Source organism: Salmonella sp. FC25216 (assembly GCF_057751355.1).
The window spans coordinates 172,646-367,160 of sequence record NZ_JBDGON010000006.1; the positions used below are offsets into that span (position 1 = coordinate 172,646).

The 194,515-nt window shown below is 53.4% G+C and carries 177 protein-coding genes, 7 tRNA genes, 1 other RNA gene and 1 pseudogene (1 of these 186 only partly in view); 122 read left to right on the forward strand and 64 right to left on the reverse strand.

Features of this window, described 5'->3' with window-relative positions:
* From AC3G3F_RS13845 to cysM, 7 genes are all read left to right on the forward strand, one after another.
* Nucleotides 1-678 carry the 3' portion of a Dyp-type peroxidase gene (locus AC3G3F_RS13845; RefSeq protein ID WP_070802075.1) on the forward strand. 222 nt of this gene lie to the left of the window's left edge, so 678 of the gene's 900 nt are visible here — the last part of the coding sequence; the start codon falls outside the window, past its left edge; its stop codon occupies nt 676-678.
* Between the two features lie 159 nt (nt 679-837).
* Nucleotides 838-1,629 (forward strand): SDR family oxidoreductase UcpA, encoded by a 792-nt coding sequence (gene ucpA / locus AC3G3F_RS13850; RefSeq protein ID WP_023248141.1) that lies wholly within the window; start codon nt 838-840, stop codon nt 1,627-1,629.
* 157 nt (nt 1,630-1,786) lie between these two features.
* Entirely contained in the window at nt 1,787-2,803 is a 1,017-nt protein-coding gene (gene cysP / locus AC3G3F_RS13855; protein ID WP_023248140.1) for a thiosulfate/sulfate ABC transporter substrate-binding protein CysP, read from the forward strand.
* Entirely contained in the window at nt 2,803-3,636 is an 834-nt protein-coding gene (cysT, locus tag AC3G3F_RS13860) for a sulfate/thiosulfate ABC transporter permease CysT (protein WP_070789574.1), read from the forward strand. Before cysP ends, cysT begins: the two co-directional genes overlap by 1 nt.
* Nucleotides 3,636-4,511, forward strand: a complete 876-nt coding sequence (gene cysW / locus AC3G3F_RS13865; RefSeq protein ID WP_023248138.1) for a sulfate/thiosulfate ABC transporter permease CysW — start codon at nt 3,636-3,638, stop codon at nt 4,509-4,511. Before cysT ends, cysW begins: the two co-directional genes overlap by 1 nt.
* A complete protein-coding gene (cysA, locus tag AC3G3F_RS13870; RefSeq protein ID WP_023248137.1) occupies nt 4,501-5,598 on the forward strand; it encodes a sulfate/thiosulfate ABC transporter ATP-binding protein CysA in 1,098 nt (365 codons plus the stop codon). Before cysW ends, cysA begins: the two co-directional genes overlap by 11 nt.
* 67 nt (nt 5,599-5,665) lie before the next feature.
* Nucleotides 5,666-6,577, forward strand: coding sequence for a cysteine synthase CysM (cysM, locus tag AC3G3F_RS13875; protein ID WP_023248136.1), 912 nt, complete (start codon nt 5,666-5,668; stop codon nt 6,575-6,577).
* A 90-nt stretch (nt 6,578-6,667) separates the two neighbouring features.
* Here the strand turns inward: cysM and AC3G3F_RS13880 are convergent, their stop codons facing one another.
* Together AC3G3F_RS13880 and ptsJ are read right to left on the reverse strand one after the other, a co-directional pair.
* The gene (locus AC3G3F_RS13880; RefSeq protein ID WP_023248135.1) at nt 6,668-7,384 is read right to left on the reverse strand and encodes a type 1 glutamine amidotransferase; all 717 of its coding nucleotides are present in this window, start codon (nt 7,382-7,384) and stop codon (nt 6,668-6,670) included.
* A gap of 14 nt (nt 7,385-7,398) precedes the next feature.
* Nucleotides 7,399-8,691, reverse strand: coding sequence for a MocR-like B6 salvage transcription factor PtsJ (gene ptsJ / locus AC3G3F_RS13885; RefSeq protein ID WP_023248134.1), 1,293 nt, complete (start codon nt 8,689-8,691; stop codon nt 7,399-7,401).
* Nucleotides 8,692-8,773: 82 nt separating this feature from the next.
* On the opposite strand from ptsJ, the gene pdxK reads away from it, so the two are divergent.
* Together pdxK and AC3G3F_RS13895 are read left to right on the forward strand one after the other, a co-directional pair.
* Entirely contained in the window at nt 8,774-9,640 is an 867-nt protein-coding gene (pdxK, locus tag AC3G3F_RS13890) for a pyridoxine/pyridoxal/pyridoxamine kinase (RefSeq protein WP_063390675.1), read from the forward strand.
* Nucleotides 9,637-9,876, forward strand: coding sequence for a hypothetical protein (locus AC3G3F_RS13895; protein ID WP_000844545.1), 240 nt, complete (start codon nt 9,637-9,639; stop codon nt 9,874-9,876). Before pdxK ends, AC3G3F_RS13895 begins: the two co-directional genes overlap by 4 nt.
* Nucleotides 9,877-9,971: 95 nt before the next feature.
* On the opposite strand, the gene crr is transcribed toward AC3G3F_RS13895, so the two are convergent.
* From crr to cysZ, 5 genes are all read right to left on the reverse strand, one after another.
* Entirely contained in the window at nt 9,972-10,481 is a 510-nt protein-coding gene (gene crr, locus AC3G3F_RS13900) for a PTS glucose transporter subunit IIA (protein WP_000522253.1), read from the reverse strand.
* 40 nt (nt 10,482-10,521) lie between these two features.
* Nucleotides 10,522-12,249, reverse strand: a complete 1,728-nt coding sequence (gene ptsI, locus AC3G3F_RS13905; protein ID WP_000623118.1) for a phosphoenolpyruvate-protein phosphotransferase PtsI — start codon at nt 12,247-12,249, stop codon at nt 10,522-10,524.
* A gap of 47 nt (nt 12,250-12,296) precedes the next feature.
* A complete protein-coding gene (gene ptsH, locus AC3G3F_RS13910; RefSeq protein ID WP_023248132.1) occupies nt 12,297-12,554 on the reverse strand; it encodes a phosphocarrier protein Hpr in 258 nt (85 codons plus the stop codon).
* A gap of 383 nt (nt 12,555-12,937) precedes the next feature.
* On the reverse strand, nt 12,938-13,909 hold the full coding sequence (gene cysK, locus AC3G3F_RS13915; RefSeq protein WP_000036903.1) for a cysteine synthase A: 972 nt from the start codon (nt 13,907-13,909) through the stop codon (nt 12,938-12,940).
* Between the two features lie 163 nt (nt 13,910-14,072).
* The gene (cysZ, locus tag AC3G3F_RS13920; protein WP_000255009.1) at nt 14,073-14,834 is read right to left on the reverse strand and encodes a sulfate transporter CysZ; all 762 of its coding nucleotides are present in this window, start codon (nt 14,832-14,834) and stop codon (nt 14,073-14,075) included.
* Nucleotides 14,835-15,063: 229 nt separating this feature from the next.
* Between cysZ and zipA the strand changes: the two genes are divergently transcribed.
* The 3 genes from zipA (at nt 15,064) to AC3G3F_RS13935 (ending at nt 18,345) form a co-directional block, all read left to right on the forward strand.
* Nucleotides 15,064-16,038: a cell division protein ZipA gene (gene zipA / locus AC3G3F_RS13925; protein WP_023248130.1), complete on the forward strand. Its 975-nt coding sequence runs from the start codon at nt 15,064-15,066 to the stop codon at nt 16,036-16,038.
* Between the two features lie 71 nt (nt 16,039-16,109).
* Nucleotides 16,110-18,125: an NAD-dependent DNA ligase LigA gene (ligA, locus tag AC3G3F_RS13930; protein ID WP_053507801.1), complete on the forward strand. Its 2,016-nt coding sequence runs from the start codon at nt 16,110-16,112 to the stop codon at nt 18,123-18,125.
* Nucleotide 18,126: 1 nt separating this feature from the next.
* Nucleotides 18,127-18,345 (forward strand): DUF3820 family protein, encoded by a 219-nt coding sequence (locus AC3G3F_RS13935; RefSeq protein WP_063390672.1) that lies wholly within the window; start codon nt 18,127-18,129, stop codon nt 18,343-18,345.
* On the opposite strand, the gene AC3G3F_RS13940 is transcribed toward AC3G3F_RS13935, so the two are convergent.
* Nucleotides 18,342-19,340, reverse strand: coding sequence for a bile acid:sodium symporter family protein (locus tag AC3G3F_RS13940; protein WP_023248128.1), 999 nt, complete (start codon nt 19,338-19,340; stop codon nt 18,342-18,344). The two genes, AC3G3F_RS13935 and AC3G3F_RS13940, sit on opposite strands and share 4 nt — an antisense overlap.
* Nucleotides 19,341-19,429: 89 nt before the next feature.
* Between AC3G3F_RS13940 and AC3G3F_RS13945 the strand changes: the two genes are divergently transcribed.
* Entirely contained in the window at nt 19,430-20,356 is a 927-nt protein-coding gene (locus tag AC3G3F_RS13945) for a LysR substrate-binding domain-containing protein (protein ID WP_488395184.1), read from the forward strand.
* 157 nt (nt 20,357-20,513) lie between these two features.
* Here AC3G3F_RS13945 and AC3G3F_RS13950 read toward each other — a convergent pair.
* The 5 genes from AC3G3F_RS13950 to AC3G3F_RS13970 form a co-directional block, all read right to left on the reverse strand.
* Nucleotides 20,514-20,639, reverse strand: a non-coding RNA gene (locus tag AC3G3F_RS13950) — RtT sRNA.
* A gap of 29 nt (nt 20,640-20,668) precedes the next feature.
* Nucleotides 20,669-20,744: transfer RNA gene (locus AC3G3F_RS13955), tRNA-Lys, on the reverse strand.
* A gap of 4 nt (nt 20,745-20,748) precedes the next feature.
* Nucleotides 20,749-20,824, reverse strand: a tRNA-Val gene (locus tag AC3G3F_RS13960).
* Nucleotides 20,825-20,865: 41 nt separating this feature from the next.
* Nucleotides 20,866-20,941: transfer RNA gene (locus AC3G3F_RS13965), tRNA-Val, on the reverse strand.
* 45 nt (nt 20,942-20,986) lie between these two features.
* Nucleotides 20,987-21,062: transfer RNA gene (locus AC3G3F_RS13970), tRNA-Val, on the reverse strand.
* Nucleotides 21,063-21,320: 258 nt separating this feature from the next.
* Between AC3G3F_RS13970 and gltX the strand changes: the two genes are divergently transcribed.
* Entirely contained in the window at nt 21,321-22,736 is a 1,416-nt protein-coding gene (gene gltX, locus AC3G3F_RS13975) for a glutamate--tRNA ligase (RefSeq protein WP_053507798.1), read from the forward strand.
* A 53-nt stretch (nt 22,737-22,789) separates the two neighbouring features.
* On the opposite strand, the gene AC3G3F_RS13980 is transcribed toward gltX, so the two are convergent.
* Together AC3G3F_RS13980 and AC3G3F_RS13985 are read right to left on the reverse strand one after the other, a co-directional pair.
* A complete protein-coding gene (locus AC3G3F_RS13980) occupies nt 22,790-23,182 on the reverse strand; it encodes a MerR family transcriptional regulator (RefSeq protein ID WP_053507797.1) in 393 nt (130 codons plus the stop codon).
* A 1-nt stretch (nt 23,183) separates the two neighbouring features.
* Nucleotides 23,184-23,546 (reverse strand): MerR family transcriptional regulator, encoded by a 363-nt coding sequence (locus AC3G3F_RS13985; protein WP_023183053.1) that lies wholly within the window; start codon nt 23,544-23,546, stop codon nt 23,184-23,186.
* Between the two features lie 221 nt (nt 23,547-23,767).
* On the opposite strand from AC3G3F_RS13985, the gene AC3G3F_RS13990 reads away from it, so the two are divergent.
* The 3 genes from AC3G3F_RS13990 to AC3G3F_RS14000 all read left to right on the forward strand — a co-directional run bounded on the left by AC3G3F_RS13990 (nt 23,768) and on the right by AC3G3F_RS14000 (nt 26,341).
* A tRNA-Ala gene (locus tag AC3G3F_RS13990) sits at nt 23,768-23,843 on the forward strand.
* Between the two features lie 42 nt (nt 23,844-23,885).
* Nucleotides 23,886-23,961, forward strand: a tRNA-Ala gene (locus AC3G3F_RS13995).
* A gap of 190 nt (nt 23,962-24,151) precedes the next feature.
* Nucleotides 24,152-26,341, forward strand: coding sequence for an EAL domain-containing protein (locus AC3G3F_RS14000; protein WP_488395230.1), 2,190 nt, complete (start codon nt 24,152-24,154; stop codon nt 26,339-26,341).
* 55 nt (nt 26,342-26,396) lie between these two features.
* Here the strand turns inward: AC3G3F_RS14000 and nupC are convergent, their stop codons facing one another.
* Nucleotides 26,397-27,599, reverse strand: a complete 1,203-nt coding sequence (gene nupC, locus AC3G3F_RS14005) for a nucleoside permease NupC (protein WP_023247441.1) — start codon at nt 27,597-27,599, stop codon at nt 26,397-26,399.
* 305 nt (nt 27,600-27,904) lie between these two features.
* On the opposite strand from nupC, the gene AC3G3F_RS14010 reads away from it, so the two are divergent.
* Nucleotides 27,905-27,949 carry a hypothetical protein gene (locus tag AC3G3F_RS14010; RefSeq protein ID WP_418338175.1) on the forward strand — a complete coding sequence of 15 codons (45 nt, stop codon included), beginning with the start codon at nt 27,905-27,907 and terminating at the stop codon, nt 27,947-27,949.
* Complete coding sequence (locus AC3G3F_RS14015) at nt 27,942-29,183, forward strand: Nramp family divalent metal transporter (protein ID WP_063390669.1); 1,242 nt, start codon at nt 27,942-27,944, stop codon at nt 29,181-29,183. Before AC3G3F_RS14010 ends, AC3G3F_RS14015 begins: the two co-directional genes overlap by 8 nt.
* Nucleotides 29,184-29,244: 61 nt before the next feature.
* Here AC3G3F_RS14015 and ypeC read toward each other — a convergent pair whose 3' ends face one another.
* Both ypeC and mgrA read right to left on the reverse strand, forming a co-directional pair.
* Entirely contained in the window at nt 29,245-29,571 is a 327-nt protein-coding gene (gene ypeC, locus AC3G3F_RS14020) for a DUF2502 domain-containing protein YpeC (RefSeq protein WP_000490091.1), read from the reverse strand.
* 113 nt (nt 29,572-29,684) lie between these two features.
* Nucleotides 29,685-30,683, reverse strand: a complete 999-nt coding sequence (mgrA, locus tag AC3G3F_RS14025) for an L-glyceraldehyde 3-phosphate reductase (protein WP_488395187.1) — start codon at nt 30,681-30,683, stop codon at nt 29,685-29,687.
* A 179-nt stretch (nt 30,684-30,862) separates the two neighbouring features.
* On the opposite strand from mgrA, the gene AC3G3F_RS14030 reads away from it, so the two are divergent.
* Nucleotides 30,863-32,515: an alpha-keto acid decarboxylase family protein gene (locus AC3G3F_RS14030; protein ID WP_488395189.1), complete on the forward strand. Its 1,653-nt coding sequence runs from the start codon at nt 30,863-30,865 to the stop codon at nt 32,513-32,515.
* A 19-nt stretch (nt 32,516-32,534) separates the two neighbouring features.
* Here the strand turns inward: AC3G3F_RS14030 and AC3G3F_RS14035 are convergent, their stop codons facing one another.
* On the reverse strand, nt 32,535-33,770 hold the full coding sequence (locus tag AC3G3F_RS14035; RefSeq protein WP_079813228.1) for an ion channel protein: 1,236 nt from the start codon (nt 33,768-33,770) through the stop codon (nt 32,535-32,537).
* Between the two features lie 203 nt (nt 33,771-33,973).
* Between AC3G3F_RS14035 and glk the strand changes: the two genes are divergently transcribed.
* From glk to ptsP, 6 genes are all read left to right on the forward strand, one after another.
* Nucleotides 33,974-34,939, forward strand: coding sequence for a glucokinase (gene glk, locus AC3G3F_RS14040; RefSeq protein WP_023247446.1), 966 nt, complete (start codon nt 33,974-33,976; stop codon nt 34,937-34,939).
* Between the two features lie 290 nt (nt 34,940-35,229).
* Nucleotides 35,230-35,556 carry a PTS fructose transporter subunit IIB gene (locus AC3G3F_RS14045; RefSeq protein WP_023247447.1) on the forward strand — a complete coding sequence of 109 codons (327 nt, stop codon included), beginning with the start codon at nt 35,230-35,232 and terminating at the stop codon, nt 35,554-35,556.
* A 20-nt stretch (nt 35,557-35,576) separates the two neighbouring features.
* Nucleotides 35,577-36,824 carry a PTS fructose transporter subunit IIC gene (locus AC3G3F_RS14050; protein WP_053507791.1) on the forward strand — a complete coding sequence of 416 codons (1,248 nt, stop codon included), beginning with the start codon at nt 35,577-35,579 and terminating at the stop codon, nt 36,822-36,824.
* Between the two features lie 16 nt (nt 36,825-36,840).
* On the forward strand, nt 36,841-37,923 hold the full coding sequence (gene ypdF, locus AC3G3F_RS14055) for an aminopeptidase (RefSeq protein WP_488395191.1): 1,083 nt from the start codon (nt 36,841-36,843) through the stop codon (nt 37,921-37,923).
* On the forward strand, nt 37,923-38,963 hold the full coding sequence (gene ypdE, locus AC3G3F_RS14060) for an aminopeptidase (protein ID WP_023247450.1): 1,041 nt from the start codon (nt 37,923-37,925) through the stop codon (nt 38,961-38,963). The genes ypdF and ypdE overlap by 1 nt, the downstream gene beginning before the upstream one ends.
* Before the next feature lie 21 nt (nt 38,964-38,984).
* The gene (ptsP, locus tag AC3G3F_RS14065) at nt 38,985-41,480 is read left to right on the forward strand and encodes a phosphoenolpyruvate--protein phosphotransferase (RefSeq protein ID WP_023247451.1); all 2,496 of its coding nucleotides are present in this window, start codon (nt 38,985-38,987) and stop codon (nt 41,478-41,480) included.
* A gap of 107 nt (nt 41,481-41,587) precedes the next feature.
* Here ptsP and AC3G3F_RS14070 read toward each other — a convergent pair whose 3' ends face one another.
* Nucleotides 41,588-42,442 carry an AraC family transcriptional regulator gene (locus AC3G3F_RS14070; protein WP_023247452.1) on the reverse strand — a complete coding sequence of 285 codons (855 nt, stop codon included), beginning with the start codon at nt 42,440-42,442 and terminating at the stop codon, nt 41,588-41,590.
* Between the two features lie 586 nt (nt 42,443-43,028).
* Between AC3G3F_RS14070 and alaC the strand changes: the two genes are divergently transcribed.
* Entirely contained in the window at nt 43,029-44,267 is a 1,239-nt protein-coding gene (gene alaC, locus AC3G3F_RS14075; protein WP_023247454.1) for an alanine transaminase, read from the forward strand.
* A 49-nt stretch (nt 44,268-44,316) separates the two neighbouring features.
* Here the strand turns inward: alaC and ypdK are convergent, their stop codons facing one another.
* Both ypdK and lpxP read right to left on the reverse strand, forming a co-directional pair.
* Nucleotides 44,317-44,388, reverse strand: a complete 72-nt coding sequence (ypdK, locus tag AC3G3F_RS14080; RefSeq protein WP_010723117.1) for a membrane protein YpdK — start codon at nt 44,386-44,388, stop codon at nt 44,317-44,319.
* A 402-nt stretch (nt 44,389-44,790) separates the two neighbouring features.
* Entirely contained in the window at nt 44,791-45,711 is a 921-nt protein-coding gene (lpxP, locus tag AC3G3F_RS14085) for a kdo(2)-lipid IV(A) palmitoleoyltransferase (protein ID WP_023247455.1), read from the reverse strand.
* Nucleotides 45,712-46,337: 626 nt separating this feature from the next.
* On the opposite strand from lpxP, the gene AC3G3F_RS14090 reads away from it, so the two are divergent.
* Nucleotides 46,338-46,580 (forward strand): YfdY family protein, encoded by a 243-nt coding sequence (locus tag AC3G3F_RS14090; protein WP_000639887.1) that lies wholly within the window; start codon nt 46,338-46,340, stop codon nt 46,578-46,580.
* Nucleotides 46,581-46,649: 69 nt separating this feature from the next.
* On the opposite strand, the gene pgtP is transcribed toward AC3G3F_RS14090, so the two are convergent.
* On the reverse strand, nt 46,650-48,041 hold the full coding sequence (pgtP, locus tag AC3G3F_RS14095; protein ID WP_023247457.1) for a phosphoglycerate transporter PgtP: 1,392 nt from the start codon (nt 48,039-48,041) through the stop codon (nt 46,650-46,652).
* A gap of 436 nt (nt 48,042-48,477) precedes the next feature.
* On the opposite strand from pgtP, the gene pgtC reads away from it, so the two are divergent.
* The 4 genes from pgtC (at nt 48,478) to pgtE (ending at nt 54,117) form a co-directional block, all read left to right on the forward strand.
* Nucleotides 48,478-49,671 (forward strand): phosphoglycerate transport regulator PgtC, encoded by a 1,194-nt coding sequence (gene pgtC, locus AC3G3F_RS14100; protein ID WP_488395231.1) that lies wholly within the window; start codon nt 48,478-48,480, stop codon nt 49,669-49,671.
* Nucleotides 49,668-51,674 carry a two-component system sensor histidine kinase PgtB gene (gene pgtB, locus AC3G3F_RS14105; RefSeq protein WP_023247459.1) on the forward strand — a complete coding sequence of 669 codons (2,007 nt, stop codon included), beginning with the start codon at nt 49,668-49,670 and terminating at the stop codon, nt 51,672-51,674. The genes pgtC and pgtB overlap by 4 nt, the downstream gene beginning before the upstream one ends.
* On the forward strand, nt 51,664-52,911 hold the full coding sequence (gene pgtA, locus AC3G3F_RS14110; protein WP_053530024.1) for a two-component system response regulator PgtA: 1,248 nt from the start codon (nt 51,664-51,666) through the stop codon (nt 52,909-52,911). The genes pgtB and pgtA overlap by 11 nt, the downstream gene beginning before the upstream one ends.
* Before the next feature lie 267 nt (nt 52,912-53,178).
* Entirely contained in the window at nt 53,179-54,117 is a 939-nt protein-coding gene (gene pgtE / locus AC3G3F_RS14115; protein WP_053507786.1) for an omptin family outer membrane protease PgtE, read from the forward strand.
* Nucleotides 54,118-54,272: 155 nt separating this feature from the next.
* On the opposite strand, the gene AC3G3F_RS14120 is transcribed toward pgtE, so the two are convergent.
* A tRNA-Arg gene (locus tag AC3G3F_RS14120) sits at nt 54,273-54,347 on the reverse strand.
* Between the two features lie 81 nt (nt 54,348-54,428).
* Nucleotides 54,429-55,364, reverse strand: a complete 936-nt coding sequence (locus AC3G3F_RS14125) for a formate/nitrite transporter family protein (protein WP_023247462.1) — start codon at nt 55,362-55,364, stop codon at nt 54,429-54,431.
* 289 nt (nt 55,365-55,653) lie between these two features.
* Here AC3G3F_RS14125 and mlaA point away from each other — a divergent pair, with 289 nt between their 5' ends.
* Nucleotides 55,654-56,409 carry a phospholipid-binding lipoprotein MlaA gene (mlaA, locus tag AC3G3F_RS14130; RefSeq protein ID WP_023247463.1) on the forward strand — a complete coding sequence of 252 codons (756 nt, stop codon included), beginning with the start codon at nt 55,654-55,656 and terminating at the stop codon, nt 56,407-56,409.
* Between the two features lie 60 nt (nt 56,410-56,469).
* Here mlaA and fadL read toward each other — a convergent pair whose 3' ends face one another.
* Nucleotides 56,470-57,777 carry a long-chain fatty acid transporter FadL gene (gene fadL / locus AC3G3F_RS14135; protein ID WP_023247464.1) on the reverse strand — a complete coding sequence of 436 codons (1,308 nt, stop codon included), beginning with the start codon at nt 57,775-57,777 and terminating at the stop codon, nt 56,470-56,472.
* 370 nt (nt 57,778-58,147) lie between these two features.
* On the opposite strand from fadL, the gene AC3G3F_RS14140 reads away from it, so the two are divergent.
* The 4 genes from AC3G3F_RS14140 to sixA all read left to right on the forward strand — a co-directional run bounded on the left by AC3G3F_RS14140 (nt 58,148) and on the right by sixA (nt 62,761).
* Nucleotides 58,148-58,432 (forward strand): YfcZ/YiiS family protein, encoded by a 285-nt coding sequence (locus AC3G3F_RS14140; protein WP_000030903.1) that lies wholly within the window; start codon nt 58,148-58,150, stop codon nt 58,430-58,432.
* A gap of 177 nt (nt 58,433-58,609) precedes the next feature.
* A complete protein-coding gene (fadI, locus tag AC3G3F_RS14145; protein ID WP_023247465.1) occupies nt 58,610-59,920 on the forward strand; it encodes an acetyl-CoA C-acyltransferase FadI in 1,311 nt (436 codons plus the stop codon).
* Nucleotides 59,920-62,067, forward strand: coding sequence for a fatty acid oxidation complex subunit alpha FadJ (gene fadJ, locus AC3G3F_RS14150; RefSeq protein ID WP_023247466.1), 2,148 nt, complete (start codon nt 59,920-59,922; stop codon nt 62,065-62,067). Before fadI ends, fadJ begins: the two co-directional genes overlap by 1 nt.
* A gap of 208 nt (nt 62,068-62,275) precedes the next feature.
* Nucleotides 62,276-62,761, forward strand: a complete 486-nt coding sequence (gene sixA, locus AC3G3F_RS14155) for a phosphohistidine phosphatase SixA (RefSeq protein WP_001195805.1) — start codon at nt 62,276-62,278, stop codon at nt 62,759-62,761.
* A 99-nt stretch (nt 62,762-62,860) separates the two neighbouring features.
* Here sixA and smrB read toward each other — a convergent pair whose 3' ends face one another.
* On the reverse strand, nt 62,861-63,412 hold the full coding sequence (smrB, locus tag AC3G3F_RS14160; protein WP_053507779.1) for an endonuclease SmrB: 552 nt from the start codon (nt 63,410-63,412) through the stop codon (nt 62,861-62,863).
* 165 nt (nt 63,413-63,577) lie between these two features.
* Here smrB and prmB point away from each other — a divergent pair, with 165 nt between their 5' ends.
* Genes prmB through AC3G3F_RS14190 form a run of 6 tightly spaced genes read left to right on the forward strand, consistent with a single transcriptional unit; the run spans nt 63,578 to nt 68,124 of the window.
* Nucleotides 63,578-64,510, forward strand: a complete 933-nt coding sequence (prmB, locus tag AC3G3F_RS14165) for a 50S ribosomal protein L3 N(5)-glutamine methyltransferase (protein WP_023247467.1) — start codon at nt 63,578-63,580, stop codon at nt 64,508-64,510.
* Nucleotides 64,511-64,545: 35 nt separating this feature from the next.
* Complete coding sequence (aroC, locus tag AC3G3F_RS14170; RefSeq protein WP_023247468.1) at nt 64,546-65,631, forward strand: chorismate synthase; 1,086 nt, start codon at nt 64,546-64,548, stop codon at nt 65,629-65,631.
* A 3-nt stretch (nt 65,632-65,634) separates the two neighbouring features.
* On the forward strand, nt 65,635-66,459 hold the full coding sequence (gene mepA, locus AC3G3F_RS14175) for a penicillin-insensitive murein endopeptidase (protein ID WP_053530029.1): 825 nt from the start codon (nt 65,635-65,637) through the stop codon (nt 66,457-66,459).
* The gene (locus AC3G3F_RS14180) at nt 66,459-67,268 is read left to right on the forward strand and encodes a sulfite exporter TauE/SafE family protein (RefSeq protein WP_023247470.1); all 810 of its coding nucleotides are present in this window, start codon (nt 66,459-66,461) and stop codon (nt 67,266-67,268) included. Before mepA ends, AC3G3F_RS14180 begins: the two co-directional genes overlap by 1 nt.
* Entirely contained in the window at nt 67,268-67,816 is a 549-nt protein-coding gene (locus tag AC3G3F_RS14185) for an elongation factor P hydroxylase (protein WP_023248529.1), read from the forward strand. Before AC3G3F_RS14180 ends, AC3G3F_RS14185 begins: the two co-directional genes overlap by 1 nt.
* Before the next feature lie 32 nt (nt 67,817-67,848).
* Nucleotides 67,849-68,124 (forward strand): YfcL family protein, encoded by a 276-nt coding sequence (locus AC3G3F_RS14190; RefSeq protein WP_000559749.1) that lies wholly within the window; start codon nt 67,849-67,851, stop codon nt 68,122-68,124.
* Nucleotides 68,125-68,171: 47 nt separating this feature from the next.
* Here AC3G3F_RS14190 and mnmC read toward each other — a convergent pair whose 3' ends face one another.
* Nucleotides 68,172-70,172 (reverse strand): bifunctional tRNA (5-methylaminomethyl-2-thiouridine)(34)-methyltransferase MnmC2/FAD-dependent 5-carboxymethylaminomethyl-2-thiouridine(34) oxidoreductase MnmC1, encoded by a 2,001-nt coding sequence (mnmC, locus tag AC3G3F_RS14195; protein ID WP_488395196.1) that lies wholly within the window; start codon nt 70,170-70,172, stop codon nt 68,172-68,174.
* Between the two features lie 159 nt (nt 70,173-70,331).
* Here mnmC and fabB point away from each other — a divergent pair, with 159 nt between their 5' ends.
* A complete protein-coding gene (gene fabB / locus AC3G3F_RS14200) occupies nt 70,332-71,552 on the forward strand; it encodes a beta-ketoacyl-ACP synthase I (RefSeq protein ID WP_023247473.1) in 1,221 nt (406 codons plus the stop codon).
* A 70-nt stretch (nt 71,553-71,622) separates the two neighbouring features.
* Here fabB and AC3G3F_RS14205 read toward each other — a convergent pair whose 3' ends face one another.
* The 3 genes from AC3G3F_RS14205 to AC3G3F_RS14215 all read right to left on the reverse strand — a co-directional run bounded on the left by AC3G3F_RS14205 (nt 71,623) and on the right by AC3G3F_RS14215 (nt 72,926).
* Nucleotides 71,623-72,141 carry a YqhG/Tai3 family protein gene (locus AC3G3F_RS14205; protein ID WP_023247474.1) on the reverse strand — a complete coding sequence of 173 codons (519 nt, stop codon included), beginning with the start codon at nt 72,139-72,141 and terminating at the stop codon, nt 71,623-71,625.
* Nucleotides 72,141-72,509, reverse strand: a complete 369-nt coding sequence (locus tag AC3G3F_RS14210) for an NlpC/P60 family protein (protein WP_023247475.1) — start codon at nt 72,507-72,509, stop codon at nt 72,141-72,143. The genes AC3G3F_RS14205 and AC3G3F_RS14210 overlap by 1 nt, the downstream gene beginning before the upstream one ends.
* Before the next feature lie 168 nt (nt 72,510-72,677).
* Nucleotides 72,678-72,926 (reverse strand): helix-turn-helix domain-containing protein, encoded by a 249-nt coding sequence (locus AC3G3F_RS14215; RefSeq protein ID WP_023247476.1) that lies wholly within the window; start codon nt 72,924-72,926, stop codon nt 72,678-72,680.
* 172 nt (nt 72,927-73,098) lie between these two features.
* On the opposite strand from AC3G3F_RS14215, the gene AC3G3F_RS14220 reads away from it, so the two are divergent.
* A complete protein-coding gene (locus tag AC3G3F_RS14220; protein ID WP_023247477.1) occupies nt 73,099-73,473 on the forward strand; it encodes a MerR family transcriptional regulator in 375 nt (124 codons plus the stop codon).
* Between the two features lie 178 nt (nt 73,474-73,651).
* Nucleotides 73,652-74,830 (forward strand): MFS transporter, encoded by a 1,179-nt coding sequence (locus AC3G3F_RS14225; RefSeq protein ID WP_079796495.1) that lies wholly within the window; start codon nt 73,652-73,654, stop codon nt 74,828-74,830.
* On the opposite strand, the gene flk is transcribed toward AC3G3F_RS14225, so the two are convergent.
* Nucleotides 74,827-75,828 carry a flagella biosynthesis regulator Flk gene (gene flk, locus AC3G3F_RS14230; RefSeq protein WP_023247479.1) on the reverse strand — a complete coding sequence of 334 codons (1,002 nt, stop codon included), beginning with the start codon at nt 75,826-75,828 and terminating at the stop codon, nt 74,827-74,829. The genes AC3G3F_RS14225 and flk overlap by 4 nt on opposite strands.
* Nucleotides 75,829-75,931: 103 nt before the next feature.
* Between flk and pdxB the strand changes: the two genes are divergently transcribed.
* The 9 genes from pdxB (at nt 75,932) to purF (ending at nt 85,047) form a co-directional block, all read left to right on the forward strand.
* Nucleotides 75,932-77,068: a 4-phosphoerythronate dehydrogenase PdxB gene (pdxB, locus tag AC3G3F_RS14235; protein ID WP_023247480.1), complete on the forward strand. Its 1,137-nt coding sequence runs from the start codon at nt 75,932-75,934 to the stop codon at nt 77,066-77,068.
* Between the two features lie 60 nt (nt 77,069-77,128).
* Nucleotides 77,129-78,142 carry an aspartate-semialdehyde dehydrogenase gene (locus tag AC3G3F_RS14240; protein ID WP_023248528.1) on the forward strand — a complete coding sequence of 338 codons (1,014 nt, stop codon included), beginning with the start codon at nt 77,129-77,131 and terminating at the stop codon, nt 78,140-78,142.
* Nucleotides 78,142-78,954, forward strand: coding sequence for a tRNA pseudouridine(38-40) synthase TruA (gene truA / locus AC3G3F_RS14245; protein WP_023247482.1), 813 nt, complete (start codon nt 78,142-78,144; stop codon nt 78,952-78,954). The genes AC3G3F_RS14240 and truA overlap by 1 nt, the downstream gene beginning before the upstream one ends.
* 48 nt (nt 78,955-79,002) lie before the next feature.
* Nucleotides 79,003-79,662, forward strand: a complete 660-nt coding sequence (locus AC3G3F_RS14250; protein ID WP_000364312.1) for a DedA family protein — start codon at nt 79,003-79,005, stop codon at nt 79,660-79,662.
* Nucleotides 79,663-79,811: 149 nt separating this feature from the next.
* Nucleotides 79,812-80,726, forward strand: a complete 915-nt coding sequence (gene accD / locus AC3G3F_RS14255; RefSeq protein ID WP_023247483.1) for an acetyl-CoA carboxylase, carboxyltransferase subunit beta — start codon at nt 79,812-79,814, stop codon at nt 80,724-80,726.
* 67 nt (nt 80,727-80,793) lie between these two features.
* Nucleotides 80,794-82,062, forward strand: a complete 1,269-nt coding sequence (gene folC / locus AC3G3F_RS14260) for a bifunctional tetrahydrofolate synthase/dihydrofolate synthase (RefSeq protein ID WP_053507772.1) — start codon at nt 80,794-80,796, stop codon at nt 82,060-82,062.
* Entirely contained in the window at nt 82,052-82,690 is a 639-nt protein-coding gene (gene dedD / locus AC3G3F_RS14265) for a cell division protein DedD (RefSeq protein WP_488395200.1), read from the forward strand. Before folC ends, dedD begins: the two co-directional genes overlap by 11 nt.
* Before the next feature lie 313 nt (nt 82,691-83,003).
* Nucleotides 83,004-83,492 (forward strand): colicin V production protein, encoded by a 489-nt coding sequence (gene cvpA, locus AC3G3F_RS14270; RefSeq protein WP_000262102.1) that lies wholly within the window; start codon nt 83,004-83,006, stop codon nt 83,490-83,492.
* 37 nt (nt 83,493-83,529) lie between these two features.
* Nucleotides 83,530-85,047, forward strand: a complete 1,518-nt coding sequence (gene purF / locus AC3G3F_RS14275; RefSeq protein ID WP_023178212.1) for an amidophosphoribosyltransferase — start codon at nt 83,530-83,532, stop codon at nt 85,045-85,047.
* A 35-nt stretch (nt 85,048-85,082) separates the two neighbouring features.
* Here the strand turns inward: purF and AC3G3F_RS14280 are convergent, their stop codons facing one another.
* Nucleotides 85,083-86,510 carry a sigma-54 interaction domain-containing protein gene (locus tag AC3G3F_RS14280; protein WP_079796851.1) on the reverse strand — a complete coding sequence of 476 codons (1,428 nt, stop codon included), beginning with the start codon at nt 86,508-86,510 and terminating at the stop codon, nt 85,083-85,085.
* 210 nt (nt 86,511-86,720) lie between these two features.
* Between AC3G3F_RS14280 and dokD the strand changes: the two genes are divergently transcribed.
* From dokD to hisP, 10 genes are all read left to right on the forward strand, one after another.
* Nucleotides 86,721-88,118 carry an ornithine/lysine decarboxylase DokD gene (gene dokD / locus AC3G3F_RS14285; protein ID WP_079796497.1) on the forward strand — a complete coding sequence of 466 codons (1,398 nt, stop codon included), beginning with the start codon at nt 86,721-86,723 and terminating at the stop codon, nt 88,116-88,118.
* 90 nt (nt 88,119-88,208) lie between these two features.
* Complete coding sequence (locus tag AC3G3F_RS14290) at nt 88,209-89,630, forward strand: APC family permease (RefSeq protein ID WP_023178218.1); 1,422 nt, start codon at nt 88,209-88,211, stop codon at nt 89,628-89,630.
* Between the two features lies 1 nt (nt 89,631).
* Nucleotides 89,632-90,735: an alanine/ornithine racemase family PLP-dependent enzyme gene (locus AC3G3F_RS14295; RefSeq protein ID WP_079796498.1), complete on the forward strand. Its 1,104-nt coding sequence runs from the start codon at nt 89,632-89,634 to the stop codon at nt 90,733-90,735.
* Nucleotides 90,736-90,798: 63 nt separating this feature from the next.
* Nucleotides 90,799-92,205: an amino acid permease gene (locus AC3G3F_RS14300; RefSeq protein ID WP_053507769.1), complete on the forward strand. Its 1,407-nt coding sequence runs from the start codon at nt 90,799-90,801 to the stop codon at nt 92,203-92,205.
* Nucleotides 92,206-92,231: 26 nt separating this feature from the next.
* Nucleotides 92,232-92,801, forward strand: coding sequence for a UbiX family flavin prenyltransferase (locus tag AC3G3F_RS14305; protein WP_000825682.1), 570 nt, complete (start codon nt 92,232-92,234; stop codon nt 92,799-92,801).
* Between the two features lie 288 nt (nt 92,802-93,089).
* Nucleotides 93,090-93,872: a lysine/arginine/ornithine ABC transporter substrate-binding protein ArgT gene (gene argT / locus AC3G3F_RS14310; RefSeq protein ID WP_023248524.1), complete on the forward strand. Its 783-nt coding sequence runs from the start codon at nt 93,090-93,092 to the stop codon at nt 93,870-93,872.
* Between the two features lie 236 nt (nt 93,873-94,108).
* Nucleotides 94,109-94,891, forward strand: a complete 783-nt coding sequence (hisJ, locus tag AC3G3F_RS14315; RefSeq protein ID WP_053507768.1) for a histidine ABC transporter substrate-binding protein HisJ — start codon at nt 94,109-94,111, stop codon at nt 94,889-94,891.
* Nucleotides 94,892-95,072: 181 nt separating this feature from the next.
* Nucleotides 95,073-95,759, forward strand: a complete 687-nt coding sequence (locus AC3G3F_RS14320) for a histidine ABC transporter permease HisQ (protein WP_023248522.1) — start codon at nt 95,073-95,075, stop codon at nt 95,757-95,759.
* Nucleotides 95,756-96,463 (forward strand): histidine ABC transporter permease HisM, encoded by a 708-nt coding sequence (gene hisM / locus AC3G3F_RS14325; RefSeq protein WP_000569771.1) that lies wholly within the window; start codon nt 95,756-95,758, stop codon nt 96,461-96,463. The genes AC3G3F_RS14320 and hisM overlap by 4 nt, the downstream gene beginning before the upstream one ends.
* A 13-nt stretch (nt 96,464-96,476) precedes the next feature.
* On the forward strand, nt 96,477-97,250 hold the full coding sequence (hisP, locus tag AC3G3F_RS14330) for a histidine ABC transporter ATP-binding protein HisP (RefSeq protein ID WP_002954133.1): 774 nt from the start codon (nt 96,477-96,479) through the stop codon (nt 97,248-97,250).
* A gap of 51 nt (nt 97,251-97,301) precedes the next feature.
* Here hisP and AC3G3F_RS14335 read toward each other — a convergent pair whose 3' ends face one another.
* On the reverse strand, nt 97,302-98,195 hold the full coding sequence (locus AC3G3F_RS14335; RefSeq protein WP_023248520.1) for a TIGR01777 family oxidoreductase: 894 nt from the start codon (nt 98,193-98,195) through the stop codon (nt 97,302-97,304).
* Between the two features lie 133 nt (nt 98,196-98,328).
* Nucleotides 98,329-98,976 carry a GSH-dependent disulfide bond oxidoreductase gene (gene yfcG / locus AC3G3F_RS14340; RefSeq protein WP_023248519.1) on the reverse strand — a complete coding sequence of 216 codons (648 nt, stop codon included), beginning with the start codon at nt 98,974-98,976 and terminating at the stop codon, nt 98,329-98,331.
* 142 nt (nt 98,977-99,118) lie between these two features.
* On the opposite strand from yfcG, the gene yfcF reads away from it, so the two are divergent.
* From yfcF to yfcD, 3 genes are read left to right on the forward strand one after another with little or no spacing between them, the layout of a single operon-like run.
* The gene (gene yfcF / locus AC3G3F_RS14345; RefSeq protein WP_488395204.1) at nt 99,119-99,763 is read left to right on the forward strand and encodes a glutathione transferase; all 645 of its coding nucleotides are present in this window, start codon (nt 99,119-99,121) and stop codon (nt 99,761-99,763) included.
* A gap of 55 nt (nt 99,764-99,818) precedes the next feature.
* Nucleotides 99,819-100,370 (forward strand): phosphodiesterase, encoded by a 552-nt coding sequence (yfcE, locus tag AC3G3F_RS14350; RefSeq protein WP_023248517.1) that lies wholly within the window; start codon nt 99,819-99,821, stop codon nt 100,368-100,370.
* 56 nt (nt 100,371-100,426) lie between these two features.
* Nucleotides 100,427-100,981 carry an NUDIX hydrolase YfcD gene (gene yfcD, locus AC3G3F_RS14355; protein ID WP_000230215.1) on the forward strand — a complete coding sequence of 185 codons (555 nt, stop codon included), beginning with the start codon at nt 100,427-100,429 and terminating at the stop codon, nt 100,979-100,981.
* A gap of 5 nt (nt 100,982-100,986) precedes the next feature.
* Here the strand turns inward: yfcD and AC3G3F_RS14360 are convergent, their stop codons facing one another.
* Entirely contained in the window at nt 100,987-102,006 is a 1,020-nt protein-coding gene (locus tag AC3G3F_RS14360; protein ID WP_000026946.1) for a LacI family DNA-binding transcriptional regulator, read from the reverse strand.
* Nucleotides 102,007-102,258: 252 nt separating this feature from the next.
* On the opposite strand from AC3G3F_RS14360, the gene AC3G3F_RS14365 reads away from it, so the two are divergent.
* From AC3G3F_RS14365 to AC3G3F_RS14385, 5 genes are all read left to right on the forward strand, one after another.
* Nucleotides 102,259-102,702: a PTS sugar transporter subunit IIA gene (locus AC3G3F_RS14365; RefSeq protein ID WP_000901810.1), complete on the forward strand. Its 444-nt coding sequence runs from the start codon at nt 102,259-102,261 to the stop codon at nt 102,700-102,702.
* An 81-nt stretch (nt 102,703-102,783) separates the two neighbouring features.
* Nucleotides 102,784-103,056: a PTS sugar transporter subunit IIB gene (locus tag AC3G3F_RS14370; protein ID WP_000699818.1), complete on the forward strand. Its 273-nt coding sequence runs from the start codon at nt 102,784-102,786 to the stop codon at nt 103,054-103,056.
* Between the two features lie 20 nt (nt 103,057-103,076).
* Complete coding sequence (locus AC3G3F_RS14375; RefSeq protein ID WP_001804488.1) at nt 103,077-104,468, forward strand: PTS ascorbate transporter subunit IIC; 1,392 nt, start codon at nt 103,077-103,079, stop codon at nt 104,466-104,468.
* A complete protein-coding gene (locus tag AC3G3F_RS14380; RefSeq protein ID WP_001103274.1) occupies nt 104,465-105,295 on the forward strand; it encodes a transketolase in 831 nt (276 codons plus the stop codon). The genes AC3G3F_RS14375 and AC3G3F_RS14380 overlap by 4 nt, the downstream gene beginning before the upstream one ends.
* A complete protein-coding gene (locus tag AC3G3F_RS14385) occupies nt 105,288-106,241 on the forward strand; it encodes a transketolase family protein (RefSeq protein ID WP_053530040.1) in 954 nt (317 codons plus the stop codon). Before AC3G3F_RS14380 ends, AC3G3F_RS14385 begins: the two co-directional genes overlap by 8 nt.
* Before the next feature lie 48 nt (nt 106,242-106,289).
* Here the strand turns inward: AC3G3F_RS14385 and yfcC are convergent, their stop codons facing one another.
* The 3 genes from yfcC to ackA all read right to left on the reverse strand — a co-directional run bounded on the left by yfcC (nt 106,290) and on the right by ackA (nt 111,452).
* Nucleotides 106,290-107,810 carry a putative basic amino acid antiporter YfcC gene (gene yfcC / locus AC3G3F_RS14390; RefSeq protein ID WP_023248514.1) on the reverse strand — a complete coding sequence of 507 codons (1,521 nt, stop codon included), beginning with the start codon at nt 107,808-107,810 and terminating at the stop codon, nt 106,290-106,292.
* A 218-nt stretch (nt 107,811-108,028) separates the two neighbouring features.
* Complete coding sequence (gene pta / locus AC3G3F_RS14395; RefSeq protein ID WP_000086695.1) at nt 108,029-110,173, reverse strand: phosphate acetyltransferase; 2,145 nt, start codon at nt 110,171-110,173, stop codon at nt 108,029-108,031.
* A 76-nt stretch (nt 110,174-110,249) separates the two neighbouring features.
* Complete coding sequence (gene ackA, locus AC3G3F_RS14400; RefSeq protein ID WP_023248513.1) at nt 110,250-111,452, reverse strand: acetate kinase; 1,203 nt, start codon at nt 111,450-111,452, stop codon at nt 110,250-110,252.
* A 339-nt stretch (nt 111,453-111,791) separates the two neighbouring features.
* Here ackA and yfbV point away from each other — a divergent pair, with 339 nt between their 5' ends.
* From yfbV to AC3G3F_RS14420, 4 genes are all read left to right on the forward strand, one after another.
* Nucleotides 111,792-112,247, forward strand: a complete 456-nt coding sequence (gene yfbV / locus AC3G3F_RS14405; RefSeq protein ID WP_000106617.1) for a terminus macrodomain insulation protein YfbV — start codon at nt 111,792-111,794, stop codon at nt 112,245-112,247.
* Between the two features lie 82 nt (nt 112,248-112,329).
* Nucleotides 112,330-112,824 carry a YfbU family protein gene (locus AC3G3F_RS14410; protein WP_000426135.1) on the forward strand — a complete coding sequence of 165 codons (495 nt, stop codon included), beginning with the start codon at nt 112,330-112,332 and terminating at the stop codon, nt 112,822-112,824.
* A complete protein-coding gene (locus AC3G3F_RS14415) occupies nt 112,817-113,494 on the forward strand; it encodes a sugar phosphatase (RefSeq protein ID WP_077918469.1) in 678 nt (225 codons plus the stop codon). Before AC3G3F_RS14410 ends, AC3G3F_RS14415 begins: the two co-directional genes overlap by 8 nt.
* A 76-nt stretch (nt 113,495-113,570) precedes the next feature.
* On the forward strand, nt 113,571-115,397 hold the full coding sequence (locus AC3G3F_RS14420; protein ID WP_053530042.1) for an SLC13 family permease: 1,827 nt from the start codon (nt 113,571-113,573) through the stop codon (nt 115,395-115,397).
* Nucleotides 115,398-115,493: 96 nt separating this feature from the next.
* Here AC3G3F_RS14420 and yfbR read toward each other — a convergent pair whose 3' ends face one another.
* Together yfbR and alaA are read right to left on the reverse strand one after the other, a co-directional pair.
* Nucleotides 115,494-116,093, reverse strand: a complete 600-nt coding sequence (gene yfbR / locus AC3G3F_RS14425; RefSeq protein ID WP_488395208.1) for a 5'-deoxynucleotidase — start codon at nt 116,091-116,093, stop codon at nt 115,494-115,496.
* A 93-nt stretch (nt 116,094-116,186) separates the two neighbouring features.
* Nucleotides 116,187-117,401, reverse strand: a complete 1,215-nt coding sequence (gene alaA / locus AC3G3F_RS14430; protein WP_000074543.1) for an alanine transaminase AlaA — start codon at nt 117,399-117,401, stop codon at nt 116,187-116,189.
* Between the two features lie 931 nt (nt 117,402-118,332).
* On the opposite strand from alaA, the gene lrhA reads away from it, so the two are divergent.
* From lrhA to nuoN, 15 genes are all read left to right on the forward strand, one after another.
* Complete coding sequence (gene lrhA / locus AC3G3F_RS14435; RefSeq protein ID WP_023248510.1) at nt 118,333-119,271, forward strand: transcriptional regulator LrhA; 939 nt, start codon at nt 118,333-118,335, stop codon at nt 119,269-119,271.
* A gap of 85 nt (nt 119,272-119,356) precedes the next feature.
* Nucleotides 119,357-119,515: a hypothetical protein gene (locus AC3G3F_RS14440; RefSeq protein ID WP_044136415.1), complete on the forward strand. Its 159-nt coding sequence runs from the start codon at nt 119,357-119,359 to the stop codon at nt 119,513-119,515.
* 381 nt (nt 119,516-119,896) lie between these two features.
* Complete coding sequence (gene nuoA / locus AC3G3F_RS14445; RefSeq protein WP_023248509.1) at nt 119,897-120,340, forward strand: NADH-quinone oxidoreductase subunit NuoA; 444 nt, start codon at nt 119,897-119,899, stop codon at nt 120,338-120,340.
* Between the two features lie 15 nt (nt 120,341-120,355).
* Nucleotides 120,356-121,018: an NADH-quinone oxidoreductase subunit NuoB gene (nuoB, locus tag AC3G3F_RS14450; RefSeq protein WP_000386728.1), complete on the forward strand. Its 663-nt coding sequence runs from the start codon at nt 120,356-120,358 to the stop codon at nt 121,016-121,018.
* An 86-nt stretch (nt 121,019-121,104) separates the two neighbouring features.
* Entirely contained in the window at nt 121,105-122,907 is a 1,803-nt protein-coding gene (gene nuoC / locus AC3G3F_RS14455; RefSeq protein ID WP_000247861.1) for an NADH-quinone oxidoreductase subunit C/D, read from the forward strand.
* A gap of 2 nt (nt 122,908-122,909) precedes the next feature.
* Nucleotides 122,910-123,410, forward strand: coding sequence for an NADH-quinone oxidoreductase subunit NuoE (gene nuoE / locus AC3G3F_RS14460; RefSeq protein WP_000545038.1), 501 nt, complete (start codon nt 122,910-122,912; stop codon nt 123,408-123,410).
* The gene (gene nuoF / locus AC3G3F_RS14465; protein ID WP_000800048.1) at nt 123,407-124,744 is read left to right on the forward strand and encodes an NADH-quinone oxidoreductase subunit NuoF; all 1,338 of its coding nucleotides are present in this window, start codon (nt 123,407-123,409) and stop codon (nt 124,742-124,744) included. The genes nuoE and nuoF overlap by 4 nt, the downstream gene beginning before the upstream one ends.
* 30 nt (nt 124,745-124,774) lie before the next feature.
* Nucleotides 124,775-127,501 carry an NADH-quinone oxidoreductase subunit NuoG gene (gene nuoG, locus AC3G3F_RS14470; RefSeq protein WP_023248508.1) on the forward strand — a complete coding sequence of 909 codons (2,727 nt, stop codon included), beginning with the start codon at nt 124,775-124,777 and terminating at the stop codon, nt 127,499-127,501.
* Nucleotides 127,498-128,475, forward strand: a complete 978-nt coding sequence (nuoH, locus tag AC3G3F_RS14475; RefSeq protein ID WP_000118518.1) for an NADH-quinone oxidoreductase subunit NuoH — start codon at nt 127,498-127,500, stop codon at nt 128,473-128,475. Before nuoG ends, nuoH begins: the two co-directional genes overlap by 4 nt.
* Before the next feature lie 14 nt (nt 128,476-128,489).
* Nucleotides 128,490-129,032 carry an NADH-quinone oxidoreductase subunit NuoI gene (gene nuoI, locus AC3G3F_RS14480; RefSeq protein WP_000172742.1) on the forward strand — a complete coding sequence of 181 codons (543 nt, stop codon included), beginning with the start codon at nt 128,490-128,492 and terminating at the stop codon, nt 129,030-129,032.
* A 10-nt stretch (nt 129,033-129,042) separates the two neighbouring features.
* Nucleotides 129,043-129,597: an NADH-quinone oxidoreductase subunit J gene (gene nuoJ / locus AC3G3F_RS14485; RefSeq protein WP_000393520.1), complete on the forward strand. Its 555-nt coding sequence runs from the start codon at nt 129,043-129,045 to the stop codon at nt 129,595-129,597.
* On the forward strand, nt 129,594-129,896 hold the full coding sequence (gene nuoK, locus AC3G3F_RS14490) for an NADH-quinone oxidoreductase subunit NuoK (RefSeq protein ID WP_000612687.1): 303 nt from the start codon (nt 129,594-129,596) through the stop codon (nt 129,894-129,896). Before nuoJ ends, nuoK begins: the two co-directional genes overlap by 4 nt.
* The gene (gene nuoL, locus AC3G3F_RS14495) at nt 129,893-131,734 is read left to right on the forward strand and encodes an NADH-quinone oxidoreductase subunit L (RefSeq protein ID WP_023248507.1); all 1,842 of its coding nucleotides are present in this window, start codon (nt 129,893-129,895) and stop codon (nt 131,732-131,734) included. Before nuoK ends, nuoL begins: the two co-directional genes overlap by 4 nt.
* A gap of 293 nt (nt 131,735-132,027) precedes the next feature.
* Nucleotides 132,028-133,557: an NADH-quinone oxidoreductase subunit M gene (gene nuoM / locus AC3G3F_RS14500; RefSeq protein WP_000926430.1), complete on the forward strand. Its 1,530-nt coding sequence runs from the start codon at nt 132,028-132,030 to the stop codon at nt 133,555-133,557.
* Nucleotides 133,558-133,563: 6 nt separating this feature from the next.
* Entirely contained in the window at nt 133,564-135,021 is a 1,458-nt protein-coding gene (gene nuoN, locus AC3G3F_RS14505; RefSeq protein WP_000156669.1) for an NADH-quinone oxidoreductase subunit NuoN, read from the forward strand.
* 141 nt (nt 135,022-135,162) lie between these two features.
* Here the strand turns inward: nuoN and AC3G3F_RS14510 are convergent, their stop codons facing one another.
* Nucleotides 135,163-136,167: a chemotaxis protein gene (locus AC3G3F_RS14510; protein ID WP_023248506.1), complete on the reverse strand. Its 1,005-nt coding sequence runs from the start codon at nt 136,165-136,167 to the stop codon at nt 135,163-135,165.
* A 96-nt stretch (nt 136,168-136,263) separates the two neighbouring features.
* The gene (gene rbn / locus AC3G3F_RS14515; protein ID WP_023248505.1) at nt 136,264-137,181 is read right to left on the reverse strand and encodes a ribonuclease BN; all 918 of its coding nucleotides are present in this window, start codon (nt 137,179-137,181) and stop codon (nt 136,264-136,266) included.
* Between the two features lie 60 nt (nt 137,182-137,241).
* Here rbn and AC3G3F_RS14520 point away from each other — a divergent pair, with 60 nt between their 5' ends.
* From AC3G3F_RS14520 to pmrD, 9 genes are all read left to right on the forward strand, one after another.
* Nucleotides 137,242-137,703 (forward strand): GNAT family N-acetyltransferase, encoded by a 462-nt coding sequence (locus AC3G3F_RS14520; protein WP_488395213.1) that lies wholly within the window; start codon nt 137,242-137,244, stop codon nt 137,701-137,703.
* Nucleotides 137,704-137,757: 54 nt separating this feature from the next.
* Nucleotides 137,758-138,063 (forward strand): stress response protein ElaB, encoded by a 306-nt coding sequence (gene elaB, locus AC3G3F_RS14525; RefSeq protein WP_001519663.1) that lies wholly within the window; start codon nt 137,758-137,760, stop codon nt 138,061-138,063.
* Nucleotides 138,064-138,164: 101 nt separating this feature from the next.
* Entirely contained in the window at nt 138,165-139,460 is a 1,296-nt protein-coding gene (menF, locus tag AC3G3F_RS14530) for an isochorismate synthase MenF (protein ID WP_063390650.1), read from the forward strand.
* An 85-nt stretch (nt 139,461-139,545) separates the two neighbouring features.
* Nucleotides 139,546-141,216 carry a 2-succinyl-5-enolpyruvyl-6-hydroxy-3-cyclohexene-1-carboxylic-acid synthase gene (gene menD, locus AC3G3F_RS14535; protein ID WP_488395215.1) on the forward strand — a complete coding sequence of 557 codons (1,671 nt, stop codon included), beginning with the start codon at nt 139,546-139,548 and terminating at the stop codon, nt 141,214-141,216.
* Nucleotides 141,213-141,971 (forward strand): 2-succinyl-6-hydroxy-2,4-cyclohexadiene-1-carboxylate synthase, encoded by a 759-nt coding sequence (menH, locus tag AC3G3F_RS14540; protein WP_053530048.1) that lies wholly within the window; start codon nt 141,213-141,215, stop codon nt 141,969-141,971. The genes menD and menH overlap by 4 nt, the downstream gene beginning before the upstream one ends.
* 14 nt (nt 141,972-141,985) lie before the next feature.
* A complete protein-coding gene (gene menB / locus AC3G3F_RS14545) occupies nt 141,986-142,843 on the forward strand; it encodes a 1,4-dihydroxy-2-naphthoyl-CoA synthase (RefSeq protein ID WP_000640011.1) in 858 nt (285 codons plus the stop codon).
* Entirely contained in the window at nt 142,843-143,805 is a 963-nt protein-coding gene (gene menC / locus AC3G3F_RS14550) for an o-succinylbenzoate synthase (RefSeq protein WP_023248500.1), read from the forward strand. The genes menB and menC overlap by 1 nt, the downstream gene beginning before the upstream one ends.
* On the forward strand, nt 143,802-145,169 hold the full coding sequence (gene menE, locus AC3G3F_RS14555) for an o-succinylbenzoate--CoA ligase (RefSeq protein WP_053507761.1): 1,368 nt from the start codon (nt 143,802-143,804) through the stop codon (nt 145,167-145,169). Before menC ends, menE begins: the two co-directional genes overlap by 4 nt.
* A 97-nt stretch (nt 145,170-145,266) precedes the next feature.
* Nucleotides 145,267-145,524 carry a signal transduction protein PmrD gene (gene pmrD, locus AC3G3F_RS14560; protein ID WP_023248498.1) on the forward strand — a complete coding sequence of 86 codons (258 nt, stop codon included), beginning with the start codon at nt 145,267-145,269 and terminating at the stop codon, nt 145,522-145,524.
* On the opposite strand, the gene arnF is transcribed toward pmrD, so the two are convergent.
* From arnF to arnB, 7 genes are read right to left on the reverse strand one after another with little or no spacing between them, the layout of a single operon-like run.
* Entirely contained in the window at nt 145,519-145,896 is a 378-nt protein-coding gene (arnF, locus tag AC3G3F_RS14565) for a 4-amino-4-deoxy-L-arabinose-phosphoundecaprenol flippase subunit ArnF (protein WP_063390648.1), read from the reverse strand. The genes pmrD and arnF overlap by 6 nt on opposite strands.
* On the reverse strand, nt 145,896-146,231 hold the full coding sequence (arnE, locus tag AC3G3F_RS14570; protein WP_023248497.1) for a 4-amino-4-deoxy-L-arabinose-phosphoundecaprenol flippase subunit ArnE: 336 nt from the start codon (nt 146,229-146,231) through the stop codon (nt 145,896-145,898). Before arnE ends, arnF begins: the two co-directional genes overlap by 1 nt.
* On the reverse strand, nt 146,228-147,874 hold the full coding sequence (arnT, locus tag AC3G3F_RS14575) for a lipid IV(A) 4-amino-4-deoxy-L-arabinosyltransferase (RefSeq protein WP_063390647.1): 1,647 nt from the start codon (nt 147,872-147,874) through the stop codon (nt 146,228-146,230). The genes arnE and arnT overlap by 4 nt, the downstream gene beginning before the upstream one ends.
* Nucleotides 147,871-148,770 carry a 4-deoxy-4-formamido-L-arabinose-phosphoundecaprenol deformylase gene (gene arnD, locus AC3G3F_RS14580; RefSeq protein ID WP_079817410.1) on the reverse strand — a complete coding sequence of 300 codons (900 nt, stop codon included), beginning with the start codon at nt 148,768-148,770 and terminating at the stop codon, nt 147,871-147,873. The genes arnT and arnD overlap by 4 nt, the downstream gene beginning before the upstream one ends.
* Nucleotides 148,767-150,749 (reverse strand): bifunctional UDP-4-amino-4-deoxy-L-arabinose formyltransferase/UDP-glucuronic acid oxidase ArnA, encoded by a 1,983-nt coding sequence (arnA, locus tag AC3G3F_RS14585; protein WP_488395218.1) that lies wholly within the window; start codon nt 150,747-150,749, stop codon nt 148,767-148,769. Before arnA ends, arnD begins: the two co-directional genes overlap by 4 nt.
* Nucleotides 150,746-151,729: an undecaprenyl-phosphate 4-deoxy-4-formamido-L-arabinose transferase gene (gene arnC / locus AC3G3F_RS14590; protein WP_053507756.1), complete on the reverse strand. Its 984-nt coding sequence runs from the start codon at nt 151,727-151,729 to the stop codon at nt 150,746-150,748. Before arnC ends, arnA begins: the two co-directional genes overlap by 4 nt.
* Nucleotides 151,730-151,731: 2 nt before the next feature.
* Complete coding sequence (gene arnB / locus AC3G3F_RS14595) at nt 151,732-152,871, reverse strand: UDP-4-amino-4-deoxy-L-arabinose aminotransferase (protein ID WP_053507755.1); 1,140 nt, start codon at nt 152,869-152,871, stop codon at nt 151,732-151,734.
* A 299-nt stretch (nt 152,872-153,170) separates the two neighbouring features.
* On the opposite strand from arnB, the gene pmrG reads away from it, so the two are divergent.
* Complete coding sequence (gene pmrG, locus AC3G3F_RS14600; RefSeq protein ID WP_023248491.1) at nt 153,171-153,776, forward strand: lipopolysaccharide core heptose(II)-phosphate phosphatase PmrG; 606 nt, start codon at nt 153,171-153,173, stop codon at nt 153,774-153,776.
* A gap of 44 nt (nt 153,777-153,820) precedes the next feature.
* Here the strand turns inward: pmrG and nudI are convergent, their stop codons facing one another.
* The gene (gene nudI / locus AC3G3F_RS14605; protein WP_023248490.1) at nt 153,821-154,246 is read right to left on the reverse strand and encodes a nucleoside triphosphatase NudI; all 426 of its coding nucleotides are present in this window, start codon (nt 154,244-154,246) and stop codon (nt 153,821-153,823) included.
* Between the two features lie 278 nt (nt 154,247-154,524).
* Between nudI and AC3G3F_RS14610 the strand changes: the two genes are divergently transcribed.
* Nucleotides 154,525-155,067 carry a YfaZ family outer membrane protein gene (locus tag AC3G3F_RS14610; protein WP_023248489.1) on the forward strand — a complete coding sequence of 181 codons (543 nt, stop codon included), beginning with the start codon at nt 154,525-154,527 and terminating at the stop codon, nt 155,065-155,067.
* Nucleotides 155,068-155,181: 114 nt separating this feature from the next.
* On the forward strand, nt 155,182-156,378 hold the full coding sequence (locus AC3G3F_RS14615) for a nicotinamide mononucleotide deamidase-related protein YfaY (protein WP_053530054.1): 1,197 nt from the start codon (nt 155,182-155,184) through the stop codon (nt 156,376-156,378).
* Between the two features lie 80 nt (nt 156,379-156,458).
* Here AC3G3F_RS14615 and AC3G3F_RS14620 read toward each other — a convergent pair whose 3' ends face one another.
* The 4 genes from AC3G3F_RS14620 to glpA all read right to left on the reverse strand — a co-directional run bounded on the left by AC3G3F_RS14620 (nt 156,459) and on the right by glpA (nt 161,687).
* Entirely contained in the window at nt 156,459-157,394 is a 936-nt protein-coding gene (locus tag AC3G3F_RS14620) for an Rpn family recombination-promoting nuclease/putative transposase (protein WP_430701666.1), read from the reverse strand.
* 228 nt (nt 157,395-157,622) lie between these two features.
* The gene (glpC, locus tag AC3G3F_RS14625) at nt 157,623-158,813 is read right to left on the reverse strand and encodes an anaerobic glycerol-3-phosphate dehydrogenase subunit GlpC (RefSeq protein ID WP_023248486.1); all 1,191 of its coding nucleotides are present in this window, start codon (nt 158,811-158,813) and stop codon (nt 157,623-157,625) included.
* Nucleotides 158,810-160,069 carry a glycerol-3-phosphate dehydrogenase subunit GlpB gene (glpB, locus tag AC3G3F_RS14630; RefSeq protein ID WP_023248485.1) on the reverse strand — a complete coding sequence of 420 codons (1,260 nt, stop codon included), beginning with the start codon at nt 160,067-160,069 and terminating at the stop codon, nt 158,810-158,812. Before glpB ends, glpC begins: the two co-directional genes overlap by 4 nt.
* Complete coding sequence (gene glpA / locus AC3G3F_RS14635) at nt 160,059-161,687, reverse strand: anaerobic glycerol-3-phosphate dehydrogenase subunit A (RefSeq protein WP_023248484.1); 1,629 nt, start codon at nt 161,685-161,687, stop codon at nt 160,059-160,061. Before glpA ends, glpB begins: the two co-directional genes overlap by 11 nt.
* Nucleotides 161,688-161,959: 272 nt before the next feature.
* Between glpA and glpT the strand changes: the two genes are divergently transcribed.
* Both glpT and glpQ read left to right on the forward strand, forming a co-directional pair.
* Complete coding sequence (gene glpT, locus AC3G3F_RS14640; RefSeq protein ID WP_000948741.1) at nt 161,960-163,318, forward strand: glycerol-3-phosphate transporter; 1,359 nt, start codon at nt 161,960-161,962, stop codon at nt 163,316-163,318.
* Between the two features lie 5 nt (nt 163,319-163,323).
* The gene (gene glpQ / locus AC3G3F_RS14645) at nt 163,324-164,394 is read left to right on the forward strand and encodes a glycerophosphodiester phosphodiesterase (protein ID WP_000858946.1); all 1,071 of its coding nucleotides are present in this window, start codon (nt 163,324-163,326) and stop codon (nt 164,392-164,394) included.
* Nucleotides 164,395-164,509: 115 nt separating this feature from the next.
* Here glpQ and AC3G3F_RS14650 read toward each other — a convergent pair whose 3' ends face one another.
* Nucleotides 164,510-165,388: a LysR family transcriptional regulator gene (locus AC3G3F_RS14650; protein WP_023248483.1), complete on the reverse strand. Its 879-nt coding sequence runs from the start codon at nt 165,386-165,388 to the stop codon at nt 164,510-164,512.
* A gap of 161 nt (nt 165,389-165,549) precedes the next feature.
* Between AC3G3F_RS14650 and AC3G3F_RS14655 the strand changes: the two genes are divergently transcribed.
* A complete protein-coding gene (locus tag AC3G3F_RS14655) occupies nt 165,550-166,740 on the forward strand; it encodes an MFS transporter (protein ID WP_053507749.1) in 1,191 nt (396 codons plus the stop codon).
* Between the two features lies 1 nt (nt 166,741).
* Here AC3G3F_RS14655 and yfaE read toward each other — a convergent pair whose 3' ends face one another.
* From yfaE to ubiG, 4 genes are all read right to left on the reverse strand, one after another.
* Nucleotides 166,742-166,996 (reverse strand): ferredoxin-like diferric-tyrosyl radical cofactor maintenance protein YfaE, encoded by a 255-nt coding sequence (gene yfaE / locus AC3G3F_RS14660; RefSeq protein ID WP_000533921.1) that lies wholly within the window; start codon nt 166,994-166,996, stop codon nt 166,742-166,744.
* Nucleotides 166,996-168,126: a class Ia ribonucleoside-diphosphate reductase subunit beta gene (nrdB, locus tag AC3G3F_RS14665; protein ID WP_023248481.1), complete on the reverse strand. Its 1,131-nt coding sequence runs from the start codon at nt 168,124-168,126 to the stop codon at nt 166,996-166,998. The genes yfaE and nrdB overlap by 1 nt, the downstream gene beginning before the upstream one ends.
* Nucleotides 168,127-168,238: 112 nt before the next feature.
* On the reverse strand, nt 168,239-170,524 hold the full coding sequence (nrdA, locus tag AC3G3F_RS14670) for a class 1a ribonucleoside-diphosphate reductase subunit alpha (RefSeq protein ID WP_023248480.1): 2,286 nt from the start codon (nt 170,522-170,524) through the stop codon (nt 168,239-168,241).
* Nucleotides 170,525-170,879: 355 nt separating this feature from the next.
* Entirely contained in the window at nt 170,880-171,608 is a 729-nt protein-coding gene (gene ubiG, locus AC3G3F_RS14675; RefSeq protein WP_023248479.1) for a bifunctional 2-polyprenyl-6-hydroxyphenol methylase/3-demethylubiquinol 3-O-methyltransferase UbiG, read from the reverse strand.
* Nucleotides 171,609-171,754: 146 nt separating this feature from the next.
* Here ubiG and gyrA point away from each other — a divergent pair, with 146 nt between their 5' ends.
* Nucleotides 171,755-174,391, forward strand: coding sequence for a DNA topoisomerase (ATP-hydrolyzing) subunit A (gyrA, locus tag AC3G3F_RS14680; RefSeq protein ID WP_001281275.1), 2,637 nt, complete (start codon nt 171,755-171,757; stop codon nt 174,389-174,391).
* Between the two features lie 117 nt (nt 174,392-174,508).
* Nucleotides 174,509-177,355: a two-component system sensor histidine kinase RcsC gene (gene rcsC / locus AC3G3F_RS14685; RefSeq protein WP_053530057.1), complete on the forward strand. Its 2,847-nt coding sequence runs from the start codon at nt 174,509-174,511 to the stop codon at nt 177,353-177,355.
* A 103-nt stretch (nt 177,356-177,458) separates the two neighbouring features.
* Here rcsC and rcsB read toward each other — a convergent pair whose 3' ends face one another.
* A complete protein-coding gene (rcsB, locus tag AC3G3F_RS14690) occupies nt 177,459-178,109 on the reverse strand; it encodes a response regulator transcription factor RcsB (protein ID WP_001061919.1) in 651 nt (216 codons plus the stop codon).
* Nucleotides 178,110-178,125: 16 nt separating this feature from the next.
* Entirely contained in the window at nt 178,126-180,795 is a 2,670-nt protein-coding gene (gene rcsD / locus AC3G3F_RS14695) for a phosphotransferase RcsD (RefSeq protein WP_023248477.1), read from the reverse strand.
* A gap of 726 nt (nt 180,796-181,521) precedes the next feature.
* Between rcsD and AC3G3F_RS14700 the strand changes: the two genes are divergently transcribed.
* The 5 genes from AC3G3F_RS14700 (at nt 181,522) to AC3G3F_RS14720 (ending at nt 187,340) form a co-directional block, all read left to right on the forward strand.
* A complete protein-coding gene (locus AC3G3F_RS14700) occupies nt 181,522-182,658 on the forward strand; it encodes a porin OmpC (RefSeq protein WP_488395223.1) in 1,137 nt (378 codons plus the stop codon).
* 115 nt (nt 182,659-182,773) lie between these two features.
* A complete protein-coding gene (gene apbE, locus AC3G3F_RS14705) occupies nt 182,774-183,826 on the forward strand; it encodes an FAD:protein FMN transferase ApbE (RefSeq protein WP_023248475.1) in 1,053 nt (350 codons plus the stop codon).
* Between the two features lie 80 nt (nt 183,827-183,906).
* The gene (ada, locus tag AC3G3F_RS14710; protein ID WP_044136400.1) at nt 183,907-184,968 is read left to right on the forward strand and encodes a bifunctional DNA-binding transcriptional regulator/O6-methylguanine-DNA methyltransferase Ada; all 1,062 of its coding nucleotides are present in this window, start codon (nt 183,907-183,909) and stop codon (nt 184,966-184,968) included.
* A gap of 2 nt (nt 184,969-184,970) precedes the next feature.
* On the forward strand, nt 184,971-185,621 hold the full coding sequence (gene alkB / locus AC3G3F_RS14715) for a DNA oxidative demethylase AlkB (protein ID WP_023248473.1): 651 nt from the start codon (nt 184,971-184,973) through the stop codon (nt 185,619-185,621).
* Nucleotides 185,622-185,696: 75 nt separating this feature from the next.
* On the forward strand, nt 185,697-187,340 hold the full coding sequence (locus AC3G3F_RS14720; RefSeq protein ID WP_488395225.1) for a multidrug ABC transporter permease/ATP-binding protein: 1,644 nt from the start codon (nt 185,697-185,699) through the stop codon (nt 187,338-187,340).
* Between the two features lie 174 nt (nt 187,341-187,514).
* On the opposite strand, the gene eco is transcribed toward AC3G3F_RS14720, so the two are convergent.
* Both eco and AC3G3F_RS14730 read right to left on the reverse strand, forming a co-directional pair.
* The gene (gene eco / locus AC3G3F_RS14725) at nt 187,515-188,009 is read right to left on the reverse strand and encodes a serine protease inhibitor ecotin (RefSeq protein ID WP_053507833.1); all 495 of its coding nucleotides are present in this window, start codon (nt 188,007-188,009) and stop codon (nt 187,515-187,517) included.
* A gap of 167 nt (nt 188,010-188,176) precedes the next feature.
* Nucleotides 188,177-188,311 carry a hypothetical protein gene (locus AC3G3F_RS14730; protein ID WP_488395227.1) on the reverse strand — a complete coding sequence of 45 codons (135 nt, stop codon included), beginning with the start codon at nt 188,309-188,311 and terminating at the stop codon, nt 188,177-188,179.
* Nucleotides 188,312-188,421: 110 nt separating this feature from the next.
* Here AC3G3F_RS14730 and napF point away from each other — a divergent pair, with 110 nt between their 5' ends.
* From napF to AC3G3F_RS14770, 8 genes and pseudogenes are all read left to right on the forward strand, one after another.
* A complete protein-coding gene (gene napF / locus AC3G3F_RS14735) occupies nt 188,422-188,913 on the forward strand; it encodes a ferredoxin-type protein NapF (protein ID WP_023248470.1) in 492 nt (163 codons plus the stop codon).
* On the forward strand, nt 188,903-189,166 hold the full coding sequence (napD, locus tag AC3G3F_RS14740; protein WP_053507744.1) for a chaperone NapD: 264 nt from the start codon (nt 188,903-188,905) through the stop codon (nt 189,164-189,166). Before napF ends, napD begins: the two co-directional genes overlap by 11 nt.
* Nucleotides 189,163-191,649: a nitrate reductase catalytic subunit NapA gene (gene napA, locus AC3G3F_RS14745; RefSeq protein ID WP_053530061.1), complete on the forward strand. Its 2,487-nt coding sequence runs from the start codon at nt 189,163-189,165 to the stop codon at nt 191,647-191,649. Before napD ends, napA begins: the two co-directional genes overlap by 4 nt.
* A gap of 6 nt (nt 191,650-191,655) precedes the next feature.
* Entirely contained in the window at nt 191,656-192,351 is a 696-nt protein-coding gene (gene napG / locus AC3G3F_RS14750; protein WP_000091679.1) for a ferredoxin-type protein NapG, read from the forward strand.
* Nucleotides 192,338-193,189 (forward strand): quinol dehydrogenase ferredoxin subunit NapH, encoded by an 852-nt coding sequence (napH, locus tag AC3G3F_RS14755; RefSeq protein WP_023248466.1) that lies wholly within the window; start codon nt 192,338-192,340, stop codon nt 193,187-193,189. Before napG ends, napH begins: the two co-directional genes overlap by 14 nt.
* A gap of 133 nt (nt 193,190-193,322) precedes the next feature.
* A complete protein-coding gene (gene napB, locus AC3G3F_RS14760) occupies nt 193,323-193,772 on the forward strand; it encodes a nitrate reductase cytochrome c-type subunit (RefSeq protein WP_000835182.1) in 450 nt (149 codons plus the stop codon).
* Nucleotides 193,773-193,781: 9 nt separating this feature from the next.
* Nucleotides 193,782-194,384 carry a cytochrome c-type protein NapC gene (gene napC / locus AC3G3F_RS14765; RefSeq protein ID WP_000431778.1) on the forward strand — a complete coding sequence of 201 codons (603 nt, stop codon included), beginning with the start codon at nt 193,782-193,784 and terminating at the stop codon, nt 194,382-194,384.
* Between the two features lie 20 nt (nt 194,385-194,404).
* A pseudogene (locus tag AC3G3F_RS14770) lies at nt 194,405-194,515 on the forward strand (cytochrome c biogenesis heme-transporting ATPase CcmA); the annotation flags it as partial.

Genomic DNA, 194,515 nt, shown 5'->3' on the forward strand with positions numbered 1-194,515 from the left:
GAACTGAAAGATTTTATTCCTTATGGTAAAGGGCTGGCGCCGGCCACGCAGTATGACGTGCTGATCCACATCCTTTCCCTGCGCCACGATGTGAATTTTTCTGTTGCCCAGGCGGCGATGGAAGCCTTCGGCGATTGTATCGACGTGAAAGAAGAAGTTCACGGCTTCCGTTGGGTGGAAGAACGCGATCTGAGCGGCTTTGTCGACGGGACAGAAAACCCGGCGGGCGAAGAGACGCGCCGTGAAGTGGCGGTGATCAAAGATGGTGTGGATGCCGGCGGCAGTTATGTTTTCGTGCAGCGTTGGGAACACAATCTCAAGCAACTTAACCGGATGAGTATTCAGGATCAGGAGATGATGATCGGTCGTACCAAAGAGGCTAATGAAGAGATTGACGGCGATGCGCGTCCGGCAACGTCTCACCTGAGCCGCGTGGATCTGAAAGAAGATGGCAAAGGGCTGAAGATTGTGCGCCAGAGCCTGCCATACGGTACCGCCAGCGGTACTCATGGTCTCTATTTCTGCGCTTACTGTGCACGTCTGCATAATATCGAACAGCAGCTTCTGAGTATGTTCGGCGATACCGACGGTAAACGCGACGCGATGCTGCGCTTCACCAAACCGGTGACCGGCGGCTACTATTTTGCGCCGTCGCTGGATCGTCTGCTGACGCTGTAAGGCGAAGTAGCATAAAAATGCTCATCCCCGCCTCCGCGGGGATTTTTTTACCTAAGATTTACCTGAATTAGTGAGCTATTCCTCAGTACTTATTTGTTATTACTGTATTTTCAGTGTTAATGGAGTGTAAGACTCCATATTCAAAAGGAGACATTGAAAATGGGTAAACTCACGGGCAAGACAGCATTGATTACGGGCGCATCGCAGGGCATCGGCGAAGGGATTGCCCGCGTATTCGCACGCCACGGCGCGAACTTAATCTTGCTGGATATCTCCGATGAGATTGAAAAGCTGGCGGATGAACTGGGCGGGCGCGGGCATCGTTGTACTGCCGTTAAGGCTGACGTCAGAGATTTTGCTTCGGTGCAGGCGGCGGTTGCGCGCGCTAAAGAGACTGAAGGTAGAATTGATATTTTGGTGAATAACGCTGGCGTGTGCCGTCTGGGCAACTTCCTTGATATGAGTGAAGAAGATCGCGATTTTCACATTGATATTAATATTAAAGGTGTCTGGAACGTGACCAAAGCCGTTCTGCCAGAGATGATCAAACGTAAAGATGGCCGCATTGTGATGATGTCTTCCGTCACGGGGGATATGGTGGCAGACCCGGGTGAAACGGCCTATGCGCTGTCAAAAGCCGCCATTGTCGGTTTAACCAAATCGCTGGCGGTAGAGTATGCGCAGTCCGGTATTCGCGTGAATGCCATCTGCCCCGGTTATGTAAGAACGCCAATGGCGGAAAGCATTGCCCGTCAGTCTAACCCTGACGATCCGGAATTGGTATTAACTGAAATGGCAAAAGCCATTCCGCTACGCCGTCTTGCCGATCCGCTGGAAGTAGGGGAACTGGCGGCATTTCTGGCTTCCGATGAGTCCAGCTATCTTACCGGAACGCAAAACGTCATTGATGGCGGTAGTACCCTGCCTGAAAGCGTGAGCGTAGGCGTCTGATTGATGCCGGTCTCCTCCTCACGCCGCGTGGGGAGGGATTCTCTTATTCCCTTTTCGACTTTCAAATCAACAAACGGTATATAAAACCGTTACTCCTTTTGTACTCGTTATAAATATGATGACTAATAGAAAGTCATTAAATTTATAAGGGTGTGTAATGGCCGTTAACTTCCTGAAAAAAAATGCTCTGACGCTGGCGGCGTCTCTGTTACTGGTCGGTCAGGTACAGGCGACGGAACTGCTGAACAGCTCTTACGACGTCTCCCGCGAGCTGTTTGCCGCCCTCAATCCACCTTTTGAGCAGCAATGGGCGAAAGATAACGGCGGTGATAAGCTGACGATTAAGCAGTCTCATGCCGGGTCATCAAAACAGGCGCTGGCGATTTTGCAGGGACTGAAGGCAGACGTTGTGACCTACAATCAGGTGACCGACGTACAAATTCTCCATGATAAAGGCAAACTGATCCCTGCCGACTGGCAAAGCCGTCTGCCGAACAATAGTTCGCCGTTCTACTCCACGATGGGCTTCCTGGTGCGCAAGGGGAACCCGAAAAATATTCACGACTGGAGCGACCTTGTACGTTCAGACGTGAAGCTGATTTTCCCGAACCCGAAAACCTCCGGCAACGCCCGTTACACGTATCTGGCGGCATGGGGCGCGGCGGATAACGCGGACGGCGGCGATAAAGCCAAAACCGAACAGTTTATGACCCAGTTCCTGAAAAACGTCGAAGTGTTTGATACCGGCGGGCGCGGCGCTACGACCACCTTTGCGGAGCGTGGTCTGGGCGATGTGCTGATTAGTTTTGAATCGGAAGTGAACAATATCCGCAAACAATATGAAGCCCAGGGATTTGAAGTGGTGATCCCGAAAACTAACATTCTTGCTGAATTCCCGGTCGCCTGGGTGGATAAAAATGTTAAGGCCAACGGCACCGAAAAAGCCGCCAAAGCTTACCTGAACTGGCTGTATAGCCCGCAGGCGCAGACCATCATCACCCATTACTACTACCGCGTGAATAACCCGGAAATCATGGGCAAGCAGACAGATAAATTCCCGCAGACCGAACTGTTCCGCGTGGAAGAAAAATTTGGTTCCTGGCCGGAAGTGATGAAAACGCACTTTGCCAGCGGCGGCGAGCTGGACAAACTGTTGGCGGCGGGGCGTAAGTAATGCTTGCCATTTCTTCCCGACGCGTGCTGCCCGGCTTTACGTTAAGCCTCGGCACCAGTTTGCTGTTTGTCTGCCTGATCCTGCTGTTGCCGTTGAGCGCGCTGGTGATGCAGCTCTCACAGATGAGCTGGGCGCAATACTGGGATGTCGTGACCAACCCACAGGTGGTGGCTGCCTATAAAGTGACGCTGCTGGCGGCATTTGTGGCGTCGATTTTTAACGGTGTGTTTGGTCTGCTGATGGCGTGGATTTTAACCCGCTACCGTTTTCCAGGGCGCACGTTGCTGGATGCGCTGATGGATCTGCCGTTTGCGCTGCCGACGGCGGTTGCGGGGTTAACGCTGGCCTCGCTGTTCTCAGTGAACGGTTTCTACGGTCAGTTTCTTGCGCAGTTTGATATCAAAGTGACCTATACCTGGCTCGGTATTGCGGTGGCGATGGCCTTTACCAGCATTCCATTTGTGGTGCGCACCGTCCAGCCGGTACTGGAAGAGCTGGGGCCGGAATATGAAGAAGCGGCACAAACACTGGGGGCTACCCGCCTGCAAAGTTTTCGAAAAGTGGTGCTGCCTGAGCTGTCGCCTGCGCTGATTGCCGGCGTGGCGCTCTCTTTTACCCGTAGCCTGGGCGAGTTTGGCGCGGTGATTTTTATCGCCGGGAATATCGCCTGGAAAACAGAAGTGACCTCGCTGATGATTTTTGTGCGTTTGCAGGAGTTTGATTACCCGGCCGCCAGCGCCATTGCTTCGGTGATCCTTGCGGCATCCTTGCTGCTGCTGTTCTCTATCAATACCTTGCAAAGTCGCTTTGGTCGACGTGTGGTAGGTCATTAATGGCGATCGTTGCTCAATTGAAGCGATACAACGTCCCCCGCATTAACTGGGGAAAATGGTTTCTGATTGGCGTCGGGATGCTGGTCTCGGCGTTTATCCTGCTGGTGCCGATGATTTACATCTTCGTGCAGGCGTTCAGCAAAGGGTTAATGCCGGTACTGCAAAATCTGGCCGATCCGGACATGCTGCACGCCATCTGGCTGACGGTGTTGATCGCCTTGATCGCAGTACCGGTGAATCTGGTGTTCGGCATTCTGCTGGCGTGGCTGGTGACGCGCTTTAACTTTCCCGGACGTCAGCTACTGCTGACCCTGCTGGATATTCCTTTCGCCGTCTCGCCGGTGGTGGCCGGTCTGGTCTATCTGCTGTTTTACGGCTCCAACGGCCCGTTAGGCGGCTGGCTGGATGAGCATAATCTGCAAATTATGTTCTCCTGGCCGGGGATGGTGCTGGTCACTATTTTCGTCACCTGTCCGTTTGTGGTGCGCGAACTGGTGCCGGTGATGCTCAGTCAGGGCAGCCAGGAAGATGAGGCGGCGATTTTACTGGGCGCGTCCGGCTGGCAAATGTTCCGCCGCGTGACGTTGCCGAATATTCGCTGGGCGCTACTCTACGGCGTGGTATTAACCAATGCCCGTGCGATTGGCGAGTTTGGCGCGGTGTCGGTGGTGTCCGGCTCGATTCGCGGCGAAACGTTATCGCTACCGTTACAGATTGAATTACTGGAGCAGGACTACAATACCGTCGGCTCCTTTACCGCCGCCGCATTGTTGACGCTAATGGCGATTATTACCCTGTTTTTGAAGAGCATGTTGCAATGGCGTCTGGAGAATCAGGAAAAACGCGCGCAACAGGAGAAAAATCATGAGCATTGAGATCGCCAGAATTAAGAAATCGTTTGGTCGTACTCTGGTACTGAATGATATCTCGCTGGATATTCCTTCCGGCCAGATGGTTGCCTTGTTGGGGCCGTCTGGTTCCGGCAAAACGACGTTGCTGCGCATTATTGCCGGGCTGGAACATCAGTCCAGCGGCCATATTCGTTTCCACGGTACGGACGTTAGTCGCCTGCACGCGCGTGAGCGTAAAGTCGGTTTTGTGTTTCAGCACTATGCGCTGTTTCGCCATATGACGGTGTTTGACAACATCGCTTTTGGCCTGACGGTGCTGCCGCGACGCGACCGCCCAACTGCGGCGGCGATTAAAACGAAAGTGACGCAATTGCTGGAGATGGTGCAACTGGCGCACCTCGCGGATCGCTTTCCCGCCCAGCTTTCCGGCGGACAAAAACAGCGCGTGGCGCTGGCGCGCGCGCTTGCCGTGGAACCACAAATTCTACTGCTGGATGAACCGTTTGGCGCGCTGGATGCCCAGGTACGTAAAGAATTACGTCGCTGGTTGCGGCAGCTACATGAAGAACTGAAATTCACCAGCGTCTTTGTCACCCACGATCAGGAAGAAGCGACGGAAGTGGCGGATCGGGTGGTGGTGATGAGTCAGGGCAATATCGAACAGGCTGATGCGCCGGATCGGGTGTGGCGTGAACCGGCTACCCGCTTCGTACTGGAGTTTATGGGCGAGGTGAACCGCCTGAAAGGCACCGTTCGCGGAGGGCAGTTTCACGTTGGCGCGCATCGCTGGCCGCTGGGTTATACGCCCGCGTACCAGGGGCCGGTCGATCTGTTCCTACGGCCATGGGAAGTGGACGTGAGCCGCCGTACCAGCCTGGATTCGCCGTTGCCAGTGCAGGTGCTGGAAGCCAGTCCGAAAGGACACTACACCCAATTAGTTGTACAACCCCTCGGGTGGTATAACGAACCGCTGACGGTCATCATGCAGGGCGATGAGTCCCCGAGTCGCGGTGAGCGGCTGTTTGTTGGACTGCAAAAAGCGCGTCTGTATAACGGCGACCAGCGTATTGAAACGCGTGAAGAGGAACTTGCACTGGCGCAATCGGCCTGATAGGTTAATTTGTATAGTTATCGCCCGGTGGCGCTACGCATACCGGGCTTTTTTACGAGCTGAAAACGTGAACACATTAGAACACACAATCGGTAATACGCCGTTGATAAAATTACAGCGGATGACGCCGGATAATGGCAGTGAAATTTGGCTCAAGCTGGAAGGCAATAATCCGGCAGGATCGGTTAAGGATCGCGCGGCGCTGTCGATGATCGTCGAGGCGGAAAAGCGCGGGGAAATTAAACCGGGCGATGTCCTGATTGAAGCGACCAGCGGTAACACCGGGATTGCGCTGGCGATGATCGCCGCGCTGAAAGGTTACCGCATGAAGCTGTTGATGCCAGACAACATGAGTCAGGAGCGTCGGGCGGCAATGCGGGCGTATGGCGCGGAACTGATCCTGGTCACCAAAGAACAGGGAATGGAGGGCGCGCGCGATCTGGCGCTGTCCCTGGCTGAACGCGGCGAGGGCAAACTGCTCGATCAGTTTAATAATCCTGATAATCCATACGCCCACTACACGACCACCGGCCCGGAAATCTGGCGTCAAACCGCAGGGCGAATCACCCATTTTGTTTCCAGTATGGGCACGACCGGTACGATTACCGGCGTTTCGCGTTTTCTGCGTGAGCAGGAAAAGCCGGTGACGATTGTCGGTTTGCAGCCGCAAGAGGGGAGCAGTATTCCGGGGATTCGGCGCTGGCCCGCGGAATATATGCCCGGTATTTTCAGTGCGTCGCTGGTAGATGAGGTACTGGATATTCATCAGCAGGAGGCGGAAAACACCATGCGTGAGCTGGCGGTGCGTGAAGGTATTTTTTGCGGCGTGAGTTCCGGCGGCGCGGTAGCCGGTGCGATTCGAATGGCGAAGGCTAACCCTGGCGCGCTAGTGGTGGCGATTATCTGCGATCGCGGCGACCGTTACTTGTCTACTGGTGTGTTTGGCGAAGAGCATTTCAGCCAGGGGGCAGGGATTTAGCGTGTAGGCCTGATAAGCATAGCGCCATCAGGCAAATTACGGCACGATCGCCGGATGACGACGCAAAGCGTCTTATCCGGCCTACGATGTTTAATCGTTACGTTTTTCCACCAGCTTATCAAGGAATAGCCACAGTTTTTCATGCATCCGCTGGTAATCCCATGCGCGCATCTCGGCGACTGAGCGGATAAAACGCTTCCCTTGCGCGTCGGCCAGCTCCTGCTGCGAATGTTGGATTAATTCTTCAACCGCCTCGACGGTAAATTCCATATGACACTGGAAGCCATAGACAAAATTGCCATACTGCACTATCTGACGTGGACAGCCTTCGCTTTCCGCCAGCACAATCGCCTGATCGGTGAGTCCCGGCATATCGTTGTGCCAGTGGCCGACGGTTAACGGAGAGCCAAAATGGGCGATAAGCGGATGCCGCAGACCGGCTTCAGTGAGCGTAATAGGGTAGTGACCAATCTCTTTTTCCGGGCTTTGACACACAGCGGCGCCCAGCGCCTCGCCAATGAGCTGCGAACCAAGACAGATGCCGATAACTATTCGCCGGGCCGTAATCGCCTGATTAATTAAGTGCTGCTCGGCGCAAGAGTCAAAGTACGGGCACGCTTCGCGGGTGGTGCGCGGCGACTGCGGACCGCCAAATACAACGAGCATATCGAACTCATCGGCATTGCGCGGTAGCGCTTCTCCGGCATAGACGCGCGACCATGAAATGGCATAACTGCGATCTTCAGCCCATTTCAAATAAGCGCCAGCGGATTCAAACGACTCATGGACAACAAAATGAACTCGCACGTTATTTTCTCCTGTTAGCGATTTAGCGCCTGATGGATATCAGCCGCCAGCGTGTTGATCTCGCTGTCATTTAATGTTGACAACGTGATACGTAGACCGTGAGATGGCGCGCTTACGCCAAAGGCTTCTCCCTCACGTACCAGCCAGCCGGATTTTGCCAGCGTAAACGCGGTGGCCTGGCTATGGGTTTCCAGCGGGAGCCAGGTATTCAGGCCGTCACCGGGAGAAATGGCGATGCGATGCTGCTGTAGGGCGCGGGCCAGTTTTTGTTGCCGGTCGGCGTAAAACAGCCGCGTTTGCGCCAGCTTGTGCTGATACTCAGGGTCGGTCAGGCAGGCGCAGACCAGATCCTGTAACAGATGGCTGACCCACTGGCTACCGGCATTTAGCCGCAGCCGAAGTTTTGCCGAGGTCGCGCTGTCGCTGGCGACAATAGCGAGACGTAAATCGGGGCCGAGGGTTTTGGAAACGGAGCGTATCACCGCCCAGTGTTGCGTTGTCTGCGCAATAACCGGCTGCCAGGGTGACGAAGAAAGAAGAGCGAAGTGATCGTCGATAATGACCAGTACCTGAGGGTAACGTGCCAGCATATTTTGCAGCGCGGCGGCGCGGCGAGCGCTCAGGCTACAGCCAGTAGGGTTGTGCGCACGCGGCGTTAAGATCACCGCCCGCGCGCCCTGGTTTAGCGCTTGCTCCAGCTTTTCAGGCTGCATTCCTTCGCTATCCACGCTGACCGGACTGGCGCTAAAACCGGCATAGCGCAGCATATTGATACTGCTTAAAAAACAGGGATCTTCCACCGCGACGCTGTCGCCCGGTAACAGATGCGCGCTAAGCAGCCTTTCGATAGCGTCGATAGCTCCGCTGGTGATATCAATTTCGCCTGCGACGGGTGTGGCATCCCGTAGCCAGCGCACCGCCCAGGCATGCAGTTCAGGCGAAACGGGCGCATCGCCGTAGAGATGCGGCGTGCGGTTGAGGCGGGCAAAATAACGGCTGAGGTCGGGCAGACGCTGCGGATCAGGATTGCCGCCGGAAAGGTCGTGCAGAGGTGTATGCGGATCGCCGCCTTCCAGCGCTACCGGAGACGGACTGCCTTTAATCACCGTTCCATTGCGGCCTAAACTTTGCGCCAGTCCCGCCGTTATCAGCCTTTTATACGCTGCTGCGACGGTATTGCGGTTCACCTTTAATGCGCTTGCCAGCTCCCGTACCGGCGGGAGCGAGTCCTCCGCCCGTAACGTGCCAGCGGAAATGTGCTGACGAATACTGTTAAAAATTTCGCTGGCGGTTTTTCCGTCGATCATTATTGACCTATGACAAAATGAATTTTAGCATATGACGATAATAATGAGGCGATAGTCTGCTGTCCAGCGAGAGGAAAATTTTATGGGGCAAGAGAGTGATATCCAGTCAGTACTCTTCGACGACAACCATCGGGCGTTACAGACCGACATTGTCGCCGTTCAGTCACAGGTCGTGTACGGCAGCGTCGGCAACAGTATTGCCGTACCGGCGATAAAAGCGCAGGGTTTACAGGTGACGGCGGTCCCGACGGTGCTGTTCAGCAATACGCCGCACTATAAAACGTTTTATGGCGGCATTATTCCCGCCGAGTGGTTTGCAGGCTACCTTACGGCGTTGAATGAGCGTGATGCGTTACGCGAATTAAAAGCGATTACCACCGGTTACATGGGCAGCGCAGACCAAATTGTATTGCTTTCGAAGTGGCTAATGGCGATTCGGGCTTCGCATCCGGAGGTCTGTATTCTTGTCGATCCGGTCATTGGCGATACCGACAGTGGAATGTATGTGCAGGCGGAAATTCCGCAGGCCTATCGCACGCATTTACTGCCGCAGGCGCAGGGGCTAACGCCGAACGTATTTGAGCTGGAGATGCTGAGCGGTAAACCGTGCCGCACGCTGGAAGAGGCGGTGGCGGCGGCGCAATCGCTGCTTTCCGATACGCTGAAATGGGTGGTTATCACCAGCGCGCCGGGCGAATCTCTGGAGACCATAACGGTTGCCGTTGTTACCGCGCAGGTCGTGGAGGTCTTTGCCCATCCGCGGGTGGCGACGGAGTTAAAAGGGACGGGAGATCTCTTCTGCGCCGAGCTGGTTAGCGGTATTGTGCAGGGAAAAAAACTGACGACCGCGGCAAAAGATGCAGCGCAGCGCGTGCTGGAGGTGATGACCTGGACACAGCAGTGTGGCTGTGATGAGTTAATTCTGCCGCCGGCAGGGGAGGCGCGATGAAGAGTTATCGGCTGGTGGTTCGCCAGCAGGGACGTATCGTGGGGCATTTTGAAACGAGCGGGCTGGACGCGCTGGAAGATATCTGTGTGGCGCGAGCGATGTTTAGTATGGCTGGCGGGTATCAGTGCGAACTACTGGTATCCGACTCAGAGCGGCGGATGTTGGAGAGCGGGCCGGAGGGGATGAAAATCCTGATGCGCGAGAAATGTTACCGACCGGTGACCTCGGCGCTGTGATGCCAGATGACAACGTAAACGCCTGTATCCTGACCTACACTGTATGCAGACAAAAAAATGGCGCCCAAAGGCGCCATTCTTCACTGCGGTAAGAATTACTTCTTAATGCGGATAACCGGAGTTTCACCCACGGTCACGCTACCGGACAGTTTGATCAGTTCTTTGATTTCATCCATGTTGGAGATAACAACCGGAGTCAGGGTAGACTTGGCTTTTTCTTCCAGCAACGGCAGATCGAACTCAATGACCGGATCGCCAACTTTCACGCGCTGACCTTCTTCAGCAATACGCTTGAAGCCTTCGCCTTTCAGCTCAACGGTGTCGATACCGAAGTGAACGAACAGCTCAATGCCGCTATCGGATTCGATAGAGAACGCATGGTTGGTTTCAAAGATTTTGCCGATGGTACCGTCAACAGGGGCGACCATTTTGTTACCAGTTGGTTTGATAGCGATGCCATCACCAACGATTTTTTCAGCAAAAACTACATCCGGCACGTCTTCGATGTTGACGATCTCGCCAGAGAGCGGGGCAACAATCTCAATAGTTCCGGTGTCTTTCTTATCATCAGAAACCAGAGATTTTAGTTTATCGAACAAACCCATGATCTTCTCCTAAGCAGTAAATTGGGCCGCATCTCGTGGATTAGCAGATTGTTTTTTCTTCAATGAACTTGTTAACCAGCGTCATTAACTCGTCCGTTGTCGGTTGAGCAAGAGCCTGCTCTGCTAACACCTTCGCATCTTCGAAGTTCGTGTTACGGATAATCTTCTTAATGCGCGGGATAGAAATGGCGCTCATAGAGAATTCGTCCAGACCCATCCCCAGCAACAGAAGTGTAGCACGTTCATCGCCTGCAAGCTCACCACACATGCCAGTCCATTTACCTTCTGCATGAGAAGCATCAATAACTTGCTTGATCAAGTTCAGTACGGACGGTGACATTGGCTGGTAAAGGTGTGAAATCATATCATTACCACGGTCAACTGCCAGGGTGTACTGTGTTAAATCATTGGTGCCGATACTAAAGAAATCAACTTCTTTGGCTAAATGACGTGCAATTGTCGCCGCAGCCGGTGTTTCCACCATCACGCCAATCTCAATGCTTTCGTCAAATGCTTTACCTTCGTCACGCAGTTCCTGTTTGTAGATTTCAATCTCTTTGCGCAGCGCGCGAACTTCTTCAACTGAGATGATCATCGGGAACATAATGCGCAATTTACCGAAAGCGGAAGCGCGCAGAATCGCACGAACCTGGTCACGCAGGATCTCTTTGCGATCCATGGCGATACGCACGGCGCGCCAGCCCAGGAATGGGTTTTCTTCTTTCGGGAAGTTCATGTACGGCAGCTCTTTGTCGCCGCCAATGTCCATGGTACGGACGATAACCGCCTGCGAGCCGCACGCTTCAGCGACCGCTTTATATGCGGCAAACTGCTCTTCTTCCGTCGGCAGCGCGTCGCGATCCATGAACAGGAATTCAGTACGATACAGACCAACGCCTTCCGCGCCGTTACGCTCAGCGCCTTCAACGTCACGAACGGTACCGATGTTGGCGCAAACTTCAACCTGATGTCCATCCAGCGTGATTGCCGGCAGATCTTTCAGTTTTGCGAGTTCCGCTTTCTCGGTCGCAACCTGCTCCTGAACGGCGCGCAGTTGCTCAATAACATCGTTGGTCGGGTTGACGTAAACCTGGTTGTTTACGGCATCCAGAATCAGATAGTCGCCGTTTTTCACCTGAGAGGTGACGCTACCGGTACCTACGATCGCCGGCAGTTCCAGAGAACGTGCCATGATGGAGGTATGAGACGTGCGTCCGCCCGCATCGGTGATGAAACCCAGCACTTTCTGCAGGTTCAACTGCGCGGTTTCTGACGGCGTAAGATCGGCGGCTACCAGGATAACTTCTTCCTGAATTGCGCTCAGATCGATAATGGCCAGACCCAGGATGTTGCGCAGCAGGCGCTTACCGATATCACGTACGTCAGCCGCACGCTCTTTCAGGTATTCGTCATCCAGTTCTTCCAGGGCAGTGGCCTGACCTTCGATAACTTCATGTGCGGCTGCGTCAGCCGTCATGTGCTTATCTTTAATCAGGGCTATGATTTCCTGCTCCAGCTCCTCATCTTCGAGCAGCATAATATGCCCTTCAAAGATGGCTTCTTTTTCTTCACCGAACGTTTCACCAGCTTTTGTCTTGATCGCTTCCAGTTGCGCAGATGCCTTGGCACGACCGCTCAGAAAACGTTCAACTTCCTGATCAACCTTGTCGGCAGAAATTTTTTTCCGGTCAATGACGATTTCGTCTTCTTTCAGCAGCAGTGCTTTGCCGAAAGCGATACCCGGGGATGCTAAAATGCCTGAAATCATAACCCTACCTTACTTGTGACTGATTTTTAAAAGAACCCGGAAAAAACTTACTCGAGTTCCGCCATCAGTTTGACCAGATGTTCAACCGCTTTCTGCTCATCTTCACCTTCTGCGGAGATGGTGACGATGGTGCCTTGAGTCAGGCCCAGAGTCTGCAGTTTAAACAGGCTTTTCGCGCTGGCGCTTTTGCCGTTGGAAGTCACAGTAATCTCAGAAGTAAAGCCTTTTGCTTCTTTAACAAACTGAGCAGCAGGGCGGGTGTGCAGACCGTTCGGAGCGGTAATGGTAACTTCTTGCTGGAACATTGTATTTCCCCAACTTATAGGTTTAGTGTTGTGGAACTAAAGTCTAGCCTGGCGGCTCAACTTTAGCCTGTATTGTTAGCGCTGGCGTAAACGGGACGCGACACAAAAGGTGTTCTACGCAATCCGTTGCTGGCAACTTATGGCCGCTGACGTTTCGCTCGTCATTAAACATTATGCCGCGAAAGGAAGATTTGAACCAAATCATAAAATCGATTCAGCTAACGCTTTTCCTGTAACGATTAATTTCGCGCATCAAAATAATTAGTCTGGTTAAATACCAGTTCCGGCAGGGTGAATCAATGCCAGGTGAGGTGAAAGTTTGAAGCAGGCCACAAAAAAGCACCCAAAAAGGTGCTTTTTTACGCGTTTTTAACATGCTGGCATCACTGTTGCAGTTCTTTCTCAGTAAAGAGATCGGCGAACAACGCGGTGCTCAGATAACGCTCACCTGATGAGGGTAGGATAACCACAATATTCTTATTGGTAAAGCTTTCATCTTCCTGTAGCTTAAGCGCTGCAGCGACCGCTGCGCCGGAAGAAATTCCCGCCAGAATACCTTCCTCTTCCATCAGACGGCGCGCGGTAGAAATGGCGTCTTCATTGGTGATGCCAACCACTTTATCAATCAGCTTCAGATCCAGGTTGCCTGGGATGAAGCCTGCGCCGATGCCCTGAATTTTATGCGGGCCCGGTTTGATCTCTTCACCAGCCAGCGCCTGGGCGATAACCGGGGAGTCAGTGGGCTCTACCGCGACGGTGATAAGATCGGTTTTACCCTTCGTCCCTTTGATATAACGCGTGACGCCGGTCAACGTACCGCCAGTACCGACGCCGGAGATAAACACATCCACCTGACCATCGGTGTCTTCCCAGATTTCCGGGCCGGTGGTTTTTTCATGGATTTCCGGGTTGGCAGGGTTGCTGAACTGTTGAAGCAGGAGATATTTTTGCGGATCGCTGGCGACAATCTCTTCAGCTTTCTGAATAGCGCCTTTCATCCCTTTCGCTCCTTCGGTCAGCACCAGATTCGCGCCTAATGCTTTGAGTAGCTTGCGGCGTTCGATGCTCATGGTCTCCGGCATGGTCAGGGTGAGTTTGTAACCGCGTGCGGCGGCGACATACGCCAGCGCAATACCGGTATTGCCGCTGGTAGGCTCCACCAGTTCCACGCCAGGTTTCAGCACGCCGCGCTTTTCGGCATCCCAAATCATATTGGCGCCGATACGGCACTTGACGCTAAAGCTCGGGTTGCGTGACTCCACCTTCGCCAGAATGCGTCCGTTACCGATACGGTTCAGTCGAACCAGCGGCGTATGACCGATAGTCAGCGAGTTATCTTCATAAATCTTACTCATGGCCTGTCCTTAACTGTATGAAATTGGGATACCTTCCCAGCATACCTTCCAGCCAGATATGGGGAAGTAAGGATTTCGCATATCTATATGCTGATGGGAAATAATGGTTATCAGTATGGAATAAGAGACAGCATAAGCCATCCCTTATTTATACATTTTTACTTTATTTCCATAACGCGTGCTTAGCACGCCAGCAATCTACCCACATTGCCGTTGCGCCACAGACGGCGACAGGCATAATGAAAAGGTTAAGCACCGGAATCATCGTAAAAAGGCTGGTGAGCGCGCCAAATTGCATGTTCGCGACTTTCTGCGTGCGCAACGCGGCGCGCATCGTTTTAAACGGCACTTTGTGGTTATCAAACGGGTAGTCGCAATACTGAATCGCCAGCATCCAGGCGCTGAACAAAAACCACAGCACCGGCGCGATGGTTTGGCCAATGCCAGGAATAAAATAGAGAACCAGCAGTACAATAGCGCGCGGCAGATACCACGCCAGCTTTTGCCATTCGCGTTTCATAATGCGCGGTACATCTTTCATGATGCCGAGTACGCCGGTATCTGGCGGCGTGGCGCCGGTTAACCGCGCCTCAAGCTGTTCGGCTAAAAGACCGTTAAACGGCGCGGCGATCCAGTTGGCGAGGGTAGAGAAAAAATAGCCAAAGACCAGCAGAACAGAGATAACCGCAATCGGCCACAGCAGATAGCTCAGCCATTGCAGCCAGTCCGGTACATGACTCATCAACGAAGGTATCCAGGCGTCAAGCTGCGTAAACAGCCACCAAAATGCGCCGCCCATCAGCACAATGTTGACCAGCAAAGGTAAAATAACAAAGCGGCGGATTCCCGGTAGGGTAACTAATTTCCATCCTTGCGAGAAATAATAGACGCCGCTACGTGGTACGGTTGTGGATGATGAAACCATATTCAGGACATACTCCTTTTCTTAAAGCCCTGGGTAAACGTGGATATCTTACCCGGTTATCAGACGGTGGATAGTTCGGAAATGTTCGAAAAAACAGCAAAAAACACATTTTCCTTCATCTTTATGCTGCGAAAGCCAACAGTACACTTGCACTTGACGTAATCGGCAAATACTCTTAGTGAGTAAATGTTTGCCGTGGTGGCAAGGTGTTAGAACAACAGAGAATATAATGATGCAGGATTTGCGTCTGATATTAATCATTGTTGGCGCGATCGCCATAATCGCTTTACTGGTACATGGTTTCTGGACCAGCCGTAAAGAACGATCTTCTATGTTCCGCGATCGTCCACTAAAACGCATGAAATCAAAACGCGACGACGACTCGTATGACGACGATGTCGAAGAAGACGAAGGCGTGGGTGAAGTTCGTGTTCACCGCGTGAATCATGCCCCCGGCCAGCCGCAGGAGCATGATGCCCCTCGCCAGTCGCCGCAACACCAGTACCAGCCGCCTTATGCGTCTGCGCAACCGCGTCCAGCGGCACCACCGCAGCCGCAAGCGCCGATGCAACCGCCGGTTCAGCAACCGCCCCAACCTGTGCCGCAGCCTCAGCAGGCTCAGCCATCTGCGCCGCCGGTACAGCCGTCGCAACAGCAGCCTGCACCGCCGTCGCAAGCGCCGCAGCCTGTTGCGCAGCCCGCACCGCAAACCTTCCAGCCTGCGGAACCTGTGGTTGAGGCGGAACCGGTGGTGGAAGAAGCGCCGGTTGTGGAAAAACCGCAGCGTAAAGAGGCGGTTATCATTATGAACGTCGCGGCCCATCATGGCAGCGAGCTTAATGGTGAAGTGTTACTGAACAGTATTCAGCAGTCAGGCTTTAAATTTGGCGATATGAATATTTTCCATCGTCATTTGAGCCCGGATGGCAGCGGCCCGGCCTTGTTCAGTCTCGCCAATATGGTCAATCCGGGAACGTTCGATCCTGAAATGACGGACTTCACTACGCCTGGCGTCACTATCTTTATGCAGGTGCCGTCTTATGGCGATGCGCTGCAGAACTTTAAGCTGATGCTGCAATCCGCGCAGCATATCGCTGATGAGGTCGGCGGCGTCGTGCTGGATGACCAGCGTCGGATGATGACGCCGCAAAAACTGCGCGAATATCAGGACCGCATCCGCGAGGTGATGGACGCTAACGCCTGAGGTTAACGCAGGTGTGACATTTTTAACGTAACCCCCGCCTGTCGGGGGTTTTTTATCATTGATGGTGTGATATGGAACCAATCGAACAACAACTGACAGAACTGCGAACCACGCTTCGCCATCATGAATATCTGTATCATGTGATGGATGCGCCGGAGATTCCTGACGCCGAATATGACCGCCTGATGCGGGAATTGCGGAAACTGGAGGCGCAACGCCCGGATCTCATCACGCCGGATTCGCCCACGCAGCGCGTTGGCGCGGCGCCGCTGACGGCATTTAACCAGATTCGCCATGAAGTGCCGATGCTGTCGCTCGATAACGTATTTGATGAAGAAAGCTTCCTGGCGTTTAACAAGCGGGTGCAGGATCGTCTAAAAAGCACGGAAAATGTCACCTGGTGCTGCGAGCTAAAGCTGGATGGTTTGGCGGTCAGCATTCTGTATGAAAACGGCGTGCTGGTAAGCGCCGCGACGCGTGGCGACGGCACCACCGGTGAAGATATCACTTCTAACGTGCGCACGATTCGCGCCATTCCGTTAAAGCTGCACGGCGATAACATTCCGGCGCGTCTTGAAGTTCGCGGAGAGGTATTTTTACCGCAGGCCGGGTTTGAAAAGATCAATGAAGAAGCGCGCCGCACTGGCGGCAAAGTGTTTGCTAACCCGCGTAACGCGGCGGCAGGCTCGTTGCGTCAGCTCGATCCGCGTATTACGGCGAAGCGACCGCTAACATTCTTCTGCTACGGCGTCGGTATTCTGGAAGGTGGTGAGTTGCCGGATACGCATCTGGGACGTTTGCTGCAATTTAAAGCATGGGGGCTACCGGTCAGCGATCGCGTGACGCTGTGCGATTCTCCCCAGGCGGTACTGGATTTTTATCACAACGTCGAAGAAGATCGTCCCACGCTCGGTTTTGATATCGACGGCGTGGTGATTAAGGTCAACTCGCTGGTTTTGCAGGAACAGCTAGGCTTTGTGGCTCGCGCGCCGCGCTGGGCGGTGGCGTTTAAATTTCCTGCTCAGGAGCAGATGACTTTTGTGCGCGATGTTGAATTTCAGGTAGGGCGCACCGGGGCAATTACGCCGGTGGCGCGTCTGGAACCGGTTCAGGTGGCTGGTGTACTGGTCAGCAATGCCACGTTGCATAATGCCGATGAAATTGAGCGTCTTGGCTTGCGCATTGGCGATAAGGTGGTTATCCGTCGGGCAGGCGATGTGATCCCTCAGGTGGTAAATGTGGTACTGTCCGAACGCCCTGAAGAGACGTGTCCGATTGTGTTTCCAACGCACTGTCCGGTGTGCGGATCGGACGTAGAGCGAGTCGAAGGCGAAGCCGTTACCCGTTGTACCGGTGGATTGATTTGTGGCGCGCAGCGTAAAGAGTCGCTCAAACATTTTGTGTCGCGCCGGGCGATGGATGTGGACGGGATGGGCGATAAGATCATCGACCAACTGGTGGAAAGAGAGTATGTCCATACGCCAGCGGATCTGTTCCGTCTGACGGCGGGTAAACTGACCGGCCTGGACCGAATGGGACCAAAATCCGCACAAAATGTCGTTAACGCGCTGGAAAAAGCCAAAGCGACGACCTTTGCGCGTTTTCTCTATGCGCTGGGCATTCGTGAAGTCGGTGAAGCGACGGCGGCGGGGCTGGCGGCTTATTTCGGTACGCTGGAGGCACTGCAGGCCGCTTCCACTGACGAGTTGCAAAAAGTGCCTGACGTGGGGATTGTGGTCGCTACGCACGTCTTTAACTTTTTTGCCGAAGAGAGCAATCGTGACGTGATCGGACAGCTACTGGCGGAAGGGGTTCACTGGCCCGCGCCGGTTGTCATTAATGCGCAAGAGATCGACAGCCCGTTTGCCGGTAAAACCGTGGTACTAACCGGTAGCCTGAGCCAGATGTCCCGCGATGACGCTAAAGCGCGTTTAGTGGAGCTGGGCGCGAAAGTGGCAGGCAGCGTATCGAAGAAAACCGATCTGGTGATTGCGGGTGAAGCGGCGGGTTCCAAACTTGCCAAAGCGCAGGAACTGGGCATCAATGTCATTGATGAAGCGGAAATGCTTCGTTTGCTGGGTATCTGATATGGAGAAAGAGCAGTTGATCGCCATCGCTAATACGCTGATGCCGTTCGGCAAATATCAGGGGCGTCGATTGATCGACCTTCCGGAAGAGTATTTGCTGTGGTTTGCCCGTAAAGATCAATTTCCGACGGGTAAGCTGGGGGAGCTGATGCAAATCACGCTGCTGATTAAAACCGAGGGGCTGACGCAACTGGTGCAGCCCCTGAAACGCCCGCTTTAAGCTTTCGCGGCGTGGCTTTCCTGCTGCGCCTGTAACTTCTCGGTCTGGCGTTTGTAGCGCCGCGCCAGCCCTGCGCAGACCATCAGTTGGATCTGGTGGAAGATCATCAGCGGTAATACCATCATACCCAGCACTGACGTCGGAAACAGAATATTGGCCATCGGAATCCCGTTGGCCAGGCTCTTTTTCGAACCGCAGAAGACGATAGTGATTTCGTCGGCTTTGTTGAAGCCGCATTTACGGGCGACAAAGACGTTAATGGCTATGACGATCGCCAGCAGTACGAGGCTAACCACGACGATAAACAGCAGCGATCCCCAGCCGACTTTGTGCCAAATGCCGTTGACCACCGCTTCGCTGAACGCTGAGTAGACCACCAGCAAAATAGAGGTCTGGTCTGTCTTCGCGATCCACTTTTTGTTGCGCGCGACCCAGTTGCCAATCCACGGGCGAGACAGGTGTCCCAGCACGAAAGGCAGTAGCAGTTGCAGCATAATTTTGCCCACCTCTTCCAGACTGCCCTGCGCGCCATGAATATTCATTACCAGACCGACCAGCAGCGGCGACAGGAAAATGCCCAGCAGGCTGGACGCAGACGCTGAGCACACCGCAGCCGCGACGTTACCGCCCGCGAGTGAAGTAAACGCAATCGCAGACTGCACGGTGGCGGGCAAAATACACAGATATAGAAAACCGCTGTAGAGCATAGGGTCGACATTGACAGGCGCCCACCAGGCAAACAGTACGCCGAGGACAGGAAAGAGCACAAAAGTGCTGCACATGACCCACAGATGCAACCGCCAGTGGCTGCCGCCAGCGATGATCGCTTCACGCGAAAGCTTCGCACCATGCATAAAAAACAGCAGAGCGATGGCCGCTGTCGTGATGCCTTCAACGACAGGCACAAAGCCGCCTTCCGCCGGGAAAAAAGAGGCCAGTAGTACCACGGTGATAAGCGTCAGCGTGAAAGGGTCAAGGATACGAAAAAGTTTCATAAAAACTCCTGAAAGTCGGTGCAGCCATTTTGCGTTTTTCGCTTTGAGAAATAAAATTGATTTATTGCATCTATATATGAATTTAGTCGATGAATTATTCACTGCGTCAACTGCGTATTTTTATTACCGTCGCCCAGGCAAAAAGTTTTAGTCGGGCAGGGGATATGATTGGACTAAGCCAGCCTGCAGTCAGTCATAGCGTAAAAGAGCTGGAGCGGCAAATCGGCGCCAGACTGCTGGATCGCACTACGCGTGAGGTGGTGCTGACCGAGGCGGGGCAACAACTGGCGACGCGTCTGGAGCGGGTGCTTGATGAACTGAACAGTATACTGCGCGATGCAGGCAGAGTAGGGACACAATTAACTGGCACCGTGCGCGTTGCTGCCAGCCAGACCATTTCTGCGCATCTTATTCCGCAATGTATTGCCCAAAGTAATTCACTTTATCCCGCTATTGATTTTGTACTGCACGATCGTCCGCAGCAGTGGGTGCTGGAGAGCATTCGTCAGGGGGAAGTGGATTTTGGGATCGTTATCGATCCCGGCGCAGCGGTGGATTTACAGTGTGAAGCTATCTTATCAGAGCCTTTTTTACTGTTGTGTCGCCAGGATCATCCGCTGGCGCATCAGGAATGGGTGAGCTGGCAGGATCTTAAACAGGCGCCGCTGGTCTTACAGGATTATGCTTCCGGTAGCCGACCGCTGATTGATGCGGCGCTTGCCCATTTTGCTATTGAGGCGGATATCGTGCAGGAGATTGGCCATCCCGCCACGCTCTTTCCAATGGTGGAAGCGGGAATCGGCATCAGCGTACTGCCTGCGCTGGCGTTACCGCTCCCGCAGGACAGCCACTTGCTGGTTAAACGGCTGACGCCCGTAGTTGAAAGACAGCTCATGCTGGCGCGGCGAAAAAACCGATCGCTCTCCACGGCGGCGCAGGCATTATGGGATGTAGTACGCACCCAGGCCAGCGAATTAACCGCAGCGAGGGCGAAAGATCCGCTGTATCAGATATAGACGGTAAGCGAGCCGGTAGCGTTGCTGCGGTATTTATGCCGGGTGGCGGCTTCGCCTTACCCGGCCTACATTCGCCGCGTAGGCCCGATAAACGTAACGCCTGGCGCAGGTTATATCGCAGATAGCAAAAAAGCGCCTTTAGGGCGCCTTTTTACATTGGTGGGTCGTGCAGGATGACTCGCTTCGCTCGCCCTTCGGGCCCTCGCCGCAAGCGGCTCCGTTGTCTCACTGCGTTCGACACGAACCTGCCGCAGGTTCGAATCGTTTATATCGCAGATAGCAAAAAAGCGCCTTTAGGGCGCCTTTTTACATTGGTGGGTCGTGCAGGATTCGAACCTGCGACCAATTGATTAAAAGTCAACTGCTCTACCAACTGAGCTAACGACCCGAAGTGGTGGGTGATGACGGGATCGAACCGCCGACCCCCTCCTTGTAAGGGAGGTGCTCTCCCAGCTGAGCTAATCACCCACTTCGGTACTTCACAATAAGAAATTTAGCTGGCGAGAAAGTGGTGGGTGATGACGGGATCGAACCGCCGACCCCCTCCTTGTAAGGGAGGTGCTCTCCCAGCTGAGCTAATCACCCATTTCTCAATTTCTTATCTACACGGCGGAGACTACATAAAGTAGTTGGTGGGTGATGACGGGATCGAACCGCCGACCCCCTCCTTGTAAGGGAGGTGCTCTCCCAGCTGAGCTAATCACCCCCGCTGTGTGGAGTCGCATTATAGGGAGAGTTGAAAATGAGTCAACGCATTTTCTAAAGTTTTTGTTTGTTCGTCGTAAAATTAAACAAAACGATCGTGAATCACCCCACGCTGCATGATTTCTATACGGAAATAGTAAAGCGCAGCGTTCTGACCGGATCAACATTGAGGAATCAAGCCACAGTGATAGAATACAAGGCTATTCATCTTTCCAGGATTTGCCGGTTGTCGGCATCTTTATAAACGTAAGGCCATTTCATGAAAATCAAAACTCGCTTCGCGCCTAGCCCGACAGGTTATCTGCATGTCGGCGGCGCGCGTACTGCTCTTTATTCCTGGCTTTTCGCACGTCACCACGGCGGTGAGTTTGTGCTGCGTATTGAAGACACCGATCTTGAGCGTTCCACGCCGGAAGCCATCGAAGCCATCATGGATGGTATGAACTGGCTGAACCTGGAATGGGACGAAGGCCCGTATTTCCAGACCAAACGTTTTGATCGCTATAACGCGGTTATTGACGAGATGCTGGAGGCGGGAACGGCCTATAAATGCTACTGCTCCAAAGAGCGTCTGGATCAGCTTCGTGAAGATCAGATGGCGAAAGGCGAGAAGCCGCGTTATGACGGGCATTGCCGTCATAGCCACGAGCATCATGCCGACGATGAGCCATGCGTGGTGCGCTTTGCCAACCCGCAGGACGGTTCCGTTATTTTTGATGACCAGATCCGTGGGCCGATCGAATTCAGCAACCAGGAGCTGGACGATTTGATCATTCGCCGTACCGACGGTTCGCCGACCTACAACTTCTGTGTGGTGGTTGACGACTGGGATATGGAAATTACCCATGTGATTCGTGGCGAAGACCATATCAACAATACTCCGCGCCAGATCAACATCCTGAAAGCGTTAAACGCGCCGGTGCCGATGTACGCGCACGTGTCGATGATTAACGGCGACGACGGTAAAAAACTGTCTAAACGTCATGGCGCGGTTAGCGTCATGCAGTATCGCGACGATGGCTACCTGCCGGAGGCGCTACTGAACTACCTGGTGCGTCTGGGCTGGTCCAGCGGCGATCAGGAGATCTTCACCCGTGAAGAGATGATCAAACTGTTCTCCCTGAATGCAGTCAGTAAATCGGCTAGTGCATTCAACACTGATAAACTGCTATGGCTGAACCACCACTACATCAATACGCTGGCGCCGGAATATGTGGCGACGCATTTGCAATGGCATATCGAGCAGGAAAATATCGATACCCGTAACGGCCCGCAGCTTGCTGAATTGGTGAAGTTGTTGGGAGAACGCTGCAAAACTCTGAAAGAAATGGCGCAGAGCTGCCGCTATTTCTATGAAGACTTCAGCGAGTTTGACGCCGATGCGGCGAAAAAACACCTTCGCCCGGTGGCGCGTCAGCCGCTGGAAGTGGTACGCGACAAGCTGTCGGCGATTACGGACTGGTCAGCAGAAAACATCCACCACGCGATTCAGGCCACGGCGGATGAGCTGGAAGTGGGGATGGGTAAAGTGGGGATGCCGCTGCGTGTGGCCGTGACCGGCGCCGGGCAGTCTCCTGCGCTGGATGTTACCGTACACGCGATTGGCAAAACCCGCAGCATTGAGCGTATCAACAAAGCGCTGGGCTTTATCGCCGAGCGTGAAAGCCAGCAGTAACGCGAGCTGAAACGGAATGAACGGCAGGGAAGACGCCTGCCGTTTTTTATTTGTTAGTCCGCCTCATTGATACCTAAACGCGTCAGAAATCCGCGAATACCTTCCCGCGATAAAAACAGCGCCAGTTTTTCCTGTTCCTGAGCAGACATATTTTCAACTGCATCAATAATTTGTCGATAAGCGTGACTGTGCGCCGCGTTCGCATATTCTGCGAAAGCCTCTTCCGCCTGATAAAACGCAGGCAGTTTGCGAAAAGCCGGAATATTGAGAATAAATTCCCGCACGCTGGCATCAATATGGATGAGTCTTGCGCGTCCGCCTTTGACGCCGGGAAATTTTTCGGTTTTCCAGTTTTGTTCTCTGATCCAGCGATTGACGGTTTGTCTGGCCACACCGAGGCATTCAGCCAGCTCTTCAGTGGTCATTTTACTGCGTAATCTTTTCATATTATTTGCTATCGCGTATCCCTAAGCGTTGTAACAAACCGGTAATCCCTTCGCGAACGAGGAGAGAGGTAAACTGTTTCTGCTCGGATGAGGTCATCTCTTTAGCGAGCGTCATGAGCAGCGCTTCAAGCGATGCGTCGCTGGCAGGCGTGAATGTGTCTGCGTGGTGGTCAACCGAACGCTCAGCGCTGCGGATATATTCACGAACCTGTTCGTTTACATGAACCAGACGGGCTTTACCGCCCTGGACGCCGGGTTTGGGCGATGTCGCCCAGCCTTCTTTCCGTACCCATTTATTGATGGTTTGTCGGCTGTAACCGGTGAGATTAGCGAGTTCTTCTGGCGTCATCCGTTCCTTGAACATAACGATTCCCTGAATAGTCGTGGGGTTAATTAGTGGTTCATTTTATAGCACCATTTTAGTCGAAACCGTGACGCGTTTAACTACTGAATGCGAGTTGTGCCGCAATGTCTTTTATTTGAATGCTTTTTCAGCGATTGAATTCGGCAAGTTCATTTTGCCGTTGACACATGCGAAGGGAATTCATATGATGCCGCCCGTCAACTCGACAAGCTTTACGTAGTGGGGCTATAGCTCAGCTGGGAGAGCGCTTGCATGGCATGCAAGAGGTCAGCGGTTCGATCCCGCTTAGCTCCACCAAATTTACTCCCAATAAATTTGGCGTATACGTAAAAGCACTATGGGGCTATAGCTCAGCTGGGAGAGCGCTTGCATGGCATGCAAGAGGTCAGCGGTTCGATCCCGCTTAGCTCCACCAACATTCAAACCCTCGCTGCAAAGCGGGGGTTTTTGTTTTTTGTCACAGAATTTATGGTGCCTGATCTGTTCTTCACGTGCGTTTGTTTGCCACTGCTTTTGCTGTCAATATGAGCTTTTGTTAGATTGCTTCACGATACGAATATACTTATTATTCATGCGCCTTATATAATGATGTGAGCATTAAACCAATGCCGGATAAGTATAATGTACTAAAAAATATAAAAATATTTTTACTGGCTCTCTGCCTGACCGTTCCGGCTATTCTGGTATCCCGTCTCATTTCTCCCCGCGCCATAATTGATTCCAACTATATTTTTCTGGCCTGGCTACCGCTCTGCGTCATGTTTGCCGTTCTGTTCTTATTTGGCCGCCGCGGCGTCGCGCCGATAGTAGGCGGAATGATGTTGACCAATGAATGGAATTTTCATTTACCTCTGCCACAGGCGCTGGTGCTGCTATTTTGCCAAACGTTTCCCGTGTTGCTGTTTTGCGCTATCGTACGCTGGCAGTTGGGCGCACGCTGGCGCTACGGAATACCCAACAAAGGCATCTGGCTACGCGTTTTCTGGTTAGGGCTAATGACGCCGCTCGGCATAAAAATCAGTATGTATCTGGCGGGGCACTACCTGGCTTTCCCGGTGACCATATCTACCTTCTTTGGCATCGGCACCGCTATTTTCTCGATTGTCGATTTATTGAGTCTGATTTCTGCCGCGCTTATTTTTACCCTCTTTTTCTATTATCCGCTGCGGATGATAGTCAGTCCGCACTATATTCGTATTTTCTGGCGGAGGGATGTCGCTCCTTATCTCGCCAAAGAAAAACGCTTGTTTACGCTTCTCTGGTTTGCAACTCTGGCGACGCTATTAGCGGTGCTGTGTACGCCTTTCGAGACAAAGTATATTGCTGGCTATCTGGTGCCAGTCCTGTTCATTGGATTTACCCTCGGCGTGGGGAAAATCAGTTATGCGCTATTGAATTTTAGCTGGGCTATCACTGCGCTATTCCTGCTTAGCTACAACCGCAATTTTCTGCAGGGCGTAGGATCAGAATATTCGCTGGCATTTATTCTTTCGGTTCTCATTTCTTTTAGTATTTGTTTGTTATACATGGCGCGGATTAACCAGCGCAGCGAATGGTTGAATCGACAATGGCACTCGCAGGCATTGACCGATCCGTTGACGCAACTGCCTAACCTGCGCGCGCTGGAGCAGTTTCTTTTACAGGATGCCGGGCAAAGCGTGTGTTATTTACGCATGGAAAACCTGGAATTTCTGAGCCGTCATTACGGTATGCTGATGCGCGTTCATTGCGAACGCGAGGTGTTTCGCGCGTTGCAGCCGCTGCTGCTGGAAAAGGAGAAAATTTTCCATCTGCCGGGCAGTGAGTTATTGCTGGTACTGACGGGACCGGAGACTGAAGCCCGCCTGCAATATATGCTCAATGTGCTTAATAATCGCAAAATTTACTGGAACAATACCGGCCTGGAAATGGAATACGGCGCATCGTGGGGAACATTCGATGGTCGCCAGGAAACCTTACAACCGTTGTTAGGACAGCTAAGCTGGCTGGCGGAGCAATCCTGTTCGCATCGTCGGGTGCTTGCACTGACCCATAGTATTGAAGCCGCTTCCGGTCAGACGACGGAACGGGTGCTGCGGTTGCAGAAAATCCGTCAGGCGCTGGAGCGCGGCGCGCTTGTTTTGTATGCTCAGCCTATCCGCGACGCGCAGGGAAAAGGGTATGACGAGATTCTGACGCGGCTCAGATGCGACGACGGTATCATGATGCCGAATCAGTTTATTCCGCTTATCGCCCAGTTTAACCTGAGCGTGCGGTTTGATATGCAGGTGATGGAAGCGCTTCTGCAATGGCTGTCCACGCATCCGTCGGCGGAGCAGGGAGCGCGTTTCTCAGTTAATCTGATGCCGCTGACGCTGCTGCAAAAAGAGACGGCGCCGCGCATTATTCAGTGCTTTAAACGCTATGGCGTCCCGCCTGCTTCGGTCATCATCGAAATTACTGAAGAACAGGCCTTCTCTCATTCCGAAATCAGTATGCACAATATCAACCAACTGCGTAAGTTTGGCCTAAAAATCGCAATTGATGATTTCGGCACCGGTTATGCAAACTATGAACGGCTAAAACGCCTCAAGGCGGACATCATTAAAATCGACGGTTGTTTCGTAAAAGATATTCTGACGGACTCCCTGGATGCGATGATCGTGAAATCAATTACTGATTTAGCGAAAGCGAAATCGTTGAGCGTCGTGGCTGAGTTTGTTGAAACGCCTGCGCAGCGCGATCTGCTATTGCGGCTTGGTGTACACAGTTTGCAGGGATATCTGATTGGCCGCCCGCGCCCGTTAGGCAAATAAGCGGCATAAAAAAACCGGGGATAGCTCCCCGGTTTCTGAATTAAAAAGCTAAAGCTTACAGTACCAGCGCCGCGATAGAGGCGGACAGTACGCTCACCAGCGTAGAACCGTAAACCAGTTTCAGACCAAAACGGGAAACCACGTTGCCTTGCTCTTCGTTCAGGCCTTTAATCGCGCCCGCGATAATACCGATGGAAGAGAAGTTCGCGAAGGATACCAGGAAGACAGAGATAATGCCTTCAGCGCGCGGAGAGAGGGTGGAGGCGATTTTTTGCAGATCCATCATCGCCACGAATTCGTTGGAAACCAGTTTGGTCGCCATGATACTTCCTACCTGCAGCGCTTCACTGGAAGGTACGCCCATCACCCACGCGACCGGGTAGAAGATGTAGCCCAGAATGCCCTGGAAGGAGATGCTATAGCCGAACCAACCGGTAACCGTTGCGAACAGCGCGTTCAGCGCCGCGATCAGCGCGATAAAGCCGATCAGCATCGCTGCGACGATAATCGCCACTTTAAAACCTGCCAGAATGTACTCGCCCAGCATTTCGAAGAAACTTTGGCCTTCATGCAGGTTCGACATCTGAATATTTTCTTCGCTGGCATCCACGCGGTACGGGTTGATCAGCGACAGAACGATAAAGGTGCTGAACATGTTCAGAACCAGCGCAGCGACCACATATTTAGGGGCCAGCATCGTCATGTACGCGCCCACAATAGACATGGAAACGGTAGACATTGCGGTCGCCGCCATGGTGTACATGCGGTTACGGGACATTTTGCTGAGGATATCTTTATAAGCGATAAAGTTCTCGGACTGGCCCAGGATCAGCGAGCTGACGGCGTTAAAAGACTCCAGTTTGCCCATACCGTTTACTTTGGACAACAGGAAACCAATAGCGCGGATGACCACTGGCAGAACGCGGATATGCTGGAGAATACCGATCAACGCGGAAATAAAGACGATCGGGCACAATACTTTCAGGAAGAAAAACGCCAAACCTTGATCGTTCATACTGCCGAAGACGAAGTTTGTCCCTTCGTTGGCAAATCCGAGCAGTTTTTCAAACATCTCGGAGAAACCTTTTACGAAGCCAAGGCCAACATCAGAGTTCAGGAAGAACCAGGCCAGTAACACTTCGATAACGAGTAACTGAATGACGTAACGAATGCGAATCTTTTTACGGTCGCTGCTAACCAGCAGTGCGAGTACCGCAACAACGGCAAGCGCCAGGACAAAATGAAGGACGCGGTCCATATTTGCTCCAAATATGAGGCAGGTTTAATTTTCGTGCACATTCTATGCAACAGCCGTAAAGAAAACGAGATCCAACACACACTATAATAAGGACCTGTGACGAGATTCAAAATTAGTGATCTGTAATACACTTTTACTGTGCTGAATATGAAAATGAAAAGTTATATCAGTGTGCTAATCTTGTAATGTTAAGCCAAAGTGTTCTGATACAGGTCGTCATCGTATCGGTCTATCGTTTCACACTATCAAAGTAATCACCCGTACCCATTGAAATGCACTTGATAATCATTATCAATGAACATAGCATGAAACATAGCAAAGGCTATGTTTTTGAGGCAAAAGATGACTGACAATCGCGTAGAGAATAGCAGCGGACGGGCGGCGCGCAAGCTAAGGCTCGCATTAATGGGACCTGCGTTCATTGCCGCGATTGGTTATATCGATCCCGGTAACTTCGCGACCAATATTCAGGCTGGTGCCAGCTTTGGCTATCAGCTACTCTGGGTGGTGGTTTGGGCGAACCTGATGGCAATGCTGATTCAAATCCTCTCGGCAAAGCTCGGGATCGCCACGGGCAAGAATCTGGCGGAGCAAATTCGCGACCATTATCCGCGCCCGGTGGTCTGGTTTTACTGGGTGCAGGCGGAAATCATCGCGATGGCCACCGATTTAGCTGAGTTTATCGGCGCGGCAATTGGTTTTAAGCTGATCCTGGGCGTCTCTTTATTACAGGGCGCGGTATTGACGGGTATCGCGACGTTTCTGATTTTAATGTTACAGCGCCGCGGTCAAAAACCGCTTGAAAAAGTCATCGGCGGTTTACTGCTTTTTGTCGCCGCCGCTTACATAGTGGAGCTGTTTTTCTCTCAGCCTGATATGGCGCAGCTCGGCAAAGGAATGGTTATCCCGGCGCTACCGAATTCGGAAGCCGTATTCTTAGCCGCCGGCGTGCTTGGCGCGACGATTATGCCGCACGTGATTTATTTGCACTCTTCATTAACGCAGCATCTGCATGGCGGAACGCGGCAACAGCGATATTCAGCAACGAAATGGGATGTTGCTATAGCCATGACGATTGCCGGTTTTGTCAATCTGGCAATGATGGCAACCGCCGCTGCGGCGTTTCATTTTAGCGGGCACACCGGCATCGCCGATCTCGATCAGGCATACCTGACGCTGGAACCGTTGCTTAGCCATGCGGCGGCAACGGTGTTTGGTCTTAGTCTGGTAGCGGCAGGGCTTTCCTCCACCGTGGTAGGAACTCTGGCGGGGCAGGTGGTGATGCAAGGGTTTGTCCGTTTTCACATTCCGCTGTGGGTACGGCGTTTTATTACCATGCTGCCCTCATTTATTGTGATTTTGATGGGGCTTGACCCTACCCGAATTCTGGTGATGAGCCAGGTGCTGCTGAGTTTTGGTATTGCGCTGGCGCTGGTGCCGCTACTGATTTTCACCAGTAACCCCACGCTAATGGGCGAGCTGGTGAATACGCGGCGGGTAAAACAGATTGGCTGGATGATTGTCGTGCTGGTCGTCGCCCTGAATATCTGGTTGCTGGTTGGAACGGTGATGGGGTTGTCATAGGAGATCAAAAGATAGCAGGCCCGATGCGTTGGCGTCATCGGGCTGTCATTCAGCAGGAGGCTTAGTGGTGATGCTTGTGACCCCGGCCTCGCCCGCGATGATCGTCGCGATCGCGCCAGCCTTCCCGATAACCGCGTTCATACGCTTTACGCTTATCCCAGCCGCGATGATAGCCGTTGTCATGGCGCCACCAGCGATTTTTACGCCATTCATAATGGTTGTGCCAGTAATCCCGGTCGCGCCAGCGACCGCCGTCCCAGTAGTTACCGTAATCATCGCGATCGCCAATTTGTAATTTTATTGAGGGCAACAGGGTGATTTCGCCCGCATTCGCGGCAAGCGGTGTAAAAGCCAACAAGGCTGCCGCCAGAATCAGTGACCTGAACATACTTTCTCTCCTTCACGATCGAGCCGTAGCCGGCCTGTTAATGCAATATTACGAAGCAGTAAAGCTTTGTTTCATCGCCTTAACTCTTAAATCATGAAGGAGAGCATTTTTTGCTAAAGTCGCGTGTTCAGGATAGCGTCAATTTCTGCACATTCCGTTGCTGAAAAACGGCGATTTGCCAGCATTCCTACGGCATCTTCGATTTGTGACGGTTTGCTGGCGCCAATCAGCACCGAGGTAACGTTATCGTTACGCAGTACCCAGGCGAGCGCCATCTGAGACAATTTTTGGCCCCGTCGCGCAGCCAGTTCATTCAACTGGCGAACTTTTTCCAGCTTGTCGGCGGTAATCTGTTCTGGTTTAAGGAAACGGCTTCCGCTCGCCGCGCGGGAATCTTCCGGAATGCCATTCAGATAACGGTCAGTGAGCTGTCCGCCCGCCAGCGGCGAGAACGCAATACTGCCGACGCCCTTTTCCTGTAACAGCGCCAGTAATCCGTCCTCCACCCAACGCTCAAAAAGCGAATATTTAGGTTGATGAATCAGGCAAGGCGTGCCGAGATCCTCGAGAATATCGATAGCTTGTCTCGCCAGATCGGCAGGATAGTTAGAGATCCCCACGTACAACGCTTTGCCCTGGCGGACAAGGTGATCCAACGCTTTCATCGTCTCTTTAAGCGGCGTTTCGGGATCGGGGCGATGGTGATAAAAGATATCGACATACTCCAGCCCCATACGTTTCAGGCTTTGATCGAGGCTGGCGATAAGATACTTCCGTGAGCCCCAGTCACCATAAGGGCCATCCCACATGGTGTAGCCCGCTTTGGTGGAGATGACCAATTCATCGCGCCACGGTAAAAAATCTTCCTGCAGAATGCGGCCAAAATTACATTCTGCGGAGCCCGGCGGCGGGCCATAATTATTGGCGAGATCAAAATGGGTAATGCCCAGATCGAACGCACATTGCAGCAGCGCCCGGCTGTTTTCTACCCGTGTCGCATCGCCGAAGTTGTGCCATAACCCCAGCGAAATGGCGGGAAGTTTGACGCCACTGCGTCCGCAGCGACGATATTCCATTGTGTGATAACGATTCTCATCGGGCTGATAAACCATGACCTTTCCCCCTGTGACGTGAATAAATAGTGTATACGGTTACACTCGCCAGGAGGTATTCGGATTTTACTGTTCGCTACTGTAAACATTGTTTTCCAGACTTTCATGCCCGTCGTGCTGGACAGCCATCAGCGTTCCTTAATACTCAACATAATGTTAACGTCAAAAGGAACGCTGTCATGCAAAACCCCTACACCGTGGCCGACTATTTGCTGGACAGACTGGCAGGATGCGGCATTGGCCATCTTTTTGGCGTACCGGGCGATTATAACTTGCAGTTTCTTGACCATGTGATTGACCACCCGACCCTGCGTTGGGTGGGATGCGCCAATGAGCTGAACGCCGCTTATGCTGCGGACGGTTATGCGCGCATGTCGGGCGCTGGTGCGCTACTCACCACCTTTGGCGTGGGAGAACTTAGCGCTATTAACGGTATCGCGGGCAGTTACGCGGAATATGTACCGGTCTTGCATATTGTCGGCGCGCCCTGTAGCGCTGCGCAGCAGCGTGGCGAATTGATGCACCACACCCTCGGTGACGGCGATTTTCGTCATTTTTATCGCATGAGTCAGGCGATATCTGCCGCCAGCGCAATATTGGATGAGCAGAATGCCTGTTTCGAGATTGACCGCGTATTGGGTGAAATGCTTGCCGCACGCAGGCCTGGATACATCATGTTGCCCGCCGACGTGGCGAAAAAAACGGCCACCCCGCCTACGGAGGCGCTGACGTTGCCCGCGCATGAAACGCAAAGTGGCGTGGAGACGGCATTTCGTTACCACGCCCGTCAGTGCCTGATGAACAGTCGGCGCATTGCGCTATTGGCCGACTTTCTTGCCGGGCGCTTTGGTTTACGGCCTCTGTTGCAGCGCTGGATGGCGGAAACGCCCATCGCCCATGCGACACTACTGATGGGGAAAGGGCTTTTTGATGAACAGCACCCGAACTTCGTTGGCACCTACAGCGCTGGCGCCAGCAGCAAAGAGGTGCGTCAGGCCATAGAGGACGCCGACAGGGTTATCTGCGTCGGCACCCGTTTTGTCGATACCCTTACTGCCGGATTTACCCAACAATTGCCGGCGGAACGCACGCTGGAGATTCAGCCTTACGCGTCGCGCATCGGCGAAACCTGGTTCAACCTCCCGATGGTGCAGGCGGTGTCTACGCTGCGCGAACTGTGCCTTGAATGCGCTTTTGCACCGCCGACGCCGCGTTCCGCCGGACAGCCTGTGCGGATTGATAAGGGAGAACTGACCCAGGAAAACTTCTGGCAAACCTTACAGCAGTATCTCAAACCTGGCGATATTCTCCTTGTTGACCAGGGCACCGCTGCCTTTGGCGCTGCCGCGCTGTCGCTTCCGGATGGTGCGGAAGTTGTGGTACAGCCGCTGTGGGGATCTATCGGCTATTCCTTGCCCGCCGCGTTTGGCGCACAAACCGCCTGCCCCGATCGGCGGGTGATTCTGATTATCGGCGATGGCGCGGCGCAGCTCACGATTCAGGAGATGGGCTCGATGTTACGCGACGGGCAGACGCCACTCATCCTGCTGCTCAACAATGACGGCTATACCGTAGAGCGCGCCATTCACGGCGCGGCCCAGCGGTATAATGACATCGCGAGCTGGAACTGGACGCAGATACCACAGGCGCTAAACGCGGCGCAACAGGCGGAGTGCTGGCGGGTGACGCAGGCTATTCAACTGGCAGAGGTCCTCGAACGGCTGGTGCGCCCACAACGTTTGTCATTTATTGAAGTGATGTTGCCAAAAGCCGATCTGCCGGAATTACTGCGTACCGTGACCCGGGCGCTGGAAGCCCGCAACGGGGGATAATGGCCCCCGCTGCGCCGGATTAGGGGTCGTGACGGTTGGCGGCCAGCAACGGTTTTCCCGCCAGCAATAGCCAGGCGGGGAGCATCACAATGCAGAGCAGCGGCAGTAGATTGGTATCTGGTACGACGACAGCAGCCATAAACAGACTGAGCCAGCCGTCGCGCGTCACCACCAGCACTAAGCCAAGAATCGCACAGGAGACGGTAATCGCCGCGGGCACGGTCTCAACATGGGCATGGAGCATGAGTCCCAGCGCCGCGCCGATAAACACGGCCGGAAAAATGCGCCCGCCGCGAAAGCCGCTCGCCGCCGCGATGACCAGCGCGGCGAGTTTGACAATGGCTAAGGTAAAATAATCTCCCGCGCCCAGCGTCTGGCTAAACGCCATTTGTTGCATTTCGTCCAGTCCTTTAAACAGGGTAAGCGGCCCGCCAATAACGCCCAGGATACCCAGTATAAAACCGCCAATACCGAGAATCAGGACCGGATTTTTCAGCCGGTGCAGTAACTCATGCAGACGCGGAAGGCACCAGACGGCGACCATCCCTGCGGCAATGGCGATCGCCGCGACGATCGCTCCGCTGGCAATGTCCATCAGTCGCATCTGCGTGTAATGGGCGATGGGTAACGAAAAATGCGGATGAAAGAACAGGCTGGTAGTGAGTGACCCCGCCGCTGCCGCCATTAACGGCGCAAACAGGCGATCCCACATGGGAACATCGTTAGAGCCGCTAAGCGTTTGCGAAAAAATCAGCGCCGCGGCGACGGGCGTGCCGAACAGCGCGCCGATGGTACCGGCCGAGGCCAGAATCGTCCAGTCTAACGCCGTGATACGCGGAAACAGGCGGGAGCCGAAAGCCACCGCCAGCGCGATATTTATTGTCATTATCGGATGCTCCGGCCCCAGGCTTACGCCACCGGCAAGGCCGATGATTAAGGCGAGAAGCAATCCGGGCAGCGCAGATGGCGAGATCGGCATACTGATTAACGGCTCAATGGCCGGATCGGGGCCAGCGTGTCCTGGACTATAACGGATAATCAAACCCACCACGATCCCGGTTAGCGTGAGCATACCCACTATCCAGAACGGCGAATCATAAGCGATTCCGATGCTGGCGGGCAGCCGTTGCCAAAGAAATTGCTGAAAAACTGACGCGACTTTCATCGCGGCGATTAAAACCAGGCTTGACGCTACGCCAATAATCAGTGCAGGGAGCGACAGCAGCAGCATCGTTCGGGCACGCGGGTGGAACATAATCTCTTCCTTACACGGGGTCGTATACCTATTTTGCACAGCCTGCCCGACGGCATTGCTGCAATTGGTGCTGAAACAAGAAAGTAATTCTGTGATGAAGATCTATATTTATAGGCAGTCAGCCTGATGGCCGTTGTTGTTATGCCCCCATGAATTTACAGTGTGACAAAGACTTATTTTGACTTTAGCGGAGCAGTAGAAGAATGACAAAGTATGCTTTAGTAGGAGATGTAGGCGGCACGAATGCGCGTCTTGCCCTGTGTGATATCGCCAGTGGAGAAATCTCGCAGGCCAAAACGTATTCCGGTCTGGACTATCCCAGCCTTGAGGTTGTGGTGCGCGTTTACCTCGATGAGCATAGCGTCAGCGTGGAAGATGGTTGTATCGCCATAGCCTGTCCGATTACCGGCGACTGGGTGGCGATGACAAACCATACCTGGGCTTTTTCTATTGCGGAAATGAAAAAAAATCTCGGCTTTAGTCATCTGGAAATCATCAACGATTTCACCGCCGTGTCGATGGCGATCCCGATGCTGAAAAAAGAGCATTTAATTCAGTTCGGCGGCGGCGAACCGATAGACGGCAAACCCATTGCGGTGTATGGCGCGGGAACCGGGCTGGGCGTGGCGCATCTGGTACATGTGGATAAGCGCTGGATTAGCCTTCCGGGCGAAGGCGGGCATGTCGATTTTGCGCCTAACAGCGAAGAAGAAGCCATGATTCTGGAAATACTGCGCGCCGAAATTGGTCACGTTTCCGCCGAGCGCGTGTTGTCTGGCCCGGGGCTGGTGAATCTTTACCGGGCGATTGTTAAGTCCGATAACCGTCTGCCGGAAAATTTGCGCCCGAAAGATATTACCGCGCGCGCCCTGGCGGATAGTTGTATCGATTGTCGCCGCGCGTTGTCGCTCTTTTGCGTCATTATGGGACGATTTGGCGGCGATCTGGCGTTAACCATGGGGACATTTGGCGGCGTTTATATCGCTGGCGGCATTGTCCCGCGTTTCCTGGAGTTTTTTAAAGCGTCTGGCTTCCGTGGTGGTTTTGAAGATAAAGGCCGCTTTAAAGATTATGTACACGGTATTCCGGTCTATCTGATTGTCCATGATAATCCCGGCTTGTTAGGCTCCGGCGCGCATCTGCGTCAGACACTAGGCCATATTCTATAAGCCTGATGGGTCTCGCCGGATGGCGGCGTAACCGCCTTATCTGGCCTACAAAAGCGTGTCATCTGTAGGCCTGATAAGCGCAGCGCCATCAAGCAATTAAGAATTCTATTATCAGTCTCCAAACCGCGTTTCTCACGCGGTTTTTTTTCGCCTGTTACATGCCATGCCGACACGCGTCACATTTCTGCTTAGCGGAATTATTTATCCAGTAAAAGCATTATTCATCTGGTAACAATCGTAGGCTTCTCACCGTCATAATTTCACTCGTTAACTATTACGAGGAAAACGTTATGACTAAAAAACTGATTGCCGTTTGCGCGTGTCCGATGGGGCTGGCTCACACCTTTATGGCGGCGCAGGCGCTGGAAGAGGCCGCGGTAGAAGCGGGATACGAAGTCAAAATCGAAACCCAGGGCGCTGATGGTATTCAAAACCGTCTCACGGCGCAGGACATTGCCGAAGCGACGTTAATTATCCATTCCGTAGCAATAACGCCGGAAGATAACGAGCGTTTTGAATCTCGCGACGTATACGAGATAACGCTTCAGGATGCCATTAAAAATGCCGCGGGCATTATCAAAGAAATTGAAGCGATGATTGCCGCCGATCAACGGTAATGCTCGATAGGGATACTGATATGGCCATTAAAAAACGCAGTGCGACTGTTGTGCCCGGCGCATCCGGTGCGGCAGCGACAATTAAAAAAACCGAGGCCTCCCGCAACAGTTTTTGGGGCGAGTTACCGCAGCACATCATGTCCGGTATTTCGCGTATGGTGCCGACGTTAATTATGGGCGGGGTGATCCTCGCTTTCTCGCAGTTGATTGCCTATAGCTGGCTGGAAATTCCCGCCGATACCGGCATCCTGGACGCGTTGAACAGCGGTAAATTCGCTGGTTTTAACCTCTCCTTATTGAAGTTTGCCTGGCTATCGCAATCTTTCGGCGGCGTGTTGTTTGGTTTCGCCATCCCCATGTTCGCCGCTTTTGTGGCGAACTCTATCGGCGGCAAACTGGCGTTTCCGGCCGGTTTTATCGGCGGTTTGATGTCCACTCAGCCAACGCAGGTGCTGAATTTTGATCCGGCCAGCCTGCATTGGGTGACTGCCGCGCCAGTCCCGTCAACCTTTATCGGCGCGCTGATTATTTCTATCGTCGCGGGATATCTGGTGAAGTGGATGAACCAAAAAATCCAGTTGCCTGACTTTCTGCTGGCCTTTAAGACCACCTTTTTGCTGCCGATTCTCTCCGCCATTTTTGTGATGCTGGCGATGTACTACGTGATTACGCCCTTTGGCGGCTGGATCAATGGCGGAATTCGCACGTTACTCACCGCGGCGGGTGAAAAGGGGGCATTAATGTACGCGATGGGAATCGCCGCCGCGACTGCCATCGACCTCGGCGGCCCTATTAACAAAGCCGCAGGATTTGTTGCCTTCAGTTTTACCACTGACCATGTGTTGCCGGTGACGGCGCGTTCCATCGCGATTGTCATCCCGCCGATTGGTCTGGGGCTGGCGACACTGCTCGACCGTCGTCTGACCGGTAAACGTCTGTTCAGCGCGCAGCTTTATCCGCAGGGTAAAACGGCGATGTTCCTGGCATTTATGGGGATCAGCGAAGGGGCGATTCCATTTGCGCTGGAAAGCCCGATCACCGCCATCCCGTCTTACATGGTCGGCGCCATCGTGGGTTCGACGTTCGCCGTCTGGCTGGGCGCGGTGCAATGGTTCCCTGAGTCGGCAATCTGGGCGTGGCCGCTGGTAAGCCATCTCGGCGTCTATATCGCGGGCATTTTACTGGGCGCGGTCATTACGGCGCTGATGGTGGTCTTCTTGCGCCATATGATGTACCGCCGGGGTAAATTGCTGATTGAAAGCCTGTGAAATAAGGACCGATAACATGACGCGACTGACATCGCTTCGCCAATGGCTCACCGAGCGCCAATTAGATGCGGTACTGATCTCCTCACGCCCGAACAAGCAGCCGTATCTGGGCATTTCCAGCAGCTCAGGATTTGTCCTGATCAGCCGCCAACATGCGCATATTATGGTTGATGCCCGTTATTACGCCGATGTGAAAGCGCGTGCAAACGGATATTGCATACATCTGCTCGGCGGGCAACAGACGCTGACGTCACTGGTGAATCAGATTATCGCTGCGGAAAATCTGCAAACGGTCGGCTTTGAAGGCGCGCAGGTCAGTTGGGAGACGGCGCGTCGCTGGCAGACGGAACAGCGGGCAACCATGATCAGCGTCTCCATTGACGTGCTGCGGCGTATTAAAACGGCGATGGAAATCGACCGTATTCGTGAAGCGTGTCGCATTGCTGATGCGGGGGCGGAACACATTCGCCGCTTTATCGCGCCAGGCCAGAGCGAGCGGGAAATCGCCGCTGAACTGGAGTGGTTTATGCGCCAGCGCGGCGCGGAGAAAGCCTCCTTCGATACGATTATTGCCAGCGGCTGGCGCGGCGCGCTGCCGCACGGTAAAGCCAGCGATAAAATCGTGGCGGCGGGGGAATGGATAACTCTCGATTTCGGCGCGCTGTATCAGGGATATTGTTCCGATATGACCCGAACTTTTCTGGTGCCCGGCGCGGGCGCGCCGCAGGAGCATCCGCTGTTTCCCGTCTATCACATTGTCCTTGAGGCGCAGCTTGCCGCCATTGCGGCTATTCGTCCTGGCGCGCGCTGTCTGACGGTGGATGCCGCCGCGCGCGACGTTATCGACCGGGCGGGATATGGCGAGTTTTTCGTCCATAACACCGGCCATTCTATCGGCATTGAGGTACATGAAGATCCACGCTTTTCGCCTGATGACCACACAGTACTCGCACCGGGAATGTTACTGACCGTGGAGCCGGGCATTTATCTGCCGGAGCAGGGCGGGGTACGCATCGAAGATGTTGTACTGGTCACGCCGGAAGGCGCGGAAGTGCTCTATTCCATGCCGAAAACCGTATTACTGACAGGAGCCGCATGATGGATTTATCGCTACTGAAAGCGCTGTGCGAGGCGGATGCGATCGCCGCGTCAGAACAGGAGGTTCGCCAGATCTTACTCGACGAAGCGGATCGCCTGCATAAAGAGGTGCGCTTCGATGGCTTAGGATCGGTATTGATCCGGCTTAATGCCTCGGATGGCCCGAAAGTCATGATCTGCGCGCACATGGATGAAGTGGGATTTATGGTGCGCAGTATCTCCGGCGAAGGGGCAATTGACGTACTGCCGGTGGGCAATGTACGGATGGCGGCGCGTCAGCTCCAGCCGGTGCGCATCACCACGCGGGAAGAGTGCAAAATCCCCGGCCTGCTTGACGGCGAGCGCAGCGGTAATGAGGTGAGCGGACTGCGGGTCGATATCGGCGCGCGTTCTTATGACGAGGTGATACAGGCGGGGATTCGTCCCGGCGATCGCGTGACCTTTGATAGCGCGTTTCAGGTGTTGCCGCATCAGCGGGTGATGGGTAAAGCCTTTGATGATCGGCTCGGTTGCTATCTGTTGATAGCGTTGCTGCGTGAATGGCACGATGTGGAATTACCGACGGAAATCTGGCTGGCGGCCAGCTCCAGCGAAGAGGTGGGATTACGCGGAGGTCAAACGGCGGCCCGCGTCGTTGCGCCGGATTTAGCCATCGTACTGGATACCGCCTGTTGGGCGAAAAATTTTGATTATGGCGCGGCAAATCATCGGCAAATCGGTAAGGGACCGATGCTGGTGCTGAGCGATAAATCGCTGATTGCGCCGTCAAAACTAACCGCCTGGATTGAGAGCATCGCAGCGCAAGCGGGAATACCGCTACAGTTGGATATGTTCAGCAACGGCGGAACGGACGGCGGGGCGGTGCATCTTAGCGGAACGGGCATCCCGACGGTGGTGCTTGGTCCGGCAACCCGCCACGGACATTGCGCCGCCTCGATTGCCGACTGTCGCGACATTCTGCAAACGCAGCAGTTGCTGTCGGCGCTGATTACCGGTTTTACGCGCGATACTGTGGCTCACCTGATGGATTTCAGGTGCTGATTTCGCGCTAAAGGAGTAGTTATGTTAACGATTGAATTTCTCTGCCCGCTACCTAACGGTATTCATGCGCGTCCCGCGTGGGAGCTGAAAGAACAGTGCAGCCAGTGGCAAAGTGACATCACTTTTATTAATCATCGCCAGAATACGCGGGCGGATGCGAAAAGTTCGCTGGCGCTTATTGGCACCAGTACGCTGTTCAATGATAGCTGCGTTCTGAATATTAGCGGGCGTGACGAAGAACAGGCTAAGCGATCGCTGGAGGCCTGGCTTGCGCACCATTTTATCGACAGCGATAGCGTTCAGCCGGGGCCTGCTGAACTGGCGACGCATCCGCTGCCGCGATCTCTGCTTCGCCTGAACCCGGATTTGCTGTACGGCGATGTGCTGGCAAGCGGCGTGGGCGAGGGGATTCTGACGCCGTGGCAGAGCGATAATCTGGAGGGCTACCGTACTATTCCTGCGAGCGCTGAAGATCTTACCCGTCTTGAAAATAGCCTGGCGACGCTGGCGGAACAGCTTAATCAACAGCTTCGCGAGCGTGACGGCGAGAGTAAGACCATTTTAAGCGCTCATCTGTCGCTGATTCAGGATGATGAGTTTGTGGGTAACATTCGCCGCTTAATGGTTGAACGCCATCTGGCGCTGGGAGCGGCGATTATTGCTAATATGGAGCAGGTTTGTAGCCAGCTTTCGGCCTCGGCAAGCGATTATCTGCGCGAGCGGGTGAGCGATATTCGCGATATCACCGAGCGGTTGTTGCACATTACCTGGCCTGAAAAACAGCCGCGTAATGCGCTGGTGCTAACGCGTCCTACCATTCTGGTGGCGGAAGACTTAACGCCCAGCCAGTTTTTAAGCCTCGATTTACAGTATCTGTCCGGCATGATCCTGGAAAAGACCGGGCGGACGTCACATACTTTGATTCTGGCGCGCGCCTCCGCGATCCCGGTGCTTAGCGGGCTCTCTGCCGAGGCCATTGGTCGTTATGCGACCCGGCCTGCGGTGCTGGACGCGCAGTGCGGCGTACTGGCGATTAGTCCGGATACCTCGGTGCGCGGCTATTATGCCGTGGCGCAGAAGCTGGCAGATAAACGGCAACAGCGGCAGGCGTGCGATGCGGCGTTGCTTGCCTGTACACAGGACAACCAGCGTATCGATATTGCGGCGAATATTGGCACCGCGCTGGAGGCCCCAGGCGCGTTTTCCAACGGCGCGGAAGGCATTGGCCTGTTTCGTACCGAAATGCTGTTTATGGATCGCGACAGCGCACCGGATGAGCAGGAGCAGTTTGAAGCCTACCAACAGGTTTTGCTGGCGGCGGACGAAAAGCCTGTGATTTTCCGCACCATGGATATTGGCGGCGATAAAAATATCCGCTACCTCAATATTCCGCAGGAAGAGAACCCTTTTCTTGGCTACCGTGCGGTGCGCATCTACCCTGAGTTTGCCGGACTTTTTCGCACCCAGCTTCGCGCAATTTTGCGGGCCGCTGTTTTCGGTCATGCGCAGTTGATGATTCCGATGGTGCATAGTCTTGACCAGATTTTATGGGTAAAAAGTGAGCTGAAAAAGGCGATTGCGGAGCTGAAAGGGGAAAGGCTACGTCACGCGCAGGATATTCCGTTGGGGATTATGGTTGAGGTGCCATCGGTCTGTTACATCATCGATCATTTCTGCGATGAGGTGGATTTCTTTAGCATCGGTTCGAACGATATGACGCAATATCTGTACGCGGTCGATCGTAATAATCCGCGCGTCTCGCCGCTGTATAACCCCATTACGCCATCGTTTTTACGCATGCTGCGGCAGATTATCCATGTTGCCCATGAGCGAGGTAAATGGGTCGGCATTTGCGGCGAACTGGGCGGAGAAAGCCGCTATTTACCACTACTTTTGGGACTGGGGCTGGATGAGCTAAGTATGAGCAGTCCACGTATCCCGGCGGTGAAAAGTCAGCTACGTCATCTGGACAGCCTGGCGTGTCAGGCGCTGGCAAGTCAGGCTTGCGAGTGCCGCAGCGCCCAGGAGATAGAAGCGCTACTGAATCAGTTCGCGCCGGAAAAAGAGGTGCGTCCGCTGTTGGCGCTGGAAAATATCTTTGTCGGCGAGCCGCTCAGTAATAAGGAACAGGTTATCCAGTTTCTGTGCGGTAATCTTGGCGTTAACGGGCGTACCGAACATCCGTTTGAACTGGAAGAGGATGTCTGGCAGCGTGAAGAGATTGTAACCACCGCCGTCGGTTTTGGCGTGGCGATCCCCCATACCAAATCGCAATGGATTCGCCACTCGTCGATCAGTATTGCGCGTCTCGCACAGCCCGTAGACTGGCAGTCGGAGATGGGTGACGTAGAGTTGGTGATTATGCTGACGCTTGGGGCGGATGAAGGGATAAATCATGTGAAGGTTTTTTCACAGCTCGCCCGTAAGCTGGTGAATAAAAACTTCCGTCAGTCGCTGTTTGCCGCCAATGATGCCGACAGTATTCTGGCGTTGCTGGAGGCGGAGTTAACGTTTTAGCATGGGCATGGGGTAACCGCCTGATGGCGCTGCGCTTATCAGGCCTACGCCGCGGGTGATGGTAGGCCGGATAAGGCGTTTACGCTCGCCATCGGGCGAGCGGTTTGTTACTGAAACCGCGCGCTGTAATCCCCTGGTGTCAGGCCAAACTGACGTCGGAACAGACGGCAAAAATAATCGCTATCCTGATACCCGCAACGCAGCGCGACTTCGTTAATTGGCAAGTGGTATTTCTGCAACATAATACGCGCTTTCGCCATTCGCACCCAGCGAACATACTCCACAAAACTCATTGTGCCATGTTGAGTAAATAGCCTGGACAGGTGGTTGGCGGTGATATTAAAGAACTGTGCAACGCTTTCTCTACTTAACGGCTGGGCGTAGTTATCCTGTACCCAATTACAGATACTGTGATAGAGAAACTCAGTGCGTGGACGGCAGATATCGGGGCGCGTATTCACCACGTTCCGGCACAAATGCAGGAGGCTGAGCACCAGCGGCTGAATAATATTTTGCTCCTGAGGCGAACGGCTTAAATGGGTAAGCGCGGTCAGCATTGCCTCGCCTTCGCCGCGTTGCAGGTGCGGCAATTCGATACGGCGCGTCGGACGTAAAAGCGATGCTGTACGATTTTCATAAAACGATAAACCCAGCCAGGAGGGCGCGAATACCAGACTAAGCAGCATTACCGGTTTGTCGCTAACCGCCAGGTTCGCCGCACGGGCAGGGATAAACAACATTTCGCCTTCCGTCAGCCAACGCTGCGTTTTTTCCAGTTGATTGCCATATTCTCCGCGCAGCACGATATCCAGCCGGGGCAGGTCGATACATAAGCTGCCGGAGGGCAAGGAGGGTGGTTGGCTGGCAAACCATACGCGTCCTAATCGGTGTGGGTTAAGTACCAGACCGCTAAACAGATCGGCAAAAAACTGTTGGTCTGCCGGTAAGTCTGTTTTTTTCATTGCCGTTCCTGTGCATGAATACTTCAACTGTCTGAATTATTTCACTTTACGCTTGCTGAGCGAAAGAGCAAACACCAGCGCGTTGAGTCATAACGTCATGGCGATCATCGAGGCGAAAACAGGGATTTATTTTACTGTACGTACCCGGTTCGCTGCCTTATTTACGGTTTCACCGCGTCAGATTGCCGGAAATGCTCCCTATTTTCCGGTAAATGTACCTGAAAAACGCTGCAATACGGCATGATTGAATAACATTATTGTTAATAAGAGATGTGATTAAAGAGGAAAAACCATAAAATCAAAAGGGGATTATTGAAGATAAGGTTTATTAACGGGAAATTCTCGTCGGCTACATCGCATCAGGTAACTCCTGTGATATCAGTTTGTTAATAAAATGGTTTGTTGAGTGCTATAACTGACAAGCTAAAAAGATGAATTTTTATTGTTGTTCCTCTTTTGCGCCGCTAAAAAATATTTTCATTATCCTCTCGACAGGAAGAAAATTTTCAGGCTATTTTCTAAAGGAGCCACCATCGTGGCCGCGTCGCTCGGACGGTCCGGGCGCTAACGTTAATCTGAGGATATTATGGCTGACTTCCGCCCTGAACGTCGCTTTACGCGTATCGATCGCCTTCCGCCCTATGTTTTTAACATCACCGCTGAACTCAAAATGGCTGCGCGTCGGCGCGGCGAAGATATTATTGATTTCAGTATGGGCAATCCTGATGGCGCAACCCCTCCCCATATTGTCGAAAAACTTTGCACCGTCGCGCAGCGTCCGGATACGCACGGTTATTCAACGTCTCGCGGCATACCGCGTTTACGCCGCGCGATTTCTCACTGGTATCAGGAACGTTATGATGTCGATATCGATCCGGAAACTGAAGCGATTGTGACCATTGGTTCCAAAGAGGGACTGGCGCATTTAATGCTGGCGACGCTGGATCATGGCGATACGGTACTGGTGCCGAACCCCAGTTATCCGATTCATATTTATGGCGCCGTTATCGCCGGGGCGCAGGTGCGTTCGGTTCCGTTGGTAGAGGGAGTGGATTTCTTCAACGAGCTGGAGCGCGCTATCCGCGAAAGTTATCCGAAACCGAAAATGATGATTTTGGGTTTTCCGTCTAACCCTACGGCCCAGTGCGTCGAACTGGAATTTTTTGAAAAAGTAGTTGCTCTGGCCAAACGTTATGATGTGCTGGTAGTGCACGATCTGGCGTATGCCGATATCGTATACGACGGCTGGAAAGCGCCATCGATTATGCAGGTGCCCGGCGCGCGCGACGTGGCGGTCGAATTTTTCACTCTGTCGAAAAGCTATAATATGGCGGGCTGGCGTATTGGGTTTATGGTGGGCAATAAAACCCTGGTCAGCGCGCTGGCGCGCATAAAAAGTTATCACGATTATGGTACCTTTACCCCGCTTCAGGTAGCGGCTATCGCCGCTCTGGAAGGCGATCAGCAGTGCGTGCGCGATATCGCCGAGCAGTATAAACGTCGTCGCGATGTGCTGGTGAAGGGACTGCATGAAGCGGGCTGGATGGTTGAAATGCCGAAAGCCTCAATGTACGTCTGGGCGAAAATCCCGGAGCAATATGCGGCGATGGGGTCGCTTGAATTTGCCAAGAAGCTGCTGAATGAGGCGAAGGTTTGCGTTTCTCCAGGGATAGGCTTTGGTGATTATGGCGACACCCATGTACGCTTCGCATTAATAGAGAATCGCGATCGTATTCGCCAGGCCGTCAGAGGGATTAAAGCGATGTTCCGCGCCGATAGTGTGCTGTCGGTACATCCGAAGCCTGTTGAAGCGCGTACGGAGTAGAAACGCAAACAGGAGCCTCATGGCTCCTGTTTTTCTCTGCATTGTACTTTTAAATCATCAGGGCGAAAGTACCGGCCCAAACGATGACCATAAATGAAATGCCCATAAAGAAATATTTCACGTTTCATCTCTCCGCGTACCTGTCGTACGCCTAAATGAACTTACACTTACCTGATTATAGAGAGTTGACACCGGACAATACGAAATTGAGAATTATTCGTGTTTCGACTGCCTGCATCACCTCAGAATTCTGCGCGCCATCGCTCCAGACGGCGCTAATGTACGCCTAAAAATGAGGTGAGACAAGAGGCATTTTCTTATTTACTTTTAGTAACTTACAGGTGTCGTGAATCGGCGACAGTTTGATTTCTGACAGTGATAAATCGCTATTGAGCGAAGCTGCCAACACATTAAAAAACCTCCTGTAAACAGGAGGCTTATCGCTAAAAGCAGGAATGAATAATTTACGGAATGAATATTATGGCAATGCGAAATGACAAAATAAAAGGCCTTGCGGCCTTTTTCAGATATAGAGTGACGCTTCTCCTCGCGGGCGAGTCTTGAAACGGCGATGGATCCAGAGATATTGCTCCGGGGCGCGCATGATCTCTTTCTCAATAATTTTATTCATATAGGCAGCGGCCTGGTTTTCATCTGCCGGGTAACCTTCCATTTCAGGGGTAATATACAGACGATAACCCGAGTTATCGGTTTTTCTCACCATTGTAACGGTCAACATGGCGGCGCCAGACAGCCTTGACAGTACATAGGTGCCGTTGGTGGTGGCGACGTTTTCAACCGCGAAAAACGGCGCAAAGGAGCTACCTTTAGGACCGTAGTCCTGGTCGGGAGCAAACCAAACGGCTTCCCCTTTTTTCAGCGCGCCCACAATGCCGCGCAGGTTGTTTCTGCCGATCATCGCTTTATTTGAGCGCATACGACCGCGCGTCTGCACCCACTCCATGAGCGGATTGTTATGCGGACGATAGGTGGCCATCATCGGTTGACAGAGACCCATCACCCGGCCTCCCAACTCCAGCGACATAAAATGCACGCCAACGACCATTACGCCGCGATTTTGCGCCTGCGCGCGGGTAAGGTTGTCCAGCCCGTCCACGTCAAACCATTTTCGAACCCGGCTGTCAGGCCAGAACCAGGCCATGCCCGTTTCAAGCAACGCCATGCCAAGCGAGTGGAAATTCTCGGCGATCAGTTTTTCCCTTTCTTCCCGGGAGAGTGTCGGAAAACAGAGTTCAATATTTTTCTGGGCGATCGACTCACGCCGCTTCAGGAAGGGGCGCGCCAGCTTACCGGTGCGGGTGCCCAGAAAACGCAAAACCGGGTAGGGAAGTTGCACCAGTAACCAGAGGACAGCGAGGCCAAACCACGTCAGCCAGTAGCGCGGATGCAAAAACGCGCGTGAAAATTTGCTTTGAGGAAACATAAAATACCTTCTGTAGATACGAAAACAATGTATCGCAGAAGAGTCATTATCCACAGCGGTACACTCTGAAATACACGTCATCTTTCAAGCTGCCACTGTGTTGGCTGCTGAGTCACTCGTCTCATCCATGAGACTCGCCTTTAAGGGCCGTCGCTGTGTGACGTTCAAATCTGTTCCGATAGATTTGTCGCCCACCTGAATCACTTACTTGAGTAAGCTCATCGGGATGGGTTCGCTTGCCGCAACTTGAATGATTTTGTGTATAGTTAGGCCATCATGTACGACAATGGTTCCCGTAAGGAGTGTAAAACTAAGTCAGTACTAAACCACGAGGGCATGAACGCCAGGCTGGTTAATGTACCATCAGATATTTGCTGTCGCCCAGCAATTCTTTATCAAGAAGCGTAAATATTTCTCCGGTAACAAAAAAAAGCGGATAACCATTTTTAATTATTTGTTTTTAAAGTACTAATTTTATTTCGGACGAAGGTTATTGAAAATGATTAGAAAAATAAAATGTGAGATAAATGTTATGGAAATGACTTGCTAATAAGGTTTATCTTAGGAGGAATGATAGGGACCGTAAGGCTATAGGGAAGCCTTGCCACAGACAGGAGGTATTATAGATGATCTATTTATGGACATTTCTTGCTATAAGTATACTTGCCGTGAGTTGCTATATTGGTCAGGTGATGGGGGCTTTTTCTGCGGTTTCTTCTTTTACTGGAATGGTTATCCTTGCCGCACTGATTTATTTACTCAATGTATGGCTGCAAGATGGCGATGAAATCGTTAGCGGACTATTGCTCTTTCTCGCACCGGCATGTGGGTTAATCATTCGCTTTATGGTGGGATACGGCAAGCGTTAGCATACATAGTGTCAGTGAATAGATAGCGCCGATAACGTCGGCGCCTCTTTCCCCGGGAAGGCTAATCGTTTATTGTGCGTCCGCAAGCTGCAGCGAGTCCTGATTATGTAACGCATTCTGGCGCTGCCGTTCCAGTTCCAGCGCACCGCGATGGGAAAGATAACAGAATAGAATGCAGCATACGATACCGCCCATCAGAAGGTAAAATCCGCCGTACCAGCCAAGCCTGTCCACCATCACGCCAAACAGGCTGGTGCCCAACGAGGCGCCGAAAATATAGCTCATGAACCCACGTAATCCGACGGCGGAACCTACGGCAAAGCTGGGGACTATCTCCATCGTCTGTACGGACGCGAGGAACTGCGGGACGTAAATCAGGCAACCTACAATGGCGGCGAAAATCGTTACCATCAGCAAAGATTCACTTTTCCAGTATCCGATCAGACAGACAAAAATCAGCGCCATGCAAATCATGGCTAATGGCATTCTGCGGCCTTTAAACAGTTTATCTGACAGCCAACCCGCCAGTAGCGTGGAGGGAATCGCCGCCCACTCGAAAAAGAGAAACGCGACGCTCATCTGTTCTTTCGAAAAATGTTTTACCGTTAACAGATAGATAGGCAGCCAGCTAATCATGCCAAACCGCACCATATAGACGAAGACATCCACTAGCGAAATATACCAGGCATTTTTATTGCGCAGCACATAAGTACAGAAGATTTGCCATGCGCTCATATTTTCCGGCGCTTTCGTCGTATTCTTCGTTTTCAGTACGACTTTTTCTTCCGGCATCATCTGTTCCAGTGAGGGAAGACCTTCTTCGCGCGGCGAACCTTTTCCCAATACCAGAACAATTAAGGCAAAAACGACGGCGACGCAGGCCGGAACGATATAACTGGCGCTTTGCCAGTGTTCGTTGCCCAATATCGCAAAAGCCGCACCGACGATAGGCGCGACGATCCCGCCGCCAACGTTATGCGAGATATTCCAGAAGGCGCCTACGCGTCCGCGCTCCCGACGAGGGAACCAGTTTGCAATGGTAATAAAAGAGGGGCCGACGCCCATGCCCTGAAAAAGGCCATTGAAGACCACCAGAGCGGCAAATATCCAGAATGCGCTACTGAACCCCAGTCCGACGTTAACAATCGCGCAGAGTACCAGACCGCACGCCATGAAGACTTTCGGGCTGGCTTTATCCGCCAGACTGCTCATCACGCCTTTACTGATTCCGTAAGCAATAAGCATACAGCTACTTAGCAGGCCAATTTGCGTAGCGCTAAGATCCAGTTGCTCTTTTAAATAAGGCGTCGATAATGTGAAATTGTTTCTGACTATATAGTAAGCAAGATATCCCAGAAATACGCTTAACAATGCCTGCATACGATATCGACCATACGTAGCCTGGACTTTTTCCGGTGGGACTTTATGCGCCGATTGTCCTGTTTTTAATATTGTTAACATGGAGTCACCTGTATTTTATAGTGAGATGAACATCAGGAGGTTTTGTCGGTAGAGTGAAAGGAATGACAATAAAATTCAAGTCGAGAAAATGTGTCAAAATTGACTCAATTAAGTGAATTTAAAGGTTATTTTTGACCCATCTTAAAGAGTGAGGTGATACTTTAATTATCGGCATAACCGCTTTAATCGTTATCCTGTGCGGATATTAACAAATTTGCTGCCAGTTATCTGATACGCTTTATTGATGTTTTTGGGTAACGGCCCCGTTATTATTCAAATAACGCTGTTCTGAATGCCAACAGAAATAAAAGGGTAAGTTTTGTCTCAACGTTTTCTTTATGTGATATCGATATTTATGAACGGGATCACAAATCGACTTTTCTCATGCTGTGGTTGTTTCGCCAGAGTGGGTGGTTTTACGCTGTGGCTGGCGGCGATGTTCGGTTCTTGCCAGGCGCACAGCCGCGAGCTGGTGATGGCAACGACCTTTTCACCCAGCGCGACCGCCTGGATTATCCAGCGTTGGCAGACGGAGCCGGGTTCCGTCATGATTCGTACGCTCAACCGCACCAGCGGTTCTTTAGAACAATTACTTGATACGGCGAATGCGGAAAATGTCGATCTGATCCTGACGTCATCCCCCATGCTGTTGCAACACCTTCAGGAGCACCAAAAGCTGGCGCTATTTGATAGCGCTCCTGCCGCCAGCCAGAAGCTGGTGCCGCGTTCTATCCGCTCAACTTCAGTGGCGGTAGCGGTGTCCGGTTTTGGACTATTGCTCAACCGTTCAGCGCTCGCTGCGCGCCATCTTCCGCCGCCTGCTGACTGGCAGGATATGAGCCTGCCCAGTTACCAGGGCGCTCTATTAATGAGCAGTCCGTCGCGCTCAGACACAAATCATTTGATGGTAGAGTCGCTGTTGCAGCAAAAAGGTTGGACGGTAGGATGGGCGACGCTGCTGGCAATCTCGGGCAATCTGGTCACGATTTCCTCCCGCAGTTTCGGCGTAGCGGATAAAATCAAAAGCGGGCTTGGCGTTGCCGGGCCGGTCATTGATAACTATGCTAATTTGCTACTCAACGACCCTAATCTCGCTTTTACCTATTTCCCGCATTCTGCGGTGTCGCCCACTTACGTCGCGGTGCTGAAAAACAGCCGTCACGCAAACGAAGCGCGTGCTTTTATTCATTACTTATTAAGCCCAAAAGGGCAAAGGATACTGGCTGACGCGAATACCGGTAAGTATCCAGTCACACCGCTTAGCGCCGAGAATCCTCGCGCCGCGCAACAACAGCGTTTGATGGCCCAACCGCCGCTGAACTACCGTCTGATCCTGAAGCGTCAGCAACTGGTACAACGCATGTTTGATACAGCGATCAGTTTTCGTCTTGCGCAGCTTAAAGATGCATGGCGAGCGTTGCACAGCGCAGAAACGCGGCTTAAACGCCCCTTACCTGAAATCAGAGCCTTATTGACCAGCATCCCGGTAGATGCGGCAAGCAGTGAAGATGAAATCTGGCTGGCGCAGTTCGATAATAAAAGCTTTGCCGAACAACAGATGATGGAATGGCAGATCTGGTTTCTGAACAATCAGCGGCTGGCGATTCACAAACTGGAAGAGCTGAAATGAAGGGGAGATTGTTCCAACGGCTTCGTCAGCTCAGTATCAGCAACAGTTTACGGGGCGCGTTTTTAATTGGCGCATTACTAACGCTGATTGTCAGTATGGTCAGCCTTTACTCCTGGCATGAGCAAAGTTCGCAGGTTCGTTATTCGCTTGATGAATATTTTCCTCGCATCCATTCCGCGTTTTTAATTGAGGGGAACCTGAATCTGGCCGTGGATCAACTCAATGAATTTTTGTTGGCGCCGAACACGACGGTACGTTTGCAGTTGCGTACTCAGATTATTCAGCATCTGGACAAGATTGACCGTCTCAGTCAGGGGCTTCAGCCCGCTGAGCGTCGGCAACTGGCCGTCATTTTACAGGATAGCCGGACCTTGCTGGCGGAGCTGGACAACGCTCTCTACAACATGTTTTTGGTGCGGGAGAAAGTCAGTGAGCTTTCCGCTCGCATTGACTGGCTCCATGATGATTTCACCACGGAGCTAAATTCGCTGGTGCAGGATTTTACCTGGCAGCAAGGGACGCTGCTCGATCAAATTGAAGCGAATCAGGGCGACGCAGCGCAGTACTTGCAACGTTCGCGCGAGGTGCAGAACGAGCAGCAGCAGGTATATACCCTGGCGCGAATTGAAAATCAGATTGTTGATGACCTACGCGACAGATTGAATGAGCTCAAGTCCGGCAATAATGACGGGGTGCTGGTGGAGACCCATATTCGCTATCTGGAAAATCTAAAAAAAACGGCGGATGAGAATATTCGCGCGCTGGATGACTGGCCCAGTACGATCACGCTGCGGCAAACCATCGACGAACTATTGGAAATCGGGATGGTAAAAAATAAGATGCCCGATACCATGCGCGATTATGTTGCGGCGCAAAAAGCATTACTGGACGCCAGCCGCGCCAGAGAGGCTACGCTAGGGCGCTTTCGCACGCTGCTTGAGGCGCAGTTGGGCAGTAGTCACCAGCAAATGCAGACGTTCAATCAACGCCTGGAGCAGATTGTCCGCGTTAGCGGCGGGCTTATTTTAGTAGCGACGCTCCTGGCGTTGCTACTCGCCTGGGGACTGAACCACTATTTTATCCGTTCCCGGCTGGTAAAGCGTTTTACCGCGCTTAACCAGGCTGTGGTACAGATAGGGCTGGGGAGAATCGACTCGACTATCCCGGTTTACGGGCGCGATGAGTTAGGGCGGATAGCTCGTCTGCTACGCCATACGCTGGGCCAGCTCAATGCGCAACGCAGGCAGCTTGAACAAGAGGTCGCCGAGCGCAAAGAGATAGAAGCCGACCTGCGCGCCATGCAGGATGAATTGATTCAGACGGCGAAACTGGCGGTAGTCGGCCAGACCATGACCACGCTGGCGCATGAAATTAACCAGCCGCTGAATGCGCTTTCAATGTATTTATTTACGGCGGGACGCGCGATTGAACAAGGTCAGAGCGGACAGGCGAGAAATACGCTCACCAAAGCGGAAGGGCTAATTAACCGGATTGACGCCATTATCCGTTCGTTGCGGCAGTTTAGCCGCCGGGCGGAGCTGGAGACGCCGTTGTATCCGGTTGAGCTGCGCCAAACCTTTGCGGCGGCATGGGAGTTATTAGCCATGCGCCACCAGTCCCGGCAGGGAGCGCTTTCGCTGCCAACAGATACCGTATGGGTTAGCGGCGATGAAGTGCGTATTCAGCAGGTTCTGGTGAATGTGCTGGCGAATGCGCTTGATGCCTGTCCGCATGATGCGGCGATCGCGGTGACGTGGCAAACGCAGGAAGATGCGCTGGAGGTTTATATTGCAGATAATGGCCCAGGCTGGCCTGTGGCGCTGTTGCCCTCTTTACTCAAGCCATTTACCACCAGTAAAGATGTCGGGTTGGGTATTGGACTGTCGATTAGCGTGTCGCTGATGGCGCAAATGAAGGGCGACCTGCGTCTGGCGTCGACGCTGACGCGTAACGCTTGCGTGGTGCTGCAATTCTCAGTAACGGATGTCGATGATGTTGAATGATGAATGTTCTATTTTGCTGATTGATGATGACGTTGATGTGCTTGACGCCTATACCCAAATGCTTGAACAGGCAGGCTACCGCGTGCGTGGCTTTACCCATCCTTTCGAGGCCAAAGAGTGGGTAAAAGCAGATTGGGAGGGGATCGTTTTGAGCGATGTGTGTATGCCGGGTTGTTCCGGTATCGATCTTATGACGCTGTTTCATCAGGATGACGATCAACTGCCAATCTTATTGATTACCGGGCATGGCGATGTACCGATGGCGGTTGATGCGGTGAAAAAGGGCGCCTGGGATTTTCTGCAAAAACCCGTCGATCCGGGCAAGCTGTTGATATTAATTGAAGACGCGCTACGCCAGCGTCGGTCAGTCATTGCACGGCGGCAATATTGCCAGCAGACGTTACAGGTTGAACTGATTGGGCGCAGCGAGTGGATGAATCAGTTTCGACAACGGTTACAACAGTTGGCGGAAACAGACATTGCCGTATGGTTTTACGGTGAGCATGGTACTGGACGTATGACTGGCGCCCGTTATCTCCATCAACTGGGGCGTAACGCGGAAGGTCCGTTTGTGCGCTATGAACTCACGCCGGAGAATGCCGCGCAGTTGGAGACATTCATTGACCAGGCGCAAGGAGGTACGCTGGTGTTGAGTCATCCTGAATATCTGACGCGAGAACAGCAGCACCATCTGGCGCGTTTACAAAGCCTGGAACATCGGCCTTTTCGTCTGGTGGGCGTTGGCAGCGCTTCGCTGGTGGAGCAGGCGGCAGCTAACCAGATTGCGGCCGAGCTTTATTACTGTTTCGCCATGACCCAAATCGCCTGCCAGTCTCTTTCTCAGCGACCGGATGATATCGAGCCGTTATTTCGCCATTATCTTCGAAAAGCCTGTCTGCGACTCAATCATCCAGTGCCGGAAATCGCGGGGGAATTACTGAAAGGAATAATGCGACGCGCCTGGCCAAGCAATGTGCGCGAACTGGCCAATGCGGCGGAGCTTTTTGCTGTCGGCGTGCTGCCACTGGCGGAAACGATCAATCCGAAGTTGCTTCTTCAGGAGCCGACCCCGCTTGACCGGCGCGTTGAAGAGTATGAGCGACAAATTATTACCGAAGCGTTAAATATTCATCAGGGACGAATTAATGAAGTAGCTGAATACCTGCAAATTCCCCGTAAAAAACTTTATCTGCGCATGAAAAAATATGGTCTAAGTAAAGAACATTATAAATTCTGACAACACAGTTGCGTTTAATCTGACTGGCAACATCAGCAGCGATGTCGTTAGCCAGATAACGCTGCATCACCGTACTGCTAAGTCATCCCATCGTTATTATAGATTCCTTATTATTCACCTGAGCATCGAATTCTATTTCTTAACTTCAATATAAGGTAAAAATGCGTCAAGTTCTCTGGCGGAACAAATGTACTCTTGTCCAACGATTTGACAAGATGAAAACTTCATCACCTCTCCAGATTACATCTGAATATGAGGACAAGAGAAATGAAAAAACATGTTATTGCAGTAATGATGATCGCCATATTTTCTGAGTCGGCTTATGCGGAGTCTACTTTATTTATTCCGGACTTCTCTCCTGATAGCGTCACGACATCCCTTTCCGCGGGAGTGTTAAATGGTAAATCCAGGGAGCTGGTTTATGATACCGACACCGGGCGGAAGCTAAGTCAACTGGACTGGAAAATAAAAAATGTCGCCATTCTACAGGGGGATTTATCATGGGAACCCTATTCGTTCATGACGCTGGACGCCCGCGGCTGGACGTCTTTGGCATCGGGGTCAGGTCATATGGTTGACCATGACTGGATGAGCAGCGAGCAGTCAGGCTGGACCGATCGTTCAATTCATCCGGACACCAGCGTCAACCATGCCAATGAATACGATTTGAACGCGAAAGGTTGGTTATTGCAGGGCGATAACTATAAGGCGGGTGTAACAGCGGGCTATCAGGAAACCCGTTTTAGCTGGACGGCAAGAGGCGGGTCTTATATTTATGATAATGGTCGATATATTGGTAACTTTCCTCGTGGCGAGCGCGGAATAGGTTATAGCCAGCGTTTCGAAATGCCCTATATCGGGCTGGCGGGTAATTATCGTATTAATGAATTCGAGTGTAATGTACTGTTTAAATACAGCGACTGGGTACATGCGCATGATAATGATGAACACTACATGCGCAAACTTACTTTCCGTGAAAAAACGGAGAATTCACGATATTATGGCGCCTCTATAAACGCCGGATATTATATTACCAGTAATGCAAAAATCTTTGCCGAGTTCGCTTATAGTAAATATGAAGTAGGCAAGGGCGGTACACAAATCATAGATAAAACTAGCGGTGATACGGCGTATTTTGGTGGCGATGCCGCAGGTATCGCTAATAATAACTATACGGTTACCGCGGGGCTGCAGTACCGCTTCTAGACCACATCGGGAGGTCATCGGTCAAAACAGGCCGATGACGACTTTTTGCTGAATATATGGCATGTCCGGTGACATTACATGGGGCAATAAAAGTAACATGAGAGGAGAACTGCTCGAAACGTTATGCAGCAATAAGAAAATCCCCTGGACATCAATGGCGTCCCCTGCAGGAATCGAACCTGCAACTAGCCCTTAGGAGGGGCTCGTTATATCCATTTAACTAAGGGGACAACGCGGCGCCAGTATAGCGTTTTTTATTCGCCGGAGTAAGTGTAGCGCCGCCTGACTGGTTAAACCGTCGCCACTCAGCGCTATTTTTCCGCTTTTTTCCGCTCCCGCTCCAGGCGTTCACCGCGCAGCCTCGCTTCTTCCTTACGCTTATTGCTCATATCGTTGCGAATCTGCGCGTGGCTCATCAATGCGAAAATAAAGGTGCCACCGCAGATATTTCCGGCAAGTGTGGGGAGGGCGAAGGGCCAGAGAAAGTCGCTCCAGGGCAGCGTGCCGTTGAAAACTAAATACAAAATTTCAACGGAACCGACGACAATATGGGTGGTATCGCCCAGCGCGATAAGCCAGGTCATCAAAATAATGACCACAATCTTTGCCCCGCCTGCAGCAGGAAACATCCATACCATTGTGGCGATGATCCAGCCAGAGATAATTGCGTTGGCAAACATCTCCGTTGGGCTATTTTTCATGACCTCCATTCCAATTTTGACAAAGGCGTCGCGGGTCTCTTCATCAAATATAGGCATATATTCAAAAGCCCACGCCGCAACCCCGGTGCCTATAAGGTTGCCCAATAAGACTACGCCCCATAAGCGCATCAGCAGGCCAACGTTACTCAGGGTGGGATTTTGCATTACCGGCAATACGGCGGTAACGGTATTTTCAGTGAATAATTGCTGGCGGGCCATGATGACAATGATAAAACCAAAAGTGTAGCCGAGATTTTCCAGTAAAAAACCGCCGGGAACGCCTTCAAGCTGCACGTGGAAAATTCCTTTCGCCAGTAGTGATGCCCCCATAGAAAGTCCTGCGGCAATGGCTGACCACAGCAAAGCCATCGCATCTCGTTCCATCTCTTTTTCACCATCCTGGCGAATATGTTCATGAATCGCCATGGCGCGGGAAGGAAGACGATCTTCATCCACTTCAATCTCTTTACCGCTTTGTTTTTCTTCGCTTTCAACTTCCAAATCACTGCTGTGCTGGTTAATTTTATCGTCGTTAAGGCTATCCATGATGATCCCTGATGATTAACACGTATTAATAAAGCGTAGCGGTTTTTCATTTACCCAAGCCGGGACATTCTCCGAAAAAATAAAAATGATCACGCCCGTTTTTATCTGTTTCGTTAGAATGGGACCGTCACGTTGTTGACGTTACCAGGCTATGCTCAGAGCAATGAGATCGCGCATATAGACATCGTTTGACGTGCTGTTAAAATCGCTCACACCTAAACAGGCGGATACGGTAGCGTTCCGTCATGGATGGCAATCAGCGATAGCCATAATTCACAGGGAGACATCTATGAAGCTTCGCCTGTCGGCGCTGGCGCTGGGAACCACACTGCTGATCGGGTGTGCGAGTTCCGGTACAGAACAGCAGGGGCGTTCAGACCCATTTGAAGGGTTTAACCGCACCATGTACAACTTCAACTTTAATGTGCTGGACCCGTATGTTGTTCGGCCGGTCGCGGTTGCCTGGCGTGATTATGTTCCACAGCCTGCGCGTAACGGTTTAAGTAATTTCACCGGCAACCTCGAAGAACCGGCGATCATGGTGAACTATTTCCTGCAGGGCGATCCTTATCAGGGTATGGTGCATTTCACCCGTTTCTTCCTGAACACCTTATTAGGGATGGGCGGCTTTATTGACGTCGCGGGAATGGCGAATCCTAAACTGCAGCGCGTTGAACCGCATCGCTTTGGCAGTACGCTGGGCCATTATGGCGTGGGGTATGGGCCTTATGTGCAACTTCCGTTCTACGGTAGCTTTACGCTGCGTGAAGATGGCGGGGATATGGCGGATACCTTGTATCCGGTGCTCTCGTGGTTGACCTGGCCAATGTCCATAGGAAAATGGACTATCGAAGGGATAGAAACCCGCGCGCAGTTGCTGGATTCCGATGGTTTGCTGCGCCAGTCTTCCGATCCTTATATTATGGTGCGCGAGGCGTACTTCCAGCGTCATGACTTTATCGCCAATGGCGGAAAACTCAAGCCGCAGGAAAACCCGAACGCGCAGGCGATTCAGGACGAACTCAAAGAGATCGACTCGGAATAAACGGCTGCAAATAAAAAGGTGAGCGCAATGCTCACCTTTTTGATCCGTTTCAGGAAGAGATTAGAACGCGTAGTTAAAGTTAGTACCGAATAGCCAGGCTTTCCCTTCAGATTCAAACTGATAAGGGCCTTCATTAATTTTCACACTCTGACCATGCATATAAGAGACGCCAACGTCGACAGACGCATCTTTATTAAAGGCGTAAGTCGTACCGGCGCTCAGCCAGAAACGGTCCTGGTCCGGAATAGAGATAGAACGGTTTTGCGCTGGTACCGGGCTGTCATCGAAGGCGATACCGGTACGGAACGTCCAGTTGTCGTCGTAGTAATAGGTGGTGCCCAAAGCGATACGGTAAGCATCCTTGAAGCCTTCATGCTTCTCGAATAACGTCTGGCCGCTGGTTGACTTGGCCTTCAGTTCCTGGAACTGACTCCAGCTGGTATAGGCGAGGCTGTAGTGAATCGCCCATTGCGGCGCCACGCGGTTATAACCGGAGACTTCCCACATTTCCGGTAGATTGAGCGTCAGGTAGCCTGACTGCGTCGCGCCGCCGGTTGCCGTTGGGATGGGCAGGTTATATCGGTTAATACCAATGGGAAGATCGCTGCTGTAGTTGCCTTTAAAGTCAATTTTGACTTCCGAGCGGTAGGTCAGAGCGTAGCGGTTATTTTTATCCAGTTCATAAAGGATACCGGCATTCCAGCCAAAGCCCCACTGATTACCGTTCAGGTGGGCAATCTTGGTGTCGCTGGTAATCTGACTTGCGACCGGCGCCAGCGCCGGATTCTGCGCCGCGACCAACTGGCCTAAATCGCCTGCATAACGTTCGATTTTCGCGCGCGCGTATACCGCATCAAAACCGAGACCGAAGCTCCAGGCCTCATTTAAGCGATAAGCGCCGCTTAAATTCAGGTTCATGGTTTGAAGATCTGTCGTACCGCCAACCGAGCCGCCGGCATATGTATCGTTAAACTCTGTCGCCAGACCATAGTTAGAGGTAATAGAAGCCCCCCAGCCAAACTGATCGTTAATCGGGGCGACAAAATGGACATTTGGCACCCAAGCCGTCGGCGCGATGTTATCTGCATCTAACGTCCGACGAGATGGTGACGTCCCGCTAATATTAACATCGGGATCAATATAAACCGCGCCCGCTGAAAATGTTGGGCGGTCAAACATGGTAATTAACGCCGGGTTGCGGCTAACGTTACCCGCATCATCTGCGATTGCGCCTTCTCCCGAATAGGCCCGGCCAAGGCCAGAGGAAGAAAATTCGTTTAACTGAAAGCCTGCAGACCAGGCCTGGGTGGAGATGATTGCCACTGCGACTGCGATAGCAGACTTTGTAAACAGGGTTTTCTGGCTCATGACCATAACCTCATTGATTATTTTTATACAAACTATGTTACATGCTGTAACAGGAGCGCGAAGTGTAGGGTCTGCGGTACGACTTAGAAATCAGACCAGTGGCGAGAGTATAGGTCTGACCAGCTAGAATGTTGCAAGTATGTTTATAAGTTTTTTCAATTGTGATCTTAGAAACGAGATCTGGTTGGCAAAATCGGCGGGCTTAACGGTCACCCGATCGCGCGATTTTTGTTTTAGATCATTTTTAAGTGTGATTTCGGTCACTTAACGCGTTTCCCTCCATTAACGACTGGAGAGGCGAATGCCGGGAGCGTAAAATATCCCCATCGTTTATCTGGCACCCTGGGTGCAAATACAGAGGAAATCTACAATGAGTAAATGCAGTGCTGATGAAACCCCGGTTTGCTGCTGTATGGACGTTGGAACCATCATGGATAACTCCGATTGCACCGCGTCATACAGCCGCGTATTCGCTACCCGCGCAGAGGCTGAAGAGACGCTGGCAGCGTTAACCGAAAAAGCGCGTAGCGTGGAGTCTGAGCCTTGCCAAATTACGCCAACCTTTACCGAGGAATCTGACGGCGTTCGGCTGGATATTGATTTTGTTTTCGCTTGTGAAGCAGAAACGCTTATCTTCCAGCTCGGCCTGCGTTAATCCGTTCATTAACGACGCCTCCGTCATCATCTGGCGGAGGCGTTTTCTTTTTTTATCACTTCCCTTCACTGTGCCATAGCTCCCACTTTCTTTTCTCTCTGCTTGGCTAAATGTAAAAAATTGGTTAAGACTGTGATCAGGTCAGACCACTAATTTATTTTTTTACAGGGGAGTATTATGCGTCAGGCTTTACCGTTGGTCACCCGTCAGGGCGATCGCATTGCTATTGTCAGTGGGTTGCGAACCCCCTTTGCTCGTCAGGCCACTGCATTTCATGGTATTCCCGCTGTTGATCTCGGCAAGATGGTGGTAGGCGAGCTGCTGGCCCGCAGTGAAATCCCTGCCGATGCCATTGAGCAACTGGTTTTTGGTCAGGTAGTACAAATGCCGGAAGCGCCCAACATTGCGCGCGAAATTGTGCTGGGTACGGGGATGAATGTTCATACCGATGCATATAGCGTAAGCCGAGCCTGCGCCACCAGTTTTCAGGCGGTAGCGAATGTGGCGGAAAGCCTGATGGCCGGCACGATACGCGCGGGTATCGCTGGCGGCGCAGATTCGTCGTCGGTACTGCCAATAGGCGTGAGTAAAGCCCTGGCGCGGGTACTGGTTGATGTCAATAAAGCCCGTACGACCCGCCAACGGCTAACGCTTTTTTCTCGTCTGCGCTTACGCGACCTGTTGCCCGTTCCTCCCGCTGTTGCTGAGTATTCCACTGGCCTACGCATGGGCGATACCGCCGAACAGATGGCGAAAACGTATGGTATTACGCGTGAGCAACAGGACGCGCTGGCGCATCGTTCGCACCAGCGCGCCGCACAGGCATGGACGGAGGGCAAACTGGCGGAAGAAGTGATGACGACCTATGCGCCGCCGTATAAAAATCCCTTTGCAGAAGACAACAACATTCGCGGCACCTCCACGCTGGCAGACTACGCCAGACTGCGTCCCGCTTTTGACAGAAAACATGGCTCCGTGACCGCCGCCAATAGTACGCCGCTGACCGACGGCGCTGCCGCCGTTATCCTGATGACCGAATCCCGCGCTAAAGAGCTGGGGCTGCACCCGCTTGGTTATCTGCGCAGCTACGCGTTTACCGCCATTGATGTCTGGCAGGACATGCTATTGGGGCCGGCCTGGTCAACGCCGCTGGCGCTGGAGCGGGCCGGGTTGACGATGGCCGATCTGACACTTTTTGACATGCATGAAGCGTTTGCCGCTCAGACTCTGGCGAATTTACAACTGCTGGGCAGCGAACGATTTGCCCGTGAGGTGCTTGGTCGTGCGCAGGCGACAGGGGAGGTGGATGACGATAAATTCAACGTGCTCGGCGGCTCAATCGCCTACGGGCATCCTTTTGCCGCAACGGGCGCGCGGATGATAACCCAAACGTTGCATGAATTACGGCGTCGGGGCGGAGGTTTTGGCCTGGTCACGGCCTGCGCGGCTGGCGGCCTTGGCGCGGCTATGGTTCTGGAGGCGGAATAATGGCTACCACATCAGCTTTTATGCTTAACGTGCGTCTGGATAATGTCGCGGTTGTCGCTATTGATGTCCCTGGTGAAAAGGTGAACACCCTGAAAGCGGAGTTTGCCGCGCAGGTACGCGCCATCCTGAATCAGATCCGGGAAAATAAAGCGTTGCAGGGCGTTGTTTTTATCTCAGCCAAAGCAGATAACTTTATTGCTGGCGCTGATATCAACATGATAGGCCACTGCCAAAACGCGCAGGAAGCGGAAACGTTGGCGCGTCAGGGGCAGCAACTGATGGCGGAGATCCAGGCGCTGCCTGTTCCGGTCATCGCCGCCATTCATGGCGCCTGCCTGGGCGGCGGTCTTGAAATGGCGCTGGCCTGCCATCGGCGTATCTGTACCGATGACGTTAAAACCGTTCTCGGACTGCCGGAGGTACAGTTAGGGCTTTTACCGGGATCGGGCGGAACGCAGCGTCTTCCGCGGCTGGTGGGGATCAGTACCGCGCTGGATATGATCCTGACAGGTAAACAGCTTCGCGCCAGACAGGCGCTTAAAGCCGGGCTGGTTGATGACGTGGTGCCGCAAACTATTTTACTGGAAGCGGCTGTCGAGCTGGCTAAAAAAGAACGCCTGGCGCAGCGGACATTACCGGTCCGTGAACGTATCCTGGCGGGGCCGCTGGGGCGCGCGCTGTTATTTCGCCTGGTGCGTAAAAAGACGGCGCAAAAAACGCAGGGCAATTATCCGGCGACGGAGCGGATCATTGATGTGATTGAAACCGGGCTGGCGCAGGGCAGCAGTAGTGGCTATGACGCGGAAGCGCGCGCTTTCGGCGAGCTGGCGATGACGCCTCAATCGCAGGCGCTGCGCGCTATTTTCTTTGCCAGTACCGAGGTGAAAAAAGATCCCGGTAGCGATGCGCCGCCCGGCCCGCTGAACAGCGTGGGCATCTTAGGCGGCGGGTTAATGGGCGGCGGTATCGCCTGGGCTACGGCCTGTAAAGGCGGCTTGCCAGTACGAATTAAGGATATAAATACTCAGGGAATCAATCATGCTCTGAAGTACAGTTGGAACCAGCTTGAAACAAAAGTACGCCGCCGCCATATCAAAGCCAGCGAACGCGATAAACAGTTGGCGTTGATATCAGGTTCGACTGATTACCTTGGTTTCAGTCATCGTGATCTGGTCATTGAAGCGGTGTTTGAAGATCTGTCGTTAAAACAACAGATGGTGGCGGAAGTGGAGCAAAATTGCGCCGCCCACACCATTTTCGCGTCCAATACTTCTTCCCTGCCGATTGGCGATATTGCGGCGAATGCGGCCAGACCGGAACAGGTGATTGGATTGCACTTTTTTAGCCCGGTCGAAAAAATGCCGCTGGTTGAGGTTATTCCTCATGCGTCTACTTCCACGCAGACCATCGCTACGACCGTTAAACTGGCGAAAAAACAGGGTAAAACCCCGATAGTCGTCAGCGATAAAGCCGGGTTTTATGTTAACCGAATTCTCGCGCCGTATATTAATGAGGCGATTCGGATGCTGACTGAAGGCGAACGCGTCGAACATATTGATGCTGCCCTGGTAAAATTTGGTTTTCCGGTGGGACCAATCCAACTTTTGGATGAGGTAGGAATCGACACGGGTACTAAAATTATCCCTGTGCTTGAGGCGGCGTATGGAGAACGTTTTAGCGCGCCTGCAAATGTTGTTGCTTCAATTTTGAATGACGATCGCAAAGGTAGAAAAAATGGTCGCGGTTTCTATCTTTATGGCGAAAAAGGGCGTAAAAGCAAAAAACAGGTTGACCCTGCTATTTATAAGCTTATTGGCGTGCAAGGGCAGAGTCGACTGTCTGCGCAGCAGGTGGCAGAGCGCTGTGTCATGTTAATGCTTAACGAAGCGGCGCGCTGTTTCGACGAAAAAGTGATTCGCAGCGCGCGCGATGGCGATATTGGCGCCGTGTTTGGTATCGGTTTTCCGCCGTTTCTCGGCGGCCCGTTCCGCTATATGGATGCTCTCGGGCCGGGTGAAATGGTGGCGACATTACAGCGCCTGGCCGCACTTTACGGTCCTCGTTACGCGCCTTGTGAACAATTAGTGCGCATGGCGGAGCGCAGAGAGTATTTCTGGACGAATGGGGAAACTGACCAGGGAAATTGAGGTCAAAGAGAATATGAATCCGCACTGAATGCCTCCTTGTTGGCGAAATAATAATCAAGGATTGACTATACTTACGCCATTGAGGTAAAAAACAGCGTTTCATTCGGTGAATGGATAAGGCACAATGCCGGCCACCGCATTTTTGCCACAGCCAATAGGGGCATGTGGTAAGCGTGCTGGTGAAACTGGTTAACAAAAGCGGTGCAATATGCAAGTTTTTATCATGCGTCACGGCGACGCAGCCCTCGATGCCGCCAGTGATTCGGTTCGTCCCTTGACCTCTTGTGGGTGTGACGAGTCTCGCCTGATGGCGAACTGGCTGAAAGGTCAAAAAGTGGATATCGAACGTGTTCTGGTGAGTCCGTTTCTTCGGGCCGAACAAACGTTAGATGTGGTCGGCGATTGTATGAATCTGCCGGCTCAGGTGGATGTCCTGCCGGAGCTAACGCCCTGCGGCGATGTCGGTCTGGTCAGCGCCTACCTTCAGGCGCTGGCCAATGAAGAGATCGGATCGGTGCTGGTGATCTCTCACTTACCTCTGGTCGGATACCTGGTATCTGAGCTTTGTCCTGGCGAAACGCCGCCGATGTTCACGACGTCCGCAATTGCCAACGTTACGCTTGATGAAAGCGGCAAGGGGACATTCAACTGGCAAATGAGTCCCTGCAATCTGAAAATGGCGAAAGCGATTTAATCTTTGCTGCCTGATGGCGCTTCGCTTCTCAGGCCTACGACAGCGCTGACTGTTCGTAGGCTGGATAAGGCGCTTGCGCCGCCATCCAGCAATTTCGCATCAGGGTAATTCGGGCGGTTGCCACTCTTCCACTTCAATCAACACCAGCACCGCGGCGTCGCCGCCGTACTCTTTCGGCGCCTGATGAAAGGCCATTACATGCGGATGCTGCGCCAGCCATAATGGCGTTTGCTGTTTCAGAATATGTTTACCGTGTCCATGCATGACGCAGGCGCAAAAAATATGTTCCCGGCGGCAGGCGGCAATCAGCGCCCCCAGTTCCTGCTTGGCCTGAAGCTGCGTTAAACCGTGTAAATCCAGAAACAGTTCCGGCGAATAGTCGCCGCGGCGCATTTTTTTTAGCTCGAAATGGCTGACATCTTCACGGACATACTTTACCGGCCCTTCCGTATTGAGCAGCGGCTGGAACTCATCAGAAAAATAGTGGCTGGCGTCCGCCTGTTCCTGAATTAACCTTCGGGTAGGGACTTCCGTGATTTTTTTGCGTAGTGGCCGATGGACGATAGTATCCTGTTTAATCTGTCGGGTGCCGACCATCAGCTGACGGAACAGCGCCTGGTCCTCCTCGCTGAGCGATGCTTTCTTTTTCATTCGTGGGCCTCGTCTGATCTTTTGCCTTAGTTTACCCGACCCGGAGGATATCCGAACGGTCAAAACGGATTTTTCGTATTCTCCCGCCGCGTCAATGCTGATTTATCCCTGTCTTCGTGGCAAACTAGCCGCCGAATTTAATGCGAGCATGCCCTGGAGGAATACGTGGATAAAATTTTCGTCGATGAAGCAGTGAGTGAACTGCATACTATTCAGGACATGTTGCGCTGGGCGGTAAGCCGTTTTAGCGCGGCGAATATCTGGTATGGACACGGCACCGATAACCCGTGGGATGAAGCGGTGCAACTGGTGTTGCCGTCTCTTTATCTGCCGCTGGATATTCCGGAAGATATGCGGACCGCGCGGCTGACGTCCAGCGAAAAACACCGCATTGTCGAGCGGGTGATTCGTCGCGTTAACGAGCGTATCCCGGTAGCCTATCTGACCAATAAAGCCTGGTTCTGCGGCCACGAATTTTATGTCGATGAGCGCGTGCTGGTGCCGCGTTCGCCCATTGGCGAGCTGATTAATAACCACTTTGCCGGCCTTATTAGCCAACAGCCGAAATATATTCTGGATATGTGTACCGGTAGCGGCTGTATCGCCATCGCCTGTGCTTACGCTTTCCCGGAAGCGGAGGTTGATGCGGTCGATATTTCGCCGGATGCGCTGGCTGTCGCCGAGCATAACATTGAAGAACACGGTCTTATCCATCACGTGACGCCAATCCGTTCCGATCTGTTCCGCGATCTGCCGAAAGTTCAGTACGATCTGATTGTCACTAACCCGCCCTATGTCGATGCGGAAGATATGTCCGATCTGCCGAACGAATATCGCCACGAACCTGAGTTGGGGCTGGCGTCTGGCACTGACGGCCTCAAATTGACCCGCCGTATCCTGGGGAACGCGCCGGATTATCTGTCCGATGACGGCGTTCTGATTTGTGAAGTCGGAAACAGCATGGTACATCTGATGGAGCAATACCCGGATGTGCCGTTCACCTGGCTGGAGTTTGACAACGGCGGCGATGGCGTCTTTATGTTGACCAAAGCGCAGTTGCTCGCGGCCCGTGAACATTTCAGCATTTATAAAGATTAAAACACGCAAATGACAACAACGATAACGGAGTCGTGATGGCAGGAAACACAATTGGACAACTCTTTCGCGTAACCACTTTCGGCGAATCGCACGGGCTGGCGCTTGGGTGTATCGTCGATGGCGTGCCGCCTGGCATCCCGTTGACGGAGGCCGATCTGCAGCACGATCTCGACAGACGCCGCCCCGGCACCTCGCGCTATACTACTCAGCGCCGCGAACCGGACCAGGTAAAAATTCTCTCCGGCGTGTTTGACGGCGTGACGACCGGCACCAGCATTGGCCTGCTGATTGAAAATACCGATCAGCGCTCGCAGGATTACAGCGCGATTAAGGATGTTTTTCGTCCGGGACACGCGGATTACACCTATGAGCAGAAATACGGCCTGCGCGATTACCGTGGCGGTGGACGTTCTTCCGCGCGTGAAACCGCGATGCGCGTAGCGGCAGGGGCGATCGCCAAGAAATACCTGGCGAAAAAGTTCGGTATCGAAATCCGTGGCTGCCTGACCCAGATGGGCGACATTCCGCTGGAGATTAAAGACTGGCGTCAGGTTGAACTTAATCCGTTCTTTTGCCCCGATGCGGACAAACTTGACGCGCTGGACGAACTGATGCGCGCGCTGAAAAAAGAGGGTGACTCCATCGGTGCGAAAGTGACGGTGATGGCAAGCGGCGTGCCGGCAGGTCTTGGCGAACCAGTATTTGACCGACTGGACGCGGACATCGCCCATGCGCTGATGAGCATCAATGCGGTGAAAGGCGTGGAGATCGGCGAAGGATTTAACGTGGTGGCGCTGCGCGGCAGCCAGAATCGCGATGAAATCACGGCACAGGGTTTTCAGAGCAACCACGCGGGCGGCATCCTCGGTGGTATCAGTAGCGGGCAACACATTGTGGCGCATATGGCGCTGAAACCTACGTCCAGCATTACCGTGCCGGGACGTACGATTAACCGGATGGGTGAAGAAGTGGAGATGATCACCAAAGGACGTCACGATCCGTGTGTGGGGATTCGTGCAGTGCCGATCGCAGAAGCCATGCTGGCGATCGTGCTGATGGATCACCTGCTACGTCATCGGGCACAGAATGCGGACGTAAAGTCAGAGATTCCACGCTGGTAAGAAATGAAAAAAACCGCGATTGCGTTGCTGGCATGGTTTGTCAGTAGCGCCAGCCTGGCAGCGACGCCGTGGCAGAAAATAACCCATCCTGTCCCCGGCTCCGCGCAGTCTGTTGGTAGTTTTGCCAACGGATGCATCATCGGTGCCGACACATTGCCGGTACAGTCCGACAATTATCAGGTGATGCGCACCGATCAGCGCCGTTATTTCGGCCACCCGGATCTGGTCATGTTTATCCAGCGGTTGAGTCATCAGGCGCATCAACGGGGGCTTGGAACCGTCCTGATAGGCGACATGGGGATGCCTGCCGGGGGCCGCTTTAACGGCGGACACGCCAGTCATCAGACCGGGCTTGATGTGGATATTTTCTTGCAGTTGCCGAAAACGCGCTGGAGCCAGGCGCAGCTATTGCGCCCGCAGGCGTTGGATCTGGTGTCCCGCGACGGTAAACATGTCGTGCCGTCGCGCTGGTCGTCGGATATCGCCAGTCTGATCAAATTGGCGGCACAAGACAATGACGTCACCCGTATTTTCGTCAATCCGGCTATTAAACAACAGCTTTGTCTCGATGCCGGAAGCGATCGTGACTGGCTACGTAAAGTGCGCCCCTGGTTCCAGCATCGCGCGCATATGCACGTGCGTTTACGCTGCCCTGCCGACAGCCTGGAGTGCGAAGATCAACCGTTACCCCCGCCGGGCGATGGATGCGGCGCTGAACTGCAAAGCTGGTTCGAACCGCCAAAACCTGGCACCACAAAGCCTGAGAAGAAGACACCGCCGCCGTTGCCGCCTTCCTGCCAGGCGCTACTGGATGAGCATGTACTCTGATGGACAATTTTTATGATCTGTTTATGGTCTCCCCGCTGCTGCTGGTGGTGCTGTTTTTTGTCGCCGTACTGGCGGGATTTATCGACTCTATTGCCGGGGGCGGAGGGCTGCTCACTATTCCTGCGCTGATGGCCGCCGGGATGTCGCCGGCAAACGCGCTGGCGACTAATAAATTACAGGCGTGCGGCGGCTCCCTCTCATCTTCGCTCTATTTTATTCGCCGTAAAGTGGTAAACCTGGCCGAGCAAAAGCTCAATATTCTGATGACGTTCATTGGCTCTATGAGCGGCGCTCTGCTGGTGCAGCACGTGCAGGCGGATATTTTGCGCCAGATCTTGCCCATCCTGGTGATTTTCATCGGCCTCTATTTTTTATTGATGCCGAAGCTGGGCGAGGAAGATCGCCAGCGCCGCCTGTATGGATTACCGTTCGCGTTGATAGCCGGGGGATGCGTCGGGTTTTACGATGGCTTTTTCGGGCCTGCCGCCGGGTCGTTTTACGCTCTGGCGTTTGTCACCTTATGTGGCTACAACCTGGCGAAATCCACAGCGCATGCCAAAGTGCTTAACGCTACCTCCAACGTTGGCGGCCTGCTGTTATTTATCATCGGCGGCAAAGTGATCTGGGCGACGGGCTTTGTGATGCTGGTTGGTCAGTTTTTAGGGGCGCGAATGGGGTCGCGTCTGGTGTTGAGTAAAGGCCAAAAACTTATCAGACCGATGATCGTTATTGTCTCGGCGGTGATGAGCGCCAAGTTACTTTATGATAGCCACGGACAGGAGATCCTCCACTGGTTGGGGATGAATTAATGAACAGTACGCATCATTACGAACAGTTAATTGAGATTTTTAACGGCTGCTTTGCCGAAGAGTTTAATACCCGTCTGATTAAAGGCGACGACGAGCCGATCTATCTTCCTGCTGACGCGCAGGTACCGTACCACCGCATCGTCTTTGCGCATGGGTTTTACGCCAGCGCGCTGCATGAGATTTCACACTGGTGCATCGCCGGTAAGGCGCGCCGCGAACTGGTCGACTTTGGTTACTGGTACTGCCCGGATGGACGCGACGCGCAGACCCAAAGTCAATTTGAAGACGTTGAGGTAAAGCCACAGGCTTTCGACTGGTTGTTTTGCGTGGCCGCGGGGTATCCCTTTAACGTCAGTTGCGACAATCTGGAAGGCGACATTGAGCCGGATCGCGTGGCGTTTCAGCGCCGGGTTCATGCGCAAGTAATAGCGTATCTGGAGCAGGGCATTCCTGAACGTCCGGCCCGCTTTATCAAAGCGCTACAGAATTATTATCACACGCCCGAACTTAAGGCGGAACAGTTCCCGTGGCCGGAAGCGCTCAACTAAAGCCAGCGCCACGTTTACAATGAGGAAAGAAGATGATCGCGGAGTTTGAATCACGCATTCTGGCATTAATTGACGATATGGTAGAGCACGCCAGCGACGATGAGCTTTTTGCCAGTGGATACCTGCGTGGCCACCTGACGTTAGCCATTGCCGAGCTGGAGAGCGGTGATGACCACTCTGTCGAGGCGGTCTATGCCAACGTTAGCCAAAGTCTGGAAAAAGCGATCGGCGCCGGCGAACTGTCGCCGCGCGATCAGGCGTTAGTCAAAGCGATGTGGGACAATTTGTTCGACAAGGCAAAACAATAACGCCGTGGGCCGGAAGGCGACGCTCGCCGCCTTCCGCTATTGTCCCATTACTTCACCGCTTTTCCCTTCAATAACTTTCTCACCCATAACCGATTCGGATTTAACGCTGCCAGTGTACTGGAATCCAGTGGAATAGGTTCGTTACTCATCTGCGCCGCCAGAATTTCTGCGCATAATGGCGCTGAGCACAAACCGCGCGATCCCAGCGCCCCGAGCATAAATAACCCCGGATATACAGGCGCAGGCGCCGCCGACGTTTTATTATCGGCTAGATCGGCATAGCGCGTCAGCGTAGCGTGGTAATCCGGGACATTGCCCACCATAGGCAGATGGTCGCGGGTGGCGCAACGCACGCCACAACGAGCGCTGTTGCCGCTGACGTCAACCTCTGTGGCCCAGTCCGCATTTGGAAAACAGTCAAGCAGACGCTGTCGGTTCTGACGCTGATCTTCTTTGCGCCAGACGGTGCTTTCGTCGCCCCGGCGATAGCTGGCGCCAATACAGTGCTGCCGATTATGCGGGTTCTGCGGCGTCAGATAGCCGTCGTAACATAACACCTGACGCAACGCGGAGAGGGCGGGGGTAGTGGGAATATGACTGACCTGCCCCCCGACGGCATAAACCGGCAGCGGCTGGGTCTGATCAAAACGGTTAATCTGATGACCGTTCGCCAGGACGACGGTCTCATGGCTGGCGGTTTCACCTGACGTAAAGCGCAGTTGCCAGTGCGACTCCTGCGCAACGAGCGACGTGAGCGTATGGCGAAAGCGCGTTTGTAAACCCTGTTCGGTCGCCAGTGCGATGACTGCGCGGGTTAATTGTTCCGGGCACAGCCAGCCGCCTGCCGGATAGGTAATTCCCCCGCAGCGTGTCGTGACGCCAACCGCCTGTTCCGCCTCTTCGGCATTAAGCGCCGAGGCCAGTCCGGCGGGGAGCGCCAGGGACAGCATCTGGGCAATTTTTTGCTGGCTTTTCTCATTCCATCCGAGCTGCGTCACGCCGCACCAGTCATGATCAAAAGAGGCGGGCAGGGCGTCATACAGGCGACGCGCAAAGGTGAATGCGGTCGGGAAAAAGCGATTAATGGCGGCGTCATGTTTACTAAGGAGCGGATAAAGCGCGCCCTGTCGATTACCGGAAGCGCCCTGGGCGGGTTGGTCGTCCGCGCAATAGAGTGTAACCTGCCAGCCGCGACGCAGTAACGCCAGTGATAACAGCGCACTGGCGATGCCGCCGCCAATGATCGCCGTTTCACGTTTTTCGCTTCCGCTGCGGTAAAACCAGGGAGCGGAAAGGGTTGGCATGAGGTGTTGTTCCATCACTCCGCAAAGCATCTCGCGTTTACGTCCGAAGCCTTTGCGTTTTTGCATGGTAAAACCGGCTTCCTGTAATCCCCGACGGACGAAACCTGCCGAGGTAAATGTCGCCAGCGTTGCGCCGGGCCGCGCCAGCCGCGCCATCGCGTTAAACAGGTTTGGCGTCCACATATCCGGATTTTTCGCCGGAGCAAAACCGTCGAGGAACCAGGCGTCTACTGTTTGATTTAGCGTGGCGTCCAGTTGGTCGGTCAATTCATTAATATCGCCAAACCACAAATCCAGCGTCACCCAGCCCCGATCCAGCAATAGGCGGTGGCATCCCGCGAGCGGCAGCGGCCATTGCGCCTGAAGCTGCTCTGCCCAGGGCGCGAGCTCCGGCCAGTGTTGGTGCGCCAGCGCCAGATCGTCGCGCGTTAACGGGAATTTCTCAAAGCTGATGAAATGTAACCTTTGCAGCGTCGCCTGCGGATGATCAGAACGAAAGCCGTCAAACGCCTGCCACAGCGTCAGGAAGTTGAGTCCGGTGCCAAAACCGCTTTCCGCGACTATAAATAATGGATGTGAATGTACGGGAAATCGCTCCGCAAAACGATTGCCGCCAAGAAAAACGTAGCGTGTCTCTTCGAGTCCATTGTCATTAGAAAAATAGACATCATCAAAATCTCGGGAAACAGGTGTACCCTCAGCGTTAAATTCGAGTGTGGCGGGTTGTATGGCGTATTGTTTCACGTAAGTTACTCGTCTGACGGGCGGTGTCGCGATCTTAACGATGTGTGCCTGACGGCGCAAATTTCCGTACTAAATGGCTGATCGGACTTGTTCGGCGTACAAGTGTACGCTATTGTGCCAATCGAAACTTAAAAATAGTGCGAATTACAGAGGTATTGAATGAAACGTGCAGTGATTACTGGCCTGGGCATCGTTTCCAGCATCGGTAATAACCAGCAGGAAGTCCTGGCATCTCTGCGTGAAGGACGTTCAGGGATCACTTTCTCTCAGGAGCTGAAGGACGCCGGCATGCGTAGCCAGGTATGGGGCAACGTAAAACTGGATACCACTGGCCTCATTGACCGCAAAGTCGTGCGCTTCATGAGCGACGCCTCCATCTATGCTTATCTGTCTATGGAGCAGGCAGTGGCCGACGCCGGTCTGGCGCCGGAAGTCTATCAGAATAACCCGCGTGTCGGCCTGATTGCAGGCTCCGGCGGCGGCTCCCCGAAATTTCAGGTCTTTGGCGCGGACGCCATGCGTAGCCAGCGTGGTCTGAAAGCGGTAGGACCTTATGTGGTTACGAAAGCAATGGCATCCGGCGTTTCCGCCTGCCTCGCTACGCCGTTTAAAATTTATGGCGTGAACTACTCCATTAGCTCCGCTTGTGCGACCTCCGCACACTGTATCGGCAATGCGGTTGAGCAGATCCAACTGGGCAAGCAGGACATCGTTTTTGCTGGCGGCGGCGAAGAGCTATGCTGGGAAATGGCCTGTGAGTTCGACGCGATGGGCGCACTGTCCACCAAATATAACGATACGCCTGAAAAAGCGTCCCGTACCTATGACGCGCACCGTGATGGGTTTGTCATCGCGGGCGGCGGCGGTATGGTCGTTGTTGAAGAGCTGGAACACGCTCTGGCGCGCGGTGCGCATATCTATGCGGAAATCGTCGGCTATGGCGCGACCTCTGATGGCGCCGATATGGTTGCCCCGTCAGGCGAAGGCGCGGTTCGCTGTATGCAAATGGCAATGCATGGCGTTAACACGCCGATCGATTACCTGAACTCCCACGGTACGTCCACGCCGGTAGGCGATGTGAAAGAACTGGGCGCTATTCGCGAAGTGTTTGGTAATAAGAGCCCGGCCATCTCCGCGACTAAAGCGATGACTGGTCACTCGCTGGGCGCGGCGGGCGTGCAAGAAGCTATCTACTCACTGCTGATGCTGGAGCACGGTTTTATCGCGCCGAGTATCAACATTGAAGAGATGGACGAACAGGCCGCGGGTTTGAATATTGTGACCGAAATGACCGAGCGTAAGCTGACCACCGTCATGTCTAACAGCTTCGGTTTCGGCGGTACTAACGCCACACTGGTCATGCGTAAACTGAAAGCATAACGCTTGTATATCGCCGGATGGCGGCGTAAGTACCTGATTAATCTACGAGGGAGCCTGTCGGTTCCCTTTTTTAATGCTTCTTATATGCCGGCGCGATTTTTGCTGACCAGGCTTCTGCCCGGGTAATGACGCCTGCGTCATAAATCGGTTGCTCATAGCCATTGTCTGCATCCCGAACGCGGTAAATTTTCCAGCGTCCCTCCTCCCAACGGGTATAAACTTCCAGATGGATGGGGGTTGACTCTGTACCCAACTGAACATCCACTTTTTCGCCGCCGAGGAAAGGGTGCGGCTGCCCAACCCGTAACTGTGGAATCCACTCAGGCGCATAGTCCTGCGCATACATAAAATAATCTGCCTCCACAATCTCCTGCTCATAAAGAGACTGAATCAGCGCCAGGCGATGAATAACTTCTTTAGCAACGTAGTGTTGCATTAAGGCGTTCGAGTCGTCACGGGTATCCAGATCGTTCGTAAATGTCGTCATCCATGAGGTGTAGAACTGCTTCACGGTCTGCTTGCTGTCGCGATGAGGCGTAGAGCAACTGCAAAGCAAGAGAATTAGCGCAACAAGGGAGAACGTTTTCATTAATTCTTCCTGTAGATGGTATATGAGGGCCTGGCTGCCCGGTAGCCCGGGCCGGCCCACATATCGCGTTGTTTAAAATCCGAATACCACTCTGCACCATCGTATATCGCCATGTGACCGCTCGGGTTTCCGCCAGCGTAAGGTTGAATAATGATGACATCACCCTCGCGCGGCGTTTCATAGGTACCAATAGTGGTAAATCCGGCGCTTCTTAACATTGGGCCATAATCTTTCGCATGATAGGTATGCCCCAGCGTGATACCGCCTGCCTGAATTGCCTTTCGGGTAAATTCCGCACACCGACCTTGAGAATGAGAGCCTGCATGCGCTTTGGCATAATTAACCGCCATCCTTTTATCCCAGCTCATAATGATTCCTGTTAATAAAATACGTAATAGCAATTACGTAATGCTTTAACAGTATTTGATTTGGGAAGCATGACAGATAGTGCTATTACTATTTTCAATATAATAAATTTAAATATTTATTAATTAGTGAGATTGATAAATCAAGACCAATTCATTCAACATTAAATATCATTCTGCGGTATCAGCATTATTTTTTATCGGCATATCGCCATAGCGCGACGGCCAGATCTCCTGCGGAGTGACGCCAAGCGCGTCCGCAATAATTCGTTCGGCTCTCGGCCATGAGCGGGTAAAGACATTGCGCAGTGAATCAGGTGATAAACCGGCCTGACGGGAAAGATCTCTGAGCGTAATACCTCTTTTTTCCAGTGCGCTTTTAATATCTGCACGATGCCAGTCTTGGCTTTTTGGTTCCATTCTGTAATCCTAAGAAGATGTGTTATCGGCGCCGATATTTTTAAGATGAAAATTAGCGTGTGAAAAAGAAAGTTACTTTCTTTTTCACCCTAAGAATAGTGCCAGAAAGAAAGCGAAATTTCGCGCAAAAGAAGAAATATTTTTATTTTATCAGGGGAAAGGAAAGAAACCGATGGCAAAGGAATGGTTCACGGTTAAGGAATGTCTTGGCTTACCGGGATTCCCGGGAAGCGAGCCTGCGGTTCGCGAACGTTTGTATAAGTACAGCGAAGGGAAAGAGGGCGTCAGGCGTAAGCGTGTTAAATCAAAGGCCGAGGAGTTCCATATCTCTGTTCTCCCTCTCTATGTTCATCGTTATCTGGACGACAGCGGAGAGGAACCGACGCCAGAGCCCATTTCCTTACAGGAGGCGGAGCCTAAAGATATCTGGGAGATGATGTTCAGGTTACTGACGCCAGAACAGCGCAAGCAGGTGACCGGACGGTTTAGGGTGAAAGGGATGAAAGCCGTCTTTCCCTTTCTGTTTGATGATACGCCGCCACGTTGATACCCTGGCTGCAATTTCAAGGTTGACAAGTTTCGCGTCTCACAGGCAGACTTCACGCTCTACATTATCCTTCTGATAATGCGTAAGCGTTTAACGTTATCCAACGCACCTTAATCCTGACGCTCAGGTAGAGGGGGCGTGGCATTTCCCCGCCTTACTCTGCATTCTGGAGTAATGCATGACAGCAGTAAGCCAAAAAACAACGACCCCGTCTGCGAATTTTTCGCTGTTTCGCATCGCCTTTGCGGTTTTTCTGACCTATATGACGGTCGGCCTGCCGTTACCGGTCATTCCGCTTTTTGTCCATCACGAACTGGGCTATAGCAATACGATGGTTGGTATCGCCGTGGGCATTCAGTTTTTGGCGACGGTATTGACGCGCGGCTATGCCGGACGGCTGGCGGATCAATATGGCGCTAAACGATCGGCGCTACAGGGGATGCTCGCCTGTGGACTGGCGGGCGCCGCATGGCTGCTGGCTGCGCTGTTGCCGGTTTCCGAGCCGGTAAAATTCGCGCTGCTTATTGTCGGGCGCTTAATTCTCGGTTTCGGCGAAAGTCAGTTACTGACTGGCACATTAACCTGGGGGATGGGGCTGGTGGGACCGGCACGCTCCGGGAAGGTGATGTCATGGAATGGAATGGCGATTTACGGCGCGCTGGCGGCCGGTGCGCCGCTGGGATTATTGATTCATAGCTATTTCGGTTTTGCCGCTCTGGCGGGGGCGAGCATGGCGTTGCCGCTGCTGGCGTGGGCGTTTAACGGCACGGTGCGCAAAGTGCCTGCTCATGCGGGTGAGCGCCCGTCGCTGTGGAGCGTCGTCGGGCTTATCTGGAAACCGGGGCTTGGCCTGGCGCTACAGGGGGTAGGGTTTGCCGTTATCGGCACTTTTATTTCACTTTACTTCGCCAGTAACGGTTGGGCGATGGCAGGGTTTACGTTAACCGCTTTTGGCGGTGCGTTTGTACTGATGCGTGTACTGTTCGGTTGGATGCCGGACCGCTTTGGCGGCGTTAACGTGGCGCTTGTCTCTTTACTGGTTGAGACGGCAGGACTGCTGCTCTTGTGGCTGGCGCCGACGGCCTGGATAGCGCTGGTAGGCGCGGCGCTCACCGGGGCTGGGTGCTCATTGATTTTCCCGGCGCTGGGCGTGGAGGTCGTGAAACGCGTACCTTCCCAGGTTCGCGGTACGGCGCTCGGCGGCTACGCCGCGTTTCAGGATATCTCCTATGGCGTTACCGGCCCGCTGGCGGGCGTGCTGGCCACGTCATGCGGCTATCCTTCCGTATTCCTGGCGGGAGCGATCTCCGCGGTGGTTGGTATTCTGGTGACGATTTTATCGTTCCGGCGCGGCTAAGAAACCAGCCAGAAAAGCGCCAGTACAATCAACAGCGCAATAAACAACAGGCCTGGTCGCGCTGACAGATTTTTCACGGTTTCAATCATCGGCGCGAACGGGCGGTAGATGGGTTGAATGGAGAGCGGTTCCAGCTCATCAGCCTCCCGCTCTACGCGACGCAGGAAAATATGGTTAAGTAAATCCTGCACCTGGGCGGTTGTCAGCACCGTTTGCGGCTGAATTTGATAAGTGTGCTGCGCATACTCTTTGATCGCCGTGAGCTCGTCCGGCTCCAGCGGTTGTTTTAACGCTGCCTGAAGCGTATGCAGCGTAGGCGCGTGTTGTAGCGACAGCGTTTGCCGCGCCTGTAGCCACGTCGCCAGATGGGTAAACTGCTTTGCCGGAATGAGTTCGCCGCTTTTCACGCCGGAGAGTTCCAGCATCGATTGCCAGATAAGTTTACTTGACTCGCCGGTCGCGGCCGCCAGCTTCGTCACCAACTGATTCAACGTATTATGTTCAGCAGGCAATAATGGCCGATCCGTTGCCGGACGTTGCTGCGGCTGCGGAATGGAAAGCTGCCCCTGTTGCAGGAGCGTCAGCACGTTTTTGAGTTGATCGGGCGTAAGCTGGCTAAGCGCGGTTTGGCCGTATTGCTGACGGATAAAATCGCTGACGGCCTGACGATTATTCCCGACGCCAAGCAGCTCCGTTAGCTGTGAAAGCACCTGACGATTGGCGTGATTTTGCTGCGCTACGCCCAGACGCTGGGTGAGATTCTGTTCAGCGGCGGGGAAGTGGCGCGACAGTAGCGGCGCGTCATTTTTTATCCCCAGATCGTGTTTCATTCCGGCCCATACCTCCGCGCTTTGCTGCTGGGTCAGTGAAATCAGGCGCGTTATCAGCCTTTCCAGCACCGTACGCTGTTGCATGGAAAGCGGCTGCTCGCCCGCAGCGGAAAGAGGACTCTGCCCTTCGCCTGGAGGCTGAGCGGGGGCACCGGAGATGGGATGCATAATTAATTATCCTTTAACCATAAATCTGAGCAATATATTCCTGGCGGCCAGATTATGGCACACTTGTCCGGTTAACTCTCGTTCTCAAACAGGTACGACAGTCGTGAAAATTCTCGTTGATGAAAATATGCCTTACGCCCGCGAATTATTTAGCCGCCTGGGTGAGGTAAACGCGGTGCCGGGTCGCCCGATCCCCGTTGAAGAATTAAACCATGCCGATGCGTTAATGGTGCGTTCGGTCACGAAAGTGAATGAATCGCTGCTGAGTGGTACGTCGATTAACTTCGTCGGTACTGCTACGGCAGGCACCGATCATGTAGATGAGGCATGGCTGAAGCAGGCGGGCATCGGTTTTACAGCCGCGCCCGGCTGTAATGCTATTGCGGTGGTGGAGTATGTGTTTTCAGCGCTGTTGATGCTGGCCGAACGTGACGGCTTTTCATTACGCGATCGCACAGTAGGGATTGTCGGCGTGGGTAACGTCGGAAGCCGGCTACAGACAAGGCTTGAAGCGTTGGGTATCCGCACGTTGCTGTGCGATCCGCCACGCGCCGCACGCGGGGACGAGGGGGATTTTCGTACGCTGGATGAGGTGGTGCGGGAAGCGGATGTCCTGACTTTCCATACGCCACTCTATAAAGACGGTCCGTACAAAACGCTGCATCTGGCCGATGAGGCGTTGATCCGCCGACTGAAACCCGGCGCTATTCTCATTAACGCCTGCCGCGGCCCGGTGGTGGATAACGCCGCGCTACTGGCAAGACTCAATGTCGGGCAGCCGCTCAGTGTGGTGCTTGATGTGTGGGAGGGTGAACCGGATCTTAACGTCGCGCTACTGGAAGCCGTGGATATCGGCACGTCGCATATAGCCGGCTATACGCTGGAAGGCAAAGCGCGCGGCACCACCCAGGTCTTTGAGGCGTACAGCGCATTTATCGGTCGCGAGCAGCATGTCGCGCTGGAGACATTACTGCCTGCGCCTGAGTTTGGGCGTATTACGCTTCACGGTCCGCTGGATCAACCGACGCTGAAAAGACTGGCGCATTTGGTGTATGATGTGCGCCGCGATGATGCGCCGCTGCGTAAGGTCGCCGGAATACCGGGCGAGTTCGATAAGCTGCGTAAAAACTACCTTGAGCGCCGCGAATGGTCGTCGTTGTATGTCATGTGTGATGACGCCAGCGCCGCCGCTTTATTGCAAAAGCTTGGTTTTAACGCGGTCCATCACCCGGCTCGTTAATCTCTTTTTTATCGCTCCCTGCTTGAGCGGGGAGCTTACGCTTTTCTGGAGTAAACCACCATGTCTGAAGGCTGGAATATTGCCGTTCTGGGCGCGACGGGCGCCGTAGGCGAAGCCCTGCTTGAAACACTGGCTGAACGCCAGTTCCCGGTCGGTGAAATTTATGCGTTGGCGCGTCATGAAAGCGCGGGCGAGCACCTCCGTTTTGGTGGCAAGTCGGTCATTGTTCAGGATGCGGCGGACTTTGACTGGACGCAGGCGCAGTTGGCGTTTTTCGTTGCTGGCGCAGAGGCATCGGCTGCCTGGGTAGACGACGCGACCAACGCAGGTTGCCTGGTCATAGATTCAAGCGGTCTGTTCGCGCTTGAGCCTGATGTGCCGCTGGTCGTGCCGGAAGTAAACCCGCATGTACTGGCAGATTACCGTAACCGTAACGTGATTGCGGTCGCCGATAGCCTGACCAGCCAACTGCTGGCGGCGCTCAAGCCGTTAATCGATCAGGGGGGACTGTCGCGCATCGCCGTCACCAGTATGTTATCAGCGTCCGCGCAGGGGAAAAAAGCGGTCGATGCGCTGGCCGGACAGAGTGCGAAGCTGCTTAACGGCATGCCGATTGATGAGGATGATTTCTTTGGTCGCCAGTTGGCGTTCAATATGTTGCCGCTGCTGCCGGATCGTGAAGGAAGCGTGCGCCAGGAACGTCGTATCGTCGATGAAGTGCGTAAAATTTTGCAGGATGATGGCGTGATGATCTCCGCCAGTGTCGTGCAGTCACCGGTGTTCTATGGCCATGCGCAGATGGTGAGCTTTGAAGCGCTTCGTCCGCTGGCGGCGGAAGAGGCGCGCGAGGCATTTTCCCGCGGCGAAGATATCGTACTGTCAGAAGAAACGGATTACCCGACGCAGGTGGGCGACGCTTCCGGCAATCCACAGCTTTCTGTTGGCTGTGTACATAATGATTACGGTATGCCGGAACAAATTCAGTTCTGGTCAGTGGCGGACAACGTGCGTTTCGGCGGCGCGCTGATGACCGTTAAAATTGCGGAGAAGCTGGTGCAGGAGTATCTGTACTGATGTCCGGGCAGCAATCATCGCCGGTCTATAAAATTGCGCTGGGCATTGAGTACGATGGCAGTAAGTATTATGGCTGGCAGCGTCAGAATGAAGTGCGCAGCGTGCAGGAAAAGCTGGAAAAAGCGCTCTCGCAGGTGGCGAATGAACCTATTAACGTGTTCTGCGCCGGGCGTACCGATGCCGGCGTTCACGGCACCGGGCAGGTTGTCCATTTCGAAACGACTGCATTGCGCAAAGATGCGGCGTGGACGCTGGGGGTAAATGCGAATTTGCCTGGTGACATTGCCGTGCGCTGGGTGAAAACTGTTCCGGATGATTTTCACGCGCGTTTTAGCGCTACGGCTCGCCGTTATCGCTATATCATCTACAATCATCGACTGCGTCCTGCGGTGTTAGCAAAAGGCGTGACGCATTACTATGAGCCGCTGGATGCAGCGCGGATGCATCGCGCGGCGCAGTGTCTGCTTGGCGAAAATGATTTTACCTCGTTTCGCGCGGTGCAGTGCCAGTCGCGTACGCCGTGGCGTAATGTGATGCACATTAACGTTACCCGCCACGGCCCTTATGTGGTGGTCGATATCAAAGCGAATGCCTTTGTCCATCATATGGTCAGGAATATTGTCGGCAGCCTGCTGGAAGTAGGCGCTCACAACCAGCCGGAGAGCTGGATCGCAGAGCTGTTAGCAGCGAAGGACAGAACGCTGGCGGCGGCAACGGCGAAGGCGGAAGGCCTATATTTGGTTGCGGTGGATTACCCTGACCGGTTTGACCTTCCAAAACCGCCAATGGGCCCGCTATTTCTGGCGGACTAATCCGAATCGCATACCCGAAACGTGTTGGGTAGAAAGGCAAAGGCAAATATGGACCTGATCTACTTTATTATTGATTTTATCCTGCACATCGATGTGCATCTGGCGGAACTGGTCGCGGAGTACGGCGTCTGGGTGTACGCCATTTTGTTTTTGATTTTGTTCTGTGAAACCGGCCTGGTCGTCACGCCGTTCCTGCCGGGCGACTCGCTGCTGTTTGTCGCCGGGGCGCTGGCTTCGCTGGAAACCAACGATCTCAATGTGCATATCATGGTGGCGTTAATGCTGATCGCCGCGATTGTTGGCGATGCGGTGAATTACACCATTGGTCGACTGTTCGGCGAAAAACTGTTCAGTAATCCGAATTCAAAAATTTTCCGCCGCAGCTACCTGGATAAAACCCATCAGTTTTATGAAAAACACGGCGGTAAAACGATCATTCTCGCTCGCTTTGTGCCGATCGTCAGAACCTTTGCGCCGTTTGTGGCAGGGATGGGGCACATGTCCTATCGGCATTTTGCCGCCTATAACGTCATCGGCGCGCTGCTGTGGGTGCTGCTCTTTACCTACGCTGGTTATTTCTTCGGTACGATACCGTTGATTCAGGATAACCTTAAGCTGCTGATTGTCGGGATTATCGTGGTTTCGATATTACCAGGCGTCATTGAGATTGTTCGGCATAAGCGCGCTGCGTCGCGTGCCGCAAAATAGAAAGTAACTCAGCGGTTCGACCACTTTTTTATCCAAAGTTTCGGGCTGTTATGTTTTAATGTGCAACATTCATGGTCTGTTGGGGGCAAAAATGGCATTATGCGCCCCTTATAATAAAGCTGACTAAGGTTCAGGCAGAAAGGTCACCAATGAGCTGGATTGAACGAATTAAAAGCAACATTACTCCCACCCGCAAGGCAAGCATTCCTGAAGGGGTGTGGACCAAGTGTGATAGCTGCGGTCAGGTTTTATACCGCGCTGAGCTGGAACGTAATCTTGAGGTCTGTCCTAAGTGTGACCATCATATGCGCATGTCGGCGCGCAATCGCCTGCATAGCCTGTTAGATGAAGGTTCCCTTGTGGAGTTGGGTAGCGAGCTGGAGCCTAAAGACGTGCTCAAGTTCCGCGATTCCAAAAAATATAAAGACAGACTGGCGTCCGCGCAGAAAGAAACCGGCGAGAAAGACGCGCTGGTGGTCATGAAAGGGACGCTTCACGGTATGCCGATTGTCGCCGCCGCGTTTGAATTCGCGTTCATGGGCGGATCAATGGGGTCTGTCGTTGGCGCACGCTTCGTTCGCGCTGTTGAACAGGCGCTGGAAGACAACTGTCCGTTAGTGTGTTTCTCTGCTTCCGGCGGCGCGCGTATGCAAGAAGCGCTGATGTCTCTGATGCAGATGGCGAAAACCTCGGCGGCGCTGGCTAAAATGCAGGAACGTGGTCTGCCCTACATCTCAGTGTTGACCGATCCGACAATGGGCGGCGTTTCCGCCAGTTTTGCAATGCTGGGCGATCTCAACATCGCCGAGCCAAAAGCCCTCATTGGCTTCGCCGGTCCGCGTGTTATCGAACAAACCGTCCGTGAAAAGCTCCCGCCGGGATTCCAGCGCAGTGAGTTCCTGATCGAAAAAGGCGCGATCGATATGATCGTCCGCCGTCCGGAAATGCGCCTGAAGCTGGCGAGCATTCTGGCGAAGCTGATGAATCTGCCTGCGCCGAACCCGGACGCCCCGCGTGAAGGCGTGGTGGTGCCTCCGGCGCCGGATCAGGAGTCTGAGGCCTGATAACTGAAAAGGGCAGGGCCGCAGGCTCTGCCCTTTTGCTTTTCACCGTAAAGAAGCAGCGGAATCAATGAAAAACAAATCTATACCTCAAGCTGCGTCGCCCCTGGCCTCGTGGCTTTCTTATCTGGAAAACCTGCACAGCAAGAGTATCGATTTAGGCCTTGAACGCGTAAGCCAGGTGGCAGCGCGTCTGGACATCCTCAAACCTGCGCCATTCGTTTTTACCGTTGCGGGAACCAACGGCAAAGGTACGACCTGTCGAACGCTGGAGTCAGTGTTAATAGCGGCGGGATATCGTGTGGGCGTCTATAGTTCGCCTCATCTGGTACGTTACACCGAGCGCGTGCGCGTGCAGGGGAAAGAATTAGCGGAATCCGCGCATACCGCGTCCTTTGCGGAAATAGAAGCGGCGCGCGGCGATATTTCATTGACCTATTTTGAATATGGTACGTTGTCGGCATTGTGGCTGTTTAAACAGGCTAACCTTGACGTGGTGATCCTGGAGGTGGGGTTGGGCGGGCGCCTGGACGCCACGAACATTGTGGATGCCGATGTGGCGGTAATTACCAGCATCGCGCTTGACCACACTGACTGGCTGGGGCCGGATCGCGAAAGTATCGGCCGCGAGAAGGCCGGGATTTTTCGTGCGGAAAAACCCGCTATTGTCGGCGAACCGGAAATGCCGGCAACCATCGCGGATGTTGCGCAGGAGACCGACGCGCTGCTGCGGCGTCGCGGTGTTGACTGGTGTTATGAGGCGACAGCGACCCACTGGGCGTTTACCGATGGCGACGGCACGCTTGCCGGATTGCCGTTGCCGCAGGTTCCCCAGCCGAATGCCGCCACCGCTCTGGCCGCGCTGCGCGCCAGCGGGTTGAACATTGACGAACAGGCGATTCGCGACGGTATTGCACAGGCTACCTTGCCGGGACGTTTTCAAATTGTGAGTGAGTCGCCACGCGTTATCTTTGATGTCGCCCATAATCCCCACGCGGCGGAATACCTGACGGGTCGTCTGAAAACGTTGCCGAAACGCGGGCGTGTGCTTGCGGTGATTGGTATGCTGCATGATAAAGATATCGCCGGAACGTTAGCCTGGTTGAAAAGCGTGGTTGACGACTGGTATTGTGCTCCGTTAGAGGGGCCGCGCGGCGCGACGGCGGAACAACTTCTGGAACATCTGGGGAAAGGGAATGTCTATGATAGCGTCGCGCAGGCATGGCAGGCCGCCATCGACGCGGCGCAGCCAGAAGATACCGTGCTGGTGTGCGGATCATTCCACACCGTCGCACATGTTATGCAAGTGATAGACGCGGGGAGAATCGGTGGCGAGTAAGTTTCAGAATCGTTTAGTCGGCACGATTGTGTTAGTCGCGCTGGGGGTTATTGTGCTTCCCGGTCTGCTGGACGGACAGAAAAAGCATTATCAGGATGAATTTGCTGCGATTCCACTGGTACCGAAGCCTGGCGACCGTGATGAGCCGGATATGATGCCTGCCGCAACGCAGGCGCTGCCGACACAGCCGCCGGAAGGGGCGGCTGAAGAGGTGCGGGCGGGAGATGCGGCAGCGCCGTCGCTGGACCCGTCGCGCATGGCGTCTAACAATGTCGAGCTTGATCCGATACCGGTGGAGACGCCTAAACCGCAACAGCCGGTTGTCGCCGCTTCCACGCCGACGCCCGCGCCGAAACCGGCCGCCGACGATAAACCTGCGCCGACCGGCAAAGCCTATGTCGTACAGTTGGGCGCGCTGAAAAATGCGGATAAAGTCAACGAGATAGTCGGCAAGCTTCGTTCCGCCGGGTTCCGGGTTTATACTTCCCCCTCAACGCCGGTACAGGGTAAAATAACCCGTATTCTCGTCGGGCCGGATGCATCGAAAGATAAGATGAAAGGATCGCTTGGCGAGCTCAAGCAGATTTCCGGGTTAAGCGGCGTGGTGATGGGGTATAGCCCGAACTAAGCCGCGTTTTGCCTGATGGCGTGCAGCGTTAAGGCCTACGATGATTCATCCGGTAATGCCTGAAGTTCTGTAGGCCGGATAAGGCGTTTACGCCGTCATCCGGCAGAAGGAATGAACCTGATGCCCTGCGCTTATCAGGCCGATGGCGGCTCTTCTGGTCGTGCCCGAAGAGATAAAAAGTGTGATGGCGTTGAATATTTTTTCAGCGCCATTTTTATTTACGCGCGGGAAGGAAATCCCTACGCAAACGTTTTCTTTTTCTGTTAGAATGCGCCCCGAACAGGACGACAGGGCGTAAAATCGTGGGACATCTATGGTCTGGATTGATTACGCCATTATCGCGGTGATTGCTTTTTCCTGTCTGGTTAGCCTGATCCGCGGCTTTGTTCGTGAAGCGTTATCGCTGGTGACGTGGGGTTGTGCTTTCTTTGTCGCCAGTCACTACTACACTTACCTGTCTGTCTGGTTTACGGGCTTTGAAGACGAACTGGTTCGTAATGGGATTGCTATCGCGGTACTGTTTATTGCGACGCTTATCGTCGGCGCTATCGTGAATTTTGTGATAGGTCAGCTAGTAGAAAAGACCGGCCTGTCGGGGACTGACCGGGTGTTGGGGATCTGTTTCGGCGCATTGCGAGGCGCGCTGATTGTCGCCGCCATTCTGTTCTTCCTCGATACCTTTACCGGCTTGTCGAAAAGCGAAGACTGGAGCAAATCGCAGCTCATCCCGCAGTTCAGCTTCATCATCAGATGGTTCTTTGACTATCTGCAAAGCTCGTCGAGTTTCTTGCCCAGGACGTAATAGGTTCTGAGATGTGGCTTAACGAGGAAAATGACGTATGTGCGGTATTGTCGGTATCGCCGGTGTTATGCCGGTCAACCAGTCGATTTATGACGCGTTAACAGTGCTCCAGCATCGTGGTCAGGATGCTGCCGGCATCATCACCATTGATGCGAATAACTGCTTCCGCTTGCGTAAGGCAAACGGGCTGGTGAACGATATTTTTGAAGCTCGCCACATGCAGCGTTTGCAGGGCAACATGGGGATCGGCCATGTGCGTTACCCTACCGCAGGCAGCTCCAGCGCTTCCGAAGCGCAACCTTTTTACGTCAACTCGCCGTATGGCATCACGTTGGCCCATAATGGCAATCTGACTAATGCGCACGAGCTACGTAAAAAGCTGTTTGAAGAAAAGCGCCGTCATATCAACACCACCTCCGATTCCGAAATCCTGCTCAATATTTTCGCCAGCGAGCTCGACAACTTCCGTCACTACCCGCTGGAAGCCGACAATATTTTTGCCGCGATTGCCGCGACTAACCGTCAAATCCGCGGCGCCTATGCATGCGTGGCGATGATTATCGGCCACGGCATGGTGGCTTTTCGCGATCCGCACGGCATTCGCCCGTTGGTGCTGGGTAAGCGTGACGTTGGCGATGGTCGTACGGAGTATATGGTCGCTTCTGAAAGCGTGGCGCTGGATACGCTGGGCTTTGAATTTCTGCGCGATGTCGCGCCGGGCGAAGCTATCTATATTACCGAAAAGGGGCAACTGTTCACGCGCCAGTGCGCGGATAATCCGGTCAGTAACCCCTGTCTGTTCGAGTACGTTTACTTTGCTCGTCCGGACTCCTTTATCGACAAAATCTCCGTCTACAGCGCTCGTGTGAATATGGGTACCAAACTTGGCGAAAAAATCGCTCGTGAATGGGAAGAGCTGGACATCGACGTTGTGATCCCTATCCCGGAAACCTCCTGCGATATCGCGCTGGAAATTGCCCGTATTCTCGGCAAGCCGTACCGCCAGGGATTTGTCAAAAATCGCTACGTGGGACGTACCTTTATCATGCCAGGCCAACAGCTACGCCGTAAATCCGTGCGCCGTAAGCTCAATGCTAATCGCGCGGAATTCCGCGATAAGAACGTCCTGCTGGTGGATGATTCCATCGTGCGTGGCACCACATCAGAGCAGATCATCGAAATGGCCCGGGAAGCAGGCGCGAAGAAGGTGTACTTGGCGTCTGCCGCGCCGGAAATTCGTTTCCCCAACGTTTATGGCATTGATATGCCGACGGCCAATGAGCTGATCGCGCATGGCCGCGAGGTGGATGAGATTCGTCAGATCATCGGCGCAGACGGGCTTATCTTCCAGGATCTGAACGATCTGATCGAAGCCGTACGCGCGGAAAATCCGGATATCCAGCAGTTTGAATGTTCGGTATTTAACGGGGTATATGTCACCAAAGACGTAGACCAGCAGTACCTCGACTTCCTGGATTCATTACGTAATGACGACGCCAAAGCGGTGTTGTTCCAGAACGAAATGGAAAACCTGGAAATGCATAACGAAGGCTAATGGCTTTGCCAGCGGCGCGATGCCGCTGGCCGATGTCAATTACGCACCACGCCGAAGCGGATAGCGTATTTTTGTACTTTGTACTGTAACGTGGTGCGGGATACGTTAAGGCTGCGGGCCGCGGCGGCGATGTTTCCCTGATGCGTATCCAGCGCGGTTTCTATTAAATGCCTTTCGTAGTTGGCAACCCGTACCTCCAGAGACCCTTCATACTGCGGATCGGGTGACGAGGGAAGGGGATTTTCCGGCGCGGTTTCCGGTACGCCTAAATTTAACTCGTCCTGTTCAAAAATGATGTGTTTGAGCAGCCCGTCTTTTTCCTGCATGATCATGCTGCGTACAATCGCGTTTTCCAGCATCCTGACATTACCCGGCCAGGCGTGATTGAGCAGGTCATTACGCGCCGTCTCGCTTAATCCGTGAATATCCTGCGGCACGTCATTACGGTATTTATCAATAAAATAATTCGCCAGTAAGGGAATATCTTCCGGGCGGGCGCGCAGCGGCGGTAGCGTCAACATTCCGACGCTCAACCGATAAAAAAGATCTGCCCGCAGGCGTTCTTGTTGAATTAATTTGACGGGCGCTTCGTTCATGGCGGCAACGATCCTGACGTCAGAGTGGAGTTGCTGTTGTCCGCCGAGCCGCCAGAAGGTTTTATCCTGCAAGAATCGCAGCAGCTTACTTTGCATCTCTATCGGCATGGCGTTCAGCTCATCAAGAAAGAGCGTTCCCCCGTTTGCCAGCTCCAGATAGCCCTGGCTATTTTCCGCGCCGGTATAGGCGCCGCGCACGGTGCCGAAAAGCGTACTTTCGATAAGCGTAGGCGGTAGAGCGCCGCAGTTCAGGGCGATGAACGGTTTATTCGCCCGCTTGCTGCATTGATGTATCAGGCGGGAAAATAGTTCCTTACCCGTTCCCGTCTCCCCGACAATCGTCACCGGAATATTACTGGCGGCCAGCCGTTTGGCTTTGGCGATATTACTGAGCATTTCCGGGTTTTCGGTAATAATGGCGTGGTGCTTCTCATGGTGATCGGCATACAGCAGTTGGTTCAGTTCTACCACCTGTTCCTGGAGCCGTCTGACGCCAGACATATTCCTGCCGATTTCGATAACGCCGACCATACCGCCATCGCTTGCATAGAGCGGCGCGGTGGTGTGCTGATAGTCAACGGCCTGGCCTCGCGCATTGTAATAAATTTGATAATGACCAATGTATTCCACGCCTTTTTTTAACGATGAAAGCATCGTACTTTGCGTCTCTTTCATGCCCGGATAGACATCCAGCATATGTTTTCCCATTGCCCGTTCAATGCTGTAGCCGTCCAGATCCGCGCTTTCCTGATTGTAGTAAACGTATTCACCACGCTCATTAATGACGGCTAACGGCTGATGAATCAAATCGAAAAAGCGGGAAAACATCCTGAGCGCCGAGGCCAGTTCCTGATTGGTGGATGCCATACGCGCATTCCTCATATCTATTGCTCATGTTGCCATTATAAAAGTGACGAATTTTCGTCGTTGTGATGAATAGCAAACTCAATGACGAAAATGAGAAAAAGGTTATTTTCATAACCTATTGATTATTTTGATAAAAAATAGTGGCATGCCTTTTGCTTTATCCCTGTAAAGAATGCGGATTTTTACCATAAACATTAAGCAGAGGGCGTTATGACTGACTCGATTATGCAGAATTACAACCAGCTACGTGAGCAGGTAATCAACGGCGATCGCCGTTTCCAGCACAAAGACGGTCATTTGTGTTTTGAAGGGGTCGATCTGGACGCTCTGGCGCGCCAGTATCCCACGCCATTTTATGTGTTTTCTGAGCCGGAGATTATTCGTAACATTCATGAAATCCAGCAGGCATTTGCGGCGCATAAGAATACCAAAACCTTCTTTGCGTCAAAAACCTGCTCGGTCATGGGCGTGTTGAAAGCCATTCGTGACGCCGGAATTTGCGCGGAGGCAAACTCACAATATGAGGTTCGCAAGTGTCTGGAGATAGGCTTTCGCGGCGATCAGATCGTCTTCAACGGCGTGGTGAAAAAGCCTGCCGATCTGGAATATGCCATCGCTAACGATCTGTATCTTATTAATGTTGATAGCCTGTATGAGCTGGAACATATTGATGCCATCTCTCGCAAGCTGAAGAAAATCGCCAATGTTTGCGTCCGCGTAGAGCCGAATGTTCCCTCGGCGACGCATGCGGAATTGGTTACCGCTTTCCATGCGAAGTCGGGTCTCGACCTGGAACAGGCGGAAGAAACCTGCCGCCGCATTCTGGCAATGCCTTATGTACATTTACGCGGTTTGCATATGCATGTGGGCGATCAGGTGCCGGAGTCAGAGCCTTTCGCAAAAGCGACCAAAGTGCTGGTGGATGAATCCCGTCGCCTGGAAGAAGTGCTCGGTATTAAATTTGATTTGATCAACGTGGGCGGCGGAATTCCGGTTCCCTATAAATATGACGACGAGAATGGCGACCCGTTAAAAGATAATATGTATGCCGGTATTACCGCTCAGGATTTTGCCGATGCGGTCATTCGCGAAGTGCATAAATGGCGTACCGATGTGGAAATATGTATTGAACCGGGACGTAAAGTGACCGGGTCGGCGGCGGTTTTACTGACGGAAGTCTCCTGCGAAAAACGTAAAACAAATTACGATCTTAACGGCAATGTGGAATGCCACGTTGAATGGAAATTTGTCGACGCTGGTTACAGCGTACTCTCTGACAGCCAGCATTTTGACTGGTTCTTTTATGTCTATAACGCCTCTCGCATGACGGCAGCGCACGACGCCTGGATAAAATTAGCCGGGCCGCTGTGTGATGGCGGAGATTATTTCCACATGGGAGTGAAAGGCGAAGAGTTTTTACTGCCGAAGGAGACTCATGTTGGCGATATTGTCGCGTTTCTTGACGCCGGGGCATACACCATTGAAAGTCAAACTGTTTATAACAACCGTCCGCGCACGGGCGTGGTGATGATCGATAAAAATGGTGAGACGCGTCTGATTCGTCGGGAAGACAGTTACGAAGATATGGTCAAGTACGACATTTATTAATACTGTTTTGGGCTTCAGTTTCATGCTGAAGCCCGTCGTCAGATGATAAGAAGAGGGCAGTGATGCCTGAATGCATAACAGGAGATGGCCATGAGTAACACGAATTCTGGCTTACTTGGCATCAAAGACATTGTCTTTATGAATGTCATCGCTATTCTGAGTTTGCGGCAAATCCCTAACGTGGCGCCTTACGGGGCATCGGCCATGTTGTTATGGGTGATAGCCGCATTCTGTTTGTTTTTTCCTTTAGCGATGGTATGCGGCGAGCTGTCAACCGGCTGGCCGAAAGATGGCGGGATATTTGTCTGGATTAAAGAGGCATTTGGTAAACGTATTGCATGGATTGTAGTGGTTTGTTTTCTCTTTTCCTGCGTACTGTTTTTCCCATTAATGTTGCAATTCGGCTTTACCGCGCTGGGCTATATGATCGGCGGCGGCCTGGCGGAAAATAAAGCGTTTATCGGTATTGGTTCCGCGGTGATTTTCTGGCTATTAACGCTGATGAATATCCGCGGGATGGAATGGACAAAAATTATTAATAGCATCAGCGCCTGGTGCGGCGTATTTATTCCCTCCGCCATCCTCATTTTGCTGGCGGTGGTATGGCTATGTACCGGACACCAGATGCAGACAGACTACGCTACAGCGAAAAACTGGATTCCGGATCTCGGACACTGGGATACGATCGTTTTCTTATCCAGCATGATGTTTGCGTTTGCCGGACTGGAGGTCGCCCCGATGATTGCCGGGCGTACCCGTAATCCACAGCGTGATTTTCCGCGAGCGATGGCCGTCTCCGCCGCCGTTATCGTTGGGATCTATATGGTCGGCACCTGGGCGCTAAATACGCTTTTACCCGCCGGGAAAACAGACATCGTGGCAGGCGTCATGCAGGCTATGCATGCTGCTGCGGACACGCTGCATATGCCGTGGTTAATTCCTGTTATGGCCATCTGTATGTTTTTTGGCGCTCTCGGGCAGATTAACTCCTGGCTGGTGGGGCCGATTTATATGCTCCAGGAAGCCTCGCGTGAAGATAATCTGCTGGGGGACCGAATCGGCAAATTACATCCGGTGTGGAAAACTCCCGCCTTTGCCTTGACTGTACAGGCGATTATTGTCACGGTCCTGTGTTTTTCGACTTTTATTTCGCCAAGCGTTGCGGCGGCTTACTGGATGTTAACGGCGCTAACGACCATCACCTATTTTATTCCTTATCTGGTGATGTTCCCGGCGTTCTGGCGTTTACGTAAGACTCAGCCGGATACGCCAAGAAGTTTTAAAATTCCGGGCAAGGTTTTACCGGCTATTTTACCCGCGCTGGGCTTTCTTTCTATCGCCTTTGCCGTTGCGCTGTTATTTATTCCGCCTTCTCAAATTGATATGGGCGGATATTTCCAGTACGCCGGGAAAATTATTGGCGGAGCCGTGCTGGCGGTTGTCGTCGCGGAGTACATTTACCATCGGGCGCAGAAACGTAATGCCCGTTTAAGCATGGCGGGAGGAAAATAAAATGTATATGCCAGTTCTGGAAATAAATCTACGCAAGCTGGAAGAAAACGCCCGCACGGAAAAAGCTCTGCTGGCAAGCAGCGGTATTGACGTGATGGCTGTCAATAAAGTTTTTGACGGCTGCGTGGAAACCGCGCAGGCGGTGTTCAACGGCGGAATTACCGTTATTGCTGAATCACGAACCTATAATTTGAAAAAAATACGCGAGACAGGATGTACGACCTGCCTGTTACGCAGCCCGTGTCTGAGTGAAATCGAAGATGTGGTGCGCTACGCGGATATTAGTTTAAATAGCGAGCCGGTGGTATTACGGGCATTATCGCAAGAAGCCCAACGCCAGGGGAAAACGCATCAGGTATTACTGATGGTGGATATGGGCGATTTACGCGAGGGTATCTGGTTTGGTGAATATCAACGCATTCTTGAGACCGTGACTCTGATTACTGGTCTGCCCGGTCTGGAATTATATGGACTGGGCACCAACTTTAATTGTTACGGCACCGTGTTGCCAACGGTAAAAAATGGCGAGGATTTTCTGGCGCTGGCCGCCCGGCTGGAAGCCGACAGCGGTATTCCTGTCCGGCGGCTTTCTGCGGGAAACTGCACCAGCTATCACCTGCTGGATAAAGGTATCTGGCCGCAGGGGCTGAATCATCTGCGCATCGGCGGACTGCATGAATTCGGTATTGAATATGTGGACATGAAATACCTGAATGAATTTCACCACTCCGCAAAATCGGTCGATAAAGCCTGTTCCGATATGTATATCCTGGAAGCGGAAATCATCGAACTGAACCGTAAACCGACCGTCCCGGTCGGGGAGCTGGGCGTCGATGCCTTTTTGCAAAGTAAAACCTTTGTCGATCGTGGCATACGCCGACGCGCATTGCTGGCGTTTGGTCGTCAGGATGTGCCGTCGGATAACTGTGTGCCATGCGACGACGCTATCACTATCTTAGGACAAACCAGCGATCATACGCTGGTGGATATTGAAGATTGTCGTCAGTCGCTAAAAGTAGGCGATGTGGTTCGCTTTGAGCTGGATTATACGGGCCTGTTAATGGCCTGCCAGACCAAAGGCGTCGCCTGGAGGTTTACGCGTTAACGCATAACCGCCGCGGCTATGTCGCGGCGGCATCTTTGACCTCACGAAAGACAGGGAGTAACGATGGATACCCTGCAACAATCACCGCCAGCAGAGCCTGAAGGCGGTCTGCGGCGTAACCTGAAAAAGCGGCATCTGCTGATGATGTCGTTGGGCGGCACGATTGGCACTGGTTTATTTATTGGCATTGCCGAACCTTTAAGCAGTGTCGGGCCGGCGGGAACCTTACTGGCCTATCTGTTTGCCGGAACCATTATGCTGGCGACGATGATGTGTCTTGGCGAATTATCATGCGCCTTTCCTCACTCTGGCTCATTTCAACATTACGCGCTGATGTTTATGCCGTCACCTGGCTGGAGCTATACCATTGGCTGGCTTTACTGGTTTAGCTGGGTATTTTCCCTTGCGGCCGACCTCACTGCCGCAGGGTTTATTGCTCACCAGTTTTTCCCCGCGGTTCCGGTATATATGTTCTGCCTGGCGATTCTGCTCATCCTGACGGCCATCAATCTCACCTCCGCAAAAAGTTTTGGCGAATGCGAATACTGGCTTTCGGCCATTAAGGTCTTCGCGATCGTGCTGTTTATCTGCGCGGGCGGGGTCATGATCTACTCGCTAATGGGCCATAGCGACTGGCACCCGACGTTAAAAACAGACGGAATGTGGTTTCCCCACGGTTGGGAGCAAATTGTGGTCTGTATGACGATCGTGATTTACTCCTTCCAGGGGGTGGAACTGGTAGGAAATGCGGCAGGGGAGACCGAATCGCCGCACATTATTTTACCGAAAGTGATCCTGGGGATTGGTCTCAGAATCATTTTGTTTTACGGCCTGGCGATTGCGGTGCTGGCGCTGGTCTATCCGCATGAACTGACGCCAAATGGACAAAGTCCCTTTGTATGGGTATTCTCCCACGCGGGCATTCCGGGGGCGGATACGCTGATGACGCTGGTGATCTTTTCCGCCGCGGTTTCTGCCGCCAACTCGGCCATTTACGCCAGTTCGCGTATGTTATGGTCTATGGCGGGCGATCGCTTTGCGCCAGCCTGCTTTGGTAAAACGAACGGCGGCGGCGTGCCGGTGTATGCTATTTTAATCACGGCTTTGCTGGCGTTGGTGTCGTTGCTGACCCGCTATATTCCCGCGCAGCAATTTTATTTATATCTGATCGCCAGTACCGGGCAGGTGGGTTGCCTTGCATGGATAACCATCGGATGGTGCCAGTATCGCTTCCGGCAATCGGTGCGTAATGGAACGTACGCCAGCGATTTGCTACGCTATCGATCGCCGCTTTTCCCCTGGACGGCCCGATTTGTCATTATCACCAATTTTGCCATTATGGTCGGCACCTGGTTTAGTGAGCAGGGGGTAGTGATAATGTTGGTTGAGCTGGCTTTTATGATAGGGATTCTTTTGTCATGGTATCTCTTCAAACCCACTTTGAACCGATTACGTAACACAGTGGGATGAACGGCGCTCGTAAACGGTAAGAGAACATGAAACGACTCATTGTAGGAATTAGCGGCGCCAGCGGAGCGATTTATGGCGTGCGCTTATTACAAATTTTGCGCGATGTCGATAGCGTGGAAACGCATCTGGTGATGAGCCAGGCGGCCCGGCAAACGCTGGCGCTGGAGACCCATTTTTCGCTGCGCGAGGTGCAGGCGCTGGCCGATGTGACGCACGATGCGCGCGACATTGCCGCCAGTATTTCCTCGGGCTCTTACCCGACGGCGGGAATGGTTATCTTGCCCTGTTCGATTAAAACGCTGTCGGGGATTGTCCACAGTTATACTGACGGACTGCTTACCCGCGCGGCGGATGTGATATTGAAAGAGCGGCGACCTCTGGTGTTGTGCGTGCGCGAAACACCGCTGCATATCGGGCATTTGCGTTTAATGACCCAGGCCGCTGAGATAGGCGCGGTGATTATGCCGCCAGTTCCGGCTTTTTATCATCTTCCACAGACGTTAGATGATGTTATAAATCAAACGGTTAACCGAGTTCTGGATCAGTTTGACATCCCCCTTCCGCACGATCTTTTTGTTCGCTGGCAGGGCGCATAGCGTTGTCTGTTTAGCGTGCATTATTGTCCCTGTTGCCCTGTTTCAGGGCAATTTTGTAACCGCGATCATATCCTCAACATTTAATTCGTTAAAAGCCGCCGAAACGCTGCGGTTCAACCGCCATACCTGCTATCTTCAACATCAGGACAATATTGCAACGTTTTATTAACAAATTTAACGTCAAATAGTTTTGCTGACGTGAAAATGGCATAAGACCTGCATGAAAAAGTCTGCAAACACACAACACCACGTAAAACATAAGAAAATGACGCCACTTGAGGGGTATGTATGAAGAAGACCGTTCTCGCTTTGTCTTTGCTGATAGGTCTGGGCGCGGCGGCGGCCAGCTACGCCGCGCTCCCGCAAACGGTTCGTATTGGAACGGATACCACCTACGCGCCTTTCTCATCGAAAGATGCTAAAGGCGACTTTATTGGCTTTGATATCGATCTCGGTAATGAAATGTGCAAGCGTATGCAGGTGAAATGTATCTGGGTTGCCAGCGATTTTGATGCGCTCATTCCCTCACTAAAAGCGAAAAAAATCGATGCCATTATTTCATCGCTCTCTATCACCGATAAACGTCAGCAAGAAATCGCGTTTTCCGACAAACTTTACGCGGCGGATTCACGCCTGATTGCGGCAAAAGGTTCCCCCATTCAGCCGACGCTGGAAGCACTGAAAGGCAAGCATGTCGGCGTGCTGCAAGGGTCCACGCAAGAGGCTTACGCCAATGATAACTGGCGAACTAAAGGCGTGGATGTGGTGGCTTATGCCAACCAGGATCTTATCTATTCCGATTTGACCGCGGGTCGTCTGGATGCCGCATTGCAGGATGAAGTCGCCGCCAGCGAAGGATTTCTGAAGCAGGCAGCGGGTAAAGAATATGCGTTTGCCGGCCCTTCCGTGAAGGATAAAAAATATTTTGGTGACGGGACGGGGGTTGGGCTGCGCAAAGACGATACCGAGCTAAAAGCTGCGTTTGATAAAGCGCTCGCGGAACTGCGCCAGGACGGAACTTACGACAAAATGGCCAAAAAGTACTTCGATTTTAATGTCTACGGCGATTGAGAGAAGGGATAGCGCACCGCGTTGGGGAACTATCACGGTGCAAAATAGATGCCTTGCACCATTTTGGTGCATAAGCCGTTGCGGAACAGGCGCATAAATGCATACTTAATCGATTTTTATGCAAAATAAACCGGCTGACAAGGTAGAATGCTTTGCCTTGTCGGCCTGATTAATGGCACGATAGCCGCATCGGATCTGTAAAGATCTCCTATAAAGACAGTCTGTTGAGGATAGTTATGAAAAAACTGGCGTTATCCCTTTCTCTGGTGTTGGCATTTTCCAGCGCTACCGCAGCATTTGCCGCTATTCCACAAAAGATTCGTATCGGTACCGATCCGACTTACGCGCCGTTTGAATCCAAAAATGCACAGGGTGAATTGGTCGGCTTTGATATCGATCTGGCCAAAGAACTGTGCAAACGTATCAACACACAGTGTACGTTCGTGGAAAACCCGCTGGATGCGCTGATTCCATCTTTAAAAGCGAAGAAAATTGATGCCATCATGTCCTCGCTGTCCATCACTGAAAAGCGCCAGCAGGAGATCGCGTTTACCGACAAGCTTTACGCCGCCGATTCCCGTTTGGTGGTGGCGAAGAGCTCGGATATCCAGCCGACCATCGCGTCGCTGAAAGGCAAGCGCGTCGGCGTGCTACAGGGGACAACGCAGGAGACCTTCGGCAACGAGCACTGGGCGCCGAAAGGGATTGAGATCGTCTCTTATCAGGGGCAGGACAACATTTATTCCGATTTGACGGCTGGTCGTATTGATGCGGCGTTCCAGGACGAGGTCGCCGCTAGCGAAGGTTTCCTTAAACAGCCCGTCGGAAAAGACTACAAATTCGGCGGTCCATCGGTGAAAGATGAGAAGTTGTTCGGCGTAGGAACCGGTATGGGGCTGCGCAAAGAGGATAACGAGCTGCGTGAAGCGCTGAACAACGCGTTTGCTGAAATGCGTGCTGACGGTACTTACGAAAAGCTGGCGAAAAAGTACTTTGATTTTGATGTTTATGGCGGTTAATCACCGTCGGTGCAGATAAAGCCCAGAGAATGTTGATCGTCTGCATTGCCTGATGGCGCTGTGCTTGTCAGGCCTACGGGGAGCGTCGTAGGCCTGACAAGCACAGCCGCCATCCGGCGTGATGTGAGGCAAAAATGCAAAAGAGGCTTCTTACTTCACCACACACAACAGGACAGGCTGCATGTTGTACGGGTTTTCAGGCGTAATTTTACAAGGCGCGATCGTCACGCTGGAACTGGCGCTCAGTTCCGTGGTGCTGGCCGTGCTTATCGGTCTCGTCGGCGCGGGGGCGAAGCTTTCGCAAAACCGGGTAACGGGGCTTATTTTTGAAGGGTACACCACCCTGATTCGCGGGGTGCCGGATCTGGTATTAATGCTGCTGATATTTTACGGATTGCAAATCGCGCTTAACGTGGTGACCGATTCGCTGGGTATCGACCAGATAGATATTGATCCGATGGTAGCCGGTATTATCACCCTCGGTTTTATCTACGGCGCCTATTTTACCGAAACCTTTCGCGGCGCATTTATGGCGGTGCCGAAAGGCCATATCGAAGCGGCGACGGCCTTTGGTTTTACCCACGGGAAAACCTTCCGGCGGATTATGTTCCCGGCGATGATGCGTTACGCCCTGCCGGGGATCGGCAATAACTGGCAGGTGATACTCAAAGCGACGGCGCTGGTGTCGCTGCTGGGCCTGGAAGATGTCGTCAAAGCCACGCAGCTTGCCGGTAAAAGTACCTGGGAGCCTTTCTATTTCGCCGTGGTCTGTGGACTTATCTACCTGGTATTTACCACCGTCTCCAATGGTGTGCTGCTCTTACTTGAGCGTCGCTATTCCGTGGGCGTGAAGAGGGCCGATCTGTGATTGAGATTATTCAGGAGTACTGGAAATCCCTGCTGTGGACGGATGGCTATCGTTTTACCGGTGTGGCGATTACGCTGTGGTTGTTAATTTCATCGGTGGTGATGGGCGGTCTTCTGGCGGTGATTCTGGCGGTGGGCCGCGTTTCCAGTAATAAATTCATCCGTTTTCCCATCTGGCTGTTTACGTATATTTTTCGCGGCACGCCGCTGTACGTACAGCTACTGGTGTTCTATTCGGGGATGTATACGCTGGAGATAGTTAAAGGCACTGACCTTCTTAATGCGTTTTTTCGCAGCGGACTGAACTGTACCGTACTGGCGCTGACACTGAATACCTGCGCGTACACCACGGAGATTTTCGCCGGGGCGATTCGCTCGGTGCCGCACGGTGAAATTGAAGCGGCACGGGCCTATGGCTTCTCGTCATTTAAAATGTATCGCTGCATTATTTTGCCGTCGGCATTACGTATCGCCTTGCCTGCCTATAGCAACGAAGTGATTTTAATGCTGCACTCTACGGCGCTGGCGTTTACCGCGACGGTGCCGGATTTGTTGAAAATCGCCCGCGATATTAACTCAGCGACTTACCAGCCGTTTACCGCGTTTGGCATTGCCGCCGTGTTGTATTTACTCATTTCGTATGTCCTGATAAGCCTGTTCCGCCGGGCGGAAAGACGCTGGTTGCAGCACGTGTCCTCTAAATAATTCGAGTAACATGATGTCAGAAAATAAATTAAACGTTATCGATTTGCACAAACGCTACGGCGGTCATGAAGTGCTGAAAGGGGTATCGCTGCAGGCCAGCGCCGGAGATGTGATTAGCATCATCGGCTCGTCCGGCTCCGGTAAAAGCACTTTTTTGCGCTGCATTAACTTCCTCGAAAAACCGAGCGAAGGCGCGATTATCGTGAACGGTCAGAACATTAATCTGGTGCGTGACAAAGACGGACAGCTCAAAGTGGCGGATAAAAATCAGCTACGCTTGTTGCGTACCCGCCTGACGATGGTGTTTCAGCACTTTAACCTCTGGAGCCACATGACGGTGCTGGAAAATGTGATGGAAGCGCCGATTCAGGTACTGGGATTAAGCAAGCACGACGCGCGCGAGCGGGCGCTGAAATATCTGGCGAAGGTGGGGATTGATGAGCGCGCTCAGGGAAAATATCCTGTCCATCTTTCCGGCGGCCAACAGCAGCGCGTTTCTATTGCGCGCGCGCTGGCGATGGAACCTGACGTTTTACTGTTCGATGAACCTACTTCGGCGCTCGATCCTGAACTGGTCGGCGAAGTGTTGCGCATCATGCAACAACTGGCGGAAGAAGGCAAAACGATGGTGGTGGTCACGCATGAAATGGGCTTCGCCCGCCATGTCTCTTCGCACGTTATTTTTCTGCATCAGGGGAAAATTGAAGAAGAGGGCGATCCGGAGCAGGTGTTCGGCAATCCGCAAAGCCCGCGTTTACAGCAGTTCCTGAAAGGCTCGCTGAAATAAAAGAAACCCGGCGGCGCGTCGCTTACCGGGTAGGATAAGGCGCTTTGGGAACTAGCGAATCACATCCGCCAGCGCCTCTTCTAAATCATACCAGCGAAATGCGAATCCGGCGGCTTCAAGCCGTTTTGGCAGCGCCCGCTGTCCGCCCAGTACCAGCACTGACGACTCTCCCATCAATAAGCGAATTGCCGTCGCCGGAATGCGAATAATCGCCGGGCGGCGCAGCGCGCGACCCAGCGCATGAGCAAACTGCTCATTATGGACGGGATACGGCGAGACCATATTGAAGGGACCGCGAAGATCGTTATCCAGCAGCCACAGGATGCCGTTGACCATATCGTCAATGTGAATCCAGGCCAGGTATTGCCGACCATTACCCACCGGACCGCCGAGACCGAGGCGGAACGGCGGAACCATTTTCCCCAGAATCCCGCCTTGCGGCGCCAGGACGACGCCGGTACGCAGCAGACAGACGCGGGTCTGGTCGTTCTGCGCGCGACAGGCAATCTGTTCCCAGAGGGCGCAAAGTTTATGCGTAAATTCATTGTGCGGCGGTTCGTCTTCAGTGACGACAACGTCGCCCAGATCGCCGTAATAGCCCGTGGCGGAGCCGGATATCAACACCGCGGGCGGCGTTGCGCTGGCATGAATTAAATCCACCAACTTTTGCGTGATAGCCCAGCGGCTTTGGCACAACCGTTCTTTTTGTTGCGACGTCCAGCGCTTGTCGGCAATCGGTTCGCCCGCCAGATTGATGATGGCATCAATCTCATTGAGGTGCTCACGTTCCGCCAGCCCTTTCCATAATGTCACTCTGGAATCAAGAATCTGACGCGCGTTATCGGGATTGCGCGTAACGACCGTCACCTGATGCCCCAGTGTTAATAGCCGAGGAATAAGGTGACGCCCAATCAGGCCCGTACCGCCGGTAATCAGAATCTGCATATGACCTCCAGAGTAGGGAGGATTACCTCTTCCCTAATGTCAGGTTTTTAATACGAATAATGGCGTCAGGCTGTGCCATTGCAGGCTTGTTCCGTGTATCAACCTCCACATCATACATGAGAATAGTGCCGCGTTACTCTTTCGTACTGTTACAGTGCAGTTGCGCTTGTAACATAGCGCGCGCTGTCGCAGGACGCGTGCGAATGCGTTCAAACCAGTTATACACCGCCGGGTATGTATCAAGATCGATTCGCTGACGCTGATGCGCGTTAACCCACGGCCAACTGGCGATATCCGCAATACTGTAGTGGTCACCGCCCAACCATGGGGAGGCTTCCAGGCGTTTATTCAGAACGTTGTATAAGCGTTGCGTTTCAACCTGATAGCGTTCAATCGCATAGGGGATTGCCTGCGGCGCAAAGTGGTTAAAGTGATGGTTTTGGCCCAGCATTGGCCCCAACCCGCCGACCTGCCAGAACAACCATTGCAGCGTGGTATGGCGTTCACGCAGCTCCCCGCTAAGCAGTTTGCCGCTTTTTTCCGCCAGGTAGAGAAGAATTTCACCGGATTCAAAAAGACTAAGCGGTTGACCGCCGTCTGTCGGGGCGTGATCGACGATGGCAGGAATTTTATTATTGGGAGAGATAGCCAAAAAATCGGGGCGAAACTGATTGCCCTTGCTGATATCCACTTTTAGCAAACGATACGCCAGCTCCGCCTCTTCCAGAAACAGCGTTATTTTATGCCCGTTGGGCGTGGGGGCGTAGTAAAGGTCAATCATTTTGGCTCCTGCATGTGCGTAAATAGTCTGGGCTGAATTAAGTATAGAAAGCCTCCTGACGTGTGTGAGTTTTCATCAGGTGACAGCAGGCGAAAGACGCTATATTTTGGGGAGAAATCTAATACGCCCTCAAGAGGACATTATGAGTAAGCCTGTTATTGTGCTGTGGTCGGATGCGAACTTTTTCTCTCCCTACGTATTGTCCGCCTGGGTGGAGTTACAAGAAAAAGGGCTTTCCTTTACGCTGAAAACCCGCGATCTGGGCAAGGGAGAACATCTGCAACCTGGCTGGCGGGGATATGCGCTGACGCAGCGCGTACCAGTGCTTGAGACAGACGATTTTGAGCTCAGCGAGTCGTCCGCTATTGCGGAATACCTGGAGGAGCGTTTCGCGCCGCCGCAGTGGGAGCGTATCTACCCGCACGATTTACAAAAACGCGCCCGCGCGCGACAGATTCAGGCGTGGCTACGCAGCGATTTACTGCCGCTTCGCGAAGAACGGCCTACCGACGTGGTGTTTGCCGGGGCGAAAAAAGCGCCGCTAAGCGAGGCTGGAAAAGCCAGCGCGGCAAAACTGTTTGCGACGGCTGAAGCGCTATTGGGGCAGGGAACGCAAAATTTATTTGGCGAATGGTGCATTGCCGATACCGATCTGGCATTGATGATCAATCGTCTGGCGCTGCATGGCGATGACGTGCCGGCGTCGCTGGCGGCGTATGCGACGTTCCAGTGGCAACGTGCTTCCGTACAGCGTTTTATTGCGCTTTCCTCGAAGCGTTCAGGCTGAAAATCTGTTCATATTCCAGTATCATAACGCCGTTTTTCACAACGAGGAGTGAGCGATGAAACTGATGTTCGCATCGGACATTCATGGTTCTTTACCCGCCACGGAACGCGTGCTTGAGCGGTTCGCGCAAAGCGGCGCGCGTTGGCTGGTGATATTGGGCGACGTCCTTAACCACGGCCCGCGAAATGCGCTGCCTGAAGGCTATGCGCCCGCCGAGGTTGCCGAACGCCTGAATGCGGTGGCGACGCAGATTATTGCCGTGCGTGGCAACTGCGATAGCGAAGTGGATCAGATGCTACTGCATTTCCCGATAACTGCGCCGTGGCAGCAAATATTGACGCAAGAGAGGCGGCTATTTTTAACGCATGGGCATCTCTTCGGGCCGACGAATCTGCCCGCTCTGCATGCTGGCGATGTGTTGGTTTATGGTCATACGCATCTGCCGGTGGCGCAACAGCAGGAAGGGCTGTATCACTTTAATCCTGGGTCGGTGAGCATCCCGAAAGGCGGGTATGCGGCAAGCTACGGCATTCTGGATGATAATGTGTTGAGCGTAATCGCACTCAATGATCAAAGTATCATTGCGCAGGTCGCAATTAACTCGTAATTTACCTCACAAACGTAAATGCGCCGTAAGAGCGCCAGAAATAAGAAGGTTTCCTGATGGTGGAACAGCGTCGTTTGGCAAGTACGGAATGGGTGGATATTGTGAATGAAGATAATGAAGTCATTGCACAGTCCAGCCGGGAACAGATGCGTGCGCAACGCTTACGGCATCGTGCGACGTATATCGTCGTTCACGATGGTATGGGTAAAATTCTGGTGCAGCGTCGTACCGAAACAAAAGATTTTTTGCCCGGTATGTTAGATGCTACCGCAGGCGGCGTGGTCCAGGCTGATGAGCAGCTACTGGAATCTGCCCGCCGCGAAGCGGAAGAAGAGTTGGGTATTGCAGGCGTGCCGTTTGCCGAACACGGTCTGTTTTACTTTGAAGACCAACATTGTCGGGTCTGGGGCGCGCTGTTTAGCTGCGTTTCCCACGGGCCTTTTGCGCTTCAGGAAGATGAAGTCAGCGAAGTTTGTTGGCTGACCCCGGAGGAGATCACCGCGCGCTGTGATGAATTTACGCCGGACTCGCTGAAAGCGCTGGCGCTGTGGATGACCCGCAACGCCAAAAACGAAGCCGCGCTTCAGGAGAAACCGGAAGAGACGGAATAAGCATCTTAGCAGCTTTCCCGCATACATAAACTGGAGGCGATGGATTTTCGATCGCTCCAGTTTCCCTGATTTAACCTTTCCAGTAGCGCCCGCCCGGCTTCGCTGCCAATCTTACGATGCGGTACGGCCATTGTTGTTAACGGCGGCTGGCAGACCCGGCTGACATCGCTATCGCCAAACCCGACAACCGCTAAATCGTCCGGAACTTTGATACGCCGTCGTTGGCACTCGTATAACGCGCCGCAGGCCAGCTCATCCGATACGCATACCAGCGCGTCCAGCTCCGGCCACGCCAGTAAAAACTCCGGCAGTTGCGATGCGCCGGTAGAAAAATTGGGCGGCAAGGCGGCATTAATTACCCGGTTGGGCGACATATGGTGGCGCAGCATCGCTTTGTACCAGCCATGCAGATGTTGCTGAAAAATCCACTGCTCCTGATTGGCGCACAGCAGTCCGATATTCTGATAACCGCGCTGAATCAGCATTTCCGTCAGCTCATACATTGCCGCAACGTTATCAATGCCGATATTCATATCAATAGGATCGCTGCGAATCGCGCCCATCTCCATCACCGGGATAGAGGCATTTTTCAGCCACTGGCGCACGGTATCGCTATGTTCGACGCTAAGCAGAATCGCCGCGGCAATGTTGGAAGCCAGCAGCGTTTCGAGCAGCTTCTCCTCTTGCTCTACGCGATGCTGCGATTCCGCCAGCATAATCTGGTAGCCTGCGGGCTGTAAAATCTGTTGCAGCCCGGCAAACATTTCAGAACACCCCGCTTCCGCAAGGTTCGGTACGACCATCGCGATGGTGTGCGAGGAGGCAGACGCCAGTGCGCTGGCGGCGAGATTAGGCATATAGCCCAGCTCATGCACTGCCGCTTCGATTTTTTCCCGGAGTTTATCAGAGACCTGTTCCGGCGTACGTAAGGCTCGTGATACGGTCATCGTGCCTACACCGGCAAGTTGGGCTACATCGGCGATAGTCACTTTACCAGTACTACGCCGTTTACGGGGTATCGACATACAAATTCCTGCGTCATTACAACATGTTGAGATGCTTTTTTATTGTCGTTCTTTGCTTCGCATGACTGGCAGTATACGCCTTAAATCCTTTTTTTTGCTGTGATTTCACACGATGATTTTAATTTGATAGCGCTATCACAATTCTGAGTAATAGTCTCTGGTAGCGCTATCTTTGTGATAACGATCGCAGCTAATATCGAATGGCTTGAATAAAGTTTGTTCATAATTTGATACACCGTGGGGGCGAATAACATGCTGGGAACCTGGTTATCTGACGCAACCATCACGCTTCAGGAGAGCGTGGAAACGTGGCCGCAGGCGCTGGAAATTTGCGGCAAACCCCTGCTGGACGCAGGCGTTATCGCACCGGAATACATTACGGCGATTGTTCAGCAGCACCAAAAGCTTGGGCCGTATTATGTATTAGCGCCGGGGTTAGCGATGCCGCATGCGAGGCCGGAAGAGGGGGCGAAAGGGTTAGGTTTATCGTTACTGAAACTACAGCGCGGCGTTTCATTTGGCGCAGACGAGTTCGATCCGGTTGACATCATTATTATGCTGGCGGCGCCTGATAAGCACAGTCATATCGAAATGATATCGGCGCTGGCGGAATTATTTTCCAGTGATGTAGATATGGAAAAATTACATCAGGCAAAAAACCTGGAGGACATTAAAACGATTATTGACCGTTTCTGATTTTATTACATTTCTTTTGCTGTAAATAACATTGCGCCCGTGCGTGATGCAGACCGACTCTACTTTTAAAAGGTGACAATAATGAAAATCATGGCAATTTGCGGTTCCGGCCTGGGTAGTAGTTTTATGGTAGAAATGAACATTAAAAAAGTATTAAAGAAACTCAATATTGACGCCGAGGTGGAACACTCCGATCTCTCATCGGCCACGCCCGGGGCCGCCGATCTTTTTGTAATGGCCAAAGATATCGCGGCCAGCGCCAGCGTACCGGAAAGCCAACTGGTGGTGATCAATAACATCATCGACATCAACGAACTGGAAACGCAACTGCGCGCATGGTTCGCTAAACAATAATTTTTGCTGGCGAGGTGGATATGTTTATCCTTGAAACGCTGAATTTTGTTGTTGATATTTTAAAAGTGCCATCGGTGCTTGTAGGGTTAATTGCTCTTATTGGTCTGGTGGCGCAAAAAAAAGCGTTTTCCGATGTGGTAAAAGGCACGATTAAAACTATTTTAGGTTTTATTGTGCTTGGCGGCGGCGCAACCGTACTGGTGGGTTCATTAAACCCGCTGGGTGGTATGTTTGAACACGCTTTTAATATTCAGGGCATAATTCCTAATAATGAAGCGATAGTCTCAATCGCGCTGGAGAAATATGGCGCGTCCACGGCGTTAATTATGGCATTTGGTATGGTGGCCAATATTGTCGTGGCGCGCTTTACGCGTCTTAAATATATCTTTTTGACCGGGCATCACACCTTTTACATGGCCTGTATGATTGGCGTAATCCTGACCGTGGCGGGTTTCGAGGGCGTAGGGCTGGTATTCACCGGATCGCTGATCCTGGGACTGGTGATGGCCTTCTTCCCGGCGTTGGCCCAGCGCTATATGAGGCGGATTACCGGCACCGATGACATTGCGTTTGGTCACTTTGGTACCCTGGGATATGTGCTTTCCGGCTGGATTGGCAGCCTGTGTGGTAAAGGCTCCCGCTCTACGGAAGAGATGAACCTGCCGAAAAACCTCAGTTTTTTGCGCGACAGTTCTATCTCAATTTCGCTGACCATGATGATTATCTATCTGATCATGGCAGTCAGCGCAGGGCGTGACTATGTCGAAGCGACGTTTAGCGGTGGGCAAAACTATCTGGTGTACGCCATCATCATGGCGATCACCTTCGCCGCCGGCGTGTTCATCATTCTACAAGGCGTTCGTCTGATTCTGGCGGAAATTGTTCCGGCCTTTACCGGTTTTTCAGAAAAACTGGTGCCAAACGCACGACCGGCGTTGGACTGTCCGGTGGTGTATCCCTATGCCCCTAACGCGGTGCTGATTGGCTTCCTGTTCAGCTTCCTCGGTGGACTGGTGGGACTTTTCCTGCTCGGACAGATGAAGCTTGTGCTGATCCTGCCTGGCGTAGTGCCGCACTTCTTTACCGGCGCGACCGCAGGCGTCTTTGGCAATGCCACCGGCGGTCGTCGTGGCGCGATGATCGGCGCATTTGCTAATGGGTTATTAATCACTTTCCTGCCAGTGCTGTTACTGCCGGTTCTCGGCGCGATCGGCTTCGCCAATACCACGTTCTCGGATGCTGACTTTGGCGCAATCGGTATTTTGCTGGGCAACCTGGCGCGTTATCTGTCGCCGATGGCTATCACGGGGCTGGTGGTGGCGCTATTTGCGCTACTGGTGGCGTACAACGTGTTGGCCAAAAACAAAAAAGCGAATGCCGAAGTGCAGGAAAATAGCGGAGCGAAAGAATGAACGTAACCGAAATCACCCAACTGGCGCGCGAGATTCGCGTCGCCACGCTCAAATCCTTAACCCATCTTGGCTTTGGTCACTATGGCGGCAGCATGTCGGTAGTAGAAACTCTGGCGGTTCTGTACGGCGCGGTGATGAAAATCGACCCTGCCGACCCGGACTGGCCGGAGCGTGATTACTTCGTGCTGTCGAAAGGCCATGCGGGCCCCGCCTTGTACAGTACCCTGGCGATTAAAGGCTATTTCCCGCGCGAAGAGCTGAATACGCTTAACCAGAACGGCACCCGTCTGCCCAGCCATCCGGATCGGCTAAAAACGCGCGGCGTGGACGCCACGACCGGCTCACTGGGACAGGGTATCTCTATTGCGGGCGGTATGGCGCTGTCGCATAAACTGGCGCGGCGACCCAACCGGGTATTTTGCATTGTCGGCGATGGGGAGTTGAATGAAGGGCAGTGCTGGGAGGCGTTTCAGTTTATTGCCCACCACCGCCTGAATAATCTGACCGTTTTCATTGACTGGAACAAACAGCAGCTTGATGGCGAGCTGGAGGAGATTATCAATCCGTTCGATCTGGAAGGGAAATTCCGCGCGTTTGGTTTCGATGTCGTCACCGTCAAAGGCGATGATATCGCCGGGCTACTGGCGGTCGTTCAGCCAGTGCCGCCCGCCGATGCCCAACCACGGGTAGTGATCCTTGACAGCATTAAAGGGCAGGGGGTGCCATGCCTGGAGCAGTTAACGAATTCTCACCATTTACGCCTGACGGATGACATGAAGCAGACGCTCAATGAGGCCATTCATCAACTGGAGGTCACGCATGATTAAGCTTGCGCCCGCAGGGCTTAAAGACGATATCGAAATGCGCAAAGTTTACGCCGGTTTTGTCGCCAGGCAGATTGAGGCCGGAAGCCCAATTATTGCGCTTGAGGCTGATTTAATGAGCTCGATGGCGATGGACAGCGTGGCGCGTGACTACCCGCAGCATGTCATTAACTGCGGTATTATGGAGGCGAATGTGATTGGCACGGCGGCGGGACTGGCGCTGACCGGTCGCAAACCGTTTGTGCATACCTTTACCGCTTTTGCCAGCCGTCGCTGTTTTGACCAGCTCTTTATGGCGCTGGATTATCAGCGTAACAACGTCAAAGTGATCGCCTCCGATGCCGGAGTGACGGCGTGCCATAACGGTGGCACCCATATGTCTTTTGAAGATATGGGGATTGTTCGCGGGCTGGCGCACTCCGTAGTACTGGAGGTGACGGATGCGGTGATGTTCGCGGATATTTTACGCCAGCTAATGGACCTGGACGGTTTTTACTGGCTGCGTACCATCCGTAAGCAGGCGCCGAGTATCTATGCGCCAGGCTCTACCTTTACCATTGGCAAGGGCAACGTACTGCGCGAAGGCGATGATATTACGCTTATCGCTAACGGCATTATGGTGGCTGAGGCGCTGGAGGCGGCGCGCCAACTGGAGCAGGAAGGCGTGAGCGCTGCGGTCATTGATATGTTCACCTTAAAGCCTATCGATCGCATGTTGGTGAAAAACTACGCGGAAAAAACGCGGCGTATCGTCACTTGTGAAAACCACAGCATCCATAATGGACTAGGGTCAGCGGTGGCGGAAGTACTGGTGGAAAATTGCCCGGTGCCGATGCGCCGTGTTGGCGTCAAAGAGCGTTATGGGCAGGTAGGAACGCAGGATTTCTTACAAAAAGAGTACGGACTCACCGCCGCCGCGATTGTAGAAGCAGCGAAATCAATGCTTTAATCATGGAGATATTGCCGGATGACGCTGATGCTCATCCGGCATTTTGGATCAATGATATCCCATCATCTGCGCGCCAATGACGACTACACTGGACATAATAAACAGCAGTCCCAGCAGCGACGCCCCCACTTTAAGCCAGTTGCGAAAATCGACCCGGCACACGCCCAGCGTGGCCATCAGCGAGGCCGATGTCGGATAGATAATATGGCTGAAGCCATCACCAAACTGGAAGGCCAGGACAGTCACCTGACGGTTAACGCCGACCAGATCGCCGAGCGGCGCCAGCAATGGCATGGTTAACGCCGCCTGACCCGAACCGGACGTTACAAAGAAATTAAATACCGCCTGGAAGAGCAGCATAAACCAGGCGGCGATAGCATTATTAAGCCCGCTGATGCCATGCGCGATACTATTAAGCAGCGTATTAAGCACGCTGGGTTCCCCGGCTTCGCCATTGCCGACCAGCAGCAGAATGCCTTTGGCAAAACCCACCAGTAACGCGGGCGCGATCATCATTCTCGCCCCTTCGGTGAATGAGGACGCCATTACGTTGACCGTCATGCCGTTGAGGCGGAAGATAACGCCGATGAGGCCGATCACCACGCCCATGGTGAAAAACTGGCTGGCGATTTCCGGAATAAACCAGGCGTGGACAATCACGCCCCAGACGACCCAAATCATTACGCCGGTCAGGACCAGCAGTACCAGCCAGTCACCGAAGGTGAAAGGGCGCTGGACGACTTCATCCTGCTGTTCGCGGAAATAGCGATCGGATTCGTGGACGCGGGAAAGCTGCGGATTCTTTTTCACGCGTGAGGCGTAGACCAGGGTAAAAACCAGCCCAATCAGCGTGGCGACAACCCAGACCACAATACGCAGCCCGGAGCCGGAAAGTACCGGTACGCCGGCAATCCCCTGGGCGACGACCACGCAGAAGGGATTCATCCACGAACTGGCAAAGCCAATTTGGGTGGCGATATAGGTCACCAGGACAGTGGTAATGCTGTCATAGCCCAGCCTGACCATCAGCGGGGCAATGATAATCGCAAAGGCGACCGCTTCTTCGCCCATGCCAAATACGGCGCCCCCTAATGAAAAGAGGACAAATAGCACCGGAATAAACAGGACTTCGTTGCCCCGCGTGTGGCGAATCAGCGCCAGAATGCCGTTATCCACGGTGCCGGTACGCATCACGATGCCGAATGCGCCGCCAATCACCAACATAAACATAATGATGCCGACGGCAGTGCCAAATTTCGATCCGGATGTTAACCCTTCAAACGGAAAATTCATCAGCCCCGGTCTCTCATCGCCAGTGGTGAAAAATTGTACGCGATGATACTGCGCTTCCCCGGCCTCATTGGTCACAATGCGAAAAGAGTGCGGATCGACGACTTTGCGGGTTTTTGTCTGACCATCGACCTGATACTGCACTTCCTGGCTATCAAACATCCCAACGGGCACGACCCAAGTGGCGATACTGGTTAAAATGGCGACAAAAAAGATGATGACCAGCGTATCGGGCATCGCCCATTTTCTGGCTGGTTTTGATTCTGTAACGACAGACATGACGGACTATCCCTGTTGCAAAGCAAAGAGGCTAAGTATGAGAAGAAGGGAATAGTTATTCATTGATGCAGCGCAGTTAAGCAAAAAATTCCGGGTTTGCATGGTAAATAGCAGAATGCCGAATGGCGATGCTAACGCGTCTTATCCGGCCTACAACGGTATCTCATCTGTAGGCCGGACAAGGCGTTCACGCCACCATCCGGCATTGGCTTTTACTGTTACTGCTGCTGTTGAGAAGCCTGGATCGCCGTCAGGGCGATGGTGTAGACGATATCGTCAACCAGCGCGCCACGGGACAGGTCGTTCACCGGCTTGCGCATACCCTGCAACATCGGCCCGATGGAGATCAGGTCGGCAGAACGCTGTACCGCTTTGTAGGTGGTATTACCGGTGTTCAGATCCGGGAAGATGAACACGGTAGCGCGACCAGCAACCGGCGAGTTCGGCGCTTTGGATTTCGCTACGTCAGCCATAACCGCGGCGTCGTACTGCAACGGACCGTCGATCATCAGGTCAGGACGTTTTTCCTGCGCCAGACGCGTCGCTTCGCGTACTTTCTCTACGTCGCTGCCCGCGCCAGAGGTGCCGGTGGAGTAGGAGAGCATCGCGACACGCGGTTCGATACCGAAGGCAATAGCGGAATCCGCAGACTGAATCGCGATTTCTGCCAGTTGTTCAGCAGTCGGGTCTGGGTTGATTGCGCAGTCGCCGTAAACGTAAACCTGTTCCGGCAGCAACATGAAGAACACAGAAGAGACCAGAGAACTGCCCGGCGCCGTTTTAATAAGCTGCAGCGGCGGACGGATGGTGTTGGCGGTGGTATGAACCGCGCCGGAAACCAGACCGTCGACTTCGTCCTGCTCCAGCATCAGCGTGCCGAGCACCACGTTGTCTTCCAGCTGCTCACGGGCAACCGGTTCGGTCATGCCTTTGCTCTTACGCAGCTCAACCAGGCGGGCGACATAGCTTTCACGCACCACTTCCGGATCGACGATTTCAATGCCTGCGCCCAGCTCAACGCCCTGGGATGCCGCGACGCGGTTGATTTCATCCGGGTTGCCAAGCAGTACGCAAGTGGCGATGCCGCGTTCAGCGCAGATTGCCGCCGCTTTGACGGTACGCGGTTCGTCGCCTTCCGGCAGCACTACGCGTTTACCGGCTTTACGCGCCAGCTCAGTCAGTTGGTAGCGGAACGCTGGCGGAGAGAGACGACGGCTACGTTCGGAAGTGGCGGTCAGCGACTCGATCCAGTCAGCGTTAACGTAGTTCGCGACATATTCCTGAACTTTCTCGATGCGTTCGTGGTCATCAACCGGGACTTCCAGATTGAAGCTTTGCAGGCTCAGCGAGGTCTGCCAGGTGTTGGTGTTCACCATAAAGACCGGCAGGCCAGTGGCGAATGCGCGTTCGCACAGTTTAGAAATGCGCGCGTCCATTTCATAGCCGCCGGTCAGCAGCAGGGCGCCGATTTCTACGCCGTTCATCGCGGCCAGGCAAGCAGCGACCAGGACGTCCGGACGGTCAGCGGAGGTCACTAACAACGACCCTGCGCGGAAATGTTCCAGCATATGCGGAATACTACGCGCGCAGAACGTGACGGATTTAACGCGGCGGGTTTTGATATCGCCTTCGTTAATGATGGTTGCGTTCAGGTGACGCGCCATATCGATAGCGCGGGTCGCAATCAGGTCGAAGCTCCACGGCACCGCGCCCAGAACCGGCAGCGGGCTGGATTCCTGCAGTTTAGCAGGATCGATTTTGATCACCTGGGCTTTGGAAGAGTCGTCAAAGATCTCCGACAGATCCGGGCGAGTACGGCCTTGTTCATCAACCGGCGCATTCAGTTTGTTGACGATAACGCCGGTGATGTTGGTGTTTTTCGCGCCGCCGAAGCTGCTGCGCGTCAGTTCGATACGTTCGTTCAGCTGTTCTGGCGTGTCGGTACCCTGAGACATGACAAAAACGATTTCCGCATTCAGCGTTTTCGCGATTTCATAGTTCAGAGACTGAGCGAACTGATGTTTACGGGTCGGAACCAGACCTTCAACCAGCACCACTTCCGCGTCTTTGGTATTCGCGTGGTAGTTTGCGATGATCTCTTCCATCAGCACGTCTTTCTGGTTGCTGGAGAGCAGAGATTCAACGTGGCTCATCTTCAGCGGTTCAGCCGCGGGCAGGGTAGAGTTCGCGCGAACGATAGTGGTGGTCTGGTCAGGCGCATCGCCGCCAGCGCGAGGCTGGGCGATAGGCTTAAAGACGCTCAGACGAACGCCTTTGCGTTCCATAGCACGGATGACGCCGAGGCTGACGCTGGTCAGGCCGACGCTGGTTCCGGTAGGGATCAGCATAATAATACGGGACACGGTTTATCCTCTTTCGTTACCGCCAGGCTCAGGCGGGATACAAAACAGCACCGCCAGCTAGGCTGGCGGTGTAAAATCAGGCAGTCAGACGGCTCGCGTCTTGCGCGATGACCAGTTCTTCGTTGGTTGGGATCACCACCGCAGGGCGAGTGCCTTCTTTGTTGATGAAACCAGATTTGCCGAAGCGGGCTGCCAGGTTACGTTCGTGGTCGACTTCAAAGCCCAGCACGCCGAGTTTACCCAGAGACAGTTCACGAACCATCGCGGCGTTTTCACCGATACCGCCGGTGAACACGACTGCATCCAGACGACCGTCCATCAGAGCGGTGTAAGAACCGATGTATTTCGCCAGGCGGTGGCAGTAAACGTCCATCGCACGTTTTGCGTCTTCTTTGGTGGCGTAGTTGTCTTCAACATAACGGCAGTCGCTGGTCACTTCAGTCAGACCCAGCAGACCGGACTCTTTGGTCAGCATTTTGTTGATCTGATCCACGCTCATGCCCAGAGTGTCGTGCAGGTGGAAGATAATCGCAGGGTCGATATCGCCGGAACGGGTACCCATGACCAGGCCTTCCAGCGGGGTCAGACCCATAGAGGTATCCACGCATTTACCGTTACGGATAGCGGAAACAGAACCGCCGTTGCCCAGGTGGCAGGTGATAATGTTCAGTTCTTCTACCGGCTTGTTCAGAATTTTTGCCGCTTCCTGAGTCACATAGAAGTGGCTGGTGCCGTGTGCGCCATAGCGACGAACGCCGTGTTCTTTATACAGGCTGTACGGCAGGGCATACAGGTAAGACTCTTCTGGCATGGTCTGATGGAAGGCAGTGTCGAATACTGCAACGTTTTTATCTTTCAGCTGCGGGAAAGATTTCAGCGCTTCGGCGATACCAATCAGGTGAGCCGGGTTATGCAGCGGTGCGAAAGAGGCGGAATCTTTGATGCCCTGAATGACGGACTCATCAATGACGACGGAGCGGGTATACTTCTCGCCGCCGTGTACGATACGGTGACCAATTGCAGTTAACTGCGCAGACAGTTCTGGTTTTTGTGCCAGAATAGTGTTAACGATAAAGTTTAGCGCTTCACTGTGAGCGGCGCCTGCACCTAAAGCCGCTTCTTGTTTACTGCCGTCCATTTTCCATTTGATGCGTGCTTCTGGCAGATGGAAACATTCGGCTAAACCAGAAAGGTATTCATCACCGTTAACTGCATCAATAATTGCAAATTTCAGTGAAGAACTACCGCAGTTCAGAACCAGTACTAACTTACTCGACATGGAAGTACCTATTTATGATACGTGGCTAAAAAAACGTCAGTGAGCCATAGAGCGTAGCGCATGATAGCCCTGACATTTATGATTAACATCATGCGCAGGAGTTTTTTTGGGCATGATGGAAGAAATACCTTTGAGTCTATGCCATTTTGCGTATTTTTCAGCCAATGGCATACTATGTATAATATTGACGACTCAATGCTTTTAAACTACCGGCCTTTGACAGGCCGACACAGGATACCTGATAGTGGGTATCGAAGACAAAATGTTTTGAACGTTGTCCCTCGCAGTTGCTGTTTTGCACAAATTTTTTAAATTTTATATGTGAAGTTGAGGTAGGCCATGTCGACACCGGATAATCGCTCCGTAAATTTTTTTAGCTTATTCCGCCGGGGGCAGCACTACGCGAAGACGTGGCCGATGGAAAAGCGGCTGGCACCCGTTTTCGTCGAAAACCGCGTAATTCGTATGACTCGCTATGCCATACGATTTATGCCGCCTGTCGCGGTCTTTACGTTATGCTGGCAGATAGCGCTGGGCGGTCAGTTAGGTCCGGCCGTGGCGACCGCCCTGTTCGCCCTGAGCTTGCCCATGCAGGGATTATGGTGGTTAGGGAAACGTTCCGTGACGCCATTGCCGCCTTCAATCCTCAACTGGTTTTACGAAGTTCGCGGCAAATTGCAGGAAGCCGGACAAGCGCTGGCGCCGGTAGAAGGAAAGCCGGATTACCAGGCATTAGCTGACACGCTTAAGCGCGCCTTCAAACAACTGGATAAAACTTTCCTGGATGATTTGTAATTGACCCCGGATTACGCATATAAAAGAAGGCATACCAATGCCTTCTTTTTTTCATCGCCATAGCGTGATACAGGAGTTCAAAATGGAAATGACCAACGCGCAACGTCTGATTTTGTCTAACCAGTACAAAATGATGACGATGCTCGATCCCACCAACGCCGAGCGTTACCGTCGCTTACAAACAATTATTGAACGTGGCTACGGCCTGCAGATGCGCGAGCTGGATCGCGAGTTTGGCGAGCTAACGGAAGAGACCTGTCGTACCATCATCGATATTATGGAGATGTACCATGCGCTGCACGTCTCCTGGACCAACCTCAAAGATACGCAAGCCATCGACGAACGTCGCGTCACCTTCCTGGGGTTTGACGCCGCGACGGAAGCGCGCTACCTCGGCTATGTCCGTTTTATGGTGAATATAGAAGGGCGCTACACTCACTTTGACGCCGGGACGCACGGCTTTAATGCCCAGACGCCGATGTGGGAAAAATACCAGCGGATGTTGAATGTCTGGCACGCCTGTCCGCGTCAGTACCACCTGAGCGCGAATGAAATCAATCAAATCATTAATGCCTGAGGAGGTTCGCGTGCAGTGTAAAGGCTTTCTGTTTGATCTGGATGGAACGTTGGTTGACTCATTACCTGCCGTTGAACGCGCGTGGTGTAACTGGGCCGATCGCTTTAACCTTGCTCATGATGAGGTGCTGGGCTTTATTCATGGCAAACAGGCGATGACCTCGTTGCGGCATTTTATGGCGGGTAAATCGGAGGCGGAAATTGCCGCTGAGTTTACGCGCCTGGAGCAAATAGAAGCCACTGAAACCGCAGGGATCACCGCGTTGCCGGGGGCAGCCGATTTACTTAATCACCTGAATAAAGCGGGCATTCCGTGGGCTATCGTTACCTCCGGTTCAATGCCGGTCGCGCGTGCGCGCCATCAGGTCGCGGGCCTTCCCGCGCCAGAGGTGTTTGTCACCGCCGAACGAGTCAAACGCGGCAAACCGGAGCCGGATGCGTATTTGCTCGGCGCACAACTGCTTGGCCTGGCCCCTCAGGAGTGCGCCGTAGTGGAAGATGCCCCGGCTGGCGTGCTGTCCGGGCTGGCTGCGGGCTGCCATGTCATTGCGGTCAATGCGCCGGTCGACACGCCGCGTCTGGCGGATGTTGATTTTGTGTTGGATAGCCTGACGCAATTGTCGGTCGCTAAACAACCAAACGGTGATGTGGTGGTGTTAAGAAAGACCTGATCATGATATCGCCCCGCCCTGGCGGGGCATATTTATGGCAGAATCGCATTATCTTCTCATCTGACAAGGATATGTTGTGAACGGTGAATTGATTTGGGTTCTCTCTTTACTGGCGGTTGCCGTTGTGCTGTTTGCGACGGGCAAAGTACGTATGGATGCGGTGGCTTTATTCGTCATTGTTGCTTTTGTCCTTAGTGGTACCTTGACCCTTCCGGAAGCCTTTTCCGGCTTCAGCGATCCGAATGTCATTCTTATCGCCGCCTTATTTATTATTGGCGACGGTCTTGTGCGTACCGGCGTTGCTACGGTGGTCGGTACCTGGCTGGTTAAAATGGCGGGCAGCAGTGAAATCAAGATGCTGGTTTTACTGATGATCACTGTCGCCGGGCTTGGCGCTTTCATGAGTTCAACCGGCGTGGTGGCGATTTTTATCCCCGTTGTTCTTAGCGTTTCTATGCATATGCAGACCTCGCCTTCGCGCCTGATGATGCCGCTTAGCTTTGCCGGGCTTATCAGCGGAATGATGACGCTGGTGGCGACGCCGCCGAACCTGGTGGTTAACAGTGAACTGCTGCGTGAAGGCCTGCACGGGTTCAGCTTTTTTAGCGTGACGCCGCTGGGGGTAGTGGTGCTGGCGCTCGGCATTGTTTATATGCTGGTGATGCGCTTCATGCTAAAAGGCGATACGCCCGGACAACAGGCCGGTAAGCGGCGCACTTTCCGCGATCTTATCCGTGATTACCGCCTGACGGGACGCGCTCGCCGTCTGGCGATTCGCCCCGGTTCGCCGATGGTGGGACAGCGGCTGGACGACCTTAAACTGCGCGAACGTTACGGCGCCAATGTTATCGGCGTTGAACGCTGGCGGCGCTTTCGGCGGGTTATCGTCAATGTGAACGGCGTATCGGAGTTTCGTGCTCGCGACGTTCTGCTGATTGATATGTCGGCGGCGGAGGTTGACCTCAGAGAGTTTTGCGCCGAACAACTGCTGGAACCGATGGTATTGCGTGGAGAATATTTTTCCGATCAGGCGTTAGATGTCGGAATGGCGGAAATTTCGCTTATTCCGGAGTCTGAACTGATAGGCAAGTCGGTGCGGGAAATCGCCTTCCGTACACGTTACGGGCTGAATGTGGTCGGCCTGAAACGCGACGGCGTCGCGCTGGAAGGATCGCTGGCCGATGAGCCGTTATTGATGGGCGATATCATTCTGGTTGTGGGGAACTGGAAGTTAATCAGCCAGCTTGGGCAAAAAGGTCGCGACTTTGTGGTGCTGAATATGCCGGTCGAGGTCAGCGAAGCCTCTCCAGCGCACAGCCAGGCGCCGCACGCCATTTTCTGCCTGGTACTTATGGTGGCGCTGATGTTAACCGATGAAATTCCCAACCCGATCGCGGCGATTATCGCCTGCCTGCTGATGGGGAAATTTCGCTGTATTGATGCTGAAAGCGCCTATAAAGCGATCCACTGGCCGAGTATTATTTTGATTGTGGGTATGATGCCGTTTGCGCTGGCGTTGCAAAAAACCGGCGGCGTCTCTCTGGTGGTGAAAGGGTTAATGGATATCGGCGGCGGCTATGGGCCGTATATGATGCTGGGATGCCTGTTCGTGCTGTGCGCCGCCATAGGGTTGTTTATTTCTAACACGGCAACGGCGGTGCTGATGGCGCCGATTGCGCTGGCGGCGGCGAAGTCAATGGGCGTATCGCCCTATCCGTTTGCGATGGCGGTGGCGATGGCGGCATCCGCCGCCTTTATGACGCCGGTTTCATCGCCGGTCAATACGCTGGTTCTGGGGCCGGGAAACTATAGCTTTAGCGATTTTGTGAAGCTTGGCGTGCCGTTCACGCTTATTGTGATGGCGGTCTGTATTGTGATGATTCCGATGTTGTTCCCGTTTTAACCATAGGCTGGAAAATGCCTGATGGCGCTACGCTTATCAGGCCTACGCTGGTGAACGTTGCGCCACGCCGGATAAGGCACAGCCGCCATCCGGCAACTAAAGCGGTGAATCCTGGCTTATCTCGTCAAGAGAAAGATGGAAACTTGGCACGAACACCGCCATAAAATAGTCCATCTCCTGGCTACGACGTGATTCCAGCGTTTTTTCCAGCCGCGTTTTCGCCAGCAAAAACTCATTATTCCCCGCCGATAACTCTTCCAGACATTTCAGGTAGGCGCAAAGCGCATCGGCCTGTTTCACGATTGCCTGTTCTTCTTCGCTCCAGGCATTCTCATCAATAAGCGGTGCGAAAATATCGCGTAATTCATCCGGTGCCATATCAACCAGCTTTTGCTGGGCGATTTTTTCGATCGCTTTATATTCCTGGGCTATCTGGGAATTAAAATATTTTACCGGCGTTGGCAGATCGCCGGTCAGTACTTCCGAGGCATCGTGATACATCGCCAGAAGCGCGATACGTTCAGCATTGAGCTGACCGCCAAATTTACGGTTTTTTATCGCCGCCAACGCATGGGCGACCATCGCCACCTGCAGGCTATGTTCGGAGACGTTTTCCGTACGCACGTTACGCATCAGCGGCCAGCGGTTAATCAACTTCATGCGGGAGAGATGGGCGAAAAAATGGCTCTGCTTCATAGATTACCTTTTGTTTTCACTGCGGCAGACTTCATTGTGCGGGGAGGGAGATGAAGATGCAATTCAGGCTACCAAAGTAGCCTGAATTTAATATTATTGATGGTAGCCTGAGAGGAAGCGCCCAAAGCGGTTGATGGCCATCTCCAGGTCATCTTCACGTGGTAGCGTCACAATACGGAAGTGATCCGGCCACGGCCAGTTAAAGGCGGTCCCTTGCACCAGCAGCACCTTTTCCTGTAGCAGGAAGTCCAGCACCATCTTCTGGTCGTCGTGAATATTAAAACGTTTAGCGTCGATCCTGGGGAACATGTACAACGCGCCGCGCGGTTTCACGCAGGAAACGCCGGGGATATCGTTAATCAACTCCCAGGCGCGGTTACGTTGTTCATACAGACGACCGCCCGGCAGGATAAATTCGCTAATGCTTTGATAGCCGCCGAGCGCGGTCTGAATGGCGTGTTGCGCCGGGACGTTGGCACACAACCGCATTGAGGCTAACATCTCCAGCCCTTCAATATAGCCCTTCGCATGTTTTTTCGGCCCGTTCAATACCATCCAGCCCTGACGGAATCCGGCGACGCGATAGGTTTTAGACAGACCGTTAAAGGTGATAGTTAGCAGGTCAGGCGCCAGTGCGGCGATAGAGTGATGTTCGGCATCGTCATAGAGAATCTTGTCATAAATTTCATCGGCGAAGATGATGAGATTATGCTCGCGCGCAATGGTGACAATTTCCATCAACAATTCTTTAGAATAGACGGCGCCAGTAGGGTTGTTTGGATTAATAATGACAATGCCGCGCGTACGTGGGGTGATTTTGGCGCGGATATCGTCAAGATCCGGGAACCAGTCGGAAGATTCATCGCAAAGATAATGTACCGCCTTGCCGCTGGAAAGCGATACTGCCGCCGTCCATAATGGATAGTCGGGCGCGGGAACCAGCATTTCATCGCCACTGTTAAGCAATGCCTGCATCGCCTGAACGATCAGTTCGGAAACGCCGTTACCGATATAGATATCTTCCACGGTCACATCGCGCATTCCACGGGCCTGATAATGCTGCATAATCGCTTTACGGGCGGAATAAAGCCCTTTCGAGTCGCAATATCCTTGCGCCGTCGGCAAATTACGAATGACATCGACCAGAATTTCGTCCGGCGCTTCGAATCCGAAGGGGGCAGGGTTGCCGATATTCAGTTTAAGAACTTTATTACCTTCTTCTTCAAGGCGTTTCGCTTCTTTCAGAACGGGACCACGAATGTCATAACAGACATTTTCGAGTTTGCTGGATTTTTCAATGGGGGACATGAATCTTGACCTTTTAGCTGTTATTGCCACTCCCTGCCGTGGAAGTCAGCACGAAACAATGTACTCCCACGACGGTGAGTTTTGAAGAGTTGGCAGAAGAAGAATTTGTTTATTTTTAACGCGCTTTCTCGTTGTTTAAAACTCTACAAAATCATTTTTACAGGTTTATTTTCTGTTTTTATTCATACATGTGGTTTTTTATTCTGCTTTATTGCTTGTGATGTGGTGTTTTATTTTGCTGAAAGTTGTCTGTTTTATGAGAGATAAGCATTCATCATTAGTGTAGCGTCGGCTATTTCGGAAATACTGAGCATTAACGGTGAAATGAGAAGGTTAGACCTTTCCGGCGCTAGGCGGTGTGAAACTATTGTTAAGTATAATTAATGAATGGTGGAAATCTTAATTAATTATTATTTAATATTTAAAAAGCATTTACTAAAGCCGTAATAATATCTTGCTGGTCCGATTAGTATAACATATCCCAGATTAAGATTATTCGTAATAATACTTATAAATATAGCGGTTTTAGGTTAAGATAATGATCCGAAACGGGGGCGTAGTCTGCGTTGTCTGCTAATTTTTATGACGCGAGTTTATACATAACCTATTGTTCAATATATTGTTTTTGTATCATTGCATGTCAGTAAACTATTTGACGCTGTTACAAAATTTACACGTCCATCATTAGCAGAAATCTGTAGACGCCTAAAGGTATGACACATTCTCTTCGATATATCCCGATAGGTTGCATTCGGTATTATATCGGCAAGTAAGAGAAGTGTTTTGGTCGTATTTTCAATTACATTCTAACATTTACCTGGGTAACCAGGTGGTACTGCGAAGGATGCACATTACAAATGGAATTGCTTGTTTCTGAATGCACAGCATTAACCAGGTCAGCCCGATATGACCCGCCAGTAAGTGAAAAATTATGATAAATGCAAATCGTCCGATAATTAACCTCGATCTCGATCTGCTGAGAACGTTCGTGGCTGTTGCCGATCTGAACACCTTCGCCGCGGCGGCTGCTGCGGTATGTCGTACTCAGTCTGCGGTCAGTCAGCAAATGCAGCGTCTTGAGCAACTCGTGGGAAAGGAATTGTTCGCCCGCCATGGTCGTAACAAACTTTTGACCGAACACGGTATCCAGCTTCTGGGGTACGCCAGAAAAATCCTGCGTTTTAATGATGAAGCGTGTTCATCATTAATGTTTAGTAATCTTCAGGGGGTGTTAACAATCGGCGCTTCTGATGAATCAGCTGACACTATCCTGCCTTTTTTGCTTAGCCGAATTAGCTCGGTTTATCCGAAGCTCGCACTTGATGTACGGGTAAAACGCAACGCCTATATGGTGGACATGGTTAAATCGCAGGAAGTGGATTTGGTGGTGACGACTAACCAACCTCACTCGCTGGACTGTCTCAATCTGCGGACATCGCCTACCCATTGGTATTGTGCGGCTGAATATGTTTTGCAAAGGGGAGAACCTATACCATTAGTGCTGCTGGACGATCCCAGCCCATTCCGCGATATGGTGCTGGAGACGTTAAATGCAGCGGGTATTTCCTGGCGGCTGGCCTACGTGGCGTCGACATTACCGGCGGTACGTGCGGCCGTTAAAGCCGGTCTTGGCGTAACGGCTCGACCTGTCGAGATGATGAGTCCCGACCTACGCGTGTTGGGCGCCGCAGACGGATTACCGCCTTTGCCGGATACGGAATATCTATTGTGCCGCGATCCTGATAGTCAGAATGAGCTGGCGATGGTGATTTTCCATGCGATGGAAAGCTATCAAAACCCGTGGCATTATAATCAGTTTTCTGCAGAAGGCGGAGATGATTCGCTGATGGTTGAGGGCGGTTTTGAATAGATCGCAGGGAAATTGCGCTAAGCCGTAAATGTAAAAAAGAGCCGCTGGCGATGAAAAAACGCCCAGTGGCTCTTTTTTTGCGTCTATCTGTACTATCTTAATAGCACAAATTGTAAAAGACACGGTAAATCAGCCAGTAGCGATTCGCTGTTTACTGTGGGTAAATAATAACCGGAACAGCCATTTTATGAATTTGTATGTTAAAAAACTAGAGAAATTGTTGCTGTTTTACGGGGTGAATTAACAAAAGCGTGTCACAGATCAAGAAAATACTCCCATTTAGGGGGAGGCATCTTCACAAATTCCTGTCAAAATAGGTGGGTGTTATCTCTTTATCTTCACAACGGACACGATTCAACAACATAAAATCCCCGTGGTCGGGTAGGCATTTTCTCCAGGGTGGCATTTAATGTTAATGACAATGAATTGATGTAAACTAATGTGAAGGAACTTTTGTTAAAGTTGACAAAAGGTTATAGAAAGGAGTAAAAAACCACATCAATTAGCTGTTTTTACCATTTTCTACAGTAATTGTAGGGTTTTTTTTATTCCTCCCCATGAATCGATGTGGCGTCCATCTGCCGTAAAGAGCAGTGAAACTGGCGCTACTTTTGATGAGTAAGCAATGAGTATGTCAACATCCACTGAAGTCATCGCTCATCACTGGGCATTCGCTATCTTTCTTATCGTTGCCATTGGCCTGTGCTGCCTGATGCTGGTAGGCGGTTGGTTTTTAGGCGGTCGCGCACGCGCGAGGCACAAAAACATTCCGTTTGAATCAGGTATCGACTCGGTCGGCACCGCCCGCTTACGCCTGTCTGCCAAGTTTTACCTGGTAGCCATGTTCTTCGTTATCTTCGACGTTGAAGCGCTGTATCTGTTCGCATGGTCGACTTCTATCCGCGAAAGCGGCTGGGTTGGCTTTGTGGAAGCTGCAATTTTTATTTTTGTGTTACTGGCTGGTCTGGTTTATCTGGCGCGTATTGGCGCGTTGGACTGGACGCCCGCGCGTTCACGCCGCGAGCGTATGAACCCGGAAACGAACAGTATCGCTAATCGTCAACGCTAACCGCGAGGCATTAAGATGGATTATACGCTCACCCGCATAGATCCTAACGGTGAGAATGACCGTTACCCCCTGCAAAAACAGGAGATCGTAACTGACCCCCTGGAGCAGGAAGTTAACAAAAACGTGTTTATGGGCAAGCTGCATGACATGGTTAACTGGGGCCGTAAAAACTCAATTTGGCCCTACAACTTCGGCCTTTCTTGCTGCTATGTAGAGATGGTGACTTCTTTTACCGCAGTACATGACGTTGCCCGTTTCGGTGCGGAAGTGTTGCGTGCGTCGCCACGTCAGGCTGACCTGATGGTGGTGGCCGGTACCTGCTTTACCAAAATGGCCCCGGTTATTCAGCGTCTGTATGACCAAATGCTGGAGCCTAAATGGGTAATTTCTATGGGTGCCTGCGCTAACTCCGGCGGCATGTACGATATTTATTCGGTAGTGCAGGGCGTTGATAAATTTATCCCGGTGGATGTATATATCCCAGGCTGTCCGCCGCGTCCGGAAGCATATATGCAGGCGTTGATGCTGCTGCAAGAATCGATTGGCAAAGAGCGCCGTCCGCTCTCATGGGTGGTAGGCGATCAGGGCGTATATCGCGCCAATATGCAGCCAGAACGCGAACGTAAACGCGGCGAGCGTATTGCCGTCACGAACCTGCGTACCCCGGACGAGATTTAATTTGCGCCTGTCGGCAGCAGCACTTCACTTCGCTAACCACTATTTTAATAGCGCGAAGCACTGCCGACCACCACGGACCATTTGCAATGGTGAACAATATGACCGACTTAACCGCGCAAGACGCTGCATGGAGTACCCGCGATCATCTTGATGATCCGGTTATCGGCGAACTGCGCAACCGTTTTGGGCCGGATGCCTTTACCGTTCAGGCGACCCGCACCGGTGTCCCCGTTGTTTGGGTCAAGCGTGAACAATTACTGGAGGTTGGCGATTTCTTAAAGAAACTGCCGAAACCTTACGTCATGCTGTTTGACTTACACGGCATGGATGAACGCCTGCGTACGCACCGTGACGGGTTACCCGCCGCGGATTTTTCCGTTTTCTACCACCTGATTTCTATTGAGCGTAATCGCGATATCATGCTCAAGGTGGCGTTGTCTGAAAACGACCTGCGCGTGCCGACCTTCACCAAACTTTTCCCTAACGCCAACTGGTATGAGCGTGAGACCTGGGAGATGTTTGGTATTGATATCGAAGGTCACCCGCATCTGACGCGCATCATGATGCCGCAAACCTGGGAAGGCCATCCGCTGCGTAAAGATTATCCGGCGCGCGCGACCGAATTCGACCCGTTTGAGCTGACCAAAGCCAAGCAGGATCTGGAGATGGAAGCGCTGACCTTTAAGCCGGAAGACTGGGGGATGAAGCGCGGGACTGACAACGAGGACTTTATGTTCCTCAACCTCGGCCCGAACCACCCGTCTGCACACGGTGCGTTCCGTATTATCCTGCAACTTGACGGCGAAGAAATCGTCGACTGCGTGCCGGATATCGGCTATCACCATCGCGGCGCCGAAAAAATGGGCGAGCGCCAGTCCTGGCATAGCTACATTCCCTATACCGACCGTATCGAATACCTTGGCGGCTGCGTCAATGAAATGCCGTACGTGCTGGCGGTGGAAAAACTGGCAGGGATCACCGTCCCGGATCGCGTTAACGTCATCCGCGTGATGCTCTCCGAGCTGTTCCGCATTAACAGTCATCTACTGTACATCTCGACCTTTATTCAGGACGTCGGCGCGATGACGCCAGTCTTCTTTGCGTTTACCGACCGGCAGAAGATTTATGACCTGGTGGAGGCGATCACCGGTTTCCGTATGCACCCGGCCTGGTTCCGTATCGGCGGCGTCGCGCACGACTTGCCGCGCGGTTGGGATCGCCTGCTGCGAGAGTTCCTTGAGTGGATGCCGAAGCGTCTGGATTCTTACGAGAAAGCCGCGCTGCGTAACACCATTCTGAAAGGGCGTTCGCAGGGCGTTGCCGCTTACGGCGCGAAAGAGGCGCTGGAGTGGGGCACCACCGGCGCAGGGCTGCGCGCGACCGGGATCGACTTCGACGTACGTAAATGGCGTCCATACTCTGGTTATGAAAACTTTGACTTTGAAGTGCCGGTGGGCGGCGGCGTTTCCGACTGCTATACCCGCGTGATGCTGAAAGTGGAAGAGCTGCGCCAGAGTCTGCGCATTCTTCAGCAGTGCCTTGATAACATGCCGGAAGGCCCGTTCAAAGCGGATCACCCGCTGACCACGCCGCCGCCGAAAGAGCGCACGCTGCAACATATCGAAACCCTGATCACCCACTTCCTGCAGGTCTCCTGGGGCCCGGTGATGCCGGCGCAGGAGTCCTTCCAGATGGTGGAAGCGACTAAAGGGATTAACAGTTACTACCTGACCAGCGACGGCAGCACTATGAGCTACCGTACCCGCGTGCGCACGCCGAGCTTTGCGCACCTGCAGCAGATTCCCTCGGCGATCCGCGGTAGCCTGGTCTCCGACCTGATTGTCTATCTGGGTAGTATCGATTTTGTTATGTCAGATGTGGACCGCTAATTATGCACGAGAATCAACAACCACAAACCGAGGCTTTTGAGCTGAGTGCGGCAGAGCGTGAAGCGATAGAGCACGAGAAGCACCACTACGAAGACCCGCGTGCGGCGTCCATTGAAGCGCTGAAAATCGTTCAGAAGCAGCGTGGCTGGGTGCCGGACGGCGCGATCTACGCTATTGCCGATGTGCTGGGTATTCCGGCGAGCGACGTCGAAGGCGTCGCCACATTCTACAGCCAGATCTTCCGTCAGCCGGTCGGTCGCCACGTGATTCGCTACTGCGACAGCGTGGTGTGCCATATCACCGGCTATCAAGGGATTCAGGCCGCGCTGGAAAAAAATCTCAACATCAAACCGGGGCAGACGACCTTTGATGGTCGCTTTACGCTGCTGCCGACCTGCTGCCTGGGGAATTGCGATAAAGGGCCGAACATGATGATTGATGAGGATACTCACAGCCATCTGACTCCGGAAGCCATTCCTGAACTACTGGAGCGGTATAAATGAAAAACGTTATCCGTACTCCCGAAACCCATCCGCTGACCTGGCGTCTGCGCGATGACAAACAGCCGGTCTGGCTGGACGAATATCGTAGCAAAAACGGCTACGAAGGCGCGCGTAAAGCGTTGACCGGCCTGTCTCCGGATGAAATCGTCAGCCAGGTAAAAGACGCTGGTCTGAAAGGACGCGGCGGCGCGGGCTTTTCCACCGGTCTCAAGTGGAGTCTGATGCCGAAAGACGAATCCATGAACATCCGTTACCTGCTGTGTAACGCTGATGAAATGGAGCCGGGCACTTATAAAGACCGTCTGCTGATGGAACAACTGCCGCACCTGCTGGTGGAGGGGATGCTGATCTCCGCGTTCGCACTGAAAGCGTATCGCGGTTACATCTTCCTGCGCGGCGAATATATCGAAGCGGCTGTACATCTGCGCCGTGCGATTGCTGAAGCAACCGAGGCCGGGCTGCTTGGCAAAAATATCATGGGCACCGGGTTCGACTTCGAACTGTTTGTCCACACCGGGGCAGGGCGTTACATCTGCGGTGAAGAAACTGCGCTTATCAACTCCCTCGAAGGCCGCCGCGCGAACCCGCGCTCCAAGCCGCCCTTCCCGGCGACCTCCGGCGTATGGGGCAAGCCGACCTGTGTGAACAACGTCGAAACGTTGTGCAACGTCCCGGCAATCCTCGCCAACGGTGTGGAGTGGTACCAGAACATCTCGAAAAGCAAAGATGCGGGTACCAAGCTGATGGGCTTCTCGGGCCGCGTGAAGAATCCGGGCCTCTGGGAATTACCGTTCGGCACTACCGCGCGCGAGATCCTCGAAGATTACGCGGGCGGTATGCGCGATGGCCTGAAATTCAAAGCCTGGCAACCGGGCGGGGCGGGAACCGACTTCCTGACCGAGGCGCATCTTGACCTGCCGATGGAATTCGAAAGCATCGGTAAAGCGGGGAGCCGTCTGGGGACCGCGCTGGCGATGGCGGTAGACCACGAAATCGGCATGGTATCGCTGGTGCGTAACCTGGAAGAGTTCTTTGCCCGCGAATCTTGCGGCTGGTGTACGCCATGCCGCGACGGGCTGCCGTGGAGCGTGAAAATTCTGCGCGCGCTGGAGCGCGGCGAAGGCCAGCCGGGGGATATCGAGACACTTGAGCAACTGTGTCGTTTCCTCGGACCGGGTAAAACCTTTTGCGCACATGCGCCGGGCGCGGTTGAGCCACTGCAAAGCGCAATTAAGTATTTCCGCGAAGAATTCGAAGCTGGCATCAAGCAGCCGTTCAGCAATACCCATTTAATCAATGGTATTCAGCCGAACCTGCTCAAAGAGCGCTGGTGAGTTAACGATTTTTAATTTGGAAGCATGCTAATGGCTACGATTCATGTAGACGGCAAAGAATACGAGGTCAACGGCGCGGACAACCTGCTACAGGCATGTCTGTCCCTCGGCCTTGATATTCCGTATTTTTGCTGGCACCCGGCGCTGGGAAGCGTCGGTGCTTGCCGCCAGTGTGCGGTGAAGCAATACCAAAACGCGGAAGATACGCGTGGTCGCCTGGTGATGTCCTGTATGACGCCAGCCACCGACGGTACTTTTATCTCTATTGACGACGAAGAAGCGAAACAGTTCCGTGAAAGCGTGGTGGAGTGGCTGATGACCAACCACCCGCACGACTGTCCGGTCTGTGAAGAGGGTGGTAACTGCCACCTTCAGGATATGACTGTGATGACGGGTCACAGCTTCCGCCGCTACCGTTTCACCAAACGTACCCATCGCAACCAGGATCTGGGGCCGTTCATCTCTCACGAAATGAACCGCTGCATCGCCTGCTACCGTTGCGTGCGTTACTACAAAGATTATGCCGACGGCACCGATTTGGGCGTCTATGGCGCGCACGACAACGTCTACTTCGGGCGCCCGGAAGACGGCGTGCTGGAAAGCGAATTCTCCGGTAACCTGGTAGAAATTTGCCCGACCGGCGTCTTCACCGATAAAACGCACTCCGAGCGTTACAACCGTAAATGGGACATGCAGTTTGCGCCAAGCATCTGCCAGCAGTGTTCCATCGGTTGTAACATCAGCCCGGGCGAGCGCTATGGCGAATTGCGCCGCATCGAAAACCGTTACAACGGCACCGTTAACCACTACTTTCTCTGTGACCGCGGTCGTTTCGGCTATGGCTATGTGAACCTGAAAGACCGTCCGCGTCAGCCAGTTCAGCGCCGCGGCGATGACTTTATTACTCTCAACGCCGAGCAGGCGATGCAGGGCGCGGCGGATATCCTGCGCCAGTCGAAGAAAGTGATCGGTATCGGTTCGCCACGCGCCAGCATTGAGAGTAACTTTGCGCTACGCGAGCTGGTCGGCGCTGAGAATTTCTACACCGGTATCGCCCAGGGCGAGCAGGAACGTCTGCAACTGGCGCTGAAAGTGCTGCGAGAAGGCGGAATTTACACCCCGGCGTTGCGTGAGATCGAATCTTATGACGCGGTACTGGTATTGGGTGAAGATGTCACTCAGACCGGCGCGCGCGTTGCGCTGGCGGTACGCCAGGCGGTGAAAGGTAAAGCGCGTGAAATGGCGGCGGCGCAGAAAGTGGCCGACTGGCAGATTGCGGCCATCCTTAACATTGGTCAGCGTGCAAAGCATCCGCTGTTTGTCAGCAACGTCGACAGCACCCGTCTGGACGATATCGCTGCCTGGACCTATCGCGCGCCGGTTGAAAATCAGGCGCGCCTGGGGTTTGCGATTGCCCATGCGCTGGACAATACCGCGCCTGCGGTTGACGGCATCGACAGCGATCTGCAAAACAAAATTGATGTCATTGTTCAGGCGTTGGCCGGCGCGAAAAAACCGCTGATTATCTCCGGCACTAACGCCGGTAGCAGTGAGGTGATTCAGGCGGCCGCCAACGTGGCGAAAGCGCTGAAAGGCCGTGGCGCCGACGTCGGTATAACTATGATTGCCCGTTCCGTGAACAGTATGGGCCTGGGCATGATGGGCGGCGGTTCGCTTGACGATGCGCTGACCGAGCTGGAAACCGGCAGGGCGGACGCGGTGGTGGTGCTGGAAAACGATCTCCATCGTCATGCTTCCGCCGCCCGCGTGAACGCTGCGCTCTCCAAAGCGCCGCTGGTGATGGTGGTTGACCATCAGCGCACGGCGATTATGGAAAACGCTCATCTGGTGCTTTCCGCGGCGAGCTTTGCTGAAAGCGATGGTACGGTTATCAACAACGAAGGCCGCGCGCAGCGCTTCTTCCAGGTTTATGATCCGGCCTACTACGATAACAAGACGATTATGCTGGAAAGCTGGCGCTGGCTGCATTCGCTGCACAGCACCGTCGAAAACCGCGAAGTGGACTGGACGCAGCTTGACCACGTGATCGATGCGGTCATTGCCGCCATGCCGCAATTTGCCGGCATTAAAGACGCCGCGCCGGATGCGACATTCCGCATTCGTGGGCAGAAGCTGGCGCGCGAACCGCATCGTTACAGCGGTCGTACGGCGATGCGTGCCAATATCAGCGTGCACGAACCACGTCAGCCGCAGGATAAAGACACCATGTTTGCCTTCTCCATGGAAGGGAATAACCAACCGACTGCTCCGCGATCTGAAATTCCGTTCGCCTGGGCGCCGGGCTGGAACTCCCCGCAGGCGTGGAACAAATTCCAGGATGAAGTGGGCGGCAAACTGCGTCACGGCGATCCGGGCGTGCGTTTGATTGAAGCGACTGAGGGCGGTCTGGATTATTTCACTACCGTTCCGGCAAGCTTCCAGGCGCAGGACGGTCAGTGGCGTATTGCGCCGTACTACCACCTGTTTGGCAGCGACGAATTGTCTCAGCGTTCTCCGGTCTTCCAGAGCCGTATGCCGCAGCCGTATATCAAACTTAACCCGGCGGATGCCGCGAAGTTGGGGGTTAATGCCGGGACGTGCGTCTCCTTTAGCTACGATGGCAATACGGTGACGCTGCCGGTTGAAATCTCTGAAGGGTTAGCGGCAGGGCAGGTAGGGCTGCCGATGGGTATGCCTGGCATCGCGCCGGTTCTGGCTGGCGCGCGTCTTGAGGATCTGCGGGAGGCGCAACAATGAGTTGGATTACACCGGATCTGATTGAGATCCTGCTGAGCATTCTCAAAGCGGTGGTGATTCTGCTGGTGGTCGTCACCTGCGGGGCCTTCATGAGCTTTGGCGAACGTCGTCTGCTGGGTCTGTTCCAGAACCGTTATGGACCAAACCGCGTTGGCTGGGGCGGCTCGCTCCAGTTAGTCGCGGACATGATCAAGATGTTCTTTAAAGAAGACTGGGTGCCGAAATTCTCGGATCGCGTCATCTTTACCCTGGCGCCGATGATCGCGTTTACTTCGCTGCTGCTCTCCTTCGCCATTGTGCCGGTTAGCCCCAACTGGGTGGTGGCCGATTTAAACATCGGGATTCTGTTTTTCCTGATGATGGCGGGTCTGGCGGTGTACGCGGTGCTATTCGCCGGTTGGTCGAGCAACAACAAATACTCGCTGCTGGGCGCGATGCGCGCGTCTGCCCAGACGGTGAGCTACGAAGTGTTCCTTGGTCTTTCCCTGATGGGCGTGGTGGCGCAGGCCGGTTCATTTAATATGACCGACATCGTCAATAACCAGGCACATCTGTGGAACGTGATTCCACAATTCTTTGGGTTTGTTACTTTTGCCATCGCGGGCGTAGCGGTCTGTCACCGTCACCCGTTTGACCAGCCGGAAGCCGAGCAGGAACTGGCGGACGGTTACCACATCGAGTATTCCGGTATGAAATTCGGTCTGTTCTTCGTGGGGGAGTACATCGGCATCGTCACCGTTTCCGCGCTGATGGTAACGTTGTTCTTCGGTGGCTGGCATGGCCCGTTCTTACCGCCATTCGTCTGGTTCGCGCTGAAAACCGCGTTCTTTATGATGATGTTCATTTTGATTCGTGCGTCGTTACCGCGTCCGCGTTATGACCAGGTAATGTCCTTCGGCTGGAAAGTCTGCTTGCCGCTGACGCTCATCAACTTGCTGGTAACGGCGGCTGTCATTCTGTGGCAGGCGCAATAAGGGACACAAAGACCATGACCTTAAAAGAATTATTAGTAGGTTTCGGCACTCAGGTACGCAGTATCTGGATGATCGGCCTGCATGCGTTCGCGAAACGCGAAACGCAGATGTATCCGGAAGAGCCGGTCTATTTACCGCCCCGTTACCGTGGCCGTATCGTGCTCACGCGCGACCCGGACGGTGAAGAGCGCTGCGTTGCCTGTAACCTGTGTGCGGTAGCCTGTCCGGTAGGCTGTATCTCTCTGCAAAAAGCGGAGACCAAAGATGGCCGCTGGTATCCGGAATTTTTCCGCATAAACTTCTCACGCTGCATCTTCTGCGGCCTGTGCGAAGAAGCGTGCCCGACCACGGCGATCCAGTTGACCCCGGACTTCGAACTGGGCGAATACAAACGTCAGGATCTGGTGTACGAAAAAGAGGATCTGCTGATTTCCGGTCCGGGCAAATACCCGGAATATAACTTCTACCGGATGGCGGGTATGGCAATCGACGGCAAAGATAAAGGCGAAGCAGAGAACGAAGCCAAGCCTATCGACGTCAAGAGCCTGTTACCGTAAGGAGAGGGCAATGGAATTCGCTTTTTATATCTGTGGCCTGATAGCCATCCTCGCGACCCTGCGAGTGATCACCCATACCAATCCGGTACACGCGCTGTTGTATCTGGTGATATCGCTACTGGCGATTTCCGGGGTGTTCTTTTCGCTGGGCGCTTACTTTGCCGGTGCACTGGAAATTATCGTCTACGCAGGCGCCATCATGGTGCTGTTTGTTTTCGTGGTGATGATGCTCAACCTCGGCGGCAGCGAAATCGAACAGGAACGCCAGTGGTTGAAGCCGCAGGTGTGGATTGGTCCGGCGATTTTGTCGGCCATCATGCTGGCGGTCATTGTGTACGCCATTCTGGGCGTTAACGACCAGGGTATCGACGGCACGCCGATTAGCGCGAAAGCGGTAGGCATTACGCTGTTCGGGCCCTATGTTCTGGCGGTCGAACTGGCGTCTATGCTGCTGCTGGCAGGCCTGGTGGTGGCGTTCCACGTCGGTCGTGAAGAGCGTGCGGGCGAAGTGCTGAGTAATCGCGCCGATGACCGTGCGAAAAGAAAAACGGAGGAGCGCGCATGATCCCTTTAACACATGGACTGATCCTCGCTGCGATTTTATTCGTCCTGGGTTTAACCGGTCTGGTTATCCGCCGCAATCTGCTGTTTATGCTGATCGGGCTGGAAATCATGATTAACGCCTCCGCGCTGGCCTTTGTGGTCGCCGGGAGCTACTGGGGCCAGACCGATGGTCAGGTGATGTACATTCTCGCCATCAGCCTTGCGGCTGCGGAAGCGAGTATTGGACTTGCGCTGTTGCTGCAACTCCATCGCCGTCGCCAGAACCTGAACATCGATTCAGTAAGTGAGATGCGTGGATGAACATGCTTGCCTTAACCATTATTCTGCCATTGATTGGCTTTGTACTGCTGGCGTTCTCTCGCGGACGCTGGTCGGAAAATCTCTCCGCGACCATCGGCGTGGGCTCCGTTGGTCTGGCGGCGCTGGTGACGGCGTTTGTCGGGATGGATTTCTTTGCCAACGGTAAACAGACGTTCAGCCAGCCGCTGTGGACGTGGATGTCGGTCGGTAACTTCAACATCGGTTTTAACCTGGTGCTGGATGGTCTGTCGCTGACCATGCTCTCTGTGGTCACCGGTGTCGGCTTCTTGATCCATATGTTCGCCTCCTGGTACATGCGCGGAGAAGAGGGCTACTCCCGCTTCTTCGCTTATACCAACCTGTTTATCGCCAGCATGGTCGTTCTGGTGTTGTCCGATAACCTGCTGTTGATGTACCTCGGCTGGGAAGGCGTGGGCCTGTGTTCCTATCTGTTGATCGGCTTCTACTACAGCGATCCGAAGAACGGCGCGGCGGCGATGAAAGCGTTTGTCGTCACTCGTGTGGGCGACGTCTTCCTCGCCTTTGCGCTGTTCATTCTGTACAACGAACTGGGCACGCTAAACTTCCGCGAAATGGTGGAGCTGGCGCCAGCGCACTTTGCTGACGGCAACAACATGCTGATGTGGGCGACGCTGATGCTGCTGGGCGGCGCGGTCGGTAAGTCTGCGCAGCTACCGTTGCAGACCTGGCTTGCCGACGCGATGGCTGGTCCGACGCCGGTCTCCGCATTGATCCACGCCGCAACCATGGTGACTGCGGGCGTTTACCTGATCGCCCGTACTCATGGCCTGTTCCTGATGACCCCGGAAATTCTGCATCTGGTGGGCATTATCGGGGCGATTACGCTGGTAATGGCGGGTTTCGCCGCGCTGGTGCAGACCGACATCAAACGCGTGCTGGCCTATTCCACCATGAGTCAGATTGGCTACATGTTCCTGGCGCTGGGCGTGCAGGCGTGGGATGCGGCGATTTTCCATTTGATGACTCACGCCTTCTTTAAAGCGCTACTGTTCCTGGCGTCCGGCTCGGTGATTCTGGCCTGCCATCACGAACAGAACATCTTTAAGATGGGCGGTCTGCGTAAGTCCATTCCGCTGGTGTATGCCTGCTTCCTGGTGGGCGGCGCGGCGCTGTCGGCGCTGCCGCTGGTCACTGCGGGCTTCTTCAGTAAGGATGAGATCCTGGCCGGCGCCATGGCGAACGGTCATATCAATCTGATGGTGGCAGGTTTGGTCGGCGCGTTCATGACCTCCTTGTACACCTTCCGGATGATTTTCATCGTATTCCACGGTAAAGAACAAATTCATGCTCATGCAGGGAAGGGGATTACCCACCATCTGCCGCTGATTGTCCTGATGATCCTGTCCACCTTCATTGGCGCGCTGATTGTGCCGCCATTGCAGGGGGTGCTACCGCAGACAACTGAACTGGCGCATGGTCGTGTGTTGAGCCTGGAGATTACCTCTGGCGTGGTGGCGATTGCGGGCATCCTGATTGCCGCATGGCTGTGGCTGGGCAAACGCACGCTTGTGACGTCGATCGCCAACAGCGCGCCGGGCCGTCTGCTGGGTACCTGGTGGTATAACGCCTGGGGTTTTGACTGGCTGTACGACAAAGTATTCGTCAAGCCATTCCTCGGTATCGCCTGGCTGCTGAAGCGCGACCCGCTTAATGCGTTGATGAACATTCCGGCTATCCTTTCCCGTTTTGCAGGCAAAGGCCTGGTACTGAGCGAGAACGGTTATTTGCGCTGGTATGTGGCATCCATGAGCATCGGCGCGGTTGTGGTGCTGGCGCTGCTGATGGTACTGCGTTGAGTTTGTTGGCTGAGTGAATATACCCGGCGTTGCGCCGGGTCTGTGAACTAAGAATAAATTTTAGGTAACTGTTCCTGAAGTACAGGCGTCATCGGCGAAGTCAGACCGGATACCGCCAGCGCACAGCAACCGGAGCGTACTGAAGTACGTGAGGATGATTCGCGAAGCTCACCCCTACGGGGCCGTCCTTACGGACGTTCAAAACGCGATGCGTTTTGTGCGAGCACTGGCAGGATTCGGGCTGGCAAGTGAGATAGCCTGAGCAGGAGTAAATATAAGGGACATACTTAGCTATGTTATTACCCTGGTTGATACTAATCCCCTTTATCGGCGGCTTTCTGTGCTGGCAGACCGAACGCTTTGGCGTGAAGGTGCCGCGCTGGATCGCGCTGATTACTATGGGTCTGACGCTGGCGCTCGGCCTGCAACTGTGGTTGCAGGGCGGCTATTCACTGACGCAATCTGCCGGTATTCCACAGTGGCAATCTGAATTTGTCCTGCCGTGGATCCCGCGTTTTGGCATCTCTATCCATCTGGCGCTCGACGGACTGTCGCTGCTAATGGTGGTGCTGACCGGCCTGCTCGGCGTTCTGGCGGTACTTTGCTCCTGGCGAGAAATCGAAAAATATCAGGGCTTTTTCCACCTGAACCTGATGTGGATTCTGGGCGGCGTTATCGGCGTGTTCCTGGCCATCGACATGTTCCTGTTCTTCTTCTTCTGGGAAATGATGCTGGTGCCGATGTACTTCCTGATCGCGCTGTGGGGCCACAAAGCTTCTGACGGTAAAACGCGTATCACGGCGGCCACCAAGTTCTTCATCTACACCCAGGCGAGTGGTCTGGTGATGCTGATTGCCATCCTGGCGCTGGTCTTTGTGCATTACAACGCGACCGGCGTCTGGACCTTCAATTACGAAGAACTCTTGAATACGCCGATGTCTCATGGCGTGGAATACCTGCTGATGCTGGGCTTCTTCATCGCTTTTGCGGTGAAAATGCCGGTGGTTCCGCTGCATGGCTGGCTGCCGGATGCGCACTCCCAGGCGCCGACAGCCGGTTCCGTCGACCTGGCCGGTATCTTGCTGAAAACTGCCGCTTACGGTCTGCTGCGTTTCTCCCTGCCGCTGTTCCCGAACGCGTCGGCGGAGTTTGCGCCCATCGCCATGTGGTTGGGCGTCATCGGCATCTTCTACGGCGCGTGGATGGCCTTTACCCAGTACGACATCAAGCGCCTGATCGCTTATACCTCCGTTTCCCACATGGGCTTCGTGCTGATCGCTATCTACACCGGCAGTCAACTAGCGTACCAGGGCGCGGTGATTCAGATGATTGCGCACGGTCTGTCCGCGGCGGGTCTGTTTATTCTGTGTGGCCAGTTGTACGAACGTCTGCATACGCGTGACATGCGTATGATGGGCGGCCTGTGGGGCAAAATGAAATGGTTGCCTGCGCTGTCAATGTTCTTTGCGGTGGCGACGCTCGGGATGCCGGGCACCGGTAATTTTGTCGGCGAATTTATGATTCTGTTCGGCAGCTACCAGGTGGTGCCGGTGATTACCGTTATCTCCACCTTTGGGCTGGTATTCGCTTCTGTATACTCGCTGGCGATGCTGCATCGCGCTTACTTTGGTAAAGCGAAGAGCCAAATTGCCAGCCAGGAACTGCCAGGGATGTCGCTGCGCGAGCTGTTTATCATTCTGTTGCTGGTGGTGCTTCTGGTACTGCTTGGCTTCTATCCGCAGCCGATTCTGGATACCTCGCATTCTGCGATGAGCAACATCCAGCAGTGGTTTGTTAATTCCGTTACTACTACAAGGCCGTAAATCGCCATGACAATAACTCCACAACACCTGATTGCGCTGCTACCGCTGCTGATCGTCGGCTTGACGGTGGTGGTTGTGATGCTCTCCATTGCGTGGCGACGCAATCACTTCCTCAATGCCACGCTGTCGGTCATTGGGCTTAACGCTGCGCTGGTTTCGCTTTGGTTTGTCGGTCAGGCCGGGGCAATGGACGTCACGCCGCTGATGCGCGTTGACGGCTTTGCGATGCTCTACACCGGGCTGGTTCTGCTGGCGAGCCTCGCTACCTGCACCTTTGCCTACCCGTGGCTTGAAGGCTATAACGATAACCAGGAAGAGTTCTACCTGCTGGTGTTAATCGCCAGCCTGGGGGGAATTCTGCTGGCAAACGCCAACCACCTGGCGGCGCTGTTCCTCGGTATTGAACTGATCTCGCTGCCTCTGTTTGGCCTGATTGGTTATGCTTTCCGCCAGAAACGCTCTCTGGAAGCCAGTATCAAATACACCATCCTCTCCGCTGCCGCCTCGTCTTTCCTGCTGTTCGGGATGGCGTTGGTCTATGCGCAGTCCGGCAACTTGTCTTTCGAAGCGCTCGGTAAGAGCCTTGGTGATGGTATGCTGCACGAGCCGTTGCTGCTGGCGGGCTTTGGCCTGATGATTGTCGGTCTGGGCTTTAAACTCTCTCTGGTGCCGTTCCACCTGTGGACGCCAGACGTTTACCAGGGCGCGCCTGCGCCGGTTTCCACCTTCCTGGCGACAGCGAGCAAAATTGCTATCTTCGGCGTGGTGATGCGTCTGTTCCTGTATGCGCCGGTAGGCGACAGCGAAGCGGTACGTGTGGTGCTGGGCATTATCGCCTTTGCCTCTATCATCTTCGGTAACCTGATGGCGCTGAGCCAGACCAACATCAAACGTCTGCTCGGTTACTCTTCTATCTCTCACCTCGGTTATCTGCTGGTGGCGCTGATTGCCCTGCAGAGCGGCGAAATGTCGATGGAAGCGGTAGGCGTTTATCTGGCCGGTTATCTGTTCAGCAGCCTCGGTGCGTTTGGCGTGGTCAGCCTGATGTCCAGCCCGTTCCGTGGCCCGGATGCCGATTCCCTGTACTCTTATCGTGGTCTGTTCTGGCATCGTCCGGTTCTTGCTGCGGTGATGACGGTGATGATGCTGTCGTTGGCAGGTATCCCGATGACGTTGGGCTTTATCGGCAAATTCTACGTGCTGGCGGTTGGCGTTCAGGCCAGCCTGTGGTGGCTGGTCGCCGCGGTGGTGGTCGGTTCCGCGATTGGTTTGTACTACTACCTGCGCGTTGCCGTGAGTCTTTACCTGCACGCGCCGCAGCAACCGGGGCGCGACGCGCCGACAAACTGGCAATACAGCGCAGGCGGTATCGTGGTGCTGATCTCCGCGTTGCTGGTGCTGGTACTGGGCGTCTGGCCGCAGCCGTTGATTAGCCTTGTGCAGTTAGCGACGCCGTTGATGTAAGCAATAAGTAAAAACGAAAAACCCGCTTCACGAAGCGGGTTTTTTTATTATCTGATGTAATGCTTTGAAATGACTATGGACTGTAGGTCGGATAAGGCGCTTGCGCCGCCATCCGGCATGTAAGGCCTTAGCGACCGGAATTTAACTTAGCAACTGTCGGCTCACCAGCGGGCCGCTGATGTTTTGCGCCGCGCGTTCCATCACTTCCTGTATCACTGAAGAGAGTTCATTGATTTCAAACTTTGCGACGTAGCCGTCGGCCTTCACCTTACGTACATGATCTTCGTTGGCGCTGCCGGAAAGGGAAGAGTGAATAACGACCGGGATCTTTTTCAGCCGTTCATCGGTTTTAATTTTACGTGTTAACGTAAAGCCATCCATCTCCGGCATCTCAAGATCTGTCAGGACCAGCGCGATTTTTTCGCTAATGGGCTTACCTTCGGTTTCCGCTTCCTGCGCCAGTTGCTGGATTTTCTCCCATGCATCCTTGCCAGTCACATGCATTTGATGCGGAATTTCCATCGCATTCAGCCCTTTTTCCAGCATCGCGCGGGCGACTTTGGAGTCTTCCGCCACAATGGCTACCGCGCCTGGGGTAATAGTAAATTTATTGGTTTTCAGATTAGTAGCGCGAAGATCGTGGCTGGAGGGCACAATATCATAAAGGATCTGTTCGACATCAAGCACCAGCGCCAGATTATTGGTCTCTTTGTCTTCGTCCAGACAGGCGATGCTGGTGATATAACGTCCGTTGACGGCTTTCTCGGCGGTATGCACCTGCTTCCAGTCAAGACGCATAATATTTTCCACCGACTCGACGGCAAATGCCTGTACGCTGCGCGCATATTCGGTGATCAGCAAAATATTCAGTCCGGTTTCCGGCTTGCAGCCCGCTACCGCAGGCAAATCAATTACCGGAATCACCTGATCCCGAATATTGACCATACCCAACAGTGGCGCTTTCATGCCTGCCGGGCGCGTAAAGGCGGGCATCGGTACGATTTCGCGCAGCTTAAATACATTGATGCCGAACAGCTCTGACTTCTGTTCATGCAGCGATGTACCAAGACGGAATAACAGCAGTTCAAAACGGTTGGACAGGGTTAAATTCGCCCTGTCATCAATATCTTTCTGGAAATTGTCCATCCTAACCTCATTATGAAAGCCTGCCTTTTTTAGTGTTATCGGCATGAAAGCCTGCCTTTTTTAGTGTTATCGGCAATGAGGACAAAAAATGGAGCGCTAAACCGGGAAAACAGAAAAATCGTAAGCCAGTTCCGTCGCCGGGAAAATAGCGCGGCATTCCGCCAGTAATCGCTGACAGCCTTTATCGTCATAGCGTGAGCTAATGTGGGTCATGATCAGTCGACCGACGGCGGCTTCCCGCGCCAGCGTCGCGGTTTGACGTGTGGAGCTGTGTCCGCGAGCGTTGGCTTTCTCCTCCATTGACGCATCCAGCGTGGTTTCATGTACCATCACATCCACACCCTGCGCCAACGCGAGGGCGGCCTCGCAGGGCGCGGTATCGCCGAAAATCGCCACTGATTTCCCGGCCACGGCGGGAGCAAGGTAGTCGGCGCCATTGATCTGCCTTCCATCGGCAAGCGTGACGGTTTTTCCTGCCTTCAACGCCTGAAACAGCGGGCCGGGCGTAACGCCTGCGGCTTTTAACGCCCTGGCATTCAGCGCGCCGGGCTTGTCATGTTCAACAACGCGATATCCGTAGCACTCCAGGGGATGCTCCAGCCTGAACGCGGTCACTTTACGCAGGCCGTCGTCAAGAATATCGCCTGCGCTAATTTCTTCAATTTGCAACGGAAAATCGGTCCATGAACCGCTAAGGCGCAGCGTGGTTGCAATAAACTCACGCACGCCCTGAGGTCCGTATACGGTGAGCGGATGGGGATTACCCGCCATCGACCGGCTGCATAGCAGACCCGGCAGGCCAAACAGATGATCTCCGTGAAGATGGCTGATAAAAATGCGCTCAAGCTTACCGGGATGAAAGGCGGTATTAAGCATTTGATGCTGTGTCCCTTCGCCGCAATCAAAAAGCCATACTCCCGGCTGCGTTGGATGTTGCAGATGTAATAAAATTGCCGTTACATTGCGTGAGCGCGTGGGAACGCCTGCGGACGTACCTAAAAAAATGAATTCCATCTTGTCCATACACGTTTGGTTATCGTTTAACCCAAGATTACCACAACACAGGAGCGCATCATGATTCACTGGCAGGATCTTCACCATAGCGAACTTACCGTTCCTCAACTTTACGCGTTACTCAAATTGCGCTGCGCGGTCTTTGTGGTAGAACAGCGCTGTCCTTACCTGGATGTGGATGGCGATGATTTAGTCGGCGACAATCGGCATATTCTGGGCTGGCATCAGGATGAGCTGGTGGCGTATGCGAGGATTCTGAAAAGCGATAACGAATCAGACCCGGTTGTCATTGGCCGGGTGATCGTCAGCGACGCCTGGCGAGGGGCGAAACTGGGCCAGCAATTAATGGCGAAAACGCTGGAGTCCTGTGGGCGGTACTGGCCGAATAAGCCGCTATATCTGGGAGCGCAGGCGCATCTGCAACCTTTTTATGCGCGGTTTGGTTTTATTCCGGTCACCGATGTTTATGACGAAGACGGCATTCCGCACCGGGGAATGGCGCGGGAGGTTCATCAGGCATAAACCGAAACCGTTGACTATAGTTAGGAGCAGGTGTTAACACAACGGAGAATGAGAATGTCATATCAATTTGGTGAATCACGCGTTGATGATGATCTGACTTTGCTCAGCGAAACGCTGGAAGAGATTTTACGTTCCTCAGGCGATCCCGCCGATCAAAAATACATTGAGCTGAAAGCCCGCGCGGAACAAGCGCTGGAAGAGGTGAAAAACCGCGTAAGCCATGCGTCGGATAGCTATTATTACCGGGCAAAGCAGGCCGTTTACAAAGCGGATGACTACGTTCATGAAAAACCCTGGCAGGGTATTGGCGTAGGCGCGGCGGTAGGGCTGGTGCTTGGATTGCTGCTGGCGCGGCGCTAAATCCCCCCAACTGAACAGAATCGCAACCCTCCCTAAATGAGGTACTGCTTTTTTAGGGCAGTACCCCGTATAATGTGGGGTTTTTAACAGGGAGGGTCCGCGTGCATTCTATTACTACAGCGCTGGAAAATCTGACGCGTCAGCTATCGCAAGAGATACCGGCGACGCCAGGCCTTTGCGTTTTCGATGCGCCTTTCCCTTTAAACGATGCCTTTGATGCATTGAGCTGGCTGGCCAGCCAGTCATCCTTTCCCCAATTTTATTGGCAACAGCGCAATGGTGACGAAGAAGCTGCCGTTCTCGGAGCAATCACCGTATTTTCATCGCTCGATCTGGCGCAACGGTTTTTACGTCAGCACTCGCAGCCTGACCTGCGTATTTGGGGGCTGAATGCGTTCGAGCCGAAAGAGGGCTACTTATTGCTGCCGAGGCTGGAGTGGCGTCGTAGCGGTGGTACGGCGACCTTACGCTTACATCTGCATAGTGACGTTTCGCTACGCGATGATGCGCGCCAGGCGAAAGCGTTTCTTGCTTCTCTGGTCGGTATTAAGCCTGTTCCGGCGTTGCGCCTTTCGCTAACGGGCGAGCAGCACTGGCCGGATAAAGACGGTTGGGTGAAGCTGATTCAGCAGGCCACCCATACCATTGCGCAAGAGGCGTTTGATAAAGTTGTGCTGGCACGGGCCACCGACTTACAATTCTCCCGTCCGGTCAATGCCGCCGCGATGATGGCGTCCAGTCGTCGTTTAAATCTCAACTGCTACCACTTTTTTATGGCCTTTTCCGCCGATACCGCCTTTCTGGGATCATCGCCGGAACGGCTCTGGCGGCGTCGTGAAACGGCTCTGCGTACCGAAGCGCTGGCCGGGACAGTGGCGAACCATCCGGATAACCATAAAGCCTGGCAGCTTGGCGAATGGTTAATGAAAGACGATAAAAACCAGCGAGAAAATATGCTGGTTGTCGAAGACATCTGCCAGCGACTGCAAAACTGCACCCACTCGCTGGATGTGCTGCCGCCGCAGGTGCTCAGGCTGCGGAAAGTACAGCATTTGCGCCGCTGTATCTGGACGGCGCTTAATCAGGCGGACGACACGCTCTGCCTGCATCAATTACAGCCTACCGCGGCGGTTGCCGGGATCCCTCGTGAACCCGCGCGTTGTTTTATAGAACAACATGAGCCGTTCGAACGTGAATGGTATGCCGGGTCGGCAGGCTATCTCTCCACGCGGCAAAGTGAGTTTTGCGTGACGTTACGTTCAGCTAAAGTGACGGCCAATGTGGTGCGATTGTATGCCGGCGCGGGAATCGTCCGGGGGTCCGATCCGGAACAGGAATGGCAGGAAATAGATAATAAAGCGGCCGGGTTACGTACCTTATTGCAGATGGATGCGTAATGAGTCACATATTCCCGACCCATATCAATAATCCATTTTTGCAGCTCTTTATACTTAGTCCCAATGATTGATACCGGACAAACTCATGTCAGTAAGTGCATTTAACCGGCGCTGGGCGTCGGTCATTCTGGAAGCCTTAACCCGTCATGGTGTCAGGCATGTTTGTATCGCCCCTGGTTCCCGTTCCACGCCGCTCACGTTGGCGGCGGCAGAGAATCCTGCTTTTATTCACCATACGCACTTTGATGAGCGTGGGCTTGGTCATCTGGCGTTAGGTCTGGCGAAAGTCAGCAAACAGCCGGTTGCCGTTATTGTCACTTCGGGTACCGCCGTGGCGAACCTCTATCCGGCGTTGATTGAAGCGGGTCTGACGGGCGAGAAGCTTATTTTACTTACCGCCGATCGTCCGCCGGAGCTGATTGACTGCGGCGCCAACCAGGCGATCCGTCAGGCGGGGATGTTTGCCTCACACCCCTCCCAAACGCTGTCGTTGCCGCGTCCCACGCAGGATATTCCGGCACGCTGGCTGGTGTCGACCATCGACAATGCGTTCGCCATGCTTCATGCGGGCGCGCTGCACATTAACTGTCCTTTTGCCGAACCGCTGTATGGCGATATGAATGATACCGGTCTGGTCTGGCAGCAGCGTCTCGGCGACTGGTGGCAGGATGAAAAACCCTGGCTGCGCGAAGCGCGTCGACGGGAAAGCGACAAACAGCGCGACTGGTTCTTCTGGCGACAAAAACGCGGCGTCGTTGTAGCCGGGCGTATGAGCGCGGAAGAAGGCAAAAAAGTGGCGCAGTGGGCGCAGACTCTGGGCTGGCCATTAATTGGCGACGTATTGTCGCAAACCGGGCAGCCGCTGCCGTGCGCCGACCTGTGGCTCGGTAACGCCAAAGCGGTGACCGAACTGCAACAGGCGCAGATTGTCGTCCAGCTTGGCAGCAGCCTTACCGGAAAACGCTTACTGCAATGGCAGGCAACCTGCGAGCCGGAAGAGTACTGGGTAATCGACAATATTGAAGGTCGTCTGGACCCGGCGCACCATCGTGGGCGCAGACTGGTGGCGAAAATCGCCGACTGGCTGGAACTGCATCCGGCGGAAAAACGTAAACCCTGGTGTGTGGAGATTCCGCGTCTGGCGGAACTGGCGTGGCAACGGGTGGTCGCGCAGCGAGACACCTTTGGCGAAGCGCAGCTGGCGCACCGTATCCGCGACTATCTGCCGGAGCAGGGGCAATTGTTCGTGGGCAATAGTCTGGTGGTACGTCTGATCGACGCGCTGTCACAGTTGCCGGCCGGCTATCCGGTATACAGCAATCGCGGGGCGAGCGGCATTGACGGCCTGCTTTCCACGGCGGCGGGCGTGCAACGCGCCAGCGCCAAATCGACGCTTGCTATCGTCGGTGATTTATCCGCGCTGTACGATCTTAACGCGCTGGCATTACTACGTCAGGTATCCGCGCCGTTTGTGTTGATTGTGGTCAATAATAACGGCGGGCAGATCTTTTCCCTGCTGCCGACGCCGCAAAGCAAACGCGAGCGTTTTTATCTGATGCCGCAAAACGTCCATTTTGACCATGCGGCCGCCATGTTTAACCTACGCTACCATCGCCCGGAAAACTGGGAAGAACTGGAGTCGGCGCTGGCTGGCGCGTGGCGAACCCCCGCGACGACGGTGATTGAGCTGGTGGTAAACGATACGGACGGCGCGCAGACGTTGCAGCAGCTTTTGGCGCAGGTAAGCCATCTATGATTTTGCACGCGCAGAACATGCCCGGACCGTCTGGGGCACCCTGGCTGGTTTTCCTGCACGGTTTTTCTGGCGATTGCCGCGAATGGCAGCCGGTTGGTGAACAGTTTCACGGCTGTTCGCGGCTCTATATTGACTTACCGGGACATGGCGAATCTGCGGCTATTCCGGTCAGCGGATTTGCTGATGTCATCAGATTACTACGCGCCACTTTAATTAGTTACAACATACTAAAATTTTGGCTGGTGGGATACTCTCTTGGCGGCCGGGTGGCGATGATGGCGGCCTGCCAGGGAATACCTGGACTGTGCGGCCTGGTGGTCGAAGGAGGTCATCCGGGGCTGCAAAATGAACAGGCGCGCACTGAAAGACGCTTGTCCGACGGGCGCTGGGCAGAGCGTTTTCGTCATGAACCATTGAGTGCGGTTTTTCACGACTGGTATCAGCAGCCGGTGTTCGCCTCGCTGACGGCGCAGCAAAGGCAGGCGCTGACGGCGCTGCGTAGCCAGAATAACGGCGAAACGCTGGCTGCGATGCTGGAGGCGACATCGCTTGCCGTCCAGCCGGATTTACGCGAGGCGCTCAATGCGCTGACATTTCCGTTTTATTATTTATGTGGCGAACGCGACAGCAAATTCCGCGCCCTGGCGCAGGAAGTGGCGGCGACATGCCATATCATTCGTAACGCCGGACACAACGCGCATCGGGAAAATCCCGCTGGCGTAGTAGACAGTCTGGCTCAGATTCTGCGTCTCTGACTAAAGGACACACTATGATCTATCCTGATGAAACAATGCTTTACGCACCGGTAGAATGGCACGACTGCTCGGAGGGTTACACCGACATTCGTTATGAGAAATCCACCGACGGTATTGCAAAAATTACCATTAATCGTCCGCAGGTGCGCAATGCATTTCGTCCGTTGACCGTCAAAGAGATGATTCAGGCGCTGGCGGATGCCCGTTACGACGACAACGTGGGCGTGATTATTCTGACCGGCGAAGGCGATAAAGCGTTTTGTGCGGGCGGCGACCAGAAGGTGCGCGGCGATTACGGCGGATACCAGGATGACTCCGGCGTGCATCACCTGAACGTGCTGGACTTCCAGCGCCAGATTCGCACCTGTCCAAAACCGGTTGTCGCGATGGTCGCGGGTTATTCCATCGGCGGTGGTCACGTGCTGCACATGATGTGCGACCTGACTATCGCGGCGGAAAACGCCATCTTTGGCCAGACCGGCCCGAAAGTCGGCTCCTTTGATGGCGGCTGGGGTGCTTCGTATATGGCGCGTATCGTTGGTCAGAAGAAAGCGCGTGAAATCTGGTTTCTGTGTCGTCAGTACGACGCGAAACAGGCGCTGGATATGGGGCTGGTTAACACCGTCGTTCCCCTGGCGGATCTGGAAAAAGAGACCGTGCGCTGGTGTCGTGAAATGTTGCAAAACAGTCCGATGGCGCTGCGTTGCCTGAAAGCGGCGCTGAATGCCGATTGTGACGGTCAGGCCGGTCTGCAGGAGCTGGCGGGCAACGCCACCATGCTGTTCTACATGACGGAAGAAGGGCAGGAAGGCCGTAACGCCTTTAACCAGAAGCGTCAGCCTGACTTCAGCAAATTCAAACGGAACCCATAATGCGTAGCGCGCAGATATACCGCTGGCAGATCCCCATGGACGCGGGGGTGGTTTTGCGCGACAGGCGGTTAAAAACTCGCGACGGGCTGTATGTTTGTCTGCGTGATGGCGAGCGTGAGGGGTGGGGAGAAATCTCCCCGCTTCCGGGGTTCAGTCAGGAAACGTGGGAAGAGGCGCAAACTGCGCTACTGGCATGGGTGAACGACTGGCTTCAGGGGCGCGAGGTATTACCGGAGATGCCTTCGGTCGCGTTTGGCGCAAGCTGCGCGCTGGCGGAACTGACTGGCGTATTGCCGGAGGCGGCGGACTATCGCGCTGCGCCGTTATGTACTGGCGATCCTGACGATTTGGTGCTGCGGCTTGCCGATATGCCCGGCGAGAAAATCGCCAAGGTCAAAGTGGGTCTCTATGAAGCAGTACGTGACGGCATGGTGGTTAATTTGCTGCTGGAGGCGATCCCGGATCTGCATCTGCGTCTGGATGCGAATCGCGCCTGGACGCCGCTAAAAGCCCAACAGTTCGCAAAGTATGTTAATCCGGACTACCGCGCTCGTATCGCCTTTCTCGAAGAGCCGTGTAAGACGCGGGATGATTCCCGAGCTTTTGCCCGTGAAACCGGCATCGCGATTGCCTGGGATGAAAGCCTGCGTGAGCCGGATTTTGTTTTCGAGGCCCAGGCGGGCGTCAGCGCCGTGGTGATTAAACCTATGCTGACCGGATCGCTTGATAAAGTGCGTGAGCAAGTCGCTGCCGCCCATGCGTTGGGACTGACGGCGGTCATCAGCTCTTCGATCGAGTCCAGCCTCGGCCTGACGCAACTGGCGCGGATTGCCGCCTGGCTGACGCCGGGAACGCTGCCCGGACTGGATACTTTGCATCTGATGCAGGCGCAACAGATTCGCCTCTGGCCCGGTAGCGCGTTGCCTTGTCTGAAGCGTGATGAGCTGGAACGACTGTTATGACATTAACGGACTGGCCGTGGCGCCACTGGCGTCAGGTTCGCGCTCAGGCACCCGCTCTGCGCCTGAACGATGAGGTGTTAAGCTGGCGTGCGCTCTGTGAGCGTATTGATGCGCTGGCGGGCGGGTTTGCCGCGCAGGGCGTACGGGAGGGCGACGGTGTCCTGCTGCGCGCCGGGAATCAGCCGCGCACTCTGTTGGCATGGCTTGCGCTGATGCAGTGTGGCGCGCGGGTTCTGCCCGTCAACCCGCAGTTGCCCCAGACATTGCTGGAGGCGCTGGTACCGGATTTAACGCTGCGTTTTGCGCTGACGTTGGAAGGCGAAAACGCATTTTCCGGGTTAACCGCGCTGCAGATGCGGAAAAGTACCGCGGCGTATGCCGTGGCCTGGCAACCGCAGCGCCTGGTTTCCATGACGCTGACATCGGGTTCCACAGGATTGCCAAAAGCTGCCGTACATACGAGTCAGGCACATCTTGCCAGCGCGCAGGGCGTGCTTTCGCTAATGCCGTTTGGCCCCCAGGATGACTGGCTGCTATCGCTGCCGCTGTTTCACGTATCCGGGCAGGGTATTATGTGGCGTTGGCTCTTCGCCGGGGCGCGAATGACGGTACGTGATAAGCAACCGCTGGAGCAGATGCTGGCGGGGTGTACCCATGCTTCGCTGGTGCCGACGCAACTGTGGCGGCTGCTGGCGAATCAGGCGGCGGTGACGCTGAAAGCCGTTTTGCTCGGCGGTGCGGTGATTCCGGTTGAACTCACCGACCAGGCCAGCAAACAAGGGATTCGTTGCTGGTGCGGGTATGGGCTTACAGAGTTCGCTTCTACGGTATGCGCCAGGGAGGCTGATGGTTCGGATGACGTTGGCGCGCCGCTTCCCGGCAGAGAGGTCAGAATCGTCGATAATGAAGTCTGGCTGCGCGCCGCCTGCATGGCGGAAGGCTACTGGCGTGATGGCAAACTGATCCCGTTGGTTAATGACGAGGGCTGGTTTGCCACGCGCGATCGCGGCGAGCTGAACCACGGCAGGTTAACCATCGCTGGGCGGTTGGATAACCTGTTCTTTAGCGGCGGCGAAGGCATTCAGCCGGAGGAAGTCGAACGCGTTATTAACGCGCATCCGCTGGTGCAACAAGCCTTCGTCGTGCCGGTAGAGGATAAAGAGTTTGGTCACCGTCCCGTTGCGGTCGTGGAGTATGCATCGCAGGCTGGAGAAGTGAACCTCGCTGAATGGGTTCGCGATAAGCTGGCGCGTTTTCAGCAGCCGGTTCGCTGGCTGACGTTGCCGGCAGAACTGAAAAACGGAGGGATTAAAATATCTCGCCGTGCGCTCCAGCAGTGGGTGTGTGAGATCTGTAAAAATTAATGTTAGGTTAATATACAACCATTCTATCGCTATTGCCGTTTTGTTTACCCGTTGATGTGTAGCGTGTTATGAATAATCAGCGTGAAACGGGGGCGCTATGGAATGGTTGGTTAAGAAATCGCATTATGTCAAAAAGAGGGCTCGCCATGTTCTGGTGCTGTGCGATAGTGGCGGTTCGCTAAAAATGATCGCCGAGGCGAATTCCATGATATTACTGAGTCCCGGCGATATCCTGTCGCCTTTAAAAGATGCGCAGTATTGTATCAATCGGGAAAAACACCAGACTCTAAAAATCATTGATGCTCGATGTTATTCTTGCGACGAATGGCAGCGATTGACGCGCAAGCCCTCATGATCTGGCGGGCAGAAAAATCAGCATTACCCCCGCCATAATGCACAATACGCCGAGCATCGCTTTTAGGCTGAAAGCCCCTTGCAGACCGGGTAACAGCATTGAGGCTACCCAAACAAGCACATAGCTGAGACTCAGCAGCGCATAGGCTTTGCTTAGCGCGAGCGTGTGTAAGGTTTTATGCCAGCAGAAGACGGAAACCAGATACCCCGCTAAACCGGCGAATAGCGCCAGGGTCGCGGCATTAAATGCGCCCAGCCCGGCAATAAACGCCAGTGGATGCGCTATCGATGGTAGCCGCATCATGGCGAACCCCAAACTCAACTGGGCGAAGGAGGCAATCGCGACGCTTATCAGTCCCCACATTACGCCCATTATGCCGCGCTCCCCAGAATGATAATGCCGCTGATAATCAATGCGACGCCAAACCAGTGGCGGAGCGGAACCTGCTCATGCCAGATTTTCCATGCCGCCAGCGTGACCCAGACAAAATTCAGGCTTAACATTGGGTAAGCAATCCCTACCGGCAGGGTTTGTAGCACCAGCAGCCACAACACCATCGCTGCGCCCATGCATATCAGCGCCAGGCCCAGCCACAGCATCAGGTGGCGGCGGCGTCCGCCCGCCGTCAATGGCCGTGTCGCTTGCTTCTGACAGAGCTGACCGCCAACGCTGAGCAGACTGGCAAGCACCAGAACGACGCCGATCATTTAGGCCGATACTGAATTAACACCAGACGCCCCTGATAATCAATATTGTCCGCAGGGGGAATGTCAAGAGTGCTGATGTCTTCATCTTTGGCTATTGAAAGTACCAGCGTAATAATGCCCTCCTGACGATGTTGGTTGAGCCAGGCGTTAAAATCGTCGGCTTTAACGAATTTATCCTGTACATCAGGATAGCTAAGACCATACCTGAGTTCGCCCGCGTTCCCGTAGAGCATAATATCGTCTCGTTTCAGACTCCAGGCCAGCCCAGCGGCGACGCCGACGCTGTCGGCCAGAATATAGCGGCTTGATGTCAAAGGCGCCCGGGTCATTTCGACAAAAAACTGCGGCTGTTTGGACTCCATGACCCTGTCGGGAATGGAGAAGCCGAACAACAGTGCCAGCCCCAGCGGACAAAACGCGGGTAATATGTATTTTTGGCTATGACAGAGGCTATACCAGCCCACAAACGCCCAAACAGTAAAGAAGCCCCAGACGCAAAAAACTTTATACGTTTCGATATGCGTCCAGATCGGCGATTTCAGCGGTCCCCATGAGGAGACGACAAACGTTGCGACGATCCCGATTAACCCAAACACCAGGTTGATCCCGCCGTTGACACGTAGCGCGGCGACGCCTTCTTTCACGTTATGCAGGACGAAGCGCGCCATTAGTATTGCTATCGGTGCGAAACAGGAAAGAATATAGGTGGGCAGTTTCCCTTTCGCAATACTGAATAAGAGAAACGGCATGATCGTCCATCCGAGCAAATAGAATGCGCCGTTTCGCTCGCGCCAGCCCAGTTTAAGCGCGCCAGGCAGTAACCCCAGCCACGGTAAACTTCCCGCGACTAGTACCGGCAGGTAGTACCAGAAAGGGGATTTATGCTGGGCATCGCTCATAGCAAACCGCTGGATATGCTCCACCCAGAAAAAGTAATGCCAGAAATCGGCTTCGCGTCGGGCAATGGCAAGCGCCCAGGGAAGGACAACCACAAGGCAGCTCAATACCGCCAGCCAGCCGTAAAGCAAAAAGTCTTTCCAGCGTTTCTGGACAATGACCCATGGCAACACGCTCACCACGGGTACGGCCAGGGCGAGGAAGCCTTTGGTTAGCACCCCCAGTCCGCAGGTTACGCCCAGTAACAAAAACATCCCAATCTTGCCCGTTCGGGTCGTGGCCTGCATCCCCTGCCAGAAACAGCACATACCGGCCGTAAGCCAAAGCGCGATCATCGGATCGAGCACCGCATACGTCCCGATGCTGTAAACGGCAAAGAGTGATAGAAAGATAACGGCGGCGAGCAACGCGGTACGTTTATCCCGCCATAAGCGGAACGTCAGCCACGCCACCAGCGCCGCGGCCAGCAATGTCGTTAAAATAGCGCCAGCCCGCACGCCAAAATTGGTGGCGCCAAAAAGCCACTGACCCAGACTGTTTATCCAGTAACCGGCTATCGGTTTTTCAAAATAACGTAATCCCAGAAAATGCGGCACGATCCAGTCGCCAGACGCCAGCATCTCCCGACTTATTTCGGCATAGCGCGTTTCATCCGGCTGCCAGAGCAGGCGGCTGTTGATAGGGATAATATAGTAAAGGACGATAAACGCGGCGAAGGCCAGATAATAGCGTATCGATTTCATCATAAGCCGCTCACCGTCTGCTGACACCCCAGCCAGCCTTCACGGCCTGGAATGTGTGCACGTACAATTTGTCCCAGTGGCAGAGTCTCAGGCGATGTCGGCAGCAGTTCGCCCAGAGGACAAAAGGTGATCCCCGCGTCGCGTGCGCGAACGAGCAGATCTTCAAACAGCGGTTGATGGACAATGCCTTCGACTTCCGCATGGATGGTGTATACCGGCGTGCCTTTGTCCTGCAACATGCGGGAGATTATCCAGGTATTGAACGACTGCGCCTGAACAGTGGGGCCGATAACCTCATCCCACGTGGGTAAGGTGACGGGGATTTGCGGCGTCCCTGTCTGGCCCGGCATCAGTAGCGGACGGAATAAGGTGGTTCCACGGCAATCGCTGTTATACCGCAGGTTGAACGGCTCCTTCGCGCGAACAACGCGCCCATCCGCTCGCCAGCCGGCTGCGGCTGAGCAGGTGACAGGTTTGCCGATAATGGTTTCAAGCGCCGTCATGCCGCGCGCGATATCTTCTTCAAGCTGGCGGATACTCCAGTGGTCGCTGTGAGTCTGCCACGCATGGTGATCCCAGGCATGTAGTCCCGTCTCATGGTATGTTGCCGCTTCACGAATAATCCCGGCATTGGCGTTGCCGATATTTTTTCCCGGCCAGGCGGTACCGGCCAGCAGGATATCCCAACCGTAGAGCGAGGCGGCGTTTGAACGTAGCATTTTCCATAAAAATCGCGGCCTTATCAGACGCCAAAGATGACGACCCATATTGTCCGGCCCGACGCTGAAGAAAAAGCTGGCCTGAACGCCGTGGCGATGCAATGTCGCCAGCAGCCGGGGGACGCCTTCCCGCGTTCCCCGCAAGGTATCAACGTCAATGCGTAAACCGACTTTTGTCATGATGCGCGTTCCGCGATATCTACGCTGCGCAGGAAGAAGTCCAGCGTTTCTTCAACCGTATCCCGCATCGCAATAGAGGGTTCCCAATCCAGACAGCGTTTGGCATTGTTGATACTGGGTTTCCGGTGTGCGACGTCCTGATAACCCTTGCCGTAGTAACTGCCACTTTCGACGATCTGGAAACCGGCAAACGGTGGGAAATGGCAGCGCAGCGGATGTTTATCAAAACTGTCGAGCAACAGCGTTGCCAGTTCCTGAATACTGGCTTCGTTGTCAGGATTACCGATATTAATGATTTTTCCATCGCACCGATCGCCATCATTCACAATAATGCGGAATAATGCTTCGATCCCGTCGCGAATATCGGTAAAACAGCGCTTCTGCTGGCCACCGTCGATGAGTTTGATCGGCGACCCCTCCACCAGATTCAGGATCAACTGAGTAATAGCGCGTGAACTGCCGATACGCGCCGCGTTCAGGCTATCCAGCCGCGGCCCCATCCAGTTAAAGGGACGGAAAAGCGTGAAGCGCAGCCCCTCTTTTTCGCCATAAGCCCAAATCACCCGGTCGAGAAGTTGTTTGGAAACGGAGTAAATCCAGCGAGGCTTATTCACCGGCCCGACGATCAGATTCGATTTGTCCTCGTCAAAAGAGGCGTCCGTACACATGCCGTACACTTCAGAGGTAGACGGGAAAACCACGCGTTTACGGTATTTCACGCAGTAACGGATAATCCGTAGGTTCTCTTCAAAATCGAGTTCAAAAACGCGCAGTGGGTTACGGGTATATTCAATCGGGGTAGCAATCGCTACCAGCGGCAGTATTACATCGCATTTTTTGACATGATATTCAATCCATTCTGAGTGGATGCTGATATCACCCTCCACGAAATGAAAGCGTGGGTGGAGCAGGAATCGGCTAATGGCGTTGCTGCCAATATCCATACCGTAGACGTCGTAATTCTCTTCATTCAGTAACCGTTCGGTCAAATGATTGCCGATAAAACCGTTGACGCCGAGGATGAGAACGCGAATGCGACGTTTACCGCTAGCCGCTGATGGACGGTTCAAACGTGCGCCTGCCACCAGACCAAGCGTCTGTGCAAGCTGCGAGCCCTGCACGGTAATGCCGTCTCCGACCTGGCCGGTAATAATCTCCAGCGCGCCATCGGCGCAGGCAACCCGCAGCGGAGAGACTGAAATCACCGAGCCGGGAAGCGCGCCCTGCGCATCCGGACAAATTCGGGAAGACCAGATGGTAAATTTTTGCGAGCCGCTATAGCTGAACGCGCCGGGCCAGGGGGCGGCTACTGCCCGCACCAGGTTATGCACCGTGGAAACCGGTTTGTGCCAGTCGATAAGACCATCTTCCGGCCTGCGGCGACCATAATACGTAGCGTCAGACTCACGCTGGGGAACAGAAGGTATATCGCCACATTTCATGGTGGGCAGGATGCTACCAAGCAACAGGCGCGCGGCCTGGCATAGCTTATGATGCAGGGTAATCGCAACATCGTCCTGCGCAATAGCGACGCGTTGACTGGCGACAATCTCTCCGGCGTCGGCACGTTTGACCATACGATGCAGCGTTACGCCCGTTTCGCTTTCACCGTTAACCAGAACCCAGTTTAGCGGCGCGCAGCCCCGATATTCAGGCAATAGAGAACCGTGCAGATTGAACGCGCCAGTCGGGGCGAGTTGCAGAATTTCTTCGCTTAACAGGTTGCGGTAATAGAACGAAAAAATAATATCCGGCGCAAGTTCAGCGATACGGTCGACCCAGATAGGATGATTTACGTTATCCGGCGCATAAACAGGAATCCCTAATCCTGCCGCCAGCCGGGAGACGGAGCCAAAAAAGGTGTTTTCCGCAGGATTGTCGGCATGAGTGAAAATCGCGGCAATCTCATACCCGGCATCCAGTACGGCCTGCACGCCCTGACATCCCATATCGTGATAGGCAAAAATAACGGCTTTCATTGGTGACTTTCCTCAGTAAACGGCGTGCTTTCCGGATAGATAACCTGTTGAACAAAATAGCGGGGGCGGGCGCGGACATCGTTATAAATACGACCAATATATTCGCCCAGCAGCCCCATACCGATGAATTGCGCGCCGATAAAGGTAAACAGGACGGCAAAGAGCATAAATACGCCTTCCGCCGCCCACTGCGGCCCCAGCGCCAGGCGAAGTACAATGAGCAACACCGACAGGCTAAACCCGCCGATGGCGATAACGCTTCCCAGCAGGCTTAACAGGCGCAGCGGCGTCGTCGTCAGGCAGGTCACCAGGTCATACATCAGGTTAATGAGACGCATAAAACTGTATTTAGAGTCGCCAAATTCACGTTCAGCGTGATGCACCGGGATCTCAGTAGCCCGACGAGCGAAAATGTTGGCCAGAATAGGAATAAAGGTGCTGCGTTCATGGCAGCGCAACATGGTATCGATAATAGGGCGGCGATAGGCGCGTAACATACAGCCGTAATCGCCCATCGCTTTGCCCGTCGTGCGCTGGATCAGCAGATTAATGATTTTTGACGCCGATTTGCGAAACAGGGTGTCCTGTCGGTTTTGGCGCACTGTACCTACCACATCGAACCCTTCATCGGCTTTTGCCACCAGGCGCGGGATCTCTTCCGGCGGATTTTGCAGATCGGCATCCAGCGTAATGATAAGATCGCCACTCACATGGCTAAATCCCGCCATAATCGCTGCATGTTGACCGTAGTTACGGTTGAGTAAAATAGAGATGATATGGCTACCGGCCTCCTGGGACGCCTTAACCATCAGCTCAGCCGAGCTATCGCTGCTACCATCATCTATCAATAAAATCTCCCACGCTTTGCCCAGACTCTCGCAGGCGGCGGTGGTGCGTCTTATCAGTTCCGGCAGGCTTTCCTGTTCGTTATAGACAGGAATAACCACCGAGACTTTTTTTATCGGTGCGGCGTCAAACATGTTTATTGTCCTGCTATCTGATGAAGGGCGCTAATGACCCGATCAAGGTCACTCTCGGTCATGTCGGGGAAGAGCGGCAGTGAGCAGATCCGCTCGCTGTTCCACTCGGTGTCAGGCAGCGTGAGTGTTGGGAAACGCTCGCGATAGTATTTTTGCGTATGCGCGGCGCGGAAATGCAGCCCTGTGCCGATGCCTTTCGTTTTCAGCGATGCCATCAGAGCATCCCGGGTAATGCCGCAGCGGGCTTCATCGATCCGGATAATGAATAAATGCCAGGCGTGGATATGTTCCCACGGAGGAAGGCTCAGAGGCTGAAAAGGCAGGTCTGCCATTGCCTGGTGGTACTGCGCTGCGATGGCGGCGCGACGAGCGTTAAGCGCATCCAGTTTCTGTAACTGAGCAAGCGCGATAGCGGCGTTGAGGTCGGGCAGATTATATTTGTAGCCCGGCGCCAGGACTTCCGCCTGCGGTGCGCGTCCTCCGCTCTGTCGATCCCAGGCATCAACGCCAAGCCCGTGAAACTTGAGACTGCGTAGTTTATCCGCCAATTGCGGGTTATCCGTGACGACGATACCGCCTTCAGCGCAGGTAATATTTTTAATGGCGTGGAAGGAGAAAATCGCGGTTCCCCGGGCGCCAATGTGGCGACCTTTGTATCTGGTTCCTGTCGCGTGCGCCGCGTCTTCAATCACCGGAATGCCATAACGCTCGCCAAGAGCGTAAATAGCGTCCAGATCGGCAGGCGCGCCGGCGTAATGGACGGGGATAATGGCTTTGGTTCGTGGCGTAATGGCGGCTTCGATATGTTCAGGCGTGACCATCAGCGTATCGCGATCAACATCGATCATGACGGGTTTCGCGCCGAGTAAAACGATCATATTTAGCGTAGAAACCCACGTCATTGACGGTGTAATGACGTCGTCGCCTTTGCCAAGGCCCAGCGCCATCAAAACGATGTGCATACCGGCGGTGGCTGAACTGACGGCAACGGCATATTGATTGCCTGTTAGCCGACAAAATTCCGCTTCCAGTTCGTGATTTTTTGGGCCGGTTGTTATCCAACCTGAGTCCAGTACGGTCTTAACGGCAGCGAGTTCTTCCGCGCCCATCGCCGGGCGGGAGAACGGCAAAAAGTCCGACATTATTTTTCCTTCAGCCATTGAAAGCCGCTTTTCAAATATTCGGGGAATAGAAAAGGGCTTATTTTTTAACGCATTTAGCTGAACCCTACTGGATGAAGATTAAATTAACATTAAGAAATTAAGGTGAAGTAAAAATATAATTTTTAATGGGGGTATGCTTTGCTTTTGCCGAAAGTTTAAGGCATTTTATACGCGCCTGGAAGCTGTTTTTATGTTTCTGGCCTGCGTCTTCCGTCATGGAATTTTATTTTAATCTTATGGCTATTAAGTTAGCTGCTCTGTCTGCCTGAGAGGTTAATGTGTTGGCATTTACCCTACGCTTTATTAAAAACAAACGCTATTTCGCGATCGTGGCGGGGGCGTTGGTTATTATCGCCGGGTTGACCTCGCAACATGCCTGGAGTGGTAACGGTCTGCCGCAGATTAACGGTAAAACGCTGGCGGCGCTAGCGAAGCAGCATCCGGTAGTGGTGTTATTTCGCCATGCCGAGCGGTGCGATCGCTCCGATAACACCTGCTTGTCAGACAGTACGGGGATTACGGTTAACGGCGCGCAGGATGCCAGATCGCTGGGTAAAGCCTTTAGTGCCGATATACAAAATTACAATCTCTATTCCAGTAATACGGTACGTACCATCCAGTCGGCAACCTGGTTTTCCGCGGGCAGGCCGCTTACAGTGGATAAAAAAATGATGGATTGCGGCAGTGGTATTTATGCTTCAATCAAGACGTTACTGAAAAAGTCGCAGAATAAAAATATAGTTATTTTTACCCATAATCATTGTTTGACATATATTGCAGAAAATAAGCGCGGCGTAAAGTTTGAACCGGACTATCTCAATGCTCTCGTCATGCATGCGGAAAACGGAAAACTTTTTTTAGATGGCGAATTTGTTCCCGGTTAGCTGGGGTGGTAAAAACGTAAAGACAGCCTGGGGGGCTGTCGTCATTATAATAACCCTTTCAATGTTAACGTGTGGCGTGTTGCTACATTCAAATCATACAGCGCAAGTTCTTCTGGCTTGACCCAGGCGTAGTCCTGAAACTCGTCGTTAATACATATATCGCGATTGGCGGAAACACAGTCGAAGATGAGATAAATCATATAAATCTCTTCCTGTCTGCCATCAGCATACGTTTTAACGCGGATATCGTCGCGGAAGGTCCACGGCGTAATATCGCTCAGAATCAGTTGCTCGCCGAGTTCCTCCCGAATTTCCCGACGCAGCGCCTCTTCAATACGTTCGCCTGGCTCGACCCCGCCGCCCGACAGCGCCCACTGACCGGGAAAGACGCCGCGGTTGTCGGCCATTTTGCACAGCAGGTAACAGCCATCATTTTGAATCAATGGGCAAACTATAGTTCGTTGACGCATAAGTCGCTTCCTTAAACAGATAAGTCATTAGCTTAACAAATCATTCTGCGAAATTCTTTGCGAAAAATGGAAGCGATAACGCAGACTGCGTTTTTTGTTAATCTTGTTGTTGCAGGCCTCGCCATGTGTTGGCGCAGTGATGCGCCACGGCGAAAGTAGTATTTCGTTACAATATGTTTTTGGAATGGTTTTTTAGTGCATTGATTCCTCAGCGTCTGGCAGTACAATTCTGCCGTTTTAGGGAGTTTTTCTTTATGTGCTTGCTGGAAAGGGTAAAAATGAAAAAAAGCATATTGTTAGGTTTTGCCGGAATGCTGTTCGTTTCTGCATCGGCGCAGGCCATAAGTATTAGCGGCCAGGCGGGTGAAGATTACACCAACATTGGCGTGGGTTTCGGTACGGAATCAACGGGACTGGCGCTAAGCGGCAACTGGATGCACAATGATGATGATGGCGACGCCGCGGGCGTTGGTCTGGGGCTGAACATTCCGGTTGGACCGCTGCTGGCGACTGTCGGCGGTAAAGGTATTTATACCAATCCGAAAGACAGCGATGAAGGCTATGCGGCGGCTGTCGGCGGTGGGTTACAATGGAAAATCGGCGACAGCCTCCGTCTGTTCGGCGAGTATTATTACTCACCGGATTCGCTGTCCAGCGGTATCGACAGTTATGAAGAAGCGAACGCAGGCGCGCGCTTCACCATTATGCGCCCGCTGAGCATTGAAGCCGGTTATCGTTACCTGAACCTGGCGGGTAAAGATGGCAATCGTGATAACGCGATTGCTGATGGCCCTTACATTGGCGTCAACGCCAGCTTCTGATGCTAACGGCGCGGCAATCGTCGCGCCATATTCCTCCTTTCCCCATCATTCTTCTTTCTATATCCTGTCCGGCTTTGCGTTATAGTGTTTTCATCATAAGAGCAGGAGAACACGATGCTAAATGTGGAAATGCTATCCACCGGGGATGAGGTGTTGCACGGACAAATCGTTGACACCAATGCCGCCTGGCTGGCTGATTTTTTCTTTCATCAGGGCGTTCCGTTATCACGGCGAAATACGGTGGGCGATAATCTGGACAGTCTGGTCGCTATCTTGCGTGAACGCAGTCAACATGCTGATGTTTTGATTGTTAATGGCGGGTTAGGGCCGACCAGCGATGATTTAAGCGCGCTCGCCGCGGCAACGGCAAAAGGCGAAGAATTGGTAATGCACGAAGCGTGGCTGGCCGAAATGGAACGCTACTTTCAGCAGCGTGGTCGCGTGATGGTGCCGAGCAACCGTAAACAGGCGGAACTGCCTGCCAGCGCGGAGTTTATTAATAATCCGGTCGGCACTGCCTGTGGATTTGCGCTACAGCTCAACCGCTGCCTGATGTTTTTCACCCCCGGCGTACCATCGGAATTTAAGGTTATGGTGGAGCAGGAAATCTTACCGCGGTTACGCGCACGTTTTTCGCTGCCAGAGCCGCCGCTTTGTCTGCGGTTAACGACTTTTGGACGTTCAGAAAGCGACCTGGCGCAGCGCCTCGATTCACTGTCGTTGCCGTCCGGCGTAACGATGGGGTATCGCTCATCAATGCCGATCATTGAACTGAAGTTGACCGGCCCGGCTACGCAGCGGGAGGCGATGCTGGCGTTGTGGCCCGAGGTTAAGCGGGTTGCCGGGCAGAGCCTGATTTTTGAAGGTACGGAAAACCTGCCGGCGCAAATAGCCCGCCGTCTGCAGGAAAGGCAGCTTAGCCTGACATTGAGTGAGCAATACACCGGCGGCTTACTGGCGCTACAGCTTTGCCGTGCCGGGGCACCTGTTCTTGCCAGCGAAGTTGTTCCTTCGCAGGAAGAGACGCTGGCGCAAACGGCGCACTGGACGACAGAACGGCGCAGCAATCATTATGCCGGTCTGGCGCTGGCCGTGTCGGGACTGGAAAACGAACATCTTAATTTCGCGCTGGCGACGCCGGATGGCACCTATGCCTTACGCGTGCGTTTTGGCGCTAACCGTTATAGTCTGGCAATATGTCAGGAAGTCTGTGCGATGATGGCGCTCAATATGCTGCGCCGCTGGCTTAATGGCGAGGACATTACCAGCGAGCATGGCTGGATAGACGTGGTTGAATCATTGACGGCATAACGACTTTATCGCCTGTCGGCGATAAAAACGAAATCGCAGGCCGGATAAGGCTTATCCGGCCTGTATGTCGACATTATTTATCAATGGTTGTTAGCCGCTTCCTCGACGGAAAGCCCGGTAATGGCCAAAATCGCATCGCGATCGATACCTTTTTCCTGCATCATGCGCGCGATACGCAGCGCTTCTTCTCGCGTTCCTTGTTGTCGACCTTGCTGTAGTCCTTGCTGCAATCCTTCCTGTAGCCCATTGTGGTGGCCCTCCTGCCGCAGCCTCTCTGCAATCGTCATCAATCTCTCCTTGTGATGGGGGGAACGTTTAGCAACTTCACGGATAAAATCGCTTGCCCGGGAAGTATCGCCGTATTGTACCAGGTAATTAAACAGCGTTTGCAACTGGCTGTCATTAGCGATATCGGCAATTAAAAGTGAGGTGAGTTTGTCAACCATACTCATCCAGTCACGATCGCGGATATGTTTTTGCATCAGTTCCAGCAACGCGACGCGTCGGTGTTGCATGATTTCATCGTCTGGCGTTACCGTAATATCCACCAGAGGAAAGGTTTGCGAATAAAGTTGCCGCGCGAGCTGTGGAGAGTCAAATTCATCCAGCCAGTTAAGCGAAAATGGATAAGGACTTTGTTCGCCATGATAAAAGAGTATCGGGATGACTAAAGGCAATGTTTTATTTCCGGCATCAAGGTGATATTGCATTGCGGCAGTGGCATAACGCATCAGCCGGAATGCCATATGCTGTACTGCCGTGCTCTGATGCTCTATAACACAATAAATATATCCTTCACCTTTATTGGTTTTCAGCGACCACACTATATCGGAATAATAGGCGCGAAGGTCGTCTTCAATAAAGGAGGTTGACTCCAGATTAAGCGTGGTTAAATCGCAAATTGCGCGTAATGGGGCTGGAAGGTGGCTATCAAGAAAATCCCGTGCTACCTCAGGATAAGATATCATTTTTTTAAAAATCGCATCATGGGGCGTTGAAGTGGTCGATTTGGCCATGGTAATCCGTCACCTGCAGCATAAGTTAGCATGACGGTACGCACCTAAAACGCCGGTTGCATGCGCAGAATTTCTTCTTTGCGAAAAACGATGAGAAATAAATACGCCATACTGCAACAGATACAATTTTGCGGAAGGGCATACGCAAAAGAGCGGGACGCAGCTTACGCTTATCGGCGCCTGTGGTCTTTACAGGGCTGATAAGCGTAGGCCGCACCCGGGAATGCTTTAACCCAACGCTTTTGCCAGTAGCGTAATGGGATGTTCGCAGCGTTTGCTTGTAGACATCTCAATCTGCCACTTACAGGTTTCACAATCGGTGACAACAAGGTCGGCGCCGCTCTCTTCAATCTGGCGGAACAGCGGTGCGCCGATGGATTGCGATGTCGGATAGTTTTCCTTTTTAAATCCGTACGTACCGGCAATGCCGCAGCACTGTGAATCAAGTACTGTCAATTCAAGCCCCGGAATTTGACGCAACAGTTCAAGCGTGTAAAGCGTCCAGCCCATTTTTTCCATATGACACGGCGTATGGTAGACCACTTTCAGCGGCAAAGGGTTAAGCGGCAGCGTTTTCCCGGCATCCAGTTTGCGCCATAGCCAGCGGGTGGCCAGCTCGATATGTTCGCGTAGCCCGGCGTTGTCCACGTCCAGCACTTCAGGATATTCATCGCGCAACGCAAACGTACAGGTCGATGACGTGGCGATGACCGGAATACCTTTGACGGCAATCGCCTCGCGTAGCGATTCCACATTGCTGATAGCCTGTTTGCGAGCTTTATCCGTAAAACCGTTAGCGATCAGCGGCACGCCGCAGCACTTCTCTTTACTCAGTAGTTGTACGCCGGTGCCCATTGCGTTCAGCACTTTAATCAGATCTTTTCCAAGTTGCGGATGGTTGTAATTCACAAAACAGCCGTGAAAAAAGGCGACCTGATCTTTGTATGTGGCCTGTTGCGCCGCCACGCTACGATACCAGCGGCGGAAGGTGCCGAAAGAGTATTTTGGTAAGGTGCGGCGATGATCGATTTTTAGCGCATAATCAAGCAACTGGCGCACCGGCTTTAATGCGGTGGCGGTATTGACCACCGGCGCGAACGGCGTTGAAACGCTGCCCATGAGATCGGTATGGCTGAGAATAAAGTTACGCAATGACGGGCGCGTTGTATCGTATTTCGCGCGGGCGCGCTGGATGATATCGCCGATCTTCACGTCCGACGGACAGGCGACCTCACAACGTTTGCAGTTAATGCAATATTTCAGCGCCTCATCATACAGTGTACCGTCTTTCAGACGCAGACGCTCGCCATCCGGTCCGGCCTGTTTAGGACCAGGGTAGCCAGGATTAACGCGGCTGACCGGGCACGCGGTGGTGCACACCGTACATTTAATACAACTTTCAAAACGTGTGTCGCTCATTGCTGTTCTCCTGCACGCTCGGCGATATGGTGCGCGGCGTGGAGGGCGCTGACTGCGCAGACGCCGCCGCCGCATCCCTGGGCTATAGGGTCGAACCCCGCCAGCACAGAACCTATTGCATACAGATTTTCTACCGTGTTACCCGCAAGGGAGGGGCGGAAAGCGTCATCCGTCACGACGCCAAACTGCTGCCAGGGCTGTGGGTCGAAGAAATGTTGTTGATACCATTCGGCGCGGGTGGCCGTTTGTTGTACGTCGAGTCCTAAAATAGGTTCGCGGATCTCTTTACGCTCAGCAACCAGGCCGCTACTAAAGAAGCTACCGCTGGCAAGTACGGCAAAACGCGGACGCAGTGGGATATCGGCATGGTTTCGTGTCCATATTTCGCTCACGATACCGTGACGGCAGGTGACTTTCTTCACTTCATCGCCTGGCATCCAGATGCCGCCCTGACGAGCAAACTGGCGCTGGAGCTGATTGTGCAGACGTATACCGAGCACCGACGGCGGCAGCGTCGGCAACAGCGTGAGCGCGCAGGGCAGGCGTTCGTTAAGCCAGCGCCACAGCCTATCGTTCGCCAGCCCGAAACAGGCGGGCATGATGATCATGTCGCAGTTTGTCGCTATCGGTGATAGCGCGTCGTAAAGCAGTGGCCATTTTTCTTCGTTATCAAGCAGACGCGCGATATTGACCGCACGAAATTCCGTCGGGTTATCACGCAGTACGTCCAGTTCCGGAAGGTCGATTTCTGCGGTTTCGACGTTGAGATCGCGTTGGCGCAGCGACGCTGCCGCAAGGTGCGCCTGGAAATCCAGTAATCCACTAACGCCGACGACGCAAATTCGCTGTGCGGATAACGGCCAGACCGGCACTTCAGGCGAGCTAAGCCAGGTTGAACGCAATGTGCCAAGCGGTGTTACACGCTGGTGCGCCTGCTGTACGTCACCGTATAACTGCGCGCCGCTGGCGTTAAGTAGCGTTTGCGCCTGTTGCGCCAGCGTAAGGACTTTTTGCGTGCCCAAACGCGAATAAGGATGTTCAGGCGCCTGGCGGCGCAGCGCATCAAGCCCGGCGGTAATCTCGGTCACCGGTTGGCCGTCGGGCAGGGCGCTGAGCAGATCCAACGAGCCAGAGGAAAAATGCAGCGCGCTTTGTCCGCGAGTGACAATGGCGCAACGTAATCCATGCTGCTGGAGTTGCAGTCCGCATAGCAAACCGGCGAGACCGCCGCCCATAATAACCGTATCAAATTTCATCCTGGTGCTCCTTCTCCAGACCGCATAATCCCTGATAAACCCAGCGCGTGAATTCGCTTTCGCGCAGTGCGTCTCCCCAGGCGACAGGTTGTACGCCCTTCCAGCGTTCATTCAGAAACTCAGAGAGTTGCGTAATAGATTGCGCCGCGGTCGTCACATTAAAACGCTGCAGCAGCCCGGCTGCGCGGCAGGCGCACAGTTCGCCCTGGCAAGTGCCCATGCCTACGCGGGTGCGACGACGCAGATCCAGCAGGCTATTCACGGTTAAGTTTTCGACGGCATACTGCACTTCACCGGCCGTGACGGCCTCGCATTCACAGACCAGGCTACGGTGTTGGCGGCCTTCACTCAGCCATCCCGGCGTGCGATCGCCATGCCGATAAACCGCCGATCCGCGTAGCGGCGCGGGAAGCGAGATAATGCGTTTCAGCGTATGTTCCGTAGACTCTTTTGAGCCAGGCAACGGCGTATCCGCCGTGATGCAGGGGCGTGTATTGCCCAACTTGCGGCACACGGCGTCGGTGGCCCATTCCGCCATCAGGCGGTAAGTCATTAGCTTCCCGCCGGTAATGGTAATGAAGCCTTCAAGCCCGTCGCGCTCGGCGTGGTCGAACAGCACAATACCGCGGCTGACGTTACGACCGCTGGGATCGTCATCGCTGGCCACCAGCGGGCGGACGCCAGAATACGCGCGCAGAATACGCGTCTTCGCCATGACAGGGGCCAGTTTTTCCCCTTCACGCAGCAGGATATCTACTTCATCTGCGGTAACGCGGTTGCTGTCTATCTCATTGTAATCAATATGGGTAGAGGTGGTGCCGATCAGTGAAATCGTATCGCCAGGTACCAGAATGTCGGCATCCGATGGTTTCCGGCAGCGGTTAATCACATGCTGGTTGATCCGATGGTCCATGATCAACAGCGACCCTTTTGCCGGAAACATGCGGATACTCAGGTCGGCGTATTCGGCGATCCGTTGTCCCCAGATACCTGCCGCATTGACCACCACCGGCGCATGAAGCGTCTGGGTTTCGCCAGTGAGATGGCTGCGCACATGAACACCGCAGACCGTTGCGCCTTCACGAATGAGCCCGGTTACTTCATGCGCTGTTAACACGATTGCGCCATGTTCTCTGGCATCCAGCATATTGGCGGCGGTAAGGCGGAAAGGGTCCACGGTGCCATCCGGCACTTTTACCGCGCCGATGAGCGCAGGATTAACGGAGGGCTCAATGATGCGCGCCTGCTGCGGATCGATGGCTTCAGCGCGAATGCCTGCCGCTTCACAGGCGTGAATAAAGGTGGCCTGAAACGCAAGATCATCTTCCGGTAACGTAATAAACAGACCATCCGTCGGTTCGACACAATGGCGGGCGATCCGTTTTAAGATCTGGTTTTCACTAATGCACTCGCGCGCGGATTCCGCGTCAGTAACGGCATAACGAGCGCCGCTGTGCAGCAGCCCGTGGTTACGCCCGGTCGCGCCGGTCGCAATATCATGCCGCTCCACCAGGATGACACGTAAACCGCGCAGCGCGCAGTCGCGGGCGATCCCTGCGCCTGTTGCTCCACCGCCAATGATAATCACGTCACTTGCTTGCGAGTCACGAGTTTTCATTGTTTTTCCTCACAGTTCGTTTTTTATCATTTAGCCATACAAATCATATGGAATGTTTGATTTCGCGCATAATCGCTCATTATTCGAAAATGAAACGTGATTTCGTGCGCTTTTCTGAACATTATTCATAAATCTGTAACAATATGTGCTGTAATTCACATTCATGAGACAGATCTTTACTTAACATCGCGGCCACACTGGGAACAGCGGGGTCGTTTGAACGAACTGCGGTGTTTATCTCTAAATAAAATACGGGCCACGGAGGCTACAATATGTTGAGTATTTTTAAACCAGCGCCGCATAAAGCGCGCTTGCCAGCGGCGGAGATTGATCCGACCTATCGCCGGTTACGCTGGCAGATTTTCCTGGGGATATTCTTTGGCTATGCCGCGTATTATCTGGTGCGCAAGAACTTTGCCCTCGCGATGCCCTATCTGGTAGAGCAGGGTTTTTCGCGCGGCGATCTGGGCTTTGCGCTATCCGGGATTTCCATCGCTTATGGTTTTTCGAAATTTATAATGGGGTCGGTGTCCGATCGCTCGAATCCGCGCGTTTTCCTGCCGGCAGGGTTGATTCTGGCCGCAGCAGTCATGCTGTTTATGGGTTTTGTGCCGTGGGCGACGTCCAGCATCGCCGTGATGTTTGTGCTGTTGTTCCTTTGCGGCTGGTTCCAGGGGATGGGGTGGCCGCCGTGCGGTCGAACGATGGTTCACTGGTGGTCGCAGAAAGAGCGCGGCGGCATTGTGTCGGTCTGGAACTGCGCGCATAACGTCGGCGGCGGGATCCCACCACTGCTGTTCCTGCTGGGGATGGCGTGGTTTAACGACTGGAAAGCGGCGCTCTATATGCCAGCCTTTGGCGCGATTGTGGTGGCGTTGTTCGCTTTCGCAATGATGCGCGATACGCCGCAATCTTGCGGTCTGCCGCCTATCGAAGAGTATAAAAACGACTATCCTGACGACTACAACGAAAAAGCGGAAGAAGAGCTCACCGCGAAGCAAATCTTCATGCAGTACGTATTGCCGAACAAATTACTGTGGTATATCGCTATCGCCAACGTGTTTGTCTACCTGCTGCGCTACGGTATCCTCGACTGGTCGCCAACGTACCTGAAAGAAGTGAAGCATTTCGCTCTGGATAAATCCTCCTGGGCATATTTCCTCTATGAATATGCCGGTATTCCAGGCACCCTGCTGTGCGGCTGGATGTCAGACAAAGTATTCCGCGGCAACCGTGGCGCGACGGGCGTATTCTTTATGACCCTGGTCACTATTGCGACCATCGTTTACTGGATGAACCCGGCTGGCAACCCAACCGTTGATATGATTTGTATGATTGTTATCGGCTTCCTGATTTACGGTCCGGTGATGCTGATTGGTCTTCATGCGCTGGAACTGGCGCCGAAAAAAGCGGCGGGTACGGCGGCGGGCTTTACTGGTCTGTTTGGTTATCTGGGCGGTTCTGTCGCCGCAAGCGCCATTGTGGGTTATACCGTTGACTTCTTCGGTTGGGATGGCGGCTTTATGGTGATGATTGGCGGCAGCATTCTGGCGGTAATCCTGCTGGTGGTCGTGATGATTGGCGAAAAACGCCATCATGATGAGCTGCAGTTAAAACGCAACGGAGGCTAATAAACATGAAAACCACACTGAAAAACCTTAGCGTGGCACTGATGTTGGCAGGAATGGCAATCGGAAGCGGTGCCGTGGCGGCTGAAAAAGTCGTCATTGCCCACCGTGGCGCCAGCGGTTATCTGCCGGAGCATACGCTACCGGCGAAAGCGATGGCGTATGCGCAAGGGGCAGATTACCTGGAACAGGATTTGGTGATGACAAAGGACGACCATCTGGTCGTCCTCCATGACCACTACCTTGATCGGGTGACTGACGTCGCTGACCGTTTTCCGGACCGGGCGCGTAAAGATGGGCGTTATTACGCTATCGATTTTACCCTGGACGAAATTAAATCCCTGAAGTTTACCGAAGGGTTTGATATTGAAAACGGCAAAAAAGTACAAACTTATCCGGGGCGTTTCCCGATGGGAAAATCTGATTTCCGCATTCATACCTTTGAAGAGGAAATTGAATTCGTTCAGGGATTAAATCACTCTACCGGTAAAAATATTGGTATTTATCCGGAAATTAAAGCACCGTGGTTCCATCATCAGGAAGGGAAAGATATTGCCGCGAAAACGCTGGAAGTGCTGAAGAAGTATGGTTATACCGGCAAGCAGGATAATGTCTATTTGCAGTGTTTTGATGTCGCTGAGCTGAAACGTATTAAGAATGAACTGGAACCCAAAATGGGGATGGATCTCAATCTGGTTCAGCTTATTGCGTATACCGACTGGAATGAAACACAGCAGAAACAGCCGGATGGTCGTTGGGTGAATTACAACTACGACTGGATGTTTAAGCCGGGCGCCATGAAGCAGGTGGCGGAATATGCGGACGGTATTGGTCCGGATTACCATATGTTGGTTGCGGAAGGCTCGACGAAAGGGAACATCAAGCTGACTGGAATGGTGCAAGACGCGCATCAGAATAAGATGGTAGTTCATCCTTACACTGTGCGTGCCGATCAATTGCCAGACTATGCCACAGATGTCAATCAGTTGTACGATATCCTGTATAACAAGGCGGGGGTCGACGGGCTGTTCACCGACTTCCCGGATAAGGCGGTCATGTTCCTGCAAAAAAATGATTAAAGGTATGCCATAGTAGAAGTGAAGCGCCGGATGAGGGCATAAACGCCTCATCCGGCCTGGCGCAACGTTCGCCAGCGTAGGTCTGGTAAACGCAATGCCATCAGGCGGTGTTGTTTTATAGCAAGCCCTCATCGGTCAGTGTTTCCATACATTTTTGCAATAAAAATAGCGGACTTCCTTCTACCGGCGGTTCTTTTGCTAACAGGGAAATTTGTCGATAAAAGGTGGGTTCCAGCGCCACGGAACATAATTTTCCTGCCGTGGCTTTTAAGGTTAACTCTGGCAATAAGGCGATGCCTAATCCCTGTCGAATAAAACTCAGCGCAGTATCGGGATGGTTAAATTCATATTTAAATATCGGCTCAATACCCTTTTCTTTAAACAACGCCATAATGCTTAACTCATAACGACCTTTACTGACAATTAGTGGTTCGTCCATCAGTTCTTCGACCGTTACTGTACTGTTAGTCGACAGGGGATGATTTTCAGGCACTACTACGGTGAATTTATCCCGGTAAATGGGGACACAATACATACCGTTGACCGGAAAAGGAACGAAACCGGCATCAATACTTCCGTCCTGCAGCGAATCAATAATAGCCGTACTGTTCTCTTCATAGGGGATAATTTTTACATTTGGATGATGGCTTTCAAAATAGCGAATTACGCCAGGTAAAATACAGGCGCAGGCGCTGGGAAAACAGCCAATCCGTAGCGTACGGGCCGGGTTCTTTTTTTCTTGTTCGGCAATCTCTTTTACCGCGTTGACGTCGCGCTGGATCGCGCGTAAATGCCTGACGATGCGGCTACCGGCGGCGGTAAGCTCAATCTCTTTGCGACGATCACGAATCAATATGCCAACGCCGAGTTCCTCCTCAAGCGCGGAGATAGCCTGGCTGACGGCGGATTGCGTCATGTATAGCCGCTTGCTGGCCTCGGTAAATCCGCCGTACTCCAGCACGGCAAGCAGGGCGTGGATTTGGGTTAATGTCATTAGTAAAACCTAATTAATATAATTAAAACGATTAATTTCTCTAATAGAGTGCGCTTGTTTATACTGACATTCTATCGAATACATCACATTTTGACGCACCTGATAGGTGTTCAGTTGAGCTGAGCGTTGCCTGCGTGCGCCATCTGAACGGGTCGTTAAGAATGAAAGAAAAATTATGGACGAAGGATTTTTGGGCGATAACCCTGGTCAGCTTTATTGTCTTTTTTGTTTTTTACGTACTGCTGACGCTATTACCGATATATATTTCTGACCGCCTGCATGCTTCTGCGGATAAGGCCGGATTATTAGTGACATGTTTCCTGGCTGCGGCAATTGTTATTCGGCCGTTTGCCGGACAGTGGGTGGGAAAATATTCGAATAAAAAGATTCTGATGCTCTCTTCTCTGGCTTTTTTGGTGATTACCGCGCTGTATCCGGTTTGCCATTCCATCGAGTCGCTGCTCTTTATCCGCGTACTTCATGGGATTACGTTTGGTGTTATTACCACGGTAAAAGGAACTATTTCAGCGCGGTTGATTCCGGCCTCCCGACGTGGAGAGGGCATCAGCTTTTTCTCTTTAGCAATGGGCCTGGCGATGGTCGTAGGACCGTGGATCGGTTTGAATATGGCTCGCTGGAACGCGTTCACCGCCGCATTCTGGCTCTGTACCGCTGTAGCGGTATTAGGGATTGTGCTTTCCCTGATTGTGACGGTCCCTCCGGTAATCCATCATGCCGATGGTTCCAGGCCGAATCTGGGTTTTACCGCGATGTTTGACCGCGCCGCCTTGCCTTTTGCGCTGGTCACCTTTTTCATGACCTTCTCCTATGCGGGCGTGTCGGCTTTCCTGGCGCTGTACGCTCGTGAGCTGGATTTAATGGCGGCGGCCAGTAATTTCCTGCTGTGCTACGCTATTTTCCTGATGATATGCCGTACCTTCACCGGGAATATTTGCGATAAAAAAGGTCCGAAATATGTTGTTTACCCATGCCTGTTGGTCTTTACCATCGGCCTGCTGGCGCTGGGCTACACCAATGGCAGCATCATAATGATGATTTCCGGCGGTTTAATCGGTATCGGCTACGGTTCGGTTACGCCGGTTTTCCAGACGCAAATTATCAGCTCGGTTGAACCGCATAAAATCGGTGTAGCGAATTCACTGTTCTTTAACGCGATGGACGCCGGAATGGCGATTGGCGCCTTTATTATGGGAATGATGGTTGAGCCGGTTGGCTATCGTATGATTTATGTTGCTGGCGCGGTGCTGGTGATACTCGCTGGCGCACTGTATGCCGTGCAGATGAAAAAACGTGGCGCGATGCCTTTGGTTTCCACCAGCGAGTTGCACTGAGTTACATCTCGATTTCGATATCGCCTTTTGCCCTGCAGCAGCAGGGCAGAATTTCTCCCGGCTGGATAAACGCTAAAGGTTCCGTAATCCAGTCAACCTGACCGGCAACCAGTCGGGTACGACAGGAGCCGCAATATCCTTCGCGGCACTGATACTCTACCTCAACGTTATGCGATTCCAGCGCGGCCAGCAGAGAAGGGTGTTCATCCTGGCACAGCAGTTGTGTGCCAGTGATGCGCAGCGTGACGCGTCCCATCAGAGCTGGAAATTGCTCAGATCGTCGGTATCGACTTCCGAATCGATTTGTCCGACCAGATAAGAGCTAACTTCCACTTCCTGTGGCGCGACCTGAACGTTATCGGACACCAACCAGGTATTGATCCACGGGATTGGGTTAGAGCGGGTCTGGAACGGCAGATCCAGTCCCACCGCCTGCATACGAATGTTAGTAATATATTCAACGTATTGACACAAAATATCTTTATTCAGGCCGATCATCGAACCGTCGCGGAACAGATAGTCCGCCCACTCTTTTTCCTGCTGCGCCGCCTGTACGAACAGGTCATAACATTCCTGTTTACACTCTTCGGCGATTTCCGCCATCTCCGGATCGTCCACGCCGCTACGCAGCAGGTTCAGCATGTGTTGCGTGCCGGTCAGATGTAGAGCTTCGTCACGGGCGATCAGACGGATAATTTTGGCGTTACCTTCCATCAGTTCACGCTCGGCAAATGCGAAAGAGCAGGCGAAGCTGACGTAGAAGCGGATGGCTTCCAGCGCATTGACGCTCATCAGGCACAGGTAGAGCTTCTTCTTGAGTTCACGCAGGCTCACGGTAATGGTTTTGCCGTTCACCGTGTGCCTGCCTTCGCCCAGCAGATGCCAGTAACTGGTCATCTCGATAAGTTCGTCATAGTAGGCAGAGATACCTTCGGCGCGCTTCTGAATTTGCTCATTAGTCACGATATCGTCAAAAACAACCGCCGGATCGTTGACGATATTACGAATAATATGGGTGTAAGAGCGCGAGTGAATCGTCTCGGAAAACGCCCAGGTTTCTACCCACGTCTCCAGCTCCGGGATAGAAATGAGCGGCAGCAGGGCTACGTTCGGGCTACGTCCCTGAATGGAATCCAGCAGCGTCTGGTATTTGAGGTTGCTGATGAAGATATGTTTTTCGTGCTCCGGCAACGCCTGATAGTCGATACGGTCGCGGGAGACGTCGACTTCCTCCGGACGCCAGAAGAAAGAGAGCTGTTTTTCGATCAGTTTTTCGAAGATGTCATATTTCTGCTGGTCATAGCGTGCAACGTTGACCGGCTGGCCAAAGAACATGGGTTCTTTGAGCTGATCGTTTTTCGTCTGTGAAAAAGTGGTGTATGCCATTGAAGTGAATCCTTTATGGGATGAGCGCCGGATGGCGGCGCAAGCGCCTTATCCGGCCTACAAACCGTACAATCGTAGGCCGGGTAAGCATCGCGCTACCCGGCACTATTCATCAGATTTTACAAGCGCCGCTTTCGCAGCCATCGTCCTGAATAGAAGGCGCCAAATCGTCCTGCGCATCTTCCGCGCCGTCGCGGGTATTTTGATAGTACAGAGTTTTCACGCCAAACTTATATGCGGTGAGCAAATCTTTCAGCAGTTGCTGCATCGGCACTTTTCCTGACGGGAAACGCGACGGATCGTAGTTGGTATTGGCGGAAATCGACTGGTCGATAAACTTCTGCATAATACCCACCAGTTGCAAATAACCGTCGTTGTTCGGCATCTCCCACAACAGTTCGTAAGCGTCTTTCAGATGCTCATAATCCGGCACGACCTGACGCAAAATACCGTCTTTCGAGGCCTTGATGCTGACGTAGCCACGCGGTGGTTCGATACCGTTGGTGGCGTTGGAGATCTGGGAGGACGTTTCCGACGGCATTAGCGCCGATAGCGTGGAGTTACGCAGACCGTGGGTTTTGATCGATTCACGCAACTGTTCCCAGTCGTAGTGCAGCGATTCGTTGACGATCGCATCCAGATCTTTTTTATAGGTGTCGATCGGCAGAATGCCTTTTGCATAGGTGGTTTCGTTGAACCACGGGCAGGCGCCTTGCTCTTTCGCCAGTTCGTTGGACGCTTTAAGCAGATAGTACTGAATCGCTTCGAAGGTTTTATGCGTCAGATTATTGGCGCTACCGTCGGAATAACGTTTACCGTTTTTCGCCAGCCAGTAGGCGAAGTTAATCACGCCAATGCCCAGCGTACGGCGGCCCATTGCGCCGCGTTTGGCGGCCGGAATCGGGTAATCCTGATAATCGAGTAGCGCATCCAAAGCGCGTACTGCCAGAATAGCCAGTTCTTCCAGCTCGTCCAGGGTTTTAATGGCACCCAGGTTGAATGCAGACAGCGTACACAATGCAATTTCGCCGTTTTCATCGTTGACATCGTGTAGCGGTTTAGTCGGCAGGGCAATCTCCAGACACAGGTTAGACTGGCGTACCGGGGCGACAACCGGATCGAACGGACTGTGAGTATTGCAGTGGTCAACGTTCTGGATATAGATACGGCCGGTAGAGGCGCGTTCCTGCATCATCAGCGAGAACAGTTCGACCGCTTTCACACGCTGTTTGCGGATGCTGTCGTCGTTTTCATATTTCACGTACAGGCGTTCGAACTCCTCCTGGTCGGCGAAGAATGCATCGTACAGCCCAGGCACGTCGGAGGGACTGAACAGCGTAATGTCGCCGCCTTTCAGCAGACGGGTGTACATCAGTTTGTTGATCTGTACGCCGTAATCCATGTGACGTACGCGGTTGCCTTCCACGCCGCGGTTGTTTTTCAGCACCAGCAGGCTTTCCACTTCCAGGTGCCACATCGGATAGAACAGTGTCGCCGCGCCGCCGCGCACGCCGCCCTGCGAGCAGGATTTCACCGCCGTCTGGAAGTGTTTGTAGAACGGGATGCAGCCGGTGTGGAAGGCTTCGCCGCCGCGAATCGGGCTACCCAGCGCACGGATGCGGCCCGCGTTGATACCGATACCGGCACGCTGGGAAACATATTTCACAATGGCGCTGGAGGTGGCGTTGATGGAATCCAGACTGTCGCCGCACTCGATCAGTACGCAAGAGCTAAACTGACGGGTCGGGGTACGCACGCCGGACATGATGGGCGTCGGCAGCGAGATTTTGAACGTAGAGACCGCATCATAAAAACGTTTTACATAGTCAAGACGCGTTTCACGCGGATAGTTCGAGAACAGGCAAGCGGCCACCAGGATATAAAGGAACTGAGCGCTTTCATAGATTTCGCCGGTCACGCGGTTCTGCACCAGATATTTACCTTCCAGTTGCTTAACGGCAGCATAGGAGAAGGTCATATCGCGATCGTGAACGATAAACGAATCCATCTGCTTGAACTCTTCTTCCGTGTAGTCTTCCAGCAGATGATTGTCGTATTTGCCAAGCTCAACCATTTTTACCACATGGTGGTAAAGCGCGGGCGGCTCAAACTGGCCGAAGGCTTTCTTACGCAGGTGGAAAATCGCCAGGCGCGCGGCCAGATATTGATAATCCGGCGCATCGCGAGAGATCAGATCTGCGGCGGCCTTAATAATAGTTTCATGGATATCGGAGGTCTTAATCCCATCATAAAACTGAATATGCGAGCGTAGCTCGACCTGAGAAACCGATACGTTGTTCAGTCCTTCTGCCGCCCAATCAAGAACGCGATGAATTTTGTCGAGATTGATGCGCTCAGTACGGCCGTCACGCTTTGTCACCAGCAGACTCTGATTCATGTGGTTTTCTACCTGTTTACCTGTCCGTGAAAGAAATAATATCCCCCGCTTATCCACAACGCCACATTGTGACTAACTCTGTGGATAAATACTATATATAGGGGGTGATCGATAAATGAAACGCTATATGGTGAGTATTCTAGTAGGGATTCTTTTGAGTACAAGAGTTGATTTTGGCGTTAAATTGCGGTTGCAAAAGAGTAAGAATCGCTAAATGCGCGTCTGATAAGGCCTGGAGAGGATGTCAACAATTCATAAAAAAAAATCAAAATTTGATCGAGTGCTGATTTCTTCATCGAAGAGAAAGATTGCGCCCGATGATCTGACGCAACCTTCATAAGAAAATTCTTTGACGTCACGCTTTTTTAGCGCGGGTATGCAACATGTAGTTAACGTCTACCCCGGGGCCGAGTTTAAAAGTATTGGTAATCGGGTTGTAGTGCAGCCCGGTGATATGTTGCTCCTTCAGGACGGTCTCATCTACCCAGCCTAACAGTTCAGCGGGCTTAATGAATTTCTTCACGTCGTGGGTGCCTTTTGGCACCATGCGCAGAATATACTCAGCGCCGACGACCGCCATCAGCCAGGATTTTCCGTTGCGGTTCAACGTTGAGAAAAACACCTCGCCGCCGGGTTTAACCAGTTGGGCGCAGGCGTGGACGACCGATTGCGGATCGGGAACGTGCTCCAGCATTTCCATACAGGTGACGACGTCGTACTGCTGAGCGTGTTTTGCCGCATGCTCCTCAACCGTCTCCTGCACGTACTCTACCTTGATACCGCTTTCCAGCGCATGCAGTTTGGCGACCTGCAAAGGCTCAAAGCCCATATCCAGCCCGGTAACGGTAGCGCCTTCGCGCGCCATGCTCTCCGCCAGAATACCGCCGCCGCAGCCGACATCAAGCACCTTTTTACCGAACAGGCCGCCGGAACGTTCGGCAATGTAGCCCAGACGCAGCGGGTTAATGCGGTGCAGCGGCTTAAATTCGCCTTCCAGATCCCACCAGCGTGACGCGACTGCTTCAAATTTGGCAATTTCTTCATGGTCAACGTTATGGCGTTCCGGCGCTTTTTCGGCATTCATAGGGGCTTCTACTCCTTATTTAGCAAGACGAATAAGTATATCAGGCATTCCCGGCGAATAAACGGTATTGGTTTACCTCAATCAACGCGGTTGTGTTATAATTTGCGACCTTTGAATCCGGGATACAGTAGAGGGATAGCGGTTAGATGAGCGACCTTGCGAGAGAAATTACACCGGTCAACATTGAGGAAGAGCTGAAGAGCTCCTATCTGGATTATGCGATGTCGGTCATTGTTGGCCGTGCGCTGCCGGATGTCCGAGATGGCCTGAAGCCGGTACACCGTCGCGTACTTTACGCCATGAACGTATTGGGCAATGACTGGAACAAAGCCTATAAAAAATCTGCCCGTGTCGTTGGTGACGTAATCGGTAAATACCATCCCCACGGCGATTCCGCAGTGTATGACACCATCGTTCGTATGGCGCAGCCATTCTCGCTGCGTTACATGCTGGTGGATGGTCAGGGTAACTTCGGTTCTATTGACGGCGACTCCGCGGCGGCAATGCGTTATACGGAGATCCGTCTGGCGAAAATCGCCCACGAACTGATGGCCGATCTCGAAAAAGAGACGGTGGATTTCGTGGATAACTATGACGGCACGGAAAAAATTCCGGACGTCATGCCGACCAAAATTCCGAATCTGCTGGTCAACGGTTCGTCCGGTATCGCAGTAGGTATGGCGACGAATATCCCGCCGCACAACCTGACGGAAGTGATTAACGGCTGCCTGGCGTATATCGACAACGAAGACATCAGCATTGAAGGGCTGATGGAACATATTCCGGGGCCAGATTTCCCGACGGCGGCCATTATCAACGGTCGTCGCGGTATCGAAGAGGCCTACCGCACCGGTCGCGGTAAAGTGTACATCCGCGCCCGTGCGGAAGTTGAAGCTGACGCGAAAACGGGCCGTGAAACCATCATCGTGCACGAAATTCCCTATCAGGTGAACAAAGCGCGCCTGATCGAGAAAATCGCCGAGCTGGTGAAAGATAAACGCGTGGAAGGCATCAGCGCGCTGCGTGACGAATCCGACAAAGACGGGATGCGCATCGTGATTGAAGTGAAACGCGATGCGGTGGGCGAGGTGGTGCTTAACAATCTCTACTCCCAGACCCAGCTACAGGTTTCCTTCGGTATTAACATGGTGGCGCTGCATCACGGCCAGCCGAAGATCATGAACCTGAAAGATATCATTTCAGCGTTCGTGCGCCACCGCCGTGAAGTGGTGACGCGTCGTACTATTTTTGAACTGCGTAAAGCCCGTGACCGTGCGCATATCCTTGAAGCTCTGGCGATTGCGCTGGCGAACATCGACCCGATCATTGAGATGATCCGTCGCGCGCCAACGCCGGCGGAAGCGAAAGCGGCGCTGATCTCGCGTCCGTGGGATCTGGGCAACGTCGCTGCGATGCTGGAACGCGCCGGTGATGACGCGGCGCGTCCGGAATGGCTGGAGCCAGAATTTGGCGTGCGTGACGGTCAGTACTACCTGACTGAACAGCAGGCGCAGGCGATTCTGGATCTGCGTTTGCAGAAACTGACCGGCCTGGAGCATGAGAAACTGCTCGACGAATACAAAGAGTTGCTGGAGCAGATTGCTGAACTGCTGCACATTCTGGGCAGTGCCGATCGCCTGATGGAAGTGATCCGCGAAGAGATGGAGTTAATTCGCGAGCAGTTCGGCGATGAGCGCCGTACCGAAATCACCGCCAATAGCGCCGATATTAATATCGAAGATCTGATTAGCCAGGAAGATGTTGTCGTGACGCTGTCTCACCAGGGTTACGTCAAATATCAACCGCTGACGGATTACGAAGCGCAACGTCGCGGCGGGAAAGGTAAATCTGCCGCGCGTATTAAAGAAGAAGACTTTATCGACCGTCTGCTGGTGGCCAACACCCATGACACCATCCTCTGCTTCTCCAGCCGGGGCCGTCTGTACTGGATGAAGGTCTATCAGTTGCCGGAAGCCAGCCGTGGCGCGCGCGGTCGTCCGATCGTCAACCTGCTGCCGCTGGAAGCCAACGAACGTATCACCGCGATTCTGCCGGTTCGTGAGTACGAAGAAGGCGTGAACGTCTTTATGGCGACCGCCAGCGGTACAGTGAAGAAAACGGCGCTGACCGAATTCAGCCGTCCGCGTTCCGCCGGTATTATCGCGGTGAACCTCAACGACGGCGACGAACTGATTGGCGTTGACCTGACTTCTGGTTCTGACGAAGTCATGCTGTTCTCGGCCGCGGGTAAAGTGGTGCGCTTCAAAGAAGACGCCGTCCGTGCGATGGGGCGTACTGCGACCGGTGTGCGCGGTATTAAGCTGGCGGGAGACGATAAAGTGGTCTCTCTGATCATCCCACGCGGCGAAGGCGCTATTCTGACCGTAACGCAAAACGGCTACGGGAAGCGTACCGCAGCGGACGAGTACCCGACCAAGTCTCGTGCGACGCAGGGCGTTATCTCTATCAAAGTGACTGAGCGCAACGGTTCCGTTGTCGGCGCGGTACAGGTAGACGATTGCGACCAGATCATGATGATCACGGATGCCGGTACTCTGGTGCGTACCCGTGTGTCCGAGATCAGCGTAGTCGGACGTAATACCCAGGGCGTTATCCTTATCCGCACGGCGGAAGATGAAAACGTGGTGGGTCTGCAACGCGTTGCTGAACCGGTAGATGACGAAGAACTCGACGCCATCGACGGCAGCGTGGCGGAAGGGGATGAGGATATTGCCCCGGAAGCGGAAAGCGATGACGACGTTGCGGATGACGCTGACGAGTAATGTTATTGCTGTGCGAGGGCCGGATATCCGGCCCTTTTTCTTTGCCGTTGCGGGCTACGTCATTTACCGCTACCTTAGTCACACTCTATTTACATCCTGAGGCGGAGCTTCGCCCCTTTGAAATACCTTGCTTCCTTTCGAACCACGCTGAAGGTCTCACGCTACTTATTCAGAGCGCTGGCGTTACTCATTTGGCTCTTAATCGCCTTTGTTTCGGTGTTTTACATCGTCAATGCCCTGCACCAGCGGGAGTCTGAAATTCGTCAGGAGTTCAACCTTAGCTCCGATCAGGCGCAGCGTTTTATCCAGCGCACGTCGGACGTGATGAAAGAGCTCAAATATATCGCCGAGAACCGTTTAACGGCGGAAAACGGCGTCATGTCGTCGCGTGCGCGTGATGACAAAATGGTGGTGCCGGATTTTGAACCGCTATTCGCCGACTCTGACTGTGCGGCAATGGGCTCCGCCTGGCGCGGTTCGCTGGAGTCACTGGCCTGGTTTATGCGTTACTGGCGCGACAACTTTTCTGCGGCGTATGATCTTAACCGCGTTTTCCTGATTGGCAGCGATAATCTCTGCATGGCGAATTTCGGCCTGCGTGAAATGCCCGTGGAGCGCGATGATGCGTTAAAAGCGCTGCATGAGCGGATTATGAAATACCGCAACGCGCCGCAGGAAGAAAGTGGGAATAACCTTTTCTGGATAAGCCAGGGTTCGCGTCAGGGCGTGGGCTATTTTTATGCGCTGACGCCAGTGTATCTGGCCAACCGTCTGCAGGCGCTGCTGGGCGTCGAGCAGTCCATCCGCATGGAAAATTTTTTCACGCCGGGCAGTTTGCCGATGGGCGTCACCATTATTGATGAGAACGGCCATTCGCTGATTTCATTGACCGGTCCTGATGGCAATATTAAAGCGGAACCGCGCTGGATGCAGGAGCGTTCCTGGTTTGGTTATACGCCGGGTTTTCACGAACTGGTTCTTAAAAAAAGCCTGCCGCCATCCTCGCTGAGTATTGTCTATTCTGTGCCGGTAGATTTAGTCCTGGAGCGTATTCGTATTCTTATCCTGAACGCTATCCTGCTGAACGTGCTGGTGGGCGCAGGGCTGTTTACGCTTGCGCGGATGTATGAGCGGCGCATTTTTATTCCGGCGGAGAGCGATGCTCAGCGTCTGGAAGAGCATGAACAGTTCAACCGTAAAATCGTTGCCTCTGCGCCGGTGGGGATCTGTATTCTGCGCACTATTGATGGTGTCAATATTCTGAGTAACGAACTGGCGCACACCTATCTGAACATGCTCACGCATGAAGACAGACAGCGCCTGACGCAAATCATTTGCGGCCAGCAGGTCAACTTCGTTGATGTATTGACCAGTAATAATACCAATTTGCAAATTAGCTTCGTACATTCCCGCTATCGCAATGAAAACGTTGCGATTTGCGTGTTGGTAGATGTGAGTACGCGCGTCAAAATGGAAGAGTCGCTGCAGGAGATGGCGCAGGCGGCGGAGCAGGCAAGCCAGTCTAAATCCATGTTCCTTGCGACCGTCAGCCATGAATTGCGCACGCCGCTGTACGGCATTATCGGTAATCTCGATCTGCTGCAAACCAAAGAGCTGCCAAAAGGCGTGGATCGTCTGGTCACGGCGATGAATAACTCCTCCAGCCTGTTGTTGAAAATTATCAGCGACATTCTCGACTTCTCGAAAATCGAGTCGGAACAGCTAAAGATTGAGCCACGCGAATTTTCACCACGAGAGGTAATGAATCATATCACCGCCAATTATCTGCCGCTGGTGGTGCGTAAGCAGCTCGGCCTGTATTGTTTTATTGAGCCTGACGTGCCGGTATCGCTGAACGGCGACCCGATGCGTTTACAGCAGGTCATTTCAAACCTGTTGAGCAACGCCATTAAGTTTACCGATATTGGCTGCATCGTGCTGCATGTGCGCTGTGACGGCGATTATCTCAGCATTCGCGTGAGGGATACCGGCGTCGGTATTCCGGCGAAAGAGGTGGTTCGCCTGTTCGATCCCTTCTTCCAGGTGGGAACCGGCGTACAACGTAACTTTCAGGGGACCGGTCTGGGGCTGGCGATTTGCGAAAAATTGATCAGCATGATGGACGGCGATATTTCCGTTGATTCGGAGCCTGGCATGGGAAGCCAGTTTACGCTGCGCATCCCGCTTTATGGCGCGCAATACCCTGTGAAAAAGGGCGTGGAAGGACTCGCCGGAACCTGCTGTTGGCTGGCGGTGCGCAATACTTCTTTGTGCCAGTTTATTGAGACCAGTCTGGCGCGTAGCGGCGTTCATACGCAGCGTTATGAAGGACAAGAACCCGCCGCGGACGATATTTTGATTGTCGATGATGCGCTGGAGCATACCTGGCAGGGGAGGGCGGCGGTCGTCTTTTGCCGCCGTCATATCGGGATTCCGTTGGAAAGAGCGCCGGGCGAGTGGGTGCATAGTGTAGCGTCGGTGCATGAGTTGCCCGCGCTGTTGGCGCGTATCTATAGTATTGAGCTGGATAGTGAAGCGCTTTCCAGCGCATTGCCGACGGCGGATAAAACCGCAGATTCAAATGACGACATGATGATTCTGGTCGTTGACGATCATCCGATCAATCGCCGTTTGCTGGCCGATCAACTGGGATCACTGGGGTATCAGTGTAAGACAGCCAATGATGGCGTGGACGCCCTGAATGTGCTGAGTAAAAATTCTATCGATATTGTTCTGAGCGATGTGAACATGCCGAACATGGACGGCTACCGTCTGACGCAGCGTATCCGTCAGCTTGGGCTGACGCTGCCGGTAGTCGGCGTGACGGCGAACGCGCTGGCGGAAGAGAAACAACGTTGCCTGGAGTCCGGTATGGATAGCTGTTTGTCGAAGCCTGTGACGCTGGATGTGTTGAAACAGACGCTGGCGGTATATGCCGAGCGGGTACGTAAAACGCGGGTATAAAAAATGCCGGATGGCGGCGTTGCCTGATCCGGCCTACAAAAGATGCATCAATTGGTAGGCCTGATAAGCACAGCGCCATCAGGCATAGTAACCTGAAAGCGATTTATTCTTTGTCTGTCGGACTCAGAGTGACGGAAGAGAGATAGTTGAGCAGCGCGATATCATTCTCTACGCCCAGTTTCATCATCGCCGATTTCTTCTGGCTGCTGATGGTCTTAATACTGCGGTTGAGCTTCTTGGCGATTTCGGTGACCAGGAAACCCTCGGCGAACAGGCGTAATACTTCGCTCTCTTTTGGCGACAGGCGTTTATCCCCGTAACCGCCTGCGCTGATTTTCTCCAGCAGACGAGAAACGCTTTCCGGGGTGAATTTTTTGCCTTTTTGCAGCGCGGCCAGCGCCTTAGGCAGATCGGTCGGCGCACCCTGTTTGAGTACAATCCCTTCAATATCGAGATCCAACACGGCGCTCAGAATCGCCGGATTGTTGTTCATGGTCAGAACGATAATAGACAGGCTCGGAAAATGACGCTTGATGTACTTGATCAAGGTGATCCCATCGCCGTATTTATCTCCCGGCATGGAGAGGTCCGTGATCAATACATGCGCATCTAATTTCGGCAAGTTATTGATCAATGCTGTGGAATCTTCAAATTCGCCGACAACATTCACCCACTCGATTTGTTCAAGTGATTTGCGAATACCGAACAGTACAATCGGGTGGTCATCGGCAATAATTACGTTCATATTGTTCATGTATTGGGCTACCTTGCTACAGCAAGCTTTTGACGTAGGCGTCAATGTCGCTGATATATTTTTCTATACCTGGAGCATCTTTCTCACGAATCAGATGTTCCAGCGTTTCACATAACTGCTTGCCGGGTACCAGATTAAGCATGGCAAACACCCCTTTCAGGCGGTGGGCCGTTTGGGCCAGCGCAGCGAAATCGCTGGTTGCCGCCTCAGTATACAACCTCTTAACATCATCCGGTACTGTGTCTACAAATAGCGCATAATAACCGCTGGCATGAAGCTCGGCATTTTCATCTCCGCCGAGCGGGGAGGCGGGAATCTCTTCCTGCGCCAGTTGCTCTTCGATAAGTTGTAGTACAGCTTCCTGCATAGCATTGCTCATATTAAAGTTGACGCGCAACTGGCCCGGGCCAATTTTCCGCACGCCTGACTCATCATCGCTTAAAAGCAAGCCGGAGGCAGTAAGATTAGACGGATTATCCGTTAAAAAGAGATCATATTCTTGACTTATCTGCCGTTCATCCGGCGTGATGCAGGTGGCGCCCCAGTTTTCTAACTGACGCAGCACAATCGCGCGGACCTCGTTGGATGTCACATCGACCATCACGCTGACGTCGTCCAGCAGGCGCTCTTCGACCTGAGTATGCTGATCGTGAGGAAGCATTTTGACATGAACGGTATAGCGCGTGCCTAGCGTTTCTCGCGCTTTAATGTTGAGATGACCGCCCAGTTTGCGCGCCAGTTGATTGCATAGCCAGAACGTGAGCGGATTCGCTTTGCCGTAACGATCGCCCTGAGTTTCATTCATATACGGGAAATGCAGATTATCAATCTCGTTTAACGTTACGCCTTCGCCCGTATCCAGAATACGGAAAGTCAGACGCTCCGTGATAGATTCATCCTGCTCAACTTCAAGCGTAATCTTACCCATAGCGGTCGTTGTAACGGCGTACTGAATCAACAATAGCAAAATCCGGCGCAGGGCATCGCGATCGCCCCAGCGCTCATCGTTACCGCTAAGGTGGTTATTAATCAGCAGTTGCAGCCCTTTACGCTTTATGGCGGGCAGCACTTCCGGCACGACTTCGTCAATAAGATCCTGAAGGGAGAACAGCGTTGCTTCGCTTTTCCATGCGTCATTTTCCAGCATATTCGCCAGTTGGATTTCATCGATCATACGTACCAAAACATCCGCTTGATCCACCAGTTTCAGGCTTTCCGGCGTGGTGGCCGCTGCGGCGTTAACCGCCAGTTGGCGTACGGGCTCTTTAAGCGTGTTGCTGATATTTTGCATAAAGGCGGCGCGCCCCTGCTGATTCTTCTCATACAGACGTTGCGCCTGTTTAAGCTTCTTATTCACCAGTACTTCCCGGTCCTGATCGCGAATAATAAAGATCTGCGTGCGGGGAGCGACCTGGCTACGAAACAGACGGATCTCATACAGTTCGTTGTTAATCGTCGCCTGAATCACGCCCTGATGCTGCTCCGCCATGCTGGTAATATTTTGCAGGTTGAGATGCGGCAATAGATGATCGGCGATTTTATTGCTGATCACGGTGCGGTTTCCTTCCTGATCGTAGACCAGCAAACCCAGCGGCAGCAGAGAAACGATCTCTTCATTAATGGCGCGTAAGACGCGAAGCTCGTTATTCGCCGCGCTGCCGGATGTTGATTCCGTCGTCCGTCCCGGCTGATGGCGAAACGTGGCGTAGCCAAATAACGCTAACGCCAGCAGCCCGATGTTCAGCAGTAAAGGCAGCAGAATATTTTGCAGCGTATCAAGTAAAAGCGTACCGAATGGCACCTGCCAGATCAGGCGCATTCCGGTAGAGTTCAGTGCTGAGGAGATCTCAATTTTTGAACCGTTAAAGCTAATACTGACGCTATCAGGCGCTTCCTTTTCACTGTTTCGTCCCGTCGCCTGGGTTGCGTCAGGCTCGATTCGAAAACTGTCCAGCGGCATTCCCGGCGGAATTAAATCATTAATGGGCAGATCAAACGCCACCACGGTTGCCAGATGTCCCGGCTGATTGAAGGTCGTGCGCAGCGTAAAATAGTGACCGTTTTGCCAGGCCAGTTTTCGTAATGAGGAGAAACTTTCGCGCTCATCCAGCGCATTCGCCTGCTGCAACATCTCTGCCCGACGGGAATCTACGATATTGCCAATAGTGGACTCTTTAAAGCCGGAAGAGAGATCTTTCAACGGTAGGGTGGAGATAAGAATCAGGCTGTTATCCTGTCCGTTGAGGTAATACATTGACCACGGTACATTTTCCGCGCCCCACAGCGTATCAAGATAGGTTGACATACGCTGCGTCATTTCCAGCGTGGCGCTGTCATGGGAGCCGAAAATCAGCGCTTCAGTTTTACGCCGCGGCTTTTCAAGATAGTACACATCCTGCTTCAGACGCGTTTCCTGAAGCCCTTCACCTGTCGATGGCGTAGTGGTCGCGGCGATGTTGTCATAAATTTGCCAGGTGACATACCGCCAGGTATCTACGCGTTTATGAATAGCGTGGGTAATATCGACAATTTGATAGCTTTTGTCTTTTAACCAGGCGTTGACGGCGCTCTGTACCATAACGCCCATCGTTACCAGCAGCACAATGATCAGCAATAAGAAGAAACGGGTAATGCTTCCCGGTAGAAGGGAGAATCGGGTAGAGACCGTTGTGTCAGACTGACTCATTTATGTTTACGACCTGTAAAAGCAACGCTGAAGGTGAAAGGGCAGTATAAAGGGTAATGAATGAATTTCCAGACTCTTACGTCATGCCGGACAACTTAACACGCGCTCTGTCGGTGTAGCGGGAAAAGCGTACAATATTCTCGGGGCGGTACAAATATAAAGATGGCTTATAATTATTTAGCACTAAATATCAAGAAATTATTTGATAATGGATAACAGCTTGAAGGGAAGATAGTAGTGAATAACCGTGATAGTTTTAGGCGGGTAGCATAGAACAGTCGATTTTGTGTAAAAAAGCGTAAAAAAAACCGAATGCGAAGCATCCGGTTGAAATAGGGGTAAACAGACATTCAGAAATGAATGACGGTAATAAATAAAGTTAATGATGATAGCGGTCACTATTTTAGTTGCGAATGAAGATTCTGTTTTATCATTCAGTGCTATGAATTTTATGAATTTAACCTGTTGATTTTAAAAGACTTGCAAATATATTTTATCTATTTGTGCTTATTTTAACTTGATTTTTGCTTTAAAAAAGTTCCGTAAAATTCATATTTTGAAACATGTATGTGGATAACTGTAACATCTTAAAAGTTTTAGTATCATATTCGTGTTGGATTATTCTGTATTTTTGCGGAGAATGGACTTGCCGACTGGTTAATGAGGGTTAACCAGTAAGCAGTGGCATAAAAAAGCAATAAAGGCATATAACAGAGGGTTAATAACATGAAAGTTAAAGTACTGTCCCTCCTGGTACCGGCTCTGCTGGTGGCGGGCGCAGCGAATGCGGCTGAAATTTATAATAAAGACGGCAACAAATTAGATCTGTTTGGCAAAGTAGATGGCCTGCACTATTTCTCTGACGACAAAGGCAGCGACGGTGATCAGACCTACATGCGTATCGGCTTCAAAGGCGAAACGCAGGTTAACGATCAGCTGACCGGCTATGGCCAGTGGGAATATCAGATTCAGGGCAACCAGACTGAAGGCAGCAACGACTCCTGGACGCGTGTGGCGTTTGCGGGTCTGAAATTCGCTGACGCAGGCTCTTTCGATTATGGTCGTAACTACGGCGTAACCTATGACGTGACCTCCTGGACCGACGTTCTGCCGGAATTCGGTGGCGACACCTACGGTGCTGACAACTTTATGCAGCAGCGCGGTAACGGCTACGCGACCTACCGTAACACCGACTTCTTCGGCCTGGTGGATGGCCTGGACTTCGCGTTGCAGTATCAGGGCAAAAACGGCAGCGTGAGCGGTGAAAATACCAGCGGTCGCAGCCTGCTGAACCAGAACGGCGACGGTTACGGCGGATCGTTGACTTATGCAATCGGCGAAGGTTTCTCTGTTGGTGGCGCTATCACCACGTCTAAACGTACTGCCGATCAGAACAACACCGCTAACGCTCGCCTGTATGGTAACGGCGATCGCGCTACGGTCTACACCGGCGGCCTGAAATACGATGCGAACAACGTCTATCTGGCGGCGCAGTATTCTCAGACCTATAACGCGACCCGTTTTGGTACCTCTAACGGCAGCAGCCCGTCTACCTCTTACGGTTTTGCCAACAAAGCGCAGAACTTTGAAGTCGTAGCTCAGTACCAGTTCGACTTTGGTCTGCGTCCGTCCGTAGCTTACCTGCAGTCTAAAGGTAAGGACATCAGCAACGGTTACGGCGACAGCTATGGCGACCAGGACATCGTAAAATACGTTGATGTCGGCGCGACTTACTACTTCAACAAAAACATGTCCACCTATGTTGATTACAAAATCAACCTGCTGGATAAAAACGACTTTACCCGCGATGCGGGCATCAACACCGACGACATCGTAGCGCTGGGTCTGGTTTACCAGTTCTAATCAGCAAAAAGATGTTGCTAAAGGGCCTGCGGGCCCTTTTTTCATACCTTATTCCGGCGTACAAATACGACGTTTTGATATACGCTTGCGTCCATTCGAATGAGGATAATCAGCGATGAAAATGAAATTTTGCCGGGCCGTGCTTCTGGCGACCACTTTTTTATTCATGGGTTGCGACGAGGCTCCCCAAACGACGACAACGTCACCTGCCGCTCAGGTGCTGGAAGGTAAAACGATGGGCACCGTCTGGCGGGTGAGCGTGGTTGGCATCGATGCGAAACGCGCCGCAGAGTTACAGACGAAAATCCAGACTCAGCTTGATGCTGACGATCAGTTGCTCTCTACTTACAAAAAAGACTCCGCGCTGATGCGTTTTAACCATTCACGCAGTCTTGCGCCCTGGCCGGTCAATGAAGCCATGGCGGATATCGTGACCTCGGCGCTGCGTATTGGCGCGAAGACGGATGGCGCGATGGATATCACCGTGGGCCCGTTGGTCAATCTGTGGGGATTTGGGCCGGATCGGCAGCCGCTGCATATCCCAGCACAAGCGCAAATCGATGCGGCAAAAGCGAAAACAGGCCTGCAGCATTTGCAGGTTATCGACAGGGCCGGACATCAGTTTTTGCAAAAAGATCTGCCGGATCTTTATGTTGATCTCTCAACGGTCGGGGAGGGCTATGCGGCGGATCATCTGGCGCGTTTGATGGAGCAGGAGGGCATCGCGCGTTATCTGGTCTCGGTGGGCGGCGCATTAAGCAGTCGCGGGATGAATGCGCAGGGGCAGCCGTGGCGTGTCGCGATTCAGAAACCGACCGACCGGGAAAACGCGGTACAAGCGATTGTGGATATCAACGGGCATGGTATCAGTACCTCCGGCAGCTACCGCAACTATTATGAGCTGGATGGCAAGCGCGTATCACACGTTATCGATCCGCAAACGGGACGCCCCATTGAACATAACCTGGTATCGGTCACGGTCATCGCGCCAACGGCGCTGGAAGCAGACGGCTGGGACACCGGCCTGATGGTGCTCGGTACGAAAAAGGCGAAAGAGGTCGTGCGGCGGGAAGGACTGGCGGTCTTTATGATCATGAAAGAGGGCGAAGGCTTTACAACCTGGATGTCGCCGCAGTTCAAAACGTTTCTGGTGAGCGATAAGAATTAAAACGCAAGATTGCGGGTTTTTGTGGGCGGATTTACGGACACACTGCATGTAAGCAAGCACTATGCTTAATGAAGGAGTCTATGATGAAAAAAGCGTTACTCACCGATGATGAATGCTGGCAACGGGTGCTGGCGCGCGATGCCAGCGCGGATGGGCGTTTCGTTTTTGCGGTGCGAACCACGGGCGTTTTTTGCCGTCCCTCTTGCCGCTCGAAACGGGCGTTACGCAAAAATGTTCGCTTTTTTGCCAACGCGCAGCAGGCGCTGGACGCCGGTTTTCGTCCCTGTAAGCGCTGTCAGCCGGATAACGCGCGCGCGCAGCAACGGCGGTTGGATAAGATTGCCTGCGCCTGCCGTTTACTTGAGCAGGAGGCGTCGGTGACTCTGGAATCCCTGGCGCAGACGGTGGCGATGAGTCCGTTTCATCTGCACCGTCTGTTTAAAGCGAGTACCGGAATGACGCCGAAAGAGTGGCAGCAGGCGTGGCGCGCCCGTCGGCTGCGTGAGGCGTTGGCGAAAGGAGAGCAGGTCACGGCGGCTATTTACCGCGCCGGCTTCCCGGATAGCAGTAGCTACTACCGTCATGCCGACCAAACGCTGGGCATGACGGCAAAACAGTTTCGCAAAGGTGGCGATAATGTCTCCGTTCGCTATGCGCTGACGGACTGGGTTTACGGACGGTGTCTGGTGGCGGAGAGCGAGCGGGGGATTTGCGCGATTCTCCCCGGTGATAGCGATGATGCGCTACTGGCTGAATTACACACCCTTTTCCCGGCGGCCCGCCACGAACCTGCCGACGCGCCTTTTCAGCAACGGGTGCGGCAGGTTGTCGCGGCTATCAACACACGCGATGTGCTGCTCTCGTTGCCGCTGGATATCCAGGGAACCGCGTTTCAACAGCAGGTCTGGCAAGCGTTACGCGCGATTCCCTGCGGTGAAACGGTGAGCTATCAACAGCTTGCCGCGACTATCGGCAAACCCACGGCAGTGCGCGCGGTCGCCAGCGCGTGCGGCGCGAATAAACTGGCGATGGTGATCCCGTGTCATCGGGTCGTGCGCCGCGATGGCGCGCTCTCCGGTTATCGCTGGGGTGTGCGTCGAAAAGCGCAGCTATTAAAGCGAGAAGCGCAAAAAGAGGAGTAGCGATGCTGGATCTATTTACTGATGAAGTGCCCTGGCAAGAGCCGCTGGCACCTGGCGCGGTGGTGTTGCGCCGTTTTGCTTTTCGCGCGGCGCAGTCGCTGTTAGACGATATCGGGTTTGTCGCCAGTCAGTCTCCGTTTCGTCAGATGGTGACGCCGGGCGGCTACACCATGTCGGTGGCGATGACCAACTGCGGCGGGTTAGGGTGGACCACCGATCATCACGGTTATTGTTATTCTGTGCGCGATCCGTTGACCGATAAACCCTGGCCTGCGCTGCCGTTATCGTTTGCCAGCGTATGTCGTCAGGCGGCGATCGCAGCGGGGTATGAGAGCTTCCAACCGGACGCCTGCCTGATCAATCGCTACGCGCCCGGCGCAAAGCTGTCTTTACATCAGGATAAAGACGAGCCGGATCTGCGCGCGCCTATCGTCTCAGTTTCGTTGGGGGTACCGGCCGTTTTTCAGTTTGGCGGCCTGCGTCGCAGCGATCCGCTCCAGCGGATCTTACTGGAGCATGGCGATATCGTAGTCTGGGGCGGCGAGTCCCGGCTGTTTTATCATGGTATCCAGCCGCTTAAAGCGGGCTTTCATCCCATGACAGGTGAATTTCGTTACAATCTCACCTTCCGTCAGGCGGCTGAAAAAGAATAAAAATAAGAATTATTATTGCTGTGCAGGTGGAGTTAGTTAAACTGCGGGCTGTTATTATCGGTCCGGGTTGTATGCATGGAACTTCTTATTCTTGTCTGGCGGCAGTACCGCTGGCCATTTATTAGCGTGATGGCGCTGAGCCTCGCCAGCGCGGCGCTGGGCATTGGCCTGATCGCGTTTATCAATCAGCGCCTGATTGAAACGGTGGATACCACAGTCATGGTGCTGCCGGAATTTCTCGGTCTGCTCCTGTTGCTAATGATCGTCACATTAGGTTCCCAACTGGCGCTAACCACTCTGGGACACCATTTCGTTTACCGCCTGCGCAGCGAATTTATCAAGCGTATTCTGGATACGCACGTTGAACGTATTGAACAACTGGGCAGCGCCTCTTTACTGGCCGGTCTGACCAGCGATATTCGCAATATTACTATCGCCTTTGTGCGTCTGCCTGAGCTGGTGCAGGGCATTATCCTCACCGTCGGTTCGGCGGCGTATCTGGCGATGCTGTCGACAAAAATGCTGCTGGTTACGGTTATCTGGATGGCTGTCACTATCTGGGGCGGATTCGTGCTGGTGGCGCGGGTTTACCAGCATATGGCGACCCTGCGCGAGACTGAAGATAAGCTGTACAACGACTATCAGACAGTGCTGGAAGGACGCAAGGAGCTGACGCTAAACCGCGAGCGCGCAGAGCAGATTTTTCAGCAATGCTATACCCCGGACGCCAAAGAGTACCGTCATCACATTATCCGTGCCGATACTTTTCACCTGAGCGCCGTCAACTGGTCGAATATCATGATGCTGGGGGCGATAGGCCTGGTCTTCTGGATGGCGAATAGTCTCGGCTGGGCGGATACCAACGTCGCGGCGACCTATTCACTGACGTTGCTGTTCCTGCGCACGCCGCTACTGTCTGCGGTGGGGGCGTTGCCAACGCTACTGACCGCCCAGGTGGCGTTTAATAAACTGAATAAATTCGCGCTCGCCCCGTATAAGCCTGATTTTCCGCAGCCGAAAGCCTTTCCGCACTGGAAGACGCTGGAGCTGCGCAACGTGGTTTTTCACTACCAGGATAACGCGTTTTCCGTGGGGCCCATCAATCTGATGATTCACCGCGGCGAACTGCTGTTTTTAATTGGCGGCAACGGTAGCGGGAAATCGACACTGGCCATGCTATTGACCGGTTTGTATCAGCCGCAATCGGGAACGATTTTACTTGATGGTCAACCTATTGCCGCCGGGCAACCGGAAGATTATCGCAAACTGTTTTCTGCGGTGTTCACCGATGTCTGGTTATTCGACCGCCTGTTGGGGCCGCAGGGGAAACCCGCGAATCCCGCGCTGGTCGATAAGTGGCTTGAGCACCTGAAAATGACGCACAAGCTGGAACTAAACGACGGGCGCATTTTGAATCTTAACCTGTCGAAAGGGCAAAAAAAACGCATTGCGCTACTACTGGCGCTGGCGGAAGAGCGCGATATTATTTTGCTGGATGAGTGGGCCGCCGATCAGGACCCGCATTTCCGCCGGGAGTTTTATCAGGTACTGCTGCCGTTAATGCAGGAAATGGGGAAAACCATTTTCGCCATCAGCCATGATGATCACTATTTTATTCACGCCGATCGTCTGCTTGAAATGCGTAACGGACAGCTAACAGAACTCACCGGCGAAGAACGTGACGCCGCCTCGCGTGATGCGGTAGCGCGCACCGCGTAATGCGACTATGGCGCCGGATGAACTGCCTGATGGCGCTGCGCGTCGCCATCAGGCATTAAGTTATTTTTCTGCGGCGGGCGAGCGGGTTTCCAGAAGTGTTTTAAAAAGAACCCCGCAGCGCTACGTGAGCCGGAGCGTTCAGATGCCCGGTAAGCGTGACCGGGCAGCATAACATTATCGCGCTACGGCGTTCTGTACGTTAGCGTCCGCTTTCCAGAGGCGGTATTTCACGTCCACATTCGCCGGGGTATATACCACGATCGGCAGCTTGCTGTTGTAGCGCAGCATCCCATCTTCACCCAGCCAGGCGGTGACGAATTTTTGCTCTTTCTTACCTTCAGGGCAGGCCATCATGGTCGATACCGGAGAAGTGACGTTATCAAAGACATAATAGTCATAGCCCCAGCCTTCCAGCGTTTTTGTTTCCAGCTTGCCGCCGAGTCGATGCTGGTTACAATCCACATTCAGTGTTTGACCAATCAACAGTTCTACTTTGAGGGTAGATTCATCCTGCTGGGGGGGAAGGGTAATCACTTGCCGCTTCATTCCTTTTTCCGCCTGCGGATAGGGGGCGATTTTCTCCAGCGGCTGGGCGGTATCGCCATTGGCAGCCCAGGCAGAAGCGCTGGCGAGGGCGGCGAAGACGACGGCAGGGACAAACATCTTCATTTTATTGTTCACAGTATTTCCTTTCTGCTGTTTTCTGTATGCACGGGCGACAGACTAACACATTCATATTATCTATTAATCTGTATTTACTCATACTTTAAAGATTATTAATAAAATAGGGTCTCTTTATCCAGTGGAATATTCTGATAGTATCAATATAAGTGATATTATCGGCTGTTTGTGATTTTCGTTATATAATTATCTATATAACTCATTGAAATGAGAGAAAAAGCACGTTCACTGGCCCTTACCCAACACTCTTTTGATCCGGCAACAGCATTTACCTCTATCGGGGTATGCATCTCTTACACATTCTGAAATATCTTATTTACAAAAATAACTACTCATAAATTGTACGGTTTTTATTGTTATTCACCCCTATGGAAGCGTGTCGTTATGGAAGGGCGATATCATGGCTGATTTATCCCGTCGAAGCATGTTGACCGGCAGTTGGCGCAACGCCAGCAATGGGATTCTTCCGCCGTGGGCCAGAGAAACGACCTATTTTCTCGCACATTGTCTGCGTTGCGACGCCTGCATCCAGGCGTGTGAGACCGACATCCTGCAGCGAGGGGCGGGGGGATATCCGAGCGTAAATTTCAAACAGGGCGAGTGCAGCTTTTGTTATGCCTGCGCGCAAGCCTGTACCGAATCTCTTTTTCTTCCGCGCCACACCAGGGCCTGGGATCTGATTTTTACGCTCACAGAAAACTGCCTCGCCAGGCAATCGGTTGAATGCCATCGTTGCCAGGACAGTTGTGAACCTATGGCCATTACTTTTCGTCCCACATTATCCGGCATTTACCAGCCGCAGCTTGACCCGCAGGCCTGTAACGGATGCGGGGCGTGTGTGGCTATCTGTCCCGTGTCAGCCATCAAAGCGGAGAACCCCCATGCACACTAACTGGCAGGTCTGTAGTCTGGTCGTGCAGGCCAAAAGTCAGAATATCGCCGCCATTGGCGCACAGTTGAAGACGTTGCCGGGTTGCGAAGTCGCGTTAAGCGATGTTGAAAGTGGGCAACTGATCGTGGTGGTGGAAGCAGATCAGAGCGAAGCGCTGATGCAAACAATTGAGTCAGTACGTAATGTTGAGGGCGTACTGGCGGTGTCGCTGGTTTATCACCAGCAGGATGAGCAAGGTGAGGAAACACCATGAAACTCAGTCGTCGTAGCTTTATGAAAGCTAACGCCGTTGCGGCCGCTGCGGCGGCTGCCGGTCTGAGCGTGCCGGGCGTCGCCCGCGCCGTTGTCGGGCAGCAGGAAGCCATCAAATGGGATAAAGCGCCGTGCCGTTTTTGCGGAACGGGTTGCGGTGTGTTGGTGGGAACGCAGCAGGGCCGTGTGGTCGCCTGCCAGGGCGATCCCGACGCGCCGGTCAACCGTGGTCTGAACTGCATTAAAGGCTACTTCCTGCCCAAGATCATGTACGGTAAAGATCGTCTGACGCAGCCGATGCTGCGCATGAAAGACGGCAACTATCACAAAGACGGCGAGTTTACGCCCGTGAGCTGGGAACACGCCTTCGATGTGATGGAAGAGAAGTTTAAAACCTCCCTGAAAGAGAAAGGACCAGAAGCGATCGGCATGTTTGGCTCTGGTCAATGGACCATCTGGGAAGGCTATGCCGCCGCGAAGCTGTTCAAGGCTGGTTTCCGCTCTAACAACATCGACCCGAATGCGCGTCACTGCATGGCCTCGGCGGTGGTGGGCTTTATGCGCACCTTTGGTATGGATGAACCGATGGGCTGCTACGACGATATTGAGCAGGCCGATGCGTTTGTGCTGTGGGGTTCCAACATGGCGGAGATGCACCCGATTTTATGGTCGCGCATCACTAACCGCCGTTTGTCCGACCCGAACGTGAAGGTCGCCGTCCTCTCCACCTTCCAGCACCGTAGCTTTGAACTGGCGGACAACGGTATTGTCTTTACCCCGCAAAGCGATCTGGTGATCCTTAACTATATCGCTAATTACATTATTCAGAACAACGCGGTAAATCAGGATTTCTTCACAAAGCATGTGAATCTGCGTAAAGGGGCGACGGATATCGGCTACGGCTTACGCCCGACGCACCCGCTGGAAAAAGCGGCGAAGAATCCGGGCTCCGACGCTTCCGAGCCGATGAGCTTCGACGAGTATAAAGCCTTCGTGGCGGAATATACTTTGGACAAGACGGCTGAAATGACCGGCGTGCCGAAAGATCAACTGGAACAGTTGGCGCAGCTCTACGCCGATCCGAATAAGAGAGTGATCTCTTACTGGACGATGGGTTTTAACCAGCATACTCGCGGCGTGTGGGCGAATAACCTCGTCTACAACCTGCATCTGCTGACCGGAAAAATCTCCCAGCCTGGCTGCGGTCCCTTCTCGCTGACCGGCCAGCCTTCCGCCTGCGGTACGGCACGTGAAGTGGGAACCTTCTCACACCGTCTGCCAGCAGACATGGTCGTGACGAACGAAAAACACCGCGATATCTGCGAAAAACACTGGCAGATCCCCGCTGGCACTATTCCGGCAAAAGTGGGTTTACACGCGGTGGCGCAGGATCGCGCGCTGAAAGACGGCAAGCTGAACGTCTACTGGGTAATGTGTAATAACAATATGCAGGCCGGGCCGAACATCAATGAAGATCGGATGCCGGGCTGGCGCGATCCGCGTAACTTTATCATTGTCTCCGATCCTTACCCGACGGTGAGCGCGCTGTCTGCGGATCTGATCCTGCCGACCGCCATGTGGGTTGAGAAAGAAGGCGCTTATGGCAACGCCGAACGTCGTACGCAGTTCTGGCGTCAGCAAATTAAAGCGCCGGGCGAAGCTAAATCCGACCTCTGGCAACTGGTACAGTTCTCCCGTCGTTTTAAAACCGAGGAGGTCTGGCCGGAGGCGTTGCTGGCCCAGAAGCCGGAGCTGCGCGGTAAAACACTGTATGACGTCCTGTTTGCCACGCCAGCGGTCAGCAAATTCCCGCTGAGCGAGCTGAAAGAGGATCAGTTAAACGACGAATCCCGAGAAGTGGGCTTCTATCTGCAAAAAGGGCTGTTTGAAGAATACGCCTGGTTTGGACGCGGCCACGGTCACGATCTGGCGCCGTTCGACGATTACCATAACGCGCGCGGTCTGCGCTGGCCGGTCGTCGAAGGCAAAGAGACGCAATGGCGTTACAGCGAAGGCAACGACCCGTACGTAAACGCGGGGGAAGGGTACAAATTCTACGGTAAACCGGATGGCAAAGCGGTGATCTTCGCGCTGCCATTTGAACCCGCGGCGGAGTCGCCGGACAACGAGTACGATCTGTGGCTTTCCACCGGTCGCGTGCTCGAACACTGGCATACCGGCAGTATGACGCGCCGCGTGCCTGAATTGCATCGCGCCTTCCCGGAAGCGGTGGTCTTTATCCACCCGCTGGATGCGAAAGCGCGCGATCTGCGTCGTGGCGATAAGGTTAAAGTGTCGTCCCGCCGCGGCGAAGTGATTTCGATTGTCGAAACGCGTGGACGTAACCGTCCGCCGCAGGGACTGGTGTATATGCCGTTCTTCGATGCCGCTCAGCTAGTGAACAACCTGACGCTGGATGCGACGGACCCGCTCTCTAAAGAGACGGACTTCAAGAAGTGCGCCGTTAAACTGGCGAAGGTGTAACGCGTTATGTCCCGTACAGCGAAACCCCAAAATGGCCGCCGCCGCTTTCTGCGTGATGTTGTGCGCACTGCGGGCGGGCTGGCGGCAGTTGGCGTGGCGCTGGGCTTGCAACAGCAAACCGCGCGCGCAACGGGTGTGCGGCTGCGTCCGCCAGGCGCGCTGAATGAAAATGTCTTCGCCAGCGCCTGTGTGCGCTGCGGGCAGTGCGTTCAGGCGTGTCCATACGACACGCTAAAACTGGCGACGCTGGCCTCCGGGTTATCGGCAGGTACGCCCTATTTCGTCGCTCGCGACATCCCCTGCGAAATGTGTGAAGACATTCCGTGCGCCAAAGTCTGCCCCAGCGGGGCGCTGAATAAAGATATCGCCTCCATTGATGACTCGCGCATGGGGCTGGCGGTGCTGCTGGATCAGGAAAACTGCCTCAACTTTCAGGGGCTGCGCTGCGACGTTTGTTACCGCGAATGCCCGAAAATCGATGAGGCCATCACGCTGGAGCTGGATCGCAACATGCGCACCGGCAAACATGCGCGCTTTCTGCCCACCGTACACAGCGACGCCTGTACCGGCTGTGGTAAATGCGAAAAAGTCTGCGTACTGGAGCAACCAGCGATAAAAGTGTTGCCGTTGTCATTGGCGAAAGGGGAGTTAGGACACCATTACCGCTTCGGCTGGCTGGAGGGGAAAGATGGCAAATCGTAAACGCGACGCCGGGCGAGAAGCGCAGGCGAAAAAAGGCTGGTGGCGTAGCCACCGTTGGCTGGTGTTACGTCGTATAAGCCAGTTTATGGTGCTGGGGATGTTTCTCAGCGGCCCGTGGCTGGGTTTTTGGGTTCTGCATGGCAACTACAGCAGTAGCTTGCTGTTCGATACCCTCCCGTTGACCGATCCGCTGATTACCCTGGAAAGTCTCGCCAGTGGACATCTTCCCGCTACCGTGGCGCTGACGGGGGCAGTGATTATCACTGTGCTGTATGCGCTGGCGGGAAAGCGAGTATTTTGCAGTTGGGTTTGCCCGCTAAACCCCGTTACCGATTTGGCTAACTGGATGCGCAGGAAATTTGACCTGAATCAGTCGGCGACGATTCCACGCCATATACGGTACGTCCTTCTGGTGGTGGTGTTAATCGGTTCTGCGTTGACCGGCACGCTGCTGTGGGAATGGATTAATCCCGTGTCGCTGTTAGGCCGTAGTCTGGTTATGGGATTTAGTAGCGGCGCGTTGCTTATTATTGCTTTGTTTTTATTTGATTTATTAGTCGTTGAGCACGGTTGGTGCGGTCATATTTGCCCGATGGGCGCGCTGTATGGCGTGCTGGGCAGTAAAGGCGTAGTGACCGTGACGGCCAAAAAACGTGAGAAATGTAATCGCTGTATGGATTGTTTTCATGTTTGCCCGGAACCGCATGTGCTGCGTGCGCCGGTGCTGGATGAGCAAAGCCCGGCGCAGGTAACTCACCGCGACTGCATGACCTGTGGCCGCTGCGTGGATGTCTGTTCTGAGGATGTTTTTACAATAACTATACACAAAATCATTTAGGATGCGTCGAGGCGGCAAGTGAATGCGTCCCAAGAGCGTACGAGTAGTACGTGACTGGGGTGAATGAACGCAGCCAACAAAGAGGCAGCTTGAAGGATGAAGTGTATACGCGATGGAGTTCGGGAGCGAAATAATGAAAAGCCATGACCTGATGAAAGCGCTGTGTCAATGGATGGCCACGCTTGCCCTGGTGGTAAGTGGTGCGGTTTGGGCGGCAAACGGAGTGGATCTGAGCCAGTCGCCGGAAGTATCCGGGACGCAGGAAGGGGCGATTCGTATGCCGAAAGAGCAGGAGCGTATGCCGCTAAATTACGTCAACCAGCCGCCGATGATCCCGCACAGCGTCGAGGGCTACCAGGTGACTACCAATACCAACCGCTGTCTGCAATGCCACGGCGTGGAAAGTTATCGTACGACGGGCGCGCCGCGTATTAGCCCGACGCACTTTATGGACAGCGACGGTAAAGTGTCGGGCAACGTCGCGCCGCGTCGTTATTTCTGCCTGCAGTGCCACGTACCGCAGTCTGATACCGCGCCGATTATCGACAATACCTTTACCCCCTCGCAAGGTTACGGGAAATAAGAGGTCATTATGGAAAATTCTAACCGTAAACCCGGCTGGATAAAGCGCGTCTGGCGGTGGTGGCGCAGTCCCAGCCGTCTGGCGCTGGGGACGCTGCTGTTAATCGGTTTTATCGGCGGCATCATCTTCTGGGGCGGCTTCAATACCGGGATGGAAAAGGCCAACACCGAAGAGTTTTGTATTAGCTGCCATGAAATGCGCAACACGGTGTATGAGGAATATATGGAAACCGTCCACTACAACAACCGTAGCGGCGTTCGCGCTACCTGTCCTGACTGCCATGTGCCGCATGAGTGGGGGCCGAAGATGATCCGTAAGATCAAAGCCAGTAAGGAACTGTACGCGAAGGTATTTGGACTGATAGATACACCGCAGAAATTTGAAGCTCATCGCCTGACGATGGCGCAAAATGAGTGGCGGCGTATGAAAGACAACAACTCGCAGGAATGCCGTAACTGCCACAATTTCGACTTTATGGATCTGACCGCGCAAAAAGGCGTCGCGGCGAAAATGCACGATCAGGCGGTAAAAGACGGGCAGACTTGTATCGATTGTCACAAAGGGATCGCGCATAAACTGCCGGATATGCGTGATGTTAAACCAGGTTTCTGACAGGACGTTGATGAGTGGGAATGCTTGAAGCCAGAGAACTGCACTGCGAGCGGGACGAGAGGACGCTGTTTCGCGGGCTGTCGTTCACCGTGGATGCCGGGGAGTGGGTGCAGGTCACCGGCGGCAACGGC

Coding starts and splice junctions, on each gene's coding strand:
- ucpA (WP_023248141.1), top strand. CDS start 838: ATGGGTAAACTCACGGGCAAGACAGCATTGATTACGGGCGCATCGCAG.
- cysP (WP_023248140.1), top strand. CDS start 1,787: ATGGCCGTTAACTTCCTGAAAAAAAATGCTCTGACGCTGGCGGCGTCT.
- cysT (WP_070789574.1), top strand. CDS start 2,803: ATGCTTGCCATTTCTTCCCGACGCGTGCTGCCCGGCTTTACGTTAAGC.
- cysW (WP_023248138.1), top strand. CDS start 3,636: ATGGCGATCGTTGCTCAATTGAAGCGATACAACGTCCCCCGCATTAAC.
- cysA (WP_023248137.1), top strand. CDS start 4,501: ATGAGCATTGAGATCGCCAGAATTAAGAAATCGTTTGGTCGTACTCTG.
- ptsJ (WP_023248134.1), bottom strand. CDS start 8,691: ATGATCGACGGAAAAACCGCCAGCGAAATTTTTAACAGTATTCGTCAG.
- pdxK (WP_063390675.1), top strand. CDS start 8,774: ATGGGGCAAGAGAGTGATATCCAGTCAGTACTCTTCGACGACAACCAT.
- AC3G3F_RS13895 (WP_000844545.1), top strand. CDS start 9,637: ATGAAGAGTTATCGGCTGGTGGTTCGCCAGCAGGGACGTATCGTGGGG.
- crr (WP_000522253.1), bottom strand. CDS start 10,481: ATGGGTTTGTTCGATAAACTAAAATCTCTGGTTTCTGATGATAAGAAA.
- ptsI (WP_000623118.1), bottom strand. CDS start 12,249: ATGATTTCAGGCATTTTAGCATCCCCGGGTATCGCTTTCGGCAAAGCA.
- ptsH (WP_023248132.1), bottom strand. CDS start 12,554: ATGTTCCAGCAAGAAGTTACCATTACCGCTCCGAACGGTCTGCACACC.
- cysK (WP_000036903.1), bottom strand. CDS start 13,909: ATGAGTAAGATTTATGAAGATAACTCGCTGACTATCGGTCATACGCCG.
- cysZ (WP_000255009.1), bottom strand. CDS start 14,834: ATGGTTTCATCATCCACAACCGTACCACGTAGCGGCGTCTATTATTTC.
- zipA (WP_023248130.1), top strand. CDS start 15,064: ATGATGCAGGATTTGCGTCTGATATTAATCATTGTTGGCGCGATCGCC.
- ligA (WP_053507801.1), top strand. CDS start 16,110: ATGGAACCAATCGAACAACAACTGACAGAACTGCGAACCACGCTTCGC.
- AC3G3F_RS13935 (WP_063390672.1), top strand. CDS start 18,127: ATGGAGAAAGAGCAGTTGATCGCCATCGCTAATACGCTGATGCCGTTC.
- AC3G3F_RS13940 (WP_023248128.1), bottom strand. CDS start 19,340: ATGAAACTTTTTCGTATCCTTGACCCTTTCACGCTGACGCTTATCACC.
- AC3G3F_RS13945 (WP_488395184.1), top strand. CDS start 19,430: ATGAATTATTCACTGCGTCAACTGCGTATTTTTATTACCGTCGCCCAG.
- gltX (WP_053507798.1), top strand. CDS start 21,321: ATGAAAATCAAAACTCGCTTCGCGCCTAGCCCGACAGGTTATCTGCAT.
- AC3G3F_RS13980 (WP_053507797.1), bottom strand. CDS start 23,182: ATGAAAAGATTACGCAGTAAAATGACCACTGAAGAGCTGGCTGAATGC.
- AC3G3F_RS13985 (WP_023183053.1), bottom strand. CDS start 23,546: ATGTTCAAGGAACGGATGACGCCAGAAGAACTCGCTAATCTCACCGGT.
- AC3G3F_RS14000 (WP_488395230.1), top strand. CDS start 24,152: ATGCCGGATAAGTATAATGTACTAAAAAATATAAAAATATTTTTACTG.
- nupC (WP_023247441.1), bottom strand. CDS start 27,599: ATGGACCGCGTCCTTCATTTTGTCCTGGCGCTTGCCGTTGTTGCGGTA.
- AC3G3F_RS14015 (WP_063390669.1), top strand. CDS start 27,942: ATGACTGACAATCGCGTAGAGAATAGCAGCGGACGGGCGGCGCGCAAG.
- ypeC (WP_000490091.1), bottom strand. CDS start 29,571: ATGTTCAGGTCACTGATTCTGGCGGCAGCCTTGTTGGCTTTTACACCG.
- mgrA (WP_488395187.1), bottom strand. CDS start 30,683: ATGGTTTATCAGCCCGATGAGAATCGTTATCACACAATGGAATATCGT.
- AC3G3F_RS14030 (WP_488395189.1), top strand. CDS start 30,863: ATGCAAAACCCCTACACCGTGGCCGACTATTTGCTGGACAGACTGGCA.
- AC3G3F_RS14035 (WP_079813228.1), bottom strand. CDS start 33,770: ATGTTCCACCCGCGTGCCCGAACGATGCTGCTGCTGTCGCTCCCTGCA.
- glk (WP_023247446.1), top strand. CDS start 33,974: ATGACAAAGTATGCTTTAGTAGGAGATGTAGGCGGCACGAATGCGCGT.
- AC3G3F_RS14045 (WP_023247447.1), top strand. CDS start 35,230: ATGACTAAAAAACTGATTGCCGTTTGCGCGTGTCCGATGGGGCTGGCT.
- AC3G3F_RS14050 (WP_053507791.1), top strand. CDS start 35,577: ATGGCCATTAAAAAACGCAGTGCGACTGTTGTGCCCGGCGCATCCGGT.
- ypdF (WP_488395191.1), top strand. CDS start 36,841: ATGACGCGACTGACATCGCTTCGCCAATGGCTCACCGAGCGCCAATTA.
- ypdE (WP_023247450.1), top strand. CDS start 37,923: ATGGATTTATCGCTACTGAAAGCGCTGTGCGAGGCGGATGCGATCGCC.
- ptsP (WP_023247451.1), top strand. CDS start 38,985: ATGTTAACGATTGAATTTCTCTGCCCGCTACCTAACGGTATTCATGCG.
- AC3G3F_RS14070 (WP_023247452.1), bottom strand. CDS start 42,442: ATGAAAAAAACAGACTTACCGGCAGACCAACAGTTTTTTGCCGATCTG.
- alaC (WP_023247454.1), top strand. CDS start 43,029: ATGGCTGACTTCCGCCCTGAACGTCGCTTTACGCGTATCGATCGCCTT.
- lpxP (WP_023247455.1), bottom strand. CDS start 45,711: ATGTTTCCTCAAAGCAAATTTTCACGCGCGTTTTTGCATCCGCGCTAC.
- AC3G3F_RS14090 (WP_000639887.1), top strand. CDS start 46,338: ATGATCTATTTATGGACATTTCTTGCTATAAGTATACTTGCCGTGAGT.
- pgtP (WP_023247457.1), bottom strand. CDS start 48,041: ATGTTAACAATATTAAAAACAGGACAATCGGCGCATAAAGTCCCACCG.
- pgtC (WP_488395231.1), top strand. CDS start 48,478: ATGTTCGGTTCTTGCCAGGCGCACAGCCGCGAGCTGGTGATGGCAACG.
- pgtB (WP_023247459.1), top strand. CDS start 49,668: ATGAAGGGGAGATTGTTCCAACGGCTTCGTCAGCTCAGTATCAGCAAC.
- pgtA (WP_053530024.1), top strand. CDS start 51,664: ATGTTGAATGATGAATGTTCTATTTTGCTGATTGATGATGACGTTGAT.
- pgtE (WP_053507786.1), top strand. CDS start 53,179: ATGAAAAAACATGTTATTGCAGTAATGATGATCGCCATATTTTCTGAG.
- AC3G3F_RS14125 (WP_023247462.1), bottom strand. CDS start 55,364: ATGGATAGCCTTAACGACGATAAAATTAACCAGCACAGCAGTGATTTG.
- mlaA (WP_023247463.1), top strand. CDS start 55,654: ATGAAGCTTCGCCTGTCGGCGCTGGCGCTGGGAACCACACTGCTGATC.
- fadL (WP_023247464.1), bottom strand. CDS start 57,777: ATGAGCCAGAAAACCCTGTTTACAAAGTCTGCTATCGCAGTCGCAGTG.
- AC3G3F_RS14140 (WP_000030903.1), top strand. CDS start 58,148: ATGAGTAAATGCAGTGCTGATGAAACCCCGGTTTGCTGCTGTATGGAC.
- fadI (WP_023247465.1), top strand. CDS start 58,610: ATGCGTCAGGCTTTACCGTTGGTCACCCGTCAGGGCGATCGCATTGCT.
- fadJ (WP_023247466.1), top strand. CDS start 59,920: ATGGCTACCACATCAGCTTTTATGCTTAACGTGCGTCTGGATAATGTC.
- sixA (WP_001195805.1), top strand. CDS start 62,276: ATGCAAGTTTTTATCATGCGTCACGGCGACGCAGCCCTCGATGCCGCC.
- smrB (WP_053507779.1), bottom strand. CDS start 63,412: ATGAAAAAGAAAGCATCGCTCAGCGAGGAGGACCAGGCGCTGTTCCGT.
- aroC (WP_023247468.1), top strand. CDS start 64,546: ATGGCAGGAAACACAATTGGACAACTCTTTCGCGTAACCACTTTCGGC.
- mepA (WP_053530029.1), top strand. CDS start 65,635: ATGAAAAAAACCGCGATTGCGTTGCTGGCATGGTTTGTCAGTAGCGCC.
- AC3G3F_RS14180 (WP_023247470.1), top strand. CDS start 66,459: ATGGACAATTTTTATGATCTGTTTATGGTCTCCCCGCTGCTGCTGGTG.
- AC3G3F_RS14185 (WP_023248529.1), top strand. CDS start 67,268: ATGAACAGTACGCATCATTACGAACAGTTAATTGAGATTTTTAACGGC.
- AC3G3F_RS14190 (WP_000559749.1), top strand. CDS start 67,849: ATGATCGCGGAGTTTGAATCACGCATTCTGGCATTAATTGACGATATG.
- fabB (WP_023247473.1), top strand. CDS start 70,332: ATGAAACGTGCAGTGATTACTGGCCTGGGCATCGTTTCCAGCATCGGT.
- AC3G3F_RS14205 (WP_023247474.1), bottom strand. CDS start 72,141: ATGAAAACGTTCTCCCTTGTTGCGCTAATTCTCTTGCTTTGCAGTTGC.
- AC3G3F_RS14210 (WP_023247475.1), bottom strand. CDS start 72,509: ATGAGCTGGGATAAAAGGATGGCGGTTAATTATGCCAAAGCGCATGCA.
- AC3G3F_RS14215 (WP_023247476.1), bottom strand. CDS start 72,926: ATGGAACCAAAAAGCCAAGACTGGCATCGTGCAGATATTAAAAGCGCA.
- AC3G3F_RS14220 (WP_023247477.1), top strand. CDS start 73,099: ATGGCAAAGGAATGGTTCACGGTTAAGGAATGTCTTGGCTTACCGGGA.
- AC3G3F_RS14225 (WP_079796495.1), top strand. CDS start 73,652: ATGACAGCAGTAAGCCAAAAAACAACGACCCCGTCTGCGAATTTTTCG.
- flk (WP_023247479.1), bottom strand. CDS start 75,828: ATGCATCCCATCTCCGGTGCCCCCGCTCAGCCTCCAGGCGAAGGGCAG.
- AC3G3F_RS14240 (WP_023248528.1), top strand. CDS start 77,129: ATGTCTGAAGGCTGGAATATTGCCGTTCTGGGCGCGACGGGCGCCGTA.
- truA (WP_023247482.1), top strand. CDS start 78,142: ATGTCCGGGCAGCAATCATCGCCGGTCTATAAAATTGCGCTGGGCATT.
- AC3G3F_RS14250 (WP_000364312.1), top strand. CDS start 79,003: ATGGACCTGATCTACTTTATTATTGATTTTATCCTGCACATCGATGTG.
- accD (WP_023247483.1), top strand. CDS start 79,812: ATGAGCTGGATTGAACGAATTAAAAGCAACATTACTCCCACCCGCAAG.
- folC (WP_053507772.1), top strand. CDS start 80,794: ATGAAAAACAAATCTATACCTCAAGCTGCGTCGCCCCTGGCCTCGTGG.
- cvpA (WP_000262102.1), top strand. CDS start 83,004: ATGGTCTGGATTGATTACGCCATTATCGCGGTGATTGCTTTTTCCTGT.
- purF (WP_023178212.1), top strand. CDS start 83,530: ATGTGCGGTATTGTCGGTATCGCCGGTGTTATGCCGGTCAACCAGTCG.
- AC3G3F_RS14280 (WP_079796851.1), bottom strand. CDS start 86,510: ATGGCATCCACCAATCAGGAACTGGCCTCGGCGCTCAGGATGTTTTCC.
- dokD (WP_079796497.1), top strand. CDS start 86,721: ATGACTGACTCGATTATGCAGAATTACAACCAGCTACGTGAGCAGGTA.
- AC3G3F_RS14290 (WP_023178218.1), top strand. CDS start 88,209: ATGAGTAACACGAATTCTGGCTTACTTGGCATCAAAGACATTGTCTTT.
- AC3G3F_RS14295 (WP_079796498.1), top strand. CDS start 89,632: ATGTATATGCCAGTTCTGGAAATAAATCTACGCAAGCTGGAAGAAAAC.
- AC3G3F_RS14300 (WP_053507769.1), top strand. CDS start 90,799: ATGGATACCCTGCAACAATCACCGCCAGCAGAGCCTGAAGGCGGTCTG.
- AC3G3F_RS14305 (WP_000825682.1), top strand. CDS start 92,232: ATGAAACGACTCATTGTAGGAATTAGCGGCGCCAGCGGAGCGATTTAT.
- argT (WP_023248524.1), top strand. CDS start 93,090: ATGAAGAAGACCGTTCTCGCTTTGTCTTTGCTGATAGGTCTGGGCGCG.
- hisJ (WP_053507768.1), top strand. CDS start 94,109: ATGAAAAAACTGGCGTTATCCCTTTCTCTGGTGTTGGCATTTTCCAGC.
- AC3G3F_RS14320 (WP_023248522.1), top strand. CDS start 95,073: ATGTTGTACGGGTTTTCAGGCGTAATTTTACAAGGCGCGATCGTCACG.
- hisP (WP_002954133.1), top strand. CDS start 96,477: ATGTCAGAAAATAAATTAAACGTTATCGATTTGCACAAACGCTACGGC.
- AC3G3F_RS14335 (WP_023248520.1), bottom strand. CDS start 98,195: ATGCAGATTCTGATTACCGGCGGTACGGGCCTGATTGGGCGTCACCTT.
- yfcG (WP_023248519.1), bottom strand. CDS start 98,976: ATGATTGACCTTTACTACGCCCCCACGCCCAACGGGCATAAAATAACG.
- yfcF (WP_488395204.1), top strand. CDS start 99,119: ATGAGTAAGCCTGTTATTGTGCTGTGGTCGGATGCGAACTTTTTCTCT.
- yfcE (WP_023248517.1), top strand. CDS start 99,819: ATGAAACTGATGTTCGCATCGGACATTCATGGTTCTTTACCCGCCACG.
- yfcD (WP_000230215.1), top strand. CDS start 100,427: ATGGTGGAACAGCGTCGTTTGGCAAGTACGGAATGGGTGGATATTGTG.
- AC3G3F_RS14360 (WP_000026946.1), bottom strand. CDS start 102,006: ATGTCGATACCCCGTAAACGGCGTAGTACTGGTAAAGTGACTATCGCC.
- AC3G3F_RS14365 (WP_000901810.1), top strand. CDS start 102,259: ATGCTGGGAACCTGGTTATCTGACGCAACCATCACGCTTCAGGAGAGC.
- AC3G3F_RS14370 (WP_000699818.1), top strand. CDS start 102,784: ATGAAAATCATGGCAATTTGCGGTTCCGGCCTGGGTAGTAGTTTTATG.
- AC3G3F_RS14375 (WP_001804488.1), top strand. CDS start 103,077: ATGTTTATCCTTGAAACGCTGAATTTTGTTGTTGATATTTTAAAAGTG.
- AC3G3F_RS14380 (WP_001103274.1), top strand. CDS start 104,465: ATGAACGTAACCGAAATCACCCAACTGGCGCGCGAGATTCGCGTCGCC.
- AC3G3F_RS14385 (WP_053530040.1), top strand. CDS start 105,288: ATGATTAAGCTTGCGCCCGCAGGGCTTAAAGACGATATCGAAATGCGC.
- yfcC (WP_023248514.1), bottom strand. CDS start 107,810: ATGTCTGTCGTTACAGAATCAAAACCAGCCAGAAAATGGGCGATGCCC.
- ackA (WP_023248513.1), bottom strand. CDS start 111,452: ATGTCGAGTAAGTTAGTACTGGTTCTGAACTGCGGTAGTTCTTCACTG.
- yfbV (WP_000106617.1), top strand. CDS start 111,792: ATGTCGACACCGGATAATCGCTCCGTAAATTTTTTTAGCTTATTCCGC.
- AC3G3F_RS14410 (WP_000426135.1), top strand. CDS start 112,330: ATGGAAATGACCAACGCGCAACGTCTGATTTTGTCTAACCAGTACAAA.
- AC3G3F_RS14415 (WP_077918469.1), top strand. CDS start 112,817: ATGCCTGAGGAGGTTCGCGTGCAGTGTAAAGGCTTTCTGTTTGATCTG.
- yfbR (WP_488395208.1), bottom strand. CDS start 116,093: ATGAAGCAGAGCCATTTTTTCGCCCATCTCTCCCGCATGAAGTTGATT.
- alaA (WP_000074543.1), bottom strand. CDS start 117,401: ATGTCCCCCATTGAAAAATCCAGCAAACTCGAAAATGTCTGTTATGAC.
- lrhA (WP_023248510.1), top strand. CDS start 118,333: ATGATAAATGCAAATCGTCCGATAATTAACCTCGATCTCGATCTGCTG.
- nuoA (WP_023248509.1), top strand. CDS start 119,897: ATGAGTATGTCAACATCCACTGAAGTCATCGCTCATCACTGGGCATTC.
- nuoB (WP_000386728.1), top strand. CDS start 120,356: ATGGATTATACGCTCACCCGCATAGATCCTAACGGTGAGAATGACCGT.
- nuoC (WP_000247861.1), top strand. CDS start 121,105: ATGGTGAACAATATGACCGACTTAACCGCGCAAGACGCTGCATGGAGT.
- nuoE (WP_000545038.1), top strand. CDS start 122,910: ATGCACGAGAATCAACAACCACAAACCGAGGCTTTTGAGCTGAGTGCG.
- nuoF (WP_000800048.1), top strand. CDS start 123,407: ATGAAAAACGTTATCCGTACTCCCGAAACCCATCCGCTGACCTGGCGT.
- nuoG (WP_023248508.1), top strand. CDS start 124,775: ATGGCTACGATTCATGTAGACGGCAAAGAATACGAGGTCAACGGCGCG.
- nuoH (WP_000118518.1), top strand. CDS start 127,498: ATGAGTTGGATTACACCGGATCTGATTGAGATCCTGCTGAGCATTCTC.
- nuoI (WP_000172742.1), top strand. CDS start 128,490: ATGACCTTAAAAGAATTATTAGTAGGTTTCGGCACTCAGGTACGCAGT.
- nuoJ (WP_000393520.1), top strand. CDS start 129,043: ATGGAATTCGCTTTTTATATCTGTGGCCTGATAGCCATCCTCGCGACC.
- nuoK (WP_000612687.1), top strand. CDS start 129,594: ATGATCCCTTTAACACATGGACTGATCCTCGCTGCGATTTTATTCGTC.
- nuoL (WP_023248507.1), top strand. CDS start 129,893: ATGAACATGCTTGCCTTAACCATTATTCTGCCATTGATTGGCTTTGTA.
- nuoM (WP_000926430.1), top strand. CDS start 132,028: ATGTTATTACCCTGGTTGATACTAATCCCCTTTATCGGCGGCTTTCTG.
- nuoN (WP_000156669.1), top strand. CDS start 133,564: ATGACAATAACTCCACAACACCTGATTGCGCTGCTACCGCTGCTGATC.
- AC3G3F_RS14510 (WP_023248506.1), bottom strand. CDS start 136,167: ATGGACAATTTCCAGAAAGATATTGATGACAGGGCGAATTTAACCCTG.
- rbn (WP_023248505.1), bottom strand. CDS start 137,181: ATGGAATTCATTTTTTTAGGTACGTCCGCAGGCGTTCCCACGCGCTCA.
- AC3G3F_RS14520 (WP_488395213.1), top strand. CDS start 137,242: ATGATTCACTGGCAGGATCTTCACCATAGCGAACTTACCGTTCCTCAA.
- elaB (WP_001519663.1), top strand. CDS start 137,758: ATGTCATATCAATTTGGTGAATCACGCGTTGATGATGATCTGACTTTG.
- menD (WP_488395215.1), top strand. CDS start 139,546: ATGTCAGTAAGTGCATTTAACCGGCGCTGGGCGTCGGTCATTCTGGAA.
- menH (WP_053530048.1), top strand. CDS start 141,213: ATGATTTTGCACGCGCAGAACATGCCCGGACCGTCTGGGGCACCCTGG.
- menB (WP_000640011.1), top strand. CDS start 141,986: ATGATCTATCCTGATGAAACAATGCTTTACGCACCGGTAGAATGGCAC.
- menC (WP_023248500.1), top strand. CDS start 142,843: ATGCGTAGCGCGCAGATATACCGCTGGCAGATCCCCATGGACGCGGGG.
- menE (WP_053507761.1), top strand. CDS start 143,802: ATGACATTAACGGACTGGCCGTGGCGCCACTGGCGTCAGGTTCGCGCT.
- pmrD (WP_023248498.1), top strand. CDS start 145,267: ATGGAATGGTTGGTTAAGAAATCGCATTATGTCAAAAAGAGGGCTCGC.
- arnF (WP_063390648.1), bottom strand. CDS start 145,896: ATGGGCGTAATGTGGGGACTGATAAGCGTCGCGATTGCCTCCTTCGCC.
- arnE (WP_023248497.1), bottom strand. CDS start 146,231: ATGATCGGCGTCGTTCTGGTGCTTGCCAGTCTGCTCAGCGTTGGCGGT.
- arnT (WP_063390647.1), bottom strand. CDS start 147,874: ATGATGAAATCGATACGCTATTATCTGGCCTTCGCCGCGTTTATCGTC.
- arnD (WP_079817410.1), bottom strand. CDS start 148,770: ATGACAAAAGTCGGTTTACGCATTGACGTTGATACCTTGCGGGGAACG.
- arnA (WP_488395218.1), bottom strand. CDS start 150,749: ATGAAAGCCGTTATTTTTGCCTATCACGATATGGGATGTCAGGGCGTG.
- arnC (WP_053507756.1), bottom strand. CDS start 151,729: ATGTTTGACGCCGCACCGATAAAAAAAGTCTCGGTGGTTATTCCTGTC.
- arnB (WP_053507755.1), bottom strand. CDS start 152,871: ATGTCGGACTTTTTGCCGTTCTCCCGCCCGGCGATGGGCGCGGAAGAA.
- nudI (WP_023248490.1), bottom strand. CDS start 154,246: ATGCGTCAACGAACTATAGTTTGCCCATTGATTCAAAATGATGGCTGT.
- AC3G3F_RS14610 (WP_023248489.1), top strand. CDS start 154,525: ATGAAAAAAAGCATATTGTTAGGTTTTGCCGGAATGCTGTTCGTTTCT.
- AC3G3F_RS14615 (WP_053530054.1), top strand. CDS start 155,182: ATGCTAAATGTGGAAATGCTATCCACCGGGGATGAGGTGTTGCACGGA.
- AC3G3F_RS14620 (WP_430701666.1), bottom strand. CDS start 157,394: ATGGCCAAATCGACCACTTCAACGCCCCATGATGCGATTTTTAAAAAA.
- glpC (WP_023248486.1), bottom strand. CDS start 158,813: ATGAGCGACACACGTTTTGAAAGTTGTATTAAATGTACGGTGTGCACC.
- glpB (WP_023248485.1), bottom strand. CDS start 160,069: ATGAAATTTGATACGGTTATTATGGGCGGCGGTCTCGCCGGTTTGCTA.
- glpA (WP_023248484.1), bottom strand. CDS start 161,687: ATGAAAACTCGTGACTCGCAAGCAAGTGACGTGATTATCATTGGCGGT.
- glpT (WP_000948741.1), top strand. CDS start 161,960: ATGTTGAGTATTTTTAAACCAGCGCCGCATAAAGCGCGCTTGCCAGCG.
- glpQ (WP_000858946.1), top strand. CDS start 163,324: ATGAAAACCACACTGAAAAACCTTAGCGTGGCACTGATGTTGGCAGGA.
- AC3G3F_RS14650 (WP_023248483.1), bottom strand. CDS start 165,388: ATGACATTAACCCAAATCCACGCCCTGCTTGCCGTGCTGGAGTACGGC.
- AC3G3F_RS14655 (WP_053507749.1), top strand. CDS start 165,550: ATGAAAGAAAAATTATGGACGAAGGATTTTTGGGCGATAACCCTGGTC.
- yfaE (WP_000533921.1), bottom strand. CDS start 166,996: ATGGGACGCGTCACGCTGCGCATCACTGGCACACAACTGCTGTGCCAG.
- nrdB (WP_023248481.1), bottom strand. CDS start 168,126: ATGGCATACACCACTTTTTCACAGACGAAAAACGATCAGCTCAAAGAA.
- nrdA (WP_023248480.1), bottom strand. CDS start 170,524: ATGAATCAGAGTCTGCTGGTGACAAAGCGTGACGGCCGTACTGAGCGC.
- ubiG (WP_023248479.1), bottom strand. CDS start 171,608: ATGAATGCCGAAAAAGCGCCGGAACGCCATAACGTTGACCATGAAGAA.
- gyrA (WP_001281275.1), top strand. CDS start 171,755: ATGAGCGACCTTGCGAGAGAAATTACACCGGTCAACATTGAGGAAGAG.
- rcsB (WP_001061919.1), bottom strand. CDS start 178,109: ATGAACAATATGAACGTAATTATTGCCGATGACCACCCGATTGTACTG.
- rcsD (WP_023248477.1), bottom strand. CDS start 180,795: ATGAGTCAGTCTGACACAACGGTCTCTACCCGATTCTCCCTTCTACCG.
- AC3G3F_RS14700 (WP_488395223.1), top strand. CDS start 181,522: ATGAAAGTTAAAGTACTGTCCCTCCTGGTACCGGCTCTGCTGGTGGCG.
- apbE (WP_023248475.1), top strand. CDS start 182,774: ATGAAAATGAAATTTTGCCGGGCCGTGCTTCTGGCGACCACTTTTTTA.
- ada (WP_044136400.1), top strand. CDS start 183,907: ATGATGAAAAAAGCGTTACTCACCGATGATGAATGCTGGCAACGGGTG.
- alkB (WP_023248473.1), top strand. CDS start 184,971: ATGCTGGATCTATTTACTGATGAAGTGCCCTGGCAAGAGCCGCTGGCA.
- AC3G3F_RS14720 (WP_488395225.1), top strand. CDS start 185,697: ATGGAACTTCTTATTCTTGTCTGGCGGCAGTACCGCTGGCCATTTATT.
- eco (WP_053507833.1), bottom strand. CDS start 188,009: ATGAAGATGTTTGTCCCTGCCGTCGTCTTCGCCGCCCTCGCCAGCGCT.
- AC3G3F_RS14730 (WP_488395227.1), bottom strand. CDS start 188,311: ATGCATACCCCGATAGAGGTAAATGCTGTTGCCGGATCAAAAGAGTGT.
- napF (WP_023248470.1), top strand. CDS start 188,422: ATGGCTGATTTATCCCGTCGAAGCATGTTGACCGGCAGTTGGCGCAAC.
- napD (WP_053507744.1), top strand. CDS start 188,903: ATGCACACTAACTGGCAGGTCTGTAGTCTGGTCGTGCAGGCCAAAAGT.
- napA (WP_053530061.1), top strand. CDS start 189,163: ATGAAACTCAGTCGTCGTAGCTTTATGAAAGCTAACGCCGTTGCGGCC.
- napG (WP_000091679.1), top strand. CDS start 191,656: ATGTCCCGTACAGCGAAACCCCAAAATGGCCGCCGCCGCTTTCTGCGT.
- napH (WP_023248466.1), top strand. CDS start 192,338: ATGGCAAATCGTAAACGCGACGCCGGGCGAGAAGCGCAGGCGAAAAAA.
- napB (WP_000835182.1), top strand. CDS start 193,323: ATGAAAAGCCATGACCTGATGAAAGCGCTGTGTCAATGGATGGCCACG.
- napC (WP_000431778.1), top strand. CDS start 193,782: ATGGAAAATTCTAACCGTAAACCCGGCTGGATAAAGCGCGTCTGGCGG.